Genomic DNA, 208,675 nt, shown 5'->3' on the forward strand with positions numbered 1-208,675 from the left:
ACGCCGCTCGGCAGCGGGCGCGGGGTGCCCTCGACCTTGAAGTCGACCGGGAGACCGGCCGTGCGCACCTGCTCGATGAGCTCGTCGAGCTGCTCGACGTCGGGCTGCGGAACGTACTCACCGCTCTCCTCGTGCTCGCCGGTGCGCAGCACGCCGAGCAGCCTGCGCATCTCGGCGAGCGCCTGGCGGCCGGTGCCCGAGATGGTCTCCAGGGCCTGCTTGGCCTGCTCGGGGGCCGCGTCGAGGACGTACGCGGCGCCGTCGGCCTGGACGACCATCACCGAGACGTTGTGCGCGACCACGTCGTGCAGCTCGCGCGCGATCCTGGCCCGCTCGGCCGCCACCGCGACCTTGGACTGCGCGGCCCGCTCCTTCTCCAGGCGGTCGGCGCGCTCCTCCAGCTGGGCGAAGTAGGCGCGACGGGTGCGGATGGAGTCGCCGAGCACCCAGGCGAGGGCGAAGGGCACCATCTGGAAGACCGAGTAGAGGACGTTCCCGAAGGCGCTTATGGACTCCACCGGCCAGCGCATCGACGAAAGCGGAGCCGCGCACAGGCCGCCGATCAGGGCGAACCGCGAGGCCCACTTCGCACCGTCGGCCGACGCCGTGTAGATGATTACCAGCATCGCGAAGTCGGCGGGCATGGTCTTGATGTCGAAGATCAGCTGGACGACCCCGAGGACGACGGTGAGCACCAGCATCTTCTCGGTGTACTTGCGGCGCAGTGCCACCACCACGGACATTCCGAGGACGATGACGGCAGCCAGGACCGCCGGGTCATCGCCTGATCCCTCGGCGGTGGAGACCAGACCGATGCCGGAGATCCCGAGCAGGACGACGGCCCAGAAGCCATCGACCCCGGTCGGGTGTCTGCGGAAGAAGTCATAGACGCGTTGCACGTAACCCAGCGTAGGCAGCGGTTCGGCCCTCCGGGGTCAACCGGAGGGCCGATCCGTATCGCTCGCGTGTACTCCCCAAGGTGGAGGCCGCTTAGCCTTCTCGCGTGACGAACGAGGTCCGGGGCGAACGGAAAGACGCGCGGCGTGGCTGGCAGGAGGCCATGGAGGCCGCCCTCTACGGGCCCGACGGCTTCTATCTGCGCCCCGAGGGACCCGCGGGGCACTTCCGTACGTCGGTGCACGCGTCGCCGCTCTTCGCGGGCGCGGTGGCCCGGCTGCTGTGCCGCGTGGACGAGGCGCTCGGCCACCCGGACGAGTTGGCTTTCGTCGATCTTGGCGCGGGCCGCGGCGAGTTGACCGCGGGCGTCCTCGCCACACTGCCCGCCGACGTGGCGGCACGCGCGCGTGCCTTCGCGGTCGAGCGGGCCGAGCGCCCGGAGGGGCTCGACCCGCGCGTCGAGTGGTGCGGCCGGGCGCCGGACGGCGTCACGGGCCTGCTGTTCGCCAACGAGTGGCTGGACAACGTCCCTCTGGATGTCGCCGAGGTCGCGCCGGACGGTGTCGTCCGCCGTGTTCTCGTACGCGACGACGGCACCGAATCGCTGGGCGGCCCCGTCGAAGGGCCGGACGCCGAGTGGCTCGCGCGCTGGTGGCCGCTCGCCCCGGAGCCGGGCCTGCGCGCGGAGATCGGCCGCCCCAGGGACGAGGCGTGGGCGAGCGCGTCGGCGGCGCTGACGCGCGGCCTGGCCGTCGCGATCGACTACGCGCACGACCGCGCCGGACGGCCGCCCTTCGGCACCCTGACCGGCTTTCGCGCGGGCCGCGAGACGACGCCCGTGCCGGACGGCACGTGCGACATCACGGCCCATGTGGCACTGGACGCGTGCGCGCTGCCCGGAGCCGCACGGCTGACCCAGCGTGCGGCCCTGAACGCCCTGGGGGTGAGCGGTGGCCGCCCGCCCCTCTCCTTGGCCTCCAGCGATCCGGTGGCGTACGTACAGGCCCTCACGCGCGCGGGAGAGGCTGCCGAGCTGACCGCTCCGGGCGGGCTCGGCGACTTCGGCTGGCTGATCCAGCCGATGGGGTCGGACGACCCGCTACTTGTCGATGTCGCCGACCACGAAGAACAGTGATCCCAGGATCGCCACCATGTCGGCGACGAGCTGGCCGGGCAGCAGTTCGGCGAGAGCCTGGATGTTGTTGTACGACGCCGAGCGGAGCTTGAGGCGGTACGGGGTCTTCTCGCCCTTGGAGACCAGGTAGTAGCCGTTGATGCCGAGGGGATTCTCGGTCCACGCGTACGTGTGGCCCTCGGGGGCCTTGAGCACCTTCGGGAGGCGCTGGTTGATCGGCCCCTGCGGCAGCTCGGCGAGCCGCTCCAGGCAGGCGTCGGCGAGGTCGAGGGCGACGTGGGTCTGTTCCAGGAGGCACTCGAAGCGGGCCAGGCAGTCGCCCTCCTGCCGCGTGACGACCTTCAGGGTGTCCTGGAGCTCCCCGTACGCGAGGTAGGGCTCGTCGCGGCGCAGGTCGAAGTCGACTCCGGAGGCGCGGGCGATGGGACCGCTCACTCCGTAGGCGTGCACGGCCTCCGGGGACAGCACTCCGACGCCGCGCGTACGACCGCGGAAGATCTCGTTTCCGAGGACCAGCTTGTCGTAGACGTCCATCCGGGAGCGGACGGACGCGACAGCCGCACGCGCGCGCGTGGCCCATCCGGCGGGCAGGTCCTCCTTGAGGCCGCCCACCCGGTTGAACATGTAGTGCATGCGGCCGCCGGAGATCTCCTCCATCACGTTCTGGAGCTCCTCGCGCTCCCGGAACGCGTGGAACACCGGGGTGATCCCGCCCAGTTCGAGCGGGTACGAACCGAGGAACATCAGGTGGTTGAGGACGCGGTTCAGCTCGGCGAGGAGCGTACGCATCCAGACGGCGCGCTCGGGCACCTCCATGCCGAGCATCCGCTCCACGGCAAGGACGACGCCGAGTTCGTTCGAGAACGCGGAAAGCCAGTCGTGCCGGTTGGCGAGCACCACGATCTGCCGGTAGTCACGCGCCTCGAAGAGCTTCTCCGCGCCGCGGTGCATATAGCCGATGACCGGCTCCGCCTGCTCGATCCGCTCGCCGTCGAGGACGAGCCGCAGGCGCAGCACTCCGTGCGTGGACGGGTGCTGGGGCCCGATGTTGAGCACCATGTCGGTGCTCTCCGCGGCGCCGCCGATGCCGAGCGTGGTCTCCGTCGTGGGGCTCATGCGCGCATTCTCTCGTACGCGCGCTCCTACGCGACTGTCACCTCGGCTACGTACGCTTGAGGCATGGAAACGGGGACGGCACAGCCGGCACAGCCAGCGGAGTCGGCACAGCCGGGACAGTCGGAGGCGGAGCCGGTGTGGACCGGGCTGCCACGAGGGCTGCTGCGCATGCGGCGACTGCTCCTCGTGGTGTGGTTCGTGCCGCTCGCGGTGGCCGTCGGGGTGCTCCTGGGGATCTTCGCCGGGCCCGTGTGGGCGGCCTTCGCGGCCCTTCCGCTGGCCTTCGTGGCCTGGGGCTGGCCGATGCTGGGGCGCAACTGGCGCTCCTGGCGGTACGCGGAACGGGCCGACGACCTCCTGATCAGCCGGGGCGTGCTCTGGCACGAGGAGACGATCGTCCCGTACGGCCGCATGCAGCTCGTCGAGGTGACATCGGGTCCCGTGGAGCGGCACTTCGGCCTGGCCAGCGTGCAGCTGCACACGGCGGCCGCCGCCACGGACGCCCGCATCCCCGGCCTCATCCCCGAGGAGGCCGAGCGCCTGCGCGACCGGCTCACCGAGCTGGGCGAGGCCCGCTCGGCGGGGCTGTGAGCGGCGTACAGGAGGTGGCGGGGGAAGAGACAGCACCGGGCACCGAGAGCGTACGAGAACGGCGTCTGCACCCCGTCACACCCCTGCGCAGGGCCTGGGCGCCGGTGGCGGTCCTCGTGGGCCTCGCGGTGCACGACCCGAGCGGCACACAGCGCCGGGTGTCCGAGCTCCCCGTGAGCCAGATCCTCGCCGGGATCGCCGTCGTCCTCCTGGGCGGCGCCCTCTACGGCTTCATGAGCTGGTGGTTCACGCACTTCGCCGTCACGGACACCGAACTGCGCATCCGCACGGGGCTGATCTTCCGGCGTACCGCGCACATCCGGCTCGACCGGCTCCAGGCCGTGGACGTGACACAGCCGCTCGCGGCCCGCATAGCGGGCGTCGCCAAGCTCAAGCTGGATGTCGTCGGGGCGGAGAAGAAGGACGAACTGGCCTATCTGGGCCAGGAGGAGGCCTCCGTCCTGCGGGCCGAACTCCTCGCGCGAGCGGCCGGTTTCGCGCCCGATGCGGCCCGCGAGGTCGGTGAGGCGCCGGTCAACAACCTGGTGCACGTACAGCCGCGCATGCTCGCGATCTCCCTGCTCCTGACCGGCACGACGTGGGGCATGCTCGTCGCCACGCTGATCGTGCCGCCCTTCCTGTGGTTCGCCACCCACAACCTGTGGACGGTCCTCGCGACCGGACTTCCCATGCTGGGCGGCGCGTTCGCCAGCAGCGTGGGGCGGTTCATCGCGGAGTACGACTGGAAGGTGGGCGAGTCCCCCGACGGCCTGCGCATCGACCACGGGCTGCTCGACAAGGCGCACGAGACGGTGCCTCCTGGGCGGGTCCAGACGGTGCGCGTCGTGGAGCCGTGGCTGTGGCGGCGGCGCGGATGGGTGCGGGTCGAACTGGACGTGGCGGGTTCGTCCAACGGCGTCCTGGTCCCCGTCGCGTCACGGGAGGTCGCGGAATCCGTGATCGCGCGGATCCTGCCGGGCGTCCGGGTTCCGGCCGCGGCCGAGCTCATCCGCCCTCCCGCGCGGGCCGCGTGGTGCCTTCCTGTGTGGTGGAAGGGGTACGGCCTCGCGGTGACGGACACGGTGTTCGCGGCGCGGCACGGCCTGCTGCGGCGGCGCCTGTCCCTGGTGCCGCACGCGAAGGTGCAGAGCGTGCGGCTCACGCAGGGGCCTTGGGAGCGCTTCAAGGGGGTGGCGGACGTACAGGTGGACACGGGTGCGAACAAGACGGTGACGGCGCGGCTGCGTCCCGCCGGGGAGGCGGTCGCGCTGCTGTCCGCGCAGGCGGAGAGGTCCCGTACCGGGCGCAGGACGGCGCGCCCTGACCGGTGGATGGCGTGACGGGAGGGGCTGAAGTCCTTCAGCCCGGTCGGCGTTCGAGGCCCTCTTGTTCGAGGCCATCTCGTACGGGGTCCGGGGCGGAGCCCCGGTTCCGGGAAGAGGTGGGACGAGGGAGAGCCCCGCAGGGCCCGCTTACGCCCGTAGTACGCCCGTAGCGCCGTCCGCCTACGCCCGTAGCGCCGTCCGCAGCTCCGCCACATCGATCTGCTCGGTCTCGTCATGTGCCGTCAGGTCGATGACCTGGCCCACGCCCCGCTCGGCATCGCCTTCGGGCGCCCTCTTGAACTCCGCCTCGGCCTCCGCCTTGTGCACGGCGAGTGCCTCCTCGCCCACCACGTCGGCGAGGTCCACGTTCTGTACGGACTCCAGCGCCCCGGCGCTCGCCTCGCTCTTCGTACCGAAGAAGTCGAAGCCTCCCTGGACGGCCGGACGAAGCCTCTGCGCGGGCGGCGCGACGGCGACCGCGCGCTCATGCCCGCCGTACCCCTCGGCCGCCCCGGACTTCCCCCGCGCTTCGTCCCCGTCCGCACTCGGGCGGGAAGCCACACCGCCGCGGGAAGGTTTCGGCGCCATGCGGTCGAGCGCCGTGTTCGCCCGCTCGTACAACGACGGAGGCGCGATCGCCCCCGGGCGCACGACGGGAGCCGGTGCCTCGACCCGGGCCTGGGTCTGCGCGGGAACCGGTGCCTGCTCCCGGACCGGAGCCGGCGGCAACGCCCGCACCGGAGCGGACGCCTCGATGGCAAGGAGGCGGCGCCCCTCGAGGGCGCTCGCCCGCTCGGTCTCCGCGGTCGCGTACCGCCGCAGCAGCGCCGCGTGTTCGTTGCGCAGGGCGGCCAGCTCGGCCCGCTTGGACCGCAGCTTGGTCTCCAGGCGGCCCCGCAGCTCGCGGGACTCGTCGAGATCGGACTCGCACTCGGCTATGCGTTCCTCGTAACGCCACTCGTCGCTCTTGCGGCCGCGCTCGAGCTCGGCGACGCGTTTGCCCGCCGCCAGGTCCCAGCGGCGCATGACGACCGAGCCCACGACGGTCGCCGCGGCCGCGGCGGCGACCAGGCCGCGGAGCACGACGGGTTCCGCGAACAGCCAGGCGCCACCGGCGCAGACAAGAGAGAGGCTGGCGACCGTCGAGGGAGGAAGCAGCCTGTGCAGGGGTGGGGAATGGCGGTGACGTCCACGTGGCATGGCCAGAAACTTACCGCGCGTGGGCGAACTCTGGTGCCCCGCCCGCCAAAATGACAACGCCACAGTGCCGACTCCTCACCCTTGTCGCTCCTCTTCGGCCACTCAACTCCATTTTCGGCCGAGCCACTTCGAGGATGCCGCCTTCGGCCGCGCTACTTCTTGATCAATCCCTTCGACTCCAGATACTCCTCGGCGACATCGGCTTCCTTCTGCCGCTCCACATCGACCTTCCGGTCGAGTTCCGCGAGATCTTCCGTCGTCAGCGTCTTGGTCAGCTTCCCGAGCGCGTCGGCTATCGCCTTGCCGCCCGCGTCCTTGGCGTTCACCACCGGAAGGATGTTGTCCGCGTTCTGCAGCTTCTTGTCGTCCTCAAGGGCCACGAGGCCGAAGCTGTCGAGCGTCGCGTCGGTGGTCGTGGTCAGCACCAGCTGGTCCGTGCCGTTCTTGACGGCCTGCTTGGACTGCGTGGTGCCGACGCCCTTGGGATCGATTCCCGCGACGTCGATGCCGTACTTCTTCTTCAGCCCCGGAGCGCAGAACGGCCGCGACTCGCATTCGTCACTCGCGGCGATCTTGACCTTCTCGCCGGACTTACCAAGATCGGAAAGCGTCTTGAGCTTGTGCTCCTTCGCGTATTCCTTGCTCACCGCGAACGCGTTCTGGTCGACCGCCTCACCGACCGGAAGGATCTTCAGGCCGAGCGGTTCGGCGAGCTTCTTCAGCTCGGTCACCGTGGCGTCCACATCATTCGAGGCGACCGGCTTCGCCTTCGGGCCGTTCTTGCCGAGGTTGAGGAACTCCGCGAGCGTCGCCGCGTATTCGGGAGCGACATCGATCGCGCCCTTCTTGAGCTCGGGTTCGTAGACCTCGCGGTTCTGGACGGTCTTGACCTCGGCGTCGTACCCGGCGTTCTCGAGGACTCCCACGTAGAGCTCGGCGAGCACCTTCTGCTCGGTGAAACGGGCGGTGCCGACCACGATCTTGCCCTTGCCGCCCGAATCGCCCGCGCTGTCGCCGCCCTTGCCGTCCTTCTCCAGGCTGTCACCGCCGCACGCGGTGAGCCCCGCGGTCAACGCCACGACGGCCACGGCCGCCCCTGCCATCCGTCGCGCGCGACGCGTTGTGCTGTTCATCGGTGAACCACCATTTCGAAAGCCTTGGGAAACACTGGAAACTGCCGCCCACACCGGAAACTGCCGCTCGAAGATCACTGCGCGACCCCCGAGCGCCCGCGCATGGGATTGAAGACCTTCCCCACCACGACGAGCACCACCTCCACGCAGAGCGCGAGCACCGCCACCAGCAGCGCTCCCGCCACCACCTGGGGCGTGTTCTGCAGGTTGAACCCGGCCGTGATGATCCGGCCGAGGCCCCCCTCGCCCGCCATGGCGGCCAGCGTCGCCGTGGCGACGACCTGCACGCCGGCGGACCGGACTCCGGTCATGATCAGTGGGTACGCGAGGGGCAGCTCGACCCGCGCGAACAACTGGCGGCCGCTCATACCCATGCCCCGCGCCGCCTCCACCACCGACCGGTCGACCTCGCTCATCCCGATGTAGGCGTTGGTCAGGAGCGGCGGCACCGCGAAGAGCACGAGCGCGATCAGCGTCGGTATGTCCCCGTGCTCGCCGAGCGGGGTGAGCGTGAGCAGCACGAGCACCGCGAGCGTCGGCACCGCACGGCCGATGTTCGAGATGTTCACCGCGAGGGCGCCGCCCTTGCCGATGTGGCCGAGGTACAGGGCGATGGGCAGCGCGATCACACATGCGACGGCGAGGCACACACCGCTGAAGTAGAGGTGCTCGGCGAGCCGGTGCCACACCCCCTTCTCGCCCTGCCAGTTGGCGTCCGTGGTCAGCCAGTCGTACGCGCCGGATATCGCGTTCATGCAGGTTCAGCCACCTTGGCCGGGCGCTTCGCGCGGGCGGAACGCTTCGTACGTATGCGGTGGACGCGCGTCCAGGGCGTCAGCCACCGCTGAAGGGCGAGGAGGAGCAGGTCGGCGACGACGGCGAGCAGCACGCAGAGCGCGGAGGCGGTGAGCACCTGCGCCTTGAAGGTCGTGTCGAGGCCGTCGAGGATGAGCGAACCAAGGCCTCCGTAGTCGACGATCGCCCCCACGGTCGTCAGTGCCACCGTCGCGACCGTGGTGATGCGGACGCCGGCGAGCAACGCGGGGAGCGCGAGCGGCAGCTCGACCTCCCACAGCAGCCGCAGCGGGCCGTACCCCATGCCCTTGGCCGCGTCCCGCGCCTCCTCCGGCACGGCCTGGAGCCCCGCCAGGATGTTCCGCACCAGGATCGTCAGGGAGTACAGCACGAGGCCCGTGACGACCAGCGAGGCCGAGAGCCCGAAGAAGGGCAGCAGGAGCGAGAACATCGCGAGCGAGGGAACCGTGTACAGCACGGTCGTCAGGCCGAGGATCGGGCCCGCGAGGAAGCGCCAGCGCCGCGCGAGCAGCGCGAGCGGCAGCGAGACGGCGACGCCGATGGCGACCGAGGCCGCGGTGATGCCCACGTGCTGCACGGTGGCGTCGATCAGTTCCTGGCTGCGTGAGCGGACGTACTCACCGCAGATCCAGTCGTTCGTCACCAGACAGTTCTGCTCGCTCATCGCGCCCCACTCCCCCCGAGTCCCGATTTCTGAGGCCGTCTGGCGACCCTAACGCGCAGCACTGACAATCGCCGAGACTCGTCGTACTGGCGCAACATGGGCTTTACATATCGCCCGCAACAATGGGGAATCATGATCCGGTTCGAGCACGTCACCAAGCGGTACGAGGACGGCACCACGGCCGTCGACGACCTGTCCTTCGAGGTCAACGAGGGCGAACTGGTCACGCTCGTAGGACCGTCGGGCTGTGGCAAGACGACGACGATGAAGATGGTGAACCGTCTCATCGAGCCGAGCGAGGGCCGGATATTCGTCGAGGACGATGACATATCGACCATCGACCCGGTCCAACTCCGGCGCCGTATCGGCTATGTCATCCAGCAAGTCGGCCTCTTCCCGCACAAAACGGTCCTGGAGAACACGGCGACCGTCCCGCATCTCCTCGGCGTGAAGCGCGCCAAGGCCCGCGAGCGTGCCGCCGAACTCCTCGACCTGGTCGGCCTCGACCCCGCGACCTTCGGCGACCGCTACCCCGAGCAGCTCTCCGGGGGCCAGCGTCAGCGTGTCGGTGTGGCCCGCGCGCTCGCGGCCGATCCGCCCGTGCTCCTGATGGACGAGCCGTTCGGGGCCGTCGACCCCGTGGTGCGCGAGCACCTGCAGAACGAGTTCCTCCGCCTTCAGCAGGCCGTCCGCAAGACCGTTCTCTTCGTCACGCACGACATCGAGGAGGCGGTCCGCCTCGGCGACCGCATGGCCGTCTACGGAAACGGCCGCATCGAGCAGTTCGACACCCCGTCGACGATCCTGGGCGCACCGGCCAACGGCTACGTGGCGGACTTCGTCGGCGCGGACCGCGGCCTCAAGCGCCTCTCCGTGACGCCCATCGAGGAGGGCGACCTGGAGCAGCCGCCCGTCCTGCACCTGGACGACCCGCTGCCCGCGAAGCTCGAAGCCCGCTGGGCCGTGGTCCTCGACGGCGAGAACAACCTGCACGGCTGGATCTCCGCCGAGCACGCGCACGGCGGCCCGGGGACGGTCAGGGACCACGCGCGCCGCATGGAGGCGTGGCTGCCGGTGGGCGCGACCCTGAAGCAGGCGTTCGCGACGATGCTCCAGCACGACGCGGGCTGGATCGCGGTCATCGACAAGGACAGCGAGGGCCGCTTCCTCGGCATCCTGACCCCGGCCCGGCTGCACGAGGCGCTGCGCAGGTCGACAGCGGCGGACGCGCGCGACATCGCGCGCGGCGATGTCGAGTTGGAGACCATCACGGCCATCGGCAAGAGCTGAAGCCCCGACAACCGACCGGAAGCCGACCCTCTGCTTGTCGTTCGGCCGCCTACTTGGTGTTCGGCCGCCTACTTGGCGTTCACCCGCCCGCTGATCCACTCCAGTGTCGCGGGGATCTCACGGCGCCACGTGTTGAAGTTGTGCCCGCCGCTGTCGAGCGTGATGGACGAGACCCGGGTCGGCGACTTCACCTTGCCGATGAACGCCTTGGTGTCCTTGTAGTTGTCCTCTCCTTGTTTGCTGGTGGTGACAAGGAGAGACGTCTTGGGCGGCGGCATGTGGTCGAGGTACCACATGAGGTCGGCACGCCGCTCCAACTCCTTGTCGCCCCGGAAGAGATCACCGGTCGTGACGTCGATCGGCGCCTTGTAGTACGCGGAGAGGCCCGCCCCCGCCGCGTACACGTCGGGGTGGTGCACGGCGAGCTTCAGGGCGCAGTAACCGCCCGTGGAGTCGCCGATGGCGCCCCAGCTGCCCGCGGTCCTGCCCGCCCTGTAGTGCGCGGAGATGGCATCGGGCAGGTCCTTGGCGAAGAACGTCTCCGTCTGCGGACCGCCGGGGATGTCCACGCACTCGGTGTCCCGCGGCGGCGCCACGGTGGGCCGCATCATCACCAGAATCATCGGCTGCATCCGGCCGCGCTTGGCGAGGAGATGGGCGGTCTGCGGGTAGTGCAGGCCCTTGACCAGGGCCTCGGCGGTGCCGGGGTAACCCGTCAGGACCACGGACACCGGGAACCTGCGGTCCTTGTACCGCGGCTGGAAGTACTCGGGCGGAAGGTAGACGTACGCGGGGCTCGCTATGTCCGACTCCTTCCCGCTGACGACGACCTTCTGGATCTGCCCGGCGGTCGACGGCCTGTCGCCGCCGGGCACGTTCACGGGCCGGGTGCTGCGCACGTCGACGGGTGTCCCGCCCTTGGCTGGATCGTGGTCGACGACGACACCGGGGCTCGTCTCCTGGCCGAAGAGATCCGCCCACGTGGCGTAGAAGCCGAAGGCCTGGTTGGTGGCGAGACCGACCGAGGCGAAGATCGCCAGCTGCGTGGCGATGAGGAGCCCGATACGGCCGGTGACGGCCCGCCAGGACCGCCTGGCCAGGCGCGGCCAGAGCCATACCGTGCCGATGAACAGCATGACGGCGAGGAGAACCGCCAACGCGAGGACCGCTTTGCTCGTCAGACCCATGGGGTGCTCTGCCTACGCTTTCTGCCTGTTCCGTCGTTCTTTTTCTATGGTTTTCCGGTCGGGAGTGAACCCGATCACCGGAAGGACCGTCCTAGAGGGCGCAATGTCGCCGGATGCCGTTTTGGTGCCGGATTGAAGCTCTCTCGCAGAACCACGGGATGCGATGTCTGTCAGGATAGATGCGGAAAAGTCGGGCGGGGTTCCGGAGAGTGAGGGCAGCCGCCCCGAAGGCCGGCGCCGTACCGGCGGGCTCCGTGACGGCAGACTCGGACGGCTGCTCCGCGGCCCCCGCCCCGAGGCCGTACCGGCCCTCGTCGCCCGCGCCTGCACGCTCGTGGGCCTGCTGAACGTCGCGGCCGGTGTCTTCCCCCGCTTCCGCAACAGCCGGATGCACGCTATCGCCGAGGTGCTGCCCGGCGCGCTCGGCCCCTTCGCCGCCGCGCTCGCGCTCAGCACGGGTGTGCTCCTGCTGCTGCTCGCGCACGGCCTGCGCCGCCGCAAACGGCGGGCCTGGCGGGCCGCCGTGGTGCTGCTCCCGGCAGGTGCCGTGGCCCAGTTCACCTACCGGCACTCGGTCATCGGCGTACTGATCTCGCTCGCGCTCCTCGCGCTGCTGCTGCGCCACCCGCGTGAGTTCGCCGCGCTGCCCGACCCGCGCAGCCGCTGGCGGGCGCTCGCCAACTTCGTGCTCCTCGGGGCCGGTTCCATCGTCCTCGGCCTGGTCATCGTCAGCGTCCACCCGGGCAGGGTCGTCGGCGACCCGAGCATCACGGACCGCCTCACGCACGTCCTGTACGGCCTGTTCGGCCAGGAGGGCCCGGTCGACTACTACGGACGGACGTCCTGGACGGTCGCCTACTCGCTGGGCGCCCTGGGCCTGCTCACCGCGATCACCACCATCTATCTGGCCTTCCGCCCCGAACACCCGGCCGCGCGCCTCACCGAGGACGACGAGACGAAGCTGCGCGCCCTGCTCGACAAGCACGGTGCACGCGACTCGCTCGGCCACTTCGCGCTCCGCCGCGACAAGGGCGCCGTCTTCTCCCCCAGCGGCAAGGCGGCGGTCACCTACCGCGTCGTCTCCGGAGTGATGCTCGCAAGCGGTGATCCGATCGGCGACGTGGAGGCCTGGCCCGGCGCGATCGAGCGCTTCATGGACGAGGCCAAGGCGCACTCCTGGACGCCCGCTGTCATGGGCTGCTCCGAGACGGGCGGCGAGGTCTGGACCCGGGAGACCGGCCTGGACGCCCTCGAACTGGGCGACGAGGCGGTGGTGGATGTCGCGGATTTCTCCCTGTCCGGGCGTGCGATGCGCAACGTACGCCAGATGGTCAAGCGGATCGAGCGGAATGGCTACGAGACGCGCGTACGGCGCGTGCGTGACCTGGGGGAGCGCGAACTGGAGCGAGTACAGCGCGCCGCCGACGACTGGCGCGGCACCGACACCGAACGCGGCTTCTCCATGGCGCTCGGCCGCATCGGTGACCCCGACGACGGCGACTGTCTGATCGCGACCGCCCACAAGGCTGACGACGAACCGGGCGCCTACGGAGACCTCAAGGCCGTCCTCCACTTCGTCCCCTGGGGCAAGGACGGCGTCTCCCTGGACCTCATGCGCCGCGACCGCTCGGCCGACCCCGGCATGAACGAGCTGCTCATCGTGGCCGCCCTCCAGGCCGCCCCCAAACTCGGCATCGCCCGGGTCTCGCTCAACTTCGCGATGTTCCGCGCGGCACTCGCGCGCGGCGAGAAGATCGGCGCGGGCCCTGTACTGCGCGCCTGGCGCGGCCTGCTCGTCTTCCTGTCGCGCTGGTTCCAGATCGAGTCCCTGTACAAGTTCAACGCGAAGTTCCGCCCCCGCTGGGAGCCCCGCTTCGTCGTCTACCGCTCCTCCAAGGACCTCCCCCGCATCGGTTTCGCGGCCATGCAGGCCGAGGGCTTCGTCACCCTCGCGCTGCCCCGCTTCCTGCGCCGGGGGACCGCACAGCGCCGCCCCTGCCCGCACGGAGCGGCGGAGCACGAGGTCCGGGCGGCGTAGAGCCCGCCCGTCCGGGCCTAGGCTGGAGGCATGAGTACGTTGCGCGGGCGGGGAACGGTCGAAGGGCTGCCGGAGTGGGGCCGCTGTGCGGTCATGGGGGTCGTGAACGTGACCCCCGACTCCTTCTCCGACGGGGGCCGCTGGTTCGACACCACGGCGGCCGTCAAGCACGGCATCGACCTGGTCGCCCAGGGCGCCGACCTGGTCGACGTGGGCGGTGAGTCGACCCGTCCCGGCGCCCCGCGCGTCGACGAGGACGAAGAGCTGCGGCGCGTGGTCCCTGTCGTGCGGGGTCTCGCGTCCGAGGGCGTGACGGTGTCCGTGGACACGATGCGCGCCACCGTCGCCGAGCAGGCGCTCGCCGCGGGCGCCGTCCTGGTGAACGACGTCAGCGGCGGCCTCGCCGACGCGCGCATGGTCCCCGCGGTCGCCGCCGCGGGGGCGCCCTTCGTGGTGATGCACTGGCGCGGCTTCCTCACCGACATCCACGCCAAGCCCGTCTACGAAGACGTGGTCTCCGAAGTCGTCGACGAGCTCCACGCGCGCGTGCAGGCCGCCATCGAGGGCGGCATCGCCCCCGAGCGCATCGTCGTCGACCCGGGCCTCGGCTTCTCCAAGGACGTCGAGCACGACCTGGCGCTCCTGGCCCGCCTGGACCGCCTCCGTGAGCTCGGCCACCCGATCCTGGTCGCCGCGTCCCGCAAGCGCTTCCTCGGCCGCGTCCTCGCGGGCCCCGAGGGCGCTCCGCCGCCCGCCCGCGAGCGCGACGCGGCCACCGCCGCCGTCTCCGCCATCGCCGCCCACCAGGGCGCCTGGGCGGTCCGCGTGCACGAGGTGCGGGCCACCGCCGACGCCGTCCGCGTCGCACACGCCGTGGCCGGCGCGTCGGGCGGTTCTCGGTGACCCGGGCCAAGACCGACGCGGAACAGGTCGAAGCGGCCAACACGGCCTTCTACGAAGCACTGGAGCGCGGCGACTTCGACGAGCTCTCCGACCTCTGGCTGGACGCGGACACGGCACCGCGACCGGCGGGCCCCGCCGACGACGCCGACCCGGACGACCTCGACGGCCGGGACGACGAGGACATCGCGGAGGACGGCGACGAAGCCGCGATCTCCTGCGTCCACCCCGGCTGGCCCGTCCTCACGGGCCGCGGCGAGGTCCTCAGGTCGTACGCGCTGATCATGGCGAACACCGAGTACATCCAGTTCTTCCTCACCGACGTGCACGTCAGTGTCGCCGGTGACACCGCCCTGGTGACCTGCACCGAGAACATCCTCAGCGGCGGCCCGCCCCCGGAGGGCGGCGGCGAACTCGGGCCGCTCGTCGGCCAGCTCGTCGTCGCCACCAATGTGTTCCGCCGCACAGTCGACGGATGGAAGCTCTGGTCACACCACGCCTCACCCGTACTCGCCGAAACCGACGACGAAGAGGGCGAGGAGTCACCCTCCTGAGTGGGTAGGGGCGGTTCCAAGAGCCCCCGCGGGCAAGGACTGTCAGTGCGCGCAGGTAGATTCGATCGAGGCTGGTGTGCCGACCGCACTCGGTGCAGGCCTGCCGATACCGACGATTGCAGGAGTGATTCGCGTGGATCGTGTCGCGCTGCGCGGCCTGAAGGCCCGTGGGCACCACGGTGTCTTTCCGCGGGAACGCGAAGAGGGCCAGACCTTCATCGTGGACCTGGTTCTTGGCCTGGACACCCGTGCGGCCGCCGCCGACGACGACCTGGCGAAGACCGTGCACTACGGCGTCGTGGCGGAGGAGGTCGTGGCCGCCGTCGAGGGTGATCCCGTCGACCTCATCGAGACGCTCGCCGAGCGCATCGCCCAGACGTGTCTCAAGCACGAAGGAGTCCTGGAGGTCGAGGTGTGCGTCCACAAACCGGACGCCCCGATCACCGTCCCCTTCGACGATGTGACCGTCACCATCACCCGGAGCCGAGTATGACCGCGTTTTCCACGCAAGGGCAGAGCGACCCGACCGTCCAGCCGGTGCCCACCGCTGTGGTGGAACAGGTCGACGCCGCCGACACCACCCTCTCCAACCCCAAACGAGCCGTGATCTCCCTCGGCAGCAATCTCGGCAACCGCCTGGAGACGCTGCAGGGCGCGATCGACGCCCTGGAGGACACGCCAGGACTGCGCGTCAAGGCGGTCTCTCCGGTGTACGAGACGGAGCCCTGGGGCGTCGAACCGGACACCCAGCCGTCGTACTTCAACGCGATCGTCGTGGTGAAGACCACCCTGCCGCCTTCCTCGCTCCTGGAGCGGGCCCACGCGATCGAGGAAGCCTTCCATCGCGTACGGGACGAGCGCTGGGCCGCCCGCACGATCGACGTCGACATCGTGTCGTACGCCGACATCGTCTCGGACGACCCGATCCTCACGCTCCCCCACCCGCGTGCGCACGAGCGCGCCTTCGTCCTCGCCCCCTGGCACGACGTGGAGCCCGAGGCGCAGCTCGCGGGACGCGGCGCGGTCGCCGACCTGCTCGCGAAGGTCACCCGCGACGGCGTCACACCCCGTGTCGACCTGGAACTCAGGCTGCCCGAATAGTCGTTAGGGTCTAACGGACCCGCACGACGAGAAGCGGTTCCGTACGACGACGACGAAGGCGACGAGGGGTCACCCGTGGAGCACCTGCGCATCAGGACACTGGCCGGCCTCTTCGTGGTGGCCGGGGTGCTGTCCTGGGCGGGCGCCAGGCTGTGGGACTCCGTCGGCACACTGCCGCGGGTCCCGCTGGCCGCGCCCATCGTGCTCGCGGTGATCGCCGCGGTGCTGCTCGCCACGGCGCTCTCGCTGCGCTCCCGGCTGCGCGCGCAGCGCGAGCGGCGCCCCGGGGCGAAGGGCGTCGAGCCGATGATGGCCGCGCGCGCCGTCGTCTTCGGCCAGGCGAGCGCCCTGGTCACCGCCCTGGTCGCCGGGATGTACGGCGGCACGGGCGTCTTCCTCCTGGAGTACCTGGACGTCCCGGCCCGCCGTGACCAGGCGATCTACGCGGGACTCTCGCTCCTGGCGGGCATCGCGGTGATAGCGGCGGCCCTCTTCCTGGAGAAGGTCTGCAGCCTCCCGGAGGACGACGACGAGAACGGCGGGACGGCCGCAGCCGCCTGAAGCAACCCGGCGGGGAGCATCCCGAAGGGGCGCGGGGAACCGCGCGACCAGCCACGACGCCCCCGCAGACGAACCCGCACGTCCAGCACGTCCCGCGGAGCGGGCGCCTAGCGCGCCATGATGAGGCTCATCGCCTCATTGCGCGTCGCGGGGTCACGGAGCTGGCCCCGCACCGCCGACGTGATCGTCTTGGCGCCCGGCTTCCGCACCCCGCGCATGGTCATGCACATGTGCTCGCACTCGACGACCACGATGACGCCGCGCGGCTCGAGGATCTCCATCAGGGAGTCCGCGACCTGCGTGGTCAGCCGCTCCTGGACCTGCGGACGGCGCGCGTACACGTCCACGAGACGGGCGAGCTTGGACAGGCCGGTGATCTTCCCGTCGGACGACGGGATGTAGCCGACGTGCGCGACGCCGTGGAACGGGACCAGGTGGTGTTCACATGAGCTCTGCACCTCGATGTCCTTCACCAGGACCATCTCGTCGTGGCCGAGGTCGAACGTCGTCGTCAGGACATCCTCGGCCTTGAGCCACAGACCGCCGAATATCTCCCTGTACGCCCGCGCCACGCGCCCCGGGGTCTCCCGCAGGCCCTCGCGGTCCGGGTCCTCGCCGACCGCGATCAACAGCTCGCGCACGGCGTTCTCGGCTCGCTTCTCGTCGAACTCGCCGATCGCGCCCTCGCCGTCCAGCGTCACGGGGTCGGTCATGTGTGCCTCGTTCCTAGCGTTCCACGCGTCAATGCGTCAGTAGTACGAAAAACTGCGCCCCCCAGGCTAGAACCAGGGGGGCGCAGCTTCCATTCCGGGCCTGCTGAGACGCCGGGGATCAGCTCTCGGAGCGATCCTCCTTGGTCACATCGACGGGCGTATCCGTCGGGCCCGCTGTCACCGCGGGAGTGGCGCCGTTCGCACCGTTCGTCAGTGACAGCTCCCGGGGGGAGAGCACCGGCGGGCGGGTCGAGGGCGTGCGCCGCGAGGAACCGGTCCACGCCGGGCGGGCCGGGCGCTTCACGATGCCGGAGAAGACCTCGGCGATCTGCTCCTTGTTGAGCGTTTCCTTCTCGAGGAGCTGGAGGACCAGGTTGTCGAGAACGTCGCGGTTCTCGACGAGGATCTCCCAGGCCTCGTTGTGCGCGGTCTCGATGAGCTTCTTGACCTCTTCGTCGACCAGCGCCGCGACCTCTTCGGAGTAATCGCGCGGGTGACCCATCTCGCGGCCGAGGAACGGCTCGGAGTTGTCGCCACCGAACTTGATCGCGCCGAGCCGCTCGGTCATGCCGTACTGCGTGACCATGGCCCGTGCGGTCGCGGTGGCCTTCTCGATGTCGTTCGCCGCGCCCGTCGTCGGGTCGTGGAAGACGAGCTCCTCCGCCGCGCGCCCGCCCAGCATGTACGCGAGCTGGTCGAGCATTTCGTTGCGCGTGGTCGAGTACTTGTCCTCGTCCGGCAGGACCATCGTGTAACCGAGGGCCCGGCCGCGCGACAGGATCGTGATCTTGTGCACCGGGTCCGAGTTCGGAGACGCCGCCGCGACCAGGGCGTGTCCGCCCTCGTGGTACGCGGTGATCTTCTTCTCCTTGTCGGACATGATCCGAGTCCGCTTCTGCGGACCGGCCACGACACGGTCGATCGCCTCGTCGAGCGCGTTGTTGTCGACCAGCTTCTTGTCGCCGCGCGCCGTCAGGAGCGCCGCTTCGTTCAGCACGTTCGCCAGGTCGGCACCCGTGAAGCCCGGCGTACGCCGCGCCACCGCGCCGAGGTCGACGTCCGTGGCGACCGGCTTGCCCTTCTGGTGAACCTTGAGGATCTCCAGACGGCCCAGCATGTCCGGACGGTCGACCGCGATCTGGCGGTCGAAACGGCCGGGGCGAAGGAGCGCCGGGTCGAGGATGTCGGGGCGGTTCGTGGCGGCGATCAGAATGACGCCGCCCTTCACGTCGAAGCCGTCCATCTCGACGAGCAGCTGGTTCAGCGTCTGCTCGCGCTCGTCGTGACCGCCACCCATACCGGCGCCGCGGTGCCGGCCGACGGCGTCGATCTCGTCGACGAAGACGATCGCCGGGGCGTTCGCCTTGGCCTGCTCGAAGAGGTCACGCACACGCGAGGCACCGACACCGACGAACATCTCGACGAAGTCGGAACCGGAGATCGAGTAGAACGGGACGCCGGCCTCACCCGCGACAGCACGCGCGAGAAGCGTCTTACCCGTACCGGGCGGGCCGTACAGGAGCACGCCCTTGGGGATCTTGGCTCCGACGGCCTGGAACTTCGCCGGCTCCTGGAGGAACTCCTTGATCTCGTGGAGTTCCTCGACGGCCTCGTCCGATCCGGCCACATCCGAGAACGTCGTCTTCGGAGTGTCCTTGGTGATCAGCTTGGCCTTGGACTTCCCGAACTGCATGACCCGGGAGCCGCCGCCCTGCATCTGATTCATCAGGAACAGGAATACGACGACGATGAGTACGAAGGGGAGCAGCGAAAGCAGGATGCCGACGAACGGGTTCTGCTTCGACGGCGAGACGGTGTAACCGTCCGGGATCTTCTTGTCCTGGTACTTGTCCTGCAAGGTCTTGGCGATGGCAACACCTTGGTTGCCGATGTAGCTCGCCTGGATCTTGCTGCTGTCCTTGACCTTCTGGCCGTCCTTGAGTTCGACCTTGATGGTCGACTCGTCACCGGTGGTGAGCTTGGCTGATTCGACCTTGTCGTCGTTGATCGCCTGCACAACCTGGCCGGTGTCCACTGTTTTGTAGCCGCCGGACGAACCGACGACCTGCATCAACACGACCACGGCAAGGACGGCCAGCACGATCCACATGACTGGCCCACGGAAGTATCGCTTCACGTCCATCCATACGGAGCGATGACGCCCCGTCCCTCCTGCCATAGTGAGTTTGATAAAGACTGTTCTTCGGACGGTACCTCAGCATTGTCACCCGAAGCCGCACGGGAGGGCTGACAAACCTGTCTTCGCATGCTCCAACGCCGGGAAACGGGTGAGGGTTCCCGGCCGCCTCCGTGGAGTTGGCCCGGGAGCCTTCGGGGAGCCGGGTGTCAGCCGCCGTAGACGTGCGGAGCGAGCGTGCCGACGAACGGCAGATTGCGGTACTTCTCCGCGTAGTCCAGGCCGTACCCGATGACGAACTCGTTCGGGATGTCGAAACCGACCCACTCCACGTCGATCGCGACCTTGGCCGCCTCCGGCTTGCGAAGCAGCGTGCACACCTTCAGCGACGCGGGCTCGCGCGAGCCGAGGTTGGAGAGCAGCCAGGACAGCGTCAGACCGGAGTCGATGATGTCCTCGACGATCAGGACGTGCCTGCCCTTGATGTCGGTGTCCAGGTCCTTGAGGATCCGCACGACCCCGGAGGACTGGGTGCCCGCGCCGTACGACGACACGGCCATCCAGTCCATGGTGAGCGGGGTGGACAGCGCACGCGCCAGGTCCGCCATGACCATCACTGCGCCCTTGAGCACTCCGACGATCAGCAGGTCCTTGCCCGCGTACTCCGCGTCGATCTTCGCGGCCAGCTCAGCCAGCTTGGCGTCGATCTCTTCCTTGGTGATGAGCACCGACTGAAGGTCGGTGCCCATGTCTTTCGCGTCCACCCGCATCACTTTCGGTCGTCCGTCCCACCGGCTGCGCGGGGACCAGGGGCCCCTCGGTCAACAGCCTTGCCGGATGACCAGTCTGCCACCCTGGCGCTGGGCGACGACTTTGCCCGGGAGATTGATGGCTCCCTGGCCGCGCCAGCCCGTGATCAGCCGGTCGACCTCTTCCAGGTGCCGGGCGAACAGCGCACCGGCCGGGGCGCCCGCGTCGATGGCGGCGCGGCGCACGATGCGGCGGCGCACGGCGGGCGGCAGGGCGTAGAGCTTGGCGCACTCCAGGAGGCCCGCGGCATCGCGCACGGAGGCTTCCGCCTGCGCGGCCCAGTGGTCCAGGGCATCGGCGTCGTCCCGGGACAACTGGGCCGTACGGGCGAGTGCCTCCACGACGCCTTTGCCCAGCGCCTTCTCCAGGGCGGGCAGACCTTCGTGCCGCAGCCGCGAGCGTGTGTAGGCGGGGTCGGTGTTGTGGGGGTCGTCCCAGACGGGCAGCGACTGGACCATGCAGGCCTTGCGGGCCGTCTGCCGGTCGATGTGCAGGAAGGGGCGGCGGTAGCGGCGGTCGGCACCCGGTCCGCCGGACACCGCCGCCATCCCGGACAGCGAACGGATGCCGGACCCGCGGGCGAGGCCGAGCAGGACGGTCTCCGCCTGGTCGTCACGGGTGTGGCCCAGCAGGATCGCTGCGGCGCCGTGGCGTTCGGCGACGGCGTCGAGCGCGCCGTACCTCGCGTCGCGGGCCGCGGCTTCGGGGCCGCCGTCCCGGCCGACGTCGACGGCGACGGACTCGATCGGTTCGAGGCCGAGGGCGGTGAGCCGCGAGACGACCTCGGCGGCGCGCAGATCGGACCCGTCCTGCAGTCCGTGGTCGACGGTGACGCCGCCGGCGCGGATGCCGAGCTTGGGGGCCTCGAAGGCGAGGGCGGAGGCGAGCGCCATGGAGTCGGCGCCGCCGGAGCACGCGACAAGGACGAGTGGCGCCGGGGCCTGCTCGCATGGAGGGTGGGCGTGAGCGGGGCGTGCGGGAACGTGCTCGGGGGTGCGCTGTGCTTGGGGGCGCCTTGGATCGGCGCGATGGGCTTCGGTGCGCTGTACGTCGGTCAGTACGTCGTGGAGTACGCGGCGGACCGCCAGGCGTATCGCCGCGACCGCAGGATGGGGACCCATGTCCGGTTCCCTTCATGAAGTTCGGGGGTGAGCCTCGGACCTGTCACTCAGGACCACATTCGGGAGATCAGGCCTCAGGCAGATCCCATGAGGTTAGTCACTCAGAGTGTGTCGATGGTGACAGAGCCGAGCCGTTCCCCGAGCATTGCACGCCTACCCATGGCTCACGGTCCCTCGGACGGGTGATTGCGGAGGCGTTCTCCTGCCATCGGCCGCAACTCGCTCCCTTGCCGCCCTCACTCTCCCTTACGGTGCACCCGCGCGACCCAATCCGCCGGTTTGGCGATCTCCGACTTGGTGGGCAGCGTGTTCGGCGAGGTCCACACCCGGTTGAAGCCGTCCATCCCGACCTCGCCCACGACCGCACGCACGAAACGCTCGCCGTCGCGGTATTGGCGCAATTTCGCGTCGAGGCCAAGCAGCTTGCGCAGGGCCTGGTCGACGCGGCTCGCCCCGCGCGCCCTGCGCTCCTTGAACTTCTCCCGGATCTCGCCGACGGAGGGCACCACGTCGGGGCCGACTCCGTCCATCACGAAGTCCGCGTGCCCTTCGAGCAGCGACATCACGGCCGTGAGGCGGGCGAGGATCTCGCGCTGGGCGGGGGTCTGCACGAGCTCCACGATGGAGCGGCCGCCGTCGTCGTCCTCGCCCTCGGGGCGGCCGCCGACGAGCGACTGGGCCGTCTCCCTGATGCGCTCGATGACCGTCATCGGGTCGACCTCGGTCTCCGAGAGGAATGACTGGATCTCACCTTCGAGGTGATCCCGCAGCCAGGGCACGGCCGAGAACTGCGTGCGGTGCGTCTCCTCGTGCAGGCAGACCCAGAGCCTGAAGTCATGGGGGTCCACGTCGAGTTCGCGCTCGACGTGCACGATGTTCGGTGCCACGAGGAGGAGCCTGCCACCGCCGCTCTGCCCTGCCGGGAGGTCGCGAGTGGCCGGGGCGAAGGTCTCGTACTGCCCGAGGACGCGTGAGGCGAGGAAGGAGAGCAGCATCCCCAGCTCGACGCCCGTCACCTTGCCGCCGACCGCACCGAGCATGGCGCCGCCGGGGCCGCTGCGCCGGTCCTGCATCTTGTCCAGGAGCGGCTTGAGGATCTCCCGGAACCCGGCGACGTTCGCCCGGATCCACCCGGCACGGTCGACGACGAGCACCGGGGTGTCGTGGGTGTCCTCCGTGCCCATCCGGGTGAAGGCCCGGACGTGCTCCTCCGAGGACTTCGCATGCTTCCGGAGCTCGGCGACGATGGCCCGCGCCTCGTCCCGGCTCACTTCTGGACCCGGCCGGACGAGCCGGGTCGCGGTCGCCACCGCGAGATTCCAGTCGACCATCTCCGCACCACCGATGCTCGTCATGCGTCAACGGTACGTGGTCGGCTCCGCCTGCGGAGGGGGTTGAGCCCCGAGATTGCCCTGGGCCGGCCCCGTAGGGGTCAGCGGGACTCGACGGAAAGGCGCCGGGGCCCAGGGGGACTCACCGGCGTTCACCCGCTCTCACCGGCACCCGCACTTCGCCACCGCCGACGCCATGTGGTCGAGCGCCGCCTGGGCCGCCATGGGGTCCGTGGTGCCTGTCGTCATGAAAGCGAAGACCAAGAGGCGGCCGTCCGTGTCGACGACCGTGCCCGCGAGGGTGTTCACGCCCGTCAGGGTGCCGGTCTTGGCGCGTACGACGCCGGTGCCCGGTGAGCCCTTGGGGTAGCGGTCGACCAGCGTGCCCGTGAAACCGGCCACGGGCAGGCCCGTCACCACCGAGCGCAGTTCGGGGTGGGCGGGGTCGGCGGCGCGGGCCAGGAGCGCGGCGAGCAGTTCGGCGGAGCTGCGGTCCGCCCGGTCCAGGCCGCTCCCGTCGGCGAACTTCGTTCCGTCCAGCGGAAGTTGGGCCTTCTTGAGCTGGGCGTCGATCGCCTTGCCCGCGCCGTCGAAGCTCACCGGCTCCTTGGCGGCGAGCGCCGTCTGGCGGGCAAGGGCCTCGGCGATGTCGTTGTCACTGTGCGTCAGCATCCGCTCGACGAGGGCGGACAGCGGCGGAGACTCGACCTTGGCGAGGGACTCGGCGCGGTCGGTCGCCTTGGACGGGCCGGGGTCCTTCTTCTTGTCGCCGTCGTTCTTCTTGTCGCTCTCGCTCTTCTTGTCCTTCTTGTCCTTCGCGTTGTCCTTCGCGGTCGTCTCGATGCCCTCGTCCTCCAGGAAGCCCGCGAACTTCTTCGCCGCGTCGGCCGCCGGGTCCCCCGCGCGCGGCGCCGGGCCGCTGGAGGAGTCGTCGAGGCGGCCCTCGTCGGCCATCAGGGCGCTGACCAGGGTGAGGTTCTCGTTCGGGCCGATGGGGTGCTGCTGCTCCCCCGAGTACAGCGAGGTGTCGTACGACAGGTTCACCTCGTCGGCCCCGCGGTCCTTCAGGGCGCGCGCGGTGTCCTGAGCCAGGTCGCGCAGGCTCGCGGAGCTCCCCGAGTAGGGGCCGTCCTTGCGGGCGGTGAGCGTGGGGTCGCCGCCTCCCACCAGTACGACGTCCTTCGAGTCCGGCTCGATCACCGTCTTCGTGGTGATGCGGTGGTCGGCCCCGGCCGAGGTCAGCGCGGCGACCGCCGTAGCGATCTTGGTGGTGGACGCGGGCGTCAGAGCATCGCCGCCCCCCTTGCCGTAGACCTGCCGCCCGGTACCCGCGTCGATGACGACCGCCGAGCGCTCGGGACCGAGCGCCTTGTCCTTCAGGAGCGGATCGAGGACGCCCGCGAGCGCCTTGGCGTCCGGGGCGGGCGCGGAGCCGCCGTGCGCGGAACCCGCGGGTGCGCCGAGCCCCCTGAGCACGGAGGGGGCGCTCGGGGCGGCCCCGGGCGCCCGTCCGGACGTACGACCGCCGTGATCTGCGCCACCCCCGGCCTCCTGGGAAGCCGCCCGGTCCCGCTCGGCCGTACGCTGACCGGAGGAATCCCAGGGGCCCGCCGTGGCCACCGCACCGGCCGCGACCACGAGTCCGACGGTGGCGGCACCCGCCGTGAGCTGCCAGGTCTTGAGCTTCGAAGGAGTCTTGAGAGCGGCAGGGATCTTGGGAGCCGGAGGCCTGGGAAACTGCCCCGCCAGCCCCCGAACCTGCTGCCAGGTCTTCTGCCAAGGCTTGAGCTCGGGCACGACAACCAGCCCCTTTCGCGATCACACATCTGCGTGAGGGACACTTAACCACCCGAAGTATGTGCTGATCATGGAGGAGCCACCCGTGGAGTTCGACGTCACCATCGAGATTCCGAAGGGTTCGCGGAACAAGTACGAGGTGGACCACGAGACCGGCCGGATCCGCTTGGACCGTCGCCTCTTCACGTCGACCAGCTACCCCGCGGACTACGGATTCGTCGAGAACACCCTCGGCGAGGACGGTGACCCGCTGGACGCCCTCGTCATCCTGGACGAGCCGACCTTCCCGGGCTGCCTCATCAAGTGCCGCGCGATCGGCATGTTCCGGATGACCGACGAGGCGGGCGGCGACGACAAGCTGCTCTGCGTCCCGGCGTCCGACCCGCGCGTGGAGCACCTGCGCGACATCCACCACGTCTCCGAGTTCGACCGCCTGGAGATCCAGCACTTCTTCGAGGTCTACAAGGACCTGGAGCCCGGCAAGTCCGTCGAGGGCGCCGACTGGGTCGGCCGCGCGGACGCCGAGGCCGAGATCGAGAAGTCGTACAAGCGCGCGGAGGCGCAGGGGCACTGAGTGCCCACCCCCTGCCTCTGAATTCCGCCGGCGGGCCGCGTGATCTTCACGGAGACCACGCGGCCCGTTCGCGTATCTGTGCGCATACTGTTCGTACTGGAGGTGCACAAGGTACGTATGTGGGAGCGAGGCAGTGAAAGTGGCTGATCAGGAGGCCGAGGACCGAAAGCCACAGTCGGACGAGGCACGGAGTGCGTTCACTCAGCCCACCGGCGTACTGGCGCAGCCACAGGCACCCGAGGACGAGTCGCAGACGACCTCCGAGTTCGCGATCCCGACGGGTCTGCCGAACCTCACGTCGCCGAGCCTCTCCTCGACCACCCAGGAGACCGAGAAGTCGGCGTTCACCACGCCGAACACCTACAGCTCCCGCAACGCGCCGCCCGCCTTCACTCCCCCGCAGGGCATACCTCTGGTGAAGCTCACCAAGGAGACGCCCTGGCAGGACCAGATGCGCACGATGCTGCGCATGCCGGTGGCAGAGCGGCCCACTCCTGAGGCCTCGCAGAAGCACGAGGACGAGACCGGCCCCGCCGTTCCGCGCGTGCTCGACCTCACCCTGCGTATCGGCGAGCTGCTGCTCGCGGGCGGTGAGGGCGCCGAGGACGTGGAGGCGGCGATGTTCGCCGTCTGCCGCAGTTACGGCCTTGACCGCTGCGAGCCGACCGTGACGTTCACGCTGCTCTCGATCTCGCACCAGCCGTCCCTGGTGGACGACCCGGTCACGGCGTCCAGGACGGTACGCCGCCGAGGCACCGACTACACGCGTCTCGCTGCCGTCTTCCGGCTGGTGGACGACATCAGCGACACGGACATCGAGGTCTCCCTGGAGGAGGCATACCGCCGTCTGGCGGCAATCCGCCGTAACCGTCACCCCTACCCCGGCTGGGCACTCACGGCGGCCGGCGGGCTGCTCGCGGGCTCGGCTTCCGTGCTCGTCGGCGGTGGCGCGCTCGTCTTCGTGATCGCTGCGGTCGGCGCGATGCTCGGCGACCGTCTCGCCTGGCTGTGCGCGGGCCGCGGGCTTCCGGAGTTCTACCAGTTCGTGGGGGCCGCGATGCCGCCCGCCGCGATGGGCGTCACGCTCAGCCTCGTGCACTCTCAGGAGGTCAACGCGTCCGCGGTGATCACGGGTGGCCTCTTCGCGCTGATCCCCGGAAGAGCCCTGGTCGCGGGCGTCCAGGACGGCCTGACCGGCTACTACATCACGGCGGCCGCCCGCCTCCTCGAGGTCTGCTACCTCGTCGTGGGCATCGTCTGCGGCGTGCTGCTCGTCCTGTCGCTCGGCGTGATGCTGGACGCGACGAGTCTGCAGCCGGAGACGACGTTCGTGGAGGTCGACTCGCGCCCGGTGATCCAGATCCTGGCGTCGATGGCGCTGAGTCTCGCCTTCGCGATACTGCTCCAGCAGGAACGTCACACCGTGCTGATCGTGACCCTCAACGGCGGTATCGCCTGGATCATGTTCGGCGCACTCGCGCAGACGTCGCTCGAACTCTCGCCGGTCGCGTCGACGGCCATCGCCGCCGGGCTCGTGGGCCTGTTCGGCCAGCTATTCTCGCGCTACCGCTTCGCCTCTTCACTGCCGTACGTCACCGCCGCCATCGGCCCGCTGCTGCCCGGTAGCGCGACGTACTTCGGGCTGCTCGCCCTCGCCCAGAACGACATGACCACGGGCATCAACTCGCTCACCAAGGCGGCGGCGACGGCACTGGCCATCGCGATCGGCGTGAACCTGGGCAGCGAGGTCTCGCGCCTGATCCTCAAGGTGCCGGGCGCGACCACCGCGGCGAACCGCCGTGCGGCCAAGCGGACCCGAGGATTCTGACCCCGGGTCCCACCGGCCGCTTCGGGACTATCGCTTGGCGTGTCGACCGCGCGACGCCGGGGCAGCCCCCGGGGCGTCGCCCTCGGCCGCCGCGGCCTTCTTGGACTTGCTGCGCGCCCGCAGGAACTCGATCGCGATCGGCACCACCGAGATCAGGACGATCAGGATGAGGATCGCCTCGATGTTCTTGTGCACGAAGTCGACGTTGCCCAGCCACGCGCCGAGCATCGTCACGCCCGCGCCCCACAGGACGCCGCCGATGATGTTGAACGTGATGAACGAGCGGTACCGCATGCCGCTGACGCCCGCGATGATCGGCGTGAACGTACGCACGATGGGCACGAAGCGGGCCAGGACCAGGGACTTCGGGCCGTACTTCTCGAAGAACTCGTGCGCCTTGACCACGTTCTCCTGCTTGAAAAGCTTGGAGTCCGGGCGGTTGAAGAGCGAGGGGCCGACCTTCTTGCCGAAGAGGTAACCCGCCTGGTCGCCGAGGATCGCGGCGACGCAGATGAGGACCACACAGAGCCAGAGCGGGAAGTCCAGCTGCTTCGTCGTGATGAGCAGACCCGTCGTGAACAGCAGCGAGTCGCCCGGCAGGAAGAAGCCGATGAGCAGGCCGGACTCGGCGAAGACGATCGCGAGCAGACCCCAGACCCCGAACGTGTTCAGAAGGTAATCCGGGTCCAGCCAGCTTGGTCCGAGCGCAAGCGTCGTCACGGTTCCGGGCTCCTGAGGGTGAGAGGGCGATGCGGCGGGGACGGCCGCCCAAAGCTATCAACGCGAGGTGACGTGCCCAGGTTCCACCGCCCTTCCCAGAGTGCGCTGTGCGGGCTCTGGGACAAAGCTGTGTGCCAGGGGTATCGAAGATTTCGGCGGCGGCACCGATCCGCACTCCGACGTACTGGTCGTGACGACGAACGACGTACCGGGATACCGCGTACAACAGATTATCGGTGAAGTCTTCGGCCTCACCGCGCTTCCCCGAGGCCGCGGACGTGGGGACAGAGGTGTGCGCGTACGGGACTGCATGGTGATCGCGCAGGAGCAGTGACAGGACGGGTAAGGGACGCCCACCCATGGTGGACGCCCCTTACCCGTGCTCCGCGCAACAGCTGATCAGCTGTGGCGCGCCGCGTTCGCGAGGATCGCGTCCCGCATGTAGACGGCGAGACCGGGCCTGATGGCCTCGTAGGTGGCCGTGAACCGCTCGTCCGCCACGTACATCTCGCCGAGGCAGGTGTGGATCTCGTACGAGCAGTCGTAGTGGAAGTGGCAGATGAAACCGCGGTGTTCCTCCGCGACGTCCATCGCCTCCTCGGAGTCCGCGGCCAGGCCCCGGGCCAGCAGCCCGGCCATGCGCGCGTGCACCGCGTCGAACGTGTCGTTGATCCGCTGCCAGTCCTCCTTGGTGTACGAGGCGGCTCTGCGCTGCGACTCCTTGTAGCCCTCGGTGTCGCCCCAGCGCCGCTCGACCTCCTCCGCGTACTGGTCGGGGTCGTGGTCCCCGAAGACCTCGAACTTCTCCTCGGGCGTGAGGTTGATGCCCATCTTCTTCGCCTCCATGGCGGTCTCGACGGCGGCGGCCATCTCCTGGAGCTTGGTGATCCGGGCGGTCAGCAGCTCGTGCTGGCGGCGCAGGTGCGCGCGCGGGTCCGTGTCCGGGTCGTCCAGGAGGGCCGCCACCTCGTCGAGGCGGAAGCCGAGCTCCCGGTAGAACAGGATTTGCTGCAACCGGTCCAGGTCTCCGTCGCTGTAGCGCCGGTGGCCCGCGTGGCTGCGCTCGCTGGGCACGAGCAGGCCGATCTCGTCGTAGTGGTGCAGCGTGCGCACCGTCACTCCGGCGAAACCGGCGACCTGTCCCACGGAGTAACTCATGGCTCCCGCCTCCCCTCTCTCGGTACGCGTTTCAGCCTGATTCCTCACGCCACGTGAGGTGCAAGTGCAGATCCCGGCAGTCGGCCATATTCTCGCCAGCAGGTACGTGGTGAGTACGGAGCAGGCACGGAGTACCCGCCTGCGAGGTCAGGAACAGACAGGGACAGCCAGGGACAGAAAACCTCAGCCACGAGGAGACCGCCCATGCCCCGCCAACACCCGGGCCCCGAGCAGCCCACCAAGCACACCCTCTCGGTGAACCCCTTCTACGGGGAGGCCAACCCCGTCAGCGGCATGACCGAGGCGCCGCCGAAGCACCGCCTCCCCGACGGGCCGCTGCCGCCCACGACGGCGTACCAGCTGGTGCACGACGAGCTGATGCTGGACGGCAACTCACGCCTCAACCTCGCGACCTTCGTCACGACGTGGATGGAGCCGCAGGCCGGTGTCCTCATGGGCGAGTGCCGGGACAAGAACATGATCGACAAGGACGAGTACCCGCATACCGCCGAGCTGGAGCGGCGCTGCGTGGCCATGCTCGCCGACCTGTGGCACGCGCCGGACCCGATGGGCGCCGTCGGCTGTTCGACGACCGGGTCGAGCGAGGCGTGCATGCTCGCCGGGATGGCGCTCAAGCGCCGTTGGACCAACGCCAAGCGGAACATCGACCGCTATCCGTCGTCCACCGCGCGCCCCAACCTCGTCATGGGCGTCAACGTCCAGGTCTGCTGGGAGAAGTTCTGCAACTTCTGGGAGGTCGAGGCGCGCTTGATCCCCATGGAGGGCAGCCGGTTCCACCTCGACCCGGCAGCCGCCGCCGAGCTCTGCGACGAGAACACGATCGGTGTCGTGGCGGTGCTCGGCTCCACCTTCGACGGGTCGTACGAGCCGGTGGCCGAGCTCTGCGCGGCCCTCGACGACCTCCAGGAGCACACAGGGCTCGACATCCCCGTGCACGTCGACGGCGCGTCCGGCGCGATGGTGGCGCCGTTCCTCGACGAGGACCTGGAGTGGGACTTCCGCCTTCCGAGGGTGGCCTCGATCAACACGTCGGGCCACAAGTACGGCCTGGTCTATCCGGGCGTCGGCTGGGCGCTGTGGCGGGACGAGGAGGCGCTGCCGGAGGAGCTGGTCTTCCGGGTGAACTATCTCGGCGGTGACATGCCGACGTTCGCGCTGAACTTCTCCCGGCCCGGCGCGCAGGTCGTCGCGCAGTACTACACGTTCCTGCGCCTGGGCCGTGAGGGCTACCGCGCCGTCCAGGAGGCGGCACGGAACGTCGCCCGCGGCCTCGCCGACCGCGTCGAGGCGCTCGGTGACTTCCGGCTGATCACCCGGGGCGACGAGCTGCCGGTGTTCGCCTTCACGACGCTGGAGGACGTGCAGGCCTACGACGTCTTCGACGTGTCCCGGCGGCTGCGCGAGCGGGGCTGGCTCGTGCCCGCGTACACCTTCCCGGCCCATCGCGAGGATCTGGCGGTCCTCCGCGTGGTCTGCCGCAACGGCTTCACCGCCGACCTCGCGGAGCTCTTCCTCGCGGATCTGAGCAGCCTGCTGCCCGAACTGCGCAACCAGGCGCACCCGATGACCCGGGACAAGGACGCGGCGACGGGGTTCCACCACTAGGGCCCGCCACTAGGTCTTGCCACCAGGGCCCACCATGAGACCCACGGCGACCGGGCTGTAGTCGGACGGACGTGATCGGCGGTCGTATCAGCGGTCGCGTCAGCGGTCGTCCTCCGCGTGCGGCTCCCCGGTCGCGTACGGGTTCTCCTCCCCCTCGGCGAGGACGCCCACGAACGGATCACCCTCCCCCGCGAACGAGTACGCCCCGCCCTCGATCCGCCGGATCAGGCCGTGCGCCCACTCCACACCCCCGTCGGCCGTGTGCACCCAGTAGTTCATGATCTCGCCGATGTGCCCGAGCTGCTCCGGGCCGTCCTCGGGGATGTAGTGCTCCGTGACGGACCCGCGCCACTCCTCGATGCTCCGCACCCGCTGCTTCAGCAGGTCGACCACCTCGTCACGGGGCAGTTCGACGATGAACCCGATCGCCGCCGTGAGCATGTCAGGGCGCTGGTCGTACGAGACCAGGTTGGACCGGAGCAGGCTGAGGAACTCCTCGGTGCCCGCCTCCGTGATCTCGTACTCCGTGCGCGGCGGGCCGCCCGCCGTCGACGGGGCGGTCTCGTGCGCGAGCAGCAGGCCTTGCTTGGCCATCTGTTTCAGCGCGTGGTAGATCGAGCCGGGCTTCGCGTTGGACCACTCATGGGCGCCCCAGTACTCCAGGTCGTTGCGCACCTGATAGCCGTGGGCCCGCCCGTGCTGACGGACGGCGCCGAGGACGAGGAGTCGGATCGCCGACATAAAAGCCACCTCCTTCTAATCAACTTTGATTAGAGTAGCGGTATGGCCGAGACAATGATCCCCTTGTTCCCCTGCCACGCACTCGACGAGACCCTCGATTTCTACCGAGCCGTGGGCTTCGAAGTGACCTTCTACCAGAAGGCTCCCAATCCGTACGCCGTCGTCCGGCGCGGAGACATGGAGCTGCAGTTCTTCCAGCTCAAGGGATACGACCCGCAGGCCTCCTACAGCACCTGTTACGTCGTGACCGACGACGTGGACACCCTCCACGAGGCCTTCCGGGCCGGGCTCAAGCAGACGCTCGGGCGGATACCGACGCGCGGCCTGCCCCGGATCGGCGCCGTGAAGGACATGAGTTACGGGGTGCGGCAGTTCCTGATGACGGACCCGGCGGGCAACTGCGTCCGCGTCGGGCAGCCCATCGCCGACTCCTTCGAGCACGCGCCGGTGCCGAGGGAGAGGTACGCGCGCGCCCTGCACCAGGCCACCCTCCTCGGCGAGTCCAAGCAGGACCACGCGGCCGCCGTCCGCATCATCGACCGCGCGCTCGCGGCCGACGGCACCCCCACCCCCGTACAGCTCCAGGAGCTGCACGCTCTGCGGTCGGAGATGGCAGCGCACCTCGGAGAGGAGGAGCAGCTCGGAGGGGCCGCGCACCTCGGAGAGGAGGAGCATCCCGGAGAGGCCGCGCACCTCGGAGAGCAGGAGCGGGAGAGTCTTTAGCCCCAGCTCTCGCCGCGCTCCAGTGCCACCAGCTCGAAGGCCGTCTTGCCGTCGAGGGACTCGCGGATGATGTCGGCGTGGCCCGAGTGCCGGGACACCTCGCTGATCAGGCGGAGCAGCACCCACCGCATCGACACGTCCTCCTTCGGGAACCACGGCTGATCAGGGAGCGCGAAGGTCTCATCGAGAGTGGGCAAGGAGCGGATGAACTCCTCGGTACGGGTAGCCACTTGACCCCAGTAGCCGAGGACCGACTCGACCGTCTCGCCCTCGACGAGGCGGAAGCACTCGTCCCAGTTCGCCTCGGTGCGCTCGACCGCGGGGTCGACGCCCTTCGCCCGTGAGATCCAGCTCTCCTCGGCCTCCGCGACATGCTTGAGCAGCCCGGAGAGCGAGAGCTCGCTGGCGCTCGGCTTGGTCGCCGCCTGCTCGTCGGTCAGGCCGATCAGGGCCCGCCGGATGCCGCCGCGCTCGGCGTCGAGGAAGGCGAGCAGCGCGCCGCGCTCGTCGCCGGGGGCCTCTGCGTTGACGTGGGTGACCATGGGGTCCGCCTCTCCGAGCCTGTGGAGCCTGCCGGGCTTTCCGGCCTTTCGAACACCACTGACGCTACGGACCCTTGCGGTCAGCTTCTGTCCGCAAGGGGCCGGGTAGGTGCGCGTGGGTCCGGGAAGGGTGCGCGCGGGTCCCGGTGGGTCCGGGGGGCCGGGGGGAGGCCGGGGGGCTCAGAAAAGGACTCGGGGGGCTCAGAACGGGAATTGGGAGCGTCCGTGCTGCACCGAGACCCACTTCTGCGTGGTGAACGCCTCCACCGTCGACTCGCCGTTGAGGCGCCCGGTGCCCGAGCGCTTCTCGCCGCCGAAGGGCACGATCGGCTCGTCGTGCACGGTGCCGTCGTTCACGTGGAACATGCCGCTGTTGATCCGCCGCGCGAACCGCACTCCGCGTTCGACGTCGGCGGTGTGGACGGCGCCGCTGAGCCCGTACGGGGTGTCGTTGGCGATGCGTACGGCTTCTTCCTCGCCGTCGAAGGGCACGAGCAGCGCCACCGGGCCGAAGATCTCCTGGCGCAGGGCCGGGGAGTCGGCGGGCAGGTCCGTCAGGACGGTGGGCGCCACGAGGTTGCCCTTGGCGCGGCCGTACAGGAGGGCCTTGGCGCCCGCGGCCACCGTCTGGTCGACGATCTTCGTCACCGCGTCCGCCTGCGAGGAGTTGATCAGCGGGCCGATGTGGGTGGCCGGGTCCGCCGGGTCGCCGACCTTCAAGGACGCGACCTTGGCGACGAACTTCTCGGTGAACTCCGCCTCCAGCGACCGGTCCACGAGGATGCGGTTGGCGGCCATGCAGACCTGCCCCTGGTGCACGAACCGGCTGAAGACCGCCGCGTCCACGGCGTAGTCGATGTCCGCGTCGTCCAGGACGACGAGGGCGCTGTTGCCGCCGAGCTCCAGGATCGACCGCTTGAAGTGCGAGGCACAGACCATGGCGACATGGCGGCCCACGCGGTCGGAGCCGGTGAAGGAGATGACGCTCGGCACCGGGTGCTCGATGAACGCGTCACCGATCTCGGCGATGTCGGTGACGACCACGTTCAGGACGCCGGCCGGAAGGCCCGCGTCCTCGAACACCTTCGCAAGGAGGCCACCGCCCGTCACCGGCGCGTTCTGGTGCGGCTTGAGCACCACCGCGTTGCCGAGAGCGAGCGCGGGGGCGACCGTCTTGGTGGAGAGAAGGAGCGGGAAGTTGAAGGGGCTGATGACACCGACCACGCCCACCGGCTCGCGGAAGAGACGATTCTCCTTGTCCGCGCCGGGCGACGGCAGGATGCGGCCCTCGGGCAGCAGCGCGAAGTTGACCGCCTCGCGCAGGAACTCCTTGGTGAGGTGGATCTCGAAGGCGGCCTTGACCCGGGTGCCGCCCAGCTCGGCGACGATGGCCTCGGCTATCTCTTCCTCACGGTCCTCGATGATGCGCAGGGCACGCTCGAAGACGGCACGCCGGGCGTAAGGGCTGGTCCTGCCCCACTCCTTCTGCGCACGGTCGGCCGCTCGGTAGGCCTGGTCCACCTCGTCGGCCGTCGCGACGGTGATCGACGCCAGCTTCTCCCCGTTGTACGGGTTGAAGTTGATGATGTCCCAGGAGCCGGTACCGGCCTTCCACTCACCGTCGATGTACTGGTGAGCCAGGTCAGTGAAGAAGGACATGAGACCCCTTGCCGCCGTCTGTTCGGACATCAGAATGCCCGTCATCGTACTGACGCCTCAGATGAGTTGGAGCAGACCACGGAGAAGGTCGCGACTATCGGCCGGATTCGGGCTGTCGCTCTGCAGTTGGCCCACCACCCGCTCGTACTGGCCGACTTCCTCCGCTTTATCGAGGTACAGGGCCCCCGTCAGCTGTTCCACGTACACGACGTCCGAGAGGTCCGATTCCGGAAAGCGCAGCATGGTGAACGCTCCGCTCTCGCCCGAGTGCCCACCGAAACTGAACGGCATGATCTGAAGAGTGACATTCGGCCGTTCCGAGATGTCGATCAGATGCTGGAGCTGACCACGCATCACTTCCCGGTCCCCGTACGGGCGTCGGAGCGCGGCTTCGTCGAGTACGCAGTGGAAGCCGGGCGCACGCTCGGAGATGAGCAGCTTCTGGCGTTCGAGGCGCAGGGCGACACGGCGCTCGATGTCGGCCTTGCTGGCACCCTTCATGCCGCGCGAGACGACCGCGTGCGCGTAGGCCTCGGTCTGCAACAGGCCGTTGACGAACTGGACTTCGTAGACGCGGATGAGCGAGGCGGCCCCTTCAAGCCCCACGTATGTTTGGAACCAGCCAGGCAGGACATCCGAGTAACTGTGCCACCAGCCGGTGAGGTTGGCCTCTCTGGCGAGCGATAGCAGGGCGACCCGCTCGGCATCGTCGGTGACGCCGTACAGCGTCAACAGGTCCTCGACGTCCCTGGGCTTGAAGCTCACCCGTCCCAACTCCATGCGGCTGATCTTCGATTCGGATGCGCGGATCGAGTAGCCGGCCGCTTCACGGGTGATACCGCGCGATTCCCTCAGGCGCCTGAGTTGCGAGCCAAGGAGCATGCGCCGTACGACCGAGCCACTCGACTCCCCTACGGTCACTTCGCTCAACCCTCCCCATCGCTTGGAAGCCAGCAGTCTGCCATTAAACGCTTCAGGCCGTACTCGTTCGGTTACAGAAACGGAAAGACTTCGGAAGTCCTCCACAAGAAGTCGTAGGAAGAAATGGGCGAGAAGTAGCACGGGAACTAGCAAGTCCGGCGCGTGCACGTGCATCTGCCCTTGCATCTGCTGTACGCATTCGGAACGATGGACTGCAAGACGACTACACGACGACTGAACAACGTCGCTGTATCTCCGTCGGACCGAGCTGTACCCGCATCACCGCTGCACCCGCACCACCGCTGCACCCGCATCACTGCGCACCACTGCTGCATCGCACCACCGCTCCATCGCTATGTACCGCGAAACCGGGGAGTGCCTCGCATGGGGACGAATGGATCGACCATGCTCGAGCCGTTACGGCAGGGGCTTCCCCCACTCGACCCCTCAGCGGTCTCCAGCGCGGCCTCCTGTTCCCTGCCCGCCCGCTATGAAGCGGTCAGCAGCGCACGGCAGTTCACCCGCAAGACGCTGTGCCAGTGGGAACTGGAAGAGCGCTTCGACGACACCGCCCTCGTCGTCTCCGAACTGGTCACCAACGCCCTGCGGCATGCCCTGCCTTCGGACACCCCGCGCGACGAACGCCCGCCGGTGCGGCTGCACTTGATGTGCTGGACCTCACGCCTGGTGTGCGCGGTGCGCGACCCCAGTGACGACAGTCCGGTCGCGCGCGAGACGGACGACGACTTCTCCGCCGAGTCGGGCCGCGGCCTGTTCCTGGTGGACTCGTTCAGCGACAGCTGGGGCTGGCACCCGCTCGCGGGCGCACTGCGGGGCAAGGTCGTGTGGGCGTTGTTCCAGCTGGCTTAGCGGGGCGGGCCAACTGCCCTGGCCTGGGGCGCGCTGATCAGCTGTTGTGGGGCGCTGACCACCTGCCGTGGGAACCAACCACCTGTCGTGGGGCACTGACCACCTGTCGTGGGGCGCTAACCACCTATCAGGTGGTCGAAATCCCCGTCTTTCATCCCGAGCAACATCGCCTCTATCTCGGCGCGCGTGTAGACCAGCGCCGGACCGTCGGGGAACCGCGAGTTGCGTACGGCGACGTCGCCGCCCGGCAGTTTCGCGAACTCCACGCAGGCGCCCTGCGAGTTGCTGTGCCTGCTCTTCTGCCAGACCACCCCGTCGAGCTCCGTGGCGGCCATGCCGTTAAACACGTGGTGCACAGTCGCTCCCCGGTGGTGCAGTGCCTGATGTGGTGGCCTTAGATGCAGTGGTCAACTGTCTCGGATCATAGCTGTGTTCACATGCCGATGCATGGGCAGATGCACGTGCACACGGGGTGTTCTCTTGATTACAGCTCTGTCAGCATCCCCGTCAGCACTTGCCCAAGTCCCCGCATGACATGCGAACGGGTCGCCGAACGGGTACTCCGGGTCGAAGCTTCGCGAGCCAAGTAGGCGCACCAAATTCGCGTACTTGGCTCGCGTATTCGGCTCTTGCACTTAGCTCGCGTACTAAGAAAAGACGCACGCCGGGCCCTTTGTGTTCCAACGTTCAGGTAATGGACCGGAAGGATCTTGGCCCGCGGCCCGCACGACAAAAAACAGGACGCTCCCTGCGAGGTGAACAGGGAACGTCCTGCTGGTCTGGTCTGGTGCGGTCTGATCTGGGGTCTGGCCTGGTCTGGTCTGGGGTCTGGGGTCTGGTCTGGCCTGGTCCGTTCCAGCCTGGTCCGTTCCAGCCTGGTCTGGTCTGGTCTGATTCGGGGCGGCACGCTTCAGCGAGCCGAGCCGTACGGCAGCAACGCCATCTCCCTCGCATTCTTGATCGCGCGAGCAAGGAGTCGCTGCTGCTGGGCGCTGACCCGAGTGACCCGCCGGGAGCGGATCTTCCCCCGGTCCGAGATGAACTTCCGGAGCAACTCCGTGTCCTTGTAGTCGATATACGTGATTTTCGTCGGCCCCAGCGGGTTGGGCCGCGGCTTCTGGACGCGTGGGGACGGCTTGCGGGGGGACATTCAGACCTCCAGGAAGGTGTCGAAGGCAGGGGGCAGGTGCTTCCAGGCGTCGCGCCCCGCGGCGTACTCCTCGTCGGTCAGGAGGCAGGATTCGAGGACCTCTTCGAGGCCCTCGCGGTCCAGGCCCGGCGAGGTGAAGACCAGGTGCTGGCAGCAGTCGCCGTGCTCCGGATGCCAGTCGAGGGCTGCCGCCGCACGCCGCACCGGCGGCACCATCTCCCACGCCGCGTCCGGCAGCGAGGCCAGCCACGGTCCCGCGCTCTCCACGCAGAGCGCACCGCCGGCCGCGTCCCAGCCGAGGAGCGTGTCCGGGTGGTCGGCCAGCCAGAACCGGCCGCGGCTGCGGGCCGCCGCGCAGGTCAGGTCCTCCAGGGCCTGGTAGAGCCGCTCCGGGTGGAAGGGCCGTTCCCGGTGCCATACGAGGGTGGCGACCCCCGCTTCATCCGCGTCGGTCGGCAGCAGCGCGCAGGACGGATGCTGGGCGGCGGCGGCCGCCTCGACGTCGAATCCGGCGAGCGCGGCGCCCGCCAGGTCCCCATGACCGCTGATCGGGACCTGACGGGCAGTCGGGTGGAGCTGGGCGAGGAGCGCGCGATCCTCGTCGTCGGCTTCGGGAGAGTCCGCGACGGCGAGCACGGGCGCGTACTCCAGTTGGCGGGCCCAGGTGTCGGCGACCGTGCGCTGATCCGTGGCGGCAGCGGCGAGCCCGGCCTCCATGAGGTCGTCGCCGTTGCCGAGGTAGGGCAGCAGGAGGGCCGGGTCGACGGCCGTGATCACGCCGCTCAGCCGCAGCCCTTCGCGCACGTGCGCCGTGATCACCTCGGCCATCGCCTTGGGCTCGACGGAGTCCCACAGCTCGACGACCGCGAGCCGCGTGAGCCCGGAGTCCGCGAGCCGTTCGAGCTCGGGCACCAGGTCCTCGCGCAGGGCGCAGCACGCACAGTCGTTGACCAGCGGCGCCTCTCCGGTGGAGAGCACTCCGGTGGCGTCGCGCACCGTACGTACGACTGTGCCGTGCACGGCCGTCGCCAGGTCGTGATGGAGCGCCACGCTCCCCGGAACGATGGCGAGGAGCCGCGCGACGGCCTCCTTGCGGGCGTCGGAGTGCAGCCCGCCGACGATCGCGATGTCCATCGATCCCCTCGGCTCCATCGATCCCCTCGGCTCCATCGATCCCGTCGGTTCCATCGATCCCGTCGGTTCCATCGATCCCCTCGGCTCCATCGATCCCCTCGGCTCCATCGATCCCGTCGGTTCCATCGGTTCCATCGGTTCCATCGGTTCCATCGGTTCCATCGGTTCCATCGAGTTCACCGTGCGCCGTATCGGCGTTCGAAGCGCTCCACGCGGCCCGCGGTGTCCAGGACCTTGGCCGTGCCCGTGTAGAAGGGGTGGCTCGCGGAGGAGACCTCGACGTCGATGACGGGGTACGTGCGCCCGTCGTCCCACTCGACCGTCTTCTCGCAGGTCGCGGTGGACCGGGTGAGGAAGGCGAAGCCGGCGGACTTGTCGCGGAAGACGACGGGGCCGTACGGCGGGTGGATGTCCTTGCGCATCGCGGTCAGCGCTCCTCTCGGAAATCGACGTGCCGCCCGACGACCGGGTCGTACTTGCGCAGCGTCACGCGGTCGGGGTCGTTACGGCGGTTCTTGCGGGTCACGTACGTGTAGCCGGTGCCGGCTGTGGACCGGAGCTTGATGACGGGGCGGAGTTCGTTGCGAGCCATGCCGCTAGTGTATGAAAATGAATCCCGTTTTCAAAACGGTTCCGCAGGGGATCTCGTCCCCACGACCGAGAGGTGCGTCACCTTGTCCGCTCACTGCCAGCTGACCGGCGCCACGCCGGGCTTCGGCAACCAGATCTCCCATTCGCACCGGCGCACGTCACGCCGGTTCGACGTCAACGTCCAGCGCAAGCGCTACTGGCTGCCGAGCGAGGGCCGCCACGTACGGCTGCGGCTCAGCGCCAAGGGCATCAAGACCGTCGACTCCATCGGCATCGAGGCCGCCGTCGCCAGGATCCGTGCGCGTGGAGTGAGGGTCTGATGGCCAAGCAGAGCAAGATCGCGAAGAACGAGAAGCGGCGCGAGACCGTCGCGCGGTACGCCGCGCGACGGGCCGAGCTGAAGGAGATCCTCCGCAGGCCCGGCGCGGGTGATGCCGAACGGCGCGCGGCTCAGGCAGAGTTGGCGCGACAGCCACGGGACGCGAGCGCGACCCGCGTACGCAACCGGGACAGCGTCGACGGTCGCCCGCGCGGTTACGTGGGCAAGTTCGGCCTCTCCAGGGTGAAACTGCGTGACCAAGCGCACGCCGGATTCCTCCCCGGAGTGCGCAAGTCGTCCTGGTAGCTTGGCGCGCGATTGCCGACCTGGTCCGACTGCCGTAATGATTCGACTGCCGTAGAGCGTCATGTAGGGGGAGTTCAGTGCGCATGCACGTCCGGAACGTACGTATCGGTGCCGCGGCCGCGGGTCTTGTCGCCGCGCTCGTCCTGACCGGTTGCAGCAGTGACGGCGGCGATGGCGGGGACGGCGGCGACGCGGGCAAGGACAAGGGCTCGGCGGCGTCCTCCGCCGGGGCCGACGGGTCCGGCGGGTCCGACGGGTCCGGTGCGCCGGACGAGGGCGGGGCCAAGGACGGCAGCTCCGAGGGCAGTTGGGTCGCCACCGCCGACGGGAATCCGCTCGCCCTTGTCATCGCCGGGACGCAGGCGACGCTGCTCGGCGAGAACGTCCTGTGCAGTGGGACGGCGGGCGGCGAGACGCTCGACCTCAAGTGCGCCAAGGGCGAATCGGATCGCACCAATGGCACGATCGAGTCGGTCGACAAGACGTCGATGACGGTCTCTTGGCAGGGTGCGGACAAGGACCAGTTCAGGAGGACCGAGGGCGGGAAGCTGCCGGAGGGGCTGCCTACGGCGGGGCTTCCGCAGTCCTGAGGCGCGTTGCCTGAGGGTGTTGCCTGAGGGGTTGGGCTTGAGGGGTTGGGCTTGAGGGGTTGGGCTTGAGGTGTTGAGCGCCTGAACGGCTAGCGGGCCGTGGGACCTTGTTCAGGGTCCTGCGGTCCGTTGTCTGTCTGTGCGTCCGCGTCCGCGCCCGGGGTCGCTCGCGTGCCTGTTTCCGAGCCGTCCACCAGCATGGGCGGTGGCGCGGTGTCGAGGGCGTCGGAAAGTTCCTGGAGGGTCGCGAGCAGGAGGGCCGCGCCTCTGCGTACGACCCGGTCGGGGACGCCGTCGCCGTCCCACGCGTCGAGGGCCTCGCGTACGGCTTCCCACTTCGGGACACGGCGTTCGCGTACCGCCTTCGCGCCGTCCTCCGTCGACTTGCGCAGGGCTTCCGCGAGGTGGTCGGCGGCGGGGACGGGGGTCGCGTCGCGGTCCGGGAGGTGGGCCTCCATCAGCATGGCCACGCGGCCGAGTTGAGCGAGGACCTCCTCGGCGTCGGCGGCAGCGGCGCGGGAGAGGCCGCGGTGGCGTACCGGTTCGTGCTTGGCGCGGGCCAGGGCTTCCTGCCAGACGATACGGGCGTCGCGGGCGGCGAGGAGCGCCTCGCGGACATCCGGGCAGGAGCTTCCGGTGGGGTCGGCGTAACGGCTGACGACGGCTGCGGCGTAACGGCCGTCCGCCACCAGCCAGTCGGCCAGGCGGTTGCGCAGGCGCGGGGTCTCCCAGGCCGGGTACACGGCGTACGCGATCATCGCGAGGACACCGCCGAGGAGCGTGAGGACGACGCGCTCCGGCACGGTCTGCGTCCACTGTTCGCCGCCCATCCCGAGCAGGAACACGACGTACGCGGCCACGCAGGCCTGCGCCGCGACCTGCCCCGTACGCATCAGCAGATACATCATTCCGGCGCAGAGCACGGCGAGCGCCGCGGAGAGCTCGGTACCGGGGCTCGCCAGCTGCACCAGGCCCGTGGCCAGGGCGACACCCACGAGGGTGCCGCCGAAACGGGCCACCGCGCGGGAGTACGTCTGCGAGAAGTCGGGGCGCATGATCATGACGGAGGCCATGGGCGCCCAGTAGCCGTGGCCGAGGGGAAGCCAGGTGCCCAGGAGGTAACCGGCGGCGGCCACCGCGGTGACGCGGATCGCGTGGCGCGTGACGGGGGATTCGTGGCGGCGGCGGAGTTCGGCCCTCATGGCGCGGAGGGCTGCGGGGAGCAGGGCGGGGAAGGTGGGGCGGAGGAGGGGGGCGGGGGGTGGGGTTGAGGTTGGGGTTGGGGCCGGGGCTTGGGTCGGGGTTGGGGTTGGGGTTGGGGTTTGGGTCGGGGTTGCTCCCGTTGTTTGGGTTGGGGTTGCTCCCGTTGTTTGGGCCGGGGTTGCTCCCGTTGTTTCTGTGGGCTTTGTGCTGCTGGCTGTGGTGGTGAGGGCGGCGGCCTTGTCGGGGGGCTTGCCTGCTGTTTCGACCACGTCGCGCAGTAGCGCGGCCAGGCGTTTCGCCGCTCTCTGTGCCGGGCCCGTGAGGATCGCTCCGGTGTCCGGGGTCTGGAGGGTGGCCACGGCCGCGGGTGGGATCTTCACCGGTTCGCCCTGCCGGATCGCCCTGGCCGCCGCGTCCAGGATCGCGCCCGCCGCGGCCAGGACCTCGCGTACGCGATCGCGCTCGGGGCCCTCTTCCGGTACGCCCACCGCCGGGTCGGCCAGTGAGGCGAGTACCGGGCGGATGCGTTCCGCCAGGCCGCGGGCGCCGTGGAGTTCGGCGGGGCGGCTACGGGCCTGCCGCGGGGTGACGGTCGCCGCGTCGCGGGCCGCCATCAGGGGTTCCGGGTCGAAGTCGGCGTGGGGGTCGTGGCGCAGGCGGCGGGCGTAGTCGGCCTCGGCCGCGAGCGCGTCGGCGAGGGCGTCTCGGTGGGCGCCCCATCTGCGTACGGGGAACAGGACGACGAGGGCGGCCTGGACCGCGCCGCCCACCACCATCATCGCGGCGTGGCCGCCGGCAGCGGCCAGGGAGCCGGGGAGGGTGACCGTGACCAGCATGATCGCGACGTTGGACGAGGCGATGATGCCGATGGTCGGGCCCGCGGCCCAGCTCAGCCCCGAGAGGAAGGTCCAGAGGGAGAGGAGGGCGAGGAAGAGGAGGGTGTGGGAGCCGGTGAGGTAGCCGAGGAAGGTGGAGACGGCGAGGCTCGTGCCGGAGGCCAGGGCCAGTTCCGGGCGGGGGCGCCAGCTGCGCTGAAAGGTGGCGATGGCGGCCTGGAAGGCCCCGAAGGCCGAGCTGGCGGCGACGGCTGGGCCGAAGAGGGTGAGGCTCACGCCGATGATGACGGCGAGGCCGACCGCACCCCGGAGGGCGATAAGGGGTTCGAGGCGCTTCCGCTCGACGGTCAACCCCGAGCGGGTGGTCTCCTTCAGCGCTCGAAGCCAGGTCACTCTGTGATGATACGGGGCATATCGGGCTTGGTTGTCACTGTGTGGGTGCGTGGGTGCGTGGGTGCGTGGGGGAGCTTGCGCCTGTCTGCTCTCCCGGGTCGCCCGCGGGTCGCCCGGGTCGCCCTGCTCGCGCACCAGCCGATCCGGGGTATCGGGCAGGCGGCGGACAGCTGGTGGGCGACGGCGGCGGCAGGCGACGGACGGCGGCAGGCCGGGCGGACGACGGGCGGACGGGCGGACGGCGGGCGGGCTGACAGCAGGGCATCCGGGCGACGGGCAGGCAGGCGGCGGGCAGCCGGGCAGCGGCCGGACGGGCCGCAGCAGGCAGCGGACAGCAGACGGGCGAACGGCAGACAGCAGGCGGCAGGCGGCAGGCGGCAGCAGACGGCAGACGGGAAATGGCTGTTCAGTCAGGCAGGACGCAAGGTGACGCGAGGGAACGGGCAGGTGAGTGGGAGAGCCCCGTGCGTCCAGCCAAGGCCATGGCACCCGCACCCCCTAGGCGAGGCGCCGCCGCCCCGCACCCCCCTAAGCGAGGCGCCGCCGCCCCGCACCCACCTGCGCCTCATCCGCCGCCGCGGTCCCATGGGCCCAGCCCTCATGGTCCGTAACGCCCCGCACCCGCGTAGTAGTCGTCTCCGGAAACATCCGCTCGGCATGGGACGTGACGGCCACATCCCGAGCAGCGAGGACCGGCAGCAGCTCCCCCGCATCCGGGGACCCCACGGCGACATCCTCCGCCGCCGCGGCGAGACGCGCCCCGAGACGATTCGCGTACGCCAGCAGGAACGCCTGCCGAAACGTCTTCGTACGCTTCCGGCCCCCCGCCCGCTGCCCGGCCTCCGCCTTCGTCATCGCAGCCGTCCCCTGCACGAGGAGAGAGGTGTGGAGAAGCTCGACCACTTCCAGGTCGGGTTCGAAGCCGACGACGGTCGAGAAGCCGTACGCCTCGTTCCACACCGCGCGGCAGCGATTCGCGGTGGCCACGGCGTCCAGGAGGATCGCCTTCGCCGTCTCGTACGGGGCGTCCACGCCGATACGGCAGGCACCCGGCGTGTCCTTGGCACGCGTACGGGACGCGAGCAGCGCCTCGTCGATGGTGTGCCTGGCCATCAGCTCCTGCGCCTTGGCGGTGAGCGCCTCCGCCTCATCGGGAAAACCAGTGGCCTCGGCCTTCGCCAGGAGGGCACGGATGCGGGTAAGGATGCGGGGCTCTTCGTGGCCGGGAGGCGGGGGCGCGTGGAGCGGGCTGCCGGGGGCGGGACCCACCGGCTCGATCGCGGGAAGGCGAAGGAGAAGACGGTAGAGGGCGAGGGCAGCGGTGGCCCGGGAGAAGCGATCCGGCTTCAGGCCGCCCGCGGGGGCGAGCTCGGCCAGCTGCGCCTGCCAACGGGGCGGGAGCGTGTCCCCGTACCGCCTGGTCTGCGTCGTGATCGCCTCGGCGGCCAACCGCACCAGGAGAACCCGGTCGACCCCGTGGGCGGTGTCGTCCTGGGCGCGTTCGACCATGCGTATGACGTCCGCGGGCTGCCAGCCCCGCTCCCACGTGCGGCGCACCAGTTCCTCGCCCCTGCGCCACAGCTCCGCGTCGGCCTCCGGGGCCGCCGCGAGGAGGGACGCGCCGGTGTCGAGCCCCTCGTCGCCGTCCGCGTACAACGCTGCCGCGAACGCCTTGTCGATCACCTCGGTCACCGGATCCATACGTCAAGGGTATGGCTGGGCCTACCCCCAGGACGCCCCCCAGTGGTCGTGCCCGGCGGGGCCGCGGACGGTTGGGTCGAGACATGACCTCAACCCCCGACTCAACCGCCGTCTCAACTGCCACCTCAACCGCCGTCACAACCGCCGTACGGCTCACGCCGTCCGCCGCCGATACCGCGACGTGACCGCCCTCGACGGCGTCGACCTCGCGATACGTGCCGGGACCTTCACCGCGATCATGGGGCCGTCCGGCTCCGGCAAGTCGACGCTGCTGCAGTGCGCCGCAGGTCTCGACCCGTTCGATGATCGCGGGTGGCCGATGATGTTCCTCGCCTCCCTCCGTACCCGCTGGGCCGGGCTGCTCGGCGCGTTCGTCGCTGTCGCGCTCGGCGTGGCGCTGACCGCAGCATGGGGCTCGGACTCGCCTCGACATTCAGCGCGCCGGAGCGGAAACCGGTGCGGTTTGCCGACTCCGTCGTGGTCGTTATAGGACAGAACGCCCTGACTGTCCCGGTAGAACGCGGCCCGGACACAGGCCATGCGGCCAAGCCGCTCGCTCATCCACACCCTGTGGATATCGAACTTCTGCGCGAGCTACGACGCCTCGGTCCTGTCCAACTGGACGGGGCGAAGAGGAACGGGGCGAAGCTGGACGGGGCGACCCCACCCGGCTGCCCTGTTCGCCCCCGCTGGTACGGATCGCCCGCCCATCCCGCCGTCCATTCCCGCCGCCCATCCCCGCCGCCCATCCCGCCGCACACTCCACCCCACCCCACCCCACCCCACCCCACCTCACCCCGCCTCACCCCGCCCCCGCAAAGCCCTCCGCGGGATTGTCAGTGGCGACTGCGAGACTCACCCACATGACAGAAAGGTGGGCCCTCGCCCCCACCGAGACCGGCGGCGCCACCCTCGCCCCCCTCGGTGAAGACGGCCTGCCCTCAGGACCGACCCTGCACGAGCCGGACCTCGCCAGAGCCGTGCGCGAGAGACCCGGCACGAGCCGCTGGGTCTGGCGATCCACCGCCGAGATCTACCCCGCGCTGCTCGGGGCGGGCGTCCGCGTGGAGCGGTGCTACGACATCGAGGACGCCGAGCTCCTCCTCCTCGGTCACGAGGGCCGCCTGGGCGAACCCCGCTCGGCCGCGGCCGCCTGGGCCCGGCTGCACAACGCCCCCGTACCGAACGACCCTCCCCCCAGAGCGGCGGCTCCCGGCGCCCAGGATTCCCTCTTCGAGCCCTCCCCCGTGACGTCCCTGCCCTTCGACGCCCTCCTGGAGGTGTATGCGGCGCAGCAGCGAAGACACGAGGCCGCCGAGCACCCCGGCAGGATGCGGCTGCTCACGGCGGCCGAGTCGGCCGGGATGCTGGTGGCCGCCGAGATGAACGTGGCGGGCCTCCCCTGGCGCGCCGACGTCCACCACGCCCTGCTCACCGAGCTGCTCGGCGAGCGGTATGCGGGCGGCGGCAGGAACGCGGGAGCGGCCGAGCCCCGCCGCCTCGCCGAACTCGCCGACGAGATCTCCACCGCCTTCGGCCGCCGCGTCCGCCCCGACCTGCCGAACGACGTCATCAAGGCCTTCGCGCAGGCCGGCATCAGGATCAAATCCACCCGGCGCTGGGAGCTCGAGGAGATCGATCACCCTGCCGTGCGCCCCCTCATCGAGTACAAGAAGCTGTATCGGATCTGGACGGCGCACGGCTGGAGCTGGCTCCAGGACTGGGTGCGCGACGGCCGCTTCCGGCCCGAGTACACCCCGGGCGGCACCGTCAGCGGCCGCTGGACGACGAACGGGGGCGGCGCGCTACAGATCCCCAAGATCATCCGACGTGCGGTGGTCGCCGACCCCGGCTGGCGGCTCGTCGTCGCCGACGCCGACCAGATGGAGCCGCGCGTCCTCGCCGCGATCTCCCGCGACCGGGGCCTGATGGAGGTGGCAGGGAGCCACGAGGATCTCTACACGCGCCTGTCGGACCGCGCGTTCTCCGGCGACCGCGACCACGCCAAGATCGCGCTCCTCGGCGCCGTGTACGGGCAGACTTCGGGCGACGGCCTGAAGAACCTGGCAGCACTGCGCCGCAGATTCCCCGCCGCCGTCGCGTACGTCGACGACGCGGCGAAAGCGGGCGAGGAGGGCAGACTCGTACGGACGTGGCTGGGTCGGACGAGCCCCCCGGCGGCCGGAGCGGGAGACTTCGACGAGGCGGGCATCCCGCAGGACGACCCGGCCGATCTCCCGTCTCAGGACGGCGAGTTCACTCCGGGGTACGCCTCCTCCAACACGCGGGCCCGCGGCCGCTTCACCCGCAACTTCGTCGTGCAGGGCAGCGCGGCCGACTGGGCCCTGCTGATGCTGGCCGCGCTGCGTCAGTCCATCGCCGCGGCCGGTCTCCGCGCCGAGCTGGTCTTCTTCCAGCACGACGAGGTCATCGTGCACTGCCCGCAGGAGGAGGCGGAGACGGTCACGGCGGCGATCCGCGCGGCCGGAGACCTGGCGGGGCGCATAACGTTCGGCGAGACCCCGGTGCGTTTCCCGTTCACCGTCGCCGTGGTGGAGTGCTACGCGGACGCGAAATAGCCCGCGAAGCAGCCCGCGAAATAGCCCGCGCACAGACCACCACCTGCTTCACTCCCTTCGCCCCCTTCACCCCCTTCACCTCCTTCACCCCGCCAGCAAGCCCTTCAGCTCATCGACCACTTCGCTGCTGTCCGTGCCGTCCAGCGCCGCGAGGGCCGACCTCCACTGCGCATACGCCTCATCGGCGCGCCCCTGCGCGTACAGCAGGAGGCCACGCTGGTGACGGGCCAGGCCCGCCATGTGGGCGTCGGCCCGCTGCTCCGCACGCTCAAGAAGGTCGGCGCACTCGCGCTCCGCGTCCCGTGAGCGGGACACCTCGCGCAGGGCGCGGACCATGCCGAGCCGCACCTTCGACTCGTTGTGCCAGTCCTCGGCCACGCCGTGGATGCGCAGACTCTCCTCGAAGTGCGTGAGCGCGACGTCCGGTTCGCCGAGGAGGAGATAGGCGCGGCCGATGTCGCAGTGCGCTTCCTGCCGGACTCCGGCGTGCGCGAGGGACTCGCCGATCTCCAGGCTCCGCTCGTGGTAGTCGATGGCGGTGCGCGCGTCGGTGTGCTCGTAGATGTTGCCGAGGTGGCTGAGGGCGAACGCCTCGCTCAAGGGGTCGCCCAGGGTTTTGGCCAGTTCGAGGCTCTGCCGCAGCGCCTCGACGGACTCCTCGTAGCGGCCGAGGGCTTCGAGCAGGAGGCTGCGGTTGAGGACGGCACGGTGGACGAACGACGTGAGGTCGAGCTCGCGCCACAGGCCCAGGGCCTCGTCGATGAGGGCGAGCGCCGCGCCACTGCGCCCCGACACATAGTTGAGGCCCGCGAGGTCGGTGAGGGCCTGCGCCTCGGCCGCGGTGTCGTTCCAGCGGCGGGCGGCGGTCACCGCGAGGCGGTTCAGGAGGTCTGCCTCGGCGAGCCGGCCACGGCGCTTGAGGTACGAGAAGAAGCAGCGGACCAGTACGGGCAGGAGTACGGAATCGCGGCCGTGCCGGTCGGCGAGCGCGATGACGTTGGAGAGTTCCGTGTCGCCCCAGGCGAAGGCGTCATCGCTGGACATCGGCGGTACGGCGGGGATCGGGGAGCTGTCGGCGGGGGCCGGGGAGCCGTGGGCGGACATCGGGGAGCCGTCGGCGGGGGCCGAGGAACCGACGGCGGAGGCCGGAGAGCTGCTGTCCGAGGCCGAGGGGCGGCTGTCCGACGCCGGGGGGCGGCTGTCCGACGCCGGGGGGCGGCTGTCCGACGCCGGGGGGCGGCTGTCCGAGGCCGGGGGGCGGCCATCCGTGGTCCGCCTGGGCGGCAGCCGGTCGTCGACTCCCATCAGCCGGTCGTCCCGGTCCAGACCCTCCGGCATGATCGCCATCACGGTCTGCCGAGCCGACTCCGCGTACCACTGGAGCGCCGATTCCACGGCGTCCGCCGCCCTCGCCCCGTCCTGGTGAGCCACCTCACGCGCGAAGTCACGTACGAGATCGTGCGGGGCGTAGCGGCCGTAGGCCGTCTCGTCGAGGAGCGCGACGTCGACGAGACGGTCGAGCGCGGCCCCCGCACGCCACTCCTCCACGCCCAACAGCCGGGCGATGAGCGGGACTCCGTACGCCGGGAGATCCAGCGCGCCGATCGCGGCGAGGGCGGCGGCCGCGTCCCGGTCGGACTCGCGCTCCGCCGTACGCAGTGATTCCAGAGCCACGGCCAGCGAGCGCCGCACGCTCAAGTCGTCGTGCTCCAGGTGGCGCAGGCGTCCGCCGCTCACGGTGAGGAGTTCGGCGAGGGCGTCCGGGGTGAGCGCGCGGCGGGCGGCGAGGCGGGCCGCGATGATCCGCAGGGCCAGCGGGAGGCGCCCCGCGAGTTCGACCAACGGGTGCCCCGCGTCGAGCCCCGCACGCCCGGAGACGGCGCGCAGCAGGGCGATGCTGTCACCCTCGGAGAGCGGCTCCAGCGGGAAACGTCCCGCACCGTCGAGCGCGGTGAGCGGAGAACGGCTGGTGACGATGACCGTACAGCCGGGCCCCGCTGGCAGCAGCGGGCGCACCTGCGCGGCGGTCGCCGCGTCGTCGAGGACCAGCAGAGTGCGGGTGGGCGCGAGCAGCGAGCGGAGCAACGCGGCTGCTGCGTCCGGGTGTTCGGGGCTGTGGCTCGACTCGACCCCGAGGTCCCGGAGCAGGGCGGCGAGGGCCTGGACGGGCGTGAGGGGCGTCATCCCCGGGGTGGCCCCGCGCAGATTGATGTAGAGCTGCCCGTCGGGGAAGTACTCACGCAGCCGGTGCGCGACGTGCAGGGCGAGCGCGCTCTTCCCCACGCCCGCCATGCCGGACAGGACGGCGACGGGCGGCCCGGCGCCGGGCATCCGCTCGTACGCGTGCCCGGCACCGGGCACCCGCTCGTACGCGTCGCCGCCACCGTCAGCGATACCGATATCGATACCGGCACCGACATCGCCGCCGCCCTGCCCCGTGAGGAGCCGCGCCAGGGAGCGCACGACTTCTTCGCGGCCCGTGAAGTGGGGTGGCGAGGGCGGTAGTTGAGCGGGGCGGGTTGAGGAGGAAACAGATGCGGATACGGAAAGGGGTGCGGGAGCGGATGCGGAAGCGGATACGGAAGGGGGTGCGGAAGCTGCTCGGTCGGAGTGGGTGAGAGAGCGCGACGCCTGTTCCGCCGAGGGACCGGAGGCGAGGCCAGCCTCCTCGCCCCCTGCACCGAAGTCCACCGAGGCGACCGCATCGAGCTCACCCGAGCCGATACCGCCCACTCCGTGCCCACCCGAGCCAAGCCCGGCCACCCCGTGCGCACCCGAACCGAGCCCGGCCACCCCATGCCCACCCGAACCGACCCCAGCCGCATCAATTCGATCCGAGCCGATCCCAGCGGCGGCATCGGAACTATCGGAACTAGCGGCGGCATCGGAACTATCGGGACCGTCCGCCGAGTCGACTCCCCGCAAAGCCGCCCGCACCGCCCGCGCCGCCCCCACCGCCCCCGCAGGCTCCTGCAACACCTCGCGATGCGCCTCCCGCACCGAAGGACCCGGCTCCACGCCCAGCTCATCCACCAGCCGACGCCGCAGCTCGCGGTGGACGGCGAGGGCCTCCGCCTGGCGGCCCGTGCGGTGCAGCACCAGCATCAGCTGCCGGTGGAAGGCCTCACGCAAGGGATACTCGGCGACCAGTTCCGCCAGCTCCGGCACGAGCCCTCCGCCACCGGCGCCGGTCGCCAGTTCCGCGTCGTACCGCAGCTCAAGAGCAAGGAGCCGCGCCTCCTCCAGGCGCGGGACGAGGGCGTGGCCCGCCGCGTCAGCGGGGAGTCCGCCCAGCGGAGTGCCGCGCCACAGGCCGAGCGCGGCGGACGCGGCGTCCACGCAGACGCCCCAGTCGCGTTCCGCGTGCGCGGCCCGCGCCTGTGCAACCAACTGTTCGAAGACCCGTACGTCGAGCTCGCCGTCGGCCACCCGCAGCCGATACCCCGGAGGTACGGCCCGCAGCCGTTCCGGATCGTCGAGGAGCCGACGAAGGCGCGTCACGTGATTCTGCAGCGAGGCGTGCGCGGACGCGGGCGGGGTACCGCCCCACAGCGCGTCCTTGAGGGCGTCGACGGAGACCACCCGGCCCGGTTCGAGCAGCAGCGCTGCCAACAGGGCGCGCCCCTTGGCGCTCTGTACTGGCTGCGGCTCGCCCTCGGCGTCGTACACCGCAGGCGCGCCCAGGAGTCCGAACCGCAACCCGTCGCACCGCACGTCCACGCCATCTCCCGCCCACCGTTGGCCTCATGTTAGCGATCGGTTGGCGGCCTCTGATGGGATGAATCCATCGGGCCCGGCCCCGCCGGTACTCGCGCTCAGCGCGTAACTCGGGGGAGTGTCACCGTTGCGGCCGGGCCCGCTCAGTTTCTGCGACGCGCTCTCAACTTCCCGACGGGGTGGGGAAGTTGAGAGGCTCGCGGAATCATGGCCACTGCGCGCGAGACACCGTACGCACGCGGGAAGCGCCACCCCACGGACCTCGACCACATGCGTCGGCCTCCGGATTCCGGCACGAGGTGCTCACCGATCACGCACGATCTGCCCACGATTGGTACACACCGTCGAATCCCTCAAGAGCGCCCCGAAGCGGTATCCCTCGGTAACACCAACCACCCGGCAATTCCACGGGTGACGCCACCGGGTGACACCAACGGGCGACACCAACGGGAAGCAGCAAAAGGGAGCAACACCAGACAACGCCAGGCACCGTCCATCATTCCGACGGCACCCGCACCGTGAAGACCGCCCCTTCCCCCGGCGCACTCCGCGCCGTCACGGTCCCGCCGTGCCCCTCCACCAGCTGCCGGACGATCGCGAGGCCGAGACCGCTGCCGCCGGTCGCCCGCGTACGCGACTTGTCGGCGCGCCAGAAGCGGTCGAAGACGTGCGGCAGATCGTCGGGCGCGATGCCGGTACCGGTGTCGGCGACCTCCACCACCACCGCGTCGAGCGTGGCGCGGCAGCCGATCGTGACGCTGCCGCCCTCCGGGGTGTGCCGGATCGCGTTGGAGACCAGGTTGCCGATCGCCTGGCGGAGCCGGAGCGGATCGGCGGTGAAGCAGGGGTCGCCGAGCGTCGTCGCGCTCAGCCGTACGCCCGCCGCCTCCGCACCCGCCTGGTGCCCCGCCGCGACCTGGTCCACGATGTCGGACGCGTGCACGGGCTCGCGGTGCAGCCGGAGCGTACCGGCGTCGGCGGCGGCAAGATCCTGCAGGTCATTGACGGAGTGCTGGAGCAGAAGCGCCTCTTCGAGGAGCGAGGTGACGAGCTCAGGGTCGGTGTCGACCACGCCGTCCTCGGCCGCCTCCAGCCAGCCGCGGATGTTGGACAGCGGCGTACGCAGTTCGTGCGCGACGTCGCTCACCATGGCCTGGCGCTGGTCCTCCAGGGCCTTGCGGTGGGCGGCCATGTCGTTGAAGGCCTCGGCGAGCTGACGGATCTCACCGGCGGACCCCGCCGACCGCGCCGTGACGGGTTCCGCCCCCTCGCCCGTCTTCATCCGCTGGGTCGCGGCGGTCAGGGCCCGCAGGGGGCGGGTCAGCCGGGTCGCGGCGAAGGCGGTCACGGCGACCGTCACCGCCAGAATGCCCGCGGAGAGGCCCGCGAGCCGGACGGTGTTGGCCCCGGAGAGGCTGAACTTCGAGCTCTCCACCGCGCGGGCCACCGCCGTGCGCGAACCGTCGGAGCTGGTGACGAAGAGGAGCGCGGGCTCGGAGACGTACAAGCCGAGCTGCTCGCGCCGGGCACTGCCCACGCAGGCGGCGGTCTTGGTGTCGTACTCCCTGCCGCCGGCACGGCTGACACCGCCCGACGGCACGGCGAGGGAATCCGATTCCGAGGGGGTGGTCGTGGGCGTGTCCTGCGTGTCCGGCGTGTCCCGCGTGTCCTGCGTGTCCTGCGTGTCCCGCGTGTCCAGCCCCTTGGGAACACCGGGAGCGCTGGGAGCACGGCCCGGCTCGGTGGGGGTGAAGGCGTCGGCCTGGCCGCCCGACACGAGTTCGGGCACGCCCGTATGGGCGGGATCGGCTGGATCGGCTGGATCGGCTGGGACGTAGCGCCCGGAAGGCCGGTCGAACACTCCCACCGACTGCCACCACGTCAGATCGAGCCCGACCTTGACGGACGGGGCGCCCCCGCGCCGCAGGCAGGCGTTGGTGAGCTTGTTGAGCCGCTCGAGCGCTTTGCTCTCGGTACGGGTGGGCATGTCGAGCTGGTAACTGTGGCAGGTCGAGTCGAGGAACCGGGACGGGTCGTTGGGGGCGTCGACGCGAGAACGCCCACCGGGTCCTTGAACGACCCGGGCGGAAACCCCGAGGTCGTGCATGCAGTCCACGACGCTCGCGGCGACCTTCGCCAGCTCTTTTCGCTCCGCCACCGGCAGCCGGAAGGGACCGACCGCGCGCGGGTCGATACGGTCCTGTCCCCCGGTCTCGGCGTTCACGTTCCCCGCACCGGCGGTCAGCGCCCCGTCGACGGCGAGGGGATCGACGACGGCCGAGGCTTTGGCAGGCAAATCGGTGCCAACTACCCCTTTCCCGCCTCTACTTACTCCCCCACTCTTACTACCTCTATCACCCTTATCACCCTCACCACCCTTATCGCCCTTATCACTCTTATCGCTCTTGCTCCGCGAGTCGGCGATGACGACACGCTTCTGCGTGGTCAGGGTGATACGCCGTCCGGTCTTCCGGGCAAGCTCCCGCACGGTCTTGTCGGCACCCTGCCACCCGGGCGCACTGGCCCCGAGGCCCAGCAACTCGTCGTAGACACGGGCGTCATCGGCAAGCACCTGCCCCTGCTCCTGCCGGATCGCCCCGGACGTGGTCTGAGCGGCGAGCCAGGCGGTGGCGGCGATCGAGACCAGGGAGACGAGCACGGAGACGGCGAGCAGCCGGGGCAGCAGGCTCTTGCGGAACGGTATGTCACGCGCCATGTCGCGCCGCCGCCCCCAGGGCCGCGCCGGTGGGTGCGCCGGTGGGTGCGCCGGTGGGTGCGCCGGTGGGTGCGCCGATGGCCGCACCCGTGAGCTTGTATCCGACGCCGAAGACCGTCACGAGATGGCGCGGCCTGCGCGGATCGTCCTCGATCTTCTTGCGCAGATTGAGGACATGTACGTCGACGGTGCGCACCGATATGTATCCGGACGACCCGTGGATACGGTCCAGGAGCTGGGGCCGCGTGAACACCCGCTCCGGCTCCGCCGCGAGGGCCGCGAGCAGGTCGAACTCCCCCGGCGTGCACTCGACGAGCCGCCCGTCGACTGTCACCTCGTGCCGCACGGGATCGACGGCGATCCCACCCGCCCGCAGCACACGCGACACGGCTTCGGCACCCTCGACGACCGGGTGGTACGTGCCCTGGGCGCGCCGCAGCAGCGTACGGACGCGGGCCATCAGCTCGCGCGGACTGTACGGCTTCGTCAGATAGTCGTCGGCGCCGAGATCGAGGCCGAGCAGCAGATCGTCCTCGGTCGTACGCGCGGTCAGCATCAGAATCGGAATGGCGGCAGCGGGACCGGGCCCGCCCCCGCTGCCGCCCCCGTTCCCGCTCCCGCCCCGCAGGACGCGCGTGACACCGAGCCCGTCGACGCGCGGCATCATCACGTCGAGTACGAGCAGGTCCGGGGGCCTGCGCCGCACCTCGTCGATCGCGGCACGCCCGTCGTGGACGACGGCGACCGTGTGGCCCTCACGCTCCAGATAGCGGCGGACCAGTTCGGCCTGTTTCTCGTCATCCTCCGCGACCAGGACAAAAGCGCACATGGCGATGAGCATAAGCGGGGCGGGCCTGCCCGAACGGAATACGAACAGCGGCCTGACAGGATCCTCATAAGTCCCCGCGAGACTGCCTACGCCTCGTGCGGCCCGTCGTACGGCACGACGACGACCTGGAACTCGTCCTCATAGACGACGCGCCCCGGATCCGACGACCGCACCACCCGGCACTCGATGTCGTGCGCGTCCAGGATCTCCAGATACCCGGGTACGCGGTCGATGAGATGGGTGGCGGTGACCTTGAACCAGGCCACAGCGCCGGGCGTGACGGCATGGTCGTAGACAGTGGGGTCGACCTTCGACGGGGTCGGATACGCGGCGTCGTACCAGTCGTTGTTGGCGCGCCGGAACCGCTCCTGCTCCGGCGTCAACTTCCCCTCCCTGGCTAGCCCGTTGACGAGAACGAACACCCCGGGGAAGTGCCCGCGCTCATGACGCACGGGCGACTCGTAACGAACGTATGCGGCAACACCTTCATCACTCATCGCGGCATCCTCGCACCCCCACCACGAACGCCATCAAGGGGCCTCTCCCCGCTCCTAACCAGGCGGCCCCACCCTCGACCGGGCGACACCACCCCCCCGACCGGGCGACACCGCACACCACCCAAGCCCCGCAGGGACCCCGCGCCCCGCGACCCACAACCCATACGGCCGCCCCACCTCGCGCCGGCCGCCCATCCCCCCGAAGGTGGTCCGCATGACCGTGACCCGCACCCGTACAGCCGCCACCCCCACCGCCGCCACTCCCACCGCCGCCGCCCGCACCGGCTCCCGCACGGGCTCCCGCACCGCCGCCCGATTCGCCACCGCCGCAGCCGCCACCGCCCTGCTGGCCCTCACCGCCACCGCCTGCTCGGACAGTGACGTGGACAAGGCCAAGGACAGGGCAGCTTCCGCGACGGCCAAGGCGGGCGAAGCCGTGTCATCCGCCACGGAGGCAGCAGCCTCCAAGATGGCCGAGGTGAAGGACGGAGTGGACGCGAAGGCCGACGTGAAGGTCGACGGCCCCACCAAGTCCGAAGACAACCGGGCAACGGCGAAGATCACGGCGACCAACAGCACGGACAAGAAGGCGGACTACGCCATCTCCGTCAACTTCCGCGACGGCGACGGCAACCTCCTGGACACGGTCGTCCTCAACATCAACAGCACCGACCCCGACCGGTCGAAGTCCGGCACGGCCCGCAGCAACAGGAACCTCTCCGGCACCCCGAAGGCAGAGATCGGCAAGGCACTACGCCACTGACCGACCGCGCCCCCAGCCAGACGGATCAGACAGATATCTGACGGGCCAGACGGGTCAGACGGGTCAGGCCGACTCCCGCACGACCAGACGTACCGGAGTGACCACCGAGGACAACGGAAGGCCACCGTCTCGCGCCGCAGGCTCTGACTCAGGCTCAGGCTCACCCGATGTCGTCGACTTGAACAACAACTGGGCCATCAGGCGCCCCATGCCCTCAATGTCCTGGTGCACCGTGGTCAGCGACGGCTCCGTCGCTTCTGCGATGGTCGCGAGGTCGTCGAAGCCGACGACTGCGACATCCTCCGGTACGCGGCGCCCACGTTCTCGCAGGAGGCGCAGAGCACCGGCGGCCATGAGGTCCGATGCGACGAAGACCGCGTCCAGGTCGGGGCACCGGTCGAGGAGCACGGCCATGGCATCGGCGCCACCCCGCAGCGTGAAGTCGCCCTCGGCGATGAGCTGGGGCGGGGAGTCGAGGAGTACGTCCCGGTAGCCGTCGAGGCGGTCGATCGCGGAGGCCTGGTTGAGCGGGCCGGTGACGGTCCCGATACGCCGGCGTCCCATCCCCACGAGATGCCGGACGGCTTCCCTGGCTCCGCCGCGGTTGTCGGCATCGACGTACATGTGACTGCGACCGCGACTGCGACTGCGACGGCCGAAGTCAGCGCTCGCCCGACCACCGAAGACGGCGGGCAGGCCCATGCGCTCGACCATGGCGGGCAACGGGTCGTCGGTGCGCAGCGAGAACAGCAGGGCGCCGTCGACGTGGCCGCCGCCCAGGAAGTTCCCGACGCGCGGATAGTCGTCCGGCTCCTCGATGAACAACAGCACCGGCTGCGCCCCTTGCAGGACGAGCTCCTGTCGGATGCCTCGAAGCAGGCAGTCGAAATACGGGTCCACGAAGAGCCGGTTCTGCGGTTCGGTGACCACGACGGCGACAGCGTTGTTGCGTCGCGTGACCAGACTCCGGGCGGCTTGATTTGGCACATACCCGAGCGCGTCCACGGCCTGCCGTACACGTTCCGCGACCGTGGCCCGCACTCGGGGCTCCCCGTTGATCACACGGGACACGGTGGACTTCGACACCCCTGCCCGCTGCGCCACGTCCTCGAGTGTGGCGCGATGTCCGTTCGACCGTTCCGTCAACACCGTCTCCGATCAGCGCAGTTCACCGGGCGCAGGAAACGTTAGCCGCCGAACGCCGGCGCAAGGGGGTTCAATGCCTCTTGACGTCGCTCACCGGCCGCCGGAGTCAGGCGCGTTCCGCCTCACCCGCCGCCTCGTCAGTCTCCTCGGTGGCCGCGGCCCCGGCACGACGACGGCCCAGCAAGGCGGTTCCCGCGATCACCAGGCCGATGGTGACGACCTTGGCGGCCTGGTAGTAGCCCATCGCCATCTCTTGCGGGGTACCGGGAAGCCGGAAGAAGACCCACACGGCCGCGAGTCCCCCAAAGACGATCAGCCCGACGGCCCCCCACGCCCCGAGGTCCTCCCACCAGGGCCCGGGCCCGTAACCCCGCTCATCGTTCTGCTCGACGTCCTTGTCGGTCACGATCCGCTCTCCTGTACGTGTAGTCACGATCAGGAGGGAAGACGCAAGCCCAGCACGCCCGGTTCAACAACCGAAACGCTCACCACCACACCCACCCACCTCACCCACCACAAGCAAAAGCCCCAGCTCACGGCGAGTGAGTCCTGGGGCTTCCACAGAGCCGCCCTCTAGCGGCCAACGGAGCGGCCTCTCAAGAAGGAGGGCCGCCCCTTGGCAGGAGATGAGGCGCTAGACCCGAACCCCCCAAGCCTGAACCGGTTTCTTCAGGGAGGAGTGGTAGGAGGTGCAGTAGGCGTACGAGGTAGTCCCAGCCGCAGCCGCCGAACCCTGCGCCAGCTTGCCGTTCTTACACTTCGCCACCGCTATGAACGTTCCGCCGCCGGTGCACTTCACCCCGGCCGTGTTGTTATCGGCGAAAACCAGCTTGCAGGAGAACGCCTTGGCACTGGTGGGCGCTGCGGAGGCGGCCCCCGTTGTCGCCGCCATTCCCGAAACGGCCAGGGCCGCCACGGCGAAGGTGCTGACAAGCATTCGCTTCATCATTCTTGCCCTTCAGTCTGCGTATGCCGGAGGTCATCCCGGCACCTCTGAAGCTATGTCCGGCACCAACGAGCGGGCATCAAACCCTGGTTGTGCTTCTGCGTAAACCCTCGCGGTACCCACCCGAATCTCGAAGGCCTCCACTGCCCTGTCCACGCCCGTTGCCCAGCGGCTGCCCGGTACGCAGATGACCGCCGAAAGCCTTCAGCACACGCTGGAGCCGCCCACACATGACGGCGCGAAGATCATCGAGTCACGCCCCCACCGCATCCCGGCATGAAAAAACCCCAGGTCACGGCGAGTGAGTCCTGGGGTTAATCCGAGCCGCCTTCGGGATTCGAACCCGAGACCTACGCATTACGAGTGCGTTGCTCTGGCCATCTGAGCTAAGGCGGCACGCGTCCCGCACCTATGGTGCGATCAGCAGCGACGCCAAGTCTACACAGTTTCCGGGGGTGCTCCGTACACGCCCGGTGTACGGAGCACCGAGGCCCGCCTCACCCCCGAGGGCAGCTTCGATGTACAGAGCACCAGACCCCGCCTCACCCCTGCGAGCAGCGCTTTCCGTCGTCCGGGGCCTTGCCCTCCAGCAGGTACGCGTTGATCGTCGAGTCCACACACTTGCTGCCTCGGCCGTACGCCGTGTGTCCGTCTCCCTCGTACGTGAGCAGCTTGCCGGAGGAGAGCTGGTCGGCGAGGGACTCGGCCCAGCGGTAGGGGGTGGCCGGGTCGCGTGTGGTGCCGACCACGACGATCGGGGCCGCGCCGTCCGCCTCGATGCGGTGCGACTCCCCCGTCGCCTTCTCCGGCCAGTACGCGCAGTTCAGCGAGGCCCAGGCCAGGCCCTCGCCGAAGACCGGGGAGGCCTTCTCGAAGTCCGGGAGCGACTTCTTCACCTCGGCCGCGTCGGCGAAGGCGGGGGGCAGGTCCAGGCAGTTCACGGCGGCGTTGGCGAACATGAGGTTCGCGTACGTTCCGTCGCCGTCGCGCTCGTAGTAGCTGTCGGAGAGGGCGAGGAGGCCCGCGCCGTCCTTTTCCTTGATCGCGGCGGTCAGTGCCGAGCGCAGTTGGGGCCAGGCCGCCTCGTCGTACATCGCGGCGATCACACCCGTCGTGGCGAGCGCCTCGCCCAGCTTGCGGCCGTCGGAGTCGCCGGTGGGGATCGGCGTGCGGTCCAGGTCGTCGAAGAGCGACTTGAGGCGCTTGCCCGCGTCCGCCTCGCTCTCCGTGCCCAGGGGGCATTCCGCCCGGCCCACGCAGTCCTTCGCGAACGACTGGAACGCCGTCTCGAAGCCCTCCGTCTGGTCACGGTTCATCCGGCGGGCCGGCAGGGACGGGTCCATCGCGCCGTCCAGGACGAGGCGGCCGACGCGGTCGGGGTAGAGCCCGGCGTACGTCGCCCCCAGAAACGTGCCGTACGAAGCGCCCACGTAAGTCAGCTTCTCGTCGCCGAGCGCCGCGCGCAGGATGTCCATGTCACGGGCCGCCTCGACCGTGGAGACATGCGGCAGCACCTCGGCGGAGCGCTTCTCGCAGCCCGCCGCGAACTTCTTGAAGGACTCCGAGAGTTCGGCGGTCTCGCGCTGGTCGTCCGGTGTGATGTCCGTCTGCGTGTACGCGTCCATCTGCTTGCCGCCGAGGCAGGTGACGGGCTCGCTGCGGGCCACACCACGCGGGTCGACCGCGGCCATGTCGTACTGGGCACGGACCTTCTCGGGGTACCCGAGGGCCGCGTACGTCTGGAGGTAGCCGATCGCCGAGCCGCCGGGGCCGCCCGGGTTGACCAGGAGAGATCCCAGGCGCTTGCCGGGTCCTGTGGCCTTCTTCCGCGAGACGGCGAGCTTGATGGCCTGACCGTCCGGCTTCGCGTAGTCCAGGGGCGCCTTCATCGTGGAGCACTCGAAGCCGGGGACGCCGCACTCGCGCCAGTTCAGCTTCTGTCCGTAGTACGGGGCCAGCTCCGCCGGGGTCGCGCGGGGCAGCGCGGCCATGGACACATCCTCCGTCGTGCTCCCGGCGGAGCAGCCGGAGATGAGCAGTCCGGCGGCCAGGAACGCGGTCGCGGGCGTGCGAAGTCCTCTGATGCGCATCACGCGAGCCTAACGCTATGCGATGAGCCGGTGACGCAATGTGCCCTGGAGTGCCCTTATGGGTGACTCGGTCAACCCTCCTGCCGGAGGCCTGCGCGAGGCCCTAGCCCGCCCGCAGCGCCACCGTCATCGCCTCCACCGCGAGCAGCGGCGCCACGTTCCGGTCCAGGGCGGTGCGGCAGGCTCCGATCGCCTCGATGCGGCGCAGCGTCGACTCGGGCGAGGCGCCGCGCGCCAGGCGCTCCAGCATGTCGAGCACCTCCGTGTTGGCCAGCGCGACGCGGGAGCCGAGCTGCAGGGTGAGCACGTCGCGGTAGACACCGGTCAGCTCGATGAGTGCGAGGTCGAGGCTGTCGCGCTGGGTGCGGGTCCTTCGGCGCTTCTGCCGGTCCTCGAGTTCCTTCATGGCGCCCGCCGTGCCGCGCGGCATCCGGCCGCCCTTCTCCGCGCCGAGAGCCGCCTTCAGGTCGTCGGTCTCCTTGACGTCGACCTCCTCCGCGACCTGCTTCGCGTCGTCCCCGGCCGTGTCGATCAGCTCCTGCGCGGCCTTCAGGCAGCCGCCGATCTCAGCCACCCGCATCGGCAGCTTGAGCACGGCGGCGCGGCGCTCTCGCGCCCTCGGGTCGGTCGCGAGGCGACGGGCGCGGCCGATGTGCCCCTGGGTGGCGCGCGCGGCGGCCGCGGCGACGTCCGGCTCGATGCCGTCGCGCCGGATGAGCACGTCCGCGACGGCGTCCACCGGAGGCGTACGCAGCGTCAGATGGCGGCAGCGGGAGCGGATCGTGGGCAGCACGTCCTCCAGCGAGGGCGCGCAGAGCAGCCATACGGTGCGGGGGGCGGGCTCTTCCACGGCCTTCAGGATGACGTTGCCCGCGCCCTCGGTGAGGCGGTCGGCGTCCTCCAGGACGATGACCTGCCAGCGGCCGCCCGCGGGCGACAACTGGGCCCGTCTGACCAGCTCGCGGGTCTCCTTGACGCCGATGGACAGCAGGTCCGTACGCACCACTTCGACGTCGGCGTGGGTGCCGACCAGGCTGGTGTGGCATCCGTCGCAGAAACCGCAGCCGGGGGAGCCGCCGAGCGCGCGGTCCGGGCTGGTGCACTGGAGCGCGGCGGCGAAGGAGCGGGCGGCGGTGGACCGCCCGGAGCCTGGCGGTCCGGTGAACAGCCAGGCGTGCGTCATCTTCGACGCCTCGGGCCGCGGAGCGCCCGTGGCCACGGCGGTGACCAGCGCGTCGGCGTCCCGAGCGGCGGCGCTGAGCTGCTCACTCACCCGCTCCTGGCCCACCAGGTCGTCCCATACGGTCATCGGTCACCGCCTCCGCCCTGCACACCTGCGTCGCACACGTCGCACTCGTCGCGCACGTCGCTCGTCACGCTGTCGCATTCATTGTGGAGCACGCCACTGACAACGCGGTCCGCTCGCCCAGCGAGGCTCAGCGCCGACTCCGGCCCCGACCGCCCCGGCCGTCCTCGTCCTCGTCCCGCGCGCCCAGCAACTCGTCCGCCAGCGTGGGCAGATCATCCAGCGGAGTCTCCTCCGCCCAGTCCGAGCGGGGACGCTGCCGAGGCTGCCCCTGCTCGTCGACCTGAGGCAGCTCACGGGTCTGGTCGTTCCCGCCGCCGGGCGAAGGCTCAGCCTTGGGCCGCTCATCGCGGAAGTACCCCGGCGGCACCTTGTCCTCCTGCACAGCAGGCAGCACGGCCGTCTCGTCGGCAGCCCCCGGCACCGGCGGCTGCGGCAGCACCTCGGTCTCGTCCGAGCCGGACGCGTCCCGCACCGCGGGCAGCACCGCCGTCTCGTCCGCGGCGGAAGCCGGAGCCGCGTCGGGCTTCACGATGGGCGTGGGCACCGTCGTCTCGTTGTCCGGCACAGCGTCCGAAGGCGAACCCGAAGCCGAACCCGACCCCGACGGGGAACCCGAAGCCGAACCCGAAGGGGAAGCAACCGCCGTCGAAGAAGTCGAAGCAGCCGAAGCAGCCGAAGAAGTCGTAGAAGTCGTAGAAGTCGAAGCACTCGTAGCCGTCGCAGCAGCAGCCGCAGCCTCCGCCGAAGCCGCCGCCAACCGCCGCGCCTCCTCGGCCCGCAGCAGCGCCTCCTCGGCCTTACGCTGCTTCTCGGCCCGCCGCGCCTCGGCCTCGGCCCGCAGCCGCGCCTCTTCCTCCGCCTCGCGGCGGCGCCGCGCCTCCTCGGCCGCCCGCACCTTCTCCTCGGCGAGCAGGCGTGCCTGCTCCTCCTCGGCCCGGCGCTTGGCCTCCTCGGCGCGCTGCCTGGCCTCCTCTGCCTGGCGCTCGGCCTCGCGGCGCTGCGCCTCCTCCAGCTCGCGGCGCTTGCGCTCCTCCTCCTCGGCGCGGAGCTTGGCGAGCTGCTCCTGGCGCTCGCGCTCGACCCGCTCCTCCTCGGCCTTGCGCGCGGCTTCTTCCTCGGCCTTGCGGCGCGCCTCTTCCTCGGCTGCCTTGCGGGCCTCCTCCTGCGCCTTCACCTCGGCCTCGGAGAGCGGCAGCATCAGGTCGAGCCGGTGCCGGGCCACGGTCGTGACCGCCTCCGGCTCCTGGGCGGCGTCGATCACCAGGTACCGCCCCGGGTCGGCCGCGGCCAGCGTCAGGAAACCGGAGCGCACGCGCGCGTGGAACTCGGCGGGCTCCGACTCAAGACGGTCGGGTGCCTCGGTGAACCGCTCCCTGGCCGCTTCCGGGGAGACGTCGAGCAGGACCGTCAGATGCGGCACGAGCCCCGCCGTCGCCCACCGGGAGATGCGGGCGATCTCGGTCGGGGACAGATCGCGCCCCGCACCCTGATACGCCACGGACGAGTCGATGTACCGGTCGGAGATGACGACAGCGCCGCGCTCAAGAGCGGGACGTACGACCGTGTCGACGTGCTCGGCGCGGTCGGCCGCGTACAGAAGTGCCTCGGCGCGGTGCGAGAGACCGGCCGACGACACGTCGAGCAGGATCGACCGCAGCCGCTTCCCGACCGGCGTGGCACCCGGCTCCCGCGTCACGACGACCTCGTGGCCCTTGGCCCGGATCCACTCGGCGAGCGCCTCGGCCTGCGTCGACTTGCCCGCGCCGTCGCCGCCCTCCAGGGCGATGAAGAATCCCGCGGTCGCGATCCCCTGCACGGGGTCGTCGCCGCCGCGCAGCGCGTCCCGGAGGTCGTGCCGCAGCGGCACGCCCTGCCTGTCGTCGATCTTGGCGAGGACCAGCGCGGCCACCGGCAGGAGCAGCGCGCCCACCAGCATCAGCGTGAAGGCGGCGCCTCCGTGGTCGAACACGAACTTGCCGTTGACGAAGCGGTGCGGGCCGATCGCCGCCGCGACCAAGGGGGCGACGAGCGCGCCGAGCGCGATGAAGAGGCGTACGACCGCCTGGAGGTGTTCCGTCGTGCGCGCCCTGCGGTAGTCCTCGACCTCCTGGTCGAGCAGCGCGTGCCCGGTGTGCGCGGCGATGCCCGCGGCCACCCCGGTGAGCACCAGGAGCAGCAGCACGGTCGTCACGTCGGGCACGAGACCGGCGGCGAGCAGCGCGACGCCGGTGAGGGCGATCGCGAGCGCGAGCAGTCGGCGGCGCGGGAGCGTGGGCAGCAGGGACGGCGCGGTGCGGATGCCGACGGCGGTGCCGCCGGTCAGCGCGAGGACGACGAGGCCGTACGTGACGGGCCCGCCGTCGAGGTCCTTGGCGTGCAGCACGGCGACCGCCACGGCGGCGGCGACGGCCCCGGCGACCGCGGCGCAGGCGGCGATGAGCAGCGGGATCGCGCCGGTGCGGCCCTTGTCGGTACCGCTGCCGGTGCGCGGCCTGCGCAGCCCTTCGAGCGGGCTACGCGCGCGTGGCGTCTGCGTGGCGGGAAGTTCGAGGAAGTAGACGATCGAGAGGGAGGCGGCGAAGAGGCCTGCGGCGACGAACGAGCCGAGCCCCGCCTGGTGCAGCTCGAACCAGTCGAGCCCGGCGCCCAGGAGGTTGCCGACCAGCGTGACGGCGACGAGCGCGGCGGCCGCGATGGGCAGCGCCACGAATCCCGTACGCAGCGACAGGCGCCGCAGTGCGTCCATGTGGTCCGGCAGCGGCCGTACCGTCGCGCCCTCCAGGGGCGGCGCGGGCAAGAGCGCGGGCGCCGCGCTCTCCCGGCAGACCGTCCAGAAGCGCTCGGCGACTCCGATCACGAAGGCGGTGACGAGCAGTACCGCGAGCGCGTTGTCCGGCGTCCAGTCGATCCACAGCGGCGCGACGACGAGCAGCGCGGCCCGCAGACCGTCCGCCACGACCATCGTCCAGCGCCGGTCGAGCGGCCCGTCCGGTGAGGTGATCGAGCTCAGCGGTCCCAGAAGTACCGCTCCGAAGAGCAGTGTCGCGAGAACGCGTGCCCCGAAGACAGCGGTGACGGCGACCGCCACCCCTCGGTAGCCGCCCCCGAACGCCCCCTCGGCGATGGCCGCTTGCAGCGCGAGCACCACCAGGACAAGGAGGGCGAGGGCGTCGCCGACACCGCCGACGAGCTGGGCGCTCCAGAGGCGCTTCAGCTGCGGCACGCGCAACAAGGCGCGGACAGCACGCTCTCGCGAATCTGCGACCAGGGCGTCGTCGGGGGTCGGGTTTCCGACCGTTGGCTGCTCGGCACGCGTCATCCGTCCAGCCTATCTGGACGGTGCGACACCCCGAAGGGGCGCCCGAACAAACGGGCGCCCCTTCAGTTCACACATTCACAGCGCCGCGCAGAAAGACGTACAGAACGACGCACGCTGCCCTAAGCGGCTACTCGACTACCCCGCTACCCCACCACTCGACTACTCGACTACTCGGCGTCGGACGCCTTGGCCGCCGAAGCCGTGGTCTTCTTGGCGGCGGCCGTCTTCGTAGTGGTCTTCTTCGCAGCCGTCGTCTTCTTGGCGGCCGTTTTCTTCGCGGCCGTCGTCTTCTTGGCCGCGGTCTTCTTGGCGGGGGCCTTCTTCGCCGCCTTCTTGGCGGTCTTCTTGGCCGGACCCTTCGCCCGCTTCTCCTCGAGCAGTTCGTAGCCGCGCTCGGGAGTGATGTCCTCGACGCTGTCGGCGGCCCGCAGCGTCGCGTTCGTCTCGCCGTCGGTGACGTACGCCCCGAAGCGGCCGTCCTTGACGACGACCGGCTTCTTGCTGACCGGGTCCTCGCCGAGCTCCTTCAGCGGCGGCTTGGCCGCGGCCCGCCCGCGCTGCTTGGGCTGGGCGTAGATCGCGAGGGCCTCTTCCAACGTGATGTTGAAGAGCTGCTCCTCGGCCTCCAGGGACCGCGAGTCCGTGCCCTTCTTCAGGTACGGGCCGTAGCGGCCGTTCTGCGCGGTGATCTCCACACCTTCGGCGTCGGCCCCGACCACGCGCGGCAGGGACATCAGCTTCAGGGCGTCCGCGAGCGTCACCGTGTCGAGTGACATGGACTTGAAGAGCGAGGCCGTGCGCGGCTTGACCGCCTTCTTGCCCGTCTTCGGGGTGCCCTCGGGGAGCACCTCGGTGACGTAGGGGCCGTAACGGCCGTCCCTGGCGATGATCTCGTGGCCCGACGTGGGGTCGGTGCCGAGCGCGAAGTCACCGCTCGGCTTGGCGAGCAGTTCCTCGGCGTACTCGACGGTCAGCTCGTCCGGCGGCAGGTCGTCGGGCACGTCGGCGCGCTGGTGGCCCTCCGCGTCCTTCTCGCCCCGCTCGATGTACGGGCCGTAGCGGCCGACGCGCAGCAGGATGCCGTCGCCGACGGGGAAGGAGGAGATCTCCCGGGCGTCGATCGCGCCCAGGTCGGTCACCAGTTCCTTGAGCCCGCCGAGGTGGTCGCCGTCGCCGTTGCCCGCGTTGGACGCGGCCCCCGCGTCGTCGCCCTCGCCGAAGTAGAACCGCCTCAGCCACGGCACGGCCTGCGCCTCGCCCCGCGCGATGCGGTCGAGGTCGTCCTCCATGCGTGCGGTGAAGTCGTAGTCGACGAGGCGCCCGAAGTGCGTCTCCAGGAGGTTGACCACGGCGAAGGACAAGAAGGAGGGCACAAGGGCCGTGCCCTTCTTGAAGACGTAGCCGCGGTCGAGGATCGTGCCGAGGATCGACGCGTACGTCGACGGGCGGCCGATCTCACGCTCTTCGAGCTCCTTGACCAGCGAGGCCTCGGTGTAGCGGGCCGGCGGCTTGGTCGCGTGGCCGTCGACCGAGATCTCGTCGGCGGACAGCGCGTCGCCCTCGCTGACCTGCGGCAGCCTGCGCTCGCGGTCGTCGAGCTCGGCATTCGGGTCGTCCGCGCCCTCTACGTAGGCCTTCATGAAGCCGTGGAAGGTGATGGTCTTGCCGGACGCGCTGAACTCGGCGTCGCGGCCGTCGGCGGCCGTGCCACCGATCTTGACCGTGACGGAGTTGCCGACCGCGTCCTTCATCTGGGAGGCGACGGTCCGCTTCCAGATCAGCTCGTAGAGCCGGAACTGGTCACCGGTGAGGCCGGTCTCGGCGGGCGTGCGGAAACGATCACCCGAAGGGCGGATCGCCTCGTGCGCCTCCTGCGCGTTCTTGACCTTCCCGGCGTACGTACGGGGCTTGTCCGGCAGGTAGTCGCTGCCGTACAGCTGCGTGACCTGCGCGCGAGCGGCGGTGATCGCCGTGTCGGACAGCGTCGTGGAGTCCGTACGCATGTAGGTGATGAAGCCGTTCTCGTACAGCTTCTGGGCCACCTGCATCGTGGCCTTCGCGCCGAAGCCGAGCTTACGGCTGGCCTCCTGCTGCAGCGTCGTCGTACGGAACGGCGCGTACGGAGAGCGGCGGTAGGGCTTGGACTCGACGGAGCGGACCGCGAACCGGGTGTTCTCAAGGGCCGCGGCGAGCGAACGGGCGTTCGTCTCGTCCAGGTGCAGCGTTTCGGACTTGAGCTGTCCGACCGAGTTGAAGTCGCGGCCCTGCGCGATGCGCTTGCCGTCGACCGTGGTGAGACGCGCGACCAGCTGCGAGGGGTCGGACGCGTCGCCGGTGCGGCCCGTGCCAAAGGTGCCCGTCAGGTCCCAGTACTCGGCGGAGCGGAAGGCGATGCGCTCGCGCTCACGCTCGACGACGAGGCGGGTCGCCACGGACTGGACACGGCCCGCCGACAGGCGCGGCATGACCTTCTTCCACAGGACCGGCGAGACCTCGTAGCCGTAGAGACGGTCGAGGATGCGGCGGGTCTCCTGGGCGTCGACCATGCGCTTGTTGAGCTCGCGCGGGTTGGCGACGGCGCCCTGGATCGCGGCCTTGGTGATCTCGTGGAACACCATGCGCTTGACCGGGACCTTGGGCTTCAGGACCTCGAGGAGGTGCCACGCGATGGCTTCGCCCTCGCGGTCCTCATCGGTGGCGAGGAAGAGTTCGTCGGAGTCCTTCAGCAGGTCTTTGAGCTTCTTGACCTGCGCCTTCTTGTCGGAGTTGACGACATAGATGGGCTCGAAGTCGTTATCGACGTCCACGCCGAGACGGCGCACCTCGCCGGTGTACTTGTCGGGGACCTCCGCGGCGCCGTTCGGGAGGTCGCGGATGTGCCCGACGCTTGCCTCGACTACGTAGCCGGGGCCGAGGTAACCCTTGATCGTCTTCGCCTTGGCAGGCGACTCGACGATGACGAGTCGGCGGCCGCCCTTTGCGGTCTCGCTGGTCGGGGACAACTTCGCTCTTCTCTCCGGTCGGTACTCGGTGGCCGCGGTGCGTGGCCTCGTGGCCGCGGTGTGTGGCCTCGCTCGGTGCGCTTGAGTTGCGCTGACGCTGCGGAGTGTGACGGTACATCCCGCCCCCGTGTCAAACGGGAAAAGCCCGCAACGGCCACTCGAACGGTAACCCGACTACCGCCATTCCTGCCGCCCGGAGTAGCGACCTGCCGTTTCCCCACCTGGTTCACCACGGGCTTCACCACCGGCTACGCACCGGCTCAGCACCGGCGCCGGGCCTACGGCCCGTACGCGCCCCGCGGCCGCCGCCCGGTCACCGACCGCCTCCGCTCACAACCGAGTGAAACACCACACTCCGAGCACCAGGGCGCCCGATCCCGCGAGGGCGGCGAGTGTCGCGGATGCGACAGGGTTCACACCCTCGGCGACGGGCGCGCGGTGCGCCACACGTGCTCCGGTCCACAGCAGCAGCCCTGCTCCGAACAGCGCGAACACCGAGCCCGCGAAGATCGCTGGTCCGCTCTCCATGTCATTGCCTCCCCGTACCGAGTTCCCGGCTTGGGAACCTGACACGCCCGGGAAGCCGGGGCGCGAACCCCGGGTGAACGGAGGGCGCCCGGCCTGAAGAACCGGTCGGCGCGGGGCTCGGCCCGACCGGAACCGGCTGTCTCGGGGCCGGTTCGCACAGCCCACCTTCTCGATGTACGCCCGGCGGTCGCCGCCGCCCGTCCATCCCACCCACAACGGGGGACCGATGTCCCCAGAAACGTACGAGACGCGCCGTACGCGCACCGCCAACGGCCCGGCGGCCCTCTCACCGCGTCTCTACGACTCGACGGGCTCCAGGAAGCCCTGCTCGACGAGGAGGCGGATCTGCGAGGGCGTCCGGTCCCGCAGCAGTACGGGGTCCTCCCCCACCAGTTGGGCGATCGCGTCGAGGATCCGCCCGGCGCTCAGCGTCCCGTCGCACACGCCTGCGAAGCCCGCGCCCACCGTGTCCACCTTGGTGGCCCGCCGCATCCCGCGGTGCTGGCGCAGCACGACGTGCTCCGGGTCCTCGGCGCCGGGCAGCCCGACCTGCTCCTGCACGACCTCGTCCGCGAGCTTGAAGTGCCCGGCGAGCAGCGCGGCGTCGTCGTGCGTCCGCAGGTAGTCCTGGCGCGCGAAGAACTCCCGCACCGTGTCGCCAAGGGGCTGCTCGACGGGGTGCGGCCACTCCTCCACGGTCACGGACGGCTCGGCTCCACCGGATCCGGCACCACTCTTGCGCAGCGTGATCCACCCGAACCCGACCGCGCGCGTCTTGCGGGCCTCGAACTCGTCGAGCCACGCGTCGTACCGCTCCGCGTACTCCTGCGGGTCCGACCGGTGGTCCCCGGCGTCCCGCAGCCACAGCTCCGCGTACTGCGTGATGTCCTGCACCTCGCGCTGCACGATCCACGCGTCGCACCCGCGCGGCACCCAGGAACGGAGCCGCTCGGTCCACTCCTCGCCCTCCACGTGCTGCCAGTTGGCGAGGAAGTGCGCGTACCCCCCTTCGTTCAACCGCTCCCCCGCCTGCTGAACGAGCGACCGGCACAGATCGTCCCCGCCCATCCCGCCGTCGCGGTAGGTGAGCCGCGCCCCGGGAGAGATCACGAAGGGCGGATTGGACACGATCAGGTCGTACGTTTCCTCGCCCACGGGTTCGAACAGGGAGCCCTCCCGCAGGTCGGCATCGGGCGCCCCGGAGAGCGCGAGGGTGAGCCGTGTGATGTGCAGCGCGCGGGGATTGAGGTCGGTCGCGGTGACCCGGGTCGCGTGCTGCGCGGCGTGCAGCGCCTGGATCCCGGATCCGGTGCCGAGGTCGAGAGCACTGGCCACCGGCGTACGCACCGTGAGTCCGGCCAGCGTCGTGGACGCCCCGCCCACACCGAGTACAACCCCTTCGTCGTGGCTGCCGATGCCACCGGCACCGCCGACCGCGCACCCCAGGTCCGAGACGATGAACCAGTCCTCGCCGCTCGGCCCGCCGTAGGGCCGCACGTCCACCGTCGCCTTCAGCGCACCCTCACCGTCCGCCGCGGACAGCCAACCGCTCTCCTGTAGAGGGCCGACCGGCAGAACGGCCGCCACGCGCGCGTGCGGCACGGAACGCTGCAGCAGGAAGAGCCGTACGAGCGTCTCCAGCCGCCCTTCGCCGCGGGTGGCCCGCAGGGCGGGCACGGTCTCGCTGCGCGCGAGCGCCGTGTAGGCGGGCGCCCCGAGCAGCTCGAGCAGCCCGTCAGCGGTGAAGTCGGCCGCCAGCAGGGCTTCCCGCAACTGAGCGGAGGCGTCGGCACGATCGGACGAGGGCAGGGGGGCGCTAGCGATACTCACCCCCTCATTGTGACCCGCATCCGGCTCACCGGCGTGCCCGCCGCCGACGGGCGCGGCTGGGCGCGACACTGCCCCGACGCCCCGGGGACTCTTTCCCCGGGGCGTCGGGGCAGCAGGCGAAGGAAGGGGGCGGCCCCTAGGCCGCAGACGGCGTGGCGGAAGCCGACTTGCAACTGTCCTGCTTGCTCATCGCCTTGCCCACCTCGCCCTCCTGGAGCTTCTCAAGGGCCTCGTTGCCGCTCTTGCTCAGCTTGTCCAGCTCACCCGCGACACTCTTGAGCCCGTCGGCGAAGTCCGCCTGGTCCTTGGTGTCCAGGCCGTCGACCTTCTTCTTCAGGTCGCCGTACGACTTGGAGATGGCGTTCAGTTCCTTGACCGCGTCGTCGGTCTTCTTCTGACCGCCGTCGACCGGCGGGGCGCCCGCCTTCTTCACCGCGGCGCCCATCGACTTGTAGGCGTCGGACATGTCCTGGAACGCCTTGGAGTCGGTCTTCTGGACGTCTCCCGGCGAGCTGTTGTCCGAGGTCTCCTTCTGGATCGCCGCGTTGGCGTCGGCGATCTTCTTCGACTGCGGCTGAACCGAGTCACAGACGTCCTTGGCCCAGGAGTCCAGCTTCTCGTTGCCGTCGTCGCTGCAGCCCGACAGCGCCAGTACCAGTACCGCACCGCCGGACAGTGCGGCTGCAAGCTTCTTGTTCACCGGATTGGTCCCTTCCATGGCTCTCGGCCCCGGAACTTACACGCCAACTGGGCTACAACCGCATGTCGGGGGTCCGGTACCACCTCTATTGAAGCCATTTGCACCAAGCGCGGAGCGCGAGAGAAGGCTCACCAGACGGCTCACGAGACGCACGAAGGGCGGACGCCGCGTCAAAGCGCGCCGCCCGCCCTTGTGTTGGGCAGAGTCTGACCCGGCGTTACGAAACCACGGCCGGATCAGCCGAGTTACCTACTCGCTCCGCACCACCTTCCTCCTCGTCGCCCACGGCGATCCCTCGCCTCTTGGACACGTACACCGCGCCGACGATGACCAGGATCGAAAGCACCGCGATCAGTGCCCGCACCCCGGCGCTCGCGTCGTCCCCGTAACTGAACTGGACGACCGCCGGCGCGATGAGCAGCGCCACCAGGTTCATCACCTTCAGGAGCGGGTTGATCGCCGGCCCCGCGGTGTCCTTGAACGGGTCACCGACGGTGTCGCCGATCACCACCGCGGCGTGGGCCTCACTGCCCTTGCCGCCGTGGTGGCCGTCCTCGACGAGCTTCTTCGCGTTGTCCCAGGCGCCGCCGGAGTTGGCGAGGAAGACCGCCATCAGCGTGCCCGTGCCGATCGCGCCCGCCAGGAACGAGCCGAGCGCGCCGACGCCCAGCGAGAAGCCGACCGCGATCGGCGTGAGCACGGCGAGCAGACCTGGCGTGGCCAGCTCGCGCAGCGCGTCCTTGGTGCAGATGTCCACGACGCGCCCGTACTCGGGCTCCTCGGAGTAGTCCATGATCCCGGGGTGCTCGCGGAACTGCCGCCGCACCTCGTAGACCACCGCTCCGGCGGATCTGGACACCGCGTTGATCGCGAGCCCCGAGAAGAGGAAGACGACCGCGGCGCCCAGGATCAGGCCGACCAGGTTGTTGGGCTGCGAGATGTCCATGACCAGGTTCATCGGTGCGCCGTCGCCCATTTTCTCGCCGACGTCCTTGGCCGCGGTCGCGATGGCGTCGCGATACGAGCCGAAGAGCGCCGCGGCCGCGAGGACGGCCGTGGCGATGGCGATGCCCTTGGTGATGGCCTTGGTGGTGTTGCCGACGGCGTCCAGGTCCGTGAGGACCTGCGCGCCGGCGCCCTCGACGTCACCGGACATCTCGGCGATGCCCTGCGCGTTGTCGGAGACCGGACCGAAGGTGTCCATGGCGACGATCACGCCGACCGTGGTGAGCAGGCCGGTACCGGCGAGCGCCACCGCGAACAGGGCGAGCATGATCGACGTACCACCGAGCAGGAACGCCCCGTACACGCCGAGCCCGATCAGGAGCGCGGTGTAGACGGCCGATTCGAGGCCGAGGGAGATTCCGGCCAGGACGACGGTGGCCGGCCCTGTGAGGGAGGTCTTGCCGATGTCCTTGACCGGACGCCGGTTGGTCTCCGTGAAGTAGCCGGTGAGCTGCTGGATCAGCGCGGCCATGACGATGCCGATCGCGACGGCGACGACCGCGAGAACCCGCGGATCGCCTTCGTGACCCGCGATCGCCGGGTCCGAGACGCCGTCCAGGTCGGCGTACGACGACGGCAGGTAGACGAAGACCGCCACGGCCACGAGCGCCAGCGAGATGAACGCGGAGATGAAGAATCCGCGGTTGATGGCGGTCATCCCGCTGCGGTCGGAGCGCCGTGGTGCCACCGCGAAGATCCCGATCATCGCCGTCACGACACCGATCGCCGGAACGATCAGCGGGAAGGCGAGTCCGGAGTCGCCGAACGCCACCTTGCCGAGGATCAGCGCGGCCACCAGGGTCACGGCGTACGACTCGAAGAGGTCGGCGGCCATGCCCGCGCAGTCGCCGACGTTGTCGCCCACGTTGTCGGCGATGGTCGCGGCATTCCTCGGGTCGTCCTCCGGGATGCCCTGCTCGACCTTGCCGACCAGGTCGGCGCCGACGTCGGCGGCCTTGGTGAAGATGCCGCCGCCCACACGCATGAACATCGCGATCAGCGCCGCCCCGAGGCCGAAGCCCTCGAGGACCTTCGGCGCGTCGGCCGCGTAGACGAGCACCACACAGGAGGCGCCCAGAAGACCGAGCCCCACCGTGAACATGCCGACGACGCCACCCGTGCGGAAAGCGATCTTCATGGCCTTGTGCGAAACAGCGGTGAGATCCTTTTCGGGCTCGCCTTCCGCGGGAGTGGCCTCTCGTGCGGCTGCCGCCACACGAACATTGCTGCGTACGGCGAGCCACATGCCGATATAACCGGTCGTCGCCGAGAACACCGCACCGATCAAGAAGAAGATCGATCGGCCGGCGCGCTGATTCCAGTCGTCTGCCGGCAACAGCAGGAGCAGGAAGAACACCACGACGGCGAAAACACCGAGAGTGCGCAGCTGCCTGCCGAGATAGGCATTGGCGCCCTCCTGGATCGCCTTCGCGATCTTCTTCATGCTGTCGGTGCCCTCGGTGGCCGCGAGCACCTGGCGTACGAGCACCCAGGCGACCGCGAGCGCCGCGATCGCGACGGCCGCGATGACCATCACGATGAGGCGGTTGTCGTCGGTCAGTACTGCTGCTGCGAGGGTTGAGGGGTGGTCAAACTGATGAGGGGTAAAAAGCCCCGCCATTCGTCCTCCTTGACGCCTGGGGTGAGCTCAAGATGTGGACGGATTGTAGGGAGCGGAACCTGATCAAAACAGAGTGCCGCAAACGGAATTGGCTAGAGATTGCTTCCCAGCAAATGATCGTGGCCGCAGATTGGCCCCGAAAGCGGTAATGCCCCAAAACCGTTGACGGAGGTCGACCGTCCCGAGGCAATTGACCGGGGCAATGATCAAAGAATGATCAAATAAGAAAAAGGCCCTGCTCCGGATGGGGAGCAAGACCTTGGTGTGGCGGGAAGGGGAAGCCCGCCGAATCGGGCTTGATCAGATCAGGTCGGGCCGGATCGGACCGTGCCGGATCGGACCTCGGCCGGTCAGAGGAGCGGCGCGGGGGTCGTCGGCCACGTCATCCGGATGAGGCCGCCGTTCTCGCCCGCGGTGACCTCCACGTCGTCCACGAGCCCGCTGATGACGGCGAGACCCATCTCGTCCTCACCTTCGGCGTCCAGGTCGTCGGCCGCTCCGGGCCCCGAGCCGGGTGCGCGGTCGCCGGGCGTCGCGTGGGGGGCCTCGTCGCCGACCTCGATGGAAAACTGCTTCTCGTCCTCGATCAGGGCGACAAGAACCGGCGCCGAGACGCCGTTGCTCTGGTGCAGTCCGACGGCACGCGTGCAGGCCTCGCCGACAGCGAGTCGGACTTCGTCGAGAACGGCCTCGTCCACTCCGGCCCTGCGCGCGACCGCCGCCGCCACGAGCCGGGCGGTCCTGACGTGCTCGGGCAGCGCGCTGAATCGGAGTTCAACGGTGGCCATGCATCCCCCTCGGACATACACGCGTGCTGTCAGAGGGCCGGGCCGAGGGCCCGGTCCCCTGCTGTTCTGCCACCCCCGGGCCGATCAAGCAGCCGACCCGGGGCATCCGGCTCTCAGTCGGTGGCCGCGACCGCTTCCTCGACCGAGGTGTGAATGGGGAACACCTTGGTCAGGCCGGTGATGCGGAAGATCTTCAAAATACGTTCCTGGTTGCAGACCAGGCGCAGTGAGCCCTCATGGGCACGCACGCGCTTCAAGCCGCCGACCAGTACGCCAAGTCCGGTGGAGTCGAGGAAGTCCACGCCCTCCATGTCGACGACCAGGTGGAAACTGCCGTCGTTCACCAACTCGACCAACTGTTCGCGCAACTTGGGCGCGGTATAAACGTCGATTTCGCCACCGACCTCGACGACCGTACGATCGCCGACGGTACGGGTCGACAGGGACAGGTCCACGGATCCTCCAGCACCTTGCTATCGAGCGGTCATCCCTCGGGACACCTCGGCAGAGCCCCCAGGACGGATCGCCAGCCGCGATGGCATTCAATCACTTACCGGCAGGCGTGCACGACGCCTTGGGACCATTGTCCATCCTGCCAGTGACACACTCGGTGCCGATGGCCAACTTTCCTCCACCGGGAAGACCCTTCACGGGCGCCCCGGCACGCACGTCTCCACGGACGGTCCTGGACCGGCTCACCGCGGGGCCGAGCCGTGCTTCGCGCGTCACTCATACGGAGCACTTGCCCCCACGCGCGGCCCGATATGCAGTCTGGCCTGATCGCATTCGTTCCGAGGTCGTCGCGGCGGTGCAATCGGCCGGGATCGAGCACCCCTGGGCCCACCAGGCACTCGCCGCCGAGCACGCCCTGGACGGCGAGTCGGTCATCGTCGCCACCGGCACCGCGTCGGGAAAGTCGCTCGCCTACCTCACCCCCGTCCTCTCGGCCCTCCTCGACGGCTCAGAAGCCCCGAACGGCCGCGGCACGACCGCGCTGTACCTCGCCCCGACGAAGGCCCTGGCCGCCGACCAGCGCCGCGCCGTACGCGAACTCGCGGCGCCCCTGGGCAACGCGATCCGCCCCGCCGTGTACGACGGCGACACCCCCGTCGAAGAACGCGAATGGGTACGTCAGTACGCCAACTACGTCCTGACCAACCCCGACATGCTGCACCGCGGGATACTCCCGTCCCACCCCCGCTGGGCCTCCTTCCTGCGCGCCCTGCGCTATGTCGTCATCGACGAGTGCCACACCTACCGCGGCGTCTTCGGCTCCCACGTCGCCCAGGTCCTGCGCCGCCTGCGCCGCCTCTGCGCCCGCTACGGCTCCGACCCCGTCTTCCTCCTTGCCTCCGCCACCTCCGCCGAGCCGGCCATCGCCGCCGAACGCCTGACCGGACTGCCGGTCAAGGAGGTCGCCGACGACGCCTCACCCCGCGGCGACCTCGTCTTCGCCCTCTGGGAACCCCCGCTCACCGAGCTCCACGGCGAGAAGGGCGCCCCCGTCCGCCGCACCGCCACCGCCGAGACGGCGGACCTGCTCACCGACCTGACCGTCCAGGGCGTCCGCTCGGTCGCTTTCGTACGTTCCCGGCGCGGCGCCGAGCTGATCTCGGTGATCGCCCAGGAGCGCCTCGCGGAGGTCGACCGCGCCCTGGCCCACCGCGTGGCCGCCTACCGGGGCGGGTATCTCCCCGAGGAGCGCCGCGCCCTGGAGCGGGCCCTGCACTCCGGTGAACTCCTTGGCCTCGCGGCGACCACCGCGCTCGAACTCGGCGTGGACGTCTCCGGGTTGGACGCCGTGATCATCTCCGGCTACCCGGGGACCCGCGCCTCGCTCTGGCAGCAGGCGGGCCGCGCGGGGCGCTCCGGGCAGGGCGCGCTTGCCGTCCTCGTCGCCCGCGACGACCCGCTGGACACGTATCTCGTCCACCACCCCGAAGCGCTGTTCCAGCAGCCGGTGGAGTCGACGGTCCTCGACCCCGACAACCCGTACGTCCTCGCACCCCACCTCTGCGCGGCCGCCGCGGAACTCCCGCTCACAGAGGACGACTTGATCCTCTTCGGACCGGCCACCGAGGAGCTGCTCCCGCAGTTGGAGGCCGCGAAGCTGCTGCGCCGCCGTACGAAGGCCTGGCACTGGACCCGCAGGGAGCGGGCCGCCGACCTCACCGACATCCGCGGCGAGGGCGGGAAGCCCATCCAGATCGTCGAGGAGGGCACGGGCAGGCTGCTCGGCACCGTCGACGCGTCCGCCGCGCACTCCGCCGTCCACGAGGGGGCGGTCCACCTTCACCAGGGCCGTACGTATCTCGTGCGCCGCCTGGATCTGGAGGACTCGGTCGCCCTGGTCGAGGAGGCCGGTCCGCCGTACTCCACGACGGCCCGGGACACCACGGCCATCTCCATCCTGGAGACGGACACCGAGATCCCCTGGGGGTCGGGCCGCCTCTGCTACGGCTCCGTCGAAGTCACCAACCAGGTCGTCTCCTTCCTGCGCCGCAGGCTGATCACCGGGGAGGTCCTCGGCGAGACCAAGCTGGACCTGCCGCCCCGCACCCTGCGCACCCGTGCGGTCTGGTGGACGGTCACCGAGGACCAGCTGGACGCCGCCCGCGTCAGTCCGGAGATCCTCGGCGGCGCCCTGCACGCCGCCGAGCACGCCTCCATCGGCATGCTGCCGCTCTTCGCGACCTGCGACCGCTGGGACATCGGCGGCGTCTCCGTGCCGCTTCATCCGGACACGCTCCTGCCGACCGTCTTCGTGTACGACGGCCATCCGGGCGGTGCGGGATTCGCCGAGCGGGCCTTCCACACGGCCCGCGAGTGGCTGACCGCCACCCGCCAGGCCATCGCCTCCTGCGAGTGCGAGGCCGGCTGCCCGTCCTGCATCCAGTCCCCGAAGTGCGGCAACGGCAACGACCCTCTGCACAAACGCGGCGCGGTCCGTCTGCTCTCCACCCTGCTCAAGGACGCACCCGCCCCCTGAGGGGCATCGGCGGATCGCACCGCCACCGGGTGCTGGGGTCGCCGCCCCCGGCAACGCGAGGTGCGCAGCGGATCGCCACACGGCAGAACGCGCCGCCCTCACCTCAGGCTTCCGTCCAGCAGGCCCCTCAGGGCGGTCTGGCAGCTCTCTGGCGGCTCGCGCCGACCCGGGGTCCGCCCGACGCCCGGCGCGCGCCACAGCCCCCGCTCCGGGCGTCGGCGCAATCGGCCCCGCCGGGCCCGCCCTGGACCTGACCTCCGTCACGAACGGGCCGAAGCCCGCCGCCGCGGTGACGTCCGCGATCTCGCCCCTCACCGCGCACCGCACGACGCGCACCCCCTGCGCCTCGGCCACCCGCCCGGCATCGGCACACGCCCCGGAACGCCCCTCCATCCAGTGGTCCGCCGCCGCGAGCGCCGCCAAATCGGCCGCGCCGCCCGCTCGATGGCGGGCGACGATCACCTGCCCCATCGCGAGGACCGCGCCGCAGATCACGCACAGCACGGCCATCACGACGACGACCCACACCGTGGCGGCTCCCCGGTCGCCCTGGTCCGACACCGGCCCGGCGGTCCGCCACCCGGCCCGCCCCCTCACGCGCGCACCCCCAGGGTCTCCCCCACCGTCTCCTCCGCCGACGCCACCGCTTCCGACCGCAGCCGAAGACCGAGCCCAAGCACCTCAGGGCCCGGCGAGTCCGCCACGACCTCCACCCGCACCAGGTCCCCGTCCCGCCGCACGGCCACCGACGCTCCACGCGGCGCCGCCTGCCGGGCCGCCGCCACGGCCGCGCTCTCGGGGTCCTGCCGGGCCATCGCGCGCGCCCCTGCCCGTGCCGCGTCCACGCACTGGATCTGCGCGGACGCGGTCAACAAAGCCCAGACCAGCGCCATCGTGAACAGCACGAGCGTGGGAAGGACCACGGCCGCCTCAGCCGTCACGAACCCCTGGTCCCCGTGGCGCCCGCGGCTGCCCCCGGGCCCCTTAGAACTGGACATCGAGCGCCTTCTCCACAACCGCCTGCAACGCCGCCCTGACCTGCCCGCTCGTCACCACCTTGTAGAGCAGTCCGGCGAACCCCACCGCCGCGATGAGCCCCATCGCGTACTCCGAGGTGACCATCCCCACATCCCCTCGAAGCGCCCGCACCACCCGAGCCGCACGCACCGCCCGAGCCGCACGCGCCGCACGCGCCCTGCACCGCGACGCCCGTACACACACCTGTCCCCACATCTCAACCCCCATGAAATTTCCGTCCGTTCAGAACACGGCAGCCACGCCTCTCGCGGCCGCCGTCCAGCCAGTCGTCCAGCCAGTCCTCCAGCCACTCGGCCGTCGGACCACTCAGATGCCGCTCAACAGCCCGCCCGCCAGGCCGATCACCACAGGCAGCACCCCCACCGCGATGAACGCGGGCAAGAAGCACAGCCCCACCGGCGCCGTCATAAGGACCCCGGCCCTGCGCGCCGCCACCGTCGCCGCACGACCCCGTTCCGCGCGGCAGTCCGCGGCGAGACGCGCCACCGGATCCGCCGCCGGAGCCCCCGACTCCCCCGCCCGCTCCAGCAGGCGGGCCAGCGCCCCCGCGCCCGGTATCGCGTCCAACCTCCGCCACGCGTCGACCGGTTCACCGCCGAGCCGCACCTCCGCTGCCCCTTGCGCTAGCCGCTCCCCGACCGGCCCCTTCAACGCGTCGCCCACCGCCTGTGCGGCCACGACGGGCCCCGCGCCCGCAGCGACGCAGGCCGCCAACAGATCCGCCGCCAAGGGGAGTTGCCGAGACACCTCCACGACGTCGAACTCCGCGACACGGGCGCCCCGCCCTCGCCGCCAACGCCACACCCCGTACCCGGCGCCCAACCCCACCAGGCACCCCGGAAAGCCGCCCACCAGCACCCACCCGGCACTCACCGTCCCGGCCACCGACAGCCATCCCCGTACCGCGTCCCGTCGCCGGAACCAGCGCCTCGACGAGCCCCCCGGTAGCCGCTCCTCGACCCCCAGCACAGCCCCCGCCCGCCCCCGCACCGCCCGCTCACGCCGCGCCGCAAGGACCGCCGACACCAGCCACAGCACGGCCGCCGCACCCCACACAGCCACCCCCACCCTGTGGACAACGAAACTCATCGCTCCTCCGCCTCTCGTACGATCCGCAGCGCCCACCACACGCCGGCGCCCTCCAACGCCCCGCCCACCGCCAGACATCCCAGCCCCGCCCCCGTATGCAGCAACACCCGCAAGGGCGCCGCCCCGAGCGCGCTCCCCATCAGCAGTCCGATGACCGGAAGCCCCGCGAGCATCACCGCCGTCGACCGCGCACCCGCCAACTGGGCCCGCAGATCGGCACGTTGATCCCGCTCCGCCCGCAGCGCACCCTCAAGCCGCTCAAGGCCCGCCGCGAGCCCGGCACCGCGGTCCACCGCCACCCGCCAGCACGCCGCGAGCCCCAACAGCCCCTGCGCCCCCGGCTCCCGTGCCGCTTCCTCCAGCGCGCCCGGCACATCCCCGCCGAACCGCGCCGCCGCCAGAACCCCGGCCCGCGCCTCCCCGAGCCCACCACCGGCCGCGGCCCGCAATGCCTCCCCCGGCTGCCGCCCCGCCCGAACCTCACCGGCGAGCACCCCGCACAACGCGATCACCGCGGCGGCCCGACGCTCCCCTTCCAGCCGCGCGTCTCCAGCCCGCCGTACCCGCCGCACCAGCGGCACTCCTGCCGCACCCAAGATCAGCGGCACCACCGACTCCCCGAGCAGCGCGACCGCCGCTCCACCCGCCAGAGCCCACCACTCGTGCCGCACCCGATCGCCGACATAGTCCGCCGCCCGTCGCCACGCCGCGTCCCCCGACGCCGCCTCGAAGCCCCCTCCCGCGAGAACCACCCGCGCCCGCCGCAGCCCTCGGTCCCGCCCGATCACCAGCCAGGCCGCGCTCCCCGCACACGCGGCCGCCGCAAGCCCCGTCGCACTCATCGCCCCTCACTCCCACCACCGGCCGTCAGAAGCGAGCTCAGCCGCTCCCAGCCCCGCTCCCGGACAAACTCCTTCTCGCCCCACCGCAGCGCAGGCACCGTCACCACGAGGCCGGACGGATCCCGTTCCAGGACATGCACCTCGGCGATCCGGCGCCGCCCCGTCCGGTCCCGCGCCAGATGGATCACCACGGAGAGCGCGGCCGCCAACTGGCTGTGCAGCGCCGCCCTGTCGAGTCCGGCCGCCGTCCCCAGGGCCTCCAGGCGGGCCGGGACGTCCCCCGCGGCGTTCGCGTGAACCGTGCCGCCGCCCTGATGGCCCGTGTTCAGGGCGGCAAGGAGGTGGACCACCTCCGCTCCCCGCACCTCGCCCACGACCAGCCGGTCGGGACGCATCCGCAGCGCCTGCCGCACCAGGTCGTCGAGGCCCACCTGACCGGCCCCCTCCTGGTTCGCCGGTCTGGCCTCGAGGCGCACCACGTGCGGGTGATCGGGACGCAGCTCCGCGGAGTCCTCGGCGAGCACGATCCGTTCCCCCGGCCCGACGAGGCCGAGGAGCGCGCTGAGGAGCGTCGTCTTGCCCGACCCCGTACCGCCACTGATCAAGTACGAGAGCCGGGCGTCGAGCAGTGCCCGCAGTACGCGCTCGCCACCCGGCGGCACCGTCCCCGCCGCTGTCAGTTCCGCCAGCGTGAAGGCCCGGGGGCGTACGACGCGCAGGGAGAGGCAGGTCGATCCGACGGCGACCGGGGGCAGCACCGCGTGGAGGCGGGTGCCGTCCGGGAGCCGTGCGTCCACCCAGGGCCTCGCGTCGTCGAGCCGGCGTCCGGCCACGGCCGCGAGCCGCTGTGCGAGCCGCCGCACCGCCGTCGCGTCCCTGAAGGACACCCCGGTCAGCTCCAGGCCCCCGCCTCGGTCCACCCACACCCGGTCGGGCGCGGACACCAGCACGTCGGTCACCGAGTCGTCAGCGAGCAATGCCTCAAGGGGGCCCGCGCCCACCAGCTCCGAGCGCAGCTGCCGCGCCGCGCCCAGGACTTCCGCGTCGCCGAGCACCCTGCCCTGGGCCCGCAGCGCCTCGGCGACGCGGGCCGGTGTCGGCTCGGTCCCGTTCTCCGCGAGCCACTGGCGCACCCCGTCCAACATCTTGGCCCCGACGACGGCGCTCATGAGCCGCCTCCGGTGGCATCGACAGGGACGCGCTCCCAGAAGGCCGTGCAGAACCGTGCCAGCGGCCCCCTGGCGGCACTTCCGGGCGGCATCCCCTCGGCCTGCGCGGCCAGCAGGCCCGCTTCCCGTGGCAGTTCGCCGACGAGCGGCAGCCCGAGCAGTCGCGCGACCTCCTCCGCGTCAAGGCCACCGAGGCCGTCGATTCCGCCTCCTCCGGCGCGAGGGGCGCCGCCTCTGCCGACCACCACCCGCAGATCCCGCAGCACCATTCCCACCGCGGACGCGACCCGCCGCGCCCCGGCCACCGCGCGCAACTCCGCGGGCACGACCAGAAGCCCCAGATCCACCTGGGCCAGCGCCTCGGCCACTCCTTCGTCCACGCGGCGCGGCAGATCCACGACGACCGCCCCGCCCCGCCGCCGGGCGGCGGCGATCACCGCCCGCATGGCCTCGGGCGCGATGACCACCGCGTCCCCCCGGTCCCAGCTCAGGACGCGCAGGGAGTGCAGCTCGGGCAGTGACTCCTCCAGCGCGCCACCGCCGACCCGGCCCCTGGACTGCGCGAAGGCGGGCCAGCGGAGTCCTTCGGCCGCCTCGCCGCCCAGCAGCACATCGAGGCCACCCCCGAGCGGGTCGGCGTCGACGAGCATCGTGCGCCGCCCCGCTCGGGCCGCCGTGACGGCAAGCGCGCACGCCAGCGTCGAGGCACCGGCTCCCCCGCTCCCGCCGATCACGCCCACCGTGAGCGCGGGCCTTCCCACGCCCTCGGCGACATCGGCGATGCGGTCCACCAGCCATCGTTCGCCGTCGGGCAGGACCAGCACATGATCGGCACCGATCTCCACCGCGCGCTGCCACACCCCGGAGTCGTCCTGATCGCGCCCGACCAGGACGACCCCACGCCTGCGCACGGCTCCCCGCACCCGGTCCACCGCGTCGTCCCCGACAAGGACCAGCGGCGCCGCGTCCCAGCCACCCCTGCGCTCCGGCACGCCGTGCTGCACCTCGGGCCGCGCCCCCGCCGCGGCGCACAGCCGCAGCAGGTCGTCCAGCAGGTCCACATCTTCCGTGACGATCAGCGGTCCGCCCTGTCGCCCATCGGACGACGGCGGTCCGTCACGTGTAATCACTCCAGCCACGATCCTCAGCCCCCACTCACTACAAGCCCGTTGAATGCCGTGTTCCACATCGGCGCCGAACCGGCCAAAGCAATCCGGCCATGAACTTCGCGTGCAGAACGAGCGGATTCAGCGTGCAGCGGTAGCGGATAACGTGTGGATCTTGGTCAATAACTGTGGACAAGACGGGGGCTGTGAATATCCCCTTCACCCATACCGGTGACATCTCTAAGACTTCCACAGAGCAGCCCAACGACTACACACGGTGACGGATCATGGGCATGCGAAAAGATCGCCAGAACGGCCACTGGATGGCGTCAGGCGATCAGATGAGGGTCGAGAGGGGTCCGGAAAACCCATCCGGACATGCGACGACCCCCGCCGGGGGGGAGAGCGGGGGTCGTCCCCACGGTCCGACTCGGGGGGGGAGGAGCCAGACCGGGTTAGCACGGTCGCGAACGATCCGTGACTTCCATGGTGTACCCGAGAGCCTTCTCAGGCAAACCCACGCGCCTCACCTTACGCCGAATGGTGGGCGCCTATGCTCGGGCTCGTGGAAAACCACTCCTTGCCCCGCACAGCTGCCTTCTTTGACCTGGACAAGACGGTCATTGCGAAGTCGAGCACTCTCACCTTCAGCAAGTCGTTCTACCAAGGCGGCCTGATCAACCGCAGGGCTGTACTGCGAACTGCATATGCGCAGTTCGTCTTCCTCGCCGGCGGAGCCGATCACGACCAGATGGAGCGGATGCGCGAGTATCTGTCCGCACTGTGCCGCGGATGGAACGTGGAGCAGGTCAAGGAAATCGTCGCCGAGACGCTTCACGACCTGATCGACCCGATCATCTACGACGAGGCCGCGTCCCTCATCGAGGAGCACCACACCGCGGGGCGGGACGTCGTCATCGTCTCCACATCGGGCGCCGAAGTGGTCGAGCCGATCGGCGAACTCCTGGGCGCGGACCGAGTGGTGGCGACCCGGATGGTGGTCGGCGACGACGGCTGCTTCACCGGCGAGGTGGAGTACTACGCGTACGGCCCCACCAAGGCGACGGCGATCAAGGAACTCGCGGAGTCCGAGGGGTACGACCTCAACCGCTGTCACGCCTACAGCGACTCGGCGACCGACCTCCCCATGCTCGAGTCCGTGGGACATCCGCACGCGGTCAACCCCGATCGCGCGCTGCGGCGTGAGGCCCTCGCGCGCGAGTGGCCGATTCTCGACTTCCACCGCCCGGTCCGGCTCAAGGAGCGGCGTCAGAAGCCGTCCCGGCCCGCGCTCGTCGCGGTGGCGGCGGTGGGCGCCGCGGCGGCCACGGCGGGCCTCGTGTGGTTCGTGAGCCGACGCCGGACCGCACGCGCCCGATTCACCCTTGTTTGAACCTAAAAGTAAAGAAGTAGTGCCAGCACTTCCGCTTACTCCAGGACAGGAGTACAAAGGATTCAACGGCCCGCGAGACCAAGGACATCCGAGAGGATTACCTTTGAACGCAATCAAGGCCCCACGGACCGAAGCATGAACACCGAGCACCCACGCGACGTCGACCCGTCGATTACGGGCCAGCCGCACCAGGTGACGGGCTAAGTTCCCGACCTGATGGGCAACCTTCGAGGACGCTTGGTAACACGGTGAACATGCCAGCGGCGGTACGAGAACTCGTACCGCCGCATCCCTGTTCAGGGCCTCTTCCGCAGGCGCCTCAGGCCGCGCCGCGCTGCATCGCCTCGCAGACCGCCGTCGACTCCCTGGCCCCCAGTTCGACCGCACGCCCGCAGTGGGCGATCCAGGCCGCCATTCCTTCCGGAGTCCCGGACGCGTATCCGTCGAGCGCCCCTACGTAGGCCGCCCTGCCCTGTTCCGCGTGCCCCGCCTCGGCCGGGCAGACGGACTTCGGGTCGAGCCCGCTGCCCACCAGGACGATGCGCTCGGCCGCCCGCGCGACCAGGCCGTTGTGCGAGCCGAAGGGGCGCAGGCTGAGCAGCTCGCCGTGCACCACGGCCGCCGTCACCAGAGCCGGTGCGGAGCCGCCGGCGATGATCAGCCGCGAAAGACCCTCCAGACGGCCCGCCACCTCGTCGGAGTCCGGCACATCCAGCTCGACCAGCGGCTCGTCCAGGGGCTCACCCGCAAGGCGTGGCCGCCCCGCCGCCTCGTCGTTCTCCGCGGCGGCGACCAGGTGGAGGCGCGCGAGGACCCGGAGCGGAGACTGCCGCCAGATGGACAGGAGCTGCCCCGCCTCCGCGGTGAGCCGCAGGGCCGCGCCGATCGTGCGGGCCTCGCCGTCGCCGCTGAAGTCGCTGCGGCGCCGTACCTCTTCGAGTGCCCAGTCGGCACCGGAGAGCGCCGCCGAGCCGCGTGCGCCGCGCAGCGCCGCCTCGGAGGTGATCTCGTTGCTGCGGCGCCGCATGATCCGGTGGCCGTAGACCCGGTCCACGGCCTTGCGCACGGAGTCCACGGAATCGGCCACGCCGGGCAGTGCGCCCAGGGCTGCGAGCGGATCGGCTGTCGTACTCATGAGTACGACCCTACGCACCCTCCGCACTCCCCCACGATGGAGTGGTCTTCTTCACGCCGGATCGATACACCACGTAATCATCCGGCTACCCTTGGTGAACATGAAGATCGCTTTCGTAGGGAAGGGCGGCAGCGGCAAGACCACGCTGTCCTCGCTCTTCATCCGACACCTCGCCGCCACCGGAGCGCCGGTCCTCGCGGTGGACGCCGACATCAACCAGCACCTGGGCCCCGCGCTCGGCCTCGACGAGGCGGACGCCGCCGAGCTGCCCGCCATGGGCGCGCACATCCCGCTCATCAAGGACTACCTGCGGGGCTCCAACCCGCGGATCGCCTCCGCCGACACGATGATCAAGACGACGCCGCCCGGCGAGGGTTCGCGGATCCTGCGGGTGCGCGAGGACAACCCCGTGTACGACGCGTGCGCCCGGCCGGTGGAACTCGACGACGCAGCCGTGCGTTTGATGGTCACAGGGCCGTTCACCGAAGCCGACCTCGGTGTCGCCTGCTACCACTCCAAGACGGGGGCGGTGGAGCTGCTCCTGAACCACCTGGCCGACGGGCGCGACGAGTACGCGGTCGTCGACATGACGGCGGGTTCGGACTCCTTCGCGTCCGGCATGTTCACCCGATTCGACATGACGTTCCTGGTGGCCGAGCCGACCCGGAAGGGAGTCTCCGTCTATCGCCAGTACAAGGAATACGCACGGGACTTCGGCGTCGACCTCAAGGTTGTCGGCAACAAGGTGCAGGGCCAGGACGACATCGACTTCCTGCGCGAGCAGGTGGGCAACGACCTCCTGGTGACGGTCGGGCACTCGGACTGGGTGCGCGCCATGGAGAAGGGCCGCCCGCCCCGGTTCGAGTTCCTGGAGGACGACAACCGCCACTCCCTGCAGGCACTTCAGATCGCCGCCGACACCTCGTACGAGCGCAGGGACTGGGACCGCTACACCCAGCAGATGGTCCACTTCCATCTGAAGAACGCGCAGAGCTGGGGCAACGAACGAACGGGTGCCGACCTGAGTGCCCAGGTCGACCCCGACTTCGTACTGCGCGAGTCCCAGCCGCAGAGCGCCTGACGGCTACGGCTTGCCGGCCGGGGCGCCCGGGACTCCCTTAGGGGCCGGTGCGGGCTGGGCGGAGAGGAAGGACGCCCAGCCCTCCTTCGGGGCCTTGCCGACCGGGAGTTTGGTCAGGCGCTCCACGGTCTGCGGGTCCTGGGCGTCGAGCCAGTCGGCGAGTTGCCTAAAGGAGACGCACCGTACGTCGCGCTTGGTGCAGACGGACTCGATCGTCTCCTCGATGGCGCGCATGTACGTGCCGCCGTTCCAGGACTCGAAGTGATTGCCGATGATCAGCGGGGCGCGGTTGCCCTTGTAGGCGCGGTGGAAGCCCTGGAGCAGGCCGTCGCGCATCTGGTCGCCCCAGTACTCGTGCTTGCCCGGGTCGCCCTGGGAGGTCGTGCCCGACTGGTTGACCATGAAGTTGTAGTCCATGGTGAGCGTCTCGAACTTGCGGCCGGGGACGGGGACCAGCTGCATCGACAGGTCCCAGAGGCCCTCCTTCTTCTTGGGCCAGATCTGGTCGTTGACGCCACTGGTGTCGTAGCGGAAGCCCAGCTCACGGGCCGCCCGCATGAAGTTCTTCTGACCCTCCAGGCAGGGCGTGCGAGCGCCGACGAGTTCCTTGTCATAGTCGAAGGGCAGCGGCTTCGCCTTCTTCATGCCCGTGTTCGTCTTCCAGGCCTTCACGAAGGACTTGGCCTGGTTGATCTCGCTCTTCCAGTCGGCCACCGACCACTGGCCCACGCCGCCACTGGTGCCGCAGAAGTGGCCGTTGAAGTGGGTGCCGACCTCATTGCCCTCGAGCCAGGCGCCGCGGAGCTGCTCCACGGTGTTCTTGATTCCCTTGCGGTCGTTGAAGCCGATGTCCGAGCTCCCGGACTGGTGCTGCGGCGGTTCGTAGAGCTTCCGCTTCGCCTCGGGGAGCATGTACACGCCGCTGAGGAAGTACGTCATCGTGGCGTCGTTCCGCTTGGCCACCTTGCGGAAGTGCGAGAAGAGCTTCTGGCTGTCCTCACCGGCGCCGTCCCAGGAGAAGACCACGAACTGGGGTGGCTTCTGGCCGGGTCTCAGTCGCGCGGGGCGGGACAGGTGCGGCTGTTGGCCGGTGAAGGCGGTGGAGCCGTCACCGATCATGCGTACCGCGCTCTTGGGAGCCGGGGCGGGGGACGCCTTCTTGGCTCCGTGTGTGACCTTCTCGGCACCGGTGTCGCCGCTCGCGCAACCGGCCAGTACTGCGGCACATGCGGTGAGGGCGGTGACGCCCCCGGCGATCCGCTGGATCCTCTGGGTGGCGGCCATCTTCCGCCCACCTTCTTCCTTCGAGTCGACTGCGGGTCGGGGCATGGCTGCAGGGGTCATCACCGAAGGTGTCGCGGTGCAATTGCCCTGAAATGCCCGACAGTGCCGCCAACGTCGCACGAAGGTTTGGGTCAGATGTTCCGACAAGCCGACAAATAGCTTTAATCACTCCCTAGAGTGATCTACTGACCCATTTGCCTCGTTTGTCTATCCTTCGCATTTACTCTCCATTACGATTCATTTACCGAGAGTTGAGATATCCCGCCGCTGCAACGCCGTGACCCACGGCCGCGACCCGCCCTCCGGAGACCGCCGGAGGACCCCCTGTTCCGCGACCGCGCTGCCCCGGAGGAGACGGGAAACCATGTCTGCCTGCGTCCCCACCCATGCCACCGACTCGGCCCACGCCTCACGCGACCACGAGCCCCACGCGCCGCCGCCCGGCAAGTTCCGCAAGTTCCGTAAGTTCCGCATCGCCGGCACCGACGTATCCGCGTCCATCGCCGTCTTTCTGATCGCCCTGCCGCTGTCCCTCGGTATCGCGCTCGCCACCGGAGCACCGCTCCAGGCGGGCCTCGTCGCCGCCGCGGTCGGCGGCCTCGTCGCCGGACGGATCGGCGGATCGCCGCTGCAGGTCAGCGGCCCCGCCGCAGGGCTCACGGTCGTCACAGCCGACCTCATCCACCAGTACGGCTGGCGAACCACCTGCGCCATCACCGTTCTCGCCGGGTTCGCCCAACTCGCCCTGGGTTGTCTGCGCGTGGCCCGCTCGGCGCTCGCCGTCAGCCCCGCCGTCGTGCACGGCATGCTCTCCGGCATCGGCGTCTCCATCGCCGTCGCCCAACTGCGCATCGTGCTCGGCGGCACCCCGCAGAGCACCGTGCTCGACAATCTCCGTGCGCTGCCCGCCCAGTTGGCCGACCTTCACCCGGCCACGCTGACGATCAGCGTGCTGACCCTGGCGGTGCTGCTGCTCTGGCCGCGGATTCCCGGCCGCGCAGGGAAAGCCGTCCGTGTCGTGCCCGCCCCCCTCGTCTCCGTGGCCGCGGCGACGGCTGTCGCCGCGATCGCAGGGCTGAGCGTGGCCAAGGTCGACCTGCCCTCGTGGCGCAGTCACTCCCTTGCGGGCCTGCCCGAAGGCCCCGTACTGGGTCTCGTCGCCGCCGTGCTCACGATCACGCTGGTCTGCAGCGTGCAGTCACTGCTCGGCGCCGTCGCCGTGGACAAGCTCGTCTCCGGGCGGCGCGACCTGGGCACCGGTGGCGGCCGCTCCAATTTGGACCGCGAACTGCTCGGCCAGGGCGCGGCCAACGCCGTGTCCGGGGTGCTCGGCGGGCTCCCCGTCGCCGGGGTCGCGGTGCGCAGCGTGGCCAATGTGAAGGCCGGTGCCGTCAGCCGGAACTCCACGATGCTGCACGGCGTTTGGGTAGTAGTAGCCGCCCTGCTGATGGTTCCCCTGCTCGAGCTGATCCCGCTCGCCGCGCTGGGCGCCCTGGTGATGGCGGTCGGCATCCAGATGGTGAACCTGAACCACATCCGCACCATCACCCGCCACCGCGAGATCCTCGCCTACACCGCCACGACACTCGGTGTCGTCTTCCTCGGCGTGCTCGAAGGCGTGGCCCTCGGGGTCGCCGTGGCCGTGGCCGTCGCGCTGCACCGCCTCGCCCGCACCCGGATCACCCACACCGAGGAGGACGGCACCCACCACGTGCGCGTGCGCGGCCAGTTGACCTTCCTCGCCGTGCCGCGCCTCAGCAGGGCGCTGCACCTCGTACCCCAAGGGGCATCCACCATCGTGGAGTTGGACGGATCATTCATGGACCATGCGGCGTACGAAGCACTCCAGTGCTGGCAGGACGCGCACACCGCGCAGGGCGGCAACGTCGAGGTGACCGGCCGCGCGGGGACGCGGATCGCCGAGCCCGCAAGCGCCTCGCACTCCTGCTGCAGGCCCTGGACGGCCTGGCGCAACCACCACTGCGACCGCCCGCAGGAAGCCCCCCAGGGCGAGAGCCGGCCCAGCGGGCACCAACTGGCCAGCGGCATCAGCGCGTTCCAGCGGAACACGGCCCCGCACGTGCGGAGTGAGCTCGCCCGGCTGGCCCGGGAGGGCCAGCAGCCCTCGCAGCTCTTCCTGACCTGCGCCGACTCCCGGCTCGTCACCTCGATGATCACGTCGAGCGGCCCCGGCGACCTCTTCGTCGTACGCAATGTCGGCAACCTGGTGCCACTGCCGGGCGCCGAGAGCGGGGACGACTCGGTGGCCGCCGCGATCGAGTACGCGGTGGACGTGCTTGAGGTGCGGTCCATCACCGTGTGCGGGCACTCCGGGTGCGGGGCGATGCAGGCACTTCTCGGCACCCCGCCCGGAGGCGCGCAGACACCCCTGAAGCGGTGGCTGCGGCACGGGGCGCCGAGCCTCGAGCGTCTCGCGGCGCACAAGGACGAGGGCGGCTGGGCGCGGCTCGCGGGGCGGGCACCCGCCGACGCGGTCGAGCAGCTCTGCCTGACCAACGTGGTCCAGCAGCTGGAGCACCTGCGCGGCCATGAGTCGGTGGCGCGGCGCATGGCCGAGGGCACCCTGGAGCTGCACGGCATGTACTTCCATGTCGGCGAGGCGCAGGCGTATCTCCTCACCGAGAGCCCGGACGCCGTATTCGACCAGGTCACACCGTCACCGCACGAAGGAGCACCGCGTGAGGAGCCCCCCACCCGAGTAAAGGTCTAAACCAATTTTCGGCAGGCTCTTGTCACCAGGGGTATACGTCTGATGAGCTGTGGCTTTGGACACAACGGACACCCTGGGAATGGGAGATGTCGTGAGCAACGAAAGCCTGGCCAACCTTCTTAAAGAAGAGCGAAGGTTCGCGCCGCCGGCCGACCTGGCGGCCAACGCCAATGTCACCGCGGAGGCGTATGAACAGGCCAAGGCTGACCGGCTCGGCTTCTGGGCCGAGCAGGCCCGCCGCCTGACCTGGTCCACCGAACCGACCGAGACGCTCGACTGGTCGAACCCGCCGTTCGCCAAGTGGTTCGCCGACGGCAAGCTCAACGTCGCGTACAACTGCGTGGACCGTCATGTGGAGGCCGGCAACGGCGACCGCGTGGCGATCCACTTCGAGGGTGAGCCCGGCGACAGCCGGGCCATCACCTACGCCGAGCTCAAGGACGAGGTCAGCCGGGCCGCCAACGCGCTGACCGAGCTGGGCGTCCGCCAGGGCGACCGCGTCGCCGTCTACCTCCCCATGATCCCCGAGGCCGTCATCTCGATGCTGGCCTGTGCCCGCATCGGCGCCGCGCACTCCGTGGTCTTCGGCGGCTTCTCGGCCGACGCCATCGCCAAGCGCGTGAAGGACGCCGACGCGAAGGTCGTCATCACCTCCGACGGCGGCTACCGCAGGGGCAAGCCCGCCGCCCTGAAGCCCGCGGTCGACGACGCCGTCGCGCGCGAGGACAGCTCCGTCGAGCACGTCCTGGTCGTACGCCGCACCGGCCAGGACGTGGCGTGGACCGAGGGCCGCGACGTCTGGTGGCACGAGCTCACCGAGCGCCAGTCCGCCGAGCACACCCCCGAGGCGTTCGACGCGGAGAACCCGCTCTTCATCCTCTACACGTCCGGTACGACGGGTAAGCCCAAGGGCATCCTGCACACCTCCGGCGGCTATCTCACCCAGGCCGCGTACACCCACCACGCCGTCTTCGACCTCAAGCCGGAGACCGACGTCTACTGGTGTACGGCCGACATCGGCTGGGTCACCGGGCACTCGTACATCACGTACGGCCCGCTGGCGAACGGCGCGACGCAGGTCATGTACGAGGGCACGCCCGACACCCCGCACCAGGGGCGCTTCTGGGAGATCGTCCAGAAGTACGGCGTCACCATCCTCTACACGGCACCCACCGCCATTCGTACGTTCATGAAGTGGGGCGACGACATCCCCGCGAAGTTCGACCTCTCCAGCCTGAGGGTCCTCGGATCGGTCGGTGAGCCGATCAACCCCGAGGCCTGGATGTGGTACCGCAAGAACATCGGCGCCGACAAGTGCCCCATCGTGGACACCTGGTGGCAGACCGAGACCGGCGCCATGATGATCTCCCCGCTGCCCGGCGTGACCGAGACCAAGCCGGGAAGCGCCCAGCGCGCCCTTCCGGGCATCTCGGCGACCGTCGTCGACGACGAGGCGCGCGAAGTGCCGGACGGCGGTGGCGGCTACCTCGTCCTGACCGAGCCGTGGCCCTCGATGCTGCGGACCATCTGGGGCGACGACCAGCGCTTCATCGACACCTACTGGTCGCGCTTCGAGGGCAAGTACTTCGCCGGAGACGGTGCCAAGAAGGACGACGACGGCGACATCTGGCTCCTGGGCCGCGTGGACGACGTGATGCTCGTGTCCGGGCACAACATCTCCACCACCGAGGTCGAGTCGGCGCTCGTCTCGCACCCCTCGGTCGCCGAGGCGGCCGTCGTGGGCGCGGCGGACGAGACCACCGGACAGGCCATCGTCGCGTTCGTGATCCTGCGCGGTACGGCGAACGCCGACGACGAGGGCCTCGTGGCCGACCTGCGCAACCACGTGGGCACCACGCTCGGCCCCATCGCCAAGCCCAAGCGCATCCTCCCGGTGGCCGAACTGCCCAAGACCCGCTCCGGGAAGATCATGCGCCGCCTGCTCCGGGACGTCGCCGAGAACCGCGCGGTCGGTGACGTCACCACGCTCGCCGACTCCTCCGTGATGGACCTGATCCAGAACAAGCTGCCCGCCGCACCCAGCGAGGACTAGGTCAGGCCTGATCCTGAGACCTGAGAGGGGCACCCGGCGCCACGCCGGGTGCCCCTCTTGCGCATAAAGTGATGATCGCCGGATAAGTCCGTTCGCATGTTAGGTACGCTAAGGATCGCGTCAACATCACGACAACAACGCGACAAGAAGAACCTAGGTGCGCCGGGAAGTCTGGTCGGCAAGTGATTCGTCCTGCCTACCGACCGGAGGTCGACCCCCGTGGCCGCGCCCGCACCCAACAACAGCAACAGCAACAGCAACAGCAAGAACAACACCCGCAAGGTTCTCGGGCGGCTCTCGCTGCCCGAGCGGAACTTCGTCGCGAACGCGCTGCGCGCCGAGACCGTCGGCGGTGTCCTCCTCCTCGTAGCCGCCGTCACCGCGCTGATCTGGGCGAACACCGCGGGCGGGTCGTACGAATCCGTGCGCGGCTTCCACCTGGGACCCAGCTCCCTCGGCCTCGACCTCTCCATACAGCACTGGGCGGCCGACGGGCTGCTCGCCGTCTTCTTCTTCGTCGCCGGCATCGAACTCAAGCGTGAGCTCGTCGCGGGCGATCTGAGCGACCCGAAGGCCGCCGCGCTGCCCGTCATCGCCGCACTCTGCGGCATGGCCGTACCGGCCCTCGTGTACGTCCTGGTCAACACGGTCGGCGGCGGTTCCACGGACGGCTGGGCGGTGCCGACCGCCACGGACATCGCCTTCGCCCTCGCCGTCCTCGCGGTCATCGGCACCTCGCTGCCGTCCGCCCTTCGCGCCTTCCTGCTCACGCTCGCCGTCGTCGACGACCTCTTCGCGATCCTGATCATCGCGGTCTTCTTCACCAGCGACCTCAACTTCGCGGCGCTCGGCGGCGCGGTCATCGGCCTCGCGGTCTTCTGGCTGCTGCTCCGCAAGGGGGTACGCGGCTGGTACGTATACGTTCCGCTGGCCCTGGTCGTCTGGGGACTGATGTACAACAGCGGCATCCACGCCACGATCGCCGGTGTCGCGATGGGCCTGATGCTGCGCTGCACCCGCCGACAGGACGAGGAGCACTCGCCGGGCGAGCACATCGAACACCTTGTACGACCCCTCTCCGCGGGCCTCGCGGTTCCGCTGTTCGCGCTGTTCAGCGCCGGTGTCGTCGTGTCGGGCGGCGCGCTCGGGGACGTATTCAGCAAGCCGGAGACGCTCGGTGTGGTGCTCGGTCTCGTGGTCGGCAAGGCGGTCGGCATCTTCGGCGGCACCTGGCTCGCCGCCCGGTTCACCAAGGCCGAGCTCAACGACGAACTCGCCTGGCCGGACGTGTTCGCGGTCGCCTCGCTCGCCGGTATCGGCTTCACCGTCTCCCTCCTGATCGGCGAACTCGCCTTCACCGAGGACCCGCTGCTCACCGACGAGATCAAGGCAGCCGTCCTGATGGGCTCTCTCATCGCGGCCGTGCTTTCCGGGATCCTGCTCAAGGTGCGCAACGCCCGCTACCGCGCGCTGTACGACGCCGAGGAGCGCGACGACGACCTCGACGGCATCCCGGACGTGTACGAACAGGACAAGCCGGAGTACCACCTGCGGATGGCCGCGATCTACGAAAAGAAGGCGGCCGAACATCGCAGGCTTGCCGAAGTGTCGGCCGGGGCACGCGCCGAAGACGATGGTCCGGCATGATCTGAGCAGGTTCGACTGCGCAGACTGAGCTGAGCGGTCGTATCTGAGCGGTCGTATCCGAGTCGTATCTGAACAGACGTTGTGAGCACGCATACGCAGGCTTACGGAGAAGGGGAAAGCGATGAGCACACCCGACGGGCCCGTCGGCACCGAACGCAGCCTCGGCCAGCTGGTCTCCTCGGCGACCAGCGAGATGTCCGCGCTGGTGCACGACGAGATCGCGCTGGCCAAGGCCCAGCTGCGGCAGGACGTCAAGCGGGGTGCGGTCGGCGGCGCCGCGTTCGCCGCGGCGGGGACGGTGCTGATCTTCTCGCTGCCGATGCTGAGCTTCGCCCTGGCGTACGGCATCCGTACGTGGAGCGGCTGGAACATGGCGATCTGCTTCGTGCTCTCCTTCGCGGCGAACGTGCTGGTCGCCGGGGTGCTCGCGCTGATCGGCGTCGTCTTCGCGAAGAAGGCCAAGAAGGGCAAGGGGCCGCAGAAGGTCGCCGCTTCGGCCAAGGAGACGGCCGCCGTGCTCCAGAACGCCAAGCCGCACCCGCGTGCGGTGGCCCCCGTGGACGTGGTCACCTCCGCGGGTGCCACCCTGGATCGTGGCAGTGAGAAGGCGACAGCTGTGGCACGCTCGTCTTCATGACGGACCCCGCCACACCCACCCCCCATCCGGCCCAACCGACGTCACCGGTGCGCATCGAAGGACCGTGGACCCACCGGGACGTCGCCGCGAACGGCGCGCGCTTCCACATCGCCGAGATGGGCGACGGGCCGCTCGTGCTGCTCCTGCACGGCTTTCCGCAGTTCTGGTGGACCTGGCGGCATCAGATGGTGGCGCTCGCCGAGGCGGGCTTCCGGGCGGTCGCGATGGACCTGCGGGGCGTGGGCGGCAGCGACCGTACGCCGCGCGGTTACGACCCCGCGAACCTCGCGCTCGACATCACGGGCGTCGTGCGGTCGCTCGGTGAGCCGGACGCCGCGCTCGTCGGGCACGACCTGGGCGGGTACCTCGCGTGGACGGCGGCCGTGATGCGGCCCAAGCTGGTGCGCCGCCTCGCCGTCTCCTCGATGCCGCATCCGCGGCGCTGGCGCTCGGCGATGCTGTCGGACCGCAAGCAGACCGCCGCGAGTTCGTACGTGTGGGGCTTCCAGCGCCCGTGGGTGCCGGAGCGTCAACTCATCGCGGACGACGCGGCTCTGGTGGGGCGTCTGGTGCGCGACTGGTCGGGGCCGCGGCTTCCGGACGACGAGGCGGTGGAGACGTACCGCCGTGCCATGACGATCCCTTCGACGGCGCACTGCGCGATCGAGCCGTACCGCTGGATGGTGCGGTCGATGGCGCGTCCGGACGGCATCCAGTTCAACCGGCGCATGAAGCGCCCGGTGCAGGTTCCCACGCTGCATCTGCACGGCTCTCTGGACCCGGTGATGCGGACGCGCAGTGCGGCGGGCTCGGGCGAGTACGTCGAAGCGCCGTACCGCTGGCGGCTGTTCGACGGTCTCGGGCACTTTCCGCAGGAGGAGGACCCGGTCGCCTTCTCGACCGAGCTGGTGAACTGGCTGAAGGATCCCGAACCGGATCGGTAGGCACCGGATCGTCAGACCGCGCGGCACACCGGATCGGTAGGCCGTGCGGCGCACCGGATCGCAGACCGCGCGGCGCACCGAATCGGTAAGCCGTGCGGGGCCTGAATCAGGATCGGCGGGGTACGCGATCAGAGTCGGCGGAGTGCTCGATCAGAGTCGGCCGGGTGCGGCGGGGACCTGAAACAGGGTCAGAAAGACGCCTGTACCCGGGAGTAGGGGAACGTATGTTCTTCGAACGGCCACTTGCCACCCGCATAGGCCAATTGGGGCGCGTGTGCGCGATTACCGACCTTGAGGCACGGGCACACGTCGGGGTATGGGCTGGACGCACGACTACAGTGAAGTAGCACGCAACCGCCGCTCAGCCATCGCGCTGAACAGCCGTGAGAGGGGCGGTCCGCACGATCCGGGCCATGAAGGCCCTGTTCAAGGCATCGGCATTCCCCACATCCTGCGCCGCAGGGCCCGCTGGGTCTCGGCGCGGCTGAGGCATACGCGCGACTGATCCGCCTGCTCCACCGATCGCCCAACCGACTGCTCCCCGACTGCGGCCCCGGCTACAGCGCGCAGCCCTGACTGTCGACCTCTTGGTTGGCGGTTCGGCCCGCCTTGATGTCCTCACGGACCTCATCGGCGGTGAGCGCGTAGCCGGTGTCCGGGTCGTCCAGTGACTTCGCGAAGACCACGCCGTAGACCTTGCCTTCGGGCGTGAGCAGCGGGCCGCCGGAGTTGCCCTGGCGGACGGTCGCGTAGAGCGAGTACACGTCGCGGCGCACGGTGTCCCGGTGGTAGATGTCCGGGCCCTTCGCCGTGATGCGCCCGCGCACGCGCGCGGGTCGGACGTCGTACGGACCGTTCTCCGGGAAGCCCGCGACGATCGCGTTGTCACCGCTCGACGCGTCCTTGGACGTGAACTGCAGCGCGGGCGCCTGAAGCGTCGGCACGTCCAGTACGGCGATGTCGCGCTCCCAGTCGTAGAGCACGACCTTCGCGTCGTACGTCCGGCCGTCCCCGCCTATCTGGACCGTCGGCTCGTCCACGCCGCCGACCACGTGCGCGTTCGTCATCACGCGACGGTCGGAGAAGACGAAGCCGGTGCCTTCGAGGACCTTGCCGCAGCCGCGGGCCTCGCCCTGCACCTTCACGATGGACTGCTTGGCCTTCGTGGCGACCGCGCTCTTGGCGAGCTTGGGATCGGGTGCCTTGACGTCGGTGATGGGCTCGTTCGAGAACGGACTGAAGACTTGCGGGAAGCCGTTGCGCGCAAGGACCGATGAGAAGTCGGCGAACCAGGTGTCGGCCTGGCCCGGCAGCGCGCGCGAAACACCGAGCAGGATCTTGGAGTTGCGTACTTCCTTGCCGACCGTCGGCAGCGTCGTGCCCGCGAGGGCGGAGCCGATCAGCCAGGCGACGAGGAGCATCGCCAGTACGTTGACCAGCGCGCCGCCCGTGGCGTCCAGGGCCCGGGCGGGCTGCCAAGTGATGTACCGGCGGAGCTTGTTGCCCAAGTGCGTGGTGAAGGCCTGGCCGATGGAGGCACAGACGATCACGATGACCACGGCGACGACGGCGGCCGTCGTGCTCACCGCTCCCTCGTCGTCCGTGAGGGCGCCCCAGATGATGGGCAGCAGGTACACCGCGACGAGTCCGCCACCCAGAAAACCGATCACCGACAGGATGCCGACGACGAATCCCTGGCGGTAGCCGACGACCGCGAACCATACGGCGGCGACCACCAAAAGGATGTCCAGCACGTTCACCGATTCAATCCTCGCCTCGCATCGCGGTCGCCACTTCCCCGCAACCTTGTCATGCGCGCCAGTCGAGCGGCACCTGCTTGGTGCGGTCCCAGGGGCGTTCCCAGCCTGCGAAGTGCAGAATCCTGTCGATCACTCCGGCCGTAAAACCCCAGACCAGAGCCGATTCGACGAGGAAGGCCGGGCCTTGGTGGCCGCTCGGATGAACTGTCGTCGCGCGGTTGTCGGGGTCCGTGAGATCGGACACGGGGACCGTGAAGACGCGGGCCGTCTCGGCTGGATCGACGACGCCGACGGGAGTGGGCGAGCGCCACCAGCCGAGCACCGGGGTCACCACGAAGTCGCTCACCGGGATGAACAGTCTGGGCAGCACGCCGAAGATCTGTACGCCTCGGGGGTCGAGCCCGGTCTCCTCCTCGGCCTCGCGCAGGGCGGCGCGCAGGGGGCCGTCCGTCAGCGGATCACCGTCCTCGGGGTCGAGGGAGCCGCCGGGGAAGGAGGGCTGGCCCGCGTGCGAGCGAAGGTTCCCGGAACGCTCCATCAGGAGCAGCTCGGGACCGCGCGTGCCCTCTCCGAAGAGGACGAGCACGGCGGACTTGCGCCCGGCGCCGCTCTCCGGGGGCAGAAAGCGGCTGAGCTGGGTCGGCCTGACGGTTTCGGCGGCGCGGGCGACGGGATCCAGCCAGGCGGGCAGGCCCTCGGTGCTGAGGCGCACGTGTCCGTTGGGGCTGCCGGGGTGACCAGGCCGGCGGGGCTGGCCGGGTCGGCCGGGCTGGCCGAGCCGCCCCTGGAGGCCGTTGCCCTCACTCATGCCGCTCATGCCACTCGTGTCGCTCGTGTCACTCATGTGCGTATCGCTCGTGTCGGTTGTCTCGCTCGTGTCGCTCGCGTGCGTCATCGGCACCCCCGTCCAACTGTGGACAACGCCGGTGGCCCCTCGGTTCGTTCCTCGCTCATGCGGCGCCCAGCGGGGGCGCCGCCTTACCCGGATAGTCCGGCGGGGGCTTGAGGCGCTGGCCCGGCAGACCGCCCATCTCGTACTTCAGGAGCTTCTTCGCCTTCTCCGGATCGGTCTCGCCCTCCCCGTACGACGGGCAGAGATCGGCGATCGGGCAGGCACCGCAGGCGGGCTTGCGGGAGTGGCAGATACGGCGGCCGTGGAAGATCACGCGGTGCGAGAGCATCGTCCACTCGCTCTTCGGGAAGAGGTCGGCGATGGCAGCCTCGACCTTCACCGGGTCGGTCTCCTCGGTCCACTTCCACCGGCGGACGAGCCGCCCGAAGTGGGTGTCCACGGTGATGCCGGGGACCCCGAAGGCGTTCCCGAGCACGACGAACGCGGTCTTGCGGCCCACACCGGGCAGCTTGACCAGGTCTTCCAGGCGGCCGGGGACCTCGCCTCCGTGGTTGTCCCGCAGAGCGACGGCGAGCCCCATGATCGACTTCGTCTTCGCCCGGAAGAACCCGGTCGGCCTGATCAGCTCCTCGACCTCTTCGGGGTTGGCGCCGGCGAGGTCCTCCGGGGTCGGGTACGCGGCGAAGAGGCGCGGGGTCGTCTGGTTCACCCGCAGGTCGGTGGTCTGCGCGGAGAGGACCGTGGCGACGAGCAGCTCGAAGGGGTTCTCGAAGTCCAGCTCGGGGTGGGCGTACGAGTACACGTCCGCGAGCTCGCGGTTGATGCGGCGGGCCCGCCGGACGAGGGCGGTGTGGGACTCGGGCTTGGGTTTGGTCGAGGGCTTGGGTTTGGTCGAGGGCTTGGCTTTGGCGGTGGGTTTGGCTTTGGCCGGGGTCTTGGTGGCCGGGGCTTTGGCCGGGGTCTTGGTGGCCGGGGCTTTGGCCGGGGTCTTGGTGGCCGGGGCTTTGGCCTCGGCCGGGGCTTTGGTCCTGGCCGGGGTGGTCTTCTTCGCCACGGGCGCGGTGGTCTTCTTCGCCGGGGTTCCGGCGGCCTTCTTCGCGGGGGTCCCGGCGGCCCTCTTCGCGGGGGTTCCGGCGGCCCTCTTCGCGGGGGTTCCGGCGGCCCTCTTCGCGGGGGTTCCGGCGGCCCTCTTCGCGGGGGTGCGTTTCGCCGCGCCGGCGGTGGCTTGATTCTTCTCCGAAGGCTGGCTCACCGGTGGCACCCTTGTCCCTTTTGTCGCATTCTCTGGACCAATGGAAGCATGTTCGCCCACAGCGGAACCCGGGCAGGCTGTAACCTTCCGAATCCCCTTGGCCTGTGCTCTCACCGGCTTTTGGACACTCGGCCAGCCTAGAGCCCGACACTGACATCCGCCCTGGACCCTATGGATCGGCCCCCAATTGGCCCCCTCCCGCACAGCACGCGACGCCAGTGCGGCAGACTTGTGACTGATCACACTGTTTGGACCGTCCGGCAAAATGGGGAGCACGGTCCCCTGATGCAGGTCGACAAGGAGAGAACTCGTGGACGACGTTCTGCGGCGCGCCCCGCTCTTCGCGGCGCTCGATGACGAGCAGGCCGCGGAGCTCCGCGCCTCCATGAGTGAGGTGACGCTCGCGCGCGGGGATGCGCTTTTTCATGAAGGTGACCCCGGAGACCGCCTTTACGTGGTCACCGAGGGCAAGGTGAAGCTTCACCGCACCTCACCCGACGGCCGGGAGAACATGCTCGCGGTGCTCGGCCCCGGCGAGCTCATCGGTGAGCTCTCGCTCTTCGACCCGGGCCCGCGTACGGCGACCGCCTCCGCGCTCACCGAGGTCAAGCTGCTCGGCCTCGGCCACGGCGACCTTCAGCCGTGGCTGAACGCACGGCCCGAGGTGGCCGCGGCGCTGCTGCGTGCCGTCGCGCGGCGCCTGCGCAAGACGAACGACCAGATGTCCGATCTGGTCTTCTCCGACGTGCCCGGGCGTGTGGCCCGCGCCCTTCTGGACCTGTCGCGCCGCTTCGGCGTGCAGTCCGAAGAGGGCATCCACGTCGTGCACGACCTCACGCAGGAAGAGCTGGCCCAGCTGGTCGGCGCCTCCCGCGAGACGGTCAACAAGGCGCTTGCGGACTTCGCCGGGCGCGGGTGGCTCCGGCTCGAGGCCCGCGCGGTGATCTTGCTGGATGTCGAGCGGCTGGCCAAGCGTTCTCGCTGACGCTGTTTCGTACGCGGATGGGGTCCCGCCTCTGTTGAGGCTGGGCCCCATTCGCGCTTCCGCCACAGGCTTTCCCGCCCACCCACCCGATTGCCCCGGGTGTGGGGTGGGCGGGCACCACCTGGGTGGGCGGATGCCACCTGGGTGGGCGGGCACCATCTGAATGGACGAATGCCACGTGGGTGGGCGGGTGCCACCTCGCCCGTTGGGCGGGTGCCACCTCCGCTGGGCGTCACCACGGTCGGCAGACGCCGCCCTCACGGCCGCAAGTGGTCGTTCCCGCCCTGCTGCCGCTAGATCAAGCCGTGTTCCCGCAGGTAGTCCAGTTGCGCCCGTACCGAGAGTTCCGCTGCCGGCCACAAGGAGCGGTCCACGTCCGCGTACACGTGGGCGACCACATCCGTAGGCGCCACGTAGCCGTTCTCGACGGCTGTCTCGACCTGGGCCAGGCGGTTCGCGCGGTGGGCTAGGTAGAACTCGACGACGCCCTGAGCGTCCTCAAGGACCGGGCCGTGGCCCGGCAGGACCGTGTGCACGCCGTCGTCGACCGCCAGGGACCGCAGGCGCCGCAGGGAGTCCAGATAGTCTCCCAGGCGGCCGTCAGGGTGCGCCACGACCGTCGTACCGCGGCCCAGGACCGTATCGCCCGTCAGGACAGCCTGATCGGCCGGGAGATGGAAGCAGAGGGAATCCGCGGTGTGTCCCGGCGTCGGGACCACGCGCAGCTCCAGACCGCCCGTCGTGATCACGCTCCCCGCCTCCAGGCCCTCGTCGCCGAGACGCAGCGCGGGGTCCAGGGCCCGCACCTTGGTGCCGGTCAGCTCGGCGAAGCGCGCGGCGCCCTCCGCGTGGTCCGGGTGGCCGTGGGTGAGGAGGGTGAGCCCGACCCGCTGCCCGGCCTTCTCGGCCGTGGCGATGACGTTCTTCAGGTGTACGTCGTCCAGGGGGCCCGGATCGATGACGACAGCGAGCCCGGAGCCGGGTTCGGAGACGATCCAGGTGTTGGTTCCGTCCAGCGTCATCGCGGAGGCGTTGGGGGCCAGCACGTTGACCGCGCGCGCGGTGGCGGGACCGCTGAGGACTCCGCCCCGGGGCTGGCCGGGGAGGGCGGCGGCTTCGGTCATGCGGGGGTGGCTCCCGTCCGGTTCGTGGCAGGCGTGGCCGTGGTGGCGGGGGTGGGCATCGCCGTGGTGACGGCAGGCGCGGCCATAGTCACGGCCGCGGTCATGGTCATGGTCATGGTCATGGTCATGCGGTATCCCCCGTGGGGATGTGCTTGGTGAACTCCTCGTGGCCCGGCCAGGTCAGCACCAGCTCGCCGTCCTCCAGGCGGGCCTGGGCCAGGACCGGGGTCAGGTCGCGCTCCGGGGACGCGGAAAGGGCGTCGGCTGCAGACCCGTAGGGACTCAGCTGGCGCAGGGTAGCGATGGTCGGCGGCATCATCAGGAGGTCGCCCTTGTCGTACCCCGCGGTGGCCTCCCCCGGAGCGATCCACACCGTACGGTCCGCCTCCGTGGAGGCGTTGCGGGTGCGCTGCCCCTCCGGGAGGGCGGCCACGAAGAAGAACGTGTCGTAGCGCTTCGGCTCGAACTCCGGAGTGATCCAGCGGGCCCACGCGCCAAGAAGGTCACTGCGCAGGACCAGGCCCCGGCGGTCCAGGAACTGGGCGAAGGAGAATTCACGGGCCACCAGCGCCTCACGGTCCGCCTCCCAGTCGTCGCCCGTGGTGTCGCCGACGACGCTCGACGGGGTCGGCCCCGCGAGCAGCACACCCGCTTCCTCGTACGTCTCGCGGACGGCGGCGCACACGATCGCTTGGGCGCCCGGCTCGTCCACGCCCAGTCGCGCCGCCCACGTCGCGCGGGACGGGCCCGCCCAGCGCACGAGGTGGTCGTCGTCGCGCGGGTCCACGCCGCCGCCCGGATACGCGTACGCGCCTCCGGCGAAAGCCATGGAGGCGCGTCTGCGCAGCATGTGTACGGCGGGGCCCGCCGCGGAGTCCCGAAGGAGCATGACCGTGGCCGCCCGGCGCGGAGTCGCGGGCTTCAGTTCGCCGCTGCTCAGCGCGCGGATGCGGTCGGGCCACTCCGGGGGATACCACTGCCCATTAGCCATGGGCGGAGGCTATCTCCTGGTGGGCTGATGTTCGAGAGGCAACTATCGGGTGCCAGAAGGCGCCCGAAAAGGCAGCCGAGGCAGACGAAGCAGCGGCTACGCCTCGGTCAGCTCCACCTGGATCTCGACCTCGACCGGCGCGTCCAGCGGCAGCACCGCGACGCCCACCGCGCTGCGGGCGTGCACGCCCTTGTCGCCGAGCACCTCGCCGAGCAGCTCGCTCGTGCCGTTGATCACCGCGGGCTGACCCGTGAAGTCCGGGGCCGACGCCACGAATCCGACGACCTTCACGACGCGCGCGACGCGGTCCAGGTCACCGGCGATGGACTTCACCGCGGCCAGGGCGTTCAGGCCGCACGTACGGGCCAGTTCCTTGGCCTCCTCGGGGGTCACCTCCGCGCCGACCTTGCCGGTCACCGGAAGCTTGCCCTCCACCATCGGGAGCTGGCCCGACGTGTAGACGTACACACCGGACTGAACCGCCGGCTGATAGGCGGCGAGCGGCGGCACGACCTCGGGCAGCGTCAGACCGAGCTCGGCCAGCTTCGCCTCCACGGCCCCACTCATGCCTTCTCCCGCTTCAGGTAGGCCACGAGCTGCTCGGAGTTGTTCGGCCCGGGCACGACCTGGACGAGCTCCCAGCCGTCCTCGCCCCAGGTGTCCAGAATCTGCTTCGTGGCATGGACGAGCAGCGGCACGGTTGCGTATTCCCACTTGGTCATATGGCCGACTGTAGCCGTTGTGAGGCGCTGCTCACGGTGGCCTCCTGCTTAGCCCGGGCGGCGACTGGTTAGGCTCGGAAGTGTGAGCAGGCTCCAGGTCGTCAGCGGCAAGGGCGGTACCGGCAAGACCACGGTGGCCGCCGCACTCGCGCTCGCCCTCGCGACGGAGGGGAAGCGCACCCTCCTCGTGGAGGTCGAGGGCAGACAAGGCATCGCGCAGCTCTTCGAGACCGAAGCGCTGCCGTATGAGGAGCGGAAGATCGCCGTCGCTCCCGGGGGCGGGGAGGTGTACGCCCTTGCCATCGACCCCGAGCTCGCACTGCTCGACTACCTCCAGATGTTCTACAAACTGGGGGGCGCCGGACGCGCGCTCAAGAAACTCGGCGCCATCGACTTCGCCACCACCGTCGCACCGGGTCTGCGGGACGTCCTGCTGACCGGCAAGGCCTGCGAGGCCGTACGCCGCAAGGACAAGAGTGGGCGTTACGCGTACGACTGCGTGGTGATGGACGCGCCGCCCACCGGCCGCATCACGCGCTTCCTGAACGTGAACGACGAAGTCGCGGGCCTCGCCAAGATCGGCCCCATACACAATCAGGCGCAGGCCGTGATGCGTGTACTCAAGTCACCCGAGACAGCGGTGCACTTGGTGACGCTCCTCGAAGAGATGCCCGTCCAGGAGACCGCCGACGGGATCTCCGAGCTGCGTGCCGCGAAGCTGCCCGTGGGGCGCGTCATCGTGAACATGGTGCGGCCCGAGCTGCTCGACGAGGCCTCTCTGGAGCTCGGACTCGACCGGACCCCGCGTACCGCCATCGCCAAGTCCCTGTCCGCCGCCGGGCTCGGCGGGGCCCGCCGGGGCGGTGTCGCCGAACGCCTGGTCGACCCGCTTCTGGAGCAGGCCGCCGAGTACGCCGAGCGGCACGCCCTGGAGGGATCCCAGCGGTCCGTCCTGGGCGACCTCGGCCTCCCCCTGCACGAGCTCCCGCTGCTGGCCGGCGGAATGGACCTGGCGGGGCTCTACGAACTCGCCACGGAACTGCGGAAGCAAGGGATCGCATGACCTCGGACCCCGCACGAAACCGGCCCCCGGACACGACACGGGCCCCGGACACGACACGCCCGCTTGACCCGGCCCGCACGCTCGACGTGGACCGCCTGCTCGACGACCCGAAGACCCGCATCGTGGTGTGCTGCGGCTCCGGAGGCGTCGGCAAGACGACCACGGCGGCCGCGCTCGGCCTGCGCGCCGCCGAACGAGGCCGCAAGGTCGTCGTACTGACGATCGACCCGGCACGCCGGCTCGCCCAGTCCATGGGGATCGACTCGCTCGACAACGTCCCGCGCCAGGTCAAGTCCATCGACGGGTCGGGCGGCAGCGACGGGTCGGACGACGGCGGGTCGGAGGACGGCGACGGGTCGGGCGGCAGTGGGTCGAACGGCCGTGGGTCGAACGGCGGCGGCGAGCTGCACGCCATGATGCTCGACATGAAGCGCACCTTCGACGAGATCGTCGAGGCGCACGCGGACAAGGAGCGGGCGAGCGCGATCCTCAGCAACCCCTTCTACCAGTCGCTTTCGGCGGGCTTCGCGGGCACGCAGGAGTACATGGCGATGGAGAAGCTGGGGCAGCTGCGCGCCCGCGACGAGTGGGACCTGATCGTCGTCGACACGCCGCCCTCACGTTCGGCCCTCGACTTCCTCGACGCGCCCAAGCGCCTCGGCTCGTTCCTGGACGGGAAGCTGATCCGGGTGCTCATGGCCCCGGCGAAGGTGGGCGGCCGGGCCGGGATGAAGTTCCTGAACGTCGGGATGTCGATGATGACGGGGGCGCTCGGCAAGCTGCTCGGCGGGCAACTGCTGCGTGACGTCCAGACGTTCGTAGCCGCGATGGACACCATGTTCGGCGGCTTTCGCACCCGCGCGGACGCCACATACCGGCTGCTTCAGGCGCCGGGTACGGCGTTCCTCGTGGTGGCGTCACCGGAGCGGGACGCGCTGCGTGAGGCGGCGTACTTCGTGGAGCGCCTGGCCGCCGACGACATGCCGCTCGCCGGCCTCGTACTGAACCGGGTGCACAGCAGCGGCGCCGCTCAGCTCTCGGCCGAGCGGGCGCTTACCGCCGCGGAAAATCTTGATGAGAGCCGCATTGTGGATCAGGAGGACGGGAAGGCTGGAGTGCGTACCTCCCACGAGGCTCCCGGCAACTCCCCCGAGGCCCCCGGCAGTTCCGAGACCTCCGAGACCCCCGGTAGTTCCGAGCCCCATGACGCTTCCGGCTCCCATGACGATGACACGCATCCGCCCGTGGCACAGCTGACCGCAGGCCTGCTGCGACTGCACGCGGAACGCATGCGGCTGCTCGCGCGCGAACAGCACACGCGCGATCGCTTCACCGCGCTTCACCCCGAGGTGGCCGTGGCCGAAGTGACGGCGCTGCCGGGTGACGTTCATGACCTGGCAGGCCTTCGGGCCATCGGAAACCGGCTCGCGGCCGGTACTGGTACTGACCCGGCCGGAGCTGCCTGAGCAACGGGACTGACCCACTGCCACGCGGCTGGCGTCGGGGACCTCTCCCCAGCGCCTGCTGGGGCTTTCCCCAGCGCATGCCGGGGTCTTCCCCCAGCCCGGTGGGGCTTTCCCCCACCGCCACGCGGCCGACGGGGCGCTAGCCCACTGCCGCGTAGCTCTCGTACGTCTCGTCGTCCTCCAAGTCCACGGGCAGCAAGCCCGCGCCACGCTCGTACTCGGAGCGCGCCGTCTCCAGCAGACGGCGCCAAGAGGTGACTGTGGGACGCCTGCGCAGCAATGCGCGGCGCTCCCGCTCAGTCATGCCACCCCACACGCCGAACTCGACGTGGTTGTCCAGCGCGTCGGCCAGGCACTCCGTGCGCACCGGGCAACCGGTGCACACCGCCTTGGCCCTGTTCTGCGCTGCTCCTTGAACGAACAGTTCATCTGGATCGGTAGTGCGGCAGGCCGCCTGCGCACTCCAGTCGGTTACCCAGCCCATACCGGCGCCGTCCTCTCCCGAATCGAGGCTCCCCCACGGCGGCAGCGGCATATTCACCGCCGCCAGTTGAGGACGTTACGGAAGGTGGGCACAGCGCAACACCCCCTTCGGGCCCAATCTTGAATGGCCCGAACGGACTATGCGTAAGCGGCAGATCACCCGACGGAGTGAGCTGGCGACATGCGTGATTAACCCGGCAAATGCGGGCACTTCAGCTGGGTCACAACGGGCATTGAATGCCGCATGAGGCGATTTCGGGCACTTCCCCGGGCTCATTCCGAGCCCATTCCGAGCTCATTCCGAACGCGATCCGTGCTCGTGACGAGCCTCGTGAAGAACCTCGTGAAGAACAGGGGGCCCACTCGGGATTCGGGACCGATGGGGTGAGGGAGTGTTGCCAAACCGCACTGCTGTGACAGTTGAGAGCAGCTTAGGCCAAGGCATTGAGGCGTGTCCGGCGAATCAGAACGTAGGCTGCCCTCATGGGAAAGAAGCGCTCCGGCGGTGGTCTGTCACCAACTCAGCAGGCCGCGAAGTTCCTAGGTGTCAGCGTGCTCGCGGGAGCCGTGCTGGCAGGCATCGCCCTGCCCGCAGCAGGCGCGCTCGGCCTCGCGGCGAAGGGATCGGTCGAAGGATTCGACGAGATCCCCTCCAACTTGAAGCAGCCGCCGCTGAGTCAGCGCACCACGATCCTGGACAACAAGGGCGGCTCCATCGCCACTGTCTACTCACGTGACCGCACCGTGGTGCCGCTCAAGCAGATCTCGCCGTACATGCAGAAGGCGATCGTCGCGATCGAGGACTCGCGCTTCTACGAGCACGGCGCGGTCGACGCGAAGGGCATCCTGCGCGCGGTGAACCAGAACGCGCAGAGCGGCGGAGTCTCCCAGGGCGCGTCCACGCTCACCCAGCAGTACGTGAAGAACGTCTTCGTCGAGGAGGCGGGCGACGACCCGACGAAGGTCGCCGAGGCCACCCAGCAGACGCTGGGGCGCAAGATCCGCGAGCTGAAGTACGCGATCCAGGTCGAGGACAAGCTCGGCAAGAAGCGCATCCTGAGCAACTACCTGAACATCACCTACTTCGGGCAGCAGGCGTACGGGGTCGAGGCCGCGGCCCAGCGCTACTTCTCCAAGCCCGCCAAGGACCTGCAGGTCCAGGAGGCCGCGCTGCTCGCCGGCATCGTGCAGTCCCCCAGCAGGTACGACCCCGTGAACGACACGCAGGAAGCGACCAAGCGTCGCAACACCGTGCTGCAGCGGATGGCCGAGACGCACGACATCACGCAGGCGGAGGCCGCGGCGGCGAAGGAGAAGCCGCTCGGCCTGAAGGTGAGCAGGCCCAAGAACGGCTGCATCACGTCGGTCAGCGGCGCCGGGTTCTTCTGTGACTACGTACGCGAGGTCTTCCTCTCCGATCCGGTCTTCGGCAAGACCAAGGAGGACCGGGCCAAGGTCTGGAACCAGGGCGGCCTGCGGATCAAGACGACCCTCGACCCGCAGTCGCAGCAGTCCGTGCAGGCCTCGATAAAGGATCACGTCAACCAGACCGACGAAGTGGCGACGGCGGCCACCATCGTCCAGCCCGGCACCGGCAAGATCCTGGGCATGGGCCAGTCGCGGCCCTACGGCTTCAAGAAGGACGAGACCACGATCAACCTCTCCGTGGACCACGCGGTGGGCGGCGGTGCGGGCTACCAGCCGGGATCGACCTTCAAGCCGATCGTGGCCGCGGCCGCTCTGGAGGGCGGCACGCCGCCGACCAAGAGCTATGGATCTCCGTACGAGATGCCGTATCCCAGCAGCGTCGCGGCGTGCGACGGCAAGAAGTGGGTGAACTCGGGCGGCGACAAGCTCACCAATGAGAACGAGACCGAGGTCGGCCCGTACGACATGCGGGAAGCGACCGCGAAGTCGGTCAACACGTACTACGTGGAGATGATCGGCGACATCGGGATCTGCCCGGTGACGAAGATGGCCGAGAAGATGGGCGTCGAGCGCGCCGACGGCAGGAAGATCGACCAGGCGCCGTCGATCGCGCTCGGCACCCAGGAGATGTCGCCGCTGACGATGGCGGGCGCGTACGCGACGTTCGCGGCGCGCGGTAAGTACTGCTCGCCCATCGCGATCGAGTCGATCTCCGACCCGAACGGCAAGTCGATGCCGGTGCCGAAGTCGACGTGCTCTCGCGCGATGTCGACCAAGACGGCGGACACGATCAACACCCTCCTCAAGGGCGTGGTCGAGGACGGAACGGGCAAGCAGGCCGGTCTCGGCTCCCGCGCGAGCGCGGGCAAGACGGGTACGACCGACTACCGCTTCGCCGCCTGGTTCGTGGGCTACACCCCGAACATGTCGGGCGCGGTGTGGGTCGGCGACCCGCAGCACAAGCGGAAGATGGTCAACATCACCATCGGCGGAGTCCCGTACGACAAGGTCTTCGGTGGTGAGGTCCCGGGCCCGATCTGGCGCGACGCGATGAGCGGGGCGCTGGAGGGCAAGCCCGCGCCGGGCTTCAACACCGTGCACATCCCGGGCGGCGACAAGGGCAAGGACAAGGACAAGCCCCACGAGGACAACAAGCCGGGCGGTGGCAACGGCGGGGGCGGCGGAGGCGGCAACGACGGGGGTGGCAACGGCGGCAACGGGGGCGGCAACGGAGGCGGCAATCCCTGGCCGGACATCTCCCTGCCGCCGGGCACCATCGGCGGGAACGAGGATGGCGGCGGGATCGGCGGCTGGGGCCGGTAGGTCGTCGCTGCTCGGTAGCCAGCCCGACCCGCTGGCTTCGTGCTTCATGCTTCATGCTTCATGAATGAGGGCGCCCCCTGGAGTCAGGGGGCGCCCTCATTCACGTACGCACGCGTCTGTTCACGTAGACGGGTGTCTGCGCTCTGATCAGCTGTTCACGTAGACGGCGTGCCTGCTCTCTGGTCAGCTGTTCACGTAGACGCGTGATCAGCTCTCTGATCAGAGAGCTGATCAGCCCGCGAGCAGCTTCTTGACCACGGCGGCGACGCGGCCGCCCTCAGCCAGGCCCGCGACCTTCGGGTTCACGATCTTCATGACCTGGCCCATGGCACGCGGCCCCTCGGCACCGGCGGCCTTGGCCTCCTCGACGGCCTGGGCGACGATCGCCTGGAGCTCGTCCTCGGAGAGCTGCTTCGGCAGGTACTCGGCGAGGATCTCGCCCTCCGCCTTCTCCTTCTCGGCCTGCTCGGCGCGGCCGCCGTTGGCGAAGGCCTCCGCGGCCTCGCGGCGCTTCTTCGCCTCGCGGGCGATCACCTTCTGCACCTCGTCGTCGGAGAGCTCGCGGGCCGTCTTGCCCGAGACCTCCTCCTTCGTGATGGCGGTGAGGGTCAGCCGGAGCGTCGAGGAGCGCAGCTCGTCACGCCCCCTGATCGCGGCGGTGAGGTCTTCCTGAAGCTTCGACTTGAGCGTGGTCATGCGGTGATTGTCGCAGGTGCGTACGGCCCGACGCCCGCTGATTTAAGGGGCCTTCGGGTCTGACACGATGGGAGGATGCGCGCGCGATACGCAGTACCCCTGGGAATTACGGCGACGGCCGCCGCCGGTCTGGTCTACTCGGTGGGCATCGAGCCCCGCCTCTTCCGACTGCGACGGGTCACGGTGCCGGTCCTTCCGCCGGGGATGCGACCGCTCAGAGTCCTCCAGGTTTCGGACATCCACATGGTGTCCGGGCAGCGCAGGAAGCAGCGCTGGCTGCGCTCGCTCGCCGGCCTTCGCCCCGACTTCGTGATCAACACCGGGGACAACCTCTCCGACCCGGAGGGCGTGCCGGAGACGCTGGACTCGCTCGGCCCGCTGATGCAGTTCCCCGGGGCGTACGTCTTCGGCTCGAACGACTATTACGGCCCCAAGCCGCGCAACCCCGCCCGCTACCTGGTCGAGAAGTCGCAGGGCAAGCACGGCCTGAACGGCAATCCACCCGCCGTCGGCGTGATCCACAACCCGTGGGAGGACCTGCGCGACGGCTTCGACGCCGCGGGCTGGGTGAACCTGACGAACACGCGGGGCGCGCTGAAGGTCGAGGGCTACGAGATCGGCCTCACGGGCCTGGACGACCCGCACATCAAGCGCGACCGGTACGCGCAGGTGGCGGGCGGTCCCGACACGGGCGCCGACTTCTCGATGGGCATCGTGCACGCCCCGTACCTGCGCTCCCTGGACGCTTTCGCGGCCGACGGCTACCCCCTGATCCTGGCGGGCCACACTCACGGCGGCCAGCTGTGCATCCCGTTCTACGGAGCGCTGGTAACCAACTGCGACCTGGACAAGGACCGCGTGAAGGGCCTGTCGACGCACAAGGCGGAGGGCAACACGTCGTACCTCCACGTCTCAGCGGGCTGCGGCGCGAACCGCTACACCCCGATGCGCTTCGCGTGCCCACCCGAGGCGACGCTGCTTACGCTTACGGCGGGGGGCTGAGGGGGCGGGGGCTTGGGAGGCGGGGGCTTGGGGGCTGGGGGCTGGCCCTGGGGCTCCAGTACGGGATCCCCTCGGGGATCCCTCCGGGGTCCTGGGGGTGCTCGGAAACCGGATTTCGTCTCCGGGCGCCGGTCCGCTAAAGTAATCGATGTCGCCACGACCCGCGCAGCGGGCCAGTGGAACAACGACATCGGGGTGTAGCGCAGCTTGGCAGCGCGCTTCGTTCGGGACGAAGAGGTCGTGGGTTCAAATCCCGCCACCCCGACAGCTGAAACACCAGGTGGCCAGCCTACTCATGAGAGTAGGCTGGCCACTTTTTTCGTGTGCGTGTCTATCTGCGTGACTACCGCTCCGGAGCCCGCTTGAAGATGCCGTCCATTACCACCGCGCCGGTCTGGATCACGGGCCGGATCTGCTTCCGATAGACCTCCTCGGTCACGGCGGTCCCCGAGTGGCCGACGAGCCGGGAGATCTCTTCCAGGGGCACGCCACTGTCGGAGAGCAGCGAGACGAAGCTGTGCCGGAGCTCCCGAGGCGTCCACTCGGCGGCGTCGATCCCCTCAGCGTCCTTGAGGGCCACCCTGAAGGCGCGACGGACGTTGGTCGCGTCCAGCGGCTTGCCGACAGCCGAGGAGAAGACGAGCCCGTTCTCCTCCCAGTCGTCACCGGCGGCGAGGCGCTCCCAACCCTGGTCCTCGAACTGGGCCCACAGGACCTCCACACAGCGCGCAGGCAGGGCGAGCGTGCGCCGGGACTTCCGCGTCTTGGTGTCCCCGCCACGTCGGACCGACCGCCACACAGCGATGTGCGGAAGCTGCGGCGGGTTGGCTTCCGGCCTGCCCTTGAGGAACACGTGGTCCCAGGTGAGCGCGCGCAGCTCCTCGGTACGGGCACCAGTCAGCAGGGCGACGACGGTGTACGCGTACATCGAGGTCCCCTCGGCTGCCTTGAGCACGGCCTCCGCCTGGACCAAGGTGAGCGCCTTGGACGGACGCCCCGGACGGCCAGCCGGAACGGCGCACAGCTCAACGACGTTGCGCTTCACCTTGTCCCGCGCCATGGCCCGCTTGACCGACCGGTTGAGGCAGGAGTGCAGCCCCTGAAGGGTGCGCGTACTGAGCGTTTGAGCCTTCACCGCCAGCCAGCGGTCAACGTCCTCCGCACTGAGATCACGAAGCTTTCGCGCTCCCAGGCTTGGGATCACGTGAGTCCGGCTCAGCCCCGTAACGGTCTCGATCGTGCTCTCGTCACGCCCCGCCAGCCCGTACGTGAGCCAGTCATTCACCGCGTCAGCGACGGTGTAGTTGGTGGGCGCGATGGCGAGCCCATCCTCATGATCCCGCAGAACCTCCTTGAGCCTGTTCTTCGCCTCGGTCTTGGTCCTGCCACTCCCCCGCTTGACGATCCTCTTGCCGCTCGGATCGAAGCCAAGATTCGCGGTGGCGATCCAGCGCTGCCGCTTCTCATCCCAGTGAAGGCCACCGTCACCACGGCTACGGCGCAGGGGCATCAGGCAGCACGCTCCATCTGACCGGCGATGAAGTCCGCGAGAGCGGCAGCAGGGATACGTCGGCATCGCCCGATGGCGACAGAAGGCAGACGTCGAGTGCGGATCAGGTCGTAGACCGTGGACCGCCCGACCTTCAGGCGAGCCATGACATCAGCCACGGTCAACAGCTCGTCGTCACGCATGCGTCGGTTCTCCTTCTGTTCCGGGGGCGGGTTCCAGGGTTTCGGCGAGCCAGGCTTCGGCGTCAGTGAGGCCCATTCCGGCGTAGACCCAGTGGGCGAGGACGAGGGTCGTGTCGACCACCTCCGGATTTCCGTAGGTGGTCAGGCCGGTGGCAGGCTCTGTGGCTTGGGCAGCACGCCATTCGGCGCGGGCATCGCGGAGAGCGCCGAGGGTGGTCGAGTAGCGGCGGGACTTCGTGGAGAAGTGGCCGCGGAAGCCAAGCATGTGGGCCCAGGTCCGGAGCCGGAGTTCTTCCAATTCCTTGTGGGCGCCGAGGCTCCAGGCGATACGGATCATGCGGCGGGCGTGGTCGCTGATGTCGAGCTGGGCCAGTTCGGCGAGGAACTTCAGCGGGCGGTCCAGAGCTCCGGTGGCGGTCTCGGCGCCCTTGGTCGCGTACTTGGCGATGTACGCGGCAACGGCCCGTTCGGTCAGTTCCTGGCCGCCGTCGAAGTCGGCGGATCGGATGGTGCGTACGTCGAGTTGGCGGCCGAAGGCGAAGGCGTGGGCGCGTCCGTCGATGACCGGGCCGTCCACGCTGGCGGCGGAAGCGGCAGCTCGAATGGCGTCGGTCAGCAGCTCGGCGGTCGCCCAGGCGGGAGGCGGGGTGTCACCGCCGTCCGGGCCGTCGATGCGGATGACCGCGTGGAAGTGGACCGCACCGCGCTTCTGGTACTCGGCGACCTTGGCGAAGGACACCCGGGCGTACTCGCGAAAGGCCCGCTGTGTGAGTCCGGCGCGCTTGGCGACCTCCCGGCGGAGGTAGGTGGAGAAGCGCCGCCACAGCGCTCCGGCGTGTGCGTTCCAGAGGACGGCCGCTTCGTAGTCGTAGGTGTCGGGGTTCAGTGGGGTGCCGAGGGCGGCGTCCTCCTGGTCGTGGACGACGCCGCAGCGGCAGGGGCGGACTGTTCGGGCCGGGCCCTTGGGGCGGTTGTGGACCGGGCCGAACCCGGGGGCCGTGAAGGTGGCGAAGACGCGGGGGTGCGCGGCGACGCGTTCGGGAACGCCCTTGCCGCCGCGCAGGCCGGAGGTGATCAGGTGGAAGGTGTCGCGGCGGTAGACCTCCGCGCAGGCCGCGCAGCGGGTCGTACGGCGGTTGTTGCAGCGGACCAAGAGATGACCGGCCGGGAGGGCGGTCGAGTCGAGGCGGTGGAGGACGTTGCCGATCTCGCCGGTACGGGTGTTCACCGCGTGCTCGGTGCGGTGGCCGTCGAGGCGGATCGGGTGCGTGCAGCCGCCGAGTCCGGAGAGCTGGCGAAGGAGCGCGGGCATGGTGCCGAACGCGGCCAGTTGACCGATTTCGCGGAGCGGGGGCGGGGTGGCGCGGGTGATGATGGCTGTTCTCCTTCTGGCTTCGGCTAGGAGGGACAGGGCCCCCGGGGCGGCGGATGCTTGGCGGTATCAGGGCCGCCCCGGGGGTCTGGCAGTGATGGCGCCTAGCGGCGGCGCTGGTCGCGGAGCATCGAGCGGATGACCACGGCGCACACCGCGACGGAGATGGCCGTGACGGCGACGGCGGCCAGGAGCGCGGTCAGCACGACGCCGCCGACGAGGACGGCCGCGACCGCTCCGGTGGTGACGGAGATCTGCGGCGCAGGCCGCTGCACGGGAGCCAGCGGGTCAGCCACGGTGTGGGCGTGTGCGGGCGGCGGTGTCGGACTGTCGGGGTACTTGGGCAGGAACACGGCGAAGTTCTCCTTACCTACTCGTCTAGTCATGTGAGCCGTTTACGACGTCCACGCCGGAGCGCGTACCGGATTCGATGGCCGGGGCCATGAAGGTGTGCGAGAGCCAGAAGCCGAACAGTGTGATCACTACGACGATCCACGTGCGGACGCCGAGGAACTTGACCGCTCCCCAGGCGAAGCAGCCGAGGACGAACACGAGCGGCAGGCTGACGGTCACGGAGACAGTCCTTTCAGCGGACGGGGCAGCGGTGGGTGCGGGCGGCCAGCTCGGCGGCGGCGCGGCTGTCGTAGTCGGCAGAGAAGCCGCAGCGAGGGGCCGTGCAGGCGGCGGTGTGCTCCTCGCGGCCACGCCCGCCGTACGACGTGCCGACCTGGACGGGACCGATGCGGGCGACGGAGCGAAAACGGCGGTTGGCGCTCATGTGGATCTCCCTTCAGAGCGTTCAGAGCTGAGCGGCGATGGCGTCGGCCATGGGCATCGGGACGCCGAGGCGGGCGCGCAGGGTCGTGATGTCGATGTCCGTGCCGGTACGGGTGTGGTGCTCGGTGGCGACTTTGCGGGCGTGCTCGACCAGGGCGGCCGGGATGGAGACGGCAGTTGGAGGAGTCGAGGTGGGCGCGGGCTCGGTGGCCGGTGTCGACGGAATCTCCGGCACGGGATCGGGCGCGTCCTCCTGGTCGTCGATACGCACGGGCTCTCGGCCGTCCTCCTCGGTCGTCTCGTGCCGGATCGGCGCCGAGTGGGCGAGGAGCGTTCCTCCGAGGAAGGCGACCGCAGGCCATCCCGCGACGAGGATGCGGAGCCAGGCCGGTACATGGTTCAGGTCGAGCAGACCGGCGGTGGCCACATTCGCGCCCAGAGAGGCCGCGAGCGCGATGACGAACCAGCACCAGCCCGCGGCTTTGGCGTCACCGGCCCGCAGTCGACGCCAGGCGGCGACGAGCAGCAGGTCGACCGAGATCGGATAGGCCCACGCTTTCCACCCGTCCTGTCCGGCCGCCGAGGCGACGTCGTGCAGGTGGGCGAAGGACAGGGCGGCAGCGATGACGGCTTGGACGAGTACCGCATCGATACGGGCCAGTTGGGCGCGCATGCTGCGGCTCCTTCCGGGTCTAGGCATGGAGGGGGTAGGGACGTGGCGCGAGACGGTCACGCCGACCGGACAGAGGGTGTGGGGGTCAGCCGGTGACCGGTCGCGGCTTCACGGTCGGGGCCGGGGGCTCGACCGGCTGCACGAGCACGGAGGGCCGGAAGGGCTTCAGCGCGGGCAGGTCGGGGACCAGGTCGGCCGATGCGCGGCAGGTCTCGGCGGCGTCGGACAGGGAGAGGTACGGCGTACGGATGCGGGACCAGCCGCCCGAGGTGTCACCGGCGACGGCGAGGCCGGGCCGTTCGGCGGCGATGGCGCAGGCGGCGGAGACCGCTTCGGGGGCGATGTCTCCGAGAGCCATTTTCGCGGAGGCTTCATCGTTCACGCGGTGGCAGACCCGACCGGTCAACTGGGCTCGAAGCATCGTGGCGCCCTTACCGAGCTCGGCGCCGAATCGCTGCCCGCACACTTCCAGGTAGATACCGGCCGCGCGGCCGAGCTGAGCAAGCCGGATGAGCTGAGTGACCATCTCGTCCCGCCGCTCTTCCTCCTTCTTCGTGGCGACGAGGAAGAGTTCCGCCACCTCGTCGACGAACAGCACTACGGGAACGGGCCGTTCCTGCTCGGGAAGCCCCCAGATGTCGGAGGTGATGTCCTCGTCCGGCGTGCCCGGGGCGACCCGCTGATGTGCCTTGATCAGGTCGTAACGGTCCTCCATCTCCTTGATGAGCACAGGCAACAGGTCGGCGGCCTGCTCTGGATCGGTGGCGAGCGCCGACAGTCGCGGGGCGAAGGGCGCAAGCTCCACGCCTCGCTTGCAGTCGATGCCGACCAGAGCGACAGATTGCGGCGCGAGTCCGGTGACGAGGTGGCGCAGGTACATGGACTTGCCCGACAGGGTGGCGCCGAGGCAGAGCCCGTGCGGCACGGCCCGGTAGTCCCGTACGAAGGGCGTGGCATCTTCCCGCAGCGCTACGGGCACTTTCAGGAACCCACCCTCCGCTTTGCGCGGCATGCGGACCTTGCGCAGGACGTCGTAGCCGACGAGCCGCAGGTCGACTACGCCAGGCTTGACCGTGGTCACGTAGACCGCGTGGACTCCCCAGGCGTGCCGCAGTCGTTCGGCCGAGGCGGCCACGTCGGCGGGTTCCTGGCCCGGTGCGAGCCGCAGGCGGAGCCGGAGCCCGGTCGTGGTCGGGCGGATGATTCCGCGACGAGGCGGTACGGGCCGGATCTCCCCACGGGTGGTGGCCTTGACTGCCAGGACCCGCAGTCGGGACGGCGTCACCGTCAGGCCGCAGGCCTCCATGACCGAGCCGTACGAGCTGAGCAGTCGGGCCGTGGATATCGGCAGGCCGACCGCAGACCAGTAGGCCCCGGGATGGTTGGCCCGGGCGTAGGCAGCCCCGCCGCCGAGCGCGGCGACAGGACCACCCACCTCCAGAAGCGTCGTCAGGTCGGTCATCAGGCCGAGGCCTCCATGGCGGCCGGGAAGGCGGCCGGAGTGACGGCGGCGCAGCGGTAGGCGATGCCGTGCCGCTGCTGGCCGTTGAACACGCTCTCCCACGGCCGGGCCACGAGCCCCGGAAGCGAGACCGGCGCACCGAGCGCCAGCCCCTCGGACACTCCGCTCTCCGGGATGGTCACCTTGACCAGGGACGACTCCCCCTCCTCGATGTAGACGACGCCGATCGTCATCAGGGCCTCGCCGCTGGTGACGTCCTTGGCGATCTCGCCCGTCTGACGGTCACGGACCTTGGGCACAGGAGCCTCGGTCAGCAGGATCGTCGCGGCCGAGGTCTCCACACGGATGGTTCGCAAAGATCTTCCCATCTACTCGTCTATACAAGATGCAGCCTTCGAACCCGATCTCCGGGAACGACGACCACGTTGCCACACAACTTGCCCACTCGTCTATACGAGTATGCCTGTTGGGATGTACGAGTTCGGGAAGCGGACCACCGCGCGTCACGGCCGTTAGGCCCTCACGTGGCCGGGAGCTGGTACGACAGGACGTATGCGTCTGCCGCCATGACGGTGTCGCAGACTTCCACGGCCCGACCCTCGATGTCGTACGCGGTGCGAATCAGGCTGATGACCGGCACACCGGAGGCCAGCCGCAGGGTCCGCACCTCGGAGGGCGAGGGCATGCGCGCCCGGATCTCCTCCTCGAAGTGGTCGAGGTGGTGCCCCAGCTCTTCGAGTCGGGCATAGATGCCGCCGGGGCCGGGATTGGGCTCGGCGATCTGCGTACCGCGCGCGATGTCGAGCGGCAGGAAGGAGGCCGCGAACTCGACCGGCCGCCCATCGAGCAGGTACCGGCGCCGACGAGCGAGCACGCGCCGCACGGAGCCGAGGCGGGTGGCGATGTCCTGACTGGCCTTCTCCTCCTTGACCTCCAGGCTGTCGACCTGGGGATGACTGCCCGCAGCGTCAGCCTCGACGATGAAGGCCGACTTGCCTTGATCACGGTGGCGCCGGGCGAAGCGGTCGGAGGCCAGGCGTCGGACGGGTGGCCGTGGCCGGACGAAGACGCCCTTGCCGTGTTCGGCGTGGGCCAGGCCCTCGCCCGTAAGAATCGAGAAGGAGTTCCGAACGGTCATCCGGGAAACCCCGTAGTGCTCGACGAGTTCGGCCTCCGAAGGCAGCTTTTCGCCCTCTTTGAATCGCCCACGGTCGATGGCCTCACGCAGCTGGTCGGCGATCTGTCGAAAGACCGCACGATCGCTCGTGGGGTCGACATCGCCGAGCAGGCTCGGGAGTGACGTCACGTGTACTCCTTTAGGTATCTAGACGAGTGGGCGAGTGTTGTTGCTACGGTGGAGAGCCTAGCCATCTGAGAGGGCCGAGGACCTTGAGCACTGACCGTCCGCACTCCGTGAGCGTTGCCGGAGTCATCGTCGACGACCAAGGCCGGGCCCTTTTGATCAAGCGTCGCGACAACGGCCACTGGGAACCCCCGGGCGGCGTCCTCGAACGCGAGGAAACCATCCCCGAGGCCCTGCAACGCGAAGTCCTCGAAGAAACCGGCATCAAGATCGCGCTTCCCGCGACCCTCACCGGCATCTACAAGAACATGTCGGGCTTGATCGTCTCCATGGTCTTCCGCTGCGAGGCCGCCGACGGTACGCCCACTACCGGCGACGAGACCCGAGCTCTGCGCTGGGCCACCCGCGACGAAGTCAACGAACTCTCCGACGAGGCATACGCGATCCGCGTCCTGGACGCACTCGACGCCACAGCCCCGCCGGCCATCCGCGCCCACGACGGCGTGAAACTCGTCTAGCTCGAACCCGCTGCACACGGCGGCCTACCAGCGTAAAGGAACTTGTATGCACGAGTATACGAGCATCTCGCGAGTCTGGAGCCTGTCTTGCCCAGGTTCACCAGAAGAGGTCAGCCGGGTCCGCCGCTGGACACGTGACATCCTGCGTGGCTCCCCAATGGCAGACGATGCCGAGTTGATCGTCAGCGAACTGAGCGCGAACGCGATCCTCCACACGGCCAGCGGTCAGAGCTGCGGCAGCTTCCACCTGACAGTCACGATCTCCCCGAAGGTGATCGCCCTGTCGGTGACGGATGAGGGAGGCACGAACACGGCCCCCAAAGTCGAGCATCCCGAGGAAAGCGCCGTACGAGGCCGCGGACTGGACATCGTCAACGCGCTCGCACACCTGGTCGTGGTCAACGACAGCCAGAACGGCCACACGATCACCGCGCAGTTCTTCGTGGACAACAGCAACATCAACGAACCGACCACGTAGGAACAGCAGATCCGCCCAACGCCCCGGCGACGGGGAATGAGTTACAACTTTCTCTACTGGTTCAAGCACCCGGCGCCGCTCCGCGCCGCCGGGCGGGCTCACGGCTCCGCTCGGGGCTGCCGCTCCTGCCTTCGGCCCGCTCCGCCCCGGCTGCGCCGACGCCCGCCCACACACGGATAGGGCAGAGGCCAATCAGCGATCACCCGCCGCATCGGCCTAGGGGCAAGGCGATGCCTCCGGCGGGGGCGCTCTGACTCTGGGATGGAGGGGGGCGCCGTACGCGACTGCGGGCCCATCGTGGCGAGCGTTAGGGGCTCCCATCCCGTCCACCATCGACCCAGGCAAAGCCGAGCAGACGCGGCTCATGGCGTCCAGGTCGTTCGTACAGTGGCGCGCTCCACCTGGACGCCATGAACCACGCCCGCTCCACGGTGTGTGGGTCGACGGCGGACGGGATGGGAGCGGGGGAGAGTGGCGGCTCAGGGGGGAGACGAAAACCCTCCGGCACGCCGACTGACCTGCATACAAGGCGACTTGGGTATTGACCGATCCGCTCAGTGTCAGCGGCGCACGCTACGCTTATAAAAATCGCCCCTCATGCGAGGGCGCGTTCTTATAACCCCAAGGGAGGGGCGCGTGAGCGAGAACGCCTGGGTCAGGCCCGATGAGCGCGACGGTCACGAAGATCAGCTCGCAGAGCTGGGGCTGAAGTACGAGCACTTCGAGCGCCTGATCAGCGAGGGGGAAGAGGCTCGGGCTGCCGCCACAGAGGACGACGCCAACAACGCTGCGGGCACCTTCGACTACTTCGCCCGGGTGCGCACCATGCGCTACTTGCTCCGCACCGAAGAGGGCTGGAGGCGGTACGACCCCAAGCAGTCCCCGCTCACGATCAACCCTGAGAAGACCATGGGCATCGGCGTACTGTTGGGCGATGCCCGCACAGGCCTGCCAGGCAACCCGCAGCCGCGGAGTCACAGGCCGGCGGGCGTCGCGAAAGAAACCATGGTGGCGCGTAACCAGGACCTCGATCTGGGTCTCTTCCCTCTACCTTCGCAAGACGAGCCAGGCGCGGACCTCACGGACGACGAGTATGCGCGGTTGGCTACGTGGTACCTGTTGACCTTCCGGTACCAGGCGCGAAGGCAGGGCTTCATCGAGGTGCGAAGCGAGCTATCCCTCCCCAGTAAGGTGGGCGCCAAGGGAAAGATCGACAGTTGGGACAGGAGGATCCTCCTCCCAGCTATTCGATTCAAAAAGACGTTCGATTACCCTGAGGGTGACACTGGCTTCGACGTCCCCGTTGAAGAGTGGTGAGATAGGGGCAATCCGGTCATATGTGAGGGTGGCGTTAGTAAATGGTTTCTTCCTCGCGTATCACCATCGCTCGTAAGCGACGGGGGCTCACTCTCGCTGAACTCAGCGAGCTCGTGGGCGTGAGCCTTCAGAGCCTGTCTAACTATGAGACGGGTCGCACCGATCCGGCGGACGAAACTCTGGAGCGAATCTCGGCTGCGTTGGATTTTCCGGAATCATTCTTTCGGAAACCTGACGTCGAACTGTTGCCCCTGGATGCCGTTTCGTTTCGAGCGCGTAGCAAACTAGCCGCAGCTCCCAGGGATGCGGCATTGGCTGCAAGCACATTGGCTCTAGAACTCAACGAGTGGATCGAACTTCGCTACAAGCTTCCGGCGGCCGAACTTCCCACATTGGGCCGCCTTTCCCCTGAGTCTGCGGCAGATGTCCTGAGGGCGCGATGGGGGCTAGATGACACCCCTATCTCAAATATCCTCCATCTGGTCGAATCGCGCGGCGTTCGGGTTTTCTCTTTGCCTCCAGAGTTCGCCGACGTAGACGCATTTTCCTTCTGGCGAAATGGAACCCCTTTCATCTTCCTGAGCACGTTGAAGACTCCGGAGCGCGGCCGCTTCGACGTGGCTCACGAGCTGGGTCATCTCGTGCTCCATGGTGAGGAGCGGGGGCTTCACGGCCCACCTGCGGAGAAGGAGGCCAATTCCTTCGCCAGCTCCTTCCTTATGCCTCGAGACAGCGTGAAAAGCCACATTCCAATCTCTCCCATGCCGTCGCAGATTATTGAGGCCAGGAAGATCTGGAAAGTTGCGGCAATGGCTCTTGCGTACCGCCTGCATGACCTCGAAATGCTATCGGATTGGCATTATCGAAAAGCTTGCATCGAGCTCAGCAAGAAAGGGTACCGAACAAAAGAACATCGAGGAATCCGGAGTCGCGAGAAGTCTCAACTTTTGGAAAAAGTCTTCAGCATGGCAAACGGGAAAGGCATTTCGGCGCGCCATGTGGCGGACGAGCTAGACGTCAGCATCCAAGAATTGCGCAGTTGGATATTCGGCCTGGTTGTCACTGTTCGAGCGGGGGCTGGCCGGACGGCGCCACCACTGGTTGCATCTAGGCCGCGTCTGACAATCGTCAGGTAAGGACAAAGCCTCCGCCGCGGAAGAGTGGTGCGGTGAGGTTTACGCAGACTGGCTGGATTGCGATGGGTCTGAGCCCTCCTGCGGCGGCCCCTCGATCATCGCTTTTACCAGACCACCAATTATTTCGGCGCGCTGATCCGTATTTAGATGGGCATCTGTGATCAGACGCTCGGCTGCGAGATATCGGGAAAACTCCAGAGGCTGATCGAAGTAGGCCCGAAGATGTCCAGCCGCAGTTTCCTGCGACCTGACGAAAGTGCGGCTTACGTAACCGGCAAGCGCGGCAGATACCGCACCTAGTCCTCCAGATGCCACAGCGCCAGCAATTGTATGAGCCCAAAGAGCAGCAATCGCAAAGCCCACGAGCATGAGGAATCCAATCCCCATGGCTATTTGGGCATTGCGAAACGACTTCGAGGCTTGACCCAGTGCGATGCCGTGATAGAGATCCAAACGGGCGTGCGTAACTGTCCACAAGTCTGAAAGGGTCAAGCGAACCTGTTGAGCGTCCTCCGACGAAGAAGCTGACGTGCCGGCGCTGCGGGCTCGCAGGCCTTCTTCCAAGTCAAATTCGGCTCGCCGGACACGTTCTCGTGTTGCAGTAATTTCCTCGGGTTCCGCTTTTGAGGTGAAGAACTCCGTAAGCATCCCGGATGCGAGAATGGAAATTCCAATAATGATCGCACCGGGCAAAAGGTCAGAGGAAGCCTTTCCCTGATTTAGACGTATGAAGAAGATTACACTTGGCAGCAGGACGGCTGTAATCGAAATCAACAGTAACCTGCCTCGGCGGGACCTCCATGGCAACCTCGAACGCCCAGTCCTAGAGTAAGAGCGCACGGCTGCATTGTTGGAGATGGCGGATCCTAGGGGGCGGATTGTTTCTCCTATCCGCAACGCCAATTGTCCATCGCTTAGGATGGGATCAGTTGACACCTTAACGTGTACGACCCCTACCTGCTTGTCTTCGATTGCCACGCAGTAATATTCAATGGCTGGCTGTGGTTCCAGGAAATGCCGGGACCTTCTTATGGTCCTCTCAAATTCCCTAGGTTCTACTCCCAGCACTTCAGCATCTTGACCGATGCCAACAATAATGGTGCCGCCTTCGGTGTTCGCAAAAGCGGAAATTACCCGGCTAAGTATTCGAGGTTGGACCATCCCCGACTTGAACTCAAGGTCGACGCCCTCTGGGCGGCCCAACAAGTTTTCGATCTCTGGAGGCGTCAACATGGTCGCAGTATGGCGGCGGCTGAGACGGCTGTCTCGCTATTGCCTCGTTCAGCAGCGAGAGGAAGGGACGAGCTGAGCGTCCACGGATGCTGGAGGTGGGCTGATGGCCGGATGAGTCTCAGGAGAAAAGTTCAAACACCGAGTGTGACCCAGCTCACTCTTTGAGTGCGAGCGTCTTGCGCAGGCTTAGAGGCCAGCCGTTCGCCACCGTCTCAGTTCCCGTCTCATTCAGCGCCGTTCACGATCGTTCAGACGAGACCAGAGCCGGAAGTCGCCCTCGCGATCGGCCTCCCATGAACGCAGGTGAACGGCTCTGTTCAGAGCCTTCGCGACCACCACCACAGTTGGAAAGCGTGCCCCTGCCGTCGGCACGGGACGGGGGGCGCGGTCGGCTCTGGCAGGTCATCCGCTGGCCATCGACGAAGCCCGACCGTCGGTTAGGTCCCGGACGATTCTCCGGGCCGCCCCCAGACAGGCCGGGGATGCAACCATTCTCTTCAGAGCTGGAACCCCCGGAAGCCGACCGCGCGCTTGAGACCCTAAAGGTCGGCACTGACAACGGCTGTGTGTCGGACTGGCTGTTGAGCGGTGAGTGTCTAACTGCGTGACAACGCCGACGAACAGCGGCGGACAAGCGCGGACGCCTGCGGACTATCAGCGCAGGTGAGGAGCGCGGCAACCCAAGGCAACACCCCCACCCCAGTTGCTTCGGGACGAAGAGGTCGTGGGTTCAAATCCCGCCACCCCGACAGTTGAAACACCAGGTCAGGCCCGGTTTCCAGAAATGGGAACCGGGCCTGGCTCGTTCTCCGAGGCCGTCTGGGGAGTGTGCGGGAGTGGATCAAGGAAATCCACTCCCCAGCGCTTGAGCCTGCAGCGCCCTTGCCCAGAGGCACAGCCGATCGGCGTAAGCTCGCCATTCGGCGAACACCGGAGATCCACAGCAGGATGCAGTTCTGCACCGGCATGCTCTCCGCTCGACGTAGACAACTGCCTCTGGCCGGAGCTGTTACGAGCTTCTCTACCTCATCAAGGCACCCGGCTGCGCTCCGCTCCGCCGGGCGGTCCGGACTTGTAGAGAACTCTTCTCCGCGACCCGAGGGCTCGTCTCGGTTCAGACGAGACCAGGGCTGAGCCTGGCCTCTGCACCAACCGCTCATGAACCCAGGTCGATGCCCCCTACACACCACGAAACCCACCAACACAGTAGGAAAGCGTGTTGGGGGCAGCCCCTCACGAGTTCGAATCTCGTATCCTCCGCACTCGCCCACCTGCAAACGAAAAGGGTCCGACCGCTGAGCGGCCGGGCCCTTCTTCGTGCGTGGTAGTAGTTGCCGTGTCAACGTCCACCACGTCGGTGACGAGTGAGCTGCACTGAGCACAGCGGGCACCACCACGGACACCGGCCAGAGCACAGAGCCGGGCGGCCCCCGGAGAACACCCCGTCCGGAACAGCACGTCTTCTGCGTAGCCTCGGCCGCAGACCGCGAGGCAGCCCCAGACTCGGTAGCCCGAGCCGCCGTCGAACTCCTAGCTGGGCCGCTTCGTTCGGATCAGGCCGTTTCCCAGCCGGGCAACGAAGCCATACGTAGGCGAAAGCAGCCGCCATCAACAGGTATGCCCGGTACGTCTCAGCCAAAGCCCGACCCGCTCTCATCGTCGCCAGTCGGCCACGGATAGCGTTACTTCGCTCGGGTAAACCCTCACCTCACCGGAGACAACAGTGACTCGCTCGACCCGGCGCGTGGTGGCCGCGCTCACGGCCTCCGCCGCCCTGCTGCTGACCGCCTGCGGCGGATCGGGCGACAGCAAGGACAACGACAAGATCGTCGGCGCTGACGCGGGCAGCGGGAAGTCGGCATCGCCGTCGTCATCCGCGCCAGCGGACGGGACCGACCGGCCGGAGATCAAACTGCCCTCTGACGTGAAGCTCACCTTCACTCCAGAACGGGCGGGGGATTCCGTCAAGGACGCGATCCTGCGGGACAACGCGGACATGATTCGTGCGCTCAACATGGCCATCGTGGCTGGAGATCCTCAGCTGCCCGCCCTGGAGTTCTACACCGAGGGCGAGGGTGCTGTGGCCGCCCGGGACTGGGCGAAGTCGTTCAAGGATGCGGGCTGGACCGTCACCGGGACAGTGCGCTATTTCGACCGGAACGTGAAGATCAAGTCCAAGGACAGCGCGGCGGTCGGATACTGCGCCGATGAGAGCAAGGGCTTCAGCAGAGACGTCAAGACGGACGAGATCAAGCGGACGAAGGTGACGAAGGACAGCTACGTCGCCTACAGCGCTCAGCTCAGGAAGAACAAGCAGGGGGTCTGGGAACTGATGAAGATGGCATCCACCCGCGGCGCGACGGGCTGCCAGTCGTGAGTCGGCTCCTCCGTACCGCCGCGATCGCGGCGGTAGCGGGAGCGGCCTGGCTGTGCGCGGCGCCTGCCGCCGTCGCAGACCAGAAACCTCCCGGAGGAGGCGGCTCATTCGGTGGCGGGCAGGGAAGCGACGCCGGCGTCTCCGGCGATGCCAGCGGTCCCGCCCTCTCGGCGTCAGCCAAGGGGATCGTCTACGACTTCTCGAAGAACGGAAAGGGCAGCTCCGCCGGTCCCGTCACTTCGTCTTCCGCAACGTGGACTCCCCCTGCCTGCTACTACGCTCCCAAGTACACCCCGAAGTCACTTGAGGGGTACATGCGGTACCAGTGGATGGGCACATCGACCACCGAAGAGTGGGACAAGGAGACGCAGGGCAAGTACGTCGACAAGGGCGGCGACTCTGACAAGGACTTCAACAAGGACAAAGCCAGCAAGGGGGATTGGTGGGGCGCCTTCGTGACCGAGGGGCGAGAGGCTGACCCCGCGGCGCAGGACTGCGACAAGATCCCCTTCTGGGTCGACAAGGGGGACTCGCCTCCTGCTGACGCTCCGCAGGCCGTCACCCCGGAAATCCTCGCGCAGCTCGCCTACTCCGAGATTCGTGTTCCCGGTACGAAGGTTGAGTTGAAGCCGCAGAACAAGTCGACGGTGAATCTGCCGACGTGGGCGTGGCTGGAGAAGGCAGAGTTCAAGCCGGTGTCGGTCACCGCCTCCGTTCCCGAGCTCGGGATCGAAGCAACCAGCACGGCCGAGCCCACCGCACTCAAGATCGAACCAGGGACGCCAGATGCTGAACTGCACCCGGCCTCCGGACAGTGCCCGATTCAGGGCGGCCGCATCGGCGTGCCGTATAGCAAGGGCAATAGCGGCGACACCCCTCCGTGCGGCGTGACGTACTTGCGGGCGTCCGGCGACGATGCATATCAGCTCAAGGCCACCGTCACCTGGAAGATCCATTGGACAGGAACCGGGATCGAGGGCGAACAGAAGCTTCCTGATGGCGTGTTCGGCACTGAACAGGACGTCGTCGTGCAGGAGATCCAGTCCATCAACCGCTGAACGAGACTGCCGACCGGTCTGGTCTGCACACGTCGGCGCATCCAACGTAGAACCATCTCAACCCCCGGGGGCGGGCAGGTATGTCGGACCTGACGAAGGACGCGGAAGCCCTGCACAAGGCGGCATCCGCGCTGGGCAAGGTGGATGACCACACCCGCAAACCGCTGCACGACTTCAAGGCCGCTTCGCACGACATGTCCGCGTTCGGCGTGCTGGGCTCGCTGATGGGCGCCAAGGACGACATCCAGGACGGCATGGACACCATCGCCAAGCTCACCAAGAACCTGCACAAGGAGTGGGAGGGCGAGGCGAAGTTCTTGGGCGATGTCTCCGACGCCTTCGACCTGCTGGACGTCCTGCTGAGCGCCGCGGCCCGCGCCAAGAAGGGCTGAGGCGTCCATGGGCTTCGACATCATCCCCGGCGACATCGACGCCGAAGACCTCAACCCGCTGCACTGGATCAACAAGGCCAACCATGCCTTCGGCGACACCCTCGCCAGTGGCCTGGAGTTCCTCGGCATCACCGATCCGGCCGTTGACCCGGACGGTATCCGCGAGATCGCCAAGCAGTGGCGGGCCTTGGCCAAGGGACTCGACGCTGCCGCCCGCGACGCCGAGACGGCGCTCAAGGGCCTGGGGTGGGAGGGTGAAGCCGCCAAGGCCCTCCACAAGCGGGCCAAGACCAGCCGCACCCAGGCAACCAACATGGCCGACTCGCTGCGCGAGGGGGCCAAGGCACTGGACGACTTCGCCGACGAGGCTCACGAGCTGCTGACCGAGATCGGCGTGATCCTCGCGGAGATCGTCGAGTTCGAGATCGCGGGCCTGGCCCTGTCGGTGCTCACCGGCGGACTCTCCGCGATTGCCGGCAGCCTCGCGGCCGGTGCGCGGGTCGCGAAGGTAGTGGCGCTGATCGCCCGGATCGAGAAGTCCGGCACCCGCATGGCCTCGGTGATCCGCACCGTGATGGAGGCGATACGCGGCCTGGAGCGGGCGCTGAAGGCTCTCGGGGAGATCAAGACAATCGCCAAGGCCGGGAAGCTCGCGGGCGAGGGCATGAAGTTCTCCGCCTTCGACGCCGCCCTGCAAGATCCTGGAGCCTTCAAGAACCCCGGCAAGCTGGCGGAACTGCTGGCCACGGGTGCCGCCTTCGGTGTCGGCGCCGGAGTGCTGGGCAAGGCCCTCGGCAAGGGCCTAGGCAAACTCAAGCCCAGCGAACTCGCCAAGCTCAGCCGGTCGTTGAAGCTCGATGGATCGGATCTCTCCCGCCTCAAACTTCGCCCCGAAGAGTTGCAGAAGCTTCCCGCTTCGATCCGCGCGCTGTTCAAGAAGTGCAAGCTCGACCCGATCGACGTCGCCACCGGCGACATGCTGCTCCCACAGACTGACGTTCAGCTGCCAGGTGCCCTGTCACTGGTTCTGGAGCGCACTCATGTGTCCTCCTACCGCTGGGGAGGATGGTTCGGGCCGTCCTGGGCCTCCACCCTTGATCAGCGTCTGCAGGCCGACGAAACCGGCATCATCTATGCCGCTGCAGACGGCGCCCGCCTTGTCTACCCTCAGATATCTGCCGACTCCGATATACCCGTGTACCCAGAAGTCGGCCAGCGGTGGCCTCTGACTTGGGACAGCGATGTTGACGGCGCACTACGTGTGACTGATCCGGACACTGGCCTGGCCTACATCTTCCACACACCGCAGGCCACCGACGACGGCGAGGCGGTTGACCTACCGCTCCAATCGATCGTTGACCGAAACGGACAACGGATCACCATCAACTACACGGAAAGCGGCTGCCCAGAGGGAGTCGTTCACTCCGGCGGATACCGCATCGCGATACAACGCCACCCCGATCTGCCCCGGGTAGCAGCGCTCAGTCTCCTCGATCCAGAACGTCCTCATTCAGCGGGTACGCCACTGGTCACCTACGGCTACAGCGATGACGGACACCTCACCGAGGTCATCAACTCCTCGGGTCTCCCCATGCGATTCACGTACGGCGAAGAGGGGCGCATCACTTCGTGGACGGACCGGAACGACACGGTCTACGCCTACGAATACGACGGATTCGGCCGGGTCATTCGCACCGAGGGCAGCGACGGCTTCTTCTCCGGATCCCTTACCTACGATGACGCCACCCACGCCACCACTGTGACCGACTCACTCGGCCACAGCTCCCGGTACGAACACAGCGAGGCCCTGAGGCTCGTCCGCGAAACCGACCCGCTGGGCAACGTCACGGCGCAGGAATGGGACGAGAGCCACCGACTCGTCTCAGTGACCGACCCACTCGGCCACACCACCCGCTACACATACGACGCCCTCGGCCGTGTCACGTCCATCGTCCGTCCTGATGGTCGCGCGACAACGGCCGAGTACAACCCGCTGGGTCAGCCCACAACAATTTCCACAGCAGACGGAGCCTACTGGCGTCAGGAATTCGATGAACGCGGCAACCGCACAGCTATCACCACGCCGGTCGGCGCCATCACCCGTTACGCATACAACACAGCCGGGCACCTCACTTCGCTCACAAACACGCTCGGCCACACCACTCGCGTCCGCTGCGACAAGGCGGGATTGCCCATCGAAATCGCCGACCCGGTGGGGGCAATCACTCGCTATCAGCGTGATCCGTTCGGTCGTACCGTCACCGCCACCGATGCCCTTGGCCGTATGACAATGCTCGAGTGGACTGTCGAGGGCAAGCCAGTCCGCCGTACCGAGCCGGATGGTACTACGGCGTACTGGGCATATGACGGCGAGGGGAATTGCCTCAGTCACACAGATGCGATGGGCGCGGTCTCGCAGTTCGAGTACACCCATTTCGACCTGCCGACGTGCCGCATCGCCCCGGACGGTACGCGCTCCACCTTCACGTACGACACAGAGTTGCGCGTCACTCAGGTCACCAACCCGCAGGGCCTGACCTGGAACTACCAATACGACCAGGCCGGACGTCTGGCGTCGGAAACGGACTTCGACGGGCGGACTCTCACGTATGCGTACGACCCGGCAGGGTGGCTCGTCACCTCAACCAACGCACTCGGGCAGGCCATCCGGTATGAGCGAGACCCGGTGGGCCGCGTGTGTCGCAAAGACATCGGCGGAGCAACCACGACCTACGAATACGATCTTGCTGGACAACTCGTCCAGGTGGCAGGTCCGGACGCCACGCTAGTACGGGAGCTCGATGCGGAAGGGCGCGTTCTGGCCGAAACGGTCAACCAGCGCACCATCACATACACATACGACCTCCTGGGCCGCCGTACCAGCCGCACCACACCCACTGGCGTCACCAGCGCATGGAGCTATGACACGGCCGGGCGACGCACCCACCTGACGGCCGCGGGTCGCAAGATCGACTTCGAGTTCGACCTGGCTGGCCAGGAACTGAACCGCCAGGTCGGCGAAACACTCACCCTGGCCAACACGTTCGATGATCTCGGCCAACTGACGACTCAGGCAGCCACCATCGTCGGCGGCCGAGACATCTTGCAACGGACCTACGCCTATCGCGCAGACGGCAATCTCATTCGCACCGAGGACGAGCGGAACGGATTCCGCGAGTTCGCTCTGGACGCTGCTGGGCGGGTTACGGCTGTCCACGGAACGACCGGGAGCGAGCGATACGCCTACGACGAGGCGGGAAACCAGACCCAGGCCGAGTGGCCCGCCGCTCACCCCGGCCAGGAAGCGACCGGGCCTCGCACCTACGCCGGCACCCGTATCACTCGTGCCGGAGGCGTCCGGTACGAACACGATGCCCTGGGACGCATCACGCTGCGCCAGAAGATACGCCTCTCCCGGAAACCCGACACCTGGCGATACGCCTGGGACGTTGAAGATCGCCTCGCCTCCGTCACCACCCCGGACGGCACCGTCTGGCGGTACCGGTACGACCCGCTCGGCCGCCGAGTCGCCAAGCAGCGTCTCGCGGGCGACAGTGAAGCCGTCGTCGAGCAGGTCGTCTTCACCTGGGACGGCTCTATCCTGTGTGAACAAACCACCACAGCCACCGGCCTGCCAAATCCGGTCACCCTCACTTGGGACCACCAAGGTCTGCGGCCCATCACCCAGACCGAACGCATCACCTCTGCCGACGTACCCCAGCACGAGATCGACTCCCGGTTCTTCGCCATCGTCACCGATCTCATCGGTTCGCCCACCGAACTCATCGACGAGACGGGGGACGTCGCCTGGCTCGCCCGCACGAACCTCTGGGGGACGACGAGTTGGGCAGCCGACAGCAACACCTACACGCCACTGCGCTTCCCCGGTCAGTACCACGATCCGGAGACTGGCCTTCATTACAACTACTTCCGCCACTACGACCCCGAGACTGCCCGCTACCTCACCCCGGACCCTCTTGGCCTCACTCCCGCGCCCAATCCCAACACCTACGTCCAGAACCCCCACACGTGGTCCGATGCCCTCGGTCTCGCACCGCAGTGCCAGGAGGGCCAAGTCCTCGGCGACACCTCCAGTCTGCAGGGGTGGATTCCCACAAAAGTGCCTGGCGAGTCCAAGGCAGTGCTGCAGGACATACGACAGTTCGGAGTCGAAGCGCAAGGCGCTGGGCCGCAGCTCATGGGACCATCAATTCCGCGCCCCTTTGAGAACAGCGGAAGGGGCGGGGGTCACAAGCTGCCCGAATTCGACAGCGCCGGGAAACCGGTTCGCTACACGGAATGGGGCACAGTGCAGTCTACGCAAAACCCGAAACCGGGCGGAGAGCGGATCATTACGGGTTCTGATGGATCGGCCTATTACACTCCAACGCACTACCAGACCTATATCGTCATGGAGGTGGGACGATGAGTGATCTCTCGTGGTGGACCGACTCGCCCCCCTGGCTGTGCCTCAACCCCAGCGATTCGCTCGTTCCGGCGGCGGAAGCTCTACCGCCCAGCGGATCCTTCTATGCCGCTCGCATGCCGGGCAGAGAGATGCTCGACACTGACGGTGTTTTCACCCAGTTCTACGAGCATGTTCACCTGCCCGACTACTTCGGATGGAACTGGAACGCACTGTACGACTGCCTGTCCGACCTGAACTGGATCCCAGCAGCGCGCTACCTGCTGATCGTGGACGATGCCGAACATGTACTTTCGGACAACCCAAGCGAACGTCCTGATTTTCTGCGAACCCTCTTCAGGGCCGCTGAATCTTGGGCGGCCAAGCCTGACTTGCCCAACCGGAAGAAAGGCACGTTCCGTGTCGTCTTCCTGTGCGCCTCGGAAGCCCGCAATGACTTCAGCGCAGAGATCGCTCAGGCTGAACGCTCGCTGTGACGCGGGTGGAGAACAGTGGGGGGGATCCTGAGACGAGGCCCTCGCCGCTCGCCTGCCCCTTTCGCAGGGAGACATATCCGCCGTGAACGGCATGGACTGGCAGGAGTGAGCAGAGGCCGAAGTTGCCTCACGCCCGAAAGCGGGTTTTGGCGGAGGAACGCGGACTTGTCCCCGCGCACGGCGTGAACATGAGCCCCCGGTGATCACGTGGCGGAGCGGATCCCTGAGCGTCCTCAGCGCCCCTCCGATCCGACGCCTGGTCGCTTCAGCGCTGGCCTGTGCACGACACCGACCGCGATGCTGCCGACCACAGCTTCGAGAAGGTTTGTGGTCTCCAGCTCCTCGTTGGTCCGCAGGGTCGGGTGGGTGCTCGTACTTACCACGGCGATTTCGACTGGCCAGGCATCGCTCTAGCCAACCGGATCGTCCGCCGTTACGGCGCTCAGCCGTGGCGCATGGGCGCCGAGGACTACGAGCACCTGGCCACTCGCAGTCAGGCCGAGGGAGTATCTCAACTGCCGCTCGACGGCAGCCCGTCAGCGCGGCCTGGGACGCAGGTCTCGCTCATGCCATGACCGCCGTCGGCGTCGCGCTCCACGAGGAGGTCACTTCGACCTTCTGGTGAACGCCCTGTCGGGTCAGGTACAGGAACGCCTCGGGGCATGCGGCAAGTGCTCAGGGTGGAAGCCTCGACCCGGGAGCCATCTGGGAGCCGACCTGCTCCCCGAATCGCTGAAACACCAGGCCCTGACTCGTTGTGTGGCCTGCTGGGGAGTAAACGGGGAGTGGATCAAGGAAATTCACTCCCCAGTCGTTACCCCTGGCGCGCTCGCAGCAGAGCATCGAGCGCACGCACGGGAGATCCCGGATGTTTGACCAACCGTGCGTCCAACGACTCCTCCCACTGTTCGGTCAGCTCGTCCATGAGCCGATTCCGTATCCGCGCGGTGATGTGCGAGTAGCGCGCCTGTACCGACCCGTCCTCGTGCCCCATGCGTTCATCCATGAGCTTGGGCGCCAGCGCGGCCCCGGAAGAGGTGAACTTGATCTCGGGGTCCGCTGTCAGGTTGCCGATCACGGTGATCGGGGTCTCTCCTGCGGACATGCGGATTCCTCTCAAGGAGCTTTCAGGGGGTAGTCGTTGGTCATGGACAGATGGAGTGTGGCCAAGCTCGTGCCGGCGGAGTGGTGGGCTCAGCGGTGGGTGCGCTGGGGGGTCGTCATCGCCGTCTGGGTTGTCGTTTACGGGGCGTGCGCTGTGGTGTGGCGCTACCTTCTCGACAAATCATGGGCGGACGCGGTCGTGTTCGCCGTCGTGCTGGCGGTGTGCAACGCGGTCGCCCAGTGGTGGATCTGGCGGACCCGGCAGAAGCCGTCGCGCCGCCCTGGCTGAGCCGCTAGCTGTGATGTCTCAGGACGTCGGTGCCTGCGGGCTCACGAGTCGTCGAACCTGATCTGCTCGCACTGGTCGCACATCGGTTCCTGAACGTCCTGGCCGCAAACCTCCCAAGCGAAGCCGCTCAACACCGGCCGACAACGACAGATGACGACCGGTCAGGCAGTCGCGACCAGGCCTCGGAGCTGCAAAAACGCAGGCCGCCAAGGTCCCCGACAACACCCTGGGCAAGAAGAAGCAGAGCCTGGTCCGCCGTCTCATTCACCCCCGTCCAAGACCGTTCAGCCGAGCCCCCGAGCCCCCGAGCCGCCCGCAGCCCACCAGGCGGCCTCCCGTGGATCCAGGTGAACGCCCCTGTACGGGCTCCTGAGCTGGGCAAACACAGTTGGAAAGCGTGCACCTACGGTCGACAAGCAGCTGTAATTGGTGCGCGGCCGGTGCTGACAGGTCTCACTCTTGGCCATCGACGAAGCCCGACCGTTGGTTAGGCCCAAGGTTTCCCTGGACCGCCCCCAGACAGAACCGGGGATGCAGCTGCTCTACAGAGCTGGACGCCTCGGAAACCGACCGCGCACCCGAGACCCTAGGCCAAGCAAGCGAACGTGGCACTCCTCGACCGTGTTCCGCTTGCCCTGCACCATAAGCGCACCCGATCGAACGGTGATCAGCGGGGAACCACGGTGAAGAGAGCCGAGCTCGCCGAGGCCACGCCACGGTCGTATACCCAGGTCAACGCCGAGACCGTCCTCTGAAGTCCGCAGCCTCCCAAGCTGATGGCCTCTAGGTAGGGATGAGAGGCTCCGCGGCCAGTTGCCTCAGTTGACACTCTCGGTAACACAGGCTCTGCCAGACTCCGTTCATGCGGCGTTGCTCTGGCGTGGCACGGCAGGGGCAAGCCTGCGGCAACCCAGTTGGACGGAACAGCTGCCGCCATTTGCATGGCGGTGCTCGCCTCCGAAGCCGGAGCGTCAACTTCCGTCCTCCACGCATGTCAGCCAGCCCACAGCGGCAAGGAAGACAGCGAGGTTGGTGGTGGTGGTGGCGGCTCCAGCGGCTCTCCGTGAGCTGGCTTGAGATGCTTCGCGGCGTCATCAACCGCCGTAGGTGACACCGTTGGCTGGGTGGTACCTGGACCGTCCGAGACTGCGGGCCGTACGAGATGAGTGTCTAACTGCGTGACAACCGCGACGCACCACCACGGACAACCGCGGACGCCAGCGGACCATCAGCGCAGGTGACAGGTACAGCAGCCCATGGACACCGGGCACCCCAAGTTGCTCCGGGACGAAGAGGTCGTGGGTTCAAATCCCGCCACCCCGACAGAGAAACACCAGGTCAGGCCCGGTACTGAGAGATCAGTGCCGGGCCTGATGTGCGTTGGGGCGCCAATCTGGGAGCCGTTGGGGAGTCGGCTTCGAGATGCGGCTCCCCCGTGGGCCCCTCCCGCGCACCCCGCTGTCTCCTATCGGTACTCGCGTAGCCGCTTCAGGAAGGCGCCAACGAGGTCGTCGGTCTCCGGGTCGACGCGGCACCAGATGGGTGAGGCAAGCCCAGGGCTGCCGGGCACGCGCTGCTTACGGCCGCTGATCGGTGGACCGGGAGGCAGATGGCGGGCGTTCGGCGGGGCGGGGTGCGGTCATGTCGAGGAGGAGCAGGGCGTCGTGGTCGGGGGTGTCAGGGTCTGCGGTGTAGACGCCGATGCGCTGGCCCGGGGTGCCCTCCACGTGCAGCGACTGTGACGTGAGGGTCAGCGTGCCGACCTGGGGGTGGTGGAAGGTCTTGTGGGCCGGCTTGCGTCCGGTGACTTCGTAGCGCTCCCACAGGCCCGCGAAGTCCGGGCTCTTGAGGAGGAGTTCGCCGACGAGGTTGGTCAGGTCGGGTGCATCGGGCGCGGTGCCTGCGATGGCGCGCAGGCGGGCGACGCACGCGGTGATCTGACGGTCCCAGTCGGGAAACAGGTCGCGGGATGCTGGGTGGAGGAAGAGGTAGCGGGCGAGGTTGCGGTGTTTGACGGGCCAGTCGTCCAGACCCGCGTACAGGGCGAGGCCGCCGGGATTCCAGGCGAGCATGTCCATGCTGCGGCTGATCACGTAGGCCGGGTTCGGGCGCAATGACTCGAGCAGCAGCTTCAGATGCGGGCGCACGGTGCGGCTGGGCGCGGGCGGCGGTTCGCCGACGTAGCGTGCGGCGCGGGCGGCGAGCTCGCGCAGGTGCTGGTGCTCCTGGTCGTCCATGTGCAGGGCGCGGGCAAGCGCGTCGAGGACGCCGGGGCTGGGGCGGGTCTCCTTGCCGCGCTCCAGGCGTACGTAGTAGTCGATGCTGATGCCGGCGAGGGTGGCCAGCTCCTCGCGGCGCAGGCCGGGGGTGCGGCGTACACCGGCGCCTGGAGTGAGGCCGACGTGTTCGGGGCTGGTCTGGGTGCGGCGGGCGCGCAGGTAGCGGCCCAGCTCGGCGCCCTCACTGTGCGCGCTCGTCGATGCCATGCCCCCAGTCTCACGCGCCGTACATCCACCGCGCAGCCCGGAGGGGGGCCCTGTCGATACCCCTGAAGAGCGCACCCTGCCACATCGCCGCAATCCGGGCGAAGCTGAATGAGCAAGAGCCGACGCCCCGGACGACGATCAGGGTGTCGGGTGACGCCACGATGCGAAGAGGGCGAGATGCGTTACATCAAGCTGCGTGACCTGGAGGTTTCCCGGATCGGTCTGGGCGCTATGGGCATGTCCCACGGCTACACGGGCTCCGGCACGGACGACGCGGAGTCGATCAGGACCGTGCACCGGGCTCTGGAGCTGGGCGTCACGCTCATCGACACCGCCGAGATCTACGGCCCGTACACGAACGAGGACCTGCTGGGGCGGGCGCTGAAGGGGCGCCGGGACCAGGTGGTGCTGGCCACGAAGTTCGGGCTCGTCTCGCACGGCGGTGAGGGCGCGTGGAATCTGGATTCCTCCCCGGCGAACGTCCGCACCGCCGTCGAGGGCTCCCTGAAGCGGCTGGGCACCGACCATATCGACCTGTACTACCAGCACCGGGTCGACCCGAACACGCCGATCGAGGAGACCGCCGGCGCCGTGAAGGAGCTGATCGACGAGGGCAAGGTGCGGTCCTTCGGGCTCTCGGAGGCCGGCCCGGACACGATCCGCCGCGCCCACGCCGTGCAGCCGGTCACCGCGGTCCAGTCCGAGTACTCCCTGTTCACCCGCGGGATCGAGGAGCGGGTCCTGCCCGTGCTGCGGGAGCTGAACATCGGCCTGGTGCCTTTCTCCCCGCTGGGCCGCGGCTTCCTGACCGGCGCGGTCCGCTCCACCGAGCAGTTCGACGAGAGCGACTTCCGCCGCGGCAACCCGCGCTTCACCGGCGAGAACTTCCAGCGCAACCTCGCCCTCGCCGACGAGGTCAAGGCCCTGGCCGACGAGGCCGGTGCCACGCCCGGTCAGGTGGCGCTGGCCTGGCTGCTCGCCCAGGGCGACGACATCGCCCCGATCCCCGGCACCAAGCGCGTCAGCCGGGTCGAGGAGAACACCGCCGCGGACGCCGTCAGGCTGACCGCCGAGCAGCTGGAGAGGCTCTCCAGCCTGCCGCCCGCCGCGGGCGCCACGCACACCGAGGCCCAGGCCCGCATGCTCGAACGCTGACGCCGCCCGGCCGCACCCCAGCCTCCCCCGTTTGGAGTAACACCCTCATGCGTGCAGCAGTGATGTACGGAGCCGGAAACGTCCGCGTGGAGAACCGGCCCGACCCGAAGATCGTCCAGCCGGCCGACGCGGTCGTTCGCGTAGTCGCCTCCTGCGTGTGCGGCAGCGACCTGTGGCCCTACGCGTCCATGCCGACCACCGACACCGGCCGCCCCATGGGTCACGAGTTCCTCGGCGTCGTCGAGGAGACCGGCGCGGACGTGACCGCCTTGAACTCCGGTGACCTGGTCGTCGCCCCGTTCACCTACAGCGACAACACCTGCGACTACTGCGCCAAGGGCCTGCACATCTCGTGCCGCGACGGCGGCCGGTACGGCCTCGACGGCGTCGACGGCGGCCAGGGCGAAGCCGTCCGCGTCCCGTACGCCGACGGCACCCTGGTCAAGCTGCCGGTGGCGGCCGACTCCGCGCTTCTGCCATCGCTCCTGGCGCTCTCCGATGTGATGACCACCGGCCACCACGGCGCCGTGACCGCCGGCGTCGGCCGCGGCGACACGGTGCTCGTGGTCGGGGACGGCGCGGTCGGCCTGTGCGCGGTGATCGCCGCGCACCGGCTCGGGGCCGAGCGCATCGTGCTCGCCGGCCGCCACCCGGCCCGCACCGACCTGGGCCGCGAATTCGGCGCCACGGACGTCGTCGCCGAGCGCGGCGAGGAGGGCATCGCCCGCATCCGCGAACTGACCGGCGGCGTGGACAAGGTGATCGAGGCCGTCGGCACCCGCCCGGCCCTCGACACCGCGCTCGGCGCCGTCCTGGACGGCGGCACCATCAGCCGCCTGGGCGTGCCGCAGTACGAGGAGGGACCGATCGGCCCCGGCCTCTTCATGCGCAACATCACCTTGACCGGTGGCGCCAGCCCCGCCCGCGCCTACATCGAGCAGCTGCTGCCCGACGTCCTGGACGGCACCATCGCCCCCGGCCGCGTCTTCGACCGCACCTACACCCTCGACGAGACGCCCGACGCCTACCAGGCCATGGCCGACCGCCAGGTCCTCAAGGCACTCCTCCGCCCCTGACCCCGGCGCCCCCTGCCCCGCCGTCCTGCCGCCCCGCCCGGCGACCACCCCCCATCGCACAGGTAAGGACTCCCGCTCATGCAGACCGTCACCCTGAACAACGGCGTCGAAATGCCGCTTCTGGGCTTCGGCGTCTACCAGATCCCCGCCGAGGACACCGAGCGCGCCGTCTCCGACGCCCTCGCCGCCGGCTACCGCCTCCTGGACACCGCCGCCGCCTACGGCAACGAGGAAGCGGTCGGCCGCGCGATCAAGTCCAGCGGCATCCCGCGCGACGATTTGTTCGTCACCACCAAGCTGTGGGTCCAGGACGCCCCCGCCCAGGACAACACCCGCCGCGCGCTCGAGACGTCCCTGACCAAGCTGGGCCTGGACCACCTCGACCTGTACCTGATGCACCAGCCCTTCGGCGACGTCTACGGCCAGTGGCGCGCCATGGAGGACAGCAACCGCGAGGGGCTCGCGAAGGCGATCGGCGTCGCCAACTTCTACCCCGACCGCCTGGTCGACCTGATCGTCAACAACGAGATCACCCCACAGGTCAACCAGGTCGAAACCCACCCTTTCTTCCAACGCGTCGACTACCAGGACCTCATGCGCGAACACGGCGTGCAGATCCAGTCCTGGGGCGGCTTCGCCGAAGGCAAGAACGACCTGTTCAGCAACGCCCTGCTCGCCGAGATCGGCAAGGAGTACGGCAAGTCCGTCGCCCAGGTCGTCCTGCGCTGGCTCACCCAGCGCGGCGTCATCGCCATCCCCAAGTCGGTCCGTGCCGAGCGCATGGCCGAGAACTTCGACGTCTTCGACTTCCAGCTCACCGACGAGCAGATGGCCCGGATCGCCACCCTCGACACCGGCAGCTCCCTGTTCTTCGACCACCACGATCCCGAGATCGTCACCTGGCTCGCCAAGCGCCGCCTGGACGCCTGAACTGGCGCTTCCAGGGGCGGCCCCCAGGGGCGGCTTCCAGGGGCGGCTTCCAGGGGCGGGCAGCGGGCTGGCCACTCGGCCTGTCGCCCGCCCCTTTCTCCGATTCCGGAACCCTCGCGAAGGGCCCACCCGTGAACCAGCCACACCCCACATCGGTCCGGCGGCGATCCGCGACCTCATCGACCGCGACCTCATCAGCTGCGACCTGCACCGCATCGAGCCCGCCGACCCCTACCCGAACAGCTACGACGAAACCGTCAAGCGCAACGTCCGCGAACAGGACACCGACGCCCGCCCCGCCGTCAAGGGCCGCCTGCCCGACCTCGACGAGTACGACACCGTGCTCCTGGGAAGCCCCGTCTGGAACGTCCGCGCTCCCATGATCATGACGGCGTTCACAGAGCAACTCGACTTCACCGGCAAGACCGTTGTCCCCTTCACCACCCACGCCATGAGCGGCCTGGGCACCACCGCACGCGATTACGCAGCCTCCTGCCGCGGCGCCACCTTCGCTGACGGTCTTGCTGTCCAAGGCGAAGAGGTCGACCAAGCCGATCGCGACGTCAAGGCATGGTTGCGACGCGTCGGTCTGACAGCCGCCTGAACCGCTGGGACAGCATCACCCCCGGCCGCTCCAGTCGGCGCGCCTCCTGAACACCAGCCGCCATGTCTGCAACACCAGCCACCATGTCTGCCGAGCCGTGATCATAGGCAGGCACGCGCCAGACGTAACAGGGCGCACGACATGGCCAACACTCTTGCAGATCAAGGTGCTCAGGCGACGACGGAGGTACTCGATGATTCCCCGCGGACCGGACTGCACAGTGACCTCCCTTGTCGAACTGCAAGGCGGACAGCCGCAGTGGGACAAGGCTCGGCAGCGGATACAGGAGCTGGGCTGGCCGTGTCACGAGCTCAGCCCGAAGGAGCGGCGTACGGTCCGCCGGGCATTCGGCTCCGACGCCGGATCCAGCGAGTTCTGGTGGGTGGAGGTGCCGGTCACCGGCTCCTCCTGGCGCGCTGACCGTGAAGCGGCTTGGAAAATAGCGGAGTTGAGCAGGTCGGCACAGGCCGTGATCTACGGCCGTCTGTTCCGGCTCGCCGAGACCGACCGGGTCATCGAGCCCGAGTGGCAAGTGCACTCAGCAGGACATCCGACAGGGAACGCTGCCGCTCGGGGCTTTCGTCGGCGTTGGCTGACCGTCACGCGCTGGGGCGCCACGCGCACAGGACTCCTCGACGTCGGCGTCCGCATCCACACGAGCAAGGACGCCGCCTTGCACCTCGCCCGGCACCTGCGCAAGGACGGACCGCGCGCGGACCTCGGCGTACGGCCTCTCGACGGTCGGGGGCGCACCGGCACCGTCCGGCACCGGGAGGACGCACTCAACCGGGCTCTGGCACTCTTCGGCGGGCCGCTGCTCGCCATGGCTCTCTTCCTTACGACGGCTCAGCACATGAGACCCGTCGCGGCCGCGGTGTGCTGGCTCCTCGCTCTCGCCTGTGCCGTCCCGGCCTGGTGGACGGCGTTCGCCCTGCCCATGGTCGCCACCCGTCTCCACTGTCTGGCCGTCTGCGTCCTCGCGACCCTGGCAGCGGCCGTCTACGCGCTGGGCGTCCCCGGGCTCTTCGACGGCGTCGAGCCTCGGTCCGCCTGGGTGTTGGCAGCCATCGCTTTCTATGTGACCGGCCTGATCCTTCTGGGCCGTCGCTGGCGATGGCAGATACTGGCCGCGACCGTACTGCCCCTGCTCGCCACGCTGCTCGTCGCGGCCCTGCCGATCACCGGCCGGTTGCTGCAGGACGGCTACGCCGACGAGTTGTCCCTGACATCGGAAGAGACGACGGTCAGCGGGGCCTACCAGCTCATGGCAGCGGTGAAACTGCTGTGGCCCACCCTCGCGGCGGTCCTCTTCGTGGCAGCCGCCTGGGGCGTCCTGCGCTACTTCCACTTCATACGGCCAAGGAGCCTCTCCGCGGGAACCTTGGCCGCCCTTGCTCTCACCCTGGCCCTGCTCAATGCCGCCGAGTGGACCCTCGCGTCACCACAGCAGGCGGCCGACCGGCTGAAGCGGGCAGCCGCCCACCACACCAAGGCCCCGCCGTACTTCGGCATCTCCGCAGACTGGACCTGCGTCCGCCCCACGGTCCCGGCCCGCTCCCTGAACGAGCAGGGCGGAACGCTCTCGCCGCGTACCCCGTACCTCTCGTTCGGTGTCGCCGAGGGCAACCTGGTCCTGTGGAACTCCTCGGCGGACCGGCCGCTGCGGATCCCCGCCGCACAGGTGAAGCTCCTTCCCCTCGGGCCCGTCGGGACAACGGGTCATGCCAAGGGTCGACCACGAGCGCCGCGGTGTCCTCATGGTGCTCCGGGGGCCCCGGGAGCGCAGACCGGGAGCATGCCGAAGTGAGCCGCGTTCACCGCGTGGCCACCTTCGCACAACTCTTCGTACCCCTCGTGAGTCACACCCCCGGAAGGCCTCACCTGTCTCGATTCCCTCTCTCATTTCCCCCCTCGATTAAGGGAGTTCCACCGTGCGTGTACGTACCCTGGCCGCCACCGCCGCCGTAGCGGCGCTCACAGCCGCCGGTCTGACCCTGCCGCTTGCCGGGAGCGCCGCGGCTGTCACGGCGACTCCGCGGTTCGACTTCAACGGTGACGGATACGCGGACATCGCGGTCGGCATGCCGAACGCCACCGTGAACGGCAAGGCCAAGGCCGGTTACGTCAGCGTGATCTTTGGCGGGCCGCAGAGCCCGAGCCAGTCCACCGGCGTCATCAGCCAGGCCGAGGCAGGCATACCCGGCACGCCCGAGGCGGGCGACCGGTTCGGCTCCTCCGTGGCGCCCGTCGACGTGAACGGCGACGGCGTCTTCGAGCTCGTCGTCGGCGCGAGCGGCGAGACGCTCAACTCCGAGCAGCTCGGGAGCGAGGGCACCATCACCGTCCTGGACGGCTCGGAGTTCAACGTCAAGGGCACCACCGTGGCCAGGGGCACGTCCGAGTTCAGTGGCATCGGCGACACCATCGCCACGGGCGACTACGACGGCGACGGCGACACCGACCTCGTGTACGGCGAGAGCAGCGAGGAGCGCGGGTCGCTCCGGTTCCGCCCGGGGCCGCTCACCGCCGACCCGGTGACCACCACCACCCTGCGCAGCTACGGCATGGGCGGCAGAACCAGCGACCTGGCCACCGGCGACTTCGACGGCGACGGCCGGGACGACCTCGCCACCACCTGGAAGGGCATGGAGGACTCCAGCACCTTCATCACGCGCTGGGACGACCAGGCCAAGCCCGCCCAGTGGTGGGCCGACGCCGACCGCGGCAGCGCGCTCGCCGCCGCCGACTTCGACCGGGACGGCACGGACGACCTCGCGGTCGGCCTCGTACAGCCCAACCCCGAGTCGGAGACCACGCATTGCGAGGACCGGCTCGGCGGCGCGGTGCTCCTGCTCAAGGGCTCGAAGACCGCGTCCTTCGGCACCGAGAACGAGTGCGTCACGCAGTCCAGCCCGGATGTCGGCGGCGCCGCCGAGGAGGGCGACGACTTCGGCGCCGCGCTGGCCGCCGGTGATCTGAACGGCGACAGCCGCCCGGAACTGGTCGTCGGCGTGCCCGGCGAGGACGTGGGCACCGTGAAGGACGCGGGCGGCTACGTCACCATGAACGGTACGGAGCACGGCCTCCACGGCGGTCTGGCCCGCAGCCAGAGCACCCCGAACATGCCCGGCACGGCGGAGGCCGGTGACCGCTTCGGCGCCCAGGTGGCCGTCGGCGACTACAACCGCGACGGACTGTGGGACACTGCGGTCAGCGCGCCCGGGGAGAACGCCGGTGAGCCCAGGTCGGGTGGCGTCTGGTTCGCTCCGAGCAGCACCGAGGAGACGTACCCGCTGGGCAAGTCGCTGACCCCGTTCGGCTTCGCGCTGCCCAACGGTGCCATCAAGTACGGCGAAGTGCTGGGGCTTTAGGCATCCGCTTGATCTCTCGCCCACTCGTTCTCTCGCCCGCTTGATCTGGGACTCCTGCGAGGCGGGCGCTGAGACTCCGGTGACGGGCCCGGTACTGAGAGATCAGTACCGGGCCTTACTTACTGGGCCTTATTTACCGGGCCTGATTACCGAGCCCGATTCCCTTTGTGGGAGCCCTGTAGCAGTCGGGACGCCAGCAGGACGCCTCCCGCCGCCGCTCCCACCGCCAGGAACCCGCCGGAAGAACGCCAGGACAGCACCGACCACCGTGACTGCGCGGAGAGCAACGAGCCCGTGCTCAGCCACGACCCCGTTGAGATCAGCGACAAGGAAGACCCGATCGAGCCGGCCGACAGGGCGCTTCCGATCGAGCCGATCGACAACGCCGAACCGATGGACCCCACGGACAGCACCGAACCCACTGAGCCGATCGACAACACAGAGTCCTGTGACCACAACGACAGGACCGAACCGGTGGAGGTACGACGGGCCGGGGCCGACGGGGCCGACGGGGCCGACGGGGCCGACCGGAACGACGGGGCCGACCGGAACGACCGGAATGACGGAACCGACGACCGTGCGGGCAGTTTTGTCATGAGGCCATCCTGCCCGCCGGGCACTGTGCGGCGGGAGCCCTTCACGCTCCACGTCGTTTCGGCGCCGGTCCCTCCCCTGTGGGGACCGGTGCCGAACGACGTGGGTGTCCTCGTCCCGTGCCGTATCGGCGCATCGGCACGGGTCGAGTACGGATCTACGGGCCGGATCCACAGGCAAGACGGATACGGTCCGGATGTGCTCGGTGGAAACCAGTCGAGGCTCTGCGGCGTCAGAAGTCACCAGTGCGGGTAGCACGAGCTGGTGACCTGGCCTGACGCTGCGCGATTGGTTCGCTACCGCTTCGTGATCCTGTCAGTCCGGGCCCCGGACAGGGAGGTACCGCATCTGTCCGGACGCCTTAGCCGCAGGTCAGCCGTATAAAGTGAGTTTTCCGGTCCGGATATACAGGTGCGGGGGAAGTAAGGGGTGGACACCTTGAGTTCCGACTCAGGGGCACGTACAGCCTTCGCGGAACGTCTCGCGCTGCTGTACAAGGAAGCAGGCAACCCTCCCCTCCAGCGCGTGGCCGAGGCGGTCGTCCGGCATCAGCGGGTCGACGAACGAGGGCGGACCGTCCGGGTGTCCGCCCAGCGGATCAGCGACTGGCGGCGGGCCAGGAACGTGCCCGCACAGTTCGCTGCCCTCGCGGCGGTACTACATGTCCTGATACCCGAAGCCCGTCGCGAACGGCCCGCGCCGGTGTCCACGGGTCTGTACGACATGGCCCAGTGGCAGCTCCTGTGGGAGCGCGCGGTGGCCGACCCGGTCAGTGGTCGCGTCGCCGCCCCGGCATCCCCAGCAGGGGCAGGGGCAGGGGCAGGAGCAGGCGAGGAGCGGCTTCCGGGTGAGGCTCCAGCAGCCGTCACCAGTGTGTGTCCCTACCGCGGGCTCGCTTCGTACCGCCAGGAGGACTCCCGGTGGTTCTTCGGGCGCGACCGCAGCACGGAGGCCCTCGTCGCCCAGCTTCGCGCCGCGGAGAAGACGGGTGGCCTCGTCATGCTCGTGGGCGCGTCGGGAGCGGGGAAGTCCTCCCTCCTGAACGCCGGCCTGGTGCCCACGCTGCAGAACGGCGAACTGGGGGACGAGGACGGGAACGCGGGCCCGGTACTGCAACTCGTACCGGGAAGCGATCCTCTCGCGGAGCTCACCCGCCACATACCCGAGCTCGCGCACGCCATCTCCATCCTGGAGGGTCCGGCCGCGGAGGAGCCCGGTGCCGGTGCTCCGCGATTCGTGGAGGCCGTGCGGGAGTCCGTCGCCGCGTGGGCGCGGCGCGAGTCCTCGTCCGCCGCCCGCCCGGTCGTCATCGTGGATCAGTTCGAGGAGACGTTCACCCTCTCCTCCGACGAGGCGAGCAAGCGCACTTTCATCCAGGTCCTCCAGGCCGCCTGCTCTCCCCTCGATGCCGGTGGCCCGGTCGACGCCGGTGGCTCGGTCGACGCCGGTGGCCGAGTCGACGCCGGTAGCCCGGTCCACGGCAGCAGTCCGCTCGACGCCGGTAGCCCGCTCGGCGCCGGTGGCCCGGCTCCCGCGCTCGTGGTCCTCGGCATACGCGCCGACTTCTACGAGCAGTGCCTCGCGCATCCCGAACTCGCCGACGCCCTGCAGCACCGGCACATGGTGCTCGGGCCGCTGACCACGCAGGAGCTGCGCGACGCGGTGACAGGACCTGCCAAGGCCGTGGGGCTCGAACTCGAACCGGGGCTCGCGGAACTGATCGTCCGGGAAGTGAGTACGGACGGGCCCCGCGGCGCGCACGACGCCGGAGTGCTGCCTCTCCTCTCCCACGCCCTGCTCGCCACGTGGCAGCGGCGGAAGACGGGACGGCTGACGCTGGCCGGCTACCGCGCGGCGGGCGGGATCCAGGGAGCCGTCGCGGCGAGCGCCGAACGTGCCTGGTCCGGCCTCGACCCGGCGGCACGCACGGCCGCCAGGCTGCTCCTCCTCAGGCTGGTCAGGCTCGGCGAGGACACCCAGACCACCCGTAGGCGGGGGACGCGGCGCACACTGGCGGAGGAGTCGAGCGACCCCGACAAGACGGAGGAGTCGCTCGAAGCGCTGGTACGCGCCCGTCTTGTGACCCTCGACGCGGAGGCCGTGGAGATCACGCATGAGGCGCTGCTCCACGCCTGGCCCCGGCTGCGCGACTGGATCGACGAGGACAGGAACGACAACCTCCTGCGCCAACGCCTCGAGGAGGACGGCAGGACCTGGGAGGACTCCGGCCGCGATGCGTCGCTGCTCTACCGGGGTTCCCGCCTCGAACAGGCCCGTGCCTGGACGAAGACCGCCGGTGGCACCTTTCTGACCAGAGGTGCGGTGGAGTTCGTGGCGGCGTCCGCCAGACTCCGTCGGCGCACGGTTCTGATCACCCGGGGCGCGGTGGCGGCTCTGGTCGTACTGGCCATGGTGGCCGTCGTATCGGCGGTGGTCGCGTGGCAGCAGCGGGACGACGCCGTGTTCCAGCAGGTGGTCGCCGAGGCCGATCGCGCCCAGCACACGGATCCGTCCCTCTCCGCCCAGCTGGATCTGGTGGCACACAATCTGCGGCCGGAGGACGCGGGCGCGAAGAACCGCCTGCTCTCGATCGTGAACGCGCCGCTGGCCACCCCGCTCCTCGGCCACAAGGGCGCCGTCTACCTCACCTCCTTCAGCCCGAACGGAGGGCTCCTGGCCACCGCCAGCTACGACAGGACCGTACGGCTGTGGAACGTATCGGACCCGTCGCGCCCCAAGCCCCTGGGCAAACCCCTCACCGGACATACGAGTTGGGTGAGCAGCGCGGTCTTCAGCCCGGACGGCGACACCCTCGCCACCGGATCGGACGACGGCACGGTCCGGCTCTGGGACGTCCGCGATCCCGGCCACCCGCGCCCGTTGGGTTCGCCCATGGACCCGCACGGCGGCGCGATCTACCTGGTTGCCTTCAGCCCGGACGGGCGGACGTTGGCTTCCGCCCATGACGATCACCACGTGCGGCTGTGGAATGTGCGGAACCCGAGTCGGCCGAAGGCACTCGGTGCCTTGTCCGGCCACACCGCCGCCGTGCGCTCCGTGGCCTTCAGCCCCGACGGGCGGACCCTGGCGTCCGGCGGCGACAGCGGCAAGATCAGGCTGTGGAACGTGGTCGACCCGCGTCGCCCCAAGCCGCTCGCGAAGGTGCTGAGCGGCCATACCGGCACGGTGCACTCCGTGGCCTTCAGCCCCGACGGCCGCACGCTCGCCAGCGGCAGCAGGGACAACACCATCCGGCTCTGGAACGTGACCGACCCGCGCCACATGAAATCGCTCGGCGGTGCGCTCACCGGCCACACCGGCGCCGTGTGGTCCGTGGCCTTCAACCCCGCCGGAACCATGCTCGCGGCCGCCAGCGCGGACAGTACGGCGAGCCTGTGGAACGTCCGTGATCCGGCGCACCCTTCGCAGGTCGGTGAGCCTCTCGCGGGCAGCAGCGGGGAGATGTACGCCCTCGGCTTCAGCCCCGACGGACGGACTCTCGCCACGGGGAGCGGCGACAACAAGGTCCGCCTGTGGTCGATACCGACGTCCGACATGATCGGCCAGATCGGTGCGTTCCGCCCCGACGGGAAGGTGCTCGCCACGGCCGCGCGCGACCAGCAGGTCCGGCTGTGGAACGTGGAGCGTCCCAACAAGCCCGTGTCACTGAGCGAACCGTTCAAACCCTGGGACGGGGACGTGCGTTCACCGGTGTTCTCCCCCGACGGCGACACACTCGCGGTCCTCACGGGGAGCCGCGCGGTGCAGCTGTGGAACGTCGCCGACCCGACCCGACCCGTCCCCTACGGGCCGCCCGTCGCGCTGCGGACACGTTTCGCGGCCGCGCTGGCCTTCAGCCCGGACGGGAACACCCTCGCCACCACCCACACCGACCGCACCATCCAGCTGTGGGACGTCAGCAAACCCTCTCGCCTCCGACCGCTCGGCAAGCCGCTCACCGGCCACAAGGGTTACGTCAACGCCCTCTCCTTCAGCACCGACGGCCGCACGCTCGCCAGCGGCAGCGCGGACAGCACCATCCGGCTCTGGAACGTGGCCGACCGGCGCCATGCCACCCGCCTCGGCAGGCCTCTCACGGGGCACCTGGGCCCCATCAACACGCTCGACCACAGCCAGGACGGCCGCACGCTCGCCAGCGGCAGCGACGACGGCACGGTCCGGCTCTGGGACATCACCGACCCGCTCAAGGCGAAGCAGCTCGGCAACGCCCTCACGGGGCACACCGACGCGGTGATGTCGCTGACGTTCAGCCGGGACGGCCGCACCCTGGCGAGTGGCGGCAACGACAACACGGTCCGACTCTGGGACATCGCCCAGCCCTCCAAGGCCGCTCCCATCGGTCAGTCGATGAGCCCCAACGCCAAGACGGGCAGTTTCCTGTCGTTCAGCCCCCAGGGCCAGATGCTCGGAGTTTCCAGCGGTACGGATACCGTCCGGCTTTGGAACTTGGACACGGGCGAGGCGATTCGCCGCATCTGCTCAACCACTCGGGACGTACTGACACGGGAAAAGTGGGACGAGTATCTGTCCCGCCTCTCGTACGCGCCGCCTTGCGACGAGTAGGCGGGTGGCCCGGGTAGCCGGGCGGGCGGGGAGCCCAGTAGGCGGGTAGGCGGTATATGGGCAGGCGAGTGGCGGTTCGCGGCCTCTACCCTACGAATCACGCTGCGTGATCCCGGTCACAACTACGCATTTCAGTTCGGGAGTTGCTCCCCTCTACACGCGGAGCCTTGTTACGGTTGGCAACAGCCCGATCGCTGGTGCATCCCCCGTCGCCAGCGGTCGGGCATTTCCATGATCTGACCCCTCGGTGGCATCTCTGTGCGCCGCTTGGTGACACCTTGGTGCGCCGCTTGGTGGCTGCTCAGCGGCCACCGTGAACCCATTACCCAAGAGGCATCCAGCGCCCGATCGAGGCATCCAGTGCCACGTTGCTTTCAGGGCGAAGGGACAGGAAGTTGAAATTTAGGCAATAGGCCACTTCCCCTTCCCCGGCGGTCGGCGAACTATCTACGGACCAACTGGGTGGTAGGGCCATGCTTCGTGAACGACGGGTCTCACATATCGCGGATCAGGCCCGCTCGCTTGTTTTCGAACCGGCCCGATTACGCCTCGGTCGTATGGTGTGTCGCTCGTGTGGTGAGTCGCTCGTATGGTGTGTCGCTCAAGACCGCGTACGACGTCGCTCAAGACCCCGTACGACACCGACACTCTCCACGACGCACTTGGAAAGGGTGGTGAGCCGTGAGCCGGCGCATCGTCATCGTCACGGCCGTCCACGCACCGTCGGCGCGCTTCCTGGCTGACGCGTACAGGTCCCTTTGCGAGCAGGAGTTGCCCGCGGGCTGGGAGTGGCACTGGCTGATCCAGGAGGACGGGACGACCGACCAGGTCGCGCCCCACGTCCCCGCCGGCGACGACCGGATCACGTTCACACAGGGCCGCGCGGGAGGCCCCGGCGTCGCACGAACCATCGCCCTGGCCCACGCGGACGGCGAGTACATCAAGGTCCTGGACGCCGACGACCAGCTCACGCCGGGTGCGCTGGCCCGCGACCTCGCGGCCCTCGAAGCCGATCGCACCATCGGTTGGGCGACGTCACGCGTGCTCGACCTGCTCCCCGACGGGTCCACCGCCGGTTTCCCCGGCGACCCCGTGAACGGGCCGGTGGAGCGCCAGGAAGTACTCGACTACTGGGCGTCCCACGACTACCTCGCGCAGGTCCATCCGGCGACGCTCTTCGTCCGCCGCGAGCTGCTCGTCGCCCTGGGCGGCTGGATGGCCCTGCCCGCGTCCGAGGACACGGGCCTCCTGCTCGCGCTCAACTCGACGTCCCGGGGCTGGTTCTCGTCCGAGGTCGGCTTGCTCTACCGCAAGTGGGAGGGCCAGGCGACCGGCCAGGCCTCGCACGTCGACAGGGCGGAGCGCGATGCCCGCATGGCCGTGGTCGAGGCCAGGGCGCGAGCCCTCGGCAGCTTCCGGTGGAGCTATCCCGCCGACGTCGGAAGTCATGACCCGAGCGGCGCCGAGTCCGCGTCCGCCGATGAGGGGACGGGAGACTTAGAAGGGGAGGGAGACGATGAGGCACCGACGTGGTTCCCTGCCGTGTTCCTCTTCGGCGTGGTCGCCCTGATCCTCCGCTTCGGCGGAGTCTGGCCCTGGTGGCCCCTGCTCTGGGCGTCGCTGTTCGCTGTGGCCGTCGGGATCGCGGCGTACGAGTGGCGGCTCGTCGTCCGCAGCCGGTGGCGGATGCCGGTCGGCGAATGGGCCCTCCTCGTCGTCGCCCATGCCGGGTGCGCCGCCTCCCTCGCCATGATCCTCGGCTTCCTGCATTACTGACGCCGATTACTGGCGCCCATGCCCGGGGCCCGTTACTGACGTGCATTACTGGCCTGTACTGATGGCCTGTATTGATGGCCGACGGGCGATACCGATCTTGCCGCGGTCGCCGCCGGACTCGTACGGTCACGGCTATGCCTCCCGCTACCCCCCGCCGCACGTCGGAGCCTCCCGCCACCCCCCGCCGCATGCCGGAACTTCTCGCCACCCTCGGCCGCAGCTACGTACGCAACGCGCCCGGCTCGCTGCTCAAGGGCCCGCTCGCTGCCCGCTACCTCAACCCGTACCTGCGCGACCACCCGCGTCAGCGCGTGGTCGAGGCGCGGTTCGACGCCCGCTTCGCCTGCGACTCGCGCGACCTCATCCAGCGGTTCATCAGCCTGTACGGGGTGTGGGAGCCGCACATGACGCGGTGGCTGCAGAGCCGTCTGGGCGCCGGGGACACGTTCGTCGACGTGGGCGCCAACATCGGCTACTTCGCGGTTCTGGGTTCGCGTCTCGTCGGCGGCACGGGGCGGGTGGTGGCCATCGAGGCGTCCCCCACGTTCCACGACCGCCTGCTGCGGCACGTCGAGCTCAATGGCTGCCACAACGTGCGCGCGGTCAACGCGGCGGTCTCCGACAGCCACAAGACGCTGACCTTCGTGCTCGCCAGCTCGAACAACATGGGCGCGAACTCGATCGTCCCGTACGACGGTCCGGCCGAGTCGAGCTTCGAGATGAAGGCCCGGCCCCTGCCCGAGATCCTGGACGAGAGCCTGGACGAGGACGAACTCGTCAGGGCCCGCGTGATCAAGATCGACGTGGAGGGCGCCGAGGGCGGCGTGATCCGAGGCCTTGCCCCCGCCCTGGGACGGCTCCGCCCGGATGTGGAGATCGCCGTGGAGGTGACCCCGGACCGCATGGCGCAACTGGGCGATTCCATCGATGAGTTGATGGAGACGATGGCGCAGCACGGTTTCCACACCTACCGGCTGCCCACCGACTACAGGCCCGAGAACTACCCCCACGCCCTCCGCCGACCGGAGCCCCCGACGCGATGGCGCGGCCCCATCGTCGGCGAGTGCGAGCTGGTGTTCTCGCGGGTCGATGCGGAGACCTTGCGCTGACCTGGACTCGGATCCGGGGCCGGGCCCGGATCGGCCGCCCAACTCCGGGCCCAGATCCAGGCCCAGATCCAGGCCCGGCCCCGGGTCAGTCGCTTAGCCGACGCCCTACAGGCTCCGGTCCCGGTCCCGGTTCCGGTCGAACGCGAGATCCAGCATGCGGATCGCATTCCCGCGGAGCAGCTTGTACGCCACTTCCTCGGGGAGGTGGCCGACGTGGTCCTCGGCCACCTGCTTCGTGTGCGGCCATGTCGAGTCGACGTGGGGGTAGTCGGTCTCGAAGGTGGCGTTGTCGACCCCGACGGTCTCGATCGAGTCGATGCCGTGCTTGTCCCGGAAGAAGCAGCAGAAGATCTGCCGGTAGTAGTACGTCGACGGGGGCTCGGGGATCAAGTCCTTGACCCCGCCCCACGCCCGGTGCTCTTCCCACACGTCGTCGGCGCGCTCCAGGGCGTACGGGATCCACCCCATCTGCCCCTCGCTGTAGGCGAGTTTGAGGCGCGGGAACTTCACCAGGACCCCGGAGAAGAGGAAGTCCATCATCGACGCCATCGCGTTGTTGAAGCTCAGGGAAGCCTGAACGGCCGGGGGCGCGTCGGGTGACGCGGCCGGCATCTGCGACGAAGAGCCGATGTGCATGTTCACGACGGTGCCGGTCTCCTCGCATGCGGCGAAGAACGGATCCCAGTAGCCGGAGTGGATCGACGGAAGGCCGAGGTGCGTGGGAATCTCGCTGAACGTCACGGCCCGCACGCCGCGAGCGGCATTGCGCTTGATCTCGGCGACGGCGAGGTGCACGTCCCACAGCGGGATGAGGCAGAGCGGGATCAGCCTTCCGCCGCTGTCACCGCACCACTCCTCCACCATCCAGTCGTTGTACGCCCGGACGCAGGCGAGCCCGACCTCCCTGTCCTTGGCCTCGGAGAACGTCTGCCCGCAGAAGCGCGGGAAGGTCGGGAAGCAGAGGGAGGCCTCGACATGGTTGATGTCCATGTCCGCGAGGCGGGCCTTCGGGTCCCAGCAGCCGCGGCGCATCTGCTCGCGCGTGATGCCGTCGAGCGTCATCTCGTCCCGGGAGAAGCCGACGGCGGCGATGATGCGCTTGTACGGGAAGATCTCTCCCTCGTACTCCCACCAGTCGGTGACCTGCCCTTCCGGGTCCGTCGTGAACTTGTACTTGCCACCGATGTACTCGAGCTCGCCGATACCCGCGGTGAAGGGCTTGGGGCCCCGGTCGCGGTACTTGCTCGGGAGCCACTTCTCGAAGAGGTGCGCGGGTTCGATCACGTGGTCGTCCACGCTGATGACGCGGGGGATTTCCTTGGCTTCCTCGGCCCCGACCTCGTTGTTGTCCACTGCTGTGCCCCCTACTACCTGCCGGTTTCCCTAGCTGACATCTGACGGACCATCAGATTGAGGTTATGGGCTCACCCCGGTGACGGCAACAGCTCTCCTGAAACTCGACCTCTTGCGCGATCGCGCCGGATCCGCTGAACTGACGGCTCGTCAGTTTGCGGTACCGCAGGTCAATTCGAGGGAGGACGCCCGATGGAGACGATGTGGCTCACCGGAGCCGAGTGGGTCGCCGTGCTCCGGATCGGGCTCGGCCTGTGGTGGCTGGAGAGCTGGCGCCACAAGGACAAGAAGACCTGGTTCACCGGCGGCGGTATCGACTGGGCCGCGGGCATCGCGGACAAACACCGCTGGACCTTCGTGCGGTCGGGCTTCGATGTCGTGGTGAAGCCCCGGCCTCGCACGATGGCGTACGTCGTCGCCTACGCGGAACTGGCCCTCGGCCTCGGCCTGATCGTCGGACTCCTCACGCCGATCGCCCTCATCGGCGGACTCGTGCTCAATCTGATCTACCTGGTGCTGATGATCCACGACTGGGGCGAGCAGGGGCAGAACCTGATGATGGCGCTGATCTCAGTGGTCGCGCTCTTCGGGATGTCCTGGCAGGTCTGGTCCCTTGACCACGCCTTCGGGCTCTTCACGTAGACGCTCGAAGCCGTCCGGGCCTCGCGCGCTTGTCTGGTCTGTTGCGCCCCGGCATGCCACCCTGCCCGGCACATCCGCCTTCTACGAACTTCTATGAACTTCTACGGACTTCCACGGACTTCCACGGACTGAGGAACTGAGGAGAGGCCGATGAGCGAACGCGACCAGGAGACGCAGGAGACGCAGGAGACGTACGAGTCGGAGGCGGCCGCCCTCAGACAGGGCCATGCCGCCCGAGCCGAGAGCGCGGCAGCTCGGGCGGCCGCGCTGAGCCACTACATCGAGTACATCGAGCGCGGCGCGGAAAAGACGGACGAGATGGAAGGGACAGGACTGACGGGAGGAACGAGAGGGACGGGAGGGACGGCAGAGGCAGGGAAAGCGGCAGAGGCGGGAGAGACGGCAGAGCAACCGTCCGGCCCCGCACCCGACGAGAACGCCGTCTGGAAGGCCGCTCACGCCGCGCGCGTGGCGGCGCAGGCCCTCGCCGTGCTCTCCGAGAGCGCACCCGACCCCGCCGCGGACTCTCGCTGCGCCAGGAACGCCGCCGCCTCCGCCGCGCAGGCCGCACAGATGGGGCAACTCGTGGACGGCGACGCCGAACCGTCCCTCGCCGCCTGCCAGGCCGCGCTCAAAGCCTCCCTGGCCGCGTCATCGGCAGCGGGAGCCAGCTACCTCGGAGCGGACGAGGAGCTGAACTCCCGGGCGGACGTGGCGGAGAGAGCCGCCGTCGTGGCGGCGCAGCGGGCAGGATGGATCCGGCCCGGCGCAGACGTCCCCGCCGTGTCGACGGGGGTACGAAGTCCCGAGGTCATGTCGATGCTGCACTTCTGACCTGTCTTCACCCGAAGACCGCACGAGAAGAGCAACCGGCTTGCGTAGCATGGGCGTTACGCGCCGATGCCTGATCGGCGTGATGTATACCCGACGCCCCGTTCCGCTCACCGTTCCGTGGTGCCACCATGCGGAGTCCAGCGGTGTCGAGGGGTGTCGAGGGGCCCCTCGGCGGGGGCGGGCGGAGGAACAAATGGCAGAGGTGTTTTTGCGACGACTGAGCCGGTGGCAGGCGGAGCAGCAGCGGGAATCGATCGCCGACGTCTATGTCGAGGCCTACGAAGGAGAGGCCGGAGCCGAGTACCGGGACCGGCAGGGGTTCCTGCACGACTTCGAGGACATCGTGCAGCGACCGGACTTCGACATGGTCGTCGCCGACGCGTCGGGCAGCATGCGCACGGTCGGCTGTCTCTACGGATACCGCGCCGAGCGTTCCGGCGACTGGTGGGAGGGGTTTCGCGGTGTCCTGCCCGCGGAGGTCGAGGAAGGTACGGCCTCGGGCCGGGTCTTCATCCTGACCGAGCTGATGGTGGTGCCCCACCACCGGCGCCAGGGCATCTCGGAGCGCCTGCGCACGCTCCTGTTGGTACGGCACGCCACGGATCTGGTCGTCACTGTCATCAAGCCGGACGACAACCTGGGGCGGGAGGTCCTGCGGTCGTGGGGCTGGACGAAGCTCGGCGAGTTCGATCCCGCAGGACCCGGCTCGTCGGCACCGCCCCGGCGGGGAGAGACCGAGGCGGGGACGCCGAACGGGCTGATGTGGGAGGGGTGGATGCGGCCGATGCCTTGATCCCGCGCCTGAGCCCACTTCCGAGCCCCCCCCCCGCCTTGGCCCGCGGCTGATCCCGCGTCCGAGCCGACGTCTGAGCCCGCTTCCGAGCCCGCGCCTGAGCCCGCGTCCGAGTCCCGGGAATCGCTAGCCCTCCTTGCTCGCCTTCAGGGAGTACATGAGGGGGATGCGCGGGCGGTCCACGGGGAACTGGTAGGTGCCGTCGCGGCGTTCGAGGGTGCCGAAGCGTTCGAAGAGCGTGGTGTCGTGCTCGTGGAGGAAGTCGATGCGCAGGCCGGCCGATGCCAGCGCCGAGACGACCTCGCCGACCGGATGCTGCCATTCCACGGTGCGGTTGTGGACCGTGGGCGTCGTCGTGTCCGCGTAGCCGCCGGGGGCCTCGTCGATCCAGGCGTCGCGCGCGAAATAGTCGTACGCGATCCGTGAGCCCGTCTCGTCGTCCAGGATGTCCGCGAGCGGGTGGAACTCCGCGAGGTAGAGGAAGCCGCCGGGCGCGACGAGCGCCGCGGCGGTCTCGGCCCACCGCCGGATGTCGGGGAGCCAGCACAGGGCGCCCACTCCGGTGTAGACGATGTCGTACGAGGAGTCGGGCACCGCATCCGCCGCGTCGTATACATCGGCGGCGACGAAGGACGCCCGGTCGGCGGTGAGGCCGAGCTCGGCGGCGAGGTCGCGGGCCGCGTCGACGGCGGGTTCGGAGAAGTCGAGCCCGACCACGCGGGAGGCGCCGTGCCGGGCCCAGGAGAGGGTGTCGAGGCCGATGTGGCACTGGAGGTGGAGCAGCGAGCGCCCAGTGACGTCACCGACCTCCGCGAGCTCGAAGCCGCGCAGCGGGTCACTGCCGGAGCGGAATGCCTCGAGGTCGTAGTAGTCACTGGCGAGGTGGAGGGGAACACGCTCGTCCCAGCGTCTTCGGTTGGCCTCGCGCCAGTCGGACGGGGTCGGTGAGTACATTCCAGAAAGTTATCCACAGGCTGGGGACCCTCGCCAGCGGATTGTCGGCGCGGGCGTGCACTATGGGGTTCATGAGCGACTTGGGTGCGGGTTCAGTGGATACGTCGAGTGCGGGTGCGGACAAAAGCGCGGGGATGCCGGAGTGGGAGAAGCGGTTCCGTGCGCCGCGGGTGTCCCTGCCCGACTGGGCCGAGGACGCTCCGGACCGCTCCCTGTTCGTGTCGAACGCGACAGGGACGTATGAGCTGTACGCATGGGACCGCGCCACCGGCGAGCAGCGCCAGGTGACGGACCGGCCGAACGGCACGACGGACGGGCTGCTCTCGCCGGACGGCGAGTGGATCTGGTGGTTCAGCGACACGGACGGCGACGAATTCGGCGTGTGGATGCGCCAGCCCTTCGCGGGCGGCGCCGACGAGCCCGCGGTGGCGGGGCTCGAAGCGTCGTATCCGGCGGGCCTCGTCCTCGCGCGGGACGGTCTGATGTCCGTCGTCGGCCGCTCCACGGACGACGACGGCACGACGATCCATGTCGTACGTTCCCCGGGCGCGGACCCCGTCGAGATCTACCGCCACCGCGAGTCCGCGGGCGTCGGCGACCTCTCCCACGACGGCTCCCTGATCGCCGTCGAGCACACGGAGCACGGCGACGCGATGCACTCCACCCTCCGGGTGATCAGGCCGGACGGCTCCACGGTCGCCGAGCTCGACGACACCGAGGGCGGCACGGTCGAGCTCGGCCTGGAGGTCCTCGGTTTCGCGCCGGTCGACGGGGACACGCGGCTGCTCGTCGGGCATCAGCGGCGCGGCCGCTGGGAGCCGATGGTGTGGGACGTCGCCTCGGGCGAGGAGACGGAGCTGGCGCTCGACCTGCCGGGTGACGTGAGCGCCGAGTGGTATCCGGACGGCTCGGCCCTGCTCATCGCGCACAGCTTCGAGGCCCGCAGCGAGTTGTTCCGCTACGTGTTCGCCTCCAGTGAGCTGATCGAGGTCGAGACACCCACGGGGTCGGTGTCGGGCGCGACGGCGCGGCCTGACGGCAGCGTGGAGTACTTGTGGTCGTCGGCCGCCGAGCCGCCGGTGGTGCGCTCGACGACGGGCGGCGTCGTGCTCGACCCGCCCGGCATGAAGGCCCCGGCCTCCGTGCCGGTGGAGGACGTGTGGGTGGAGGGGCCCGGGGGCCGGGTCCACGCCCTCGTACAGAAGCCCGCCGACACGACAGGTCCGCTCCCCACGATCTTCGAGATCCATGGCGGCCCGACGTGGCACGACAGCGACGCGTTCGCGGCGGGCCCGGCAGCCTGGGTCGACCATGGGTACGCGGTGGTGCGGGTCAACTACCGCGGTTCGACCGGGTACGGCCGCGAGTGGACGGACGCCCTCAAGCACCGCGTCGGCCTCATCGAGCTCGAGGACATCGCGGCGGTGCGGGAGTGGGCGGTCACGTCGGGCCTCGCCGACCCGGCCCGCATCATCCTGGCCGGTGGCTCCTGGGGCGGTTACCTCACGCTGCTCGGCGTCGGCACCCAGCCCGACGCGTGGGCGGTGGGCCTGGCCGCGGTGCCCGTCGCGGACTACGTGACGGCGTACCACGACGAGATGGAAGCCCTGAAGTCCATGGACCGCACGCTCCTGGGCGGTACACCCGAGGAGGTCCCCGAGCGCTTCGAGGCCTCGTCCCCCCTGACGTACGTGGACGCGGTGCGGGCGCCGGTCTACATCTCGGCGGGCGTGAACGACCCGCGCTGCCCGATCCGCCAGATCGACAACTACGTGGACCGGCTCAAGGCCCGGGGCGCGACGCACGAGGTGTACCGGTACGACGCGGGGCACGGCTCGCTCGTCGTGGACGAGCGGATCAAGCAGGTGCGGTTGGAACTGGACTTCGCCGAGCGACACCTTCGCTAGCCGGGGGCTCGGCCGCGGGGAGGAGAGGGGAGCTGTGATTTCCCAACCCCGCGGCCCGTCGCTCCGGGGCGCCCCCGTACCGTGGGGGTGTGTACCGGTTCCTGCTGACGCCCCGCTGGTGGGGGATCAACGTCTTCGTACTGCTGGCCATCCCCTTCTGCATCTTCATGGGGTCCTGGCAGCTGGGGCGGTTCGAGGACCGCGTCGAGGCGCATGACGCCGCGCAGGCACAGGCGGACCGGCAGGCGGCACCGTCCCGGTCCGAGGCGAAGGCCCGACCGCTGGACTCGCTCCTCCCCGTGGACCAGAAGACGTCCGGGGAACGGACGTCGGCGAAAGGGCGGTACGGCAAGCAACTGCTCGTGCCGGACCGGGAGTTGGACGACAGGTCCGGTTACTACGTTCTGACACTCCTGCACACCGGCAGCGGCAAGGACCTGCCCGTCGTGCGGGGCTGGCTCCCCGGGAACGCGAGTGCGGCGAAGGCTCCCTCGGCGCCTTCCGGCGAGGTCACCGTGACGGGCGTGCTCCAGGCCTCCGAGAGCCCTGGGTCCAACGGGGTCAGTTCGGCCGGAGGGCTCCCGAACGGGCAGCTCGGCGCCATCAGCGCGGCCTCACTGGTGAACGTGGTCCAGGGCGATGTGTACGACGCCTGGGTCACGCTGGAGAAGGGCGACTCCGGGATGAAGGCGGTCCCGGCGGCCGCGCCCGCGAACACCGGTCTCGACCTCAAGGCCTTCCAGAACCTCGGCTACACCGGCGAGTGGTTCGTCTTCGCGGGGTTCGTCGTCTTCATGTGGTTCCGGTTGTTCCGCCGGGAGCGGGAGTTCGCACGGGACGCCGCGCTGGGGCTTCTGCCGGAGGAGCCTGCTGCCACCGCTGAGGCTGCTGGGAACGCTCAGGCTGCTGCCGCCGAGGCTCCTCGCGGGGCCTGAGCTTCCCTACCTGGAAACGCCGGAGGGGCTGGAGCGATGCCCAGCCCGTCCGTCCGTCCAAATCCACGTCACTCACATATCGCAGTCACACATACTGCGCTCTCACATACAGCGCTACGACGCGGACAACATGCCCGTCCGGTAGACAGTCCCCGCACACGCGTTGCCGATCGTCGTGCCCGCAGCGGGCGAACCCGAGGCCGCCGTCAGGGACACCGTCACTCCGCCGTCCAGGACGCCGCCGTCCCCGCGCATCATCTGCGGCTCCGTGCCCTCCGGTGTGCCGCCGTCCGGGCCGCCGCCCTCTGTGGGAGTCGGGTCGGGCGTCGGCTCGCCGCTGTCCGTCGGGCACCCTTCCGAAGGCACCCAGGCGAACTTCACCTCGTACGCCTCGCCCGGCTGGAGGACCAGCGAGCTGACCGCCTGTGCCGGGTCCGGCAGTCCGGCCGCCGGGTCGCCCGCCACATGGTCGGCGACGCCGATCTTCCCGGGGTCGGCCGCACCGGTCGTGGACGTGCTCACGCTGCCCGGGGCGCTGACCGTACAGGTGGTCGAGGAGACGTTGGCGATCCGGAAGCTGCCGTACACCTTGCCGTCGCCCTCCGGGGCCCCCGCGCTGCCGACGGCGTTGCCGAGCTGGTCCATCGCGCAGGCGGCCGAGTCGGCGGATACGGTGCCCTCCGGGTCGGGGCCACCGGTCGCGCCCGCGCTGGACGCGCCGCTCCCCTTGCCGTCCTTCTTGCCCTTCTCGTCCTTCTTGTCCTTGGACTTCGAGGGGCCCGAGCCGCTGCCCTCGCCCTTCTCGCCGCCGTCAGGACCCTTGCCCTCGCTCGAGCCGCCCTGCGTCTGCTCGCTGTTCCCGGCGATCGACGGCCGGTCGTCCGAGCCGCCGCCCGAGTTCGCGACGTGCACCAGAGCGGGGATGGCGGTGCCGATGAAGAGCGCGGCGGCCGCCATGCCGACGACGGCCTGGCGCTTGCGCGCCCGCCGTGCGGGCACCGCGTGGCGCAGACGCTCCAGGGCACGGTCGCTCGGCTCGATCTCCTGGACGGCCGTGCGCATCAGCCTGCGCAGCGCCAGCTCGTCAGAGCCGGAATCGGAGTCAAAGCCGTCCTCACCACCGAAGACAGCACCCGAAACCGAAGCGGCGCCACTCTCCGCCCCGCCCTCCGCACCGGACGCTGCCTCGGACGCACTGGACTTCGCATCGGACGTCGCCCCGGCCTCAGCCTCAGCCTTGTCCCCGTCCCTGGTCCCGGACCCGTCTTCAGACGCGGTGGGCTCGTCGCCCTGACCGTGTTTCACAGTTCCGTCTCCAGCATGCTGCTCAAACTCGGCGTTCTCGTCGCGCTCATCGCGCTCGCGCCCGTCCTCATGCTTGCTCATGCCGGTGCCTCCATGGCGACCCGCAGAGCCGCGATCCCGCGTGAGCCGTATGCCTTCACCGACCCGAGCGATATGCCGAGCGTCTCGGCGACCTGCGCCTCGGTCATGTCCGAGAAGTACCGCAGGACCAGGACCTCGCGCTGACGGCGCTGGAGGCCGCGCATGGCCTTGATCAGCTCGTCCCGCTCAAGAAGGTCGTACGCACCCTCCTCCGCGCTCGCCATGTCCGGCATCGGCTTCGAGAGAAGCTTCAGCCCGAGGATCCGGCGCCGCAGCGCGGACCGCGAGAGGTTCACGACCGTCTGCCGCAGATAGGCGAGCGTCTTCTCCGGGTCCCGCACGCGTTTGCGCGCCGAGTGCACCCGGATGAACGCCTCCTGCACGACGTCCTCACACGAGGCCGTGTCATCGAGAAGCAGCGCCGCCAGGCCGAGGAGCGACCTGTAGTGGGCGCGGTAGGTCTCGGTCAGGTGGTCGACCGTGGTGCCCGCACTCATCGTCTCCTCAGCGCCCTCGCGCTGCGTCGGGATGCGGGCCGATCTCGTCGTGGGCATGGGGGCGATCACCGGCATGCCGGCGGGCGCACGGGGACGGCGAGGCGGACGCAGGGCAATGCCCCTCGCCTGAACCGCTGTGAAATCGAGTACCTCTGCCACGCCTGTTGGACACGCTTACCCCCTGGAGGGTTGTACGCATCATGTGGTGCGTTTGCGGCAGGCATCGTCGCCGTTGGTGACGATGCATCAAATGCCCCCATGCGTACCAGCTCTTCCCCTATGCCCAATTTTCGCAGCGCTCAAGGTCACACCCCTGAAGGGCGATCGCAAAGACGCGCCCCGCCCAGCTGCCGGTTGCAGTTGGACGGGGACGAATATCTTCGAACGCGTATGGCGAATCTTCGAACGCGGCAATGGTCCAGATCAAGCGATCCTGGCCATCAAGTTGGACACAGAACTTACACAGATCCCACAAAGGCTTTCACTCCGGGGAGCACCAGGGACCACCCCCGCCCACCGGGCACCAACCATCTGCACCCGTCTGCGTATTTCTGTCCTCATACGGGATCCGCACCCACGCGAACCAAGCCGGGATACGAGCCCGCGCGCCAAGCCCATCAGACCCACCGCAGCGGGCGACCCACCGCAGCGAGCGACCCACCACACCGGGCGACCTACCGCCCGGTGAACTCCCCCGCCACCAGCTCCGCGATCTGGACCGTGTTCAACGCGGCCCCCTTGCGCAGATTGTCCCCGCAGACGAAGAGCTCGAGGGCCGTCGGATCGTCAAGGGCGCGCCGCACCCGGCCCACCCACGTGGGGTCGGTCCCCACCACGTCGGCGGGCGTCGGGAACTCACCGGCGGCCGGGTTGTCGAACAGTACGACTCCCGGCGCGGTGGCCAGGATCTCCCGCGCACGGTCCACCGTGACCTCGTCCTCGAAGCGCGCGTGGACGGTCAGCGAGTGGGTGGTCACCACCGGCACCCGTACGCACGTGGCCGCGACCTTCAGATCGGGCAGGCCGAGGATCTTGCGGGACTCGTCCCGCACCTTCATCTCCTCGGACGACCACCCGTCGTCCCGCAGCGTCCCGGCCCACGGCACCACGTTCAGCGCCACGGGCTCCAGGAAGGGCCCGGTGTCGTCCCCGACAGCACGTCGTACGTCACCGGGGCTCGTGCCGAGCTCCGAACCCGCCACCAGTTTCATCTGCCGCCGCAGCGTTTCCACACCGTCCCGCCCGGCCCCGCTCACGGCCTGGTAGGACGAGACGATCAGCTCGCGCAGACCGAACTCGGCATGCAGCGCGCCGATGGCCACGATCATCGAGAGGGTCGTGCAGTTGGGATTGGCGACGATGCCGCGCGGGCGTACGCGCGCGGCATGCGGATTGACCTCGGGGACGACCAGCGGCACGTCCGGGTCCATCCGGAAAGCGGCGGAGTTGTCCACGACGACGATGCCCTTGGACGCGGCGATCGGCGCCCACTGGGCGCTCACCTCGTCAGGCACGTCGAACATGGCCACATCGACGCCGTCGAAGACGTCCTCGCTCAGCGCGAGGACCTCGACCTCCTCACCGCGCACGGCCAGCTTCTTGCCGGCCGAGCGCGGTGAGGCCACGAGTCGGATCTCGCCCCAGATGTCGGCGTGCTGCGACAGGATCTGGAGCATGACCGCGCCGACGGCCCCGGTCGCTCCGACGACCGCGAGCGTCGGCTTTCCGGTCATCGCCCGGTGCCTCCATAGACCACGGCCTCGTCCGTGTCGGAGTCGAGTCCGAAGGCGGTGTGCACCGCGCGCACGGACTCGTTCGCGTCATCGGCGCGGGTCACGACCGAGATGCGGATCTCGGAGGTCGAGATCAGCTCGATGTTCACGCCCGCGTCGCTGAGCGCCTCGAAGAACGCGGCGGTGACGCCGGGGTTCGTCTTCATACCCGCGCCGACCAGCGAGATCTTGGCGATCTGGTCGTCGTAGCGAAGGGAGTCGAAGCCGATGCTGGCGCGCGTCTTCTCCAGCGCGTCGATCGCCTTGCGACCCTCGGTCTTGGGCAGCGTGAACGAGATGTCCGTCAGGCCGGTCGAGGCGGCCGAGACGTTCTGGACGATCATGTCGATGTTGACGCCGGAGTCCGCGATGGCGCGGAAGATCGAGGCGGCCTCGCCGGGCTTGTCCGGCACGCCGACGACCGTGATCTTGGCCTCCGAGGTGTCGTGCGCGACACCGGAGATGATGGCCTGCTCCACCTTGCGGTCCCCTTGCGGTTCGTTGCTGACCCACGTGCCCTTGAGTCCACTGAAGGACGAGCGCACGTGAATCGGGATGTTGTATCGGCGGGCGTACTCCACGCACCGGTGGAGCAGCACCTTGGACCCGGAGCTCGCGAGCTCCAGCATGTCCTCGAACGAGATCCAGTCGATCTTCTGGGCCTTCTTCACCACACGGGGATCGGCGGTGAAGACACCGTCGACGTCCGTGTAGATCTCGCAGACCTCTGCGTCGAGCGCGGCCGCGAGGGCGACAGCGGTCGTGTCGGATCCACCACGACCGAGCGTGGTGATGTTCTTGCCCTCCTGGCTGACACCCTGGAACCCGGCGACGATGGCGATGTTGCCCTCGTCGATCGAGTTCCGGATGCGGCCCGGCGTGACATCGATGATCCGCGCTTTGTTGTGGACGGAGTCGGTGATGACACCGGCCTGGCTGCCCGTGAACGACTGGGCCGCGTGACCCAGGTTTTTGATCGCCATGGCCAGAAGAGCCATGGAGATCCGCTCCCCGGCGGTCAGCAGCATGTCGAATTCACGCCCGGCAGGAATCGGGGATACCTGCCCGGCAAGATCGATCAACTCATCCGTCGTGTCACCCATGGCGGACACCACGACAACGACCTGATGGCCGTTCTTCTTGGCGTCGACAATCCTCTTGGCGACCCGCTTGATGCCCTCGGCATCGGCTACGGAGGAGCCTCCGTACTTCTGCACGACAAGGCTCACGTGCGCTCCTCGCTCAGTCCGTCTCTTACCGCACTGCTGCGGTCGGCTCAGTCTAACGAGCGGCCGAAATTCGCCTTGCGGATATCACATGGTGAGATGTCCCGCCCACTACGTGATCACCCACAGGCGTACGCCCCCGCTTGTCGGGAGGTACGTTCCGACCGCTCGGCTTGGCACATGCCCGCTGGAGAGTCGGACACTCCGGAAAGTGGGGCGGGTCACAGGTTCGACCCATCCCGGCCACGCGGGGCGACTCGGTTGCTGTGTGTGACTGAGGGGTGGTGGATGTCGGGGTTCTCGACTATTCTGGAAACTCAACTAGTCGGGGAGGCGAGGCAGGTGCCGGAGTTCAGTTCCGCCTGGCTGCGTGCGGCACTGCCGTTGTGCCTGCTCGGGATGTTGGAGCGCGGTGAGAGTTATGGGTACGCGCTGTTGCAGGAGTTGAGCGCGGCCGGGTTGGCCAATGCCAAGGCGGCCACGCTCTATCCGGCCCTGACCAGGCTGGAAGAGGAAGGTGCCGTCGACATCCGCTGGAGCGCGGGCGAGGGCGGACCCGGCCGGAAGTACTACAGCCTCACCGAATCGGGGCGCGAGCGCCTGGCCGTCGAGTATCACGCCTGGCGGGACTTCCACGGCGTAGTGACGGCCTTGGCCGGTCCGGAGAATCAACGAGAACTGGGGGAACCCGATCATGCGCACGGACGGCAGGGAGCAGAGGCAGACGCAGGGGCAGGGGCAGGAGCAGGGGCGGAGGCCTGACTGGGCCAGCGGCGACGACGCTCAGTGGGCCGCCGAGTTCGAGCTGGCGTTGGCCGTGGAGCACACGCCGCCGGGCGGGCTCGCCGAGCAGGTGCTTGAAGAGGCCCGACTGACTGCCGCCGAGGCGGGGATACCCGTCCGGGAGATCTTCGGCGACCCCACTGCGTACGCCGAGACCGTGGCCGCCGAGCGGATCGACGAGGCCCATCGCAGCACCGTCGACCTCGAAGGGTTCGCCGCCGGCGACCGGTTCACCAGCTCGTTGTTGCTGGCCGGCGGCCAAGTCGCCCTGTTCGGTGTGGTGCTGTGGGTGAGCAACGGGTTCCGGGTGAACGTCGGTTGGCCCACAGGGGGCGCCGGTCTGCTGCTCTCCGTGCTCATCGTGCTCGTCACCGGCGTCATCCCCGAGCTGCGTGCGGCGGGGCGGCTGCGGGCGGGCCGGATAGCGGTCGCCTGCGCGGCGGTGCTTGTGGTGGCCTGCGCCGTGGGGTTCACCGCCCTACCCCGGGGGCCTCAAGTGAGCGTTCCTGCGCCCTCGTTGTTCGTCGTCGGTGCGTTGCTCGGGGTGCTGGGATGGCGGCTTTCCCCTGAGCGCGTCGGGCGATGGTTCCGCGGGCGGGCGATTCCCGCCGAGGTGATACGGGATGACGACGAGGCCTGGCTGATGCGGCTCTCCGCGTTGCTGCGGGGGCGGCATCGGTTGTCCGCGGGGGACGCGGCGCGCTGTGTGACCGAGGCACGGGATCATCTCGCCGCATCGGACGGGAGCGCGGCGGGAGAGTTCGGGGACGTCGAGGTCTACGCGCTGCGGCTCAGCGAGGGGCCGGGGAAGACGCGGCGTGCGGCACGGGCCGAGGTGGTGCCCACGGTCCTGTTCACCGGGGGACTTATCTGGTGGAGCCTGGAGCTGGTCAGTGCGCCGGAGCCCGCGTCCCTCTGGTTCTGGGCCAAGGTCGCCGTGCTGGTCGTCGGCATATGGGCTTGGGCCACCACGACGTGGTCCCTGTGGCGGAAGCTGCGTCCGAGCGGAAAGGGCGGACCGGGCAGCACGGGCGGAACAAGCAGCACGGGCAGCGCGGGCGGAACGGGCGGCGACTCAGGCGCCAAGGACGCCTGACCCTTCACCGCCCGCCCTCCACTCGTACTGCCACTCCCACTCCCACTGCCGCTCCTACTGCACCGAGCGCAGGCCCAGGGGCCCGGCGATCTCCTCCGCCATGACCTTGCCCGCGGCCTCGGCGAGGGCGTCCTCGGCCAGGTCCTCGTCGGTGTCGAGGCCGTTGAGGTCTTCGAGAGGCTGGTTCAGGCGGACGTGGGCGACCAGGGACTGGAGGGCTCGCAGGGCGCCCGAGGCGGTGGAGCCCCAGTTCGAGAAGTACGAGAACTGCCACCACCAGAGGGCCTCGACCGTGCGGCCTGCGCGGTAGTGCGCCAGGCCGTGGGAGAGGTCGGCGACCACGTCTGCCAGGTCGTCCGAGATGCGGCAGGCCACGGGGGCCTTGCGGGGTTCGTACGGGTCGAAGACCTCGGAGTAGACGTCGATCGGCTCCAGCATGGCGGCCAGGCGTTCGCGCAGGTCGTCCACGTCTCGCTCCGGGCCGAGGTCGGGCTCGTAGCGCTCCTCGGGGACGATGTCCTCGTGGGCGCCCAGGCGTCCGCCGGCGAGGAGGAGTTGGGAGACCTCAAGGAGGAGGAAGGGGACGGCCGAGTCCGGCTCGTCGCCCTTCGCGACCTCGGTCACCGCGACGATGAAGCTCTCGATCTGGTCCGAGATCTGCACCGCGAAGGAGTCCGGGGTCTGGGCGGAGGCATGCAGAAGGACCGTCGACTCGGGGGCGACGATCGTTTCGGGGGCTGTCATCGGCTCGGGTGTGAGGATCGACTCGGGGACGATCGTCGCTTCCGGCTGAGTGGACTGCTCTGGCTGGTTCTTAGACATCTAGGAGTCGTCTCCCCTCGAAGGCGCGGCCCAGGGTGACCTCGTCCGCGTATTCCAGATCTCCCCCGACAGGGAGCCCGCTGGCCAGGCGGGTGACCTTCAGGCCCATGGGCTTGATCATGCGCGCGAGGTACGTCGCTGTGGCCTCCCCTTCCAGGTTCGGGTCCGTGGCGAGGATCAGCTCGGTGACCGTGCCGTCCGCGAGGCGCGCGAGCAGCTCTCGTATACGCAGGTCGTCCGGGCCGACGCCTTCGATGGGGCTGATCGCTCCGCCCAGTACGTGGTACTTCCCCCGGAACTCGCGCGTACGCTCGATCGCCACGACGTCCTTCGGCTCCTCGACCACGCAGATGACGCTCAGGTCGCGGCGCGGGTCGCGGCAGATGTTGCAGAGCTCTTCCTGCGCGACGTTGCCACAGGTCGCGCAGAAGCGGACCTTGTCCTTGACCTCCAGGAGGGCGTGCGCGAGGCGGCGTACGTCCGTGGGCTCCGCCTGCAGGATGTGGAAGGCGATCCGCTGCGCGCTCTTGGGACCGACGCCGGGCAGCCTGCCCAACTCGTCGATGAGGTCCTGAACCACGCCTTCGTACACGGAGTGCCTTTCCTGCTTTTGCCGAGTATCGCTCTTTGGTACGTACGGTAGTTGGCCTGTGGCTCTCTTAGAAGGGAAGGCCCGGCATACCGCCGCCGCCCAGGCCCTGTGCGAGCGGGCCCAGCTTCTGCTGCTGGAGCGCCTGCGCGTTCTCGTTCGCCGCCTGGACAGCCGCGACGACCAGGTCCGAGAGCGTCTCGGTGTCTTCCGGGTCGACCGCCTTGGGGTCGATCACGAGGCCGCGCAGCTCACCGGAGCCGGTGACCGTCGCCTTGACGAGGCCGCCGCCCGCCTGTCCTTCGACCTCCGTGCGCGCGAGCTCCTCCTGAGCGGTCGCGAGGTCCTGCTGCATCTTCTGGGCCTGCTGAAGCAGCTGCTGCATGTCGGGCTGGCCACCACCGGGGATCACGATCAGCTCCTGTCTCGAAAGGTCTCGAATGGTCTGGGACGGTCTGTGGAGGTATTTACGGTGGATTTTCCACCTGGAACGAGCCTACGTGGTCGAGGGGGCCCTCGCCCCAGCACTCTTTCGAGTGAGAACAGCCGTCCTCCTATACCTGATCAAGCCCCTCTTCCGGGCGGAAATACCGCGATAACGGGCTCACGGCCACCCATTGGGCGGTAGGACTGGGGCTGCGCATGAGCAGATGACATTCAGTCGCTTCCGCACCATCAGCACCATCAGCACTGTCAGCACTATCAGCACCATCAAGGATCTCGTAGAGGTAGAGGGAGTGCCGGGTGAGCCAGCCGGAGATGCAGCCCGAGGGGGTGCCCCATGAGGGGCAGGGTGCCGGGGCGGGTGCACAGCCGGGCGTTCCTGGTGGCGCTCCTGGTGGTGGGGGCGGCTCTCGGCTCGGGGATCTGACGGGGCGGGCCTTTCCCCTCGGCGACTGGAGTGAGCCCGCGGCGCGGCTCGACGAGCTGTACCGGTGGGTGGAGCGGGGCGCGCTCAATACCGCGGAGTGGTACCTGTCCGACCGGGCGTGGAAGCGGCGCGGGGCGCGGCTCTCGCGGGTCGGGGCGGCGGTGGGAGCCGTGGGCGCGGGGGTGCTTCCGCTGCTCGATCTGGCGGGGGCGGTGGGGGGTGTCGCCACGTGGGGGTTCGTCTCGCTGCTCGCGGGGGCCGCGTGCGTGGGGTGCGATCGGTTCTTCGGGCTCACGTCCGGGTGGATGCGGGACGTGGCCACCGCGCAGGCCGTGCAGCGGCGGCTTCAGGTGCTGCAGTTCGACTGGGCGTCGGAGAGCGTGCGGGAGGTTCTCGGGCCGACCGAGGGGACTGCCAGTGAGGCCGCCGATCGGTGTCTCGGGGTGCTTCGGCGGTTCTCCGAGGATGTGACGGAGCTGGTGCGGGCCGAGACCGCGGACTGGATGGTGGAGTTCCGGTCGGGGCCCGCACCGTTGGCCATGCAGGCCGTGGTTCCGGCCTCCCGGGGGGAGGCGGGCGCTCCCCCGGTCCGGGCCGCCCTGCCGCCGGGGGCCCGGCCCAATATGCCCCGGCAGCGACCGCCGGAGCCTCGGTGAGGTGAGGGGTGGGGTGAGGGGTGGGGTGAGGTGAGGGGTGGGGTGAGTCAAGTGGTCAGCTGTAGATGATCATTGAGCCTTGCGCCAGGCTTCGGGTGGTCGCCGCGTGGAGGCCAAGCCATACGTGGCGTTCCCTCGCGAAGGGGCTGTCGTCCGGTGGGGGCGAGGCCGCCGGTTCCTCCAGGGACGTGGGCGCCTCGGGGGGTGTCGGAGGGCGAGGGGGGTTGGCCGCGTCGATGCCGATGGACGGGGCCACGAACTCCAGTTCCCGGAGAAGGCCGTGGGAGGAGCCCAAGGGGCCGCCTCCCGAGAGGAGTTCGTCGTTCGAGAGAGGGGCGGGGAAGTCGACCGGGACGTACGCCCCCGCGTGGTCGTAGTGCCAGACCAGATGCGACTGCTGGGCCGTCGTGTCGAACATCTCCAGCAACTGCTCGTAGTCACCGCCCAGTTCGTCCACCGGCGTGACCTCCAGGCCGCAGACCTGGAGCAGATACGCCCGGCGCAGGAAATGCAGCGCGTCGTAGTCGAAGCCCGCCACCGGGGCCACGTCACCGGAGAGGCCCGGCATGTAGGCGAAGACGGGGACGGGGGGCAGGCCTGCCTCGTGCAGCGCCTTGTCGTACACCGCGATCTCTTCGGCGAAGGGATTGTCGGGGCTGTGGCACAGCACGTCGACGAGCGGGACCAGCCACAGGTCACAGGCCAAGGGGGCTCCTCAGGTCAGAAGTCAGGCTCAGGTCAGAAGGTCGGACTGACGTCGGGCTCGAATCGGGCTCATGTCCGGCTCATGTCGGACATCGGACGTTCCTCGCGTTCAGGCAGCGTAGTCCGGGCAGGTGCCCCCTAGCTGCCCCCGTGCAGATCCCAGATCCACACCCCGTCTACCCACTTTCCGGGCCGGTCAAGGAGTTCATCCACCGTCTCCCGCAGCGCGGCGTCGTGCTTCTGCGGCGCGAGGACCAGTACGCCCGCGTTCCAGTACGTCAGATCCTCGCGCGCCGCCCTGCGCCAGGCGTCCGTTATCCGCGGGGCGCGGCCCGCGGAGCGGACGTCCTGGAGGAGGTTCGACGTGTTGCGGGGCGAGGCGCCGTAGATGCCGATGCGGTCGGGGCCCCACGGCCCGTTGAAGTAGCCGCCGGGCAGGCGGAAGTCCAGGTCGGCGGTGGTCTGCCAGTGCAGGGCCTCCGCGGCGGCCGGGTCCGGGAGCGGTACCGGTACGAGGGACTCGCCATCCCCCAGATACTTCTTCCAGGTCCCGTCGGCGATGAACGCGGGGGTCTGCTCCCGCTCCACCGCCCGCAGCGGCGCCGGCACGATCGGCAGGAGCGCGAGGGCGACAGCGGCCACGCCCGCGTACCGCGTGGCCGTCATCCGGTGGGCGGGAGCGAGCAGCCTCGCCAGCGCGAGCGCGATGAGCATGCCGAGCGCCGGTGCGCACACCATCGCCACCCGCGACTCGATGACCGACTCGAAGAGGGGTGCGTGCGCCAGGGGTGCCCACGGCCCCGGGAGCACGACGTCCGTCAGGGGGATGCGGAACTTCGGGCCGAGGGAGAGGAACGCCGCCGCGACCGCCGTGAACGCCAGCGCCTTCACCACCGCCCGCTCCCAGAGACGTACGACGATCGCGAAGGCGAGGGCGACCAGGGGCCAGCCGTAGAAGGCGTTCTGCTCGGTGGGGTTCTGGGCGAGGGCGCTCGCGGTCTGCTCGCTGCCCGCGAGCGAGCGCTCCGCGAAGGAGAGGAGCGCGAGCGGGCTGTTGCCCGCATCGTCGCCGTGCAGCACGCTCGTGTAGCTCTGCGGGCCGAAGAACTGCCAGTAGAGCGGAAAGGCGACCAGCGGCACGGTGACCGCCACGGCCACACCGAGGCCGCGCGCCAGCGGCCGGATCGCCGCCCTCGCCACATCCCTGCGCGCGATCCCGTACGCCGCCGCGAACAGCAGCAGGCCCAGCGCCGCGAGCAGCAGCGGCTCCTCGCCGAGGAAGATCTGGTAGGTGGTGAAGAGGCCGAGGACGACTCCGTCGGGTACGACCCTCGTGCCCGCGCCGTCTCCCTCTGCCTCGCCCGCGCCCTCGCAGAGCCGCAGCGCCCTGTCGATGATCAGCGGGATCATGAACAGGACCATGAAGTTCGGGTGCGCGTGGGCGTGGCTGATCATGGGTGGCGCGAAGGCGGCGAGCGCCGCGCCGACGGCTGCCGCGCCCCGGTGACGTACGAGACGCCTGCGGATCAGCCAGTACCAGGCGACGGCGGTCGCGGCCAGGCCCAGTGTCATCGCCGCGTTCAGGGCGACGGCCGGTCCGAAGAGCCAGGTCACGGGGGCGAAGGGGACGGAGAGGCCGAGCATGACCGTGTTGGCCATGAGGTTCACGCCGTCGGGATAGTTCTGGAGGGTCGTGAAGAGGGGGTTGTGGAGGTGACGGATGTTGTCCGCCGTCACCGCGAAGAACCACTCCCACTGGTTCTGGTCCTGGAGGGAGTCCGGGAGATAGCGGTCGTCCGGCGCGATCAGGCGGCCCGAGTAGAGGACGACGGCCATGGACAGGAAGATCGCCGCGACGAGCAGGTCCCTCCGGGGGACGGTGCGGATCTTGAGCGAGGTCAGTTCGGCCAGGACCTTCACGTAGTCGAACGGGCGGACCTTCGAGCCCTCCTGGTGCGCCCAGCGCACCGGCACCTCGGCGACCGGCCAGCCGGAGCGGCGGAAGTACTGCAGTATCTCGACGTCTATCCCCCAGCCGCGGAGGCGGGACGCGGCGAAGGCCTCACGGGCACGGCCGCCGTCGAAGAGCTTGAAGCCGCACTGGGTGTCGCGGACTCCGGGGACGGCGACCGTACGTATCAGGAAGTTGCCGGTGCGGCCGAGCAGTTGACGCAGGCGGTGCTGGTGGCTCTCGATCGTCGCGCCGGGGCGGGCGCGGGAGCCGATCGCGGCCGTGTGGCCGTCGGTGAGCGCCTTGTCGAGGCACTCCAGTTCCTCGATCGGGGTGGCGAGGTCGGCGTCGGTGATCAGGACGCGGTCGCCGCGTGACGCGAGGACGCCCAGGCGCAGGGCGTGGCCCTTGCCGAGGTTGCGGGGGGAGTGGATGAGCCGGACGCGGGGGTCCGCGGCTTCGGCGTCCGCGGCGATGTCGAGGGTGGCGTCGGTGGAACCGTCGTCCACGACGATCAGCTCCCATCGGGCGCGGGCGCCTTCCGCGCGGCCTTCCTGGGAGCCCTGTGTGGAGCCCTGCGTGGAGCCCTCCCCGCCGTCCAGGTACGCACGGATCGCGGCGAGCGTGGGAGCCAGGCGCCGTTCCTCGTTGTAGGCGGGGACGACGACCGTCAGGTCCACACTCATGCAGCCGCCGCGAGACGTTCGATGAGGGCGAGCGAGTGCGCGTTGTACTCGGCGATGATCGCGTGCGCGGCCTCGGGGTCGCGGCGCGCGAGGGCCTCGACGAGCTCGGTGTGCCGGGCCCAGAGGGTGCCGCGCAGGTCGCCGTCGCCGCGTTCGACGGCGCGGCGGAGGTAGGTGACGGCGCAGGCCCAGGACTGGACGCGGATGCGGTGCAGGAAGTCCGAGAGGTAGGCGTTGCCGAAGAGGGCGCTGAGTTCGCGCCAGAAGCGGAGGTCGTAGCCGATGAGGACGTTCAGGTCGCCCGCGCAGGCGGCGCGGGCGGCTTCCTCGCCCCGGCGGCGCACGGACAGGAGCGCGGCGGAGGCCTCCTGCTGGGGCTTGGGTCCCAGCGGGGTGCCGTTCCTCGCGAGGTCGCGGAAGATTCCGTCGGCCACGAGTCTGCGGGCCTCCAGCATGCCGCGGTAGTCCGCGAGGGAGTGCTCGTGGACGCGGTAGCCGCGGTGCTGGTCGGCGTCGAGGAGGCCTTGCGCCGCGAGATTCACCAGGGCCTCGCGGACCGGGGTCGCGGAGACGCCGTACTGCTCGGCGATCTCCTTGACCGTGAACTCCTGGCCCGGCTCCAGACGGCCGCCGAGGATCTCGTCGCGCAGCGCGTCGGCGATCTGCTGGCGCAGAGTGCTGCGGATGACGGCGGGGCCGTCGGTGCCGGGCATCTGGGTTCCCTCGTGGAGTCGTCTTGGCGGTCGTCTTCTTGCTTACGAGCACGTCAGACTACGCGGTCGGGGTTCCGGGGAGGGTGGGGGCAATTCCTTGGCGTCCTGCCCGGAGCGGGGCCGGGCAGGACGGGCAAGGACCGGTCTCGGCCCGGGTCAGGACGCGTGTTCGTCCGCCACGGTCAGCGCGGCGTCAAGCGCCGCGAGGCCCTCCTTCACCTCCGTGTCCGTGATGTTGCAGGGCGGAACCACATGGGTGCGGTTCATGTTGATGAAGGGCCACAGGCCCTGCTTCTTCGCGGCGGCGCCGAACGCGGCCATCGGGGCGTTCGCCTCGCCCGTGGCGTTGTACGGGACGAGTGGCTCGCGGGTCTCCTTGTCCTTGACCAGTTCCAGGGCCCAGAACATGCCGAGGCCGCGGACCTCGCCGACGCTCGGGTGCCGCTCGGCGAACTCCGCGAGGGCGGGGGCGATGATCTCCGTACCGACGCGGGCCGCGTTCTCGATGACGCCCTCGTCCTCCATGACGTGGATCGTCGCCACCGCTGCTGCGCAGGCCAGGGGGTGCCCGGAGTACGTCAGACCGCCCGGGTAGGGCCTCCGGGCGAACGTCTGCGCGATGGCGGAGGAGATCGCGACGCCACCGAGCGGGACGTAGCCGGAGTTCACGCCCTTCGCGAAGGTGAGGAGGTCGGGCACGATGCCGCCGTCGAAGTTGTCGGCGGCGAACCACTTGCCCGTACGCCCGAAGCCCGCCATGACCTCGTCCAGGATGAAGACGATGCCGTGCCGGTCGCAGATCTCGCGCACGCCCTTGAGGTAGCCCGGCGGCGGGATCATGATGCCTGCCGTGCCGGGGACGGATTCGAGGATGATCGCCGCGATCGTCTGCGGGCCCTCGTAGGCGATGGTGTCCTCTAGGTGCTGGAGCGCGCGCTCGCACTCCTGCTGCTCGTTCTCGGCGTAGAAGGGGCTGCGGTAGAGGAACGGCGCCCAGAAGTGGACGACGCCCGACGTGCCGTTGTCGGAGGCCCAGCGGCGGGGGTCGCCGGTGAGGTTGATGGCGGTGGAGGTACCGCCGTGGTACGAGCGGTAGGCGGAGAGGACCTTGGGGCGGCCGGTGTGGAGGCGCGCCATGCGGGTCGCGTTCTCCACGGCCTCAGCGCCGCCGTTGGTGAAGAAGATCTTGTCCAGGTCGCCGGGGGTCCGCTCGGCGATGAGGCGTGCGGCCTCGGAGCGGGCTTCCACGGCGAAGGCGGGGGCGAAGGTCGTCATCTCCGCCGCCTGCTGCTGGATCGCGGCGACGACCTTCGGGTGCTGGTATCCGATGTTCGTGAAGACGAGGCCACTGGTGAAGTCGAGGTAGCGGTTGCCTTCGTAGTCCCAGAAGTACGAGCCCTCGGCGCCGGCTACGGCGAGGGGATCGATCAGCTCCTGTGCGGACCAGGAGTGGAACACGTGGGCGCGGTCCGCGGCCTTGACGGCGGCGCCGACCTGGGGATTCGGCTGAGGGGTCATGTGGGCGAGGGTAAATGTCCACGGTGTGGACGGGGTATGGGCGTTCCGTTTCGCGGCGGCGCGGGGTACTGGACAGTGTGTCGGGCTCCCGGGCGGGAGGGCCTCTGCACCCGAGCGGGAGACCTCCGTCCCCCGGCGGGGTGGGCCTCTCGTTCACCGGTGCTCGGTGTCGGGGCGTTGGTCTTCCCCGGCCCCGTCCCTTCCCCGCCCCCGCCCCGCCCCTCAGCCGGGACTAGTCATCCTCATCCGCCACCACCTTCGCCCGGGGCGCCCCGTCCTCCCCGCAGCGGATCTCGTACGGCAGATCGTCCTGATCGTCGTCGTCGCTCGGCTCCGCCTCCAGGCGGGCCACCGCGGCCGGACCCCGTTCCACGTCGTCGTCGATGTGGAAGCCGTCCGCCGGGCTCCACGAGACGAGGTAGACCGTTCCATCGGCCCTGCACTCGACCGTCGCCGTCCCGCCCGTGAAACGCAGGGTGGAGCGGTCGGACGCCTTCTCCGAGGGGGAGCTCGGCGTACCACTGGACGCGGACGGAGACCCGGACGGAGACGATGACGTCGACGGAGACGGAGTCGGAGACGCCGATGTCGCCGCCAGCGCTCTGCGTACCGCCCCCTCGTCCAGCGGACGGCTGTGCGCCGCTCCCCCGCTGTCCGAACTGGCCAGCTGCCAGGCGCCCAGCGCCCCCGCGGCCGTGCCCACGCCCACCCATGCCGCGGTCACCACCGCGTTCCGCCACTTCCTCATCCGAACACTGTGCCGCACCGTTTCCTAACGCCCGGTTAAGGGCTGCCCAAAGGACCTGGCTACGGTGGATGTATGGCCCATCTTCTCGTCGTGGAGGACGATCCCCAGCTGCGCGGTGCCCTGGTGCGCGCCCTGCGCGACAAAGGGCACGCCGTCGCCACCGCGCCCAGCGGCATGGCAGGCCTGGACGCGGCGGTCACCCACCGCCCCGACCTCGTCGTGCTCGACCTGGGCCTTCCGGACGTGGACGGCGCCCAGATCCTGCGCATGCTCCGTGCCGTCAGCGACGTACCCGTCATCGTCGCGACCGCACGCGACGACGAACCGGAGATGGTGGCGATCCTGGAGGACGGAGCCGACGACTACATCGTCAAGCCGTTCGGTGCCGCCCAGCTCGACGCCCGTATCAAGGCGGTACTGCGCCGCCTCGGCGCGACCGAAGCGGCCGAGGAGCCGCTGCGGGTGGGAGGCCTCGCCATCGATCCGGCCTCCCGCGAAGTCACCCTCGACGAGAGCCCGCTGGACCTCACCCCCCGCGAGTTCGAGCTTCTCACCTACCTCGCCCACCGGCCCGGCCAAGTCGTCTCCCGCCGCGAACTCCTGGCCGAGGTGTGGCAGCAGCCCCTCGGCGGGGCCGACAAGACCGTCGACGTCCATCTCTCCTGGCTCCGCCGGAAACTCGGCGAGACCGCTCAAGCGCCCCGCTACCTCCACACCGTCCGCACCGTGGGCGTCAAGCTGACACCCCCGGAAGGACCTTCCGAAGAGCCCCCCGAAGATCCTCCCGAAGAACCCCCCGCAGACCAAGGCCCCGGGGCCCGCTGATGCGCCGCAGTCTTCTCCTCCTCACCGCCGCCACCACCGCCCTGGTGCTCACCGCCCTCCTCGTCCCCCTCACCCTCCTCACCCGCACCCACGCCGCCGACCGCACCACCGCCGAAGCCACCGCCCGGGCCCAGTGGGTGGCGCACGCCATCGGGCCCGACCTCGCCACATCGGAGGAGCGCGAGACCGCCGAGCAGACCGTGGAGAGCGTCAACGCGTCCGATCTGCCGAACACTTCGCTCGTCTTCGCCGACGGCACCGTCATCGGTCCTGCCCCCCGGCATCAGCAGGCCCACATCACGGAGGCCGTCCGGCTCGCCCGCACCGGTCGCGCCTTCACCTACGAGCCCTCCACCGGCGGCCGTGAGGTCCTCGTCCCCGTCCAGGGCGCCGCCGACGGCACCGCGGTCGTCCAGGTCACCCTCACCGAGCGCCAGTTGTACGCGGGGACCATGACCTCCTGGCTCGTGCTCGCCGGGATCGGGGTCGGTCTCGTACTCATCGGGCTGCTCCTCGCCGACCGTCTCGGCGCCCGTCTGGTCGGCGCCACCAGGCGCCTCGCCCGCACCGCGGACCGTCTGGCCGCCGGCGACCTCACCGCGCGCGCCACTCCCGAGGGCCCGCCCGAACTCCGCCTCGTCGCGGGTCAGCTCAACCACCTCGCCACCCGCATCGACGAACTCCTCGCCGCCGAACGCGAGAACGCCGCCGACCTCGCCCACCGCCTGCGCACCCCCGTCGCCGCCCTCCGCCTGGACGCCGAGACCCTCCGCGACTCGGAGGATGCGCACCGTATCGCCGCGGACGTCGCCGCCCTCGAACGCAGCGTCGACGACGTGATCCGTAAGGCCCGCCGTCCATTCCGGGACGCCCCTTACGCGGACCTGGCCGCCGTGACCCGCGAACGCGCCGCTTTCTGGCTGCCCTTGGCGGAGGACCAGGGGCGGGAGACCGAGACGTCGACCCAGCAGGGAACCCACCCGGTGCCCGTCCCCGAGGACGACCTCACCGCCGCCATCGACGCCCTCATCGGCAACGTCCTCGACCACACGCCCCAAGGCACCCCGTTCCGCATCACCGTCCGCACCGACCCGGCGGGGCGGGCCCAGCTCGTCGTCGCCGACGAAGGTCCCGGCTTCCCCGCCACCTACGCGGCGGAACGCGGCTCCAGCGGCGGTGGCTCCACGGGGCTCGGCCTGGACATCGCCCGCCGGACGGCACAGACGGCGGGCGGCACCTTCGACATGGCGTCGGACGCCAACCACGGCACCCGGGTGACCCTCACCTTCCCGCAGGCACCCCCGAGGCCCGCGGAAACGCGACCCGGACGGAACGAGCCCACCGGTTGACCCCCAGCTCGGGGCGCAGCGCGGCGAAACCGCCGCAGTACTTCGTGAAGTCCGCGGCCCGCACCCCGTACCGGTGAAGGACACGGTCCGCCTCCGTCAGATGCCCCTGCGTCTTGGTCTCCACCAGGACGAGCCCGGAGTCCGCCGCCACCGACCGGCCCGTGGCCACGTCCCGGACGACGAGTCCCGCGTCGCACGTGATGCGCTGGCCGTCGGCGACGAAGGTCGCCCGCTGGTACTCGGTGACGAGGGCCGTCGTCAGGCCGCTCGGCGCCTCGATCCCGTACGACCCGCTCAGCACGCCCGCGAGGAAGCCCTGCCGCTCGGCGTCGAGCACGCGGTCGTCGCCCTCCAGGCGCTGGCGGTGCTTGACCGTCTCGCCACGACCGCTTTTCAGCTTGATCTCGAACTGCCGCTCGCCGCTGTCCTGGTAGACCCGCTCGCGGATGCGGTAGCGCAGCCGCCTGCCCTGCCGGTGGTGGTGGTAGGTGAGGAGCTCGGGGGTGTCGTAGTACGTGGAGTGGTAGCTGAACCAGCGCTTTCCGCCGATGCTCAGGGCCCGGAAGGGGCCGGAGGCGCGGCGCGGGTCCGTGAGCAGCGCCGCCAGGTCGTCGAAGATCTCGACCGGCACGAGATAGCTGTTGTCGTAGCGGGCGAGCAGCTCCGCACGGGCGTTGACCTCGTCGAGCGAGATGGGGTGCGCGGCGAGCGCGGCTCGTCCGATGGCGCGTACGGCGGGGTTCACACGGTCTCCTTCTGGTGGGGGACGGCAGGCGTGCGGGACCGGGTCGTGCGGCGTCGTGGTTCCGTACGTGGGAACTCCCCGGCCCTCTCGGAAGGTTCCGGCTGCCGGAAGCGGACTTCCAGAACCATCAGGTCGCGGACGTAGTCGACTTCCTGGACAGTCCAGCCGAGCGGCTCTCCCAGGCGCCGCGACAGCTCGGCACGGAGCTCGGTCTCGTCGCGGTACACGGCGTCCAGGGTGATGACGGTCCGGCGGTCACCGGCGAAGAGGCGGGGGTGGTCGGCGACGTACATCACCAGGAGCAGCACGGCGGCGAGCCCGGCGGCGACCGGCAGGTCGAGGCCCGGGAGGCCGCAGAGGAGGCCGAGTACGAGGGTGATGAAGTAGTACGCCACTTCCTGGTGTTGCAGCGCGTCCGAGCGGAGCCGCACGATCGAGAGCACCCCGAAGAGCCCGAACCCGAGCGCGAGCCCGCCGTTGCCACCGGCGCTCGCGAGAGCGGAGACGACCGCGAAGAGCGCGACGTTCAGGGCGAGGTAGGCGGGGACCAACTCGCGTCTGCGGTGCCGTGGATAGAAGACCCCGAAGGTCAGAAGGGTCACGGCCACCAGGTCGAGGCCGAGGTGGGCGGCCATCTGCCCGAGATTTTCTGCGCTGTCCATGACCAGAACGCTAGGGAACGGCGGGTTAAGGGCGCCCCTAGTGGGAGTTAACGAGCCGGGCGGTCTCTCCGCCGCCGTGTGGGGCAGGTGCTCGCCTCCCTCGGCGCATGCGCAACAACCCGTTACGGAGCCGTAGCAGGCGGTACGTGCCCCGATGTCGTACCACGCGACTATCCTCGATCTGTTGCACACCAACGGGGGAGGTCGGGGCGACGATGGAGAAGCTGGGGCTCGGGGATCCACCGCGAATAGGCGCCTATCGGCTGCTCGCGCGGCTCGGCGCGGGCGGCATGGGGCACGTCTATCTGGCGCGATCCGACCGGGGACGTACGGTCGCGGTGAAGCTGGTGCGTGAAGAGCTCGCCGAGCAGGAGGAGTTCAGGAACCGCTTCCGGCAGGAAGTGCGGGCGGCGCGGCGGGTCGGCGGTGCCTGGACGGCGCCGGTGCTCGACGCGGACACCGATGCGGCGATCCCCTGGCTGGCCACGGGATATGTCGCGGGACCCTCGCTCCAGAGCGTCATCTCGCGCGACCACGGGCCGCTGCCCGAGCGGTCCGTGAAGATACTGGCGGCCGGGCTCGCCAACGCCCTCAAGGACATTCACGCGGCGGGCCTCATCCACCGCGACCTCAAGCCGTCGAACGTGCTCGTCACGATCGACGGCCCCCGCGTCATCGACTTCGGCATCGCCCGCGCGCTCGAAACGGTGACCGACGGCGGCCTGACCCGCACCGGCGCCCTCGTCGGCTCGCCCGGCTTCATGGCGCCCGAGCAGGTGCGCGGCGACCGGATCACTCCGGCGTGCGATGTGTTCTGCCTGGGTTCGGTCCTCGCGTACGCGGCTTCGGGCGCGCTGCCGTTCGGCACGGCCAACAGCGGTGTGCACGCGCTGATGTTCCGCATCGCGCAGGAGGAGCCGAATCTGGAGGACCTTCCGGAGGAGCTGGCCGAGCTGGTCGGCGACTGCCTGCGCAAGAACCCCGCGGACCGGCCTTCGCTGGAGCAGCTCCTCGAACGGACCGGCGCGGAAGACACACTCGGCGACGGCGGCCGGACGCGTGACCCGTGGCTGCCGGGCGCGCTCGTGGCCCAACTAGGCCGCCATGCGGTGCAGTTGCTCGACACGGAGGATCCGGACGAGAGCGGGGACGGGGACGGGCCGGAGCCGCCGTCCGTCAACGGATCGAAGGGTGCGGTTCCGCCGGTGTCGCTCGCGCCGCCGAAGGAACTGGCCGCGGGGGGCGGGGGCGACGCGCCCAAGTCCGCCGACGGGGCTGGAGCTGGAGCCGCCGGGGCCGGGGCCGCAGCCGCCGCAGCCGCAGCCGCTGCCGCTGCCGGATCCGGAGCCAACCCCGCCCCCACTCCCACTCCCACTCCCACTCCCACCGCCGCCCCCGCCGACGGCGACACCCCACCCCCGCCCGGAAGACCCGGCGAGGCCCCGCTCGACCACCTCCCCACGATGATCGCGGGCCAGGCCCGGCCCCCCACACCCCCACCGGGCCCGGCGTACGGCTATCCCCAACAACACCCCCAACAGCACCCACAGCAGCACCCCCAGCCCCAGCAACACCCCCAGCCCGGCTACGGCTACCCCCAGCAAGGCCCGTACGGCCCCACCCCTCCCTACGGCCCCACACCCCCGTACGGTCCGCTCGTCCACCCCCAGCCCGAGCCCCCGCGCCGCAGCAGCCGGTCCACCGCCGCGCTCATCGCGGTGGCCGTCATAGTGGCCATAGGAGCGGGCGGCACGGTGTACGCGGTGATGAAGGGCGACGGCACCACGAAGGCGGGCGGCACGAACTCCGAGTCGCCGTCCAACAGCGCCCCTTCGACGCCGGGCACGCCGTCCGACGACAAGTCGACAGATCCCGAGAACCCGCCCACGTCCCCCGCGTCCAAGGCCGAGGGCACGATCCCGGACGAGTTGCTCGGCACCTGGAACGGATCCATCGAGAACGACCTGGGCGACAACCCCCGGCAGCTCGTCCTCCAGCAGGGCGAGATCGGCGACACGGTCGTCTCGATCACGGCGGACGGCCCGACCGACACGGGCGGCACGTACCACTGCGTGTTCCAGGGCAAGTTGGAGTCGGCGAGCGGCAACACCCTGCGCATCGGGCCCACAGACGTGATCGTCGGCCAGCCCGCGACCTCCTGCACGCCGGGCAAGGCGAGCACGGTCACACTGCTCTCGAACGGCAGGCTGCACCGCGAGAACACCGGCACGGACAAGGGCCTGACGTACGACAAAGAGGGCTGAGGACACCGTGAACAGCAGAAGGGGGCGCCCCGGCCGAAGCCGGGACGCCCCCTTCCTCGTACAGCGAGAGCCGCTAGATGAACGAGTTGATCTCGATCGTCTCCGTGCGGCCCGGACCCACGCCGATCGCGGAGATCGGGGCGCCGGACATCTCCTCCAGGGCCTTCACGTAACCCTGCGCGTTCTTCGGCAGGTCGGAGAAGGTCTGTGCCTTGGTGATGTCTTCGGACCAGCCGGGGAGGTACTCGTAGACCGGCTTCGCGTGGTGGAAGTCGGTCTGGTTGTACGGGAGTTCCTCGACGCGCTTGCCGTCGATCTCGTACGCCACGCAGACCGGGATCTGCTCCCAGCCCGTCAGGACGTCCAGCTTCGTGAGGAAGAAGTCCGTCAGGCCGTTCACGCGGGTCGCGTAGCGGGCGATCGGCGCGTCGAACCAGCCGCAGCGGCGGTCGCGGCCGGTGGTGACACCGCGCTCGCCGCCGATGCGGCGCAGGTCCTCGCCGTCCTGGTCGAAGAGCTCGGTCGGGAACGGGCCCGCGCCGACACGCGTGGTGTACGCCTTCAGGATGCCGATGACGCGGCTGATCTTCGTCGGGCCGACACCCGTACCCGTGCAGGCGCCGCCCGCGGTCGGGTTCGAGGAGGTGACGAAGGGGTACGTGCCGTGGTCCACGTCCAGGAGCGTGCCCTGGCCGCCCTCGAACAGGACGACCTTGTCCTCGTCGAGCGCGTCGTTGAGGATCAGCGTGGTGTCGGCGACGTACTGCTTGATGTTCTCGCCGTGCTCCATGAGCTGCTCGACGATCTGACCGACCTCGATGGCGCGGCGGTTGTAGAGCTTGGTCAGGAGCTGGTTCTTGACCTCAAGAGCCGCCTCGACCTTCTGCTCCAGGATCGACTGGTCGTAGAGGTCCTGGACGCGGATGCCGGTGCGGTTGATCTTGTCGGCGTACGTCGGACCGATGCCGCGGCCCGTCGTGCCGATCTTGCGCTTGCCGAGGAAGCGTTCCGTCACCTTGTCGACGGTCACGTTGTACGGCGTGATGATGTGCGCGTTACCGCTGATCAGAAGCTTCGACGTGTCGACGCCGCGCTCGTTCAGACCGCTCAGCTCGGAGAGCAGGACCGACGGGTCGACGACGACTCCGTTGCCGATGACGGGCACGCAGTCCGGGGAGAGAATCCCGGAAGGGAGGAGATGCAGCGCGTACTTCTGGTCGCCTACGACGACCGTGTGGCCGGCGTTGTTGCCGCCCTGGTATCGCACTACATAGTCCACGGAGCCACCGAGCAGGTCGGTGGCCTTTCCCTTGCCTTCGTCACCCCACTGAGCACCGAGCAGCACAAGTGCGGGCACAGGCGTACACCCCTTCCGGGCGGGGCATGTCCAAGGTCTAGGGGCCGTAGCCGCCGTATGGGTGTGCCTTGGATGCTGCCCCGGAATAGACGAAGCCCCTGGCGCAATAGCGCAAGGGGCTCTTGCACAAAGATGCTACCCGAGGACCAAAGAAAGGGCGCACGTTGTCGGCTCGCGACCAGCTGCTAGTCGTCATCGACCCTGTCGCCCGGCGCACGGACGGTGAGTCGGTACGGATCGCGAAGGATGTCTTGGGCGCGGGTGCGACCACCCGCGTCTGCCTGCCGGAAGGACCCGAGGAGTTTGCGAAAGCCCTGGCCAGAAGGGGTGCGCGGCGCCCCGTAGTGATCGGTGACGACCGGGCGCTGCTGCGAGCCGTCGCGGTCCTGCACCGCGAGCGTGAGCTCGAATCATGTGTGGTCTCGGTCGTTCCGGTGGGAGCGTCCCAAGCTCTTTCGCGGTCGCTGGGAGTGCCCGCGGGGGTCGTCGCCGCGGCCCGCGCGGTGCTCGAAGGGGCCGAGCGGCGGCTGGATCTGCTCGTCGACGACAGCGACGGGGTGGTCCTGGGGAATCTGCGGATCCCGCCCGTCGCCTCTTCGCCTTCAGCTTCGGTTTCTTCGACTTCTTCGACTTCTTCGGCCTCTTCGACATCCTCGACTCCGGCCTCGGACTCGGGCTCCGGCTCGGGCTCCGGCTCCGGCTCCGGCTCCGGCTCCGGCGGGACGGTGGTGGACAACCATCCCTGGCTTCGTACGTGCCAGTCGCTCGTCCGCACCCTCGCGCACCCCTCGCGCGTCACGTCGGCACCGGGACCCGCGCCCGCGCGGCTGCGGGTGGAGGCGGACGGGGCGCTCATGGTGGACCTGGACCAGCCGGTGGAGGGGGTCTCGATCAGTCCCGGGACCGACGGCCTCGCGCAGGTCGAGGTCAGACTCTCCTCGGTGGGCCCGGCGCCCCAGGTCCTGCGGGTGCGGGCGCGGACGATCACGGTGTCCGGGGCGGATTTCCGGTACCGGGCGGACGCGGTGGTCGGGGGGCCTGTGCGGACGCGGACGTGGTCGGTGCGGGCCGACGCCTGGGGCTTGATGCTGCCCAGGTGATGACCGTGGTCGCCGCGGGGTCGGCAGGGGGTTTTCAGCGCCCCCCTGCGGCCTACCTGCTGTCTGCTACTTGCTGCCTGCCGCCTGCCGCCTGCCGCCTGCTGCCTGCTACTTGCCGAACAAGGTCTCCCGGTGCACCCGCCACCGCTCCAGCATTGCCGCGATCTCGTGCTCGACGAACTCGAAGAAGGCCAGCGTCTCCGCCATGCGTCGGCCCGCCGGGGTGTCCGCGCCCAGGCTGGCGACGCCGTCGGCCAAGGCGCTCTCCCAGCGCTTGAGCACGCCGTCACGGTTGGCAAGGGCCTCGTACCACTGGTTGCTGTGCACCCGGAAGAGGTCCCGCCGGGAGCCGGGTTCGCGCTCCCTGGCCACCATGTGCTGCTGCGTGAGATAGCGGACCGCGCCCGACACCGCCGCCGGGCTCACCCGCAGTCGCTCCCCCAGCTCCGCCGAGGTCAGCGCGCCCGAGTCCGACGCGAGGAGCGCGGCGAAGATCCTCGCGGGCATCCTCGGCATGCCCGCCTCGACCAGCTGCGCGGCGAACTGTTCCACGAAGCGTGAGACGACCTCGTCGTCACGTCGCGCCTCGCCCTTGGACTCGTCGGGCATTTGCCGATCATCTCCCTTGCTCCGCCGGACGTGATCGAGTTTATACGCTTCCTTAACTTCACAAATTTGTGAAACTAGCGTACGTTCCGAAACATGACGAAGGCAATCACCGTCTCCGGACTGCACAAGTCGTTCGGAAGGACGCACGCGCTCGATGGCCTCGATCTCGACGTCGAGACCGGCGAGGTCCACGGCTTCCTCGGCCCGAACGGCGCCGGGAAGTCCACGACCATCCGGGTCCTCCTCGGCCTGCTCCGCGCCGACTCCGGAGCCGCTCAGCTCCTCGGCAAGGACCCGTGGAGCGACGCCGTCGAACTGCACCGGCGCGTGGCGTACGTACCGGGTGACGTCACCCTGTGGCGCAACCTCTCCGGCGGCGAGGTCATCGATCTCTACGGGAAGCTGCGGGGCGGACTCGACCAGGCACGCAGGGCCGACCTCATCGGGCGGTACGAACTCGACCCGACCAAGAAGGGGCGTACGTACTCCAAAGGCAACCGGCAGAAGGTCGCCCTCGTCGCCGCCTTCGCCTCCGACGTCGACGTGCTCATCCTCGACGAGCCCACATCCGGGCTCGACCCGCTCATGGAGGAGGTCTTCCAGAGCTGCGTCGAGGAGGAGCGGGACCGGGGGCGGACGATCCTGCTCTCCTCGCACATCCTCAGCGAGGTGGAGACGCTCTGCGACCGCGTCAGCATCATCAGGAAGGGCCGGACGGTCGAGAGCGGCTCGCTCGCCGACCTGCGCCACCTGACGCGGACCAGCGTCACCGCCGAGCTCGCGGGTCCGCCCGACGGGCTCACGCGGCTGCCCGGCGTCCACGACGTCGAGGTATCCGGGAATCGCGTCAAGCTCCAGGTCGAGACCGACAAGCTGGACGCGGTGCTGCGTTCGCTCGCCGACTCCGGGATCCGGTCGCTCCTCTCCACACCGCCCACCCTTGAGGAGCTCTTCCTGCGGCACTACCAGGACGACGTGCGGACCGGCGAGATGGTGTCGCGATGACCGCCACCGCCTCCCAGACTTCGGGGTTCGCTCCCCGCACCGGCGGATCGGACCAACTCGCCGGTACGGGTGCCCTGTTGGGGCTCGCCCTGCGCCGCGACCGCGTCATGCTGCCCGTCTGGGTCCTCGTCGTCGCCGGCCTGGTCCTCTCGATGCCGGGCGCTCTGGGGAAGACGTACGGAACGGCCGCCGAGCGGGCCGACGCCATGCGATCGATGAACGCCAACTCCTCGATGCGGGCGCTGTACTCACCCGTGTTCGGGGACTCCATCGGCGCGCTCTCCGCCTGGCGCATCGGCGTCTACGCCGCGATCCTCGCCGCCGTGATGAGCCTGATCATCGTCGTACGGCACACGCGCGAGGAGGAGGAGACGGGGCGCCAGGAGATGATCTCCGCCGCGATGGTGGGGCGGCGCGCGCCGCTGACCGCCGCGCTGCTCGCCGCGTTCACGGCGAACGCGGCCGTGGGTCTGCTCATCGCCGCCGGGATGGCGGGGCAGGGCTCGGCCGGGGCGCTCGTGCTCGGGCTCGGCGTCGCGGGCACCGGCATGCTCTTCGCCACCATGGCGGCGATCGTCGCCCAGCTCACGGAGAGCGCGCGGCTCGCCAAGGGCCTCACGTCGGCGGTGCTCGGCACGGCGTACGTGCTCAAGGCCGCCGGTGACGCGGGGACGCGGGGCGGCGAGTCCGTCCTCACCTGGCTCTCACCGCTCGGGTGGCTTGAGAACCTCCGCGCCTACGCCGGTGAGCGGTGGTGGGTGCTGCTCCTGATCGCCGCCGCGATCGTGGCGCAGGGCGCCCTCGCGTACGACCTCGCAGGGCGGCGTGACGTCGGCATGAGCTTCCTGCCGACCCGGCCGGGACCCGCGAAGGGCCGCCTCGCCACGGCGGGCGCGCTCGCGTGGCGGTTGCAGCGGGGCAGCGTGCTCGGCTGGGCGCTCGGGTTCCTGGCCGCCGGTGTCGTCTTCGGCGGGATGGTCGACGGCGCGGCGGACATCGTCGGCGACAACGAGAACACCCGCGACATCATCGAGCGGATGGGCGGCCGGTCCGGCCTCACGGACGCCTTCCTCGCCACGATGGTCGGCATGCTCGGCATGGTCACCTCGCTGTACGTGGTCGCTTCGGTGCTGCGGCTGCACGGCGAGGAGACCTCGCAGCGGGCGGAACCCGTCCTGGCCAACGCGGTGGGGCGGCTCCGGTGGGCCGCGGGCCACCTGGTCATCGCCTTCGGCGGCGCGCTGCTCCTGATGCTGGTGGGCGGGCTCGGTCTCGCCGTCGGGTACGGGCAGGACCTCGGGCCGATCATGGGCGCATGCCTGGTGCAGGTGGCCGCGATCTGGGCGCTCGGCGGGTTCGCGGTGCTGCTCGTGGGGGCGTTCCCCAGGGCCGCGGTCGCTGCCTGGGCGGTGTCCGGGGTCTGCCTGGCGATCGGCTGGATCGGCCCCGCGCTCGGCCTTGCGCAGGCGGCGCTGAACGTCTCCCCCTACGGGCACCTCCCGAAGCTGCCCGGCGGGGGCATGGAGTGGGCGCCGGTGGTGGCGCTTCTCACCATCGCGGCGGTGCTGGTCGCGGCGGGGGTCGCGGGGCTTCGGCGCAGGGACATGATCAGCTGACGTCGGCCCGTGAAGGTGCGGCGCCCCGGACTCCAGGGGCGCCGGACTGCGGGGTGCCGGAGTACCCCCACGTAGTACCTGCGACGGACGCCACAGAACCCGTCCAGGAGGGGACGACCTCCACCCACGGCACCCGTACCTTCGTAAGCGTGACTGACGCGACCAAGACCGCCCCCAGCAGTACCCGCAGCCCTGAGCACCGCATGGCCGTGGGCGCGATCGCAGGGCTCCGCCAGGACCTGATCCGTGACGCCTTCGCCTACCGCCCGATGCCGCCGATGCGTACGGACGGGCCGGTGAGCCGACGGCTTCCGGCCCGCATACGCCCCTTCGCCGCCTGGATCCCGCACGCCGTGGTCGCGATGGCCGCCGTCCTCGCGTACTCGGTCGCCCCCGTCAGCGGCAGCGGGATGGGCGCCGTGTTCACCGGCATCCTGCCCGCCGCCGCCGTCCTCATGACCCTGATGAGGCCGGTCGGCGCCTGGTGGTTCTCGCTGGCGAGCACCCCGTTCATCACCGTGATCGCCCCCAGCTCGGACAGCTGGCCGTGGACCGACAGCTCGTTCATCTCGCACATCACCGTCATGACGGTGGTCGCCGTGCGGACCCGGCCGCGTGCCGCCGCGTGGATGTGGGCCTGCACAGCCGCCTACGGCGTCTTCGTCGAGGTCTTCACGGGTTCGAGCGCGTACGGCAGCGACCTGCCCCAGATGCTCTTCTTCTCCGCGCTCGCCCTCGTCACCGTCGCCCTCCTGCACGTCCGCCGCGAGGCCCAGCGAGAGGTCAGCGTCGAGCGGACGGCCACCGCGATGGAGCGCGGCAAGCGCACGCTCCTTGAGGAGCGGACGACGATCGCGCGCGAGCTGCACGACGTCGTCGCGCACCACATGTCGGTGGTCGCCATCCAGGCGGAGGCCGCGCCCTACCGCGTCGAGAACCCGCCGCCCGAGCTCGAACAGGCGTTCATCACCATCCGTGAGAACGCGGTGGCCGCGCTGACCGAGCTGCGCCGCGTCCTCGGTGTCGTACGCGCGGAGGACTACGAGGCCCCCGACGCCCCGCAGCCCACCCTCGCCGACCTCGACCGGCTCATCGCGAACGTCGGCGAGACCGGCCTGGACGTCGAGAAGGTGATCACCGGCGCGGTCCGCGAACTCCCGCAGGGCGTCGAGCTCTCCGCGTACCGCATCGTCCAGGAGGCGCTCAGCAACACCCTGCGCCACGCACCCGGCGCCACGGCCCGCGTCGAGGTCGGCTACGTCCTGGGCGGCCTGGGCCTGCGCATCGTCAACGGCCCGGCGACCGGCCTGGTCAAGCCGTCGCCAGGAGCGGGCCACGGCCTCACCGGCATGCGTGAGCGTGTCACGATGCTGGACGGCGAGATGACGACCGAGAACACCCAGGACGGCGGCTACGAAGTCACCGTGTTCCTGCCGGTCGCGTCCGCGCCGGAATCCGATGGAGGCCAGAAGTGACGATCCGCGTACTGATCGCCGACGACCAGATGATGGTCCGCGAGGGCTTCTCCGTCCTGCTCAACGCGATGCCGGACATCGAGGTCGTGGGCGAGGCGGTCAACGGCCGCGAGGCGGTCGAGCGCGTCCGCGAACTCAACCCGGACGTCGTCCTGATGGACATCCGCATGCCCGAGCTGAACGGCATCGAGGCCACCCGGGAGATCGTCGCGGCGGACGTCGAGTCGAAGGTCCTCGTCCTGACCACCTTCGACCTCGACGAGTACGTCTACCAAGCGCTGCGCGCGGGCGCGTCCGGCTTCCTCCTGAAGGACGCGTCGGCGCGCCAGCTCGCGGACGGCGTCAAGGTGGTGGCCGCGGGCGAGGCACTGCTCGCGCCCTCCGTGACGCGCCGTCTCATCACCGAGTTCTCCAAACTGGGCGAGACACCGCGTCTGTCGGCGACGGTCCAGGCGCAGCAGTACGGCGAACTCACCGAACGCGAGACGGAGGTGCTGGTGCTCGTGGCCCAGGGCCTGTCCAACTCGGAGATCGCCTCGCGCCTCGTGGTCGCCGAGTCCACGATCAAGACCCACGTGAGCCGCATCCTGGTGAAACTGGGCCTGCGGGACCGCACACAGGCGGCGGTCTTCGCGTACGAGGCGAGGCTGGTCACGCCGGGCTGACCCCGACTACCGTCCCTCCATGGACGCCGCCAACGCCCCCTTCGCCCCCTGGTCGCCGGAGTTCATCGCCGACCCGTACCCGGCCTACGCGCGACTGCGGGCCGCCGGGCGGGTCCACTACTTCGAACCGACCGACCAGTGGCTGATCCCGCACCACGCCGACGTGTCGGCGCTGCTGAGGGACCGGCGGCTCGGGCGGACGTATCTGCACCGCTTCACGCACGAGGAGTTCGGGCGGCAGTCGCCACCGCCCGCGCACGAGCCGTTCCACGTCCTCAACGACAACGGCATGCTCGACCTGGAGGCGCCGACCCACACCCGCATCCGGCGCCTGGTGTCCAAGGCGTTCACTCCGCGCACGGTGGAAGAGCTCAGGCCGTACGTCGAGGGCCTCGCCGACCGGCTCGTACGGGATCTGGTGGCCGACGGGGGCGGTGACCTCGCGGCGCGGGTCGCCGAGCCGCTGCCCGTCGCGGTGATCGCACAGATGCTGGGCATCCCGGAGAGCGACCGGGACCAGCTGCGGCCCTGGTCGGCCGACATCTGCGGGATGTACGAGCTGAAGCCGTCCGAGGAGTCGGCGACGCGAGCGGTCACGGCCTCGCTCGAATTCTCGGCGTACCTGCGCGAACTCATCGCCGTGCGCCGCGAGAAGCCGGGCGACGACCTGATCTCCGGGCTCATCGCCGCCTACGAGGACGGGGAGTCCCTGAGCGAGCAGGAGATGATCTCCACCTGCGTCCTGCTGCTCAACGCGGGGCACGAGGCGACGGTCAACGCCACCGTCAACGGCTGGTACGCGCTCTTCCGTAACCCCGCCCAACTGGCCGCCCTGCGCGCGGACCCCGGGGGACTCGTCCCCACCGCCGTGGAGGAGCTGATGCGGTACGACACCCCGCTGCAGTTCTTCGAGCGGTGGGTCCTGGACGACATCGAGGTGGACGGCACCGTGATCCCGCGCGGCAGCGAGGTGGCGCTCCTCTTCGGCAGCGCGAACCACGACCCGGCGGTGTTCACCGCCCCCACCACCCTGGACCTGACCCGCGCCGAGAACCCGCACATCTCCTTCAGCGCGGGCATCCACTACTGCATCGGCGCACCGCTGGCCCGCGTCGAACTGGCTGCCTCGCTGGGCGCGTTGCTCCGCAGGGCCCCGGAACTGCGACTCGCGTCGGAACCCGACCGCAAGCCGAACTTCGTGATCCGGGGCCTTCAGGAACTGCTGGTGGAAGCCTGAGAATCACTCCACATCAGTACCCCGACGGTCTCACCAACCCCGTCTCGTAGGCGAAGACGGCCGCCTGTGTGCGGTCCCGCAGGCCCAGTTTCACCAGGATGCGGCCCACGTGCGTCTTCACCGTCTGCTCGGCCACCACCAGCCCGGCCGCTATCTCCGCGTTCGACAGACCCTGTGCGATGAGGGCGAGCACCTCCGTCTCGCGCTCGGTCAGCGCGCCCACGCGCGACTTGAGCGGCGTGCGCGGGGCCTCGCCGAGCCGGGCGAACTCGGCGATCAGACGGCGCGTGATGCCGGGCGCGAGCAGCGCGTCACCCGCGGCCACCACCCTTACCGCCTCCGCCAGTTGGTCCGCCGACGCGTCCTTGAGCAGGAAACCCGACGCTCCCGCGCGCAGCGCCTCGTACACGTACTCGTCGAGGTCGAAGGTCGTCAGGACGAGCACGCGGATGTCGGGCAGCGCGGCCGTGATGCGGCGAGTGGCCTCGATACCGCTCAGTTCCGGCATGCGGATGTCCATCAGGACGACGTCGGGGGTGAGCTCCGCGACCCGCGCCACCGCGTCGAGTCCGTCGACCGCCTGGCCGACCACCTCGATGTCCGGCTGGGTGTCGAGCAGGACGGAGAAGCCCTGCCGGACCATCATCTGGTCGTCGGCGATCAGTACGCGGATGGCCCGGTCGGTGGTCATGTGCTGCTCGCTCCATGGGTCGGGAGGAAGGCCGATATCTCGTAGCCGCCGTCGGGTGTCGCTCCCGCGGCGAGGTCCCCGCCCAGCATGGCCGTCCGCTCACGCATCCCCAGCAGGCCGTGCCCCGCGCCCGGTGACGGCGGGGCCTGGGCGTGCGACGCGGAGTTGGCGATCCGGACGCGCAGCCCCGGGCGGCTGTGCGCGAGGTCGATCCGTACCGCCGAACCCGGCGCGTGCCGGATCGCGTTGCTCAGTGCCTCCTGCACGATCCGGTACGCCGAGAGGTCCACGCCCGGCGGCAACGGCCGCCGCTCCCCGGAGGTCTCACAGGTGACGGTGAGCCCGGCGGCGCGGGCGTTCTCCAGGAGGCCTTCGACGCGGTCGAGGGTGGGCAGCGGAGACTGCGGCGCCGCCTCCGCTCCGTCCGGGTGCTCCGCGCGCAGGACGCCGAGCACGCGGCGCAGTTCCGTCAGCGCTTCGAGGGCGTTCTGGCGGATGCCCGCCAGGTTCTCCTTCAGCGCGTCGGGCGGGTCCTCGACCAGGAGCGGGGCCACCTGTGCCTGGATGGAGATCACGGACATGTGGTGGGCGACCACGTCGTGCAGCTCACGCGCGATGCGGCCACGCTCCTCCAGGAGGGTGCGCCTCGCCCGCTCCTCGGCGGTCTGTGTCTCCTGCTCGACCAGCTGCGTACGGGCCTCGCGCCGGCCGCGCAGGGCGATGCCGATCAGCGTGACCATGCCGAAGGTGATCGCGGCGAGCGGCAGCGTATTGTCGTACGAGGCGGGCTCGCGCCACTCCCGAAGGAGCGGCGGCAGCCCTGAGCCGAGGACGAACGCCGCCACCGCGCCCCGGGTCGGGACGCGCAGCGCGAGCAGCAAGGTGATCACGGCGTGCGCGAGGAGTGCGGGGGGACCCCAGGGCCAGGGCTCGTGCGGCACATCGGGGAGTTGCCCCGTCGCGCACAGCGCGGCCACGACGGCCGCGGCGAGGGAGATCCACCACGCGAGAGCGGGGCGCCACAACGCGAGGACCACGCCGACGCCCTGGACGACCGCCACCGACAGGCCGAGCACGTAGCCGAGTTGATACCGCTGGACCAACTGATCGAGATTGCCGACGACCATACCGACGGCGATCCACACCACCACGACGTGCGGCATCCAGCGCAGCGCGCGCGGCGTGCTCAGCGGGGGCAGCGGCATGGGTGCGAGCGTGCACAACTCCTCGCGGAACGACCGCAGGACGGACAGCACGACGGAGCCGAAGCCCTCACGGCCCACCCCGTCCGCGCTCACCACGCCCTTCGCACCCGCCACACCCTTGGCACCCTTGGCAATCGCCACACCCTTCGCACGCTCCCCACGCTCCCCATCCCGCACAAGATCAACTCTAGGCATCCCGCACCACCTTCGCCCCCACGGTCCCGTCCCCCGCCCCACCGGGCCGGTGCACCCGCGCCACCCGCGATCCTCCACGGCTCCGCCCCCGGCCCTCTTGCTCGTACGTCCGGAAGGCCGCCCAGCACACCCCGAGCCCCAGCGCGAACACCGGAAGCCAGGCGAGGCGGGCCAGGACCCAGCCGAGCCCGTCCGGCACGGTGTGCAGTCCCGGCAGCGGGACGCCCGCGAGCAGGCCGAGCGCCGTGACCGCCATCAGCGCGGTCTGGTGCCAGAGGAAGACCGTCATCGCGAAGAGGTTCACCACCGCCACCGCGGCCCAGGCGGCGGGCCGCCGCATCCAGCGGCCGAGCGGCTCCCTGAGCAGTATCGCGAGCCCGCACTGCGCGAGGCCGAAGGTGACGGCGGCGAGGGTCGGAGGGTTCAGGTTCGAGATCGCGGCGCCGGGCACGCCGACCATCGACGCCGGGTATCCGGCACAGCAGATCAGCCCGGCGGTGGCCACCGCGCCACCCGTGAGCAGCACCCACCCCGAACGCCGGGTCAGCTCCCCGCGCGTCCAGGCGGCACCCAGCGTGTACGGCACGAGCCAGCCTGCCGCCACATTGATCCAGCCGAGCCAGGAGGGCCCGCCGAGTCCGAAACGAATGAGGTCCACATGCAACACGACGGCAAGCGGCCACAGCGGGTTGACCCGGGTGACGAGCGGGGTGACGGCGGTCAGTGCCGCGAAGACCAGGAGGAACCAGAGGGGTGAGAGCGCGAGCTTGACGAGCGTGTGGACGGTCTCCGGCCCTGCCCCGCCCACGAGCATGACGGCCGCCGCCACCGTCCAGAGCACGAGCACGGCCGCCACCGGCCCGAAGAGCCGTCCGAGCCGGGCGGCGAGCCACTGCCGGTAGCTGATCCCCCGCGCCCGCGCCGACGCGTGACTCCTGGCGGCCACATGCCCGCCCACCAGGAAGAACACGGCGAGCGTCTGGAGAAGCCAGGAGATGGGCGCGAGCCACGGCAGATGCTGCAAGGGGCTGGCCGCGTGCAGCGCGGCGCTGTCCGGGACGAGCGCGGTGACCAGCCAGTGTCCGAGTACGACGCCCAGGATGGCGAGGGCGCGCAAGGCGTCGACCGCGCGGTCGCGGTCGGGCGGCGTCGCGTCGTCGATACGGCGGATGCCGGTGGACAGCGGCCTGACGAACCTGACGAGTTCACGCATGGGAGGGCTCCGGGTTCTTCGGGTTCTGGCCGCGCACGATCCGCGCGAGGCTGTCCAGCGGTACCGACCCCGGCTTCAGGTAGTCGCTGTGGCCCCCGCCGCCCGCCGCGAAGACGCGCGCGCCGAAGCCGTGTGAGACCGGGTCCGTGCCGAAGCCGACGGTCGTACCGAAGACGTCGGCGCTGGTGTGCGGCACGTCGGCGATCCAGTCGTCGGCGCCGCGGCCCGCCCAGATCCGGGCGTGTGTACGGGACTTGAGGTCGGCCGCCCGGTCGGCCCCCGTGCCGGGGCTGCCGTAGAGCGCGATGTCGGCGACGTCCAGGCCGCCGGGCCCCTGGGTGGCGGCGCGGCCGCATACGACCGAGCCGTACGAGTGGCAGAGCAGCGAGAGGCGGGCGCCCGGATTGACGGTGTGCAGCGCGCCGACGAAGGCCCTGAGCGCGGGCGCCGCTTCCTCCGCGCGCCCGGTCGTCAGAGCGGCGGGGCTGACCGTGCCCGGCGTCTCGTATCCGAGCCAGGCCACGACCGCCGCGTGCGCGCCCAGTTCGTCGTGCAGGGCGACGGCCCCCGCGCGAAACCGCCCGTACGTGTCGATGCCGGTGTCCGAGCCCGGCACCAGGACGGCGACCCGGTCGGCGGTCTTCAGGTCACCGAGCACCTCGGCGGTCCTGCCCGCACCCCGGCCGTCGAAGGCGAGGAAGTGGCGGTCCGGCGCGGCCATGGCGCGGAGTCGGCCTGCCCGCCCCCGGTCGCCGTACCGCGCGGCCATCCCCGCGGCCCGCGCGGCGTTCGCGCGGTTCGCGTCGTACGCCGCGTCGAGCGTGCCCGCCGTGAGGGGCGCGAGCTCCGCCGGAGCGGGGGCCGGGACCTGCGGGCGGACGGCGCCCGACACCGGCACGGCGACGGCGCCCGCGACCAGCGCGGCAAGCAGAGTGCGGCGAAGCCGCCCGGCCCGGAGCGTCATGGGGTCCTTCCCTTCCAGTTCGTGTCTCTGGAAAGGAAGTTATGGATCAGGACCCGTAGTCGGCATCACACCGTGGAACTCACTTGCCGCGTAGCTCTCAGGTACTACGGGTAGCCCAGGGGCCACACCCTGCGGGCATTCCCCGGGCGAACCCCGGGCATCCCCCGGTCTAGTACGCCAGCTGCGCGATCTCCTCCGCCACCACCGCGCAGGCGTCCGCCGCCGGGTCGATCAGCGGGAAGTGGCCGACGTCCTCAAGCAGCGTGACCCCGACGACCTCGCCCGCCTTCGCCGCCGCGTCGGCATACGCCTCGGCCACCGCCTGCGGCACGACGATGTCGGTACGTCCCTGGACGACGGTCGTGGCGATGCCGGTCGGCAGCAGGGCCGCCGGGTCGGCGTGCGCGAGACGTTCGTCGAACTTATCGGCCCCGCCCAAAAGTTGAAGGGGGGCGTCCGAGCAGATGCCGAGCTCCCGCGCGACCTGGAAGTCGGCGATGGGCGCGAGGGCGACGACACCCCGGAAGGGGACGGGCCGGTCGGTGCGCCAGGGCGAGCCGGTGGGCAGTACGTGGCGGGCGGCGGCCCAGAGGGCGAGATGGCCGCCCGCGGAGTGGCCGGTGACTACGGTGCGGCGGATGTCGGCCGACGGCAGGAGGTCGGCCGCGAGCGCGGGGAGCGCGTCGAAGGCGGCGGCGACGTCGTCGAAGGTCTCGGGCCAGCGCCCCGCGGCGGGGCCGCCACCCTGGGCGGGGATCGAACTCCCCCGGCGGTACTCGACATTGGCCACGGCGAAGCCCCGCCTGGCCAGGAAGTCCGCGAAGGGCGTGAGGTGCCGCCGGTCGTACGGGGCTCGCCAGGCGCCGCCGTGCAGGACGACGACGAGGGGGGCGGGGCCCACCGTGGCGATCCGGGGCTCGTAGAAGTCGATCACCTGGTCGGGGTGTTCGCCGTACGCGGCGGTGGCGTCGGGCGTCACCGCGGGGTGCGAGAAGGCGGCGTCGGCCTCGGCGGTATCGCGGGCCACGGCGTCGGCGTCGTCCGGCATGCGACAACCTCTCTGCGGGTGCGTGGGGTACAGGTCGGGTACAGGTCTCTTGATCTTCCCCTACCCCGCTCCTTCCCGATACCGGCGCCGGGCGGCCCGGATTTCGGCCCGCCCGGCGAACGGCGACACGCCGCTACCCCGCAGCTTCCCCCAACGTCCGCGCGAGCACCCCCGCGGCCCGCTCGGCATCGGCGAACCCGACGTACAACGGCGTGAATCCGAACCGCAGCACATCAGGCGCCCTGAAGTCCCCGACCACGCCCTGCTCCACGAGCCGGCGCATGACCTCACCCGCGTCGTCGCACCGCAGGGCTACCTGGCTGCCGCGCTGACCGTGCCCGGCCGGGGTGAGCACCTCGACCCGGCCCTCGGGGACGTAGGCGGCCACGCACTCGATGAAGAAGTCCGTCAGAGCGAGGGACTTGGCCCGTACGGCCTCGATGGACACCCCGTCCCAGACGTCGAGCGCCGCGTCGAGGGCCAGCATCGAGAGGATGTCGGGCGTACCGACCCGCCCCCGTACGGCACCCTCCGCCGCCTCGAACTCCGGCCGCATCCCGAAGGGCTCGGCGTGCGAGTTCCAGCCGGGCAGCGGGGAGTCGAAGCGGGCCTGCAGGTCCGCCCGAACGTAGATGTAGGCAGGTGAACCAGGCCCCCCGTTCAGGTACTTGTAGGTGCACCCGACCGCGAGGTCCACGCCGTGCGCGTCGAGCCCGACGGGCAGCGCTCCGGCGGTGTGGCACAGGTCCCAGACCACGAGCGCGCCCACGTCGTGCACGGCCGCCGTCAGGCCGGGCAGGTCGTGCAGGCGCCCGGTGCGGTAGTCGGCGTGGTTGAGCAGGACGACCGCCGTACGCGGGCCGAGGACACCGGCCACGTCGTCCGGCGCGACCGGCCGCAGACGGCACCCCGTCAGCCGCGCGGCCGACTGGGCGATGTACCCGTCCGTGGGGAACGTCGTCGCGTCAACGACGATCTCGTCGCGCCCCTCGTCCGAGTCACGGACCATGCGTACGGCCGCGACAAGCGCCTTGAAGATGTTCACGCTCGTCGAGTCGCCGACCACTATCTGGCCTGCTGCGGCGCCGACGAGGGGAGCTATGCGGTCGCCGACGCGCTCGGGCGCGGTCCACCAGCCGCTTTCGTCCCAGGAGCGGATGCGGAGCTTTCCCCACTGCCGTGAGATGACGTCCGCGACGCGCTCCTGGACGTTCGCCGGCAGCGCGCCGAGCGAATTCCCGTCCAGGTAGACGGTGTCGTCGAGGATGAACTCGTCCCTCTTTCCCCGGAGTTCGTCATCGGCGTCCTTCTTCGCCGCTTGCATCTGCATCTGCGTCTGCTTCTGCTTCTGCTTCTGGAAATCCGCGTCAGACATGGCTCCTCGCCGTCCACAGCTCGGGGAAGACGTTCTTCGTCGCGCGCTTCTCCAGCCAGGCCACACCGGCCGAGCCGCCCGTGCCCGTCTTGGAGCCCATCGCGCGCCGCGTCGCCACCAGATGGTCGTTGCGCCAGCGCCACACCAGCTCGCCGACATCCGTCAACGTCTCGCCCAGCCGGGCGAGTTCGTCGCTCTCGTCGCCGGAGTAGAGGTCGGTCCAGACCTTCTCGACCTCGGGCGACGGCTCGTACTTCTGCGTCAGGTCGCGCTGGAGCACGGCGGTCGGGACCGCGTGGCCGCGGCGGGCGAGCAGGGCGAGGACCTCGTCGTACAGGCTCGGCTCCTGGAGCGCCTTCTCCAGCTCGGCGTGGACGCGCGGCGCGCCCCGGTGCGGCACCAGCATGGACGCGGATTTGTCGCCGAGCAGGAACTCCATGCGGCGGTACATCGCGGACTGGAATCCGGATCCCTCGCCGAGCGCGGAACGGTAGGAGTTGAACTGCGCGGGGGTCAGCTGGGCGAGCGGGCGCCACGAGGCGTTCAGCGCCTCCAGCTCGCGGAGGCTTCGCTTGAGGGCGGCCACGGCGGCGGGGACGTCATCGCTGCGCAGGGCGCGCGACGCGGTCTCCCACTCGTGCACGATGACCGTGAACCACAGCTCCATCACCTGGGTGGTGACCAGGAAGACCATCTCTCCGGGATCGTCCGAGCGCAGGTGCTGGAGGTGGGTGAGGACGTCCGCCTGGACGTAGTCCTCGTAAGGGGTGGTTCCTGCGAAGTCGAGGTTCGGGGTGTCCGCCTCTTGGGACATCGCGATCTCCTTGATACGTACTCCGGGTAGCGGTCCGCCCCTGCCGTTACCGACACGGGGGCCCCGGTCCCCACCGGCATCCTCCGCAACATCCCACAAAACAGCAAGACCTGCCTGGTCACAGCGGCGTCCAGGCAGGTCAAGCACGTTTTTGGGGGCTAGCTCAGGGTGTCCGCCGTGCTAGCCGAGCGTGTCCGCCGCCGCCTCGGAGGAGTCCCGCAGGAAGCCCGCGCAGCGCTCGTACTCCTCCTGCTCGCCGATCGCCTGCGCGGCGCGCGCGAGCCCGTGCAGGGCGCGCAGGAAGCCGCGGTTCGGCTCGTGCTCCCACGGCACCGGGCCGTGGCCCTTCCAGCCGGCGCGGCGCAGCGAGTCGAGGCCGCGGTGGTATCCGGTACGGGCGTACGCGTACGACTCGACGACGCTGCCCCGCTCGAACGCCTCGTCGGCGAGCTGCGCCCAGGCGAGCGAGGAGGTCGGGTACTTCGCGGCGACGTCGGCGGGCGCCGCGCCGTTCGCGAGGAGCTCGCGCGGCTCCGGGTCGTCGGGCAGGTGGGTCGGGGGCGGTCCCCCGAGCAGATCCTTGTGAATGGCCATGGGTTCCAGTCTGCGCCATGGCGCGACGCGAAGGGCCCGGTACCCCGTCCTGGAACGGAATACCGGGCCCGACAGCGAAACTGGCGGTGCCTACTTCAGCTTCGTGCCCGTGGAGCGCAGGTTCGCGCACGCCTCGGTGACGCGCTTGGCCATGCCCGCCTCGGCGGCCTTGCCCCAGGTGCGGGGGTCGTACGTCTTCTTCGAGCCGACCTCGCCGTCGACCTTCAGGACGCCGTCGTAGTTCTTGAACATGTGGTCCGCGACGGGACGCGTGAAGGCGTACTGCGTGTCCGTGTCGAGGTTCATCTTCACGACGCCGTTCTCCAGGGCGGTCGCGATCTCCTGCGCGGTGGAGCCGGAGCCGCCGTGGAAGACGAAGTCGAAGGGCTGTGCGCCCGCGGCCTTGCCGTGCTTGGCGGCGACGCCCTCCTGGAGGTCCTTGAGGAGCTCGGGGCGCAGGACGACGTTGCCCGGCTTGTAGACGCCGTGGACGTTGCCGAAGGACGCGGCGAGGAGGTAGCGGCCCTTCTCGCCGAGGCCGAGGGCCTCCGCCGTACGCAGCGCGTCGTCGACGGTCGTGTAGAGCTCGTCGTTGATCTCGTGCGTGACGCCGTCCTCCTCACCACCGGTCGGCGTGATCTCCACCTCAAGGATGATCTTCGCGGCGGCGGCCTTCGCGAGCAGCTCCTGGCCGATGGCCAGGTTGTCGGCGAGGGTCTCGGCGGAGCCGTCCCACATGTGCGACTGGAAGAGCGGGTTGCGACCGGCCTTGACGCGCTCGGCGGAGACGTCGATCAGCGGACGGACGTACGTGTCCAGCTTGTCCTTGGGGCAGTGGTCGGTGTGGAGCGCGACGGTGATGTCGTACTTCGCGGCGACGATGTGCGCGAACTCGGCGAGGGCCACAGCACCCGTCACCATGTCCTTGTTGTGCTGGCCGCCCAGGAACTCCGCACCACCGGTGGAGATCTGGATGATGCCGTCGCTCTCGGCCTCCGCGAAGCCGCGCAGTGCGGCGTGCAGCGTCTGCGAGGAGGTCACGTTGATGGCCGGGTAGGCGAACTTGCCTGCCTTCGCCCGGTCGAGCATCTCGGCGTAGACCTCGGGAGTTGCGATGGGCATGTGTCCGCTCCTTGTGATGTGCGGGTGTGTGCTTGGCCCTGACCTAAGGGGGCGACGTCATCGTCGCCCCCATCCTTCCAGACTTGCCGGGCGGCGCAGGCCGCCCTGCGCCTACCGGATCCGGTCCGGCCCTGGCCCAGGCCGAGTCCAGCCCCAGTCCCGTCCTAGTCCAGGCCCAGTCCCGTCCTAGTCCAGGCCGAGGTCGTCCTTGGAGTACGCGAAGAGGTACGGCACCCCGGCACCCTCGGTGATCTTCTCGCCCGCGCCGGTGGCGCGGTCCACGATGGTCGCGACGCCGACCACCTCGCCGCCGGCCTCGCGCACGGCCTCGACGGCGGTGAGCGGGGAACCACCGGTGGTGGAGGTGTCCTCGACGACGAGAACGCGGCGCCCCTTGATGTCCGGGCCCTCGACGCGGCGCTGCATGCCGTGCGCCTTGGCGGCCTTGCGCACGACGAACGCGTCGAGCCGCTTGCCGCGCGCCGCGGAGGCGTGCAGCATCGCGCCCGCGACGGGGTCGGCGCCCATGGTGAGTCCGCCCACGGCGTCGAAGTCGAGGTCTGCGGTGAGGTCGAGCAGCACCTGGCCGACCAGCGGGGCGGCCTCGCCGTCGAGGGTGACGCGGCGCAGGTCGATGTAGTAATCGGCCTCGAGACCCGAGGAGAGGGTCACCTTGCCGTGCACCACGGCCTTGTCCTTGATTTGCTGCAGCAGCGCGCCACGTACGTCGTCAGTCATGCCTGTCAGCTTAAAGCCGCGTCCAGGTCCAGGTCGTCGACGTCTCCAGGGGGTCGATCGGGGTGACCAGGCGGGGCAGGGTGTTGAGGCCGTCGGGCGGCCCTGTCTGCGGCTCGACGCACACGGCGGCTTCCTGCTCGTCGTACACGACGACCCACTGCTCGCGGCTCTTCACCGTGAGTTCCAGCTGCTCGGGCCAGGTCAGGGTGACGTCGACGCCGTCGGGCATCCCGAAGCAGTCGTCCCAGGGGCCGGGGGTGGGGGCGACGCGGTTGCCCGTGGGGAGGTGGTCGTCGCCGCGCTCCTCCTGCCAGGAGGCGCTGAAGTCGACGCGTACGTCCTCCTGGCCGAGGTTCCGGTTGAACCACGGGTGCCAGCCCGCCTGGGCGGGAAAGGAGTCGCCGTACGTCTCGATGCCGAGGGTGAGGGTGAGGGAGTCCTCGGTGAGGGCGAAGAGCTGGGTGACGCGGCCTTCGTAGGGCCAGGGGTCGGTGAGGTCGTATGTGAACGCGGCCTCGCTCCTGCCGGTGCGGGCGGTGCGCCATGCCGCGTCCCTGGCGAAGCCGTGGATGGCGTGGGGCGGGGAGTTGAGGGGCATCTGGTGGACCGTGCCGCCGTTGCGGAACTTGCCTTCGCGGATGCGGCCGACCCAGGGGGCCATGGGGAAGCAGCCGTAGCGTTCGCCCTGCCGCAGCAGCTCGATGCCGCCGACCTTAAGGCTCCCTACTCGGCAGCCGTTACCCGGCTGCAGCTCGACTTCCGCGTCGCCCGCGCTCAGTGTCACGCTTTCTTCGCTACTCACAGGGTCGACCTTACGTTCAGGGCGACCGCCGCTCCTCAAATGCCGGAGGGGTCGGGGTCCGGGTCGGGGGAGATTCAGCGCCTACGACGCAGCGCCCGCCCCGCGACAATCGCCGAGGCAAGGACCACCGCGGCAGCGGGCGCGGCCCACCGCAACGTGTCCCGCGTCGACATCGAGTCCGCCGCGGGTGCCGGGGCGTACCGTCCCCGGGGCGGCGCGTGGTCGACCTCCTCCGCACTGCGCCCGATCATCGTCCGCCGAGCGTGCGCGGCCTCCGCGGGCGGCACCAGAATGTCCTCGACGTCGACGTCGACATCGTCGTCGGGGTCCCCGTCGAACGACGAGGCGGGCACCTCCGTCTCGAAGACGGAAGCCGCCTCCACGGGTTCGATGACCACGGGCTCCGGCTCAGGCGCCGCGGACCCGGGCTCGGCCTCCGGCTCGGCCCCTCGCCCAAGACCCTCCGCGAACCGCTCGATGAGCCTGCGCGCGGCCCCCTCCACAGCCTGTGGGGAACTTTCGGCGACGCGCCCCTCCCCCGCACCCGTCCCGGCGAAGACCACCCGCGTCCCGGAACCGTCCTCGGCGGGATCGAGCCGCACCGTGAGCGAGAGCTTCACCGTGCCGCCGCCCCGCACCTCGACGCCCTCGCCTTCGATCGCGAAGGAACCGTCACCGCGCGCGGCGACCCGCGCCGCACCCCGGTACGTGATCGTGTGGCCGCCGATCCGCACCTTGAGACGGCCGGAAAGCGGCTGCGCGGACTCGTCCGCGTCGCGCTGAAGTCCGGGCACCGCCCCAGCGACCTGCGCGGGGTCACTCAGCACCTGCTGAAGACGGTCGGCGGGAACCGGAACGAACACCTCATGCTCCATGGCAGTCGAGCCTACCCACGCCGTCCAGACCATGTACGTCGGTTCGTCAGTTCGCGTACCGCGGGTGCACCAGGGTGGAGGAGGTCAGCCCACGCATCCGCGTCCGTTCGGCGGACGCCACGCCCACCCGCAGCAGCGCCGCCGTCCGGGGCGGTTCGAGGGCCGTACGGGAGCCGGCCGCGAGGACGAACCCCCAGTCGCGCGGCGCGGCCGCACCGTCCGCCGTCCGGCCGGGGCCCGCCGTGACCCCGGGAAGCCTGCCGCCCACGCGGTACGGCTCGGTCCGCAGTCCCGCCGCCCGCAGCGTCGCCTCCACCGTCCAGTAGACGCGGGGCTCGGCGGCGACCGGACCCGCGTACACGGCGAGGCGACCGCCCGGGGCGAGGACCCGCCGCGCGAGGCCGTAGAACTCCTGGGAGTAGAACTTGGTGCTCGCGGTGATGCCGGGGTCCGGCATGTCGGAGATCACCACGTCGTACGTACGAGGGGGCGAGCGCAGCCAGCGGAACGCGTCGGCGTTCACCACCCGCACCCGGGGGTCGCGGTACACGTGCTCGTTCAGCTCGCTCAGCGCCGGATCGCAGCGCGCCAACCGCACGACCCCGGGATCGATTTCGACGACGTCCACCCGCCGCACCCCGGAATGCCGCAGCACCTCACGCGCGGCGAGGCCGTCGCCACCGCCGAGGATCAGCACGCGCGCGTGCCCGCCGTTCATCGCGGGGCCGACGAGCGCCCGGTGGTAGCGGTGCTCGTCGCGGCCGCTGACCCGCAGACGCCCGTCGAGGTAGAGGTCGAGCGAATCGCTTCTGCCGCCGGTGAGGACGACTTCCTGGACGTCGGTCTGCACGGCGACCCGGACGTCCTTGCCGTAGACCGCACGCCGCGCCGCCGCCTCGAAGTCGCCGACGAGCACGGCGGCTGCGGCGAGCACGCCGAGGACGGTGACGTTGGCGACGAGCAGCGCCCAGCGGCCGCGCACACTCAAGTCCCGCCCGAAGAGGCCGAACACGAGTGCGCCGCCCGCGAGTACGTTGACCGCGCCGGTGATCAGCGCCCCGGAGAGCTGGCCGAGCAGGGGGAGCAGCAGGAAGGGAAAGGCGAGGCCGCCCACCAGCGCGCCCACGTAGTCGGCGGCGAACAGGTCCGCCACGGCGCCGCTGGGGTCCTGCCGTCTGATCCGCTGTATGAGCACCATGAGCAGCGGCACTTCGGCGCCGATGAGCAGGCCGATGGCGAGCGAGAACGCGACGAGCAGATACCGCGAGCCGCTCGCCCAGACCTCGCCCCGGTCGCCGGTCCAGGCGAACGCCGCGTACAAGGCCATGGCGCTCAGGCCGCCGACCAGCGCGAGCGCCGCCTCGACCAGGCCGAACCCGGCAGCGGCACGGCATCGCAGACGCTTGGCGAGCAGCGACCCGATGCCCATGGCGAAGACCATCACCGAGAGGACGACCGACGCCTGGGTGACCGAGTCACCGATCAAGTACGAGGCGAGGGCGACCAGTTCGAGTTCGTACACCAGACCGCAGGCCGCGCAGATGAAGACGCCCGCCAGGACGAGTATCCGCCCCGTCCGGGGCGTCACGGGCAACTGCGTTGACGGCTCGATCACCTTGGGAACGCTACGTCACCACACCCTCACGTCCGGTCACCCACAAGGGTGTATCTCGACGTCAGAGGTGTAGAACCATCGAGAGCCCGTCGAGAGCTGATCGCGTGCCGGTCGCGAGCCGGTCAGAGCATCGCGGGCATGCGCACCCCCACGCGGGTGCGCGTCGCCACGAGTTGCCCGTCCTGCGGATAGGCGTGCCAGGTGCGCCACTGCACGGCGCCTTCGTGCCACTGGGCGAGGAGCGCGGTGAACGCGTGCGGACTGCCGGGGAAGACCCCGGCGAGTCCGTGCGGATGCTCGGACACCAGGGCGAGCAGCTCCTGTGCGCGGCCCGCGAACTGGCCGCGCGAGAGGGTCTCGACGCGCGCCGCGAATTCGTACTCCCACTCGCCGAGGCGCTTGGAGACGCCGAGCGGAAGGGGCGTACTGCTGCCGGGGATACAGGCGACGGTCTCGGAGCAGGTGCCGCGCTCCTCTTCGAGGAGCACCTGGTGCGATGCCCCCAGGAGACGCAGCTCCAACTTGGCGTGGCCGAGTTCCAGTTCGAGTGCGGCGAGCGCGGGCAGCGGCTCACGCCCCAGGGTCCAGGCGAGGTCCGAGGCGCACGTGTCGGTATAGACAGTCTTCAGGGTCGTGAGCATGGGTCGGCTCCGCTAACACGCAATGGAGGTGGATCCGGCGCACCCGGTCAGGGACCGGGAGGTCGGAATGCCGGCTCGTGCCCACGAAGACGTCCCGGTTGTCCAAGTAGTCCGTTTCGAGGGCGGCGCTGACGGTTAAGAGGGAATCATGGACTGCTGCACTGCCACATCGTTTTTACCCAACTTCGGAGGGTTTCCACCCCCTCGGGGGCTGCACAGTTCAACTGTTCAATGACTCAACGACGAAGTGCCCGGCAGGAGTTGCGTCCCGCCGGGCACTCCTGCCGGGCACTTCAGCCGGGTTCTTCAGCCGAGTTCTTCAGCCTGGCACTTCAACCGATGGACGGACCAGCTGCCCCGTGTCAGCTGCCTCCGCCACCACCACAACCGCCGCCACCGCCGCCACCGCACGAGGAACCGCCGCCGCACGAGGAACCGCCGCCGCAGGACGACCCGCCGCCACAGGAGCTGCCACCGTGGTGGCCACCGCTGTCGCCGCCACCGGCCCACCAACTGCCGCCGCTCGAACCCGCCGCACCGGCCGCCCCGGAGCCGGACCGACCGCCCCTTCCCCTGCCCGAGTACGACACGAGTCCGACGATCAGAACCACCGCGACCAACACGAAGACCAAGACCATGACCTTCACGCCCCTTTCCGTTCCCCCGAAGCAGGCCCCCCGTGGGTCCGCGTTCTCTTCTGTGTTCTTGTTGTTCTTGTTGTTCTTGCGTGGAAGGGGGATGCCCCCGGCCACGCGGCCTCAAAGCAGAGTTGAGGAAGTTCAGAGGGTTCGCTCGGGGCGAACCGGGGGGACCCGCAAGTGTAAGGAGCGAGAAGTCATGGCACGTACAGAGTCCGGCAAGAAGGTCATGGGCTGGGCCACCGCGGCCGCACTGCTGACGATGGCGCCGCTGATGGCGGCGTGCTCGGGCGGCACATCGGACGACTCCGGCGACTCCGGCGCCTCGTCGGACAAGAGCTCCGGCGCACAGGCGGGCGACAGCTCCGACGCGCAGGCGGGTGGCCGGTCCACCGTGCCCTCCGTGGTCAGCGCCTGGGTCGGCGCGGTCATCGAGAAGGACGGGAAGCAGGCGTGCCTGCTCTCCGCGGAGCCGGGCAGCGGAGGTTCCGCCCCGAAGGCGGCCACTGCGCAGACGTGCGACGCGGCGATGACGAAGAAGATGGCCCCCGGCCTGAAGTCCATGAGCAAGGCGTTCGCGCCTCAGAAGGCCTCCGCCAAGCCGACGGTGAAGGTCGACGCGCCCACCCCCAAGGGCGACAAGGCAACCGTCCCGACGGCCCAGATCAACGTCGACGGAAAGCCCCTGCGGGACACCATCCTGTCCGGCTCGCACGGCGTCGACCCGAAGTCCTTCACCGCCAAGGTGCAGACCCTCAAGATCGACGGCAAGTGGTACGTCGGTGACTTCGACATCGACGCCGGTAGCGGTAACGGCAGCGGCAGCAGCAGCAGCAATAAGACGCTTCAGCCTCAACAGCCGTAGCCGCGTGAGTTGAGGATGTCCGGAGGTTCGGCGCAGGATGGCGCTCATGACCTCCACACCCGGGCGCCCGTTGCTCAACCGCCGCCTCGCCGAGTTCGGCACGACGATTTTCGCCGAGATGTCGGCGTTGGCGGTGAAGACCGGCGCCATCAACCTCGGCCAGGGCTTCCCCGACACGGACGGTCCCGAGGAGATCCGCGAGGCCGCCGTGCGGGCCCTGCGCGACGGCCGCGGCAACCAGTACCCGCCGGGCCCCGGCATCCCCGAGCTCCGCACGGCGATCGCCGCGCACCAGCAGCACCGGTACGGCCTCGCGTACGACCCCGACCGCGAGGTCCTGGTCACGGCGGGCGCGACCGAGGCGATCGCGGCGTCCCTGCTCGCCCTGGTCGAGCCCGGCGACGAGGTCATCGCCCTGGAGCCGTACTACGACTCGTACGCGGCGTCGATCGCCCTCGCCGGCGGCAAGCGCGTCCCCGTGACGCTGCGCCCGGACGCCGCCGCCGGCCGCTTCCGCCTGGACCTGGACGAGCTGCGCGACGCGGTCACGCCCCACACCCGGCTGCTGCTCCTCAACACCCCGCACAACCCGACCGGCACCGTCCTGACCCGCGCGGAGCTGACCGAGATCGCGAAGCTCGCGGTCGAGCGCGATCTGCTCGTGGTCACGGACGAGGTGTACGAGCACCTGGTCTTCGACGACGGCGAGGGGACCGCGCACATCCCCCTCGCCTCGTTCCCCGGCATGCGCGAGCGCACGGTGACGATCGGATCCGCGGGCAAGACGTTCTCGTACACCGGCTGGAAGGTCGGCTGGATCACGTCCACGCCGGAGCTCGTGACGGCGGTCCGCTCGGCGAAGCAGTTCCTCACGTACGTGTCGTCGGGCCCGTTCCAGTACGCGATCGCCGAGGCCCTGGCCCTGCCGGACTCCTACTTCACGTCCTTCCGCGAGAGCATGCGGGCCAAGCGGGACCTCCTGAGCGAGGGCCTGACGGCGGCGGGCTTCGACGTCTACCGCCCGGCGGGCACGTACTTCGTCACGACCGACATCAGCGCTCTGGGAGAGTCCGACGGCTTCGCCTTCTGCCGGGCGCTGCCCGAGCGCGTCGGCGTGGTCGCCGTACCGAACGCGGTCTTCTACGACCACCGGGAGGCCGGGGCGCCGTTCGTGCGCTTCGCGTTCTGCAAGAAGGACGAGGTGCTCGCGGAAGCCGTCTCCCGCCTGAAGTCGCTGTAGCGGCCGCGGGCGAACGACACGAGAGCCCGGCCGGGAAGCGACCACCTGATGGTGGGCGCCCCGGCCGGGCTCTCGTGATGAACGCGATGAACGCGACGAACGCGGTCCAGGTGCGTGGCCTAGGCCTCGTCGTCGGGCTTCTCTTCACCCTCGGTGGCGTCGACCTCGGCCTCGAGGCCGAGCTGCTCGACGAGCCACTTGTCGAACTCGATCGCGGCCCGTACCCAGCTGACCGTCGACGACACGAAGTGCTCGAGGGAGACACCCGTGCCGATCAGCATCTGCGCCTCGCCGATGAGGCGGACGGTGCCGTCGTCGTGGGTGTGCGTGTAGACCTTCGGCCACAGGGTGCGGCGGTTCCAGTCGTCGATCGCTTCGAGAAGCTGGGACTTCTCTTCGATCCCGTGGGCGCGGTCGTAGAACGTCCGCACCGAGAAGACCTGCTGGTCCCCCTCGCCACGGAACATGAAGTACGTGCGGAACTCCTCCCACGGCGCCGCGAGGTCACCCTCTTCGTCGACGACGTGCTTGAGCTCCATCTGGTCCAGGAGCTGCTTGACCAGGTCCTGGTCGGGGACAACGGGGCCCGCCGGTCCATCGCCCTGCTGCGGTTCGGGCTGTCCCCCGAAATTCGGAATCGAGGACGGGTCGATGCTCACGTGCTTAGTCCCTTCGTACGGATTCCGCCATCCTGCCCCATGTCGGGCGGGGGCCCGCAACCCCCGCCCCTGATGTGACCGGGTTATGCCGTCCTGGAGCGGCTCACAGGGTCTTTCCCGCTGAATTTCCCGCTGCGTTTCCCGCTGTGTCTCCGGTGGCCGGGCCGACGATCAGGCCGTCCCCGAAGGTGTCCACACGCACCGTGTCCCCGTCCTTCACCTCGCCCGAGAGGATCTCCTTGGCGAGCATGTCGCCGATGGACGTCTGGATGAGGCGCCGCAGGGGCCGTGCGCCGTACGCCGGGTCGTTGCCCTCGTCCGCCAGCCAGGTCAGCGCGTCGGGGGAGACCTCCAGGGTGAGCCGCCGCTCGGCGAGCCTCTTCGCGAGGCGGTCGATCTGCAGCTCGGCGATGTGCGCGAGCTCGTCCTTGCTGAGCGCGGAGAAGACGACGAGGTCGTCGAGCCGGTTCAGGAACTCCGGCTTGAAAGAGGCCCGCACGATGTCCAGGACCTGCTGCTTCTTCTCCTCCGGTGACGTCGTCGGCTCGACGAGGTACTGGCTGCCGAGGTTGGACGTCAGGACGAGGATGGTGTTGCGGAAGTCCACCGTCCGCCCCTGCCCGTCGGTGAGGCGTCCGTCGTCGAGGACCTGGAGCAGTACGTCGAAGACCTCCGGGTGCGCCTTCTCGACCTCGTCGAGGAGCACGACGCTGTACGGGCGCCTGCGTACGGCCTCGGTGAGCTGGCCGCCCTCTTCGTAGCCGACGTAGCCGGGCGGGGCGCCGACCAGCCTGGCCACGCTGTGCTTCTCGCCGTACTCGCTCATGTCGATGCGGACCATGGCGCGCTCGTCGTCGAAGAGGAAGTCCGCGAGGGCCTTCGCCAGCTCGGTCTTGCCGACGCCGGTCGGCCCGAGGAAGAGGAACGACCCGGTGGGGCGGTCGGGGTCGGCGATCCCTGCGCGCGTGCGGCGCACGGCGTCCGACACCGCCCGCACGGCCTCGGTCTGCCCGATGAGCCGCTTGCCGAGCTCGTCCTCCATGCGGAGCAGCTTCTGCGTCTCGCCCTCCAGGAGGCGCCCGGCGGGGATGCCGGTCCAGGCTCCGACCACATCGGCGATGTCGTCGGGACCGACCTCCTCCTTGACCATGGTGTCCTTCGAGACCTCTTCCTCCGCCTCGGAAGCGACCTCCAGGTCGTGTTCGAGCGTGGGGATCTCGCCGTAGAGCAGCTTGCTCGCGGTGTCGAAGTCGCCGTCGCGCTGGGCACGTTCGGCCTGTCCGCGCAGCTCGTCCAGCTTCTCCTTCAGCTCACCGACGCGGTTGAGGGACTGCTTCTCCTTCTCCCAGCGGGCGTTGAGCCCGCGCAGCTCCTCCTCCTTGTCGGCGAGGTCGCGCCGCAGCCTTTCGAGGCGCTCCTTGCTCGCGGGGTCGGTCTCCTTGCTGAGGGCGAGCTCCTCCATCTTCAGGCGGTCGACGGAGCGCTGGAGCTCGTCGATCTCCAGGGGAGACGAGTCGATCTCCATCCGCAGCCGCGACGCGGCCTCGTCCACGAGGTCGATGGCCTTGTCGGGCAGGAAGCGCGATGTGATGTACCGGTCGGAGAGCGCGGCGGCCGCGACAAGCGCGCTGTCCGCGATCTGGACCTTGTGATGGGCTTCGTACCGCCCCTTGAGCCCGCGGAGGATGGCGATCGAGTCCTCGACGCTCGGCTCGTCGACGAGCACCTGCTGGAAGCGGCGCTCCAGGGCGGGGTCCTTCTCGATCCGCTCCCGGTACTCGTCGAGGGTGGTCGCACCGACCATCCGCAGCTCGCCGCGGGCGAGCATGGGCTTGAGCATGTTGCCGGCGTCCATGGCGGAGTCGCCGCCTGCCCCGGCCCCGACGACGGTGTGCAGCTCATCGATGAAAGTGATGATCTGCCCGTCGCTGTCCTTGATCTCGGAGAGGACGGTCTTGAGCCGCTCCTCGAACTCGCCGCGGTACTTCGCGCCGGCGACCATGGCGCCGAGGTCGAGAGAGACGAGCCGCTTGTTCTTCAGCGACTCGGGCACGTCCCCCTTCACGATGCGCTGCGCGAGCCCTTCGACGACGGCGGTCTTGCCGACGCCGGGTTCGCCGATGAGGACCGGGTTGTTCTTCGTGCGCCGGGACAGGACCTGCACCACGCGCCGGATCTCCTGATCACGGCCGATGACGGGGTCGAGCTTTCCCTCCCTGGCGGCAGCGGTGAAGTCGGTGCCGAACTTCTCCAGGGCCTTGTACTGACCCTCCGGGTCCGGTGTGGTCACCCGACGTCCTCCCCTTGCCTTCTCGAACGCGTCGAGCAGCTTCTTGGCGGTGGCCCCGTGCTGGCTCAGGACCTCACCGGCGGAGCCGCCCTTGGCGGCGACGCCGATCAGCAGATGCTCGGTGGAGAGGTAATCATCGCCCAGCTCCTTCGCCCGCTGCGAGGCGTCGGCGATGACCGCGAGCAGTTCGCGGTTGGGCTGCGGCGGCGCGACGGTCGACCCGGTGACGCTGGGCAGGGCACTCAGCGCCCGCTCGGCGTCGGCGCGGACGGCGGCCTGGTCGGCGCCGACCGCGGCGAGCAGGTCGGTGATGTTCTCGTTGTCCTGCCCCTCGAGCAGCGCGAGCAGCAGATGCGCGGGGGTCAGATCGGGATGCCCTCCCTCCACGGCCCGGTTGCTGGCCGCGTTGATCGCGTCCCGGCTCCTGTTGGTCAGCTCGGCGTCCACGTGAGTCGTCTCCTCCTTGAGATTCCGTATGTCCCGGTGGCTCGATGTCCTGGTGGCTCGATGTTCCGTGGCTCGGATGGCCCGGTCGCCCGGTAGCTCGGGTGGCCTGGCCCACCTGACTTAAACAGCGTACATAAAGTTGAGTCTATTCCACTCAAGGAAGGGAGGGGGTGTGGGAGGGGTGTGGGAGCGGGTGTGGGAGGGGGGCGGAATCGTCGCGACGGGCGGGCGGGCGGTTAGGTTCCCTGCATGGCCATGGACCCGCAGCACCCGACCCCCGCGTACCTCAGTTTCTGGCGCGAACGCCACCTGTGCACGCTGACGACGCCCCGCCCCGACGGCACCCCGCACGTCGTGCCGGTCTGCGTGACCTACGACCCGGAGGCGGGAGTGGCCCGCGTCCTGGCGAGCAGAACGAGTGCGAAGGTCAAGAACATCCTCGCGGCGACGGACGCGGCGACGGGTGCGGAGACGGGTGCGGAGACGGACGTACAGGACCCGGGGGCGCGGGTGGCGGTCTGCCAGGTCGACGGGCGGCGCTGGGCGACGCTGGAGGGCCGTGCGCGCGTACGTACGGAGGCGGCAGAGGTCGCGGAGGGCGAGCGGCGCTACGAGGAGCGGTACGGGAAGCCGCCGAGGGTGAATCCGCACCGGGTGGTGATCGAGATCAGGCTGACGCGGGCGATGGGGACGCGGGCGCTGCGCACGCAGGCACCGGACGAGGCGTAGCCCCCCCAGGGCCTCTCCGGGCCCGGCACACACCACAGCGGGGGGGGGGGGGGGGGGGGGGGGGGGGGGGGGGGGGGGGGGGGGGGGGGAGGGGGAGGGGGGGAGGGGGGGGGGGGGGGGGGGGGGTG

The 208,675-nt window shown here is 69.6% G+C and carries 183 protein-coding genes, 2 tRNA genes and 4 pseudogenes (1 of these 189 running past the window's edge); 78 read left to right on the forward strand and 111 right to left on the reverse strand.

Going from position 1 to position 208,675, the window contains the following annotated elements; genetic code table 11:
- Positions 1–899 carry the 5' portion of a sensor histidine kinase gene (locus ACZ5CR_RS19075; RefSeq protein WP_468858936.1) on the reverse strand. Its footprint begins 304 nt before the window's first position, so 899 of the gene's 1,203 nt are visible here — the first part of the coding sequence; its start codon is at positions 897–899; its stop codon lies off the left edge, out of view.
- Positions 900–1,060: 161 nt separating this feature from the next.
- On the opposite strand from ACZ5CR_RS19075, the gene ACZ5CR_RS19080 reads away from it, so the two are divergent.
- Positions 1,061–2,032, forward strand: coding sequence for an SAM-dependent methyltransferase (locus ACZ5CR_RS19080; protein ID WP_468859214.1), 972 nt, complete (start codon positions 1,061–1,063; stop codon positions 2,030–2,032).
- On the opposite strand, the gene ACZ5CR_RS19085 is transcribed toward ACZ5CR_RS19080, so the two are convergent.
- Positions 1,997–3,148, reverse strand: coding sequence for an NADH-quinone oxidoreductase subunit D (locus ACZ5CR_RS19085; RefSeq protein ID WP_468858939.1), 1,152 nt, complete (start codon positions 3,146–3,148; stop codon positions 1,997–1,999). The two genes, ACZ5CR_RS19080 and ACZ5CR_RS19085, sit on opposite strands and share 36 nt — an antisense overlap.
- Before the next feature lie 63 nt (positions 3,149–3,211).
- Between ACZ5CR_RS19085 and ACZ5CR_RS19090 the strand changes: the two genes are divergently transcribed.
- Both ACZ5CR_RS19090 and ACZ5CR_RS19095 read left to right on the forward strand, forming a co-directional pair.
- Positions 3,212–3,739 carry a PH domain-containing protein gene (locus ACZ5CR_RS19090; RefSeq protein ID WP_468858941.1) on the forward strand — a complete coding sequence of 176 codons (528 nt, stop codon included), beginning with the start codon at positions 3,212–3,214 and terminating at the stop codon, positions 3,737–3,739.
- Positions 3,736–5,079: a PH domain-containing protein gene (locus ACZ5CR_RS19095; protein WP_468858944.1), complete on the forward strand. Its 1,344-nt coding sequence runs from the start codon at positions 3,736–3,738 to the stop codon at positions 5,077–5,079. Before ACZ5CR_RS19090 ends, ACZ5CR_RS19095 begins: the two co-directional genes overlap by 4 nt.
- A gap of 165 nt (positions 5,080–5,244) precedes the next feature.
- Here ACZ5CR_RS19095 and ACZ5CR_RS19100 read toward each other — a convergent pair whose 3' ends face one another.
- From ACZ5CR_RS19100 to ACZ5CR_RS19115, 4 genes are all read right to left on the reverse strand, one after another.
- Positions 5,245–6,264, reverse strand: coding sequence for a hypothetical protein (locus tag ACZ5CR_RS19100; protein ID WP_468858946.1), 1,020 nt, complete (start codon positions 6,262–6,264; stop codon positions 5,245–5,247).
- A gap of 152 nt (positions 6,265–6,416) precedes the next feature.
- On the reverse strand, positions 6,417–7,397 hold the full coding sequence (locus ACZ5CR_RS19105) for an ABC transporter substrate-binding protein (protein WP_468858949.1): 981 nt from the start codon (positions 7,395–7,397) through the stop codon (positions 6,417–6,419).
- 74 nt (positions 7,398–7,471) lie between these two features.
- Positions 7,472–8,152, reverse strand: coding sequence for an ABC transporter permease (locus tag ACZ5CR_RS19110; RefSeq protein ID WP_468858952.1), 681 nt, complete (start codon positions 8,150–8,152; stop codon positions 7,472–7,474).
- Positions 8,149–8,877: an ABC transporter permease gene (locus tag ACZ5CR_RS19115; RefSeq protein WP_389901679.1), complete on the reverse strand. Its 729-nt coding sequence runs from the start codon at positions 8,875–8,877 to the stop codon at positions 8,149–8,151. Before ACZ5CR_RS19115 ends, ACZ5CR_RS19110 begins: the two co-directional genes overlap by 4 nt.
- Before the next feature lie 132 nt (positions 8,878–9,009).
- On the opposite strand from ACZ5CR_RS19115, the gene ACZ5CR_RS19120 reads away from it, so the two are divergent.
- Positions 9,010–10,167, forward strand: coding sequence for an ABC transporter ATP-binding protein (locus tag ACZ5CR_RS19120; protein ID WP_389901681.1), 1,158 nt, complete (start codon positions 9,010–9,012; stop codon positions 10,165–10,167).
- Positions 10,168–10,235: 68 nt separating this feature from the next.
- On the opposite strand, the gene ACZ5CR_RS19125 is transcribed toward ACZ5CR_RS19120, so the two are convergent.
- Positions 10,236–11,354, reverse strand: coding sequence for an alpha/beta hydrolase (locus tag ACZ5CR_RS19125; protein ID WP_468858954.1), 1,119 nt, complete (start codon positions 11,352–11,354; stop codon positions 10,236–10,238).
- 163 nt (positions 11,355–11,517) lie between these two features.
- Between ACZ5CR_RS19125 and ACZ5CR_RS19130 the strand changes: the two genes are divergently transcribed.
- The 6 genes from ACZ5CR_RS19130 (at position 11,518) to ACZ5CR_RS19155 (ending at position 16,508) form a co-directional block, all read left to right on the forward strand.
- On the forward strand, positions 11,518–13,392 hold the full coding sequence (locus ACZ5CR_RS19130; protein ID WP_468858956.1) for a phosphatidylglycerol lysyltransferase domain-containing protein: 1,875 nt from the start codon (positions 11,518–11,520) through the stop codon (positions 13,390–13,392).
- A 30-nt stretch (positions 13,393–13,422) separates the two neighbouring features.
- On the forward strand, positions 13,423–14,295 hold the full coding sequence (folP, locus tag ACZ5CR_RS19135) for a dihydropteroate synthase (RefSeq protein ID WP_468858957.1): 873 nt from the start codon (positions 13,423–13,425) through the stop codon (positions 14,293–14,295).
- Entirely contained in the window at positions 14,292–14,846 is a 555-nt protein-coding gene (locus tag ACZ5CR_RS19140) for a nuclear transport factor 2 family protein (protein WP_468858959.1), read from the forward strand. Before folP ends, ACZ5CR_RS19140 begins: the two co-directional genes overlap by 4 nt.
- 133 nt (positions 14,847–14,979) lie before the next feature.
- Positions 14,980–15,339 carry a dihydroneopterin aldolase gene (gene folB / locus ACZ5CR_RS19145; protein WP_160506392.1) on the forward strand — a complete coding sequence of 120 codons (360 nt, stop codon included), beginning with the start codon at positions 14,980–14,982 and terminating at the stop codon, positions 15,337–15,339.
- Positions 15,336–15,947, forward strand: coding sequence for a 2-amino-4-hydroxy-6-hydroxymethyldihydropteridine diphosphokinase (gene folK / locus ACZ5CR_RS19150; RefSeq protein WP_468858961.1), 612 nt, complete (start codon positions 15,336–15,338; stop codon positions 15,945–15,947). Before folB ends, folK begins: the two co-directional genes overlap by 4 nt.
- A 75-nt stretch (positions 15,948–16,022) precedes the next feature.
- Positions 16,023–16,508: a DUF3180 domain-containing protein gene (locus tag ACZ5CR_RS19155; protein WP_468858963.1), complete on the forward strand. Its 486-nt coding sequence runs from the start codon at positions 16,023–16,025 to the stop codon at positions 16,506–16,508.
- A 107-nt stretch (positions 16,509–16,615) separates the two neighbouring features.
- Here ACZ5CR_RS19155 and folE read toward each other — a convergent pair whose 3' ends face one another.
- The 6 genes from folE to dacB form a co-directional block, all read right to left on the reverse strand.
- A complete protein-coding gene (folE, locus tag ACZ5CR_RS19160; RefSeq protein ID WP_468858965.1) occupies positions 16,616–17,221 on the reverse strand; it encodes a GTP cyclohydrolase I FolE in 606 nt (201 codons plus the stop codon).
- A 118-nt stretch (positions 17,222–17,339) separates the two neighbouring features.
- On the reverse strand, positions 17,340–19,364 hold the full coding sequence (gene ftsH / locus ACZ5CR_RS19165; RefSeq protein ID WP_468858967.1) for an ATP-dependent zinc metalloprotease FtsH: 2,025 nt from the start codon (positions 19,362–19,364) through the stop codon (positions 17,340–17,342).
- A 203-nt stretch (positions 19,365–19,567) separates the two neighbouring features.
- On the reverse strand, positions 19,568–20,128 hold the full coding sequence (hpt, locus tag ACZ5CR_RS19170; RefSeq protein WP_389901979.1) for a hypoxanthine phosphoribosyltransferase: 561 nt from the start codon (positions 20,126–20,128) through the stop codon (positions 19,568–19,570).
- A gap of 51 nt (positions 20,129–20,179) precedes the next feature.
- On the reverse strand, positions 20,180–21,289 hold the full coding sequence (gene tilS / locus ACZ5CR_RS19175; protein WP_468858970.1) for a tRNA lysidine(34) synthetase TilS: 1,110 nt from the start codon (positions 21,287–21,289) through the stop codon (positions 20,180–20,182).
- 236 nt (positions 21,290–21,525) lie between these two features.
- On the reverse strand, positions 21,526–22,644 hold the full coding sequence (locus ACZ5CR_RS19180) for a zinc-dependent metalloprotease (protein WP_468858972.1): 1,119 nt from the start codon (positions 22,642–22,644) through the stop codon (positions 21,526–21,528).
- A gap of 138 nt (positions 22,645–22,782) precedes the next feature.
- A complete protein-coding gene (dacB, locus tag ACZ5CR_RS19185; protein ID WP_468858974.1) occupies positions 22,783–24,417 on the reverse strand; it encodes a D-alanyl-D-alanine carboxypeptidase/D-alanyl-D-alanine endopeptidase in 1,635 nt (544 codons plus the stop codon).
- An 85-nt stretch (positions 24,418–24,502) separates the two neighbouring features.
- Here dacB and ACZ5CR_RS19190 point away from each other — a divergent pair, with 85 nt between their 5' ends.
- Both ACZ5CR_RS19190 and ACZ5CR_RS19195 read left to right on the forward strand, forming a co-directional pair.
- A complete protein-coding gene (locus ACZ5CR_RS19190; RefSeq protein ID WP_135330561.1) occupies positions 24,503–24,991 on the forward strand; it encodes an inorganic diphosphatase in 489 nt (162 codons plus the stop codon).
- Positions 24,992–25,130: 139 nt separating this feature from the next.
- On the forward strand, positions 25,131–26,819 hold the full coding sequence (locus ACZ5CR_RS19195; protein ID WP_468858976.1) for a threonine/serine exporter family protein: 1,689 nt from the start codon (positions 25,131–25,133) through the stop codon (positions 26,817–26,819).
- 27 nt (positions 26,820–26,846) lie between these two features.
- Here the strand turns inward: ACZ5CR_RS19195 and ACZ5CR_RS19200 are convergent, their stop codons facing one another.
- Both ACZ5CR_RS19200 and ACZ5CR_RS19205 read right to left on the reverse strand, forming a co-directional pair.
- Positions 26,847–27,539 (reverse strand): DedA family protein, encoded by a 693-nt coding sequence (locus ACZ5CR_RS19200; protein WP_468858978.1) that lies wholly within the window; start codon positions 27,537–27,539, stop codon positions 26,847–26,849.
- Positions 27,540–27,938: 399 nt separating this feature from the next.
- Positions 27,939–28,697 (reverse strand): MerR family transcriptional regulator, encoded by a 759-nt coding sequence (locus ACZ5CR_RS19205; protein WP_468858980.1) that lies wholly within the window; start codon positions 28,695–28,697, stop codon positions 27,939–27,941.
- Positions 28,698–28,901: 204 nt separating this feature from the next.
- Between ACZ5CR_RS19205 and ACZ5CR_RS19210 the strand changes: the two genes are divergently transcribed.
- Positions 28,902–30,323, forward strand: a complete 1,422-nt coding sequence (locus ACZ5CR_RS19210; RefSeq protein ID WP_468858982.1) for a glutamate decarboxylase — start codon at positions 28,902–28,904, stop codon at positions 30,321–30,323.
- Between the two features lie 99 nt (positions 30,324–30,422).
- Here ACZ5CR_RS19210 and ACZ5CR_RS19215 read toward each other — a convergent pair whose 3' ends face one another.
- Entirely contained in the window at positions 30,423–31,064 is a 642-nt protein-coding gene (locus ACZ5CR_RS19215) for a PadR family transcriptional regulator (protein WP_468858984.1), read from the reverse strand.
- Between the two features lie 42 nt (positions 31,065–31,106).
- Between ACZ5CR_RS19215 and ACZ5CR_RS19220 the strand changes: the two genes are divergently transcribed.
- Positions 31,107–31,787, forward strand: coding sequence for a bleomycin resistance protein (locus tag ACZ5CR_RS19220; protein WP_468858986.1), 681 nt, complete (start codon positions 31,107–31,109; stop codon positions 31,785–31,787).
- On the opposite strand, the gene ACZ5CR_RS19225 is transcribed toward ACZ5CR_RS19220, so the two are convergent.
- The 3 genes from ACZ5CR_RS19225 to ACZ5CR_RS19235 form a co-directional block, all read right to left on the reverse strand.
- Entirely contained in the window at positions 31,784–32,329 is a 546-nt protein-coding gene (locus ACZ5CR_RS19225) for a DinB family protein (protein ID WP_468858988.1), read from the reverse strand. The genes ACZ5CR_RS19220 and ACZ5CR_RS19225 overlap by 4 nt on opposite strands.
- 201 nt (positions 32,330–32,530) lie before the next feature.
- Positions 32,531–33,988, reverse strand: a complete 1,458-nt coding sequence (locus ACZ5CR_RS19230; protein WP_468858990.1) for an aldehyde dehydrogenase family protein — start codon at positions 33,986–33,988, stop codon at positions 32,531–32,533.
- A 57-nt stretch (positions 33,989–34,045) separates the two neighbouring features.
- A complete protein-coding gene (locus tag ACZ5CR_RS19235) occupies positions 34,046–34,909 on the reverse strand; it encodes a helix-turn-helix domain-containing protein (RefSeq protein WP_468859215.1) in 864 nt (287 codons plus the stop codon).
- Between the two features lie 384 nt (positions 34,910–35,293).
- Between ACZ5CR_RS19235 and ACZ5CR_RS19240 the strand changes: the two genes are divergently transcribed.
- Positions 35,294–35,779 (forward strand): ATP-binding protein, encoded by a 486-nt coding sequence (locus tag ACZ5CR_RS19240; RefSeq protein WP_468858991.1) that lies wholly within the window; start codon positions 35,294–35,296, stop codon positions 35,777–35,779.
- A 116-nt stretch (positions 35,780–35,895) separates the two neighbouring features.
- Here ACZ5CR_RS19240 and ACZ5CR_RS19245 read toward each other — a convergent pair whose 3' ends face one another.
- The 5 genes from ACZ5CR_RS19245 to rpmG all read right to left on the reverse strand — a co-directional run bounded on the left by ACZ5CR_RS19245 (position 35,896) and on the right by rpmG (position 38,655).
- Positions 35,896–36,114 (reverse strand): DUF397 domain-containing protein, encoded by a 219-nt coding sequence (locus ACZ5CR_RS19245; protein WP_468859217.1) that lies wholly within the window; start codon positions 36,112–36,114, stop codon positions 35,896–35,898.
- Positions 36,115–36,689: 575 nt separating this feature from the next.
- On the reverse strand, positions 36,690–36,929 hold the full coding sequence (rpsR, locus tag ACZ5CR_RS19250) for a 30S ribosomal protein S18 (protein WP_468858993.1): 240 nt from the start codon (positions 36,927–36,929) through the stop codon (positions 36,690–36,692).
- The gene (locus ACZ5CR_RS19255) at positions 36,930–38,063 is read right to left on the reverse strand and encodes a CobW family GTP-binding protein (RefSeq protein WP_468858994.1); all 1,134 of its coding nucleotides are present in this window, start codon (positions 38,061–38,063) and stop codon (positions 36,930–36,932) included.
- A gap of 176 nt (positions 38,064–38,239) precedes the next feature.
- Positions 38,240–38,485 (reverse strand): type B 50S ribosomal protein L31, encoded by a 246-nt coding sequence (locus tag ACZ5CR_RS19260; RefSeq protein ID WP_468858996.1) that lies wholly within the window; start codon positions 38,483–38,485, stop codon positions 38,240–38,242.
- Positions 38,486–38,490: 5 nt separating this feature from the next.
- The gene (gene rpmG / locus ACZ5CR_RS19265) at positions 38,491–38,655 is read right to left on the reverse strand and encodes a 50S ribosomal protein L33 (RefSeq protein WP_383267870.1); all 165 of its coding nucleotides are present in this window, start codon (positions 38,653–38,655) and stop codon (positions 38,491–38,493) included.
- 82 nt (positions 38,656–38,737) lie between these two features.
- Here rpmG and rpmB point away from each other — a divergent pair, with 82 nt between their 5' ends.
- The 3 genes from rpmB (at position 38,738) to ACZ5CR_RS19280 (ending at position 39,869) form a co-directional block, all read left to right on the forward strand.
- The gene (gene rpmB / locus ACZ5CR_RS19270; protein ID WP_389902020.1) at positions 38,738–38,974 is read left to right on the forward strand and encodes a 50S ribosomal protein L28; all 237 of its coding nucleotides are present in this window, start codon (positions 38,738–38,740) and stop codon (positions 38,972–38,974) included.
- Positions 38,974–39,279, forward strand: a complete 306-nt coding sequence (rpsN, locus tag ACZ5CR_RS19275) for a 30S ribosomal protein S14 (RefSeq protein WP_468858999.1) — start codon at positions 38,974–38,976, stop codon at positions 39,277–39,279. Before rpmB ends, rpsN begins: the two co-directional genes overlap by 1 nt.
- Before the next feature lie 83 nt (positions 39,280–39,362).
- Complete coding sequence (locus tag ACZ5CR_RS19280; RefSeq protein ID WP_468859000.1) at positions 39,363–39,869, forward strand: hypothetical protein; 507 nt, start codon at positions 39,363–39,365, stop codon at positions 39,867–39,869.
- A gap of 89 nt (positions 39,870–39,958) precedes the next feature.
- On the opposite strand, the gene ACZ5CR_RS19285 is transcribed toward ACZ5CR_RS19280, so the two are convergent.
- Together ACZ5CR_RS19285 and ACZ5CR_RS19290 are read right to left on the reverse strand one after the other, a co-directional pair.
- A complete protein-coding gene (locus ACZ5CR_RS19285) occupies positions 39,959–42,301 on the reverse strand; it encodes an FUSC family protein (RefSeq protein WP_468859002.1) in 2,343 nt (780 codons plus the stop codon).
- A 528-nt stretch (positions 42,302–42,829) separates the two neighbouring features.
- Complete coding sequence (locus ACZ5CR_RS19290) at positions 42,830–43,993, reverse strand: DUF2786 domain-containing protein (protein ID WP_468859219.1); 1,164 nt, start codon at positions 43,991–43,993, stop codon at positions 42,830–42,832.
- A 92-nt stretch (positions 43,994–44,085) separates the two neighbouring features.
- Here ACZ5CR_RS19290 and ACZ5CR_RS19295 point away from each other — a divergent pair.
- Together ACZ5CR_RS19295 and ACZ5CR_RS19300 are read left to right on the forward strand one after the other, a co-directional pair.
- A pseudogene (locus tag ACZ5CR_RS19295) lies at positions 44,086–44,297 on the forward strand (ATP-binding cassette domain-containing protein); the annotation flags it as partial.
- A 568-nt stretch (positions 44,298–44,865) separates the two neighbouring features.
- On the forward strand, positions 44,866–46,581 hold the full coding sequence (locus tag ACZ5CR_RS19300; RefSeq protein WP_468859004.1) for a bifunctional 3'-5' exonuclease/DNA polymerase: 1,716 nt from the start codon (positions 44,866–44,868) through the stop codon (positions 46,579–46,581).
- Positions 46,582–46,665: 84 nt separating this feature from the next.
- Here ACZ5CR_RS19300 and ACZ5CR_RS19305 read toward each other — a convergent pair whose 3' ends face one another.
- From ACZ5CR_RS19305 to ACZ5CR_RS19320, 4 genes are all read right to left on the reverse strand, one after another.
- Positions 46,666–50,295: a BTAD domain-containing putative transcriptional regulator gene (locus tag ACZ5CR_RS19305; RefSeq protein WP_468859221.1), complete on the reverse strand. Its 3,630-nt coding sequence runs from the start codon at positions 50,293–50,295 to the stop codon at positions 46,666–46,668.
- A gap of 499 nt (positions 50,296–50,794) precedes the next feature.
- Complete coding sequence (locus ACZ5CR_RS19310) at positions 50,795–53,014, reverse strand: sensor histidine kinase (protein ID WP_468859006.1); 2,220 nt, start codon at positions 53,012–53,014, stop codon at positions 50,795–50,797.
- Complete coding sequence (locus ACZ5CR_RS19315; RefSeq protein WP_468859007.1) at positions 53,004–53,843, reverse strand: response regulator transcription factor; 840 nt, start codon at positions 53,841–53,843, stop codon at positions 53,004–53,006. The genes ACZ5CR_RS19310 and ACZ5CR_RS19315 overlap by 11 nt, the downstream gene beginning before the upstream one ends.
- Before the next feature lie 86 nt (positions 53,844–53,929).
- Positions 53,930–54,340, reverse strand: coding sequence for a hypothetical protein (locus ACZ5CR_RS19320; RefSeq protein WP_468859009.1), 411 nt, complete (start codon positions 54,338–54,340; stop codon positions 53,930–53,932).
- Between the two features lie 214 nt (positions 54,341–54,554).
- Here ACZ5CR_RS19320 and ACZ5CR_RS19325 point away from each other — a divergent pair, with 214 nt between their 5' ends.
- On the forward strand, positions 54,555–55,103 hold the full coding sequence (locus ACZ5CR_RS19325) for a hypothetical protein (RefSeq protein ID WP_468859011.1): 549 nt from the start codon (positions 54,555–54,557) through the stop codon (positions 55,101–55,103).
- A gap of 63 nt (positions 55,104–55,166) precedes the next feature.
- On the opposite strand, the gene ACZ5CR_RS19330 is transcribed toward ACZ5CR_RS19325, so the two are convergent.
- Together ACZ5CR_RS19330 and ACZ5CR_RS19335 are read right to left on the reverse strand one after the other, a co-directional pair.
- Positions 55,167–56,249 carry a LacI family DNA-binding transcriptional regulator gene (locus tag ACZ5CR_RS19330; protein ID WP_468859013.1) on the reverse strand — a complete coding sequence of 361 codons (1,083 nt, stop codon included), beginning with the start codon at positions 56,247–56,249 and terminating at the stop codon, positions 55,167–55,169.
- Between the two features lie 106 nt (positions 56,250–56,355).
- Entirely contained in the window at positions 56,356–56,682 is a 327-nt protein-coding gene (locus tag ACZ5CR_RS19335) for a hypothetical protein (RefSeq protein WP_468859014.1), read from the reverse strand.
- A 337-nt stretch (positions 56,683–57,019) separates the two neighbouring features.
- Between ACZ5CR_RS19335 and ACZ5CR_RS19340 the strand changes: the two genes are divergently transcribed.
- Positions 57,020–57,301, forward strand: a complete 282-nt coding sequence (locus ACZ5CR_RS19340; RefSeq protein WP_468859016.1) for a hypothetical protein — start codon at positions 57,020–57,022, stop codon at positions 57,299–57,301.
- 216 nt (positions 57,302–57,517) lie between these two features.
- Here the strand turns inward: ACZ5CR_RS19340 and ACZ5CR_RS19345 are convergent.
- From ACZ5CR_RS19345 to bldG, 11 genes are all read right to left on the reverse strand, one after another.
- Positions 57,518–57,591 (reverse strand) — tRNA-Thr (locus ACZ5CR_RS19345).
- A 146-nt stretch (positions 57,592–57,737) separates the two neighbouring features.
- A complete protein-coding gene (locus ACZ5CR_RS19350; RefSeq protein ID WP_468859017.1) occupies positions 57,738–59,285 on the reverse strand; it encodes an alpha/beta hydrolase in 1,548 nt (515 codons plus the stop codon).
- Between the two features lie 103 nt (positions 59,286–59,388).
- Complete coding sequence (locus ACZ5CR_RS19355) at positions 59,389–60,594, reverse strand: DNA polymerase III subunit delta' (protein WP_468859019.1); 1,206 nt, start codon at positions 60,592–60,594, stop codon at positions 59,389–59,391.
- Between the two features lie 127 nt (positions 60,595–60,721).
- Positions 60,722–63,913 carry a dTMP kinase gene (gene tmk / locus ACZ5CR_RS19360; RefSeq protein WP_468859021.1) on the reverse strand — a complete coding sequence of 1,064 codons (3,192 nt, stop codon included), beginning with the start codon at positions 63,911–63,913 and terminating at the stop codon, positions 60,722–60,724.
- A 167-nt stretch (positions 63,914–64,080) separates the two neighbouring features.
- Positions 64,081–66,915, reverse strand: a complete 2,835-nt coding sequence (topA, locus tag ACZ5CR_RS19365; protein ID WP_468859023.1) for a type I DNA topoisomerase — start codon at positions 66,913–66,915, stop codon at positions 64,081–64,083.
- Positions 66,916–67,245: 330 nt separating this feature from the next.
- Positions 67,246–67,443, reverse strand: coding sequence for a hypothetical protein (locus ACZ5CR_RS19370; RefSeq protein ID WP_468859025.1), 198 nt, complete (start codon positions 67,441–67,443; stop codon positions 67,246–67,248).
- A gap of 297 nt (positions 67,444–67,740) precedes the next feature.
- Entirely contained in the window at positions 67,741–69,273 is a 1,533-nt protein-coding gene (locus ACZ5CR_RS19375) for a DUF7059 domain-containing protein (RefSeq protein ID WP_468859026.1), read from the reverse strand.
- Between the two features lie 136 nt (positions 69,274–69,409).
- Complete coding sequence (locus tag ACZ5CR_RS19380; RefSeq protein WP_389902076.1) at positions 69,410–69,991, reverse strand: small secreted protein; 582 nt, start codon at positions 69,989–69,991, stop codon at positions 69,410–69,412.
- Between the two features lie 199 nt (positions 69,992–70,190).
- Positions 70,191–72,599, reverse strand: coding sequence for a sodium-translocating pyrophosphatase (locus ACZ5CR_RS19385; RefSeq protein WP_468859028.1), 2,409 nt, complete (start codon positions 72,597–72,599; stop codon positions 70,191–70,193).
- Positions 72,600–72,949: 350 nt separating this feature from the next.
- A complete protein-coding gene (locus ACZ5CR_RS19390; RefSeq protein ID WP_468859030.1) occupies positions 72,950–73,387 on the reverse strand; it encodes an ATP-binding protein in 438 nt (145 codons plus the stop codon).
- A 113-nt stretch (positions 73,388–73,500) separates the two neighbouring features.
- Positions 73,501–73,842, reverse strand: coding sequence for an anti-sigma factor antagonist BldG (gene bldG / locus ACZ5CR_RS19395; RefSeq protein WP_003975386.1), 342 nt, complete (start codon positions 73,840–73,842; stop codon positions 73,501–73,503).
- Between the two features lie 80 nt (positions 73,843–73,922).
- Between bldG and ACZ5CR_RS19400 the strand changes: the two genes are divergently transcribed.
- On the forward strand, positions 73,923–76,376 hold the full coding sequence (locus ACZ5CR_RS19400) for a DEAD/DEAH box helicase (RefSeq protein WP_468859032.1): 2,454 nt from the start codon (positions 73,923–73,925) through the stop codon (positions 76,374–76,376).
- 294 nt (positions 76,377–76,670) lie between these two features.
- On the opposite strand, the pseudogene ACZ5CR_RS19405 reads toward ACZ5CR_RS19400, so the two are convergent.
- From ACZ5CR_RS19405 to ssd, 7 genes and pseudogenes are all read right to left on the reverse strand, one after another.
- A pseudogene (locus ACZ5CR_RS19405) lies at positions 76,671–76,886 on the reverse strand (Rv3654c family TadE-like protein); the annotation flags it as partial.
- 83 nt (positions 76,887–76,969) lie between these two features.
- Positions 76,970–77,374, reverse strand: coding sequence for a TadE family type IV pilus minor pilin (locus ACZ5CR_RS19410; RefSeq protein WP_468859034.1), 405 nt, complete (start codon positions 77,372–77,374; stop codon positions 76,970–76,972).
- Positions 77,361–77,609 carry a DUF4244 domain-containing protein gene (locus ACZ5CR_RS19415; RefSeq protein WP_468859223.1) on the reverse strand — a complete coding sequence of 83 codons (249 nt, stop codon included), beginning with the start codon at positions 77,607–77,609 and terminating at the stop codon, positions 77,361–77,363. The genes ACZ5CR_RS19410 and ACZ5CR_RS19415 overlap by 14 nt, the downstream gene beginning before the upstream one ends.
- A gap of 111 nt (positions 77,610–77,720) precedes the next feature.
- Positions 77,721–78,503 carry a type II secretion system F family protein gene (locus tag ACZ5CR_RS19420; RefSeq protein ID WP_468859036.1) on the reverse strand — a complete coding sequence of 261 codons (783 nt, stop codon included), beginning with the start codon at positions 78,501–78,503 and terminating at the stop codon, positions 77,721–77,723.
- Positions 78,500–79,345, reverse strand: a complete 846-nt coding sequence (locus ACZ5CR_RS19425; protein ID WP_468859038.1) for a type II secretion system F family protein — start codon at positions 79,343–79,345, stop codon at positions 78,500–78,502. Before ACZ5CR_RS19425 ends, ACZ5CR_RS19420 begins: the two co-directional genes overlap by 4 nt.
- Positions 79,342–80,514, reverse strand: coding sequence for a TadA family conjugal transfer-associated ATPase (locus tag ACZ5CR_RS19430; RefSeq protein WP_468859039.1), 1,173 nt, complete (start codon positions 80,512–80,514; stop codon positions 79,342–79,344). Before ACZ5CR_RS19430 ends, ACZ5CR_RS19425 begins: the two co-directional genes overlap by 4 nt.
- On the reverse strand, positions 80,511–81,653 hold the full coding sequence (ssd, locus tag ACZ5CR_RS19435) for a septum site-determining protein Ssd (protein WP_468859041.1): 1,143 nt from the start codon (positions 81,651–81,653) through the stop codon (positions 80,511–80,513). Before ssd ends, ACZ5CR_RS19430 begins: the two co-directional genes overlap by 4 nt.
- Positions 81,654–82,173: 520 nt before the next feature.
- Between ssd and ACZ5CR_RS19440 the strand changes: the two genes are divergently transcribed.
- Positions 82,174–83,013: an HAD family hydrolase gene (locus ACZ5CR_RS19440; RefSeq protein ID WP_468859043.1), complete on the forward strand. Its 840-nt coding sequence runs from the start codon at positions 82,174–82,176 to the stop codon at positions 83,011–83,013.
- 319 nt (positions 83,014–83,332) lie between these two features.
- Here the strand turns inward: ACZ5CR_RS19440 and ACZ5CR_RS19445 are convergent, their stop codons facing one another.
- The gene (locus ACZ5CR_RS19445; protein ID WP_468859045.1) at positions 83,333–84,148 is read right to left on the reverse strand and encodes a Fic family protein; all 816 of its coding nucleotides are present in this window, start codon (positions 84,146–84,148) and stop codon (positions 83,333–83,335) included.
- Between the two features lie 100 nt (positions 84,149–84,248).
- Here ACZ5CR_RS19445 and ACZ5CR_RS19450 point away from each other — a divergent pair, with 100 nt between their 5' ends.
- Entirely contained in the window at positions 84,249–85,229 is a 981-nt protein-coding gene (locus tag ACZ5CR_RS19450; protein WP_468859047.1) for an ATP-binding protein, read from the forward strand.
- 3 nt (positions 85,230–85,232) lie between these two features.
- Here the strand turns inward: ACZ5CR_RS19450 and ACZ5CR_RS19455 are convergent, their stop codons facing one another.
- Positions 85,233–86,513, reverse strand: a complete 1,281-nt coding sequence (locus ACZ5CR_RS19455) for a polysaccharide deacetylase family protein (protein WP_468859048.1) — start codon at positions 86,511–86,513, stop codon at positions 85,233–85,235.
- Between the two features lie 364 nt (positions 86,514–86,877).
- On the opposite strand from ACZ5CR_RS19455, the gene ACZ5CR_RS19460 reads away from it, so the two are divergent.
- The 6 genes from ACZ5CR_RS19460 to ACZ5CR_RS19485 all read left to right on the forward strand — a co-directional run bounded on the left by ACZ5CR_RS19460 (position 86,878) and on the right by ACZ5CR_RS19485 (position 95,030).
- Positions 86,878–89,244 carry a bifunctional SulP family inorganic anion transporter/carbonic anhydrase gene (locus ACZ5CR_RS19460; RefSeq protein WP_468859050.1) on the forward strand — a complete coding sequence of 789 codons (2,367 nt, stop codon included), beginning with the start codon at positions 86,878–86,880 and terminating at the stop codon, positions 89,242–89,244.
- A 49-nt stretch (positions 89,245–89,293) separates the two neighbouring features.
- Positions 89,294–91,297, forward strand: coding sequence for an acetate--CoA ligase (gene acs, locus ACZ5CR_RS19465; RefSeq protein WP_468859051.1), 2,004 nt, complete (start codon positions 89,294–89,296; stop codon positions 91,295–91,297).
- Positions 91,298–91,516: 219 nt separating this feature from the next.
- The gene (nhaA, locus tag ACZ5CR_RS19470; RefSeq protein WP_468859053.1) at positions 91,517–92,944 is read left to right on the forward strand and encodes a Na+/H+ antiporter NhaA; all 1,428 of its coding nucleotides are present in this window, start codon (positions 91,517–91,519) and stop codon (positions 92,942–92,944) included.
- 121 nt (positions 92,945–93,065) lie between these two features.
- Positions 93,066–93,581 carry a phage holin family protein gene (locus ACZ5CR_RS19475; RefSeq protein WP_468859055.1) on the forward strand — a complete coding sequence of 172 codons (516 nt, stop codon included), beginning with the start codon at positions 93,066–93,068 and terminating at the stop codon, positions 93,579–93,581.
- Positions 93,578–94,525, forward strand: coding sequence for an alpha/beta fold hydrolase (locus tag ACZ5CR_RS19480; protein WP_468859057.1), 948 nt, complete (start codon positions 93,578–93,580; stop codon positions 94,523–94,525). Before ACZ5CR_RS19475 ends, ACZ5CR_RS19480 begins: the two co-directional genes overlap by 4 nt.
- A gap of 316 nt (positions 94,526–94,841) precedes the next feature.
- On the forward strand, positions 94,842–95,030 hold the full coding sequence (locus ACZ5CR_RS19485; RefSeq protein WP_468859058.1) for a hypothetical protein: 189 nt from the start codon (positions 94,842–94,844) through the stop codon (positions 95,028–95,030).
- Positions 95,031–95,082: 52 nt separating this feature from the next.
- On the opposite strand, the gene ACZ5CR_RS19490 is transcribed toward ACZ5CR_RS19485, so the two are convergent.
- From ACZ5CR_RS19490 to nth, 3 genes are all read right to left on the reverse strand, one after another.
- Positions 95,083–96,285 (reverse strand): MarP family serine protease, encoded by a 1,203-nt coding sequence (locus tag ACZ5CR_RS19490; RefSeq protein WP_468859060.1) that lies wholly within the window; start codon positions 96,283–96,285, stop codon positions 95,083–95,085.
- Positions 96,286–96,334: 49 nt separating this feature from the next.
- Positions 96,335–97,129: an NUDIX hydrolase gene (locus tag ACZ5CR_RS19495; RefSeq protein WP_468859062.1), complete on the reverse strand. Its 795-nt coding sequence runs from the start codon at positions 97,127–97,129 to the stop codon at positions 96,335–96,337.
- Positions 97,130–97,235: 106 nt separating this feature from the next.
- Positions 97,236–98,390: an endonuclease III gene (gene nth, locus ACZ5CR_RS19500; protein ID WP_468859064.1), complete on the reverse strand. Its 1,155-nt coding sequence runs from the start codon at positions 98,388–98,390 to the stop codon at positions 97,236–97,238.
- A 310-nt stretch (positions 98,391–98,700) separates the two neighbouring features.
- On the opposite strand from nth, the gene ACZ5CR_RS19505 reads away from it, so the two are divergent.
- Positions 98,701–99,375 (forward strand): Crp/Fnr family transcriptional regulator, encoded by a 675-nt coding sequence (locus ACZ5CR_RS19505; RefSeq protein ID WP_016642758.1) that lies wholly within the window; start codon positions 98,701–98,703, stop codon positions 99,373–99,375.
- A 293-nt stretch (positions 99,376–99,668) separates the two neighbouring features.
- Here the strand turns inward: ACZ5CR_RS19505 and ACZ5CR_RS19510 are convergent, their stop codons facing one another.
- From ACZ5CR_RS19510 to ACZ5CR_RS19530, 5 genes are all read right to left on the reverse strand, one after another.
- Entirely contained in the window at positions 99,669–100,499 is an 831-nt protein-coding gene (locus ACZ5CR_RS19510; protein WP_468859065.1) for an MBL fold metallo-hydrolase, read from the reverse strand.
- Complete coding sequence (locus ACZ5CR_RS19515; protein WP_468859066.1) at positions 100,496–100,627, reverse strand: hypothetical protein; 132 nt, start codon at positions 100,625–100,627, stop codon at positions 100,496–100,498. Before ACZ5CR_RS19515 ends, ACZ5CR_RS19510 begins: the two co-directional genes overlap by 4 nt.
- Positions 100,624–101,490: an NUDIX hydrolase gene (locus ACZ5CR_RS19520; RefSeq protein WP_468859068.1), complete on the reverse strand. Its 867-nt coding sequence runs from the start codon at positions 101,488–101,490 to the stop codon at positions 100,624–100,626. The genes ACZ5CR_RS19515 and ACZ5CR_RS19520 overlap by 4 nt, the downstream gene beginning before the upstream one ends.
- 96 nt (positions 101,491–101,586) lie before the next feature.
- Complete coding sequence (locus ACZ5CR_RS19525; RefSeq protein ID WP_361190913.1) at positions 101,587–102,057, reverse strand: RidA family protein; 471 nt, start codon at positions 102,055–102,057, stop codon at positions 101,587–101,589.
- A complete protein-coding gene (locus ACZ5CR_RS19530) occupies positions 102,054–102,212 on the reverse strand; it encodes a DUF4177 domain-containing protein (protein WP_355686832.1) in 159 nt (52 codons plus the stop codon). The genes ACZ5CR_RS19525 and ACZ5CR_RS19530 overlap by 4 nt, the downstream gene beginning before the upstream one ends.
- Positions 102,213–102,294: 82 nt before the next feature.
- Between ACZ5CR_RS19530 and bagA the strand changes: the two genes are divergently transcribed.
- Both bagA and ACZ5CR_RS19540 read left to right on the forward strand, forming a co-directional pair.
- Positions 102,295–103,275: an ATPase BagA gene (gene bagA / locus ACZ5CR_RS19535; protein WP_468859069.1), complete on the forward strand. Its 981-nt coding sequence runs from the start codon at positions 102,295–102,297 to the stop codon at positions 103,273–103,275.
- Positions 103,272–104,741, forward strand: a complete 1,470-nt coding sequence (locus ACZ5CR_RS19540) for an ArsA family ATPase (protein ID WP_468859071.1) — start codon at positions 103,272–103,274, stop codon at positions 104,739–104,741. The genes bagA and ACZ5CR_RS19540 overlap by 4 nt, the downstream gene beginning before the upstream one ends.
- A 139-nt stretch (positions 104,742–104,880) precedes the next feature.
- Here the strand turns inward: ACZ5CR_RS19540 and ACZ5CR_RS19545 are convergent, their stop codons facing one another.
- Positions 104,881–105,225, reverse strand: a complete 345-nt coding sequence (locus ACZ5CR_RS19545) for a WhiB family transcriptional regulator (protein WP_383269756.1) — start codon at positions 105,223–105,225, stop codon at positions 104,881–104,883.
- Positions 105,226–105,707: 482 nt separating this feature from the next.
- Between ACZ5CR_RS19545 and ACZ5CR_RS19550 the strand changes: the two genes are divergently transcribed.
- Positions 105,708–107,975, forward strand: coding sequence for a transglycosylase domain-containing protein (locus ACZ5CR_RS19550; protein WP_468859073.1), 2,268 nt, complete (start codon positions 105,708–105,710; stop codon positions 107,973–107,975).
- 231 nt (positions 107,976–108,206) lie between these two features.
- Here ACZ5CR_RS19550 and ACZ5CR_RS19555 read toward each other — a convergent pair whose 3' ends face one another.
- Positions 108,207–108,671 (reverse strand): GatB/YqeY domain-containing protein, encoded by a 465-nt coding sequence (locus tag ACZ5CR_RS19555; protein WP_344530403.1) that lies wholly within the window; start codon positions 108,669–108,671, stop codon positions 108,207–108,209.
- A 75-nt stretch (positions 108,672–108,746) separates the two neighbouring features.
- Here ACZ5CR_RS19555 and ACZ5CR_RS19560 point away from each other — a divergent pair, with 75 nt between their 5' ends.
- Positions 108,747–109,673: a metallophosphoesterase gene (locus ACZ5CR_RS19560; RefSeq protein ID WP_468859075.1), complete on the forward strand. Its 927-nt coding sequence runs from the start codon at positions 108,747–108,749 to the stop codon at positions 109,671–109,673.
- A gap of 191 nt (positions 109,674–109,864) precedes the next feature.
- A tRNA-Pro gene (locus ACZ5CR_RS19565) sits at positions 109,865–109,938 on the forward strand.
- Between the two features lie 78 nt (positions 109,939–110,016).
- Here ACZ5CR_RS19565 and ACZ5CR_RS19570 read toward each other — a convergent pair.
- From ACZ5CR_RS19570 to ACZ5CR_RS19615, 10 genes are all read right to left on the reverse strand, one after another.
- On the reverse strand, positions 110,017–111,183 hold the full coding sequence (locus ACZ5CR_RS19570; protein WP_468859077.1) for a site-specific integrase: 1,167 nt from the start codon (positions 111,181–111,183) through the stop codon (positions 110,017–110,019).
- Positions 111,183–111,365 (reverse strand): helix-turn-helix domain-containing protein, encoded by a 183-nt coding sequence (locus tag ACZ5CR_RS19575; RefSeq protein ID WP_468859079.1) that lies wholly within the window; start codon positions 111,363–111,365, stop codon positions 111,183–111,185. The genes ACZ5CR_RS19570 and ACZ5CR_RS19575 overlap by 1 nt, the downstream gene beginning before the upstream one ends.
- Positions 111,358–112,677: a replication initiator gene (locus ACZ5CR_RS19580; RefSeq protein WP_468859081.1), complete on the reverse strand. Its 1,320-nt coding sequence runs from the start codon at positions 112,675–112,677 to the stop codon at positions 111,358–111,360. The genes ACZ5CR_RS19575 and ACZ5CR_RS19580 overlap by 8 nt, the downstream gene beginning before the upstream one ends.
- A 164-nt stretch (positions 112,678–112,841) precedes the next feature.
- Positions 112,842–113,090, reverse strand: a complete 249-nt coding sequence (locus tag ACZ5CR_RS19585; protein WP_468859225.1) for a SpdD protein — start codon at positions 113,088–113,090, stop codon at positions 112,842–112,844.
- 25 nt (positions 113,091–113,115) lie between these two features.
- Positions 113,116–113,310, reverse strand: coding sequence for a hypothetical protein (locus tag ACZ5CR_RS19590; protein WP_468859083.1), 195 nt, complete (start codon positions 113,308–113,310; stop codon positions 113,116–113,118).
- A gap of 13 nt (positions 113,311–113,323) precedes the next feature.
- Positions 113,324–113,515, reverse strand: coding sequence for a mobile element transfer protein (locus ACZ5CR_RS19595; RefSeq protein ID WP_383272023.1), 192 nt, complete (start codon positions 113,513–113,515; stop codon positions 113,324–113,326).
- A gap of 21 nt (positions 113,516–113,536) precedes the next feature.
- Positions 113,537–114,187 carry a DUF2637 domain-containing protein gene (locus ACZ5CR_RS19600; protein WP_468859085.1) on the reverse strand — a complete coding sequence of 217 codons (651 nt, stop codon included), beginning with the start codon at positions 114,185–114,187 and terminating at the stop codon, positions 113,537–113,539.
- A gap of 85 nt (positions 114,188–114,272) precedes the next feature.
- The gene (locus ACZ5CR_RS19605) at positions 114,273–115,649 is read right to left on the reverse strand and encodes an FtsK/SpoIIIE domain-containing protein (RefSeq protein WP_468859086.1); all 1,377 of its coding nucleotides are present in this window, start codon (positions 115,647–115,649) and stop codon (positions 114,273–114,275) included.
- Positions 115,649–116,005 (reverse strand): SCO3933 family regulatory protein, encoded by a 357-nt coding sequence (locus tag ACZ5CR_RS19610; protein ID WP_468859087.1) that lies wholly within the window; start codon positions 116,003–116,005, stop codon positions 115,649–115,651. The genes ACZ5CR_RS19605 and ACZ5CR_RS19610 overlap by 1 nt, the downstream gene beginning before the upstream one ends.
- A gap of 164 nt (positions 116,006–116,169) precedes the next feature.
- Positions 116,170–116,955 (reverse strand): GntR family transcriptional regulator, encoded by a 786-nt coding sequence (locus ACZ5CR_RS19615; protein WP_468859089.1) that lies wholly within the window; start codon positions 116,953–116,955, stop codon positions 116,170–116,172.
- A 107-nt stretch (positions 116,956–117,062) separates the two neighbouring features.
- On the opposite strand from ACZ5CR_RS19615, the gene ACZ5CR_RS19620 reads away from it, so the two are divergent.
- The 4 genes from ACZ5CR_RS19620 (at position 117,063) to ACZ5CR_RS19635 (ending at position 120,401) form a co-directional block, all read left to right on the forward strand.
- Positions 117,063–117,470, forward strand: a complete 408-nt coding sequence (locus ACZ5CR_RS19620; RefSeq protein WP_468859091.1) for an NUDIX hydrolase — start codon at positions 117,063–117,065, stop codon at positions 117,468–117,470.
- Between the two features lie 46 nt (positions 117,471–117,516).
- Positions 117,517–117,948, forward strand: coding sequence for an ATP-binding protein (locus ACZ5CR_RS19625; RefSeq protein ID WP_468859093.1), 432 nt, complete (start codon positions 117,517–117,519; stop codon positions 117,946–117,948).
- A 636-nt stretch (positions 117,949–118,584) separates the two neighbouring features.
- Complete coding sequence (locus ACZ5CR_RS19630; RefSeq protein WP_468859095.1) at positions 118,585–119,265, forward strand: hypothetical protein; 681 nt, start codon at positions 118,585–118,587, stop codon at positions 119,263–119,265.
- A gap of 41 nt (positions 119,266–119,306) precedes the next feature.
- Complete coding sequence (locus tag ACZ5CR_RS19635; RefSeq protein ID WP_468859097.1) at positions 119,307–120,401, forward strand: helix-turn-helix domain-containing protein; 1,095 nt, start codon at positions 119,307–119,309, stop codon at positions 120,399–120,401.
- A gap of 39 nt (positions 120,402–120,440) precedes the next feature.
- Here the strand turns inward: ACZ5CR_RS19635 and ACZ5CR_RS19640 are convergent, their stop codons facing one another.
- Positions 120,441–121,634: an AlbA family DNA-binding domain-containing protein gene (locus ACZ5CR_RS19640; RefSeq protein ID WP_468859099.1), complete on the reverse strand. Its 1,194-nt coding sequence runs from the start codon at positions 121,632–121,634 to the stop codon at positions 120,441–120,443.
- 1,723 nt (positions 121,635–123,357) lie between these two features.
- Between ACZ5CR_RS19640 and ACZ5CR_RS19645 the strand changes: the two genes are divergently transcribed.
- The 6 genes from ACZ5CR_RS19645 (at position 123,358) to ACZ5CR_RS19670 (ending at position 130,938) form a co-directional block, all read left to right on the forward strand.
- Positions 123,358–124,011: a hypothetical protein gene (locus ACZ5CR_RS19645; protein WP_468859101.1), complete on the forward strand. Its 654-nt coding sequence runs from the start codon at positions 123,358–123,360 to the stop codon at positions 124,009–124,011.
- Positions 123,999–125,069 (forward strand): hypothetical protein, encoded by a 1,071-nt coding sequence (locus ACZ5CR_RS19650; RefSeq protein ID WP_468859226.1) that lies wholly within the window; start codon positions 123,999–124,001, stop codon positions 125,067–125,069. Before ACZ5CR_RS19645 ends, ACZ5CR_RS19650 begins: the two co-directional genes overlap by 13 nt.
- 80 nt (positions 125,070–125,149) lie before the next feature.
- Positions 125,150–125,461: a hypothetical protein gene (locus ACZ5CR_RS19655; protein ID WP_468859103.1), complete on the forward strand. Its 312-nt coding sequence runs from the start codon at positions 125,150–125,152 to the stop codon at positions 125,459–125,461.
- 7 nt (positions 125,462–125,468) lie between these two features.
- The gene (locus ACZ5CR_RS19660; protein ID WP_468859104.1) at positions 125,469–129,890 is read left to right on the forward strand and encodes a DUF6531 domain-containing protein; all 4,422 of its coding nucleotides are present in this window, start codon (positions 125,469–125,471) and stop codon (positions 129,888–129,890) included.
- The gene (locus tag ACZ5CR_RS19665; protein ID WP_468859106.1) at positions 129,887–130,363 is read left to right on the forward strand and encodes a barstar family protein; all 477 of its coding nucleotides are present in this window, start codon (positions 129,887–129,889) and stop codon (positions 130,361–130,363) included. Before ACZ5CR_RS19660 ends, ACZ5CR_RS19665 begins: the two co-directional genes overlap by 4 nt.
- A gap of 278 nt (positions 130,364–130,641) precedes the next feature.
- The gene (locus ACZ5CR_RS19670; protein ID WP_468859108.1) at positions 130,642–130,938 is read left to right on the forward strand and encodes a DUF2399 domain-containing protein; all 297 of its coding nucleotides are present in this window, start codon (positions 130,642–130,644) and stop codon (positions 130,936–130,938) included.
- Between the two features lie 239 nt (positions 130,939–131,177).
- Here ACZ5CR_RS19670 and ACZ5CR_RS19675 read toward each other — a convergent pair.
- Positions 131,178–131,372 (reverse strand): annotated as a pseudogene (locus ACZ5CR_RS19675) (LacI family transcriptional regulator); the annotation flags it as partial.
- 138 nt (positions 131,373–131,510) lie between these two features.
- Between ACZ5CR_RS19675 and ACZ5CR_RS19680 the strand changes: the two are divergent.
- Positions 131,511–131,756 (forward strand): hypothetical protein, encoded by a 246-nt coding sequence (locus ACZ5CR_RS19680; RefSeq protein ID WP_468859110.1) that lies wholly within the window; start codon positions 131,511–131,513, stop codon positions 131,754–131,756.
- Positions 131,757–133,333: 1,577 nt separating this feature from the next.
- On the opposite strand, the gene ACZ5CR_RS19685 is transcribed toward ACZ5CR_RS19680, so the two are convergent.
- On the reverse strand, positions 133,334–134,242 hold the full coding sequence (locus tag ACZ5CR_RS19685; protein ID WP_468859112.1) for a helix-turn-helix transcriptional regulator: 909 nt from the start codon (positions 134,240–134,242) through the stop codon (positions 133,334–133,336).
- Between the two features lie 177 nt (positions 134,243–134,419).
- On the opposite strand from ACZ5CR_RS19685, the gene ACZ5CR_RS19690 reads away from it, so the two are divergent.
- The 6 genes from ACZ5CR_RS19690 (at position 134,420) to ACZ5CR_RS19715 (ending at position 141,378) form a co-directional block, all read left to right on the forward strand.
- The gene (locus ACZ5CR_RS19690; protein WP_468859114.1) at positions 134,420–135,397 is read left to right on the forward strand and encodes an aldo/keto reductase; all 978 of its coding nucleotides are present in this window, start codon (positions 134,420–134,422) and stop codon (positions 135,395–135,397) included.
- Between the two features lie 47 nt (positions 135,398–135,444).
- Complete coding sequence (locus tag ACZ5CR_RS19695) at positions 135,445–136,473, forward strand: zinc-binding dehydrogenase (RefSeq protein ID WP_468859116.1); 1,029 nt, start codon at positions 135,445–135,447, stop codon at positions 136,471–136,473.
- Between the two features lie 78 nt (positions 136,474–136,551).
- On the forward strand, positions 136,552–137,403 hold the full coding sequence (locus tag ACZ5CR_RS19700; RefSeq protein WP_468859117.1) for an aldo/keto reductase: 852 nt from the start codon (positions 136,552–136,554) through the stop codon (positions 137,401–137,403).
- Between the two features lie 205 nt (positions 137,404–137,608).
- Positions 137,609–138,007, forward strand: coding sequence for a flavodoxin (locus tag ACZ5CR_RS19705; RefSeq protein WP_468859228.1), 399 nt, complete (start codon positions 137,609–137,611; stop codon positions 138,005–138,007).
- Positions 138,008–138,200: 193 nt separating this feature from the next.
- Positions 138,201–139,814, forward strand: coding sequence for a hypothetical protein (locus tag ACZ5CR_RS19710; protein WP_468859119.1), 1,614 nt, complete (start codon positions 138,201–138,203; stop codon positions 139,812–139,814).
- A 124-nt stretch (positions 139,815–139,938) separates the two neighbouring features.
- Positions 139,939–141,378, forward strand: a complete 1,440-nt coding sequence (locus tag ACZ5CR_RS19715) for an FG-GAP repeat protein (RefSeq protein WP_468859120.1) — start codon at positions 139,939–139,941, stop codon at positions 141,376–141,378.
- A gap of 146 nt (positions 141,379–141,524) precedes the next feature.
- Here ACZ5CR_RS19715 and ACZ5CR_RS19720 read toward each other — a convergent pair whose 3' ends face one another.
- A complete protein-coding gene (locus ACZ5CR_RS19720) occupies positions 141,525–141,791 on the reverse strand; it encodes a hypothetical protein (RefSeq protein ID WP_468859230.1) in 267 nt (88 codons plus the stop codon).
- Here ACZ5CR_RS19720 and ACZ5CR_RS19725 point away from each other — a divergent pair.
- From ACZ5CR_RS19725 to ACZ5CR_RS19740, 4 genes and pseudogenes are all read left to right on the forward strand, one after another.
- Complete coding sequence (locus ACZ5CR_RS19725; RefSeq protein WP_468859239.1) at positions 141,673–142,227, forward strand: hypothetical protein; 555 nt, start codon at positions 141,673–141,675, stop codon at positions 142,225–142,227. The two genes, ACZ5CR_RS19720 and ACZ5CR_RS19725, sit on opposite strands and share 119 nt — an antisense overlap.
- Before the next feature lie 174 nt (positions 142,228–142,401).
- Entirely contained in the window at positions 142,402–146,556 is a 4,155-nt protein-coding gene (locus ACZ5CR_RS19730) for an NACHT and WD repeat domain-containing protein (protein ID WP_468859122.1), read from the forward strand.
- A gap of 681 nt (positions 146,557–147,237) precedes the next feature.
- Positions 147,238–147,990: pseudogene (locus tag ACZ5CR_RS19735) on the forward strand (glycosyltransferase family 2 protein); the annotation flags it as partial.
- Positions 147,991–148,520: 530 nt separating this feature from the next.
- Complete coding sequence (locus ACZ5CR_RS19740) at positions 148,521–149,441, forward strand: FkbM family methyltransferase (protein ID WP_468859124.1); 921 nt, start codon at positions 148,521–148,523, stop codon at positions 149,439–149,441.
- A 105-nt stretch (positions 149,442–149,546) separates the two neighbouring features.
- On the opposite strand, the gene ACZ5CR_RS19745 is transcribed toward ACZ5CR_RS19740, so the two are convergent.
- The gene (locus ACZ5CR_RS19745; RefSeq protein ID WP_468859125.1) at positions 149,547–150,794 is read right to left on the reverse strand and encodes an amidohydrolase family protein; all 1,248 of its coding nucleotides are present in this window, start codon (positions 150,792–150,794) and stop codon (positions 149,547–149,549) included.
- Between the two features lie 192 nt (positions 150,795–150,986).
- Here ACZ5CR_RS19745 and ACZ5CR_RS19750 point away from each other — a divergent pair, with 192 nt between their 5' ends.
- From ACZ5CR_RS19750 to ACZ5CR_RS19760, 3 genes are all read left to right on the forward strand, one after another.
- Positions 150,987–151,436, forward strand: coding sequence for a DoxX family protein (locus tag ACZ5CR_RS19750; protein ID WP_468859127.1), 450 nt, complete (start codon positions 150,987–150,989; stop codon positions 151,434–151,436).
- Between the two features lie 150 nt (positions 151,437–151,586).
- Positions 151,587–152,270 (forward strand): hypothetical protein, encoded by a 684-nt coding sequence (locus ACZ5CR_RS19755; protein ID WP_468859128.1) that lies wholly within the window; start codon positions 151,587–151,589, stop codon positions 152,268–152,270.
- A 193-nt stretch (positions 152,271–152,463) separates the two neighbouring features.
- A complete protein-coding gene (locus ACZ5CR_RS19760) occupies positions 152,464–153,063 on the forward strand; it encodes a GNAT family N-acetyltransferase (protein ID WP_468859130.1) in 600 nt (199 codons plus the stop codon).
- 126 nt (positions 153,064–153,189) lie between these two features.
- On the opposite strand, the gene ACZ5CR_RS19765 is transcribed toward ACZ5CR_RS19760, so the two are convergent.
- Positions 153,190–154,017 (reverse strand): class I SAM-dependent methyltransferase, encoded by an 828-nt coding sequence (locus ACZ5CR_RS19765; RefSeq protein WP_468859131.1) that lies wholly within the window; start codon positions 154,015–154,017, stop codon positions 153,190–153,192.
- 134 nt (positions 154,018–154,151) lie between these two features.
- On the opposite strand from ACZ5CR_RS19765, the gene ACZ5CR_RS19770 reads away from it, so the two are divergent.
- Complete coding sequence (locus tag ACZ5CR_RS19770; RefSeq protein ID WP_468859232.1) at positions 154,152–155,924, forward strand: S9 family peptidase; 1,773 nt, start codon at positions 154,152–154,154, stop codon at positions 155,922–155,924.
- An 89-nt stretch (positions 155,925–156,013) separates the two neighbouring features.
- Positions 156,014–156,859 carry an SURF1 family protein gene (locus tag ACZ5CR_RS19775; RefSeq protein WP_468859133.1) on the forward strand — a complete coding sequence of 282 codons (846 nt, stop codon included), beginning with the start codon at positions 156,014–156,016 and terminating at the stop codon, positions 156,857–156,859.
- A 114-nt stretch (positions 156,860–156,973) separates the two neighbouring features.
- On the opposite strand, the gene ACZ5CR_RS19780 is transcribed toward ACZ5CR_RS19775, so the two are convergent.
- From ACZ5CR_RS19780 to ACZ5CR_RS19795, 4 genes are all read right to left on the reverse strand, one after another.
- A complete protein-coding gene (locus ACZ5CR_RS19780) occupies positions 156,974–158,245 on the reverse strand; it encodes a hypothetical protein (protein WP_468859135.1) in 1,272 nt (423 codons plus the stop codon).
- Positions 158,242–158,901 carry a SigE family RNA polymerase sigma factor gene (locus tag ACZ5CR_RS19785; protein ID WP_468859137.1) on the reverse strand — a complete coding sequence of 220 codons (660 nt, stop codon included), beginning with the start codon at positions 158,899–158,901 and terminating at the stop codon, positions 158,242–158,244. The genes ACZ5CR_RS19780 and ACZ5CR_RS19785 overlap by 4 nt, the downstream gene beginning before the upstream one ends.
- 515 nt (positions 158,902–159,416) lie before the next feature.
- Positions 159,417–160,475, reverse strand: coding sequence for an aspartate-semialdehyde dehydrogenase (locus ACZ5CR_RS19790; RefSeq protein ID WP_468859139.1), 1,059 nt, complete (start codon positions 160,473–160,475; stop codon positions 159,417–159,419).
- Positions 160,472–161,743, reverse strand: a complete 1,272-nt coding sequence (locus ACZ5CR_RS19795; protein WP_468859141.1) for an aspartate kinase — start codon at positions 161,741–161,743, stop codon at positions 160,472–160,474. The genes ACZ5CR_RS19790 and ACZ5CR_RS19795 overlap by 4 nt, the downstream gene beginning before the upstream one ends.
- 339 nt (positions 161,744–162,082) lie before the next feature.
- Here ACZ5CR_RS19795 and ACZ5CR_RS19800 point away from each other — a divergent pair, with 339 nt between their 5' ends.
- Positions 162,083–162,502, forward strand: coding sequence for a PadR family transcriptional regulator (locus ACZ5CR_RS19800; protein ID WP_468859143.1), 420 nt, complete (start codon positions 162,083–162,085; stop codon positions 162,500–162,502).
- Positions 162,435–163,619, forward strand: coding sequence for a hypothetical protein (locus ACZ5CR_RS19805; protein ID WP_468859145.1), 1,185 nt, complete (start codon positions 162,435–162,437; stop codon positions 163,617–163,619). Before ACZ5CR_RS19800 ends, ACZ5CR_RS19805 begins: the two co-directional genes overlap by 68 nt.
- Positions 163,620–163,673: 54 nt before the next feature.
- On the opposite strand, the gene ACZ5CR_RS19810 is transcribed toward ACZ5CR_RS19805, so the two are convergent.
- From ACZ5CR_RS19810 to ACZ5CR_RS19820, 3 genes are all read right to left on the reverse strand, one after another.
- The gene (locus tag ACZ5CR_RS19810; protein ID WP_468859234.1) at positions 163,674–164,363 is read right to left on the reverse strand and encodes a DUF5063 domain-containing protein; all 690 of its coding nucleotides are present in this window, start codon (positions 164,361–164,363) and stop codon (positions 163,674–163,676) included.
- Positions 164,364–164,433: 70 nt separating this feature from the next.
- Complete coding sequence (gene recR / locus ACZ5CR_RS19815; RefSeq protein ID WP_030781910.1) at positions 164,434–165,033, reverse strand: recombination mediator RecR; 600 nt, start codon at positions 165,031–165,033, stop codon at positions 164,434–164,436.
- A 67-nt stretch (positions 165,034–165,100) separates the two neighbouring features.
- A complete protein-coding gene (locus tag ACZ5CR_RS19820) occupies positions 165,101–165,442 on the reverse strand; it encodes a YbaB/EbfC family nucleoid-associated protein (RefSeq protein WP_389902244.1) in 342 nt (113 codons plus the stop codon).
- Positions 165,443–165,774: 332 nt separating this feature from the next.
- Here ACZ5CR_RS19820 and ACZ5CR_RS19825 point away from each other — a divergent pair, with 332 nt between their 5' ends.
- Positions 165,775–166,557, forward strand: coding sequence for an SLATT domain-containing protein (locus tag ACZ5CR_RS19825; protein ID WP_468859147.1), 783 nt, complete (start codon positions 165,775–165,777; stop codon positions 166,555–166,557).
- A 55-nt stretch (positions 166,558–166,612) separates the two neighbouring features.
- Here the strand turns inward: ACZ5CR_RS19825 and ACZ5CR_RS19830 are convergent, their stop codons facing one another.
- The 5 genes from ACZ5CR_RS19830 to ACZ5CR_RS19850 all read right to left on the reverse strand — a co-directional run bounded on the left by ACZ5CR_RS19830 (position 166,613) and on the right by ACZ5CR_RS19850 (position 172,878).
- Positions 166,613–167,263 (reverse strand): hypothetical protein, encoded by a 651-nt coding sequence (locus tag ACZ5CR_RS19830; protein WP_468859149.1) that lies wholly within the window; start codon positions 167,261–167,263, stop codon positions 166,613–166,615.
- Between the two features lie 137 nt (positions 167,264–167,400).
- Positions 167,401–169,899, reverse strand: a complete 2,499-nt coding sequence (locus ACZ5CR_RS19835; protein ID WP_468859151.1) for a dolichyl-phosphate beta-glucosyltransferase — start codon at positions 169,897–169,899, stop codon at positions 167,401–167,403.
- A complete protein-coding gene (locus ACZ5CR_RS19840) occupies positions 169,896–170,612 on the reverse strand; it encodes a GntR family transcriptional regulator (protein WP_468859152.1) in 717 nt (238 codons plus the stop codon). The genes ACZ5CR_RS19835 and ACZ5CR_RS19840 overlap by 4 nt, the downstream gene beginning before the upstream one ends.
- 156 nt (positions 170,613–170,768) lie before the next feature.
- Positions 170,769–172,130 carry an aminotransferase class III-fold pyridoxal phosphate-dependent enzyme gene (locus ACZ5CR_RS19845; protein WP_468859153.1) on the reverse strand — a complete coding sequence of 454 codons (1,362 nt, stop codon included), beginning with the start codon at positions 172,128–172,130 and terminating at the stop codon, positions 170,769–170,771.
- 232 nt (positions 172,131–172,362) lie between these two features.
- Entirely contained in the window at positions 172,363–172,878 is a 516-nt protein-coding gene (locus ACZ5CR_RS19850; RefSeq protein ID WP_468859155.1) for a hypothetical protein, read from the reverse strand.
- Positions 172,879–172,950: 72 nt separating this feature from the next.
- On the opposite strand from ACZ5CR_RS19850, the gene ACZ5CR_RS19855 reads away from it, so the two are divergent.
- Together ACZ5CR_RS19855 and ACZ5CR_RS19860 are read left to right on the forward strand one after the other, a co-directional pair.
- The gene (locus ACZ5CR_RS19855) at positions 172,951–173,703 is read left to right on the forward strand and encodes a response regulator transcription factor (RefSeq protein WP_468859157.1); all 753 of its coding nucleotides are present in this window, start codon (positions 172,951–172,953) and stop codon (positions 173,701–173,703) included.
- Positions 173,703–175,052: a sensor histidine kinase gene (locus ACZ5CR_RS19860; RefSeq protein WP_468859159.1), complete on the forward strand. Its 1,350-nt coding sequence runs from the start codon at positions 173,703–173,705 to the stop codon at positions 175,050–175,052. Before ACZ5CR_RS19855 ends, ACZ5CR_RS19860 begins: the two co-directional genes overlap by 1 nt.
- Here the strand turns inward: ACZ5CR_RS19860 and ACZ5CR_RS19865 are convergent.
- Both ACZ5CR_RS19865 and ACZ5CR_RS19870 read right to left on the reverse strand, forming a co-directional pair.
- Positions 174,985–175,797, reverse strand: coding sequence for a VTC domain-containing protein (locus tag ACZ5CR_RS19865; protein ID WP_468859161.1), 813 nt, complete (start codon positions 175,795–175,797; stop codon positions 174,985–174,987). The two genes, ACZ5CR_RS19860 and ACZ5CR_RS19865, sit on opposite strands and share 68 nt — an antisense overlap.
- The gene (locus ACZ5CR_RS19870; protein ID WP_468859163.1) at positions 175,794–176,459 is read right to left on the reverse strand and encodes a DUF4956 domain-containing protein; all 666 of its coding nucleotides are present in this window, start codon (positions 176,457–176,459) and stop codon (positions 175,794–175,796) included. The genes ACZ5CR_RS19865 and ACZ5CR_RS19870 overlap by 4 nt, the downstream gene beginning before the upstream one ends.
- Before the next feature lie 215 nt (positions 176,460–176,674).
- Between ACZ5CR_RS19870 and ACZ5CR_RS19875 the strand changes: the two genes are divergently transcribed.
- Positions 176,675–178,723: a serine/threonine-protein kinase gene (locus ACZ5CR_RS19875; RefSeq protein WP_468859164.1), complete on the forward strand. Its 2,049-nt coding sequence runs from the start codon at positions 176,675–176,677 to the stop codon at positions 178,721–178,723.
- Positions 178,724–178,796: 73 nt separating this feature from the next.
- On the opposite strand, the gene ACZ5CR_RS19880 is transcribed toward ACZ5CR_RS19875, so the two are convergent.
- Entirely contained in the window at positions 178,797–180,080 is a 1,284-nt protein-coding gene (locus ACZ5CR_RS19880) for an adenylosuccinate synthase (RefSeq protein ID WP_453738388.1), read from the reverse strand.
- Between the two features lie 164 nt (positions 180,081–180,244).
- Here ACZ5CR_RS19880 and ACZ5CR_RS19885 point away from each other — a divergent pair, with 164 nt between their 5' ends.
- Entirely contained in the window at positions 180,245–181,180 is a 936-nt protein-coding gene (locus tag ACZ5CR_RS19885) for a diacylglycerol kinase family protein (protein WP_468859167.1), read from the forward strand.
- 108 nt (positions 181,181–181,288) lie between these two features.
- Here ACZ5CR_RS19885 and ACZ5CR_RS19890 read toward each other — a convergent pair whose 3' ends face one another.
- On the reverse strand, positions 181,289–181,789 hold the full coding sequence (locus ACZ5CR_RS19890; protein ID WP_468859168.1) for a GbsR/MarR family transcriptional regulator: 501 nt from the start codon (positions 181,787–181,789) through the stop codon (positions 181,289–181,291).
- A 93-nt stretch (positions 181,790–181,882) separates the two neighbouring features.
- On the opposite strand from ACZ5CR_RS19890, the gene ACZ5CR_RS19895 reads away from it, so the two are divergent.
- From ACZ5CR_RS19895 to ACZ5CR_RS19915, 5 genes are all read left to right on the forward strand, one after another.
- Positions 181,883–182,794 (forward strand): ABC transporter ATP-binding protein, encoded by a 912-nt coding sequence (locus tag ACZ5CR_RS19895; RefSeq protein WP_468859170.1) that lies wholly within the window; start codon positions 181,883–181,885, stop codon positions 182,792–182,794.
- Positions 182,791–184,410 (forward strand): ABC transporter permease, encoded by a 1,620-nt coding sequence (locus tag ACZ5CR_RS19900; protein WP_468859172.1) that lies wholly within the window; start codon positions 182,791–182,793, stop codon positions 184,408–184,410. Before ACZ5CR_RS19895 ends, ACZ5CR_RS19900 begins: the two co-directional genes overlap by 4 nt.
- 203 nt (positions 184,411–184,613) lie before the next feature.
- Positions 184,614–185,885 (forward strand): sensor histidine kinase, encoded by a 1,272-nt coding sequence (locus ACZ5CR_RS19905; protein WP_468859235.1) that lies wholly within the window; start codon positions 184,614–184,616, stop codon positions 185,883–185,885.
- Complete coding sequence (locus ACZ5CR_RS19910) at positions 185,882–186,550, forward strand: response regulator (protein ID WP_453537139.1); 669 nt, start codon at positions 185,882–185,884, stop codon at positions 186,548–186,550. Before ACZ5CR_RS19905 ends, ACZ5CR_RS19910 begins: the two co-directional genes overlap by 4 nt.
- Positions 186,551–186,569: 19 nt before the next feature.
- Positions 186,570–187,787 carry a cytochrome P450 gene (locus tag ACZ5CR_RS19915; RefSeq protein WP_468859174.1) on the forward strand — a complete coding sequence of 406 codons (1,218 nt, stop codon included), beginning with the start codon at positions 186,570–186,572 and terminating at the stop codon, positions 187,785–187,787.
- Positions 187,788–187,800: 13 nt separating this feature from the next.
- Here ACZ5CR_RS19915 and ACZ5CR_RS19920 read toward each other — a convergent pair whose 3' ends face one another.
- From ACZ5CR_RS19920 to ACZ5CR_RS19990, 15 genes are all read right to left on the reverse strand, one after another.
- Positions 187,801–188,478 carry a response regulator gene (locus tag ACZ5CR_RS19920; RefSeq protein WP_468859176.1) on the reverse strand — a complete coding sequence of 226 codons (678 nt, stop codon included), beginning with the start codon at positions 188,476–188,478 and terminating at the stop codon, positions 187,801–187,803.
- Positions 188,475–189,824 carry a sensor histidine kinase gene (locus ACZ5CR_RS19925; protein ID WP_468859178.1) on the reverse strand — a complete coding sequence of 450 codons (1,350 nt, stop codon included), beginning with the start codon at positions 189,822–189,824 and terminating at the stop codon, positions 188,475–188,477. The genes ACZ5CR_RS19920 and ACZ5CR_RS19925 overlap by 4 nt, the downstream gene beginning before the upstream one ends.
- Before the next feature lie 46 nt (positions 189,825–189,870).
- A complete protein-coding gene (locus ACZ5CR_RS19930) occupies positions 189,871–191,091 on the reverse strand; it encodes an acyltransferase family protein (RefSeq protein WP_468859180.1) in 1,221 nt (406 codons plus the stop codon).
- The gene (locus ACZ5CR_RS19935) at positions 191,084–192,055 is read right to left on the reverse strand and encodes an alpha/beta hydrolase (RefSeq protein ID WP_468859182.1); all 972 of its coding nucleotides are present in this window, start codon (positions 192,053–192,055) and stop codon (positions 191,084–191,086) included. Before ACZ5CR_RS19935 ends, ACZ5CR_RS19930 begins: the two co-directional genes overlap by 8 nt.
- 169 nt (positions 192,056–192,224) lie before the next feature.
- On the reverse strand, positions 192,225–193,103 hold the full coding sequence (locus ACZ5CR_RS19940) for an alpha/beta hydrolase family protein (RefSeq protein ID WP_468859183.1): 879 nt from the start codon (positions 193,101–193,103) through the stop codon (positions 192,225–192,227).
- Between the two features lie 133 nt (positions 193,104–193,236).
- A complete protein-coding gene (kynU, locus tag ACZ5CR_RS19945; RefSeq protein WP_468859237.1) occupies positions 193,237–194,433 on the reverse strand; it encodes a kynureninase in 1,197 nt (398 codons plus the stop codon).
- Between the two features lie 37 nt (positions 194,434–194,470).
- Positions 194,471–195,292: a tryptophan 2,3-dioxygenase family protein gene (locus tag ACZ5CR_RS19950; RefSeq protein ID WP_468859184.1), complete on the reverse strand. Its 822-nt coding sequence runs from the start codon at positions 195,290–195,292 to the stop codon at positions 194,471–194,473.
- A gap of 180 nt (positions 195,293–195,472) precedes the next feature.
- Positions 195,473–195,886: a DUF3151 domain-containing protein gene (locus tag ACZ5CR_RS19955; RefSeq protein ID WP_468859186.1), complete on the reverse strand. Its 414-nt coding sequence runs from the start codon at positions 195,884–195,886 to the stop codon at positions 195,473–195,475.
- A 90-nt stretch (positions 195,887–195,976) separates the two neighbouring features.
- Positions 195,977–197,008: a class II fructose-bisphosphate aldolase gene (gene fbaA, locus ACZ5CR_RS19960; protein WP_468859188.1), complete on the reverse strand. Its 1,032-nt coding sequence runs from the start codon at positions 197,006–197,008 to the stop codon at positions 195,977–195,979.
- Between the two features lie 186 nt (positions 197,009–197,194).
- On the reverse strand, positions 197,195–197,746 hold the full coding sequence (gene pyrE, locus ACZ5CR_RS19965; RefSeq protein WP_468859190.1) for an orotate phosphoribosyltransferase: 552 nt from the start codon (positions 197,744–197,746) through the stop codon (positions 197,195–197,197).
- 10 nt (positions 197,747–197,756) lie between these two features.
- Positions 197,757–198,548, reverse strand: coding sequence for an aldose epimerase family protein (locus ACZ5CR_RS19970; RefSeq protein ID WP_468859192.1), 792 nt, complete (start codon positions 198,546–198,548; stop codon positions 197,757–197,759).
- A 74-nt stretch (positions 198,549–198,622) separates the two neighbouring features.
- Positions 198,623–199,423 carry an SRPBCC domain-containing protein gene (locus tag ACZ5CR_RS19975; RefSeq protein ID WP_468859194.1) on the reverse strand — a complete coding sequence of 267 codons (801 nt, stop codon included), beginning with the start codon at positions 199,421–199,423 and terminating at the stop codon, positions 198,623–198,625.
- Between the two features lie 46 nt (positions 199,424–199,469).
- The gene (locus ACZ5CR_RS19980; RefSeq protein ID WP_468859196.1) at positions 199,470–201,038 is read right to left on the reverse strand and encodes a polyamine aminopropyltransferase; all 1,569 of its coding nucleotides are present in this window, start codon (positions 201,036–201,038) and stop codon (positions 199,470–199,472) included.
- A 122-nt stretch (positions 201,039–201,160) separates the two neighbouring features.
- A complete protein-coding gene (locus tag ACZ5CR_RS19985; protein ID WP_468859198.1) occupies positions 201,161–201,679 on the reverse strand; it encodes a DUF2617 family protein in 519 nt (172 codons plus the stop codon).
- Positions 201,680–202,041: 362 nt separating this feature from the next.
- The gene (locus ACZ5CR_RS19990) at positions 202,042–202,326 is read right to left on the reverse strand and encodes a hypothetical protein (protein WP_468859200.1); all 285 of its coding nucleotides are present in this window, start codon (positions 202,324–202,326) and stop codon (positions 202,042–202,044) included.
- A gap of 190 nt (positions 202,327–202,516) precedes the next feature.
- Here ACZ5CR_RS19990 and ACZ5CR_RS19995 point away from each other — a divergent pair, with 190 nt between their 5' ends.
- Together ACZ5CR_RS19995 and ACZ5CR_RS20000 are read left to right on the forward strand one after the other, a co-directional pair.
- Positions 202,517–203,182 (forward strand): hypothetical protein, encoded by a 666-nt coding sequence (locus ACZ5CR_RS19995; protein ID WP_468859202.1) that lies wholly within the window; start codon positions 202,517–202,519, stop codon positions 203,180–203,182.
- A gap of 37 nt (positions 203,183–203,219) precedes the next feature.
- The gene (locus tag ACZ5CR_RS20000) at positions 203,220–204,422 is read left to right on the forward strand and encodes a pyridoxal phosphate-dependent aminotransferase (RefSeq protein WP_468859204.1); all 1,203 of its coding nucleotides are present in this window, start codon (positions 203,220–203,222) and stop codon (positions 204,420–204,422) included.
- A gap of 119 nt (positions 204,423–204,541) precedes the next feature.
- Here ACZ5CR_RS20000 and ACZ5CR_RS20005 read toward each other — a convergent pair whose 3' ends face one another.
- Positions 204,542–205,081, reverse strand: coding sequence for a YbjN domain-containing protein (locus ACZ5CR_RS20005; protein ID WP_389902302.1), 540 nt, complete (start codon positions 205,079–205,081; stop codon positions 204,542–204,544).
- A 103-nt stretch (positions 205,082–205,184) separates the two neighbouring features.
- Positions 205,185–207,818, reverse strand: coding sequence for an ATP-dependent chaperone ClpB (clpB, locus tag ACZ5CR_RS20010; RefSeq protein WP_468859206.1), 2,634 nt, complete (start codon positions 207,816–207,818; stop codon positions 205,185–205,187).
- Between the two features lie 249 nt (positions 207,819–208,067).
- Here clpB and ACZ5CR_RS20015 point away from each other — a divergent pair, with 249 nt between their 5' ends.
- Entirely contained in the window at positions 208,068–208,547 is a 480-nt protein-coding gene (locus ACZ5CR_RS20015) for a pyridoxamine 5'-phosphate oxidase family protein (RefSeq protein WP_468859207.1), read from the forward strand.
- Positions 208,548–208,675: the final 128 nt, after the last annotated feature.

The organism is Streptomyces sp. NPDC031274 (assembly GCF_055570235.1).

What these genes read in the sequence shown, in the direction of transcription:
- ACZ5CR_RS19875 (WP_468859164.1), top strand. Translation starts at nt 176,675, where the DNA reads ATGGAGAAGCTGGGGCTCGGGGATCCACCGCGAATAGGCGCCTATCGG.
- ACZ5CR_RS19890 (WP_468859168.1), bottom strand. Translation starts at nt 181,789, where the DNA reads ATGCCCGACGAGTCCAAGGGCGAGGCGCGACGTGACGACGAGGTCGTC.
- ACZ5CR_RS19525 (WP_361190913.1), bottom strand. Translation starts at nt 102,057, where the DNA reads ATGAGTGGGGCCGTGGAGGCGAAGCTGGCCGAGCTCGGTCTGACGCTG.
- ACZ5CR_RS19975 (WP_468859194.1), bottom strand. Translation starts at nt 199,423, where the DNA reads ATGGAGCATGAGGTGTTCGTTCCGGTTCCCGCCGACCGTCTTCAGCAG.
- tmk (WP_468859021.1), bottom strand. Translation starts at nt 63,913, where the DNA reads ATGACGCGTGCCGAGCAGCCAACGGTCGGAAACCCGACCCCCGACGAC.
- ACZ5CR_RS19685 (WP_468859112.1), bottom strand. Translation starts at nt 134,242, where the DNA reads ATGGCATCGACGAGCGCGCACAGTGAGGGCGCCGAGCTGGGCCGCTAC.
- ACZ5CR_RS19855 (WP_468859157.1), top strand. Translation starts at nt 172,951, where the DNA reads ATGGCCCATCTTCTCGTCGTGGAGGACGATCCCCAGCTGCGCGGTGCC.
- ACZ5CR_RS19380 (WP_389902076.1), bottom strand. Translation starts at nt 69,991, where the DNA reads ATGGAAGGGACCAATCCGGTGAACAAGAAGCTTGCAGCCGCACTGTCC.
- ACZ5CR_RS19635 (WP_468859097.1), top strand. Translation starts at nt 119,307, where the DNA reads ATGGTTTCTTCCTCGCGTATCACCATCGCTCGTAAGCGACGGGGGCTC.
- ACZ5CR_RS19580 (WP_468859081.1), bottom strand. Translation starts at nt 112,677, where the DNA reads ATGCCCGCGCTCCTTCGCCAGCTCTCCGGACTCGGCGGCTGCACGCAC.
- ACZ5CR_RS19370 (WP_468859025.1), bottom strand. Translation starts at nt 67,443, where the DNA reads ATGGAGAGCGGACCAGCGATCTTCGCGGGCTCGGTGTTCGCGCTGTTC.
- ACZ5CR_RS19350 (WP_468859017.1), bottom strand. Translation starts at nt 59,285, where the DNA reads ATGCGCATCAGAGGACTTCGCACGCCCGCGACCGCGTTCCTGGCCGCC.
- folE (WP_468858965.1), bottom strand. Translation starts at nt 17,221, where the DNA reads ATGACCGACCCCGTGACGCTGGACGGCGAGGGCGCGATCGGCGAGTTC.
- pyrE (WP_468859190.1), bottom strand. Translation starts at nt 197,746, where the DNA reads ATGACTGACGACGTACGTGGCGCGCTGCTGCAGCAAATCAAGGACAAG.
- ACZ5CR_RS19845 (WP_468859153.1), bottom strand. Translation starts at nt 172,130, where the DNA reads ATGACCCCTCAGCCGAATCCCCAGGTCGGCGCCGCCGTCAAGGCCGCG.
- ACZ5CR_RS19555 (WP_344530403.1), bottom strand. Translation starts at nt 108,671, where the DNA reads ATGACCACGCTCAAGTCGAAGCTTCAGGAAGACCTCACCGCCGCGATC.
- ACZ5CR_RS19255 (WP_468858994.1), bottom strand. Translation starts at nt 38,063, where the DNA reads ATGGACATCGCGATCGTCGGCGGGCTGCACTCCGACGCCCGCAAGGAG.
- ACZ5CR_RS19935 (WP_468859182.1), bottom strand. Translation starts at nt 192,055, where the DNA reads ATGACGCTCCGGGCCGGGCGGCTTCGCCGCACTCTGCTTGCCGCGCTG.
- ACZ5CR_RS19515 (WP_468859066.1), bottom strand. Translation starts at nt 100,627, where the DNA reads ATGACCATGACCATGACCATGACCATGACCGCGGCCGTGACTATGGCC.
- ACZ5CR_RS19510 (WP_468859065.1), bottom strand. Translation starts at nt 100,499, where the DNA reads ATGACCGAAGCCGCCGCCCTCCCCGGCCAGCCCCGGGGCGGAGTCCTC.
- ACZ5CR_RS19125 (WP_468858954.1), bottom strand. Translation starts at nt 11,354, where the DNA reads ATGGGTCTGACGAGCAAAGCGGTCCTCGCGTTGGCGGTTCTCCTCGCC.
- ACZ5CR_RS19325 (WP_468859011.1), top strand. Translation starts at nt 54,555, where the DNA reads ATGACCGTGACCCGCACCCGTACAGCCGCCACCCCCACCGCCGCCACT.
- ACZ5CR_RS19480 (WP_468859057.1), top strand. Translation starts at nt 93,578, where the DNA reads ATGACGGACCCCGCCACACCCACCCCCCATCCGGCCCAACCGACGTCA.
- ACZ5CR_RS19765 (WP_468859131.1), bottom strand. Translation starts at nt 154,017, where the DNA reads ATGTACTCACCGACCCCGTCCGACTGGCGCGAGGCCAACCGAAGACGC.
- ACZ5CR_RS19780 (WP_468859135.1), bottom strand. Translation starts at nt 158,245, where the DNA reads ATGAGCAAGCATGAGGACGGGCGCGAGCGCGATGAGCGCGACGAGAAC.
- ACZ5CR_RS19320 (WP_468859009.1), bottom strand. Translation starts at nt 54,340, where the DNA reads ATGAGTGATGAAGGTGTTGCCGCATACGTTCGTTACGAGTCGCCCGTG.
- ACZ5CR_RS19215 (WP_468858984.1), bottom strand. Translation starts at nt 31,064, where the DNA reads ATGTCGGCGATCCGACTCCTCGTCCTCGGCGCCGTCCGTCAGCACGGG.
- ACZ5CR_RS19355 (WP_468859019.1), bottom strand. Translation starts at nt 60,594, where the DNA reads ATGACCGTATGGGACGACCTGGTGGGCCAGGAGCGGGTGAGTGAGCAG.
- ACZ5CR_RS19985 (WP_468859198.1), bottom strand. Translation starts at nt 201,679, where the DNA reads ATGCTCACGACCCTGAAGACTGTCTATACCGACACGTGCGCCTCGGAC.
- ACZ5CR_RS19680 (WP_468859110.1), top strand. Translation starts at nt 131,511, where the DNA reads ATGGACAGATGGAGTGTGGCCAAGCTCGTGCCGGCGGAGTGGTGGGCT.
- ACZ5CR_RS19130 (WP_468858956.1), top strand. Translation starts at nt 11,518, where the DNA reads ATGTCTGTCAGGATAGATGCGGAAAAGTCGGGCGGGGTTCCGGAGAGT.
- ACZ5CR_RS19475 (WP_468859055.1), top strand. Translation starts at nt 93,066, where the DNA reads ATGAGCACACCCGACGGGCCCGTCGGCACCGAACGCAGCCTCGGCCAG.
- ftsH (WP_468858967.1), bottom strand. Translation starts at nt 19,364, where the DNA reads ATGGACGTGAAGCGATACTTCCGTGGGCCAGTCATGTGGATCGTGCTG.
- rpsR (WP_468858993.1), bottom strand. Translation starts at nt 36,929, where the DNA reads ATGTCCCCCCGCAAGCCGTCCCCACGCGTCCAGAAGCCGCGGCCCAAC.
- ACZ5CR_RS19400 (WP_468859032.1), top strand. Translation starts at nt 73,923, where the DNA reads ATGGCATTCAATCACTTACCGGCAGGCGTGCACGACGCCTTGGGACCA.
- ACZ5CR_RS19570 (WP_468859077.1), bottom strand. Translation starts at nt 111,183, where the DNA reads ATGCCCCTGCGCCGTAGCCGTGGTGACGGTGGCCTTCACTGGGATGAG.
- ACZ5CR_RS19410 (WP_468859034.1), bottom strand. Translation starts at nt 77,374, where the DNA reads ATGTCCAGTTCTAAGGGGCCCGGGGGCAGCCGCGGGCGCCACGGGGAC.
- folK (WP_468858961.1), top strand. Translation starts at nt 15,336, where the DNA reads ATGACCGCGTTTTCCACGCAAGGGCAGAGCGACCCGACCGTCCAGCCG.
- ACZ5CR_RS19860 (WP_468859159.1), top strand. Translation starts at nt 173,703, where the DNA reads ATGCGCCGCAGTCTTCTCCTCCTCACCGCCGCCACCACCGCCCTGGTG.
- ACZ5CR_RS19385 (WP_468859028.1), bottom strand. Translation starts at nt 72,599, where the DNA reads ATGGCGGGGCTTTTTACCCCTCATCAGTTTGACCACCCCTCAACCCTC.
- ACZ5CR_RS19230 (WP_468858990.1), bottom strand. Translation starts at nt 33,988, where the DNA reads ATGTCCTTCTTCACTGACCTGGCTCACCAGTACATCGACGGTGAGTGG.
- ACZ5CR_RS19415 (WP_468859223.1), bottom strand. Translation starts at nt 77,609, where the DNA reads ATGTGGGGACAGGTGTGTGTACGGGCGTCGCGGTGCAGGGCGCGTGCG.
- ACZ5CR_RS19950 (WP_468859184.1), bottom strand. Translation starts at nt 195,292, where the DNA reads ATGTCCCAAGAGGCGGACACCCCGAACCTCGACTTCGCAGGAACCACC.
- ACZ5CR_RS19805 (WP_468859145.1), top strand. Translation starts at nt 162,435, where the DNA reads ATGCGCACGGACGGCAGGGAGCAGAGGCAGACGCAGGGGCAGGGGCAG.
- ACZ5CR_RS19625 (WP_468859093.1), top strand. Translation starts at nt 117,517, where the DNA reads ATGCACGAGTATACGAGCATCTCGCGAGTCTGGAGCCTGTCTTGCCCA.
- ACZ5CR_RS19260 (WP_468858996.1), bottom strand. Translation starts at nt 38,485, where the DNA reads ATGCGCAAGGACATCCACCCGCCGTACGGCCCCGTCGTCTTCCGCGAC.
- ACZ5CR_RS19605 (WP_468859086.1), bottom strand. Translation starts at nt 115,649, where the DNA reads ATGACCGACCTGACGACGCTTCTGGAGGTGGGTGGTCCTGTCGCCGCG.
- ACZ5CR_RS19495 (WP_468859062.1), bottom strand. Translation starts at nt 97,129, where the DNA reads ATGAGTGACACGAGCGACACGAGTGGCATGAGCGGCATGAGTGAGGGC.
- ACZ5CR_RS19315 (WP_468859007.1), bottom strand. Translation starts at nt 53,843, where the DNA reads ATGTGCGCTTTTGTCCTGGTCGCGGAGGATGACGAGAAACAGGCCGAA.
- ACZ5CR_RS19300 (WP_468859004.1), top strand. Translation starts at nt 44,866, where the DNA reads ATGACAGAAAGGTGGGCCCTCGCCCCCACCGAGACCGGCGGCGCCACC.
- ACZ5CR_RS19810 (WP_468859234.1), bottom strand. Translation starts at nt 164,363, where the DNA reads ATGACAGCCCCCGAAACGATCGTCGCCCCCGAGTCGACGGTCCTTCTG.
- ACZ5CR_RS19895 (WP_468859170.1), top strand. Translation starts at nt 181,883, where the DNA reads ATGACGAAGGCAATCACCGTCTCCGGACTGCACAAGTCGTTCGGAAGG.
- ACZ5CR_RS19460 (WP_468859050.1), top strand. Translation starts at nt 86,878, where the DNA reads ATGTCTGCCTGCGTCCCCACCCATGCCACCGACTCGGCCCACGCCTCA.
- ACZ5CR_RS19280 (WP_468859000.1), top strand. Translation starts at nt 39,363, where the DNA reads ATGCACGTCCGGAACGTACGTATCGGTGCCGCGGCCGCGGGTCTTGTC.
- rpsN (WP_468858999.1), top strand. Translation starts at nt 38,974, where the DNA reads ATGGCCAAGCAGAGCAAGATCGCGAAGAACGAGAAGCGGCGCGAGACC.
- hpt (WP_389901979.1), bottom strand. Translation starts at nt 20,128, where the DNA reads ATGCGGGTGGACGCGAAAGACATGGGCACCGACCTTCAGTCGGTGCTC.
- ACZ5CR_RS19850 (WP_468859155.1), bottom strand. Translation starts at nt 172,878, where the DNA reads ATGAGGAAGTGGCGGAACGCGGTGGTGACCGCGGCATGGGTGGGCGTG.
- ACZ5CR_RS19560 (WP_468859075.1), top strand. Translation starts at nt 108,747, where the DNA reads ATGCGCGCGCGATACGCAGTACCCCTGGGAATTACGGCGACGGCCGCC.
- ACZ5CR_RS19205 (WP_468858980.1), bottom strand. Translation starts at nt 28,697, where the DNA reads ATGAGTTACTCCGTGGGACAGGTCGCCGGTTTCGCCGGAGTGACGGTG.
- ACZ5CR_RS19220 (WP_468858986.1), top strand. Translation starts at nt 31,107, where the DNA reads ATGGCCGAGACAATGATCCCCTTGTTCCCCTGCCACGCACTCGACGAG.
- ACZ5CR_RS19120 (WP_389901681.1), top strand. Translation starts at nt 9,010, where the DNA reads ATGATCCGGTTCGAGCACGTCACCAAGCGGTACGAGGACGGCACCACG.
- ACZ5CR_RS19180 (WP_468858972.1), bottom strand. Translation starts at nt 22,644, where the DNA reads ATGACGAGCATCGGTGGTGCGGAGATGGTCGACTGGAATCTCGCGGTG.
- ACZ5CR_RS19540 (WP_468859071.1), top strand. Translation starts at nt 103,272, where the DNA reads ATGACCTCGGACCCCGCACGAAACCGGCCCCCGGACACGACACGGGCC.
- ACZ5CR_RS19655 (WP_468859103.1), top strand. Translation starts at nt 125,150, where the DNA reads ATGTCGGACCTGACGAAGGACGCGGAAGCCCTGCACAAGGCGGCATCC.
- ACZ5CR_RS19110 (WP_468858952.1), bottom strand. Translation starts at nt 8,152, where the DNA reads ATGAACGCGATATCCGGCGCGTACGACTGGCTGACCACGGACGCCAAC.
- ACZ5CR_RS19870 (WP_468859163.1), bottom strand. Translation starts at nt 176,459, where the DNA reads ATGGACAGCGCAGAAAATCTCGGGCAGATGGCCGCCCACCTCGGCCTC.
- ACZ5CR_RS19760 (WP_468859130.1), top strand. Translation starts at nt 152,464, where the DNA reads ATGGCAGAGGTGTTTTTGCGACGACTGAGCCGGTGGCAGGCGGAGCAG.
- ACZ5CR_RS19755 (WP_468859128.1), top strand. Translation starts at nt 151,587, where the DNA reads ATGAGCGAACGCGACCAGGAGACGCAGGAGACGCAGGAGACGTACGAG.
- ACZ5CR_RS19740 (WP_468859124.1), top strand. Translation starts at nt 148,521, where the DNA reads ATGCCGGAACTTCTCGCCACCCTCGGCCGCAGCTACGTACGCAACGCG.
- ACZ5CR_RS19115 (WP_389901679.1), bottom strand. Translation starts at nt 8,877, where the DNA reads ATGAGCGAGCAGAACTGTCTGGTGACGAACGACTGGATCTGCGGTGAG.
- kynU (WP_468859237.1), bottom strand. Translation starts at nt 194,433, where the DNA reads ATGCAGATGCAAGCGGCGAAGAAGGACGCCGATGACGAACTCCGGGGA.
- tilS (WP_468858970.1), bottom strand. Translation starts at nt 21,289, where the DNA reads ATGGGTCCCCATCCTGCGGTCGCGGCGATACGCCTGGCGGTCCGCCGC.
- rpmG (WP_383267870.1), bottom strand. Translation starts at nt 38,655, where the DNA reads ATGGCTCGCAACGAACTCCGCCCCGTCATCAAGCTCCGGTCCACAGCC.
- ACZ5CR_RS19995 (WP_468859202.1), top strand. Translation starts at nt 202,517, where the DNA reads ATGGCACGTACAGAGTCCGGCAAGAAGGTCATGGGCTGGGCCACCGCG.
- ACZ5CR_RS19530 (WP_355686832.1), bottom strand. Translation starts at nt 102,212, where the DNA reads ATGACCAAGTGGGAATACGCAACCGTGCCGCTGCTCGTCCATGCCACG.
- ACZ5CR_RS19600 (WP_468859085.1), bottom strand. Translation starts at nt 114,187, where the DNA reads ATGCGCGCCCAACTGGCCCGTATCGATGCGGTACTCGTCCAAGCCGTC.
- ACZ5CR_RS19665 (WP_468859106.1), top strand. Translation starts at nt 129,887, where the DNA reads ATGAGTGATCTCTCGTGGTGGACCGACTCGCCCCCCTGGCTGTGCCTC.
- ACZ5CR_RS19450 (WP_468859047.1), top strand. Translation starts at nt 84,249, where the DNA reads ATGAAGATCGCTTTCGTAGGGAAGGGCGGCAGCGGCAAGACCACGCTG.
- ACZ5CR_RS19660 (WP_468859104.1), top strand. Translation starts at nt 125,469, where the DNA reads ATGGGCTTCGACATCATCCCCGGCGACATCGACGCCGAAGACCTCAAC.
- ACZ5CR_RS19955 (WP_468859186.1), bottom strand. Translation starts at nt 195,886, where the DNA reads ATGGCCATTCACAAGGATCTGCTCGGGGGACCGCCCCCGACCCACCTG.
- ACZ5CR_RS19425 (WP_468859038.1), bottom strand. Translation starts at nt 79,345, where the DNA reads ATGAGTGCGACGGGGCTTGCGGCGGCCGCGTGTGCGGGGAGCGCGGCC.
- ACZ5CR_RS19085 (WP_468858939.1), bottom strand. Translation starts at nt 3,148, where the DNA reads ATGAGCCCCACGACGGAGACCACGCTCGGCATCGGCGGCGCCGCGGAG.
- ACZ5CR_RS19455 (WP_468859048.1), bottom strand. Translation starts at nt 86,513, where the DNA reads ATGGCCGCCACCCAGAGGATCCAGCGGATCGCCGGGGGCGTCACCGCC.
- ACZ5CR_RS19310 (WP_468859006.1), bottom strand. Translation starts at nt 53,014, where the DNA reads ATGGCGCGTGACATACCGTTCCGCAAGAGCCTGCTGCCCCGGCTGCTC.
- ACZ5CR_RS19595 (WP_383272023.1), bottom strand. Translation starts at nt 113,515, where the DNA reads ATGAGCGCCAACCGCCGTTTTCGCTCCGTCGCCCGCATCGGTCCCGTC.
- ACZ5CR_RS19770 (WP_468859232.1), top strand. Translation starts at nt 154,152, where the DNA reads ATGCCGGAGTGGGAGAAGCGGTTCCGTGCGCCGCGGGTGTCCCTGCCC.
- ACZ5CR_RS19445 (WP_468859045.1), bottom strand. Translation starts at nt 84,148, where the DNA reads ATGAGTACGACAGCCGATCCGCTCGCAGCCCTGGGCGCACTGCCCGGC.
- ACZ5CR_RS19090 (WP_468858941.1), top strand. Translation starts at nt 3,212, where the DNA reads ATGGAAACGGGGACGGCACAGCCGGCACAGCCAGCGGAGTCGGCACAG.
- ACZ5CR_RS19245 (WP_468859217.1), bottom strand. Translation starts at nt 36,114, where the DNA reads ATGGCCGCCACGGAGCTCGACGGGGTGGTCTGGCAGAAGAGCAGGCAC.
- ACZ5CR_RS19100 (WP_468858946.1), bottom strand. Translation starts at nt 6,264, where the DNA reads ATGCCACGTGGACGTCACCGCCATTCCCCACCCCTGCACAGGCTGCTT.
- ACZ5CR_RS19920 (WP_468859176.1), bottom strand. Translation starts at nt 188,478, where the DNA reads ATGACCACCGACCGGGCCATCCGCGTACTGATCGCCGACGACCAGATG.
- ACZ5CR_RS19105 (WP_468858949.1), bottom strand. Translation starts at nt 7,397, where the DNA reads ATGAACAGCACAACGCGTCGCGCGCGACGGATGGCAGGGGCGGCCGTG.
- ACZ5CR_RS19420 (WP_468859036.1), bottom strand. Translation starts at nt 78,503, where the DNA reads ATGAGTTTCGTTGTCCACAGGGTGGGGGTGGCTGTGTGGGGTGCGGCG.
- ACZ5CR_RS19905 (WP_468859235.1), top strand. Translation starts at nt 184,614, where the DNA reads ATGGCCGTGGGCGCGATCGCAGGGCTCCGCCAGGACCTGATCCGTGAC.
- ACZ5CR_RS19840 (WP_468859152.1), bottom strand. Translation starts at nt 170,612, where the DNA reads ATGCCCGGCACCGACGGCCCCGCCGTCATCCGCAGCACTCTGCGCCAG.
- ACZ5CR_RS19440 (WP_468859043.1), top strand. Translation starts at nt 82,174, where the DNA reads ATGCTCGGGCTCGTGGAAAACCACTCCTTGCCCCGCACAGCTGCCTTC.
- ACZ5CR_RS19790 (WP_468859139.1), bottom strand. Translation starts at nt 160,475, where the DNA reads ATGACCGGAAAGCCGACGCTCGCGGTCGTCGGAGCGACCGGGGCCGTC.
- ACZ5CR_RS19640 (WP_468859099.1), bottom strand. Translation starts at nt 121,634, where the DNA reads ATGTTGACGCCTCCAGAGATCGAAAACTTGTTGGGCCGCCCAGAGGGC.
- ACZ5CR_RS19430 (WP_468859039.1), bottom strand. Translation starts at nt 80,514, where the DNA reads ATGAGCGCCGTCGTCGGGGCCAAGATGTTGGACGGGGTGCGCCAGTGG.
- ACZ5CR_RS20015 (WP_468859207.1), top strand. Translation starts at nt 208,068, where the DNA reads ATGGCCATGGACCCGCAGCACCCGACCCCCGCGTACCTCAGTTTCTGG.
- ACZ5CR_RS19545 (WP_383269756.1), bottom strand. Translation starts at nt 105,225, where the DNA reads ATGGGCTGGGTAACCGACTGGAGTGCGCAGGCGGCCTGCCGCACTACC.
- ACZ5CR_RS19080 (WP_468859214.1), top strand. Translation starts at nt 1,061, where the DNA reads ATGGAGGCCGCCCTCTACGGGCCCGACGGCTTCTATCTGCGCCCCGAG.
- ACZ5CR_RS19930 (WP_468859180.1), bottom strand. Translation starts at nt 191,091, where the DNA reads ATGCGTGAACTCGTCAGGTTCGTCAGGCCGCTGTCCACCGGCATCCGC.
- ACZ5CR_RS19340 (WP_468859016.1), top strand. Translation starts at nt 57,020, where the DNA reads ATGAACGTTCCGCCGCCGGTGCACTTCACCCCGGCCGTGTTGTTATCG.
- ACZ5CR_RS20000 (WP_468859204.1), top strand. Translation starts at nt 203,220, where the DNA reads ATGGCGCTCATGACCTCCACACCCGGGCGCCCGTTGCTCAACCGCCGC.
- fbaA (WP_468859188.1), bottom strand. Translation starts at nt 197,008, where the DNA reads ATGCCCATCGCAACTCCCGAGGTCTACGCCGAGATGCTCGACCGGGCG.
- ACZ5CR_RS19915 (WP_468859174.1), top strand. Translation starts at nt 186,570, where the DNA reads ATGGACGCCGCCAACGCCCCCTTCGCCCCCTGGTCGCCGGAGTTCATC.
- folP (WP_468858957.1), top strand. Translation starts at nt 13,423, where the DNA reads ATGAGTACGTTGCGCGGGCGGGGAACGGTCGAAGGGCTGCCGGAGTGG.
- ACZ5CR_RS19710 (WP_468859119.1), top strand. Translation starts at nt 138,201, where the DNA reads ATGATTCCCCGCGGACCGGACTGCACAGTGACCTCCCTTGTCGAACTG.
- ACZ5CR_RS19700 (WP_468859117.1), top strand. Translation starts at nt 136,552, where the DNA reads ATGCAGACCGTCACCCTGAACAACGGCGTCGAAATGCCGCTTCTGGGC.
- ACZ5CR_RS19940 (WP_468859183.1), bottom strand. Translation starts at nt 193,103, where the DNA reads ATGCCGGACGACGCCGACGCCGTGGCCCGCGATACCGCCGAGGCCGAC.
- ACZ5CR_RS19485 (WP_468859058.1), top strand. Translation starts at nt 94,842, where the DNA reads ATGGGCTGGACGCACGACTACAGTGAAGTAGCACGCAACCGCCGCTCA.
- ACZ5CR_RS19575 (WP_468859079.1), bottom strand. Translation starts at nt 111,365, where the DNA reads ATGCGTGACGACGAGCTGTTGACCGTGGCTGATGTCATGGCTCGCCTG.
- ACZ5CR_RS19210 (WP_468858982.1), top strand. Translation starts at nt 28,902, where the DNA reads ATGCCCCGCCAACACCCGGGCCCCGAGCAGCCCACCAAGCACACCCTC.
- ACZ5CR_RS19695 (WP_468859116.1), top strand. Translation starts at nt 135,445, where the DNA reads ATGCGTGCAGCAGTGATGTACGGAGCCGGAAACGTCCGCGTGGAGAAC.
- ACZ5CR_RS19225 (WP_468858988.1), bottom strand. Translation starts at nt 32,329, where the DNA reads ATGGTCACCCACGTCAACGCAGAGGCCCCCGGCGACGAGCGCGGCGCG.
- ACZ5CR_RS19390 (WP_468859030.1), bottom strand. Translation starts at nt 73,387, where the DNA reads ATGGCCACCGTTGAACTCCGATTCAGCGCGCTGCCCGAGCACGTCAGG.
- ACZ5CR_RS19550 (WP_468859073.1), top strand. Translation starts at nt 105,708, where the DNA reads ATGGGAAAGAAGCGCTCCGGCGGTGGTCTGTCACCAACTCAGCAGGCC.
- ACZ5CR_RS19520 (WP_468859068.1), bottom strand. Translation starts at nt 101,490, where the DNA reads ATGGCTAATGGGCAGTGGTATCCCCCGGAGTGGCCCGACCGCATCCGC.
- ACZ5CR_RS19750 (WP_468859127.1), top strand. Translation starts at nt 150,987, where the DNA reads ATGGAGACGATGTGGCTCACCGGAGCCGAGTGGGTCGCCGTGCTCCGG.
- ACZ5CR_RS19900 (WP_468859172.1), top strand. Translation starts at nt 182,791, where the DNA reads ATGACCGCCACCGCCTCCCAGACTTCGGGGTTCGCTCCCCGCACCGGC.
- ACZ5CR_RS19835 (WP_468859151.1), bottom strand. Translation starts at nt 169,899, where the DNA reads ATGAGTGTGGACCTGACGGTCGTCGTCCCCGCCTACAACGAGGAACGG.
- ACZ5CR_RS19690 (WP_468859114.1), top strand. Translation starts at nt 134,420, where the DNA reads ATGCGTTACATCAAGCTGCGTGACCTGGAGGTTTCCCGGATCGGTCTG.
- ACZ5CR_RS19240 (WP_468858991.1), top strand. Translation starts at nt 35,294, where the DNA reads ATGGGGACGAATGGATCGACCATGCTCGAGCCGTTACGGCAGGGGCTT.